The organism is Pseudonocardia spirodelae, assembly GCF_037727765.1.
Classification (GTDB): Bacteria; Actinomycetota; Actinomycetes; order Mycobacteriales; family Pseudonocardiaceae; genus Pseudonocardia; species Pseudonocardia spirodelae.
The window spans coordinates 115344-344887 of the sequence record NZ_JBBJUP010000002.1; the positions used below are offsets into that span (position 1 = coordinate 115344).

The 229544-nt window shown below is 75.4% G+C and carries 220 protein-coding genes, 1 tRNA gene, 1 other RNA gene and 1 riboswitch (2 of these 223 cut by a window edge); of the genes, 119 read left to right on the forward strand and 103 right to left on the reverse strand.

The window, feature by feature from the left end; translation table 11 throughout:
* Positions 1–1093, forward strand: the 3' portion of a protein-coding gene (gene hemG, locus WJX68_RS02845) for a protoporphyrinogen oxidase (protein ID WP_340285979.1). Its footprint begins 371 nt before the window's first position; 1093 of the gene's 1464 nt are visible here — the last part of the coding sequence; its start codon lies off the left edge, out of view; it ends in the stop codon at positions 1091–1093.
* A 10-nt stretch (positions 1094–1103) separates the two neighbouring features.
* Positions 1104–1799 carry a hydrogen peroxide-dependent heme synthase gene (hemQ, locus tag WJX68_RS02850; RefSeq protein WP_340285980.1) on the forward strand — a complete coding sequence of 232 codons (696 nt, stop codon included), beginning with the start codon at positions 1104–1106 and terminating at the stop codon, positions 1797–1799.
* A 46-nt stretch (positions 1800–1845) separates the two neighbouring features.
* On the opposite strand, the gene msrB is transcribed toward hemQ, so the two are convergent.
* Both msrB and WJX68_RS02860 read right to left on the reverse strand, forming a co-directional pair.
* Positions 1846–2298 (reverse strand): peptide-methionine (R)-S-oxide reductase MsrB, encoded by a 453-nt coding sequence (gene msrB, locus WJX68_RS02855; protein WP_340285981.1) that lies wholly within the window; start codon positions 2296–2298, stop codon positions 1846–1848.
* Between the two features lie 40 nt (positions 2299–2338).
* Complete coding sequence (locus tag WJX68_RS02860) at positions 2339–2629, reverse strand: hypothetical protein (protein ID WP_340285982.1); 291 nt, start codon at positions 2627–2629, stop codon at positions 2339–2341.
* Between the two features lie 84 nt (positions 2630–2713).
* Here WJX68_RS02860 and ligD point away from each other — a divergent pair, with 84 nt between their 5' ends.
* Positions 2714–3727, forward strand: a complete 1014-nt coding sequence (gene ligD, locus WJX68_RS02865) for a non-homologous end-joining DNA ligase (protein ID WP_340286208.1) — start codon at positions 2714–2716, stop codon at positions 3725–3727.
* Positions 3728–3767: 40 nt separating this feature from the next.
* On the forward strand, positions 3768–3962 hold the full coding sequence (locus tag WJX68_RS02870) for a hypothetical protein (protein WP_340285983.1): 195 nt from the start codon (positions 3768–3770) through the stop codon (positions 3960–3962).
* On the opposite strand, the gene WJX68_RS02875 is transcribed toward WJX68_RS02870, so the two are convergent.
* From WJX68_RS02875 to WJX68_RS02950, 16 genes are all read right to left on the reverse strand, one after another.
* Positions 3963–4925 carry a DNA polymerase domain-containing protein gene (locus tag WJX68_RS02875; protein WP_340285984.1) on the reverse strand — a complete coding sequence of 321 codons (963 nt, stop codon included), beginning with the start codon at positions 4923–4925 and terminating at the stop codon, positions 3963–3965.
* 1 nt (position 4926) lies between these two features.
* The gene (locus tag WJX68_RS02880; protein ID WP_340285985.1) at positions 4927–5892 is read right to left on the reverse strand and encodes a glycine betaine ABC transporter substrate-binding protein; all 966 of its coding nucleotides are present in this window, start codon (positions 5890–5892) and stop codon (positions 4927–4929) included.
* Positions 5893–6031: 139 nt separating this feature from the next.
* Complete coding sequence (locus WJX68_RS02885) at positions 6032–7003, reverse strand: glycine betaine ABC transporter substrate-binding protein (protein WP_340285986.1); 972 nt, start codon at positions 7001–7003, stop codon at positions 6032–6034.
* A 57-nt stretch (positions 7004–7060) separates the two neighbouring features.
* Positions 7061–7855, reverse strand: a complete 795-nt coding sequence (locus WJX68_RS02890; RefSeq protein ID WP_340285987.1) for an ABC transporter permease — start codon at positions 7853–7855, stop codon at positions 7061–7063.
* Entirely contained in the window at positions 7852–8904 is a 1053-nt protein-coding gene (locus WJX68_RS02895; RefSeq protein ID WP_340285988.1) for an ABC transporter ATP-binding protein, read from the reverse strand. The genes WJX68_RS02890 and WJX68_RS02895 overlap by 4 nt, the downstream gene beginning before the upstream one ends.
* Positions 8905–8917: 13 nt before the next feature.
* Positions 8918–9601, reverse strand: a complete 684-nt coding sequence (locus WJX68_RS02900; protein ID WP_340285989.1) for an ABC transporter permease — start codon at positions 9599–9601, stop codon at positions 8918–8920.
* A gap of 398 nt (positions 9602–9999) precedes the next feature.
* Positions 10000–11583, reverse strand: coding sequence for an alpha/beta hydrolase (locus WJX68_RS02905; protein ID WP_340285990.1), 1584 nt, complete (start codon positions 11581–11583; stop codon positions 10000–10002).
* A 49-nt stretch (positions 11584–11632) separates the two neighbouring features.
* Positions 11633–12385, reverse strand: coding sequence for a 3-hydroxybutyrate dehydrogenase (locus WJX68_RS02910; RefSeq protein WP_340285991.1), 753 nt, complete (start codon positions 12383–12385; stop codon positions 11633–11635).
* 67 nt (positions 12386–12452) lie between these two features.
* Complete coding sequence (locus WJX68_RS02915) at positions 12453–13172, reverse strand: alkaline shock response membrane anchor protein AmaP (protein WP_340285992.1); 720 nt, start codon at positions 13170–13172, stop codon at positions 12453–12455.
* A gap of 2 nt (positions 13173–13174) precedes the next feature.
* A complete protein-coding gene (locus tag WJX68_RS02920; protein ID WP_340285993.1) occupies positions 13175–13723 on the reverse strand; it encodes a DUF6286 domain-containing protein in 549 nt (182 codons plus the stop codon).
* Positions 13724–13753: 30 nt separating this feature from the next.
* Positions 13754–14182 (reverse strand): hypothetical protein, encoded by a 429-nt coding sequence (locus WJX68_RS02925; protein WP_340285994.1) that lies wholly within the window; start codon positions 14180–14182, stop codon positions 13754–13756.
* Entirely contained in the window at positions 14179–14355 is a 177-nt protein-coding gene (locus WJX68_RS02930; protein WP_340285995.1) for a hypothetical protein, read from the reverse strand. Before WJX68_RS02930 ends, WJX68_RS02925 begins: the two co-directional genes overlap by 4 nt.
* Positions 14352–14711 carry a hypothetical protein gene (locus WJX68_RS02935; RefSeq protein WP_340285996.1) on the reverse strand — a complete coding sequence of 120 codons (360 nt, stop codon included), beginning with the start codon at positions 14709–14711 and terminating at the stop codon, positions 14352–14354. The genes WJX68_RS02930 and WJX68_RS02935 overlap by 4 nt, the downstream gene beginning before the upstream one ends.
* Before the next feature lie 16 nt (positions 14712–14727).
* Positions 14728–15096 carry a hypothetical protein gene (locus WJX68_RS02940; RefSeq protein WP_340285997.1) on the reverse strand — a complete coding sequence of 123 codons (369 nt, stop codon included), beginning with the start codon at positions 15094–15096 and terminating at the stop codon, positions 14728–14730.
* Positions 15097–15098: 2 nt separating this feature from the next.
* A complete protein-coding gene (locus WJX68_RS02945) occupies positions 15099–15575 on the reverse strand; it encodes an Asp23/Gls24 family envelope stress response protein (RefSeq protein ID WP_340285998.1) in 477 nt (158 codons plus the stop codon).
* A gap of 100 nt (positions 15576–15675) precedes the next feature.
* Entirely contained in the window at positions 15676–16389 is a 714-nt protein-coding gene (locus WJX68_RS02950; protein WP_340285999.1) for a dihydrofolate reductase family protein, read from the reverse strand.
* A 144-nt stretch (positions 16390–16533) separates the two neighbouring features.
* Here WJX68_RS02950 and WJX68_RS02955 point away from each other — a divergent pair, with 144 nt between their 5' ends.
* From WJX68_RS02955 to WJX68_RS02970, 4 genes are read left to right on the forward strand one after another with little or no spacing between them, the layout of a single operon-like run.
* The gene (locus WJX68_RS02955) at positions 16534–17589 is read left to right on the forward strand and encodes a FecCD family ABC transporter permease (RefSeq protein WP_340286000.1); all 1056 of its coding nucleotides are present in this window, start codon (positions 16534–16536) and stop codon (positions 17587–17589) included.
* Positions 17586–18707 (forward strand): FecCD family ABC transporter permease, encoded by a 1122-nt coding sequence (locus tag WJX68_RS02960; protein WP_340286001.1) that lies wholly within the window; start codon positions 17586–17588, stop codon positions 18705–18707. The genes WJX68_RS02955 and WJX68_RS02960 overlap by 4 nt, the downstream gene beginning before the upstream one ends.
* Positions 18704–19579 carry an ABC transporter ATP-binding protein gene (locus WJX68_RS02965; protein ID WP_340286002.1) on the forward strand — a complete coding sequence of 292 codons (876 nt, stop codon included), beginning with the start codon at positions 18704–18706 and terminating at the stop codon, positions 19577–19579. The genes WJX68_RS02960 and WJX68_RS02965 overlap by 4 nt, the downstream gene beginning before the upstream one ends.
* A 24-nt stretch (positions 19580–19603) precedes the next feature.
* A complete protein-coding gene (locus WJX68_RS02970) occupies positions 19604–20797 on the forward strand; it encodes a trans-sulfuration enzyme family protein (protein ID WP_340286003.1) in 1194 nt (397 codons plus the stop codon).
* A 51-nt stretch (positions 20798–20848) separates the two neighbouring features.
* Here the strand turns inward: WJX68_RS02970 and WJX68_RS02975 are convergent, their stop codons facing one another.
* Positions 20849–21994 (reverse strand): acyl-CoA dehydrogenase family protein, encoded by a 1146-nt coding sequence (locus WJX68_RS02975; protein ID WP_340286004.1) that lies wholly within the window; start codon positions 21992–21994, stop codon positions 20849–20851.
* A gap of 84 nt (positions 21995–22078) precedes the next feature.
* Between WJX68_RS02975 and WJX68_RS02980 the strand changes: the two genes are divergently transcribed.
* From WJX68_RS02980 to WJX68_RS03005, 6 genes are all read left to right on the forward strand, one after another.
* Positions 22079–23230 carry an alpha/beta fold hydrolase gene (locus WJX68_RS02980; RefSeq protein WP_340286005.1) on the forward strand — a complete coding sequence of 384 codons (1152 nt, stop codon included), beginning with the start codon at positions 22079–22081 and terminating at the stop codon, positions 23228–23230.
* Positions 23231–23582: 352 nt separating this feature from the next.
* Positions 23583–24245, forward strand: a complete 663-nt coding sequence (locus WJX68_RS02985) for a FadR/GntR family transcriptional regulator (protein WP_340286006.1) — start codon at positions 23583–23585, stop codon at positions 24243–24245.
* On the forward strand, positions 24242–25006 hold the full coding sequence (locus WJX68_RS02990; protein ID WP_340286007.1) for a creatininase family protein: 765 nt from the start codon (positions 24242–24244) through the stop codon (positions 25004–25006). Before WJX68_RS02985 ends, WJX68_RS02990 begins: the two co-directional genes overlap by 4 nt.
* Positions 25007–25145: 139 nt before the next feature.
* Complete coding sequence (locus tag WJX68_RS02995; RefSeq protein WP_340286008.1) at positions 25146–26201, forward strand: CE1 family esterase; 1056 nt, start codon at positions 25146–25148, stop codon at positions 26199–26201.
* A 62-nt stretch (positions 26202–26263) separates the two neighbouring features.
* Positions 26264–27745: an AbgT family transporter gene (locus WJX68_RS03000; protein ID WP_340286209.1), complete on the forward strand. Its 1482-nt coding sequence runs from the start codon at positions 26264–26266 to the stop codon at positions 27743–27745.
* Between the two features lie 72 nt (positions 27746–27817).
* Complete coding sequence (locus tag WJX68_RS03005; RefSeq protein ID WP_340286009.1) at positions 27818–28801, forward strand: aldo/keto reductase; 984 nt, start codon at positions 27818–27820, stop codon at positions 28799–28801.
* Between the two features lie 33 nt (positions 28802–28834).
* Here the strand turns inward: WJX68_RS03005 and WJX68_RS03010 are convergent, their stop codons facing one another.
* Positions 28835–29539, reverse strand: coding sequence for a dienelactone hydrolase family protein (locus WJX68_RS03010; RefSeq protein ID WP_340286010.1), 705 nt, complete (start codon positions 29537–29539; stop codon positions 28835–28837).
* A 120-nt stretch (positions 29540–29659) separates the two neighbouring features.
* Here WJX68_RS03010 and WJX68_RS03015 point away from each other — a divergent pair, with 120 nt between their 5' ends.
* Together WJX68_RS03015 and WJX68_RS03020 are read left to right on the forward strand one after the other, a co-directional pair.
* A complete protein-coding gene (locus WJX68_RS03015) occupies positions 29660–31030 on the forward strand; it encodes an FAD-binding oxidoreductase (RefSeq protein WP_422785648.1) in 1371 nt (456 codons plus the stop codon).
* Between the two features lie 40 nt (positions 31031–31070).
* The gene (locus WJX68_RS03020; RefSeq protein ID WP_340286011.1) at positions 31071–32345 is read left to right on the forward strand and encodes a class I SAM-dependent methyltransferase; all 1275 of its coding nucleotides are present in this window, start codon (positions 31071–31073) and stop codon (positions 32343–32345) included.
* A 10-nt stretch (positions 32346–32355) separates the two neighbouring features.
* Here the strand turns inward: WJX68_RS03020 and WJX68_RS03025 are convergent, their stop codons facing one another.
* Positions 32356–33162 carry a fructosamine kinase family protein gene (locus WJX68_RS03025; RefSeq protein ID WP_422785641.1) on the reverse strand — a complete coding sequence of 269 codons (807 nt, stop codon included), beginning with the start codon at positions 33160–33162 and terminating at the stop codon, positions 32356–32358.
* Positions 33159–33617 carry a low molecular weight protein-tyrosine-phosphatase gene (locus tag WJX68_RS03030; protein WP_340286012.1) on the reverse strand — a complete coding sequence of 153 codons (459 nt, stop codon included), beginning with the start codon at positions 33615–33617 and terminating at the stop codon, positions 33159–33161. The genes WJX68_RS03025 and WJX68_RS03030 overlap by 4 nt, the downstream gene beginning before the upstream one ends.
* A gap of 117 nt (positions 33618–33734) precedes the next feature.
* Here WJX68_RS03030 and cobC point away from each other — a divergent pair, with 117 nt between their 5' ends.
* The 5 genes from cobC to WJX68_RS03055 all read left to right on the forward strand — a co-directional run bounded on the left by cobC (position 33735) and on the right by WJX68_RS03055 (position 38261).
* Complete coding sequence (cobC, locus tag WJX68_RS03035; protein ID WP_340286013.1) at positions 33735–34826, forward strand: Rv2231c family histidinol phosphate aminotransferase CobC; 1092 nt, start codon at positions 33735–33737, stop codon at positions 34824–34826.
* Positions 34827–34885: 59 nt separating this feature from the next.
* Positions 34886–36040, forward strand: a complete 1155-nt coding sequence (locus WJX68_RS03040; protein WP_422785649.1) for a Nif3-like dinuclear metal center hexameric protein — start codon at positions 34886–34888, stop codon at positions 36038–36040.
* Positions 36037–36762, forward strand: coding sequence for a zinc ribbon domain-containing protein (locus WJX68_RS03045; RefSeq protein WP_340286015.1), 726 nt, complete (start codon positions 36037–36039; stop codon positions 36760–36762). Before WJX68_RS03040 ends, WJX68_RS03045 begins: the two co-directional genes overlap by 4 nt.
* On the forward strand, positions 36759–37916 hold the full coding sequence (locus WJX68_RS03050; protein WP_340286016.1) for a bifunctional RNase H/acid phosphatase: 1158 nt from the start codon (positions 36759–36761) through the stop codon (positions 37914–37916). Before WJX68_RS03045 ends, WJX68_RS03050 begins: the two co-directional genes overlap by 4 nt.
* Before the next feature lie 177 nt (positions 37917–38093).
* Positions 38094–38261 carry a hypothetical protein gene (locus WJX68_RS03055; protein WP_340286017.1) on the forward strand — a complete coding sequence of 56 codons (168 nt, stop codon included), beginning with the start codon at positions 38094–38096 and terminating at the stop codon, positions 38259–38261.
* A gap of 93 nt (positions 38262–38354) precedes the next feature.
* Here WJX68_RS03055 and WJX68_RS03060 read toward each other — a convergent pair whose 3' ends face one another.
* Both WJX68_RS03060 and WJX68_RS03065 read right to left on the reverse strand, forming a co-directional pair.
* On the reverse strand, positions 38355–39623 hold the full coding sequence (locus tag WJX68_RS03060; protein ID WP_340286018.1) for an SLC13 family permease: 1269 nt from the start codon (positions 39621–39623) through the stop codon (positions 38355–38357).
* Positions 39620–40384, reverse strand: coding sequence for a sulfite exporter TauE/SafE family protein (locus tag WJX68_RS03065; protein ID WP_340286019.1), 765 nt, complete (start codon positions 40382–40384; stop codon positions 39620–39622). Before WJX68_RS03065 ends, WJX68_RS03060 begins: the two co-directional genes overlap by 4 nt.
* 88 nt (positions 40385–40472) lie before the next feature.
* On the opposite strand from WJX68_RS03065, the gene WJX68_RS03070 reads away from it, so the two are divergent.
* Positions 40473–41903: a protein adenylyltransferase SelO gene (locus WJX68_RS03070; protein WP_340286020.1), complete on the forward strand. Its 1431-nt coding sequence runs from the start codon at positions 40473–40475 to the stop codon at positions 41901–41903.
* Here WJX68_RS03070 and WJX68_RS03075 read toward each other — a convergent pair.
* Positions 41881–42516: a TetR/AcrR family transcriptional regulator gene (locus WJX68_RS03075; protein WP_340286021.1), complete on the reverse strand. Its 636-nt coding sequence runs from the start codon at positions 42514–42516 to the stop codon at positions 41881–41883. The genes WJX68_RS03070 and WJX68_RS03075 overlap by 23 nt on opposite strands.
* Positions 42517–42576: 60 nt before the next feature.
* Between WJX68_RS03075 and WJX68_RS03080 the strand changes: the two genes are divergently transcribed.
* Together WJX68_RS03080 and rnpB are read left to right on the forward strand one after the other, a co-directional pair.
* Positions 42577–43878, forward strand: coding sequence for an NAD(P)/FAD-dependent oxidoreductase (locus WJX68_RS03080; RefSeq protein WP_340286022.1), 1302 nt, complete (start codon positions 42577–42579; stop codon positions 43876–43878).
* A gap of 7 nt (positions 43879–43885) precedes the next feature.
* An RNA gene (gene rnpB, locus WJX68_RS03085) (RNase P RNA component class A) lies at positions 43886–44284 on the forward strand.
* A 74-nt stretch (positions 44285–44358) separates the two neighbouring features.
* Here the strand turns inward: rnpB and WJX68_RS03090 are convergent.
* Together WJX68_RS03090 and WJX68_RS03095 are read right to left on the reverse strand one after the other, a co-directional pair.
* The gene (locus WJX68_RS03090) at positions 44359–44865 is read right to left on the reverse strand and encodes a hypothetical protein (protein WP_340286023.1); all 507 of its coding nucleotides are present in this window, start codon (positions 44863–44865) and stop codon (positions 44359–44361) included.
* 405 nt (positions 44866–45270) lie between these two features.
* Positions 45271–45825 (reverse strand): dihydrofolate reductase family protein, encoded by a 555-nt coding sequence (locus WJX68_RS03095; RefSeq protein WP_340286024.1) that lies wholly within the window; start codon positions 45823–45825, stop codon positions 45271–45273.
* Positions 45826–46006: 181 nt separating this feature from the next.
* On the opposite strand from WJX68_RS03095, the gene WJX68_RS03100 reads away from it, so the two are divergent.
* The 3 genes from WJX68_RS03100 (at position 46007) to WJX68_RS03110 (ending at position 48029) form a co-directional block, all read left to right on the forward strand.
* The gene (locus WJX68_RS03100; RefSeq protein WP_340286025.1) at positions 46007–46528 is read left to right on the forward strand and encodes a hypothetical protein; all 522 of its coding nucleotides are present in this window, start codon (positions 46007–46009) and stop codon (positions 46526–46528) included.
* A 141-nt stretch (positions 46529–46669) separates the two neighbouring features.
* Positions 46670–47263, forward strand: coding sequence for a mycothiol transferase (locus WJX68_RS03105; protein WP_340286026.1), 594 nt, complete (start codon positions 46670–46672; stop codon positions 47261–47263).
* A gap of 52 nt (positions 47264–47315) precedes the next feature.
* Positions 47316–48029 carry a hypothetical protein gene (locus WJX68_RS03110; protein ID WP_340286027.1) on the forward strand — a complete coding sequence of 238 codons (714 nt, stop codon included), beginning with the start codon at positions 47316–47318 and terminating at the stop codon, positions 48027–48029.
* 6 nt (positions 48030–48035) lie between these two features.
* Here the strand turns inward: WJX68_RS03110 and WJX68_RS03115 are convergent, their stop codons facing one another.
* Positions 48036–48449, reverse strand: a complete 414-nt coding sequence (locus WJX68_RS03115; protein WP_340286028.1) for a VOC family protein — start codon at positions 48447–48449, stop codon at positions 48036–48038.
* 147 nt (positions 48450–48596) lie between these two features.
* On the opposite strand from WJX68_RS03115, the gene WJX68_RS03120 reads away from it, so the two are divergent.
* Positions 48597–48911 carry a hypothetical protein gene (locus WJX68_RS03120; protein WP_340286029.1) on the forward strand — a complete coding sequence of 105 codons (315 nt, stop codon included), beginning with the start codon at positions 48597–48599 and terminating at the stop codon, positions 48909–48911.
* An 8-nt stretch (positions 48912–48919) separates the two neighbouring features.
* Here WJX68_RS03120 and secD read toward each other — a convergent pair whose 3' ends face one another.
* Together secD and WJX68_RS03130 are read right to left on the reverse strand one after the other, a co-directional pair.
* Positions 48920–51220 (reverse strand): protein translocase subunit SecD, encoded by a 2301-nt coding sequence (gene secD, locus WJX68_RS03125; RefSeq protein WP_340286030.1) that lies wholly within the window; start codon positions 51218–51220, stop codon positions 48920–48922.
* Positions 51221–51320: 100 nt separating this feature from the next.
* Positions 51321–51704 carry a hypothetical protein gene (locus WJX68_RS03130; protein ID WP_340286031.1) on the reverse strand — a complete coding sequence of 128 codons (384 nt, stop codon included), beginning with the start codon at positions 51702–51704 and terminating at the stop codon, positions 51321–51323.
* A gap of 154 nt (positions 51705–51858) precedes the next feature.
* Here WJX68_RS03130 and htpG point away from each other — a divergent pair, with 154 nt between their 5' ends.
* Positions 51859–53718 carry a molecular chaperone HtpG gene (htpG, locus tag WJX68_RS03135; protein WP_340286032.1) on the forward strand — a complete coding sequence of 620 codons (1860 nt, stop codon included), beginning with the start codon at positions 51859–51861 and terminating at the stop codon, positions 53716–53718.
* 63 nt (positions 53719–53781) lie between these two features.
* Entirely contained in the window at positions 53782–54804 is a 1023-nt protein-coding gene (locus WJX68_RS03140) for an ABC transporter substrate-binding protein (RefSeq protein ID WP_340286033.1), read from the forward strand.
* 93 nt (positions 54805–54897) lie between these two features.
* Here the strand turns inward: WJX68_RS03140 and WJX68_RS03145 are convergent, their stop codons facing one another.
* The 3 genes from WJX68_RS03145 to WJX68_RS03155 all read right to left on the reverse strand — a co-directional run bounded on the left by WJX68_RS03145 (position 54898) and on the right by WJX68_RS03155 (position 57492).
* Positions 54898–55515, reverse strand: a complete 618-nt coding sequence (locus WJX68_RS03145) for a TetR/AcrR family transcriptional regulator (RefSeq protein WP_340286034.1) — start codon at positions 55513–55515, stop codon at positions 54898–54900.
* Between the two features lie 25 nt (positions 55516–55540).
* Positions 55541–56716, reverse strand: coding sequence for a cytochrome P450 (locus tag WJX68_RS03150; protein WP_340286212.1), 1176 nt, complete (start codon positions 56714–56716; stop codon positions 55541–55543).
* 119 nt (positions 56717–56835) lie between these two features.
* On the reverse strand, positions 56836–57492 hold the full coding sequence (locus WJX68_RS03155) for a GntR family transcriptional regulator (protein WP_340286035.1): 657 nt from the start codon (positions 57490–57492) through the stop codon (positions 56836–56838).
* Positions 57493–57677: 185 nt separating this feature from the next.
* Here WJX68_RS03155 and WJX68_RS03160 point away from each other — a divergent pair, with 185 nt between their 5' ends.
* The 6 genes from WJX68_RS03160 (at position 57678) to WJX68_RS03185 (ending at position 63450) form a co-directional block, all read left to right on the forward strand.
* On the forward strand, positions 57678–59375 hold the full coding sequence (locus tag WJX68_RS03160) for an L-lactate permease (protein WP_340286036.1): 1698 nt from the start codon (positions 57678–57680) through the stop codon (positions 59373–59375).
* Positions 59376–59413: 38 nt separating this feature from the next.
* Entirely contained in the window at positions 59414–59965 is a 552-nt protein-coding gene (locus WJX68_RS03165) for a GNAT family N-acetyltransferase (RefSeq protein WP_340286037.1), read from the forward strand.
* Positions 59966–60059: 94 nt separating this feature from the next.
* The gene (locus tag WJX68_RS03170; RefSeq protein WP_340286038.1) at positions 60060–60734 is read left to right on the forward strand and encodes an HAD family hydrolase; all 675 of its coding nucleotides are present in this window, start codon (positions 60060–60062) and stop codon (positions 60732–60734) included.
* Positions 60735–60785: 51 nt separating this feature from the next.
* A complete protein-coding gene (locus WJX68_RS03175; RefSeq protein WP_340286039.1) occupies positions 60786–62144 on the forward strand; it encodes an MFS transporter in 1359 nt (452 codons plus the stop codon).
* A gap of 32 nt (positions 62145–62176) precedes the next feature.
* The gene (locus tag WJX68_RS03180) at positions 62177–62536 is read left to right on the forward strand and encodes a hypothetical protein (protein WP_340286040.1); all 360 of its coding nucleotides are present in this window, start codon (positions 62177–62179) and stop codon (positions 62534–62536) included.
* Positions 62533–63450: a pseudouridine-5'-phosphate glycosidase gene (locus WJX68_RS03185; protein ID WP_340286041.1), complete on the forward strand. Its 918-nt coding sequence runs from the start codon at positions 62533–62535 to the stop codon at positions 63448–63450. The genes WJX68_RS03180 and WJX68_RS03185 overlap by 4 nt, the downstream gene beginning before the upstream one ends.
* On the opposite strand, the gene WJX68_RS03190 is transcribed toward WJX68_RS03185, so the two are convergent.
* From WJX68_RS03190 to WJX68_RS03205, 4 genes are all read right to left on the reverse strand, one after another.
* Positions 63434–63967 (reverse strand): NAD(P)H-dependent oxidoreductase, encoded by a 534-nt coding sequence (locus WJX68_RS03190; protein WP_340286042.1) that lies wholly within the window; start codon positions 63965–63967, stop codon positions 63434–63436. The genes WJX68_RS03185 and WJX68_RS03190 overlap by 17 nt on opposite strands.
* Positions 63964–64470, reverse strand: coding sequence for a flavin reductase family protein (locus WJX68_RS03195; RefSeq protein ID WP_340286043.1), 507 nt, complete (start codon positions 64468–64470; stop codon positions 63964–63966). The genes WJX68_RS03190 and WJX68_RS03195 overlap by 4 nt, the downstream gene beginning before the upstream one ends.
* Positions 64471–64770: 300 nt before the next feature.
* A complete protein-coding gene (locus WJX68_RS03200) occupies positions 64771–65919 on the reverse strand; it encodes a sigma-70 family RNA polymerase sigma factor (RefSeq protein ID WP_340286044.1) in 1149 nt (382 codons plus the stop codon).
* A gap of 188 nt (positions 65920–66107) precedes the next feature.
* Entirely contained in the window at positions 66108–67466 is a 1359-nt protein-coding gene (locus WJX68_RS03205; RefSeq protein WP_340286045.1) for an alpha/beta fold hydrolase, read from the reverse strand.
* Between the two features lie 263 nt (positions 67467–67729).
* Here WJX68_RS03205 and WJX68_RS03210 point away from each other — a divergent pair, with 263 nt between their 5' ends.
* The 4 genes from WJX68_RS03210 (at position 67730) to WJX68_RS03225 (ending at position 72136) form a co-directional block, all read left to right on the forward strand.
* Positions 67730–69520 carry a PHA/PHB synthase family protein gene (locus tag WJX68_RS03210; protein ID WP_340286046.1) on the forward strand — a complete coding sequence of 597 codons (1791 nt, stop codon included), beginning with the start codon at positions 67730–67732 and terminating at the stop codon, positions 69518–69520.
* A gap of 208 nt (positions 69521–69728) precedes the next feature.
* A complete protein-coding gene (locus WJX68_RS03215) occupies positions 69729–70247 on the forward strand; it encodes a helix-turn-helix domain-containing protein (RefSeq protein ID WP_340286047.1) in 519 nt (172 codons plus the stop codon).
* A gap of 107 nt (positions 70248–70354) precedes the next feature.
* On the forward strand, positions 70355–70714 hold the full coding sequence (locus WJX68_RS03220; protein ID WP_340286048.1) for a hypothetical protein: 360 nt from the start codon (positions 70355–70357) through the stop codon (positions 70712–70714).
* A 108-nt stretch (positions 70715–70822) separates the two neighbouring features.
* A complete protein-coding gene (locus tag WJX68_RS03225) occupies positions 70823–72136 on the forward strand; it encodes a patatin-like phospholipase family protein (RefSeq protein ID WP_340286049.1) in 1314 nt (437 codons plus the stop codon).
* Between the two features lie 13 nt (positions 72137–72149).
* Here WJX68_RS03225 and WJX68_RS03230 read toward each other — a convergent pair whose 3' ends face one another.
* Genes WJX68_RS03230 through WJX68_RS03240 form a run of 3 tightly spaced genes read right to left on the reverse strand, consistent with a single transcriptional unit; the run spans position 72150 to position 74509 of the window.
* On the reverse strand, positions 72150–72434 hold the full coding sequence (locus WJX68_RS03230) for a YggT family protein (RefSeq protein WP_340286050.1): 285 nt from the start codon (positions 72432–72434) through the stop codon (positions 72150–72152).
* A gap of 51 nt (positions 72435–72485) precedes the next feature.
* Positions 72486–72944 (reverse strand): D-aminoacyl-tRNA deacylase, encoded by a 459-nt coding sequence (gene dtd, locus WJX68_RS03235; RefSeq protein WP_340286051.1) that lies wholly within the window; start codon positions 72942–72944, stop codon positions 72486–72488.
* The gene (locus tag WJX68_RS03240; protein WP_340286052.1) at positions 72941–74509 is read right to left on the reverse strand and encodes a DUF7782 domain-containing protein; all 1569 of its coding nucleotides are present in this window, start codon (positions 74507–74509) and stop codon (positions 72941–72943) included. The genes dtd and WJX68_RS03240 overlap by 4 nt, the downstream gene beginning before the upstream one ends.
* A gap of 31 nt (positions 74510–74540) precedes the next feature.
* Between WJX68_RS03240 and WJX68_RS03245 the strand changes: the two genes are divergently transcribed.
* The 3 genes from WJX68_RS03245 to WJX68_RS03255 are packed head-to-tail and all read left to right on the forward strand — an operon-like array spanning position 74541 to position 76755.
* Positions 74541–75131 carry an HhH-GPD-type base excision DNA repair protein gene (locus WJX68_RS03245; protein ID WP_340286053.1) on the forward strand — a complete coding sequence of 197 codons (591 nt, stop codon included), beginning with the start codon at positions 74541–74543 and terminating at the stop codon, positions 75129–75131.
* A gap of 26 nt (positions 75132–75157) precedes the next feature.
* On the forward strand, positions 75158–75568 hold the full coding sequence (locus tag WJX68_RS03250; protein ID WP_340286054.1) for an ArsR/SmtB family transcription factor: 411 nt from the start codon (positions 75158–75160) through the stop codon (positions 75566–75568).
* Entirely contained in the window at positions 75565–76755 is a 1191-nt protein-coding gene (locus WJX68_RS03255; RefSeq protein WP_340286055.1) for an AMP nucleosidase, read from the forward strand. Before WJX68_RS03250 ends, WJX68_RS03255 begins: the two co-directional genes overlap by 4 nt.
* Before the next feature lie 42 nt (positions 76756–76797).
* Here WJX68_RS03255 and WJX68_RS03260 read toward each other — a convergent pair whose 3' ends face one another.
* A complete protein-coding gene (locus WJX68_RS03260) occupies positions 76798–78558 on the reverse strand; it encodes a GNAT family N-acetyltransferase (protein WP_340286056.1) in 1761 nt (586 codons plus the stop codon).
* Between the two features lie 39 nt (positions 78559–78597).
* Between WJX68_RS03260 and WJX68_RS03265 the strand changes: the two genes are divergently transcribed.
* From WJX68_RS03265 to WJX68_RS03275, 3 genes are read left to right on the forward strand one after another with little or no spacing between them, the layout of a single operon-like run.
* Positions 78598–79464 (forward strand): alpha/beta fold hydrolase, encoded by an 867-nt coding sequence (locus WJX68_RS03265; protein ID WP_340286057.1) that lies wholly within the window; start codon positions 78598–78600, stop codon positions 79462–79464.
* On the forward strand, positions 79461–79844 hold the full coding sequence (locus tag WJX68_RS03270) for a DUF3099 domain-containing protein (protein WP_340286058.1): 384 nt from the start codon (positions 79461–79463) through the stop codon (positions 79842–79844). The genes WJX68_RS03265 and WJX68_RS03270 overlap by 4 nt, the downstream gene beginning before the upstream one ends.
* Before the next feature lie 25 nt (positions 79845–79869).
* Complete coding sequence (locus WJX68_RS03275; protein WP_340286059.1) at positions 79870–80121, forward strand: DUF3039 domain-containing protein; 252 nt, start codon at positions 79870–79872, stop codon at positions 80119–80121.
* 9 nt (positions 80122–80130) lie between these two features.
* On the opposite strand, the gene WJX68_RS03280 is transcribed toward WJX68_RS03275, so the two are convergent.
* From WJX68_RS03280 to WJX68_RS03290, 3 genes are all read right to left on the reverse strand, one after another.
* Positions 80131–80709: a GNAT family N-acetyltransferase gene (locus WJX68_RS03280; protein WP_340286060.1), complete on the reverse strand. Its 579-nt coding sequence runs from the start codon at positions 80707–80709 to the stop codon at positions 80131–80133.
* Positions 80710–80760: 51 nt separating this feature from the next.
* Positions 80761–81597, reverse strand: coding sequence for an alpha/beta fold hydrolase (locus WJX68_RS03285; RefSeq protein ID WP_340286061.1), 837 nt, complete (start codon positions 81595–81597; stop codon positions 80761–80763).
* Positions 81598–81674: 77 nt separating this feature from the next.
* Positions 81675–83381: a hypothetical protein gene (locus WJX68_RS03290; protein ID WP_340286062.1), complete on the reverse strand. Its 1707-nt coding sequence runs from the start codon at positions 83379–83381 to the stop codon at positions 81675–81677.
* A 129-nt stretch (positions 83382–83510) separates the two neighbouring features.
* Here WJX68_RS03290 and WJX68_RS03295 point away from each other — a divergent pair, with 129 nt between their 5' ends.
* Both WJX68_RS03295 and WJX68_RS03300 read left to right on the forward strand, forming a co-directional pair.
* Positions 83511–84149, forward strand: a complete 639-nt coding sequence (locus WJX68_RS03295; protein ID WP_340286063.1) for a class I SAM-dependent methyltransferase — start codon at positions 83511–83513, stop codon at positions 84147–84149.
* A 177-nt stretch (positions 84150–84326) separates the two neighbouring features.
* Positions 84327–86054: a DEAD/DEAH box helicase gene (locus WJX68_RS03300; RefSeq protein WP_340286064.1), complete on the forward strand. Its 1728-nt coding sequence runs from the start codon at positions 84327–84329 to the stop codon at positions 86052–86054.
* 57 nt (positions 86055–86111) lie between these two features.
* On the opposite strand, the gene WJX68_RS03305 is transcribed toward WJX68_RS03300, so the two are convergent.
* Positions 86112–86987 (reverse strand): EamA family transporter, encoded by an 876-nt coding sequence (locus WJX68_RS03305; RefSeq protein WP_340286213.1) that lies wholly within the window; start codon positions 86985–86987, stop codon positions 86112–86114.
* Positions 86988–87349: 362 nt separating this feature from the next.
* Between WJX68_RS03305 and WJX68_RS03310 the strand changes: the two genes are divergently transcribed.
* Positions 87350–87535: a DUF7455 domain-containing protein gene (locus WJX68_RS03310; protein ID WP_224386619.1), complete on the forward strand. Its 186-nt coding sequence runs from the start codon at positions 87350–87352 to the stop codon at positions 87533–87535.
* Positions 87536–87628: 93 nt separating this feature from the next.
* Here WJX68_RS03310 and WJX68_RS03315 read toward each other — a convergent pair whose 3' ends face one another.
* Entirely contained in the window at positions 87629–89329 is a 1701-nt protein-coding gene (locus WJX68_RS03315) for a choline dehydrogenase (RefSeq protein ID WP_340286065.1), read from the reverse strand.
* A 114-nt stretch (positions 89330–89443) separates the two neighbouring features.
* Between WJX68_RS03315 and WJX68_RS03320 the strand changes: the two genes are divergently transcribed.
* On the forward strand, positions 89444–89923 hold the full coding sequence (locus tag WJX68_RS03320) for a hypothetical protein (RefSeq protein ID WP_340286066.1): 480 nt from the start codon (positions 89444–89446) through the stop codon (positions 89921–89923).
* An 85-nt stretch (positions 89924–90008) separates the two neighbouring features.
* On the opposite strand, the gene WJX68_RS03325 is transcribed toward WJX68_RS03320, so the two are convergent.
* Complete coding sequence (locus WJX68_RS03325) at positions 90009–90734, reverse strand: hypothetical protein (protein WP_340286067.1); 726 nt, start codon at positions 90732–90734, stop codon at positions 90009–90011.
* A 306-nt stretch (positions 90735–91040) separates the two neighbouring features.
* Here WJX68_RS03325 and WJX68_RS03330 point away from each other — a divergent pair, with 306 nt between their 5' ends.
* The 7 genes from WJX68_RS03330 to WJX68_RS03360 all read left to right on the forward strand — a co-directional run bounded on the left by WJX68_RS03330 (position 91041) and on the right by WJX68_RS03360 (position 98436).
* Positions 91041–92063: an ABC transporter substrate-binding protein gene (locus WJX68_RS03330; RefSeq protein ID WP_340286068.1), complete on the forward strand. Its 1023-nt coding sequence runs from the start codon at positions 91041–91043 to the stop codon at positions 92061–92063.
* Positions 92060–92836 carry an ABC transporter permease gene (locus WJX68_RS03335; protein ID WP_340286069.1) on the forward strand — a complete coding sequence of 259 codons (777 nt, stop codon included), beginning with the start codon at positions 92060–92062 and terminating at the stop codon, positions 92834–92836. Before WJX68_RS03330 ends, WJX68_RS03335 begins: the two co-directional genes overlap by 4 nt.
* The gene (locus WJX68_RS03340) at positions 92833–93561 is read left to right on the forward strand and encodes an ABC transporter ATP-binding protein (RefSeq protein ID WP_340286070.1); all 729 of its coding nucleotides are present in this window, start codon (positions 92833–92835) and stop codon (positions 93559–93561) included. Before WJX68_RS03335 ends, WJX68_RS03340 begins: the two co-directional genes overlap by 4 nt.
* A gap of 232 nt (positions 93562–93793) precedes the next feature.
* On the forward strand, positions 93794–94936 hold the full coding sequence (locus WJX68_RS03345; protein ID WP_340286071.1) for a sugar ABC transporter substrate-binding protein: 1143 nt from the start codon (positions 93794–93796) through the stop codon (positions 94934–94936).
* A gap of 65 nt (positions 94937–95001) precedes the next feature.
* Positions 95002–95778: an ATP-binding cassette domain-containing protein gene (locus tag WJX68_RS03350; protein WP_340286072.1), complete on the forward strand. Its 777-nt coding sequence runs from the start codon at positions 95002–95004 to the stop codon at positions 95776–95778.
* Positions 95775–97262: a sugar ABC transporter permease gene (locus tag WJX68_RS03355; RefSeq protein WP_340286073.1), complete on the forward strand. Its 1488-nt coding sequence runs from the start codon at positions 95775–95777 to the stop codon at positions 97260–97262. Before WJX68_RS03350 ends, WJX68_RS03355 begins: the two co-directional genes overlap by 4 nt.
* Before the next feature lies 1 nt (position 97263).
* Complete coding sequence (locus tag WJX68_RS03360) at positions 97264–98436, forward strand: ROK family protein (RefSeq protein ID WP_340286074.1); 1173 nt, start codon at positions 97264–97266, stop codon at positions 98434–98436.
* Between the two features lies 1 nt (position 98437).
* Here the strand turns inward: WJX68_RS03360 and WJX68_RS03365 are convergent, their stop codons facing one another.
* Positions 98438–99100 carry a haloacid dehalogenase type II gene (locus tag WJX68_RS03365; RefSeq protein ID WP_340286075.1) on the reverse strand — a complete coding sequence of 221 codons (663 nt, stop codon included), beginning with the start codon at positions 99098–99100 and terminating at the stop codon, positions 98438–98440.
* A gap of 18 nt (positions 99101–99118) precedes the next feature.
* On the opposite strand from WJX68_RS03365, the gene WJX68_RS03370 reads away from it, so the two are divergent.
* Entirely contained in the window at positions 99119–99874 is a 756-nt protein-coding gene (locus WJX68_RS03370) for a cobalt-precorrin-6A reductase (RefSeq protein WP_340286076.1), read from the forward strand.
* 16 nt (positions 99875–99890) lie between these two features.
* On the opposite strand, the gene WJX68_RS03375 is transcribed toward WJX68_RS03370, so the two are convergent.
* Positions 99891–100904, reverse strand: coding sequence for an alcohol dehydrogenase catalytic domain-containing protein (locus WJX68_RS03375; protein WP_340286077.1), 1014 nt, complete (start codon positions 100902–100904; stop codon positions 99891–99893).
* A 66-nt stretch (positions 100905–100970) separates the two neighbouring features.
* Between WJX68_RS03375 and WJX68_RS03380 the strand changes: the two genes are divergently transcribed.
* Positions 100971–101693, forward strand: a complete 723-nt coding sequence (locus tag WJX68_RS03380) for an HAD-IA family hydrolase (RefSeq protein WP_340286078.1) — start codon at positions 100971–100973, stop codon at positions 101691–101693.
* Here WJX68_RS03380 and WJX68_RS03385 read toward each other — a convergent pair.
* The 5 genes from WJX68_RS03385 to WJX68_RS03405 all read right to left on the reverse strand — a co-directional run bounded on the left by WJX68_RS03385 (position 101578) and on the right by WJX68_RS03405 (position 106455).
* On the reverse strand, positions 101578–102039 hold the full coding sequence (locus tag WJX68_RS03385; protein WP_340286079.1) for a GNAT family N-acetyltransferase: 462 nt from the start codon (positions 102037–102039) through the stop codon (positions 101578–101580). The two genes, WJX68_RS03380 and WJX68_RS03385, sit on opposite strands and share 116 nt — an antisense overlap.
* 9 nt (positions 102040–102048) lie before the next feature.
* On the reverse strand, positions 102049–103629 hold the full coding sequence (locus WJX68_RS03390; RefSeq protein ID WP_340286080.1) for a precorrin-2 C(20)-methyltransferase: 1581 nt from the start codon (positions 103627–103629) through the stop codon (positions 102049–102051).
* On the reverse strand, positions 103626–104264 hold the full coding sequence (locus WJX68_RS03395) for a precorrin-8X methylmutase (RefSeq protein WP_340286214.1): 639 nt from the start codon (positions 104262–104264) through the stop codon (positions 103626–103628). Before WJX68_RS03395 ends, WJX68_RS03390 begins: the two co-directional genes overlap by 4 nt.
* Positions 104261–105421, reverse strand: a complete 1161-nt coding sequence (locus WJX68_RS03400) for a precorrin-3B synthase (RefSeq protein ID WP_340286081.1) — start codon at positions 105419–105421, stop codon at positions 104261–104263. Before WJX68_RS03400 ends, WJX68_RS03395 begins: the two co-directional genes overlap by 4 nt.
* Before the next feature lie 62 nt (positions 105422–105483).
* Positions 105484–106455 carry a C40 family peptidase gene (locus WJX68_RS03405; protein ID WP_340286082.1) on the reverse strand — a complete coding sequence of 324 codons (972 nt, stop codon included), beginning with the start codon at positions 106453–106455 and terminating at the stop codon, positions 105484–105486.
* 388 nt (positions 106456–106843) lie between these two features.
* Here WJX68_RS03405 and WJX68_RS03410 point away from each other — a divergent pair, with 388 nt between their 5' ends.
* From WJX68_RS03410 to WJX68_RS03445, 10 genes are all read left to right on the forward strand, one after another.
* Positions 106844–107749, forward strand: coding sequence for a hypothetical protein (locus tag WJX68_RS03410; RefSeq protein ID WP_340286083.1), 906 nt, complete (start codon positions 106844–106846; stop codon positions 107747–107749).
* Between the two features lie 202 nt (positions 107750–107951).
* Positions 107952–108239 carry a hypothetical protein gene (locus tag WJX68_RS03415; RefSeq protein WP_340286084.1) on the forward strand — a complete coding sequence of 96 codons (288 nt, stop codon included), beginning with the start codon at positions 107952–107954 and terminating at the stop codon, positions 108237–108239.
* A gap of 885 nt (positions 108240–109124) precedes the next feature.
* Positions 109125–109361 (forward strand): Clp protease N-terminal domain-containing protein, encoded by a 237-nt coding sequence (locus tag WJX68_RS25200; RefSeq protein ID WP_422785642.1) that lies wholly within the window; start codon positions 109125–109127, stop codon positions 109359–109361.
* A gap of 33 nt (positions 109362–109394) precedes the next feature.
* Positions 109395–109610 carry a helix-turn-helix domain-containing protein gene (locus WJX68_RS25205; RefSeq protein WP_422785650.1) on the forward strand — a complete coding sequence of 72 codons (216 nt, stop codon included), beginning with the start codon at positions 109395–109397 and terminating at the stop codon, positions 109608–109610.
* Positions 109611–109617: 7 nt separating this feature from the next.
* Complete coding sequence (locus WJX68_RS03420) at positions 109618–110943, forward strand: ABC transporter substrate-binding protein (protein ID WP_340286085.1); 1326 nt, start codon at positions 109618–109620, stop codon at positions 110941–110943.
* A gap of 60 nt (positions 110944–111003) precedes the next feature.
* On the forward strand, positions 111004–112323 hold the full coding sequence (hisD, locus tag WJX68_RS03425; RefSeq protein ID WP_340286086.1) for a histidinol dehydrogenase: 1320 nt from the start codon (positions 111004–111006) through the stop codon (positions 112321–112323).
* A gap of 6 nt (positions 112324–112329) precedes the next feature.
* A complete protein-coding gene (locus WJX68_RS03430; protein WP_340286087.1) occupies positions 112330–113670 on the forward strand; it encodes an ABC transporter substrate-binding protein in 1341 nt (446 codons plus the stop codon).
* Between the two features lie 39 nt (positions 113671–113709).
* Positions 113710–114576 (forward strand): carbohydrate ABC transporter permease, encoded by an 867-nt coding sequence (locus WJX68_RS03435; protein ID WP_340286088.1) that lies wholly within the window; start codon positions 113710–113712, stop codon positions 114574–114576.
* Positions 114573–115469: a carbohydrate ABC transporter permease gene (locus WJX68_RS03440; protein WP_422785643.1), complete on the forward strand. Its 897-nt coding sequence runs from the start codon at positions 114573–114575 to the stop codon at positions 115467–115469. Before WJX68_RS03435 ends, WJX68_RS03440 begins: the two co-directional genes overlap by 4 nt.
* Positions 115470–115471: 2 nt before the next feature.
* Positions 115472–116230, forward strand: a complete 759-nt coding sequence (locus tag WJX68_RS03445; protein WP_422785644.1) for an alpha/beta fold hydrolase — start codon at positions 115472–115474, stop codon at positions 116228–116230.
* A 496-nt stretch (positions 116231–116726) separates the two neighbouring features.
* Here the strand turns inward: WJX68_RS03445 and WJX68_RS03450 are convergent, their stop codons facing one another.
* From WJX68_RS03450 to hisD (WJX68_RS03460), 3 genes are read right to left on the reverse strand one after another with little or no spacing between them, the layout of a single operon-like run.
* Positions 116727–117455 (reverse strand): HpcH/HpaI aldolase family protein, encoded by a 729-nt coding sequence (locus WJX68_RS03450; protein ID WP_340286089.1) that lies wholly within the window; start codon positions 117453–117455, stop codon positions 116727–116729.
* The gene (locus WJX68_RS03455) at positions 117452–118213 is read right to left on the reverse strand and encodes an SDR family NAD(P)-dependent oxidoreductase (RefSeq protein ID WP_340286090.1); all 762 of its coding nucleotides are present in this window, start codon (positions 118211–118213) and stop codon (positions 117452–117454) included. The genes WJX68_RS03450 and WJX68_RS03455 overlap by 4 nt, the downstream gene beginning before the upstream one ends.
* Positions 118210–119535 (reverse strand): histidinol dehydrogenase, encoded by a 1326-nt coding sequence (hisD, locus tag WJX68_RS03460; protein ID WP_340286091.1) that lies wholly within the window; start codon positions 119533–119535, stop codon positions 118210–118212. Before hisD (WJX68_RS03460) ends, WJX68_RS03455 begins: the two co-directional genes overlap by 4 nt.
* A 123-nt stretch (positions 119536–119658) precedes the next feature.
* Between hisD (WJX68_RS03460) and WJX68_RS03465 the strand changes: the two genes are divergently transcribed.
* The 7 genes from WJX68_RS03465 (at position 119659) to cobN (ending at position 129445) form a co-directional block, all read left to right on the forward strand.
* A complete protein-coding gene (locus WJX68_RS03465; RefSeq protein ID WP_340286092.1) occupies positions 119659–120654 on the forward strand; it encodes a LacI family DNA-binding transcriptional regulator in 996 nt (331 codons plus the stop codon).
* A 94-nt stretch (positions 120655–120748) separates the two neighbouring features.
* Entirely contained in the window at positions 120749–121744 is a 996-nt protein-coding gene (locus WJX68_RS03470; protein ID WP_340286093.1) for a nuclear transport factor 2 family protein, read from the forward strand.
* Positions 121745–121747: 3 nt separating this feature from the next.
* Positions 121748–122932 carry a cupin domain-containing protein gene (locus tag WJX68_RS03475; protein ID WP_340286094.1) on the forward strand — a complete coding sequence of 395 codons (1185 nt, stop codon included), beginning with the start codon at positions 121748–121750 and terminating at the stop codon, positions 122930–122932.
* A gap of 9 nt (positions 122933–122941) precedes the next feature.
* Entirely contained in the window at positions 122942–123817 is an 876-nt protein-coding gene (locus tag WJX68_RS03480; protein WP_340286095.1) for a nitrilase-related carbon-nitrogen hydrolase, read from the forward strand.
* Complete coding sequence (locus tag WJX68_RS03485) at positions 123805–124872, forward strand: ABC transporter ATP-binding protein (protein ID WP_340286096.1); 1068 nt, start codon at positions 123805–123807, stop codon at positions 124870–124872. Before WJX68_RS03480 ends, WJX68_RS03485 begins: the two co-directional genes overlap by 13 nt.
* Positions 124873–124917: 45 nt before the next feature.
* Positions 124918–125523, forward strand: coding sequence for a hypothetical protein (locus WJX68_RS03490; RefSeq protein WP_340286097.1), 606 nt, complete (start codon positions 124918–124920; stop codon positions 125521–125523).
* A gap of 55 nt (positions 125524–125578) precedes the next feature.
* Positions 125579–125651, forward strand: a riboswitch (cobalamin riboswitch).
* 56 nt (positions 125652–125707) lie between these two features.
* Positions 125708–129445 (forward strand): cobaltochelatase subunit CobN, encoded by a 3738-nt coding sequence (cobN, locus tag WJX68_RS03495; RefSeq protein ID WP_340286098.1) that lies wholly within the window; start codon positions 125708–125710, stop codon positions 129443–129445.
* Between the two features lie 40 nt (positions 129446–129485).
* Here the strand turns inward: cobN and WJX68_RS03500 are convergent, their stop codons facing one another.
* Positions 129486–129914, reverse strand: coding sequence for a MarR family winged helix-turn-helix transcriptional regulator (locus WJX68_RS03500; RefSeq protein WP_340286099.1), 429 nt, complete (start codon positions 129912–129914; stop codon positions 129486–129488).
* A gap of 85 nt (positions 129915–129999) precedes the next feature.
* Here WJX68_RS03500 and WJX68_RS03505 point away from each other — a divergent pair, with 85 nt between their 5' ends.
* From WJX68_RS03505 to WJX68_RS03520, 4 genes are all read left to right on the forward strand, one after another.
* A complete protein-coding gene (locus WJX68_RS03505; RefSeq protein ID WP_340286100.1) occupies positions 130000–131064 on the forward strand; it encodes a substrate-binding domain-containing protein in 1065 nt (354 codons plus the stop codon).
* Positions 131065–131125: 61 nt separating this feature from the next.
* The gene (locus WJX68_RS03510) at positions 131126–131410 is read left to right on the forward strand and encodes an FmdB family zinc ribbon protein (RefSeq protein WP_340286101.1); all 285 of its coding nucleotides are present in this window, start codon (positions 131126–131128) and stop codon (positions 131408–131410) included.
* A gap of 32 nt (positions 131411–131442) precedes the next feature.
* Positions 131443–132690, forward strand: coding sequence for a formamidase (gene fmdA / locus WJX68_RS03515; RefSeq protein WP_340286102.1), 1248 nt, complete (start codon positions 131443–131445; stop codon positions 132688–132690).
* Positions 132687–133730: an alpha/beta fold hydrolase gene (locus WJX68_RS03520; RefSeq protein ID WP_340286103.1), complete on the forward strand. Its 1044-nt coding sequence runs from the start codon at positions 132687–132689 to the stop codon at positions 133728–133730. The genes fmdA and WJX68_RS03520 overlap by 4 nt, the downstream gene beginning before the upstream one ends.
* 28 nt (positions 133731–133758) lie before the next feature.
* On the opposite strand, the gene WJX68_RS03525 is transcribed toward WJX68_RS03520, so the two are convergent.
* Positions 133759–135120, reverse strand: a complete 1362-nt coding sequence (locus WJX68_RS03525) for an MFS transporter (RefSeq protein WP_340286104.1) — start codon at positions 135118–135120, stop codon at positions 133759–133761.
* Positions 135121–135235: 115 nt separating this feature from the next.
* On the opposite strand from WJX68_RS03525, the gene WJX68_RS03530 reads away from it, so the two are divergent.
* On the forward strand, positions 135236–135832 hold the full coding sequence (locus WJX68_RS03530; RefSeq protein WP_340286105.1) for a hypothetical protein: 597 nt from the start codon (positions 135236–135238) through the stop codon (positions 135830–135832).
* On the forward strand, positions 135829–137049 hold the full coding sequence (locus tag WJX68_RS03535) for a hypothetical protein (protein WP_340286106.1): 1221 nt from the start codon (positions 135829–135831) through the stop codon (positions 137047–137049). The genes WJX68_RS03530 and WJX68_RS03535 overlap by 4 nt, the downstream gene beginning before the upstream one ends.
* A gap of 66 nt (positions 137050–137115) precedes the next feature.
* Here the strand turns inward: WJX68_RS03535 and WJX68_RS03540 are convergent, their stop codons facing one another.
* Positions 137116–138672 (reverse strand): acetolactate synthase large subunit, encoded by a 1557-nt coding sequence (locus WJX68_RS03540; protein WP_340286107.1) that lies wholly within the window; start codon positions 138670–138672, stop codon positions 137116–137118.
* A 139-nt stretch (positions 138673–138811) separates the two neighbouring features.
* On the opposite strand from WJX68_RS03540, the gene WJX68_RS03545 reads away from it, so the two are divergent.
* On the forward strand, positions 138812–140338 hold the full coding sequence (locus tag WJX68_RS03545; protein ID WP_340286108.1) for an MFS transporter: 1527 nt from the start codon (positions 138812–138814) through the stop codon (positions 140336–140338).
* A gap of 22 nt (positions 140339–140360) precedes the next feature.
* On the opposite strand, the gene WJX68_RS03550 is transcribed toward WJX68_RS03545, so the two are convergent.
* From WJX68_RS03550 to WJX68_RS03565, 4 genes are all read right to left on the reverse strand, one after another.
* A complete protein-coding gene (locus tag WJX68_RS03550; protein ID WP_340286109.1) occupies positions 140361–141692 on the reverse strand; it encodes an MFS transporter in 1332 nt (443 codons plus the stop codon).
* Between the two features lie 70 nt (positions 141693–141762).
* Positions 141763–143022 carry an MFS transporter gene (locus WJX68_RS03555; RefSeq protein ID WP_340286110.1) on the reverse strand — a complete coding sequence of 420 codons (1260 nt, stop codon included), beginning with the start codon at positions 143020–143022 and terminating at the stop codon, positions 141763–141765.
* A gap of 43 nt (positions 143023–143065) precedes the next feature.
* On the reverse strand, positions 143066–144085 hold the full coding sequence (locus WJX68_RS03560) for a DNA topoisomerase IB (RefSeq protein ID WP_340286111.1): 1020 nt from the start codon (positions 144083–144085) through the stop codon (positions 143066–143068).
* Positions 144086–144113: 28 nt separating this feature from the next.
* Positions 144114–145124 carry a glycosyltransferase family 2 protein gene (locus tag WJX68_RS03565; RefSeq protein ID WP_340286112.1) on the reverse strand — a complete coding sequence of 337 codons (1011 nt, stop codon included), beginning with the start codon at positions 145122–145124 and terminating at the stop codon, positions 144114–144116.
* A gap of 249 nt (positions 145125–145373) precedes the next feature.
* On the opposite strand from WJX68_RS03565, the gene WJX68_RS03570 reads away from it, so the two are divergent.
* Positions 145374–146264: an ATP-grasp fold amidoligase family protein gene (locus WJX68_RS03570; RefSeq protein WP_340286113.1), complete on the forward strand. Its 891-nt coding sequence runs from the start codon at positions 145374–145376 to the stop codon at positions 146262–146264.
* A gap of 36 nt (positions 146265–146300) precedes the next feature.
* Here the strand turns inward: WJX68_RS03570 and WJX68_RS03575 are convergent, their stop codons facing one another.
* Positions 146301–147719 (reverse strand): lipopolysaccharide biosynthesis protein, encoded by a 1419-nt coding sequence (locus WJX68_RS03575; protein WP_340286114.1) that lies wholly within the window; start codon positions 147717–147719, stop codon positions 146301–146303.
* A gap of 222 nt (positions 147720–147941) precedes the next feature.
* Between WJX68_RS03575 and WJX68_RS03580 the strand changes: the two genes are divergently transcribed.
* Together WJX68_RS03580 and WJX68_RS03585 are read left to right on the forward strand one after the other, a co-directional pair.
* On the forward strand, positions 147942–149177 hold the full coding sequence (locus tag WJX68_RS03580; RefSeq protein WP_340286115.1) for an FAD-dependent monooxygenase: 1236 nt from the start codon (positions 147942–147944) through the stop codon (positions 149175–149177).
* 136 nt (positions 149178–149313) lie between these two features.
* Entirely contained in the window at positions 149314–150660 is a 1347-nt protein-coding gene (locus WJX68_RS03585) for an FAD-dependent monooxygenase (RefSeq protein WP_340286116.1), read from the forward strand.
* Here the strand turns inward: WJX68_RS03585 and WJX68_RS03590 are convergent.
* The gene (locus tag WJX68_RS03590; RefSeq protein WP_340286117.1) at positions 150606–152096 is read right to left on the reverse strand and encodes an APC family permease; all 1491 of its coding nucleotides are present in this window, start codon (positions 152094–152096) and stop codon (positions 150606–150608) included. The genes WJX68_RS03585 and WJX68_RS03590 overlap by 55 nt on opposite strands.
* 188 nt (positions 152097–152284) lie before the next feature.
* On the opposite strand from WJX68_RS03590, the gene WJX68_RS03595 reads away from it, so the two are divergent.
* Genes WJX68_RS03595 through WJX68_RS03610 form a run of 4 tightly spaced genes read left to right on the forward strand, consistent with a single transcriptional unit; the run spans position 152285 to position 156161 of the window.
* Entirely contained in the window at positions 152285–153223 is a 939-nt protein-coding gene (locus tag WJX68_RS03595; protein WP_340286118.1) for a hypothetical protein, read from the forward strand.
* A gap of 43 nt (positions 153224–153266) precedes the next feature.
* A complete protein-coding gene (locus tag WJX68_RS03600) occupies positions 153267–154193 on the forward strand; it encodes a cation diffusion facilitator family transporter (RefSeq protein WP_340286119.1) in 927 nt (308 codons plus the stop codon).
* A 37-nt stretch (positions 154194–154230) separates the two neighbouring features.
* Positions 154231–155373 carry an oxidoreductase gene (locus tag WJX68_RS03605; protein ID WP_340286120.1) on the forward strand — a complete coding sequence of 381 codons (1143 nt, stop codon included), beginning with the start codon at positions 154231–154233 and terminating at the stop codon, positions 155371–155373.
* Positions 155370–156161, forward strand: a complete 792-nt coding sequence (locus WJX68_RS03610) for an alpha/beta fold hydrolase (RefSeq protein ID WP_340286121.1) — start codon at positions 155370–155372, stop codon at positions 156159–156161. Before WJX68_RS03605 ends, WJX68_RS03610 begins: the two co-directional genes overlap by 4 nt.
* A 25-nt stretch (positions 156162–156186) precedes the next feature.
* On the opposite strand, the gene WJX68_RS03615 is transcribed toward WJX68_RS03610, so the two are convergent.
* A complete protein-coding gene (locus WJX68_RS03615; RefSeq protein ID WP_340286122.1) occupies positions 156187–159603 on the reverse strand; it encodes an ATP-binding cassette domain-containing protein in 3417 nt (1138 codons plus the stop codon).
* Positions 159604–159874: 271 nt separating this feature from the next.
* Between WJX68_RS03615 and WJX68_RS03620 the strand changes: the two genes are divergently transcribed.
* Positions 159875–160705, forward strand: coding sequence for an alpha/beta fold hydrolase (locus WJX68_RS03620; protein ID WP_340286123.1), 831 nt, complete (start codon positions 159875–159877; stop codon positions 160703–160705).
* 70 nt (positions 160706–160775) lie between these two features.
* Here WJX68_RS03620 and WJX68_RS03625 read toward each other — a convergent pair whose 3' ends face one another.
* Positions 160776–162374, reverse strand: coding sequence for an RNA polymerase sigma factor (locus WJX68_RS03625; protein WP_340286124.1), 1599 nt, complete (start codon positions 162372–162374; stop codon positions 160776–160778).
* 81 nt (positions 162375–162455) lie between these two features.
* Between WJX68_RS03625 and WJX68_RS03630 the strand changes: the two genes are divergently transcribed.
* Complete coding sequence (locus WJX68_RS03630) at positions 162456–163304, forward strand: inositol monophosphatase family protein (protein ID WP_340286125.1); 849 nt, start codon at positions 162456–162458, stop codon at positions 163302–163304.
* Positions 163305–163331: 27 nt separating this feature from the next.
* Here WJX68_RS03630 and cei read toward each other — a convergent pair whose 3' ends face one another.
* Together cei and WJX68_RS03640 are read right to left on the reverse strand one after the other, a co-directional pair.
* Positions 163332–163970: an envelope integrity protein Cei gene (cei, locus tag WJX68_RS03635; RefSeq protein ID WP_340286126.1), complete on the reverse strand. Its 639-nt coding sequence runs from the start codon at positions 163968–163970 to the stop codon at positions 163332–163334.
* A complete protein-coding gene (locus WJX68_RS03640) occupies positions 163970–165055 on the reverse strand; it encodes a phosphotransferase family protein (RefSeq protein ID WP_340286127.1) in 1086 nt (361 codons plus the stop codon). Before WJX68_RS03640 ends, cei begins: the two co-directional genes overlap by 1 nt.
* A 315-nt stretch (positions 165056–165370) precedes the next feature.
* Between WJX68_RS03640 and WJX68_RS03645 the strand changes: the two genes are divergently transcribed.
* The gene (locus tag WJX68_RS03645; RefSeq protein ID WP_020626973.1) at positions 165371–165673 is read left to right on the forward strand and encodes a DUF4193 domain-containing protein; all 303 of its coding nucleotides are present in this window, start codon (positions 165371–165373) and stop codon (positions 165671–165673) included.
* 98 nt (positions 165674–165771) lie between these two features.
* Here WJX68_RS03645 and WJX68_RS03650 read toward each other — a convergent pair whose 3' ends face one another.
* Complete coding sequence (locus tag WJX68_RS03650; protein WP_340286128.1) at positions 165772–166275, reverse strand: DUF3093 domain-containing protein; 504 nt, start codon at positions 166273–166275, stop codon at positions 165772–165774.
* Between the two features lie 25 nt (positions 166276–166300).
* Here WJX68_RS03650 and dut point away from each other — a divergent pair, with 25 nt between their 5' ends.
* From dut to WJX68_RS03670, 4 genes are all read left to right on the forward strand, one after another.
* On the forward strand, positions 166301–166816 hold the full coding sequence (gene dut / locus WJX68_RS03655) for a dUTP diphosphatase (RefSeq protein ID WP_340286129.1): 516 nt from the start codon (positions 166301–166303) through the stop codon (positions 166814–166816).
* Positions 166817–169912 carry a DUF3710 domain-containing protein gene (locus WJX68_RS03660; RefSeq protein ID WP_340286130.1) on the forward strand — a complete coding sequence of 1032 codons (3096 nt, stop codon included), beginning with the start codon at positions 166817–166819 and terminating at the stop codon, positions 169910–169912.
* A gap of 249 nt (positions 169913–170161) precedes the next feature.
* On the forward strand, positions 170162–170539 hold the full coding sequence (locus tag WJX68_RS03665) for an OB-fold nucleic acid binding domain-containing protein (protein WP_340286131.1): 378 nt from the start codon (positions 170162–170164) through the stop codon (positions 170537–170539).
* A gap of 80 nt (positions 170540–170619) precedes the next feature.
* Complete coding sequence (locus WJX68_RS03670) at positions 170620–171390, forward strand: DUF3159 domain-containing protein (protein ID WP_340286132.1); 771 nt, start codon at positions 170620–170622, stop codon at positions 171388–171390.
* Positions 171391–171401: 11 nt separating this feature from the next.
* Here the strand turns inward: WJX68_RS03670 and WJX68_RS03675 are convergent, their stop codons facing one another.
* On the reverse strand, positions 171402–172055 hold the full coding sequence (locus WJX68_RS03675) for a potassium channel family protein (protein WP_340286133.1): 654 nt from the start codon (positions 172053–172055) through the stop codon (positions 171402–171404).
* Entirely contained in the window at positions 172055–172717 is a 663-nt protein-coding gene (locus tag WJX68_RS03680; RefSeq protein ID WP_340286134.1) for a potassium channel family protein, read from the reverse strand. Before WJX68_RS03680 ends, WJX68_RS03675 begins: the two co-directional genes overlap by 1 nt.
* 130 nt (positions 172718–172847) lie before the next feature.
* Between WJX68_RS03680 and WJX68_RS03685 the strand changes: the two genes are divergently transcribed.
* From WJX68_RS03685 to WJX68_RS03705, 5 genes are all read left to right on the forward strand, one after another.
* Positions 172848–174929 (forward strand): APC family permease, encoded by a 2082-nt coding sequence (locus tag WJX68_RS03685; protein WP_340286135.1) that lies wholly within the window; start codon positions 172848–172850, stop codon positions 174927–174929.
* 32 nt (positions 174930–174961) lie between these two features.
* The gene (locus tag WJX68_RS03690) at positions 174962–176131 is read left to right on the forward strand and encodes a class I SAM-dependent RNA methyltransferase (protein ID WP_422785651.1); all 1170 of its coding nucleotides are present in this window, start codon (positions 174962–174964) and stop codon (positions 176129–176131) included.
* Positions 176128–176838, forward strand: coding sequence for a metallophosphoesterase (locus WJX68_RS03695; protein WP_340286137.1), 711 nt, complete (start codon positions 176128–176130; stop codon positions 176836–176838). The genes WJX68_RS03690 and WJX68_RS03695 overlap by 4 nt, the downstream gene beginning before the upstream one ends.
* 73 nt (positions 176839–176911) lie before the next feature.
* Positions 176912–176988, forward strand: a tRNA-Leu gene (locus WJX68_RS03700).
* 241 nt (positions 176989–177229) lie between these two features.
* Positions 177230–177862 (forward strand): ANTAR domain-containing response regulator, encoded by a 633-nt coding sequence (locus WJX68_RS03705; protein ID WP_340286138.1) that lies wholly within the window; start codon positions 177230–177232, stop codon positions 177860–177862.
* A 67-nt stretch (positions 177863–177929) separates the two neighbouring features.
* On the opposite strand, the gene WJX68_RS03710 is transcribed toward WJX68_RS03705, so the two are convergent.
* From WJX68_RS03710 to WJX68_RS03735, 6 genes are all read right to left on the reverse strand, one after another.
* Complete coding sequence (locus WJX68_RS03710; protein ID WP_340286139.1) at positions 177930–178643, reverse strand: ABC transporter ATP-binding protein; 714 nt, start codon at positions 178641–178643, stop codon at positions 177930–177932.
* Positions 178630–179544 (reverse strand): ABC transporter ATP-binding protein, encoded by a 915-nt coding sequence (locus WJX68_RS03715; protein ID WP_340286140.1) that lies wholly within the window; start codon positions 179542–179544, stop codon positions 178630–178632. The genes WJX68_RS03710 and WJX68_RS03715 overlap by 14 nt, the downstream gene beginning before the upstream one ends.
* Positions 179541–180716 (reverse strand): branched-chain amino acid ABC transporter permease, encoded by a 1176-nt coding sequence (locus tag WJX68_RS03720; RefSeq protein WP_340286141.1) that lies wholly within the window; start codon positions 180714–180716, stop codon positions 179541–179543. The genes WJX68_RS03715 and WJX68_RS03720 overlap by 4 nt, the downstream gene beginning before the upstream one ends.
* Positions 180713–181723, reverse strand: coding sequence for a branched-chain amino acid ABC transporter permease (locus WJX68_RS03725; RefSeq protein ID WP_340286142.1), 1011 nt, complete (start codon positions 181721–181723; stop codon positions 180713–180715). Before WJX68_RS03725 ends, WJX68_RS03720 begins: the two co-directional genes overlap by 4 nt.
* A 133-nt stretch (positions 181724–181856) precedes the next feature.
* The gene (locus tag WJX68_RS03730) at positions 181857–183080 is read right to left on the reverse strand and encodes a branched-chain amino acid ABC transporter substrate-binding protein (RefSeq protein WP_422785652.1); all 1224 of its coding nucleotides are present in this window, start codon (positions 183078–183080) and stop codon (positions 181857–181859) included.
* Positions 183081–183318: 238 nt separating this feature from the next.
* Entirely contained in the window at positions 183319–183768 is a 450-nt protein-coding gene (locus tag WJX68_RS03735; protein ID WP_340286144.1) for a PaaI family thioesterase, read from the reverse strand.
* A gap of 147 nt (positions 183769–183915) precedes the next feature.
* On the opposite strand from WJX68_RS03735, the gene WJX68_RS03740 reads away from it, so the two are divergent.
* A complete protein-coding gene (locus tag WJX68_RS03740; protein ID WP_340286145.1) occupies positions 183916–184503 on the forward strand; it encodes a carbonic anhydrase in 588 nt (195 codons plus the stop codon).
* A gap of 18 nt (positions 184504–184521) precedes the next feature.
* On the opposite strand, the gene WJX68_RS03745 is transcribed toward WJX68_RS03740, so the two are convergent.
* On the reverse strand, positions 184522–185370 hold the full coding sequence (locus tag WJX68_RS03745) for a class I SAM-dependent methyltransferase (protein WP_340286146.1): 849 nt from the start codon (positions 185368–185370) through the stop codon (positions 184522–184524).
* 299 nt (positions 185371–185669) lie between these two features.
* Between WJX68_RS03745 and rpsA the strand changes: the two genes are divergently transcribed.
* The 5 genes from rpsA to WJX68_RS03770 all read left to right on the forward strand — a co-directional run bounded on the left by rpsA (position 185670) and on the right by WJX68_RS03770 (position 191101).
* Positions 185670–187154 (forward strand): 30S ribosomal protein S1, encoded by a 1485-nt coding sequence (gene rpsA, locus WJX68_RS03750; RefSeq protein WP_340286147.1) that lies wholly within the window; start codon positions 185670–185672, stop codon positions 187152–187154.
* 243 nt (positions 187155–187397) lie between these two features.
* Complete coding sequence (locus WJX68_RS03755; RefSeq protein ID WP_340286148.1) at positions 187398–188180, forward strand: hypothetical protein; 783 nt, start codon at positions 187398–187400, stop codon at positions 188178–188180.
* Positions 188181–188212: 32 nt separating this feature from the next.
* Complete coding sequence (gene coaE / locus WJX68_RS03760; RefSeq protein ID WP_340286149.1) at positions 188213–189334, forward strand: dephospho-CoA kinase; 1122 nt, start codon at positions 188213–188215, stop codon at positions 189332–189334.
* Between the two features lie 223 nt (positions 189335–189557).
* Positions 189558–190334, forward strand: coding sequence for an RNA polymerase sigma factor (locus WJX68_RS03765; RefSeq protein ID WP_340286216.1), 777 nt, complete (start codon positions 189558–189560; stop codon positions 190332–190334).
* Positions 190331–191101 carry a hypothetical protein gene (locus WJX68_RS03770; protein WP_340286150.1) on the forward strand — a complete coding sequence of 257 codons (771 nt, stop codon included), beginning with the start codon at positions 190331–190333 and terminating at the stop codon, positions 191099–191101. Before WJX68_RS03765 ends, WJX68_RS03770 begins: the two co-directional genes overlap by 4 nt.
* 52 nt (positions 191102–191153) lie before the next feature.
* Here WJX68_RS03770 and WJX68_RS03775 read toward each other — a convergent pair whose 3' ends face one another.
* Positions 191154–191684 carry a ribonuclease FAU-1 family protein gene (locus tag WJX68_RS03775; RefSeq protein WP_340286151.1) on the reverse strand — a complete coding sequence of 177 codons (531 nt, stop codon included), beginning with the start codon at positions 191682–191684 and terminating at the stop codon, positions 191154–191156.
* A 67-nt stretch (positions 191685–191751) separates the two neighbouring features.
* Here WJX68_RS03775 and uvrB point away from each other — a divergent pair, with 67 nt between their 5' ends.
* From uvrB to WJX68_RS03795, 4 genes are all read left to right on the forward strand, one after another.
* Positions 191752–194001, forward strand: coding sequence for an excinuclease ABC subunit UvrB (gene uvrB, locus WJX68_RS03780; RefSeq protein WP_340286152.1), 2250 nt, complete (start codon positions 191752–191754; stop codon positions 193999–194001).
* A gap of 131 nt (positions 194002–194132) precedes the next feature.
* The gene (locus tag WJX68_RS03785; RefSeq protein WP_340286153.1) at positions 194133–195368 is read left to right on the forward strand and encodes a glycosyltransferase 87 family protein; all 1236 of its coding nucleotides are present in this window, start codon (positions 194133–194135) and stop codon (positions 195366–195368) included.
* Positions 195369–195536: 168 nt separating this feature from the next.
* The gene (locus WJX68_RS03790) at positions 195537–196742 is read left to right on the forward strand and encodes a GAF domain-containing protein (protein ID WP_340286154.1); all 1206 of its coding nucleotides are present in this window, start codon (positions 195537–195539) and stop codon (positions 196740–196742) included.
* Positions 196743–196864: 122 nt separating this feature from the next.
* Complete coding sequence (locus WJX68_RS03795; RefSeq protein WP_340286155.1) at positions 196865–197632, forward strand: acetoin reductase; 768 nt, start codon at positions 196865–196867, stop codon at positions 197630–197632.
* A 40-nt stretch (positions 197633–197672) separates the two neighbouring features.
* Here the strand turns inward: WJX68_RS03795 and WJX68_RS03800 are convergent, their stop codons facing one another.
* The gene (locus WJX68_RS03800; RefSeq protein WP_340286156.1) at positions 197673–198569 is read right to left on the reverse strand and encodes an ABC transporter permease; all 897 of its coding nucleotides are present in this window, start codon (positions 198567–198569) and stop codon (positions 197673–197675) included.
* Positions 198566–201682, reverse strand: a complete 3117-nt coding sequence (locus WJX68_RS03805) for an alpha/beta fold hydrolase (protein WP_340286157.1) — start codon at positions 201680–201682, stop codon at positions 198566–198568. Before WJX68_RS03805 ends, WJX68_RS03800 begins: the two co-directional genes overlap by 4 nt.
* A 233-nt stretch (positions 201683–201915) precedes the next feature.
* Here WJX68_RS03805 and WJX68_RS03810 point away from each other — a divergent pair, with 233 nt between their 5' ends.
* A complete protein-coding gene (locus tag WJX68_RS03810) occupies positions 201916–203610 on the forward strand; it encodes a metallophosphoesterase (RefSeq protein ID WP_340286158.1) in 1695 nt (564 codons plus the stop codon).
* Positions 203611–203887: 277 nt separating this feature from the next.
* Positions 203888–204982, forward strand: a complete 1095-nt coding sequence (locus tag WJX68_RS03815; RefSeq protein ID WP_340286159.1) for a TerC family protein — start codon at positions 203888–203890, stop codon at positions 204980–204982.
* Positions 204983–204994: 12 nt separating this feature from the next.
* Here WJX68_RS03815 and WJX68_RS03820 read toward each other — a convergent pair whose 3' ends face one another.
* From WJX68_RS03820 to WJX68_RS03845, 6 genes are all read right to left on the reverse strand, one after another.
* Positions 204995–206260 (reverse strand): MFS transporter, encoded by a 1266-nt coding sequence (locus WJX68_RS03820; protein WP_340286160.1) that lies wholly within the window; start codon positions 206258–206260, stop codon positions 204995–204997.
* 143 nt (positions 206261–206403) lie between these two features.
* Positions 206404–207846: an MmgE/PrpD family protein gene (locus tag WJX68_RS03825; protein ID WP_340286161.1), complete on the reverse strand. Its 1443-nt coding sequence runs from the start codon at positions 207844–207846 to the stop codon at positions 206404–206406.
* Positions 207843–208673 carry a cyclase family protein gene (locus WJX68_RS03830; RefSeq protein WP_340286162.1) on the reverse strand — a complete coding sequence of 277 codons (831 nt, stop codon included), beginning with the start codon at positions 208671–208673 and terminating at the stop codon, positions 207843–207845. The genes WJX68_RS03825 and WJX68_RS03830 overlap by 4 nt, the downstream gene beginning before the upstream one ends.
* Positions 208670–209557 (reverse strand): HpcH/HpaI aldolase/citrate lyase family protein, encoded by an 888-nt coding sequence (locus WJX68_RS03835; RefSeq protein ID WP_340286163.1) that lies wholly within the window; start codon positions 209555–209557, stop codon positions 208670–208672. Before WJX68_RS03835 ends, WJX68_RS03830 begins: the two co-directional genes overlap by 4 nt.
* Complete coding sequence (locus WJX68_RS03840) at positions 209554–210750, reverse strand: CaiB/BaiF CoA transferase family protein (RefSeq protein WP_340286164.1); 1197 nt, start codon at positions 210748–210750, stop codon at positions 209554–209556. Before WJX68_RS03840 ends, WJX68_RS03835 begins: the two co-directional genes overlap by 4 nt.
* Positions 210747–211571 carry an IclR family transcriptional regulator gene (locus tag WJX68_RS03845; RefSeq protein ID WP_340286165.1) on the reverse strand — a complete coding sequence of 275 codons (825 nt, stop codon included), beginning with the start codon at positions 211569–211571 and terminating at the stop codon, positions 210747–210749. The genes WJX68_RS03840 and WJX68_RS03845 overlap by 4 nt, the downstream gene beginning before the upstream one ends.
* 174 nt (positions 211572–211745) lie before the next feature.
* Here WJX68_RS03845 and WJX68_RS03850 point away from each other — a divergent pair, with 174 nt between their 5' ends.
* Together WJX68_RS03850 and WJX68_RS03855 are read left to right on the forward strand one after the other, a co-directional pair.
* Positions 211746–213146: an FAD-dependent oxidoreductase gene (locus tag WJX68_RS03850; protein ID WP_340286166.1), complete on the forward strand. Its 1401-nt coding sequence runs from the start codon at positions 211746–211748 to the stop codon at positions 213144–213146.
* Entirely contained in the window at positions 213143–214609 is a 1467-nt protein-coding gene (locus WJX68_RS03855; RefSeq protein WP_340286167.1) for a dihydroorotase, read from the forward strand. The genes WJX68_RS03850 and WJX68_RS03855 overlap by 4 nt, the downstream gene beginning before the upstream one ends.
* A 63-nt stretch (positions 214610–214672) precedes the next feature.
* Here the strand turns inward: WJX68_RS03855 and WJX68_RS03860 are convergent, their stop codons facing one another.
* Both WJX68_RS03860 and WJX68_RS03865 read right to left on the reverse strand, forming a co-directional pair.
* Complete coding sequence (locus WJX68_RS03860; RefSeq protein ID WP_340286168.1) at positions 214673–215203, reverse strand: metallophosphoesterase family protein; 531 nt, start codon at positions 215201–215203, stop codon at positions 214673–214675.
* Positions 215179–215556 (reverse strand): FKBP-type peptidyl-prolyl cis-trans isomerase, encoded by a 378-nt coding sequence (locus WJX68_RS03865; RefSeq protein WP_340286169.1) that lies wholly within the window; start codon positions 215554–215556, stop codon positions 215179–215181. The genes WJX68_RS03860 and WJX68_RS03865 overlap by 25 nt, the downstream gene beginning before the upstream one ends.
* Before the next feature lie 125 nt (positions 215557–215681).
* Here WJX68_RS03865 and WJX68_RS03870 point away from each other — a divergent pair, with 125 nt between their 5' ends.
* Positions 215682–216320, forward strand: a complete 639-nt coding sequence (locus tag WJX68_RS03870; protein ID WP_340286170.1) for an SMI1/KNR4 family protein — start codon at positions 215682–215684, stop codon at positions 216318–216320.
* Between the two features lie 247 nt (positions 216321–216567).
* Positions 216568–217590, forward strand: coding sequence for a sodium:calcium antiporter (locus WJX68_RS03875; RefSeq protein ID WP_340286171.1), 1023 nt, complete (start codon positions 216568–216570; stop codon positions 217588–217590).
* Positions 217591–217698: 108 nt separating this feature from the next.
* On the opposite strand, the gene pqqE is transcribed toward WJX68_RS03875, so the two are convergent.
* The 12 genes from pqqE to WJX68_RS03935 form a co-directional block, all read right to left on the reverse strand.
* Positions 217699–218784, reverse strand: a complete 1086-nt coding sequence (pqqE, locus tag WJX68_RS03880) for a pyrroloquinoline quinone biosynthesis protein PqqE (protein WP_340286172.1) — start codon at positions 218782–218784, stop codon at positions 217699–217701.
* Entirely contained in the window at positions 218781–219137 is a 357-nt protein-coding gene (pqqD, locus tag WJX68_RS03885; protein WP_340286173.1) for a pyrroloquinoline quinone biosynthesis peptide chaperone PqqD, read from the reverse strand. Before pqqD ends, pqqE begins: the two co-directional genes overlap by 4 nt.
* Positions 219124–219810 carry a pyrroloquinoline-quinone synthase PqqC gene (pqqC, locus tag WJX68_RS03890; RefSeq protein ID WP_340286174.1) on the reverse strand — a complete coding sequence of 229 codons (687 nt, stop codon included), beginning with the start codon at positions 219808–219810 and terminating at the stop codon, positions 219124–219126. Before pqqC ends, pqqD begins: the two co-directional genes overlap by 14 nt.
* Positions 219811–220725 carry a pyrroloquinoline quinone biosynthesis protein PqqB gene (gene pqqB, locus WJX68_RS03895; protein ID WP_340286175.1) on the reverse strand — a complete coding sequence of 305 codons (915 nt, stop codon included), beginning with the start codon at positions 220723–220725 and terminating at the stop codon, positions 219811–219813.
* A 64-nt stretch (positions 220726–220789) separates the two neighbouring features.
* Positions 220790–220882 (reverse strand): pyrroloquinoline quinone precursor peptide PqqA, encoded by a 93-nt coding sequence (gene pqqA / locus WJX68_RS03900; RefSeq protein ID WP_060712366.1) that lies wholly within the window; start codon positions 220880–220882, stop codon positions 220790–220792.
* Between the two features lie 49 nt (positions 220883–220931).
* Positions 220932–222620, reverse strand: coding sequence for a pyrroloquinoline quinone-dependent dehydrogenase (locus tag WJX68_RS03905; protein ID WP_340286176.1), 1689 nt, complete (start codon positions 222618–222620; stop codon positions 220932–220934).
* A 14-nt stretch (positions 222621–222634) separates the two neighbouring features.
* Complete coding sequence (locus WJX68_RS03910; protein WP_340286177.1) at positions 222635–223099, reverse strand: MSMEG_3727 family PQQ-associated protein; 465 nt, start codon at positions 223097–223099, stop codon at positions 222635–222637.
* A 463-nt stretch (positions 223100–223562) separates the two neighbouring features.
* Positions 223563–224330 carry a ribonucleotide-diphosphate reductase subunit beta gene (locus WJX68_RS03915; protein WP_340286178.1) on the reverse strand — a complete coding sequence of 256 codons (768 nt, stop codon included), beginning with the start codon at positions 224328–224330 and terminating at the stop codon, positions 223563–223565.
* 13 nt (positions 224331–224343) lie between these two features.
* A complete protein-coding gene (gene rd / locus WJX68_RS03920) occupies positions 224344–224553 on the reverse strand; it encodes a rubredoxin (RefSeq protein WP_340286179.1) in 210 nt (69 codons plus the stop codon).
* A gap of 308 nt (positions 224554–224861) precedes the next feature.
* Positions 224862–226967 (reverse strand): prolyl oligopeptidase family serine peptidase, encoded by a 2106-nt coding sequence (locus WJX68_RS03925; RefSeq protein ID WP_340286180.1) that lies wholly within the window; start codon positions 226965–226967, stop codon positions 224862–224864.
* A gap of 24 nt (positions 226968–226991) precedes the next feature.
* Positions 226992–227468: a ribonuclease HI gene (gene rnhA, locus WJX68_RS03930; protein ID WP_340286181.1), complete on the reverse strand. Its 477-nt coding sequence runs from the start codon at positions 227466–227468 to the stop codon at positions 226992–226994.
* An 11-nt stretch (positions 227469–227479) separates the two neighbouring features.
* Positions 227480–228979: a hypothetical protein gene (locus tag WJX68_RS03935; protein ID WP_340286182.1), complete on the reverse strand. Its 1500-nt coding sequence runs from the start codon at positions 228977–228979 to the stop codon at positions 227480–227482.
* 205 nt (positions 228980–229184) lie between these two features.
* Between WJX68_RS03935 and WJX68_RS03940 the strand changes: the two genes are divergently transcribed.
* A protein-coding gene (locus WJX68_RS03940; protein ID WP_340286183.1) for an MFS transporter crosses the window boundary here: on the forward strand, positions 229185–229544 show its start. 1014 nt of this gene lie beyond the right edge of the window; the window shows 360 of its 1374 coding nt (coding positions 1–360); it begins with the start codon at positions 229185–229187; the stop codon falls past the right edge of the window.

The following is a 229544-nucleotide window of genomic DNA, read 5'->3' on the forward strand; positions in this document are numbered from 1 at the left end:
CGCCGTCGCCGCCGAGCCGGCGACCCCGCTGGACTGGGAACCCGGCGGCGACGTGGCGCTCGGGGCGCTGCTGCGCGACCGGTTCGGGCCCGAGGTCGTCGACCGGATCGCCGACCCGCTGCTGGGCGGGGTTTACGCCGGGCGCGTCGACACCCTCGGCCTGCGGGCCACGGTGCCCGCGCTGGCGGCCGCGCTCGACGCCGGTGCGCCGTCGCTGACCGCGGCCGCGAGCACCGGGATGGCCGCCTCCGGGCAGCGGGCCGGGACCCTGGCCGCCGGGACGCCCGCCGGTGGGGCCGTGCCGCAGCCGGTCGCCGCGGGCCCGGTGTTCGGCGCCGTGCGCGGCGGCTACGGCGCGCTCGTCGCCGCACTGGTCACGGCGTCCGCGGCGACGGTGCGGACCGGGACGACGGTGCGCGGGCTGCGGCGCGGCGACGGCGGCTGGCGGCTCGTGCTCGGTCCGGCACCGGCCCCGGAGCTCCTCGACGCCGACGCGGTCGTGCTCGCCGTCCCCGCCCCGGCCGCCCGTCGCCTGCTCGAGCCGGTGGTCCCGGCCGCGGGCGCCGCGGCCGGGCGGATCGCGTCGGCGTCCTCGGCGGTGGTCGCGCTCGCGTACCGCGCCGCCGACGTCGCCGCGATGCCGGGCACCTCGGGCTGCCTGGTCGCCGCGGACGAGCCGCTGTCGGTCAAGGGCGTCACGCACGCCTCGACCAAGTGGGCCCACCTCGGCGACGACGGCCTGGTCCGGCTGCGCGCCTCGGTCGGCCGCTTCGGGGAGGAGGCGAGCCTGCAGGTCGACGACGCCGAGCTCGTCGCCCGCGTGCGCGCCGACCTGCGCGTCCTCGACGGCATCGAGGCCCACCCGGTCGCGTCGCTGGTGCAGCGCTGGGGCGGCGGCCTGCCGCAGTACGGCGTCGGGCACGACGGGATCGTCGGCGCGCTGGAGTCCGCGGTGGCCGGTGTCGCGGGGCTGGAGGTCGCCGGGGCGATGCTGCACGGCGTCGGCGTGCCGGCCTGCGTCGGCACCGCCCGCGCCGCGGCCGAGCGGGTCGCCGCCGCCCTGGTGAGGGAACCCTCACCGGGCCGCGCGTAACATCGCCGGCATGGCCCGCGTCGACGTCAAAGCCATCAACGACACCATCCGGTACACCATGTGGTCGGTGTTCCGGGTCGAGCCGGGGCGCCTCGGCGACGACCGGACGGCGGCCTCGCGCGAGGCGGCGGAGTACCTCGACTCGCTGGCGAACAAGGACGTGACCGTCCGCGGGGTGTACGACCTCGCCGGCGTCCGGCACGACGCCGACTACATGATCTGGTGGCACGCCGCGGAGATCGAGTCGCTGCAGGCCGCCTACGCCGACCTGCGCCGCACCACCGCGCTCGGCCGGGCGAGCGTCCCGGTCTGGAGCCAGACCGCGCTGCACCGCCCGGCGGAGTTCAACAAGAGCCACGTGCCGGCGTTCATGGCGGGCGAGGACCCGAAGCGCTACGTCTGCGTGTACCCCTTCGTCCGCTCCTACGAGTGGTACCTGCTGCCCGACGCCGAGCGCCGGACCATGCTCGCCGACCACGGCAAGGAGGCCCGCGACTACGCCGACGTGCGCGCCAACACCGTGCCGGCCTTCGCCCTGGGCGACTACGAGTGGATTCTCGCGTTCGAGGCCGACGAGCTGTACCGCATCGTCGACCTCATGCGGCACCTGCGCGGCACCGAGGCCCGCCGTCACGTCCGCGAGGAGATCCCGTTCTACACCGGCCCGCGGGTCGAGGTCGGCGACCTCGTCGCGTCCCTGCCGTGACCGGCACCGGGGCCGCCCGTGCGGGCGGCCCCGGCCCGGGCCGGTCTCACGCGGTGTCGGGCTCCAGGCTCAGCGACACCGAGTTGATGCAGTACCGCAGGTCGGTCGGCGTGCCGTAGCCCTCGCCCGCGAAGACGTGGCCGAGGTGCCCGTGGCAGGTCGCGCACAGCACCTCGGTGCGCGTCATCCCCATGCTGGAGTCGGTCCGCTCGATGACCGCGTCCCCCGCGAGCGGGGTGAAGAACGACGGCCACCCGCAGTGCGACTCGAACTTCGTGTCGCTGCGGAACAGCTCGGCACCGCAGGCCCGGCAGCGGTACACGCCGGTGGTCGTGGTGTCGGTGTACTCACCGGTGAACGGGCGCTCGGTGCCGGCCTGGCGGAGGACCTGGTACTCCGCCGGGCTCAGCTGGGCCCGCCACTCCTCGTCGGACTTCTGCACCTTCGCAGCCGGGAGCTCGGACTCCGAGGTGGTGGTGTTGCGGCTGAACAGACCCATGCATCAACGGTAACCCGTCGCCGGGGCGCGTGCCGCCGGGTCAGCCGGCCCAGGTCGCGAGCACGACACCGGCGGCGTTCGCGATCACCCAGGCGGCCACGGCGAGCAGCAGCAGCGTCACGGCGACGGCCGCGGTCCGCTGCGGCCCGCGCAGCCGGTTCGCCGACTCGGCGAAGTCGCCGACACCCCGGATGTAGCCCTCCACCGAGCACGACGGCACCCGCTGCATGCGGTCCAGGTGGGCGGCGAACGCCCGGGCCTCGGGGTCGTCGGGGTCCAGGCCGAGCAGGTCGTCGTCGAACCGGGGGGACCGGTCGGGGTCGGTGGTCACGCCGCACGCTCCGTTCGGGTCGTTCGTGGGCACACGATAGTCCGCGGGAGTAGGTTCGCCCGGGTGGCGAGCCGAGACGTCGTGATGCTGCGGGTCGACGGGCCGGACGGGCCCCGCGACGTCCGCCTGACCAGCCCGGACAAGGTCGTGTTCGGCGAGCTCGGGGCGACCAAGCGCGAGGTGGTCGAGTACTACGTGGCCGTCGGTGCGCCGATGGCCCGCGCCCTGCGCGACCGCCCGACCAACCTCAAGCGGTTCAACTCCGGGGTCGACGGCGAGCCGTTCTTCGTCAAGCGGGTCCCCAAGGGCGCCCCGGACTGGGTGCGCACCTGCACGGTGACCTTCCCGAGCGGGCGCACCGCCGAGTCCGTCGCGATCACCGAGCCCGCGACGATCGCCTGGGCCGCGAACCTCAACACGCTCGACTTCCACCCGTGGCCGGTGCGCTGCGCCGACACCGACCACCCCGACGAGCTGCGGATCGACCTCGACCCGCAGCCGGGCACCGACTTCGGCGACGCGGTCGCCGTCGCGCAGACGCTGCGCGAGGTCCTCGGCGAGGCCGGGCTGACCGGGTTCGCGAAGACCTCCGGCGGGCGCGGTGTGCACGTGGCGTGCCCGATCCGGCCGGAGTGGGACTTCGTGGAGGTCCGGCACGCGGTCATCGCGATCGCCCGCCGCGTCTGCCGCCGGATCCCCGAGCGGGCCACCGTCGACTGGTGGAAGGAGGAACGCGGCGAGCGGGTGTTCCTCGACTTCAACCAGGCCGCCCGGGACCGGACGATCGCCTCGGCCTGGTCGGTGCGCGGCCTGCCCGGCGCGACCGTCTCCATGCCCGTGACCTGGGACGACCTCGGGTCGGTCGACCCGGCCGAGTTCACCCTGCGCACCGTCCCCGGCCTGCTGGAGCGCCACGGCGACCCGCACGCGGACATGGACGACGAGCGGCACCGGGGCAGCTGTGCGACCGCGCTGCAGTGGTACGCCGAGGACGCGGACGAGCGGGGGCTGGGGGACCTCCCGTACCCGCCGGAGTACCCGAAGATGCCGGGGGAGCCGCTGCGGGTACAGCCCAGCCGGGCCCGGAGGCAGGACTGACGCTGGGAGGCCGTGCCCGGCGCTGGCAGAATCCCCGGGCATGTACGCGGTCCTCGACGACGGCCCCTACGCCGGGGAGCAGGTGCGCATCGACCCCGACACCGCCGGCCGCCCGCCGCGGACGATCGAGCTGACCGACCCGGGTGGCGCACCGACCGGCTACGTGCTCATCGGCCCGCACGCCGACGACGACCGCTGGATCTACCGCCGCGCCCGCGGCGACGTCGACGACTGATCACCCGTCCCGTTCGCGGGCGCGCTTGCGGCGCCTCCCCTCGTGCATGGCCGCGACCCGCGGCACCGGGATCGCCCGGCCCTCGTCGAGCAGGACCTCCGGCAGCCCGGCCGGCGCCGGCCGCAGCTCCGGCCAGGTCGGTCGCCCGTCGAGCAGACCGGCGACCGTGGTCACGGTGAACTCGTCCGGTGACACCCGGTCCAGCTCGTCCCAGCGCAGCGGGAACGACACCGGCAGCCCCGGGCGCGCCCGCGGGCCGTAGGGCGCGGCGAGCGTCGCACCGCCGGCCCGGGTGGGGTCCAGGAACACCCGCCCGCCGCGGTCGGCGACGATGAACGCGGTCGTCGCGACGTCCGGGTCGAGGGCGGCGGCGCGGGCGCACAGCGCGCGGGTGGCGGCGAAGGCGTCCTCGACCGGCACCGGCCCGGCGAGCGGGACGACCAGGTGCAGCCCGGTCGCGCCGCTGGTCTTGACCGCGGCGTCCATGCCCAGCGCCGTCAGGGCCGCGCGCACCGGGTGTGCGGCCGCCACGACGCGGTCGAAGCCGGCGCCGTCCGGCGGGTCGAGGTCGACGACCAGCTCGGCGGTCGTCACGGCGCCGTGCGGGACGAGCGTGGGGTGGAACTCGACGGCGCGCTGGTTGGCGAACCACAGCAGCGTCCGGCGGTCGTGGCACAGCGGGTAGTGCACGGTCCGCTGCGAGGAGCCCGCCCAGACGTCGACGGTCGGGATCCAGTCGGGCGCGCCGCGGGGCAGGTTCTTCTGCATGAACGGGGCCTGCCCGGGCCGGGCCCGCACGACCGACAGCGGCCGGTCGGCCAGCGCGGGCAGCAGCAGTTCGGCGACGGCGTCGAGGTGGTCGACCAGCGCCCGCTTGGTGACGCCCGCGCCGTCGAAGGCCTCGGCGTCCAGGCTGGTCAGCTCGACGCCGTCGCGGACCTCGTCGACCTGCCTGCGCGCCATCTCAGCCCCCGATGAACCCGCGCTCGGCCAGCCAGGCCCGGGCGACGTCGCGGGGGCTCTGCCCGTTCGCCGACACCCGGCCGTTGAGCTGCTGCATGGTCGGCTGGTCCAGGGCGGCGGCGATCGGGCCGAAGATCGCGGCGATCTGCGAGTCCCGGTCGAACACGTCGGCCCGGAACACCGGCACCGCGCTGTAGGTGATGTGGTAGCCGCGGTCGTCGTCGAGGACCTTCAGCCCGAGGGCGGGGATGCGGCCGTCGGTGGCGGCGACCTCCCCGAACAGGCAGACCCCGTCGGCGGTGGACTGGAAGATCACGCCCTGGTCCAGCGTCTTGCGCCGGGTGTCGGGCAGCGTGAAGTCGTAGGCGCGCTGCAGCCCGGCGAGGCCGTCGGCGCGCGAGGCGTACTCGGTCTCCACACAGACGTCGCCGGGCTGCCCGGACCGGACGTAGGCGGCCATGTCGCTGATCGTGTTCAGCCGCAGCCGGGCGGCCGTCGCGCCGTCGACGACGAAGGAGTACGTGTTGTCGAACCGCGCCCGGTCGAGCCAGACGACGCCGTTCTGCGCGCGGTCGCGGGTGCGCAGCTCGGCCAGCACCCGGTCGTCGTCGAGCTTGCGGGTCTCGCGCAGGTAGGACGCCCAGGCGGTGCCGGTGTACTCCCAGTAGGTGGAGATGTCGCCGGAGAGCAGCGCCTGCCGGGTCGCGTCGGAGCCGCCGATGTTGCAGCGGTCGGTGACCGACGCCCCGGCCGACTCCAGCGCGGCGATCGAGATCTGGCAGAGGATCTGCTGCTCGTCGAAGTTCTTCGACCCCACGACGAAGGTGCGCCCGGACAGGTCGGCCCCCTCGGCCAGCGACCCGGCGCCGGCGCGCGGCCCGGAGCCGGCGAGCCCGGTGCAGCCGCTCGCGAGCAGGACGACGGCGATCAGGGCCGGGAGCAGGGTCCGCAGCGGGGAGGGGGTCACGGAGTCGTCCGGGATCGTCGCAGGGATGGTGCGGCCACCCGACCATGAACGGCTCCACGGCGCAACGTGCACACGCCGGAGACGCCGGCGGCCCCGCCCCCCTCGACGAGGTGGGACGGGGCCGCCGGCCGGACGGCGGTCAGCCGATGAAGCCCTTCGAGGTCAGCCAGTCGCGGGCGACCTGGCGCGGGTCCTGGCCGAACGAGGAGACCTTGCCGTTCAGGTCCAGGATGGTGTTGTAGTCCAGGGCCTGGGCGATCGGCGCGAGCACCTGCCGGACGGCCGGGTTGGCGTTGTAGACGTCGGCCTTGATGGTCGGCGCCGCGTTGTAGGTGACGTGGTACTTCTTGTCGTCGTCGAGGACCTTCAGCTTCAGGCCGGGGATGCGGCCGTCGGTGGTGAAGACCTCGCCGAACAGGCACTTGTTGTCGGCGGTGGCCTGGTAGATCACGCCGGTCGCGAGCACCTGCGGGTTCTGCGCGGTGAAGCCGTAGGTCTTCTCCAGGCCGCGCAGGCCGTCGTCACGCGAGTTGTACTCGGTCTCCACGCACACCGAGCCGGCCGGGGCCTTGCCCGAGTTGATGTAGTCGGCCATCTGCGACAGCGACGTGATGCCGAGCTCCTGCGCCTTCGCCTCGGTCATGGCGAACGCGTAGGTGTTGTTGAAGTTGGCCTTGTCCAGCCACTGGATCTTGTTCTGCTCCAGGTCCCGCTGCGCGACGAGGTTGTAGAGCTCGTTGTCGTCGGTGATGCGGCGGGTCTCCTTGAAGAACGACGCCCACGCGGTGCCGGTGTACTCCCAGTAGATGTTGATGTCACCGGCGATCAGCGCCTGGCGGGTGACGTCGGTACCACCGGTGTTGCAGCGGTCGGTGACCTGGCCCCCGGCCGACTCGAGCGCGGCGACGGTGATCTGGCAGAGCACCAGCTGCTCGTCGAAGTTCTTGCCGCCGACGACGTACTGCTGGCCGTTCAGGTTGCCGGCCTGGGCGAGCGAGCCGCCGGAGGCCGAGGGGCCGCTGCCGCTCAGGCCGCCACAGCCCGCGAGGGCGACGGCCGTGACCGCGGCCATCGCGGTCAGGGCGAGACGCCGGGATCGTCCGAACTTCACGTGTCCTCCAGAGGAAGCGGTACTGCGGGGATTCGGGGGCGTTCGCGGGGGAGCGGGTCAGCCGGCGTTGCGGCGGACCGCGTACTCGGCGAGACCGGCGAGCCAGTCCACGATCAGGGCCAGCGCGGCGACGATGGTCGCGGCGACGAGCGTCCCGGTGGGGCGGCCGAGCTCGAGCATGCCCTTGATCGGCTCGCCGAGTCCGCCGGCACCGACGTAGGTGGCCAGGGCGGCGGTGCCGACGTTCAGCACGAGCGCGACGCGGACGCCGGCGACCATGACCGGGGTGGCCAGCGGCAGCTCGACGCGGAACAGCGTCTGGCGGGCGGACATGCCGATGCCGCGGGCGGCCTCGATCAGCGCCCGGTCGACCTGCTGCAGCCCGACGACGGTGTTGGTCAGCACCGGCAGCAGCGCGGCCAGCGCGAGCGCCACGACCGCGGTCGGCAGGCCGAGCCCGAGCGGGGAGAACGCCAGCAGCACGATCACGCCGAACGCGGGCAGGGCCTGCATGAAGCCGGTGAACGCCAGCACCGGGCGCTGGATCCGGCGCGCGGACGGGCGGCTGATGGCGATGCCCGCGGGGATCGCCACCACGATCACGACGAGCGTGGACAGCCCGGTCAGGATGAGGTGCTCGACGAGCCGCTGGCCCAGCGACCCGGGGTTGATCACCGAGCGCTCGACGTCGTCGAGACCCTGCGACGCGGCGTAGGCGATGACCAGCAGCAGGCCGATGACCGCGATGAGCGGGTTGACGATCAGGGACCGGTCGAACCTCTGCCGCGACCGGCGCACGACCTCCTCGGTCGTGGGTGCCCCGGCCGACGGGGCGGCGGCGGGGGCGCTCACGCGCCGGCCTTGGTCTTGAGGCCCTCGACGAGGTCCTTCCACCACAGCGCACCCTGCAGCTGCTGCTGCTCGTCGACGACGGCGACCAGCTCGGTCTGCGCGTCGAGCATGATGTCGACGGCGTCGTAGACGGTGCCGGTGCGCGGCACGGTCACGAGCTTCGGCAGGTCCGCGGTGCCGGGCAGGTACGCCCAGCGCACCGGGCGGCCCTGCGCGTCGGCCTCGTAGGTGGGCGAGCCGTTGCGCTCGGCCTGCCCGTCGAGGCCCACGGTCTGCAGCTCCAGACGCGACAGCTCCAGCAGCGACAGCCGCCGTACCGCGGCGCCCGCGCCGACGAACTCGGCGACGAACTCGTTCGCCGGGTGGGTCAGCACGGTGTCGGGGGTGTCGTACTGCTGCAGCGTGCCGCCGGGACCGAACACGGCGATCCGGTCGCCGAGCTTGACGGCCTCGGTGAGGTCGTGGGTGACGAAGCAGATGGTCTTGGCGATCTGCTGCTGCAGCTCCAGGAACTCGTCCTGGATGCGCTCGCGGGTGATCGGGTCGATCGCGCCGAACGGCTCGTCCATCAGCATCACCGACGGGTCCGCGGCCAGCCCGCGGGCGACGCCGACGCGCTGCTGCTGGCCGCCGGAGAGCTGGCGGGGGTAGCGGTCGCGGTAGTCCTTGGGCTCGAGCCCCACCAGGTGCAGCAGCTCGTCGACCCGGGCGGTGATCCGGTTGCGGTCCCAGCCGAGGATCCGCGGGACGACGGCGATGTTGTCGCCGATGGTGAAGTGCGGGAACAGGCCGACCTGCTGGATGACGTAGCCGATGCGGCGGCGCAGCTCGTCGGCGTTGACCGCGGTGACGTCCTCGCCGTCGAGCAGGATCCGCCCGGTGGTCGGCTCGATGAGCCGGTTCATCATCTTCAGCGTGGTCGTCTTCCCGCAGCCCGACGGCCCGATGAACATCGAGATGGTCCCCTCGGGGACCTCCAGGTTGAGCTCCTGGACCGCCGGCGCGCCGGCCTTCGGGTAGGTCTTGCTGATGCCTTCGAGGGCGATCATCGGCTTACCGGAATCAGACACGGATCCCCCTCGGGGTGGTGAAGCGCTGCACGATCCAGAACACGATCTCGTAGACGGCAGCCACGACGAGGCAGCCGAGAGTGGCCGCCAGAACCTGGTTGAACGAGTTGACCGACCCGAGACGCTGCAGGCCGAGGAACAGGGACGAGCCGAAGCCCGGCCCGTTGATGGCACCGGCGACGACGGCGATACCGATGATGATCAGGACGGCGACCCGGATGCCGGACAGGATGACCGGCCAGGCCAGCGGGAGCTGGATGGTGAACATCCGCCGCACCGGGCCCATGCCCATGCCGCGGGCGGACTCGAGCACGGCGTCGTCGACCGAGGAGAGCCCGGCGACGACGTTGCGCAGCACCGGGTAGATCGAGTAGATCGTCAGCGCGACCAGCGACGGCGTGACCCCCAGCCCCAGCAGCGGCTGCAGCAGGCCGAACAGCGCCAGCGACGGGATCGTGAGGGCGGCGGAGAACGCGATCAGCAGACCTTCCCGCGACCCGGCCCGCAGCGGCTTGCGCCAGGACTCCGGGGTCAGCCGGTTGGTGTGCAGCACCGTGCCCGCCACCAGCGAGATGACCACCGCGATTCCGACCGCGATGGCGACCAGCAGGAAATGCTGCTGGCCGTAGAACACCAACGTGCTGAGTTGGGTTCCGACATAGGTGAAGAAATCCACCGTGCTCCTTCCGCCCGGGTCCCGTGCCCGCCGAGTGGGGCAGGAGTGCGGACCTTCTGCACCACTCGTCGCCGGGTCCACTCGGCGTTACACCGTCCCGAACGACGTGACCGGCCCACACGACGCGCCCACCGGTGTGGCGGGTGCGACCTGCGGTGCTGTGGTCGACGGACGGAGCCTAACGGCAGAACGGGGAGGGGGTAAGGCGATCGCCGGGCCGCCGGGCGGGCCCCGCACCCATTCCGGGAAACGATTCGTTCCCGTTCCCGCAGGTCGCGGCCTTTTCGGGGTGGGCTGTCGCAACCGCACCGGAAATCGGTGGATACGAAACCGTGACCTGGTGCAGGGGTGTCGCCCCGGTCCGGGCTCACCCTCGGTGACCCGCACGGAGCATGCGGTTACGGCGGGCAGACCACCGGCTGCGACGGGGCGCGTCCCTCGACCAGCGCCCGCTCCACCACCCCGGTGACGCAGGGGGTCCGCGGGTAGGCGCCCGTGCCGGCGCCCTGCCAGCGCACCGTCCGCCCGGTCGCGAGCCGGGACGCGGTCCGCTCGGCCCCGCTCTGCGGTGCCCGCGGGTCCTGCGCGGTCCCGATGACCACGACCGGGGGCGGCGGGGCGCCCTGCGGCCCCGGCGGCGCGACCGGGCCGCCCGAGGGCCACGGACCGCACGCCACGAGCGACTGGGCCGCGCCCACCCCGAACAGCGGAAAGCGCTGCACCCACTGTCCGGCGAGCCCGGCGGCCTCGCCCGGGGTGACCCGGACCCGGGTGTCGTTGCAGCGGGTGGCCAGGACGGCGTCGAAGCGGCCCTGCGGGCCCCCGTACGGCGCCAGGACGCGGACCAGGCCGGCCGGGTCGCCGTCGCCGGCGGCGACCAGCGCGGACTGCAGCTCCGGCCAGCGGGCCGGCTGGGCCAGCAGGGAGCGCACGGCCTGCAGGGCGGCCCCCGCGGTGACCGCGTCGCCGTCGCCGGCGGGCAGGGCGGTGCGGGAGAGCCGGTACACGAGCTCGTCGACGTAGCCGCGGGGGTCGGGACCCAGCGGGCAGGCCGGCGACGCGGTGCACGCGGCGGCGAAGGAGTCGAAGGCGGCCTCGGCGGCGGCCGTGGTGGCCTCGGTGCGGGCGGGCTCGTCGAGGGTGGGGTCGCCGGGACCGTCCAGGACGACCCGCCCGGCCGAGCCCGGGTGGGCCGCGACCCAGCCGGCGGCGGCGTCGGCGCCGTCGCCGACGGCGTACACGTCGAGCCGGGCGGTCCCGAGCGTGGCCCGCAGCGACTCGAGGTCGTCGGCGCTGCTCGCGGCCCGGTAGCTGGTCAGGGTGCCCGACAGCAGCAGGTTGCAGTCCTGCACGACCTCGCGCGCCCGCTCCAGCAGCCGGCTCATGGCGGCCTCGTCGCGCCGGTCCGGGCCCGCGTCCAGCAGGGCCACCCGGGCGTCGACGGGCGCGCAGTCGAGCAGGTCCTCGCCGGCGCCGCGGCGGTCCATGCCGATCACCTGGTAGCGGTCGAGCACCGTCGCGGGCAGGCGGCCGGCGAGGGTCACGGCGGCGCGGGCGGAGCCGTCGGTCCCGGTGTCGCCCAGCACGACCAGCGCGGGACGGTCGGCGGGCGCGCCGGGCGCGGTGACCCGGGTCAGGCCGAGCCGGGCCGGGCCGAGGTCGGGCCGCGACCGGTCGGCGGGCACGGTGAGCCGGGCGCAGCCGACCTGCAGCGCGCGTCCGGACGGGAGCGGGGTCCCGGCGGCGGCCAGCGCCGCGGTCGCGTCCGCGGTGCAGTCGGTGAAGCCCGGCCCGGTGCGCACCGGCTCGGAGCCGGGCAGCAGGTCCGGGTCCGCGGCGGGCCCGGCGGCCGAGGACGGGGGAGCGGCGGGCAGCAGCTCGCCGCGCACCGCCACCGGCGGCCGCTGCGACGGGCCCACCGCGCACCCGGCGACCAGCAGCACGGCGGTGAGCAGGATCCCGAGCACACTCCACCGCCGCACGGACGCAGACGATGCCAGTGCCCCGGTGTGGCCCGGGTGTGGCCCCGGGTCAGCGGGCGGTCCAGCCACCGTCCTGCGACAGCGAGGTGCCGGTGATCGACGCCGACGCCGGGCCCCACAGCAGCGCGGCCAGCTCGGCGGTCTCGGCGGGCTCGATCAGCCGCTTCACCGCGACCGGGGTCAGCATGATCTTCTCGACGACCTCGTCCTCGGAGATGCCGTGCGTGCGGGCCTGGTCGGCGATCTGGGCCTCGACCAGCGGGGTGCGGACGTAGGCCGGGTTGATGCAGTTGCTGGTGACGCCGTGGGCGGCGCCCTCCAGCGCGGTGACCTTGGACAGGCCCTCCAGGCCGTGCTTGGCCGAGACGTAGGCCGACTTGAACGGCGAGGCGCGCAGACCGTGCGCGCTGGAGATGTTGACGACGCGGCCCCAGCCGCGCTCGTACATGTGCGGCAGCGAGCGCCGGATCAGCCGGAACGGCGACTCGAGCATCAGGCGCAGGATCGAGGAGAACGTGTCCGGGTCGAAGTCCTCCAGCCGGGACACGTGCTGGCGGCCGGCGTTGTTGACCAGGACGTCGACGTCGGAGGGGAGCTGCTCGACGGCGTCGAGGTCGGACAGGTCGCAGCCGATCGGGGTGATCGCGTCGCTGTCGGCCGCGAGGGCCTTCACCCGGTCCTCGGCGAGGTCGACCGCGTAGACCTCGGCACCGTCGGCGGCCAGGCGCTGCGCCACGGCCGCCCCGATCCCGCTGCCCGCCCCGGTCACGAGGGCCTTCCTGCCGTCCAGCACTCCACTCATGACGACGACCGTACGGTCCGTGACGGCCCGGCCCGCTGTGAAGCGGGTCACCCGGGACCGGTGGCGGTCAGGAGACCCGGGGGCGCTCGGCCCGGCGCGCGGCGTCGAGCTCCAGCCGGACGGCGACGGGCAGGTCGGCCAGGCCGAGCGCGTCGCGGATGCCGGGCAGCACCTCGGCGTCGAGCCGGCGGCAGATCTCGGCCACCTCGCCGTCGGCGGCGTCCTCGTCGACCCAGACGGTGGCGCGGACCGCGGGCGCCGACACGCTGCCGACCATGCGGGCCCGGGCCCGGCTCACGCCGGGCAGGGCCGCGGCACCGTCGGCGACGGCGTCGGCCGCGGCGGAGGCGCCGATCCGGATCTCCGTGCCGGGGCCGCCGTCGAGCACCAGGTCCGGGCGGGACTCCGGGCGCAGCGAGCGCGCGGCCCACCACAGTCCGAGCACGACCAGCAGCACACCGGCGACGACCGCGACGAACCGCGCGGCGGTGCCGTTGGCCAGCAGGAACTGCTCGACCATCGGATCGAGGACCGGCCGCTGCGGCCGGTACACCCCGAACACCCCGGTGACCAGCAGGACGGTCAGGACACCGGCGGCGAGTAGGACCAGACCCAGCAGGACCAGCCCGCCGCGGGCGCCGCCCGCGGAGCGGTGGCGGGCGCGCCGGGCGGTGCGGGCCGCGCGCCGCGTGCCGCTCGGTGCGGCGGCGGGCACGGTCGCGGGGGTGCCGGTCGGGGTGCCGGTCGGGGTGCCGGTCGGGGTGCCGGTCGGGGTGTCGGCGGTCATGCTCACTGCACTCCCTTCGCGCCCGGCTGGTCCGGGGTCGCGCGCACGGTCAGGCGCGGGCGGCGCGCCAGGGGCAGGGCGTCGAGGACGCCGGAGGCGGCGGCGCGGGCGGAGTCGCGGATCTCGGCGGTGTCGCCGCGGCCGCGGGCCCGGACGACGACCGAGCCGGCCGACGCCGTCACCGACGCCGCGCTCACCGCGTCGGCGGCGCGCACCCGCGTCCCGACCAGGCGGGCCAGCACGCGCGGCGCGGTCGACACGGACAGGCCCGGCGACGGGGAGTCCAGCGCGACGTCGTGGCGGCGCGCGAGCAGGCCGATCGCCAGCAGCAGCGCACCGGCGACGATGCCCGCGACGGCGATCCAGAGGACCGGCTGTGCGGTCCAGAGGGTGTTCTGCAGGGTCGTGCGCCAGTCGCGCCACGGCACGAGCAGGCCGGCGCCGGACACCCGTCCGGCCCAGGCGACGACGACCTCGACGACGAGGAGCACCCCCAGCGCGGCCACGCCGAGGCTGACCAGCGGTGCGAGGACGCGGAGCAGGACACGCACGACGTCCGACCTCCTTCGATCAGGGCGTGCTCACCGCACGCGGGGGGTGTCCGATCCGGCGCGGGACGCGGCGCCGTCGTCGTCGGGCTGCAGGGCCTCGACCTCGACGGTGAACCCGCGCAGCCGGTGGCCGGTGGTGCGGCGCAGGTCGGCGTCGACGCGTTCGCGGATGTCGGCGACGGCGGCGCGCACCGACCCCGGGTGGACCAGGGTCACGCGCAGCCGCACGTCGACCTCGCCCGCCCCGCCGACGGCCTCGCCCACGGTGCCCCGGGCCGGCCCGGGACGGCGGGTGACGCGGGCGCTGGGGCCCGACTCGCCGACGTCGAGACCGGCGACCCGGCGCGCGCGGTGGCGGGTCGCGGGTGCGGTGTCCGCGGCGTACTCGACGATCTTGCGGAAGACCGCGGGGTCGACGTCGAGGACCCCGCGGTCGGCGGGGTCGGGCAGGGTGCTCACCGGTCGCGGCCCCGGCCGAGGCCGGAGACGTCCAGCTCGCCGTCGAGGACCCGGCCGACCAGCAGGCCGACCGCGCCGAGCACGAGCGTGATGACGAAGGCGAGGAAGCCGCCGGTGGCGCCGGCGATGCCGAGCAGGAGGCCCGCGAGCAGGCCGGTCTGGGTGGCGTTCATGGGGTGTCCTCTCCGGGACGGGGCGAGCGGGGGTCGAACCAGCCGGGCCGGTCGACCCGGGGATGCGTGCGACGGCGGATGGTGCGGATCAGGGCGACCAGCACCCGGGTGGGCAGCGGCAGGTCGGGCACGATCTCGATCGGGGCGTCGTAGCGGCGATCGTCGGCCGTGGGTGCCCGGCCGGGCGCAGGTCCGGCGGGGCGCCCCTCGGACAGCGCGCGGAAGCGCGCCAGCCCGGCGCGGAAGACCTCGGGGTCCCCGCCGCGGTCGGGGTGGTGGGTGCGGACGAACGCCCGGTACGCCGAGCGCTGCTCGGGGGTCAGCCCGGCGTGCCCGCCGGAGCCCGGTCCGTCCATCCGCTCCCACCTCCGATCAGGGGACCTCCACGTCGGCGACCGTCACGTCGACCGGTGCCCCGTCGACCAGCGGCGCGAGGGTGGCCCGCAGCGCCGCGACCGTAGCCGGGATCGGCCGGTCCAGCGTCAGCACCACCCCGATCTCGACGGGGTCGCCCGGATCGCCGACGTGCACGCCGACCAGCCGGCGGCCCGGCAGCCAGGTCGCGACGGTGCCGAAGGTGCCGCCGTCGAGCCGGACGACCGAGGGGTGCGCGCGCACGACCTCGGCGACGAGCTCGGCGCGCGAGGGCTCGGACTCGCGACGCCGCTGCGCCGCGACCTCCGCCGCGCCGGGGGACCCGGTCACGACGGCGGCCGGCGACCGCGGGGTCTCGGGCGGCACGCTCACTCCACGACGCGGCCGGTCGGGACCGGCGCGGGGACCTCGTCGCGGTCGTCGTCCTCGGTGGCGAGGTGGATGTCGTTGACCGAGATGTTGACCTCGATGACCTCGAGGCCGGTCATCCGCTCGACCGCGCCGATGACGTTGCGGCGCACGGCCGAGGCCAGGTCGGCGATGGCGACGCCGTACTCGACGACGAGGTCCAGGTCGACCGCGGCCTGCTTCTCGCCGACCTCGACGGCCACGCCGGCGATGTTCGACGCGCCGGTGGCGCCGCCGCCGGGGATGCGCTCGCGCAGCGCGCCGAACGCCCGCGAGGCGCCCGAGCCCATCGAGTACACGCCGGAGACCTCGCGGGCCGCGATGCCGGCGATCTTCTGCACGACCGAGGCGGCGATGGTGGTGCGGCCCTGGCCGTTGGTCTCGAGTCGGTTCGCCGGGGCGGCGGTGGTGGTCGTGGCCGGGGTGCTGGAGGTCATCCGGTGCTCCTCTCGCGGACCGCGCCCGGCGTGCGGGGCGGTCGTCGTGCGTGTGCTGTCCCCTGTGAGATGCCCACCGGCGCCGCCGCCTCACGGTAGTTCACCCGTTCGGAGCACGCCGGGGGTCGTGGCGGGCGCGGACGTAGTGCAGCAGCAGCGTCCCGTCGGGGGCGGCCTCGTGTCCGGCCAGGCGCAGCGCGCGCGGGTCCGGGGCGGGCGCGGGACCGGTCGCGATCCGCCCGGCCGGGCCGCCGACGAGCACCGGGACCACGGTGAGCCGCAGCTCGTCGACCGCGTCGGCGGCGACGAGCGCGCCCAGCAGGGTCGGCCCGCCCTCGCACAGCACCGAGGTGTGGCCGCGCCCGCCCAGGGCGGCGAGCACCGCGGCCGGGCCCAGGCCGGGCAGCAGCACGACGTCGGCGCCGGCCGCGGCGAGGGCGTCGCGGCGGTGGCGGGGGGCGGCGGCCGTGGTCAGCACCACCGGCGGGGTGAGGGTGTCGGTGAACAGCCGCGCACCCGGGTCCAGGTCGGCCGAGCCGGTCACGACGGCCACCGGCGGCGGCGGGCCCGGCGGGCGTCCGTCCGGGCCGGGCGGTCGCGGGCGCACGCCGCGGTAGTCCTCGTCGCGGGCGGTGCCCGCCCCGACCAGCACGACGTCCGCGGCGCGGCGCAGCCGCCGGAACAGCTCCCGGTCGGCGGGGGTGGACAGCCCGGCCGAGCCCGCGCCGCCCGCGGTGACGGCGCCGTCGGCGGAGCCGACCATGATCGCGGTGACCCGCGGGCGCGGGGGAGCGGCGGGGGCGTCGGGGACCACGGGCAGAGGATGCCCGCCGCCCGGGACGTGACGCACGGGGGAGTTCTCCCCATAGGGCAGCCTCACTTATGGTGAGCGGAGCCCCACCAGTCGGGTGGGGTCGTGCCGTGGGGGCACCGTCGGGACAGGGGGCCGTGAGCCGAGGTGAACGCGACCAGCGTCCGACCACGAGCGTCCGGGGCGTCCGCGCCGCCGCGGGGCTCCTCGCGCCGCCGACGGCTGCTGGGGCTCGCCGCCCTCGCCGCGGCGCTGCTGATCGCGGTGCTGGCCAGCATCGCGATCGGCACCAAGGTCATCCCACCGAACGAGGTGCTCTCCGCGCTCGTCGCCCCGACCGGCAGCGAGAACGACGTGGTGATCCGCTCGCTGCGGATCCCGCGGACGCTGCTCGGCGTCCTGGTCGGGATCGCACTGGGCCTCGCCGGCGCGCTCGTGCAGGGCTTCACCCGCAACCCGCTCGGCGACCCCGGGCTGCTCGGCGTGAACGCCGGCGCCGCGTTCTTCGTGGTCATCGGCATCTACGTCTTCGGCGTCAGCTCGCTGTTCGGCTACGTCTGGTTCGCCTTCGCCGGGGCGCTGGTCGCCAGCGTCGCGGTGTTCCTGATCGGGACCCGGGCGCCCGGCGGCGCCACCCCGGTCTCGCTGGCGCTCGCCGGGGCCGCGGTGACGTTCCTGCTGCAGGCGGGCACGTCGTCGGTCGTGCTGCTCGACGAGACCAGCCTCGACGCCTACCGGTTCTGGGTCGTGGGTTCGCTCGCCGGGCGCGACGCGGCCGTCGCCGGTCAGGTCGTCTGGTTCGTCGTCGCGGGGGCGGTGCTGGCGCTGGCCGTCGCGCCGGCGCTCAACGCGCTGTCCCTCGGCGACGACGTCGCGACCTCGCTCGGGCACTCGGTGCGCCGCACCCGGGTGGTCGGGGTCGTCGCCATCACCCTGCTCGCGGGCGCGGCCACCGCCGCCTGCGGGCCGATCGTGTTCCTCGGCCTGATCGTGCCGCACGTCGTGCGGGTGTTCACCGGGCCCGACCACCGGTGGCTGCTGCCCGCGTCCGGCCTGGCCGGTGCGGTGCTGCTGCTGCTCGCCGACGTCGTCGGACGGGTGGTGGCCCGCCCCGGCGAGCTGCAGGTCGGCATCGTGGTCGCGCTGATCGGCGGACCGTTCTTCATCGCGCTGGTGCGCCGGCGCAAGCTGGGGGCCGTGTGAGCAGCGGGACCGACACCCGGCCGGGCCCGCCCGCCGGCGCCCGGCCCGGCCCGGCGGGCGTGCCCGGGCGGCGCGCCCTGCGGGCCGGGCGCTTCTCCGCCGTCCTGCGGGTGCGCACCGCGGTCGTGCTGGGCGCGTGCGCGGCCGCCCTGGTCCTGGCCGCGGCGGTGAACATGGGCCGCGGCGACTACCCGATCGCGATCACCGACGTGCTGGCGACGCTGTTCGGCGGCGGCGACGCCGGCCAGCAGCTCGTCGTGCTGGAGCTGCGGCTGCCCCGGACCCTGGTCGGCGCGCTGGTCGGCGGCGCGCTCGCCGTCTCCGGTGCGATCCTGCAGTCCGTCGCCCGCAACCCGCTGGCCAGCCCGGACATCATCGGCGTGCAGTGGGGCGCGAGCGCGGCCGCGGTGTTCGTCATCGTGCTCGGTGGCGGCGCGGCCGGGGTGGGCGGCGCGTTCGCCTCGCTCGGCATCCCGCTGGCCGCGCTGACCGGCGGCCTGCTCGCCTCGGTCGCGGTCTACGTGCTGGCCTGGCGGCGCGGCATCCAGGGCTTCCGGCTGGTGCTGATCGGCATCGGGATCCAGGCGGTGCTGGTCGCGGCCGTGCAGTGGCTGCTCACCGTGGCCCAGATCTACCAGGCCGCGCAGGCCCAGGTGTGGCTCAACGGCAGCCTCAACGCCCGCAGCTGGAACGAGGTCGTGCCGCTGTCGGTCGCGATGGCGGTGCTCGTCCCGGCCGCCCTGGTACTGGTGCACCTGCTGGGCGCGCTGCGCTTCGACGACGACACCGCCCGCGGCCTGGGCGTGCGCGTCGACGGGGCGCGCACGGCCCTGCTGCTCGTCGCCGTCGGGCTCGCCTCGGCCGCCACGGCCGCCGCCGGGCCGATCGCGTTCATCGCGCTGGTGTCCCCGCAGATCGCCCGGCGGCTGTGCCGGGTCGGGACCCCGCCGATCGGCGTCTCGCTCGTGCTCGGGGCGGCGCTGACCGTCCTGTCGGACCTGATCGCCCGCACCGCGCTGGGCGCCGTCGAGCTCCCGGTCGGCATCGTGACCGCGGTGCTCGGCGCCCCGTTCCTGCTCTACCTGCTCGCCCGCACCCGCCAGGAGGCCCGCCGATGAGCGCCCACACCGAGGACCGGACCGCCGCCCCGACCGCGGGGGAGCCCGTACCGGGGGCCGTCCGGCTCGCGGCCCGCGACGTCTCGCTGGGCTACGGCGACCGCACCATCGTCGAGGGGCTCGACCTGGAGGTGCGCCCCGGCGAGGTCACCACGGTCATCGGGCCGAACGGCTGCGGCAAGTCCACCGTGCTGCGGGCGCTGGGCCGGCTGCTCCCGGCCCGCACCGGGCAGGTGCTGCTCGACGGCAAGCGGATCGACCGCACCCCCACCAAGGACGTCGCCCGGGTGCTGGGGATCCTGCCCCAGTCCCCGCTGGCGCCCGAGGGACTGACCGTCGGCGACCTCGTCGCCCGCGGGCGGCACCCGCACCAGGCCTGGTACCGGCAGTGGTCCGGCGACGACGAGCGCGCCGTCGCCGAGGCGCTGGCCTGGACCGGGCTGTCGGAGCTGGCCGACCGTCCGGTGGACGAGCTGTCCGGCGGCCAGCGCCAGCGCGCCTGGATCTCGATGGCGCTGGCCCAGGAGACCGACCTGCTGCTGCTCGACGAGCCGACCACCTTCCTCGACCTCGCCCACCAGGTCGACGTGCTGGAGCTGGTGCGGCGGCTGCAGACCGAGGCCGGGCGGACCGTGGTCATGGTGCTGCACGACCTCAACCTCGCCGCCCGCTACGCCGACCGGCTCGTCGCGATGAAGGACGGCCGCATCGTCGCCGCCGGCGCGCCGGCCGAGGTCGTCACCGAGGAACTGCTGGCCGAGGTGTTCGGGCTGCGCGCCCGGGTGCTGCCGGACCCGGTGACCGGCACACCGCTGGTGGTCCCGGACGCGGGTCCGTCGCTGCGCGCGCCCGAGGCCGTCGCCGGCGGCTGAGCCCGCGGCGGGAGGATCGGGGGCATGGAACCCGTCCACCTCGCGACCCGGGCGGTGCACGCCGGCAACGGCGTCGACCCCGCGACCGGCGCGATCCGCCGCCCGATCGTCGCCGCGAACTCCTACGCCCTGCCCGGGGACCCGTCCGAGCTGGACTGGTCGGGCACCGCGACCCGGCTCTACACCCGCAACGGTGGGGCCAACCAGGGCTGGCTGGAGGACAAGCTCGTCGCGCTGGAGGACCCGTCGGGCGTGACGCCGGGCGGCTGCGCCGCGGTCGCGCTCGCGTCCGGGGTGGCGGCGCTGCACGCGGTGTTCTTCACCTTCCTGCGCACCGGCGACCACGTCGTCAGCTCCGACGTCACCTACGTCGCGACGCACCGGCTGCTGACCGAGCTCCTGCCGCAGCGGTGGGGGGTCACCGCGACCCTGGTCGACTCCTCCGACCCGGACGCGGTGCGCGCCGCGATCCGCCCGCGGACCCGGCTGGTGCACGTCGAGACCCCCGCGAACCCGACGACCCGGATCACCGACGTCGACGCCGTCGCCGCCGTCGCGCACGAGGCCGGGGCGCTGCTCAGCGTCGACGCCACGTTCGCGACGCCGGTGCTGCAGCGCCCGCTCGAACGCGGCGCCGACCTCGTCGTGCACTCGCTGACCAAGTACGTCAACGGCCACGGCGACGCGATGGGCGGCGCGGTGCTGGGGCGCCGCGAGCTCGTCGAGCGGATCCGGGCCGACGCGATGGTCGACGCCGGCGGGGTGATCAGCCCGTTCAACGCCTGGCTGATCGCCCGCGGCGCGGTGACCCTGCCGATGCGGATGCGCGCGCACTGCGCGGGCGCGCAGCAGGTCGCAGAGTACCTGGAGACCCGCCCGGAGGTCGCGTACGTCGCCTACCCGGGGCTGGCGTCGCACCCCCAGCACGAGCTCGCGTCCCGCACCCTCGACGGCGGCTACGGCGGCATGCTCGCCTTCGCGCTCGACGGCCCGCCGGAGCGCCAGAACCGGTTCGTCGCGGCCCTGCGGATCATCACCTCGGCGGTGTCGCTGGGCCACGACGAGTCGCTGGTCGTGCACGTCGGTGCGGGCTCGTCCGGGCGGGCTGCGCACTTCCCGCCGGAGTTCCGCCGCCTGGGCCACCTGCGCCTGTCGGTGGGCCTGGAGGACCCGCGCGACCTCGTCGCCGACCTGGAGCAGGCACTGGCGCGCTCGTGAGCGGTTCCCGGCGCCGCGCCACCGGGAACCGCCCACGGGCGGCGGGGACGGTCAGCCGATGAGCGACCGGCCGACGATCTCCTTCATGATCTCGTTGGTGCCGCCGTAGATCGCCTGCACGCGGGAGTCCACGAACGCGCGGGCGATCGGGTACTCCAGCATGTAGCCGTAGCCGCCGTGCAGCTGCACGCAGCGGTCGACGACGCGGTTCTGCAGGTCCGAGCACCACCACTTGGCCTTGGCCGCGTCGGGCACGGACAGCTCGCCCTCGCCGTTGTGCTCGGTGATGCAGCGGTCCACGAAGACCCGCGCGATGGACACCTCGGTGTCCATCTCGGCGAGCTCGAAGCGGGTGTTCTGGAAGTTCGCCACCGGGCGGCCGAAGGCCTTGCGCTCCTTGGTGTACTCCAGCGTCATCCGCACGGCGGCCTCGGCGCCCGCCACCGAGGCGACGGCGATCGAGAGCCGTTCCTGCGCGAGGTTCTGCATGAGGTAGATGAACCCCTGGCCGACCTCGCCGAGCCGGTTGGCGTCGGGCACGCGGACGTCGGTGAAGCTCAGCTCCGCGGTGTCCTGGGCCTTCATGCCGACCTTCTTCAGGCGGCGGCCGCGCTCGAAGCCCTCCATCCCGCGCTCCACCACGAACAGGGTGAAGCCGAGGTGCTTGGCGTCCGGGTCGGTCTTGGCGACGACGATCACCAGGTCGGCGAGGATGCCGTTGGTGATGAACGTCTTGGAGCCGTTGAGGATCCAGTCGTCGCCGTCGCGGCGGGCGTTGGTGGCGATGCCCTGCAGGTCCGAGCCGGTGCCCGGCTCGGTCATGGCGATCGCGGTGATCAGCTCACCGGAGCAGAAGCCGGGCAGCCAGCGCTGCTTCTGCTCCTCGGTGCACAGTCGCAGCAGGTAGGGCTGCACGACGTCGTTGTGCAGCGGGAAGCCGATCCCGCTGGCCCCGGCGGCGACGATCTCCTCGGCGAGGATCGCGTTGTAGCGGAAGTCGTCGACGCCGCCGCCGCCGTACTCCTCGGGCACCGCGGTCCCGAGCAGGCCGGCCGCACCGGCCGCCGTCCAGACCGCCCGGTCGACCTGGCCGTCGTCCTCCCACTGCTCGTGGTGCGGGGTGACCTCCTTCGCGATGAAGGTCCGGCACAGGTCGCGGAACGCGTCGTGTTCGTCGTCGAAGATCTCGCGCTGCATGGTCGTGAGTGTCACATACCCGCCGGTAACCGCGGCCGTCCTCGCGGGCCGTCGATGACCCCCGCGTGCCGGTAGGGTGCGCCCGTGGATCTCCTGGGCGCCGCCGCCAACGTGTGGGACCGGACCGTCGTCGGCCGGCTGGCCGACCTGCGCCGGATGCCGCGCGACGCGGTCGTCGGCTCCCCGGACGGCATCCTGTTCCGCTACCGCCCGCTGTCGGGGGTGGACCCGGCGCCGGGTGGCCCGGTGCTGTTCGTGCCGCCGCTCGGCGCGCCCGACTTCGCCTACGACCTGCGACGCGGCTGCTCGCTGGTCGAGCACCTGCTGCAGCAGGGACGGACGGTCTACCTGATCGACTACGGGCCCAAGTCGTTCTCCGACCGCACCCTGGGCATGGAGAGCTGGGTCGACGACCTGCTCCCGCGCACGATCCGCCAGGTCGCGCAGGAGGAGGGCGAGGACGTGCACCTCGTCGCCTGGTCGCTCGGCGGGATCTTCGCCATGCTCACCGTGGCGGCGGCGGTGCAGGCCCGCGCCCCGCTCCCGGTGCGCTCGGTCGCCGCCATCGGCAGCCCCGTCGACATCTCCCGGGTCCCCCTGGTCGCGCCGATCCGCCCGCTCGCGCAGATCACCGGCGGGCGGCTGATCTCCTCGATCTACCGCGGCGTCGGGAGCTTCCCGGCACCGATGGTGGGCTGGGCGTTCCAGCTGACCGCGGTCGACAAGCTCGTCACCAAGCCGCTGGCGATCGCGTCGCGGATCGACGACCGCGACTGCCTGGCCCAGATCGAGGCCGTGGACCACCTCATGCGCAACATGCACGGCTACCCGGGCCGGGTGTTCGGGCAGATCTTCCACCTGCTGCTGCGCAGCAACGACCTCGCCGCGGGCGGCCTGCGCCTGGGCGGGCGCGACGTGGAGCTGGCCGACGTCGACGTGCCGGTGCTCGTCGTCGCCGGCCGGGACGACGTGATCGCCCCGCTCAAGGCCGTCCGGGGGGCGGTGCCGCTGCTGACCGGCAGCCCGGAGGTGCGGTTCACGACGTCGCCGGGCGGGCACCTCGGCGTGCTCACCGGGCGCCGGGCCCGGGACACGACGTGGCCCGAGCTGGACCGCTTCCTGTCCGACGCCGACCTGCGGGCCGCCGGCGGTGACGGTGCGACCGGGAGTGCGGGCGGGGAGACCGGAGGGACCGGGGAGACGGACGGCGGGACCGCCGCCGCGGCGGGGGCCTGACCGCCGCCTCCGCGCCGCCCTCTCCTCAGTCACCGCCTCTCCTCCGTCACCGCCTCGCCGCTGGTCCTCGCCGCCGGTCCTCGCCGCCACCGCCGCCCGCCGTGCCGCCCGGGCGGAGCCGGGGCGCGCCGCCGGTTCGCGCGCAGCGTTCGAGATCGCCTGTGCTGCAGCACGAGCGGGGCCGGAACGTCCGCGCGGACCCGGAACGGGCGCGCGGACGCGGCCACGCAGCGCCGGTCGGCGCGGGCGCGGGGCGGAGAGCCACCGGCGGGCGGAGGACCGGCCGGCGGAGCGGTGGTGGACGGACCGGCCACCCTTGACCGTCCAGGTCTATAAGTGATTTAGTCACTTTATGACCGCAGGGGAGACGCTGTCGGAGCGCCTGGCCGACGACATCATGGACATCATCCGGGCCGAGAACCTCGGGCCGGGGGACCAGCTCGCGTCCTCCCGCGACCTGGCGAGGCGGTTCGAGGTCACCACCCCGACCGTCCGTGAGGCGCTGCGGCGGCTGGAGGCCACCGGCGCGGTCGAGTTCCGGCACGGCTCGGGCACCTACGTCGGGGCCGGCGTCGGACGGCGGCTGCTCGCCAACCCGCACCGCGCGTCGCGCACCCCGGACGGGGTGGGGGAGCTCGTCCGCGCCCGGCTCGTCCTGGAGCCGCCGATCGCCGCGGCCGCGGCCCGCACCCGGGACGCGGCGGGACTGGCGATGCTCACCGCGAGCGTCACCAACGCCCTGCACCCGCCGGTCGGCGACCTGCGCCCGGCGGTCCACTTCCACGTCGCGCTCGCCGCGACCAGCGGCAACGCGCTGCTGCGCGAGACCGTCGAGGCGCTGCTGCACGTCCGCGCGCACGACCAGGTCGAGATCCGCCACCGCTACGACGACCGCGAGCGCGACCACGCCGAGCACGTCGCCCTGCTGGAGGCGGTGCGCGACGGCGACCCGGACCGCGCCGAGCGGCTCTGCCGCGAGCACCTCGCCTCGATCGCCGCGGCGGTGGGCGCGTGAGCACCCGGCGCCTGGCCGAGATGACGACGGTCGAGGCGGCCGCCGCCGTCGTCGACAGCCCGGTCGTGCTCGTGCCGGCCGGGGCGTTCGAGCAGCACGGGCCCGGCCTGCCGCTGGCCACCGACCTGATCCGCGCCGAGGCCGTCTGCGACCGGGTCGCCGACGCGCTCGGGGGCACCGCGGTCGTCGGGCCGTCGCTGCCGGTCGGGGTGTCGCCGCACCACCTGGCCTTCGCCGGCACGGTCAGCCTGAGCACCACCACGTTCGCCGCCGTCGTCCGCGAGTACGTCGACGGCCTGCACCGGCACGGCTGGCGCAAGATCTGCGTCGTCACCGGGCACGGCGGCAACGACGCGACCCTGGCCACCGTCGCGCAGGACCTGCTCGCGACCCGGCCCGACCTGCAGTTCGCCTGGAGCCCGCTCACCCCGCTGGCCGCCGACGTCGTCGCCGCGGCCGGGCCGCCCGAGGTCAGCGGGCACAGCGGGCAGGCCGAGACGGCGCAGATGCTCGCCGTCGCCCCGCACCTGGTCCGCACCGACCGGCTGGAACCCGGGACGACCCGGTTCGCCCAGCTCGACGCGCTGGGCGCCCTCGCCCGCCGACGCGGCGGCCCGTCGCTGAGCGCGACCTACGACCGCCTGTCCGGCAACGGGGTCCTCGGCGACCCCCGCCGGGCCGATCCGGAGCACGGCGAGGCGATCGTCGCCGCGATCGTCGACCGGATCACCGACTTCGTCACGGCCTGGTCCAAGGCCTGACGCCGAACCCGCCCACCGACCCGCACGTCCCGCACGTCCCGCGGAGGCGCCGCCCGGCGCCCTCGCCGCCCGACCCTGCCCGCGTCCGGGCGGGGACGCACAGCACGGCCGTCGACGACGCCGACCGAAGGGGACCGCCATGACCGCGCCGACTCCCGCGCCGCCTCCCGCTCCACCGCATCCCACCCCGCCGACCGGCGCGGCCAGGCGGGGCACCCGCCTGCTCGCCGCCGCGGCCGCCGTCGCCGTCTGCGCGGCCGGCCTGCTCGCGGGCCCGGCGACCGGCACGGCCCGGGCCGCGACCACCACCCCGGCCGGGGCGACTCCGGCGGGACCCGCGAACCCGGCCGGTCCGGCACGGGGCAGCGCCGGGTGCGCCAGGACCACCGACCAGGCCCCGGGCACCGGCACCGACCGCGTCCTGACCAGCGGCGGCGTCGAGCGCACCGTCCGCGTCCACCTGCCCGCGTCCTACCGGCCCGGCCACCCCACGCCGGTGGTCCTGGTGTTCCACGGCCGCGGCAACAGCGGGGCGACCACCGAGGAGTTCACCGGGCTGTCCGGGCTCCCGGCGATCGTCGCCTACCCCGACGGCGTCCCCGGCGACGAGGGCAAGCAGGCCTGGCAGGGCGCGCCCTACTCCGCACCGGGCGTCGACGACGTCGCGTTCACCGCAGACCTGCTCGACGAGCTCGAGACGGGCCTCTGCGTCGACCCCGGCCGGGTCTTCGCCACCGGCAAGTCCAACGGCGGCGGCTTCACCGAGATCCTCGCCTGCCGGATGGCCGACCGGATCGCCGCGATCGCACCGGTCGCGGGCGCGTACTACCGGGCCGGCGAGCCGCCCTGCGCGCCCGGCCGCGCCGTCCCGGCGCTGTTCGTCCACGGCACCGGCGACGCCACCATCCCCTACGCCGGCGACGCCGCCCGCGGCCTCCCCGCGATCGGGGCGAAGGTCGCCGAGTGGGTCGCCCGCGACGGCTGCCGGGCCCGCCCGCAGACCCGCCGCACCGAGCCCGACGTCACCACCACCACCTGGCGCGGCTGCCGCTCCGGCGCCCGGGTCGCCCACGTCGCCGTCGACGGCGGCGGCCACACCTGGCCCGGCGCCCTCGCCTACAGCGGCGGCGGGTACACGACGCGGACCGTGCGGGCGACCGAGCTCGTCGGCGAGTTCTTCGGGCTGACCCGGTGAGCGCCCCGGTGGACCGCGACCCCGGGACCGACACCCGGGAGCTGCCCCGCATCGTGCGGGCGATGGCCGTCGTCGAACGCGTCGGCAACGCGCTGCCGCACCCGTTCTGGCTGTTCTGGGTGCTCGCCGGGATCCTCGCGGTCGTCAGCGCCGGACTCGCCGCGGCCGGCGTCTCGGTGATCGCCCCGGACGGCGAACCGGTCGCCGTGCGCAACCTGGTCTCCGGCGACGGGCTCGCCATGGCCGTCTCCACGATGATCGACAACTTCGCGGAGTTCCCGCCGATGGCGACCATCGTCACGGTGATCATGGGCGTCGCGGTCGCCGAGCGCAGCGGCCTGCTCGCCGCGGCGATGCGCGCCGGGGTGGCCCGGGTGCCGGCGTCGCTGGTGGTGTTCGCGGTCGCCTTCGCCGGGACCGTCTCCCACGTCGCCTCGGCCGCGGCCTACGTCATCCTGGTGCCGCTGGGCGGGCTCGCGTTCCGCGCCGTCGGGCGCTCGCCGGTGCTGGGCATCGTCGTCGCCTACACCGCCATCGCCTCGGGCTACGACGCCAGCCCGGTCCCGACCCCGAACGACGCCATCTTCGCCGGGATCACCACGACCGCGGCCCGGATCGTCGACCCGTCGGTGACGGTCTCGCCGGTCAGCAACTGGTTCTTCAACATCGCCTCCTCGGTGGTGCTGGCGCTGGTCATCACCCTGGTCACCAAGCTGGTGCTGGCCCGGCGACCGGACCTCGACATCGACCCCGACGCCCCCGACGACGACGTCGACGGCCTCACCCTGCAGCCCGCCCAGCGGGCCGGGCTGCGCCGCGCCGGGCTGGCCCTGCTCGTGTTCGCGGTGCTGCTGACGGCGGCCGTGCTGCCGGTGGCCTCGCCGCTGCGCGGGGACGGCGGCGCGATCGCCGAGTCCCCGCTGATGGACGGCATCGGCGCGGTCATCGCCGTCCTGTTCGGCCTGCTCGGCATCGTCTACGGCCGCGCCGCGGGCACCGTCACCTCCGCGGCCGACGTGCCGAAGCTGATGGCCGAGGGCATCCGGCAGATGGCCCCGGTGCTGGCGCTGTTCTTCGCGATCGCCCAGTTCCTGGCCTGGTTCGACTGGTCGCACGTCGGCGACGTGCTCGCCGTCGTCGCCTCCGACGCGCTGCGCACCACCGGCGTGCCGATCCCGGTCGTGTTCCTCATGGTCCTCGCGGTGCTCACCGTGGTGAACGTGATGATCACCAGCGGGTCGGCGATGTGGGCGATCGCCGCACCGGTGATCGTGCCGATGCTGATGCTGGTCGAGGTGCCGCCGGAGACCACCCAGGCGCTGTTCCGGATCGCGGACTCCGGCTCCACCGCGATCACTCCGATGAGCCCGTACTTCGTGATGGCGCTCGGGTTCCTGCAGCGCTACCGCAAGGACGCCGGCATCGGGACGCTCGCGTCGTACACGCTGCCGCTGGCCGTCGCGATGACGGTCGTCTGGACGGCGCTCTTCCTGGCCTGGTGGGCACTGGGGATCCCGCTCGGGCCGGGCGCGCCCGTGCGCTGAGCACGGGGCGCACCGCGCGACCGAGGGGGCCGCGCGGCGCGGGGACCGGGGACGTCGGGAACACTGGCGCGGGTGCGCCACCTCGACGTCCCCGGCTCCGGTCCCGTCCCCTGGTCGGTGATCGGCCTGGGCACCTGGCAGTTCGGCACCCGCGAGTGGGGCTACGGCGACGCCCTGGAGGCCGGTCGGATCGTCGCGCGCGCCCGCGAGCTCGGCGTCACCGTCTTCGACACCGCGGAGCTGTACGGCCCGCTGCGCAGCGAGGTGATCCTCGGCGACGCCCTGCGCGCCGCGGGCGGTCCCGGCTGGCGCGACGAGGTCGTGCTCGCCACGAAGTTCTTCCCGGTCCTGCCGCTCGGGCCGGTCCTGCAGCAGCGCGCCCTCGCCTCCGCCGCCCGGCTCGGGGTGTCCACCCTGGACCTCTACCAGGTCCACAAGCCGCACCCGCTGCTCGGCGACGCCTCGATGATGCGGGGGATGGCCGCGCTGCAGCGGGTCGGGCTGGTCCGCGCGGCGGGCGTGTCGTCGTACTCGACGGCCCGGTGGCGCGCCGCGGAGGCGGCGCTGGGCGGGCCGGTGCTGTCCAACCAGGTCGAGTTCAGCCTGCTGCACCGCGCGCCCGCCGGGGACCTGGTCGCCCACGCCGCCGCGCACGACCGGATCGTCATGGCCTACAGCCCGCTGGCCCAGGGGCTGCTGACCGGCCGCTACGACGCCACCCACCGCCCGACGAACGCGGTGCGGCGCACCAGGGCCGCCTGGCTCCCGGAGAACCTGCGGGCGCTGGCGCCGCTGCTCGACACCCTGCGCGACGTGGCGTCGGGGCACGACGCGACGCCGTCGCAGATCGCGCTGGCCTGGGTGGTGCACCACCGCAACACCGTCGCGATCCCCGGGGCGTCGAGCGTGGCCCAGCTCGAGTCCAACGTGGCGGCCGCGGACATCGCGCTGACCGGCGACGAGCACGCCGGCCTCGCCGCCGCCGCGGCCCGGGTGCGTCCCACCGGGGGAGTGCGGGCGCTGGGTGGGATGGCCCGCGAGCTGCTGGGAGGATGAGCGGGGCCCCGGCGCGGGGCCCCGCCGCCGGACCTACTTGACGTGCTCGCGCAGGAACTGCGTGGCGCGCGACCAGGCGATGTCGGCCTGCTCCTTGTCGTAGGTGCCCATGTGGTTCTCGTCGTTGAAGAACGCGTGCCCGGCCGGGTACTGGCGGAAGTCCGGGCGGGTGCCGGACTCGGACTCGATCCGGTCGGCGAGCGCGGCGACGGCGTCCGGGTCGGCCATGGTGTCCTCCTGGCCGAAGTGGCCCTGCACGGCCGCGGTCAGGTCCGCGAACGACGGGTAGTCCTCCTTGAGGACGCCGTAGAACGGCACCGCCGCGCTGACCTTGTCGCCCTGCTGCGCGGCCAGGACCAGCACGAAGCCGCCGCCCATGCAGAAGCCGATCGCGCCGACGGTGGAGGAGGTCACCGCGTCGAGGCCCAGCAGGTGGTCGACGGCACCGGCCAGGTCGGTGGCCGCGGATGCGACCGGGAGGTCGGCCATGAGCTGCCCGGCCTCGTCGGAGTCGTGGGTGGTGCGCCCGCCGTAGAGGTCGGGGGCCAGCGCGACGAAGCCCTCGGCCGCGAGCCGGTCGGTGACGTCGACGATGTGGTCGGTCAGGCCCCACCACTCCTGGATGACGACCAGGCCCGGTCCGGAGCCGGACTCCGGGAGCTTCAGGTAGCCGTGCGCGGTCCCGCCGTTGCTCGGGAACGTGACGTTCTGCGCGGGGTTCTCGTTGGTGTGTGCCACGCGCGTGATGACATCACGACGGGATCGGTCGTGCGCGTCGGAAGATCGTTGCGGCGTGTGACGGAGGAGGCTCCGGAAATCATGAGCGTCGCAAACGAGATGGGTCTATCGTCGGCGTCCATGCAGGCCGGGACGCTGGGCACGAACCGCGCCGCGCACGACGCGGCCGTCGAGGACATGCGCCGGGCACGGGCCGGGGACGGTCCCGTGCAGCTCGGGAAGCCGTCGTCGAACCTGTTCCGGTTCGGGGCGCGCGACACCGGCGCGGCGGTCCGGCGGCTGGACACGTCCGCACTGGACGGGGTGCTCGGCGTCGACCCGGCCACGCGCACGGCCGAGGTCCAGGGGATGGCGACCTACGAGACCATCGTGGACGCCACGCTGGTCCACGGGCTGATGCCGCTCGTCGTCCCCCAGCTGAAGACGATCACGCTCGGCGGCGCGGTGACCGGGCTCGGGGTGGAGTCCACCTCCTTCCGCGACGGCCTGCCGCACGAGTCGGTGCTGGAGATGGACGTGCTGACCCCGGCCGGGGAGCTGCTCCGTGTCACCCCGGACGGCGAGCACGCCGACCTGTTCGCCGCCTTCCCCAACTCCTACGGCACCCTCGGCTACGCGGTCCGCCTGGTCGTCGAGCTCGCGCCGGTCCGCCCGTTCGTGAAGCTCACCCACCACCGGTACCCCGGCGGGGCGGCGGCCGCGGCCGCGATCGAGGAGTTCGTCGCGGCGGGCGAGGTGGACTTCCTCGACGGCGTCGTGTTCTCCGCGGACGAGCAGTACCTGACGACCGGCGAGTTCGTCGACGCCCCGATGCCCGGCGCGCGGATCTCCGACTACACCGGCCAGGAGGTCTTCTACCGCTCCCTGCGCCGCCGCCCGGTCGACCACCTCACCGTGCACGACTACCTGTGGCGCTGGGACACCGACTGGTTCTGGTGCTCGCGCGCGTTCGGCGTGCAGCACCCGGCGGTGCGCCGGTTCTGGCCGCGCCGGCTGCGCCGCTCCGACGTCTACCGCCGCCTCGTCGCCCTCGACCAGCGGTACGGCGCGTCCAACCGGGTCCGCGAGGCCCTCGGCGGGACGGCCGAGGAGATGGTCGTGCAGGACGTCGAGATCCCGGTGGAGCGCCTTGCGGAGTTCCTGGAGTTCTTCCACCGCGAGATCCCGATCGAGCCGGTGTGGCTGTGCCCGCTGCAGCTGCGCGGACGGCGCAGCTGGCCGCTCTACCCGATGGAGCCGGGCCGGCTCTACGTCAACGTCGGGTTCTGGTCCTCGGTCGCGGAGAGGCCGGGGGACCCGTGGGCACACAACCGGCTGATCGAGCAGTGCGTCGCCGACCTCGGCGGGCACAAGTCGCTGTACTCGACCGTGCACTACGGCGAGGACGAGTTCTGGGCGCACTACAACGGCGGGGCGTACCGGGCGGTGAAGCAGCGCTACGACCCGGACGGCCGGGCACCGGACCTGTACCGCAAGGTCACCGGCCGCTGAGGCGTCCTGCACAGGTGTGACGACAGGGGAGGGGAAGACGATGACAGGAGTGCTGGAGCGCACGACGTCGACGGAACCGGTGGCGGGGATCCTGGCCTCGGTCCTGGGCTCGTCGCGGGAGCTGCGGGTGGAGGCGTTCGACGGGTCCCGCTCGGGCCCGGACGACGCGCCGGTGACGCTGCGGGTGAACTCCCCGCGGGCGCTCGGCCGGCTGGTGAGCGCACCCGGCTCGCTCGGGCTGGCGCGCGCCTACGTCACCGAGGAGCTGGACGTCGACGGCGACCTCTACACCGCGCTGCGCGCGATGTCGGAGGTCACGCTGCACTCGATCCCGCGGCGCGAGCAGCTGCGGCTCGCACGGCGGCTGCTGCCGTACTGGCGTGAGCACCGGATGCCGCCGCCGGACCTGGAGGCGCGGCCCAAGGGCCTGCTGCACTCCCGGCGGCGCGACTCGCAGGCCATCTCCCACCACTACGACGTGTCGAACCGCTTCTACGAGTTCGTGCTCGGCCCGTCGATGACCTACACCTGCGCCGCCTACCCCGACGCCGAGGCGTCGCTGGAGACCGCGCAGGCCGCCAAGTACGAGCTGGTCGCGGCGAAGCTGGACCTCCGGCCGGGGATGCGGCTGCTCGACGTCGGCTGCGGCTGGGGCGGCATGGTCCGGCACGCCGCCCGCGAGCACGGCGTCCGCGCGCTGGGCGTGACCCTGTCGCGCGAGCAGGCCGCCTGGGCGCAGGAGGCCATCGCCCGCGAGGGGCTGTCCGAGCTGGCCGAGGTGCGCCACCTCGACTACCGCGACGTGCCCGACGGCGTCTACGACGCGGTGTCCTCGATCGGGCTCACCGAGCACATCGGCAAGCACAACCTGGACTCCTACTTCGCGGCGATGTACGCGAAGCTCCGCCCGGGCGGGCGGATGCTCAACCACTGCATCACCCAGCCCCACCGGCCCGACCACCGCCACACCGACCCGTTCATCCACCGCTACGTGTTCCCCGACGGGGAGCTGGAGCCGGTCGCGACCCTGGTGGACGCGATGAACGAGACCGGTTTCGAGATCCGGCACGAGGAGAACCTGCGCGAGCACTACGCCATGACCCTGCGGGACTGGGGCGCGAACCTCGAGCGCAACTGGACCGACGCCGTCGCCGAGGTCGGGATCGGGCGCGCCCGCGTCTGGCGGCTCTACATGGCCGCCTGCCGCCTCGGGTTCGACCTGAACAACATCCAGCTCCACCAGGTGCTGGGCGTGAAGCTGCAGGAGGACCGGTCCGCCGGGTTCCCGCTGCGCGGCGAGCACGGCGCCTACTGAGGACGGACCCTCAGAGCCGGCGGGCGGCCGCGGCGGCGGCGTCGCCGTAGCCGCCGCCGAAGAGCACGGCGTGCACCAGCAGCGGGAACAGCTGGTGCAGCCCGACCCGCTCGTCGTAGGCGGCGAGGACCCGGTCGAGGTGCGGGAGGCCGAACAGGGCGAGCATCGCCAGGTCGGACTCGCGGTGCCCGCCGTGCGCGGCCGGGTCGATCAGCCACCCGTCGCCGTCGGCGGCCCACAGCACGTTGCCCGACCACAGGTCCCCGTGCAGCCGGGCCGGTGGCTCCTCCGGCCCGGCCAGGTCGCCGATCCGCCCGCACACCCGCTCGATCGCGGCGGCCCCGGCCGGGTCCAGCGCGCCGCGGTCCCGCGCGGCCCGCAGGTAGGGCAGCACGCGCTCGGCGGCGAACCAGGCGCCCCACGGCCCGTCGTGCGGGTGGTCGCCCATCCGGGCGTGCCCGATCCAGGCGTCCGCGGGGCCGCCGGGCGGCGGGGCGCCGAGGGCCGGTGCCCCCGCCGCGTGCAGCACCGCGAGCCCGCGGCCCAGCCGCTCCGCGCCCGCGGGTGTCGCGGGCCCGGGCTCGACGAGGCCGGTGACCAGCAGCGTGTCGTCGGCGCCGTGCACGCGGGCGACCGGTGGCCCACCGGGGACGGCGAGCCAGCGCAGCCCGGCGGCCTCGGCCGGGACCGAGCCCGGCTCGGCGGCACCGTCCTTGACCACGACGACCGTGCCGTCGTCGAGTGTGCAGCGCGGCGGGTGCCCGGCGGGCCCCGCGACGACCGCGCGGCCGGTCAGCCGCGCGACCCGGTCCCTCACGCGCTCCGCTCGACGTGCTCGACCAGGCCGGGCATCGCGGCGGCGATCATCGCGTGGACCTCGGCGAACCCGTCCGGGCCGCCGTAGTAGGGGTCCGGGACCTCGGCGCCGTCGGGGGCGTCCGGGTCGAAGGAGCGCAGCAGCCGCACCCGCTTCGGGTCCGGGACCGAGCGCTGCAGCGAGCGCAGGTGGCCCGCGTCCAGCGCGACGAGCAGGTCGGCGGAGAGGATCTCGGAGTCGACCTGGCGGGCGCTGTGGGTGGTGTCGTAGCCGTGCGCGGCCAGGACCTCCTCGGCCCGCTCGTCCATCGGCTGCCCGATGTGCCAGTGGCCGGTGCCGGCGCTGGTGACCCGCACGCGGTCGGACAGGCCGGCCGACTCGACCTCGGCGGCCAGCATCTTCTCGGCGATCGGGGACCGGCAGATGTTGCCGGTGCAGACGAACACGACGTTCACGAGGGCGATCCTCCGGGAGCGGGGGTACCGACGTCGACGGTGACGCCTCGGGCGGGGAGCGGACGGGGCAGGTGACCATTGTCGGGCATGGACCGGGCGGCGCCGTAGGGTGGCCCGATGCCGTTCGATGACCATGGCGCCGCGGCGGACCACGGGAGCGGGCACGACCTGCGCCACCACGGCGACGTCGACGCGGCCGACGGGCTGGTGGACTTCGCCGTCAACGTGATCGGCGACGGCCCGCCGCCGTGGCTGCGCGAGCGGCTCGTCGCCACGCTGGACGGGCTCGGCCGCTACCCGCGCGCCGACCACGACGCCCGGGCCCGCGCCGCCGTCGCCGCCCGGCACGGTCGCGACCCCGCCGAGGTGCTCCCGCTCGCCGGCAGCGCCGAGGGATTCGCGCTGCTCCCGGCCCTGCGCCCGCGGCTGGCCGCCGTCGTGCACCCCGGGTTCACCGAGCCGGAGGCCGCGCTGCGCTCCGGCGGGGTGCCGGTGGTCCGCGTGCTGACCGACGCCGCGGCCGGGCACGCCCTGGACCCGGCCGCGGTGCCGGAGGAGGCCGACCTCGTCGTCGTCGGGAACCCGACCAACCCGACCGGGGTGCTGCACCCCGCCGCCGACCTGCGCGCGCTGGCGCGCCCCGGCCGGGTGCTGCTGGTCGACGAGGCGTTCGCCGACGCCGTCCCCGGCGAGCCGGAGAGCCTGGCCGGTGACCCCGGCCCGCCCGGCCTGCTGGTCTTCCGCTCGCTGACCAAGACGTGGGCGCTGGCCGGGCTGCGCGCCGGGTACGCGCTCGGCGACCCCGCCCTGCTGGCCCGCCTGGGCGCCCCGCGCCCGCCGTGGCCGGTGTCCACCCCGGCCCTGGAGGCGATCATCGCCTGCAGCGAGCCCGCCGCGGTGTCCGCCGCGGACCAGAAGGCCCGCGAGCTGGCCGCGCACCGGGTGTCCATGACGACCGCGCTCGCCGCGGTCGAGGGCGTCGCCGTCGTCTCCGGGCCGGCGCCCTACCTGCTGCTGCACCTGCCCGACGGCACCGGCGAGCCGGTGCGGCGGCTGCTGCGCGAGGCCGGGATCGCGGTGCGCCGCGGCGACACCTTCCCCGGGCTGGGGCCCGACCACGTCCGCGTCGCGGTCCGCCCGCCCGAGACCGCCCGGCGCCTGGTCGAGGCGCTCGACGACGCCCTGCGCCGGCTGGGGGCCGCGGCGTGAGCGCCACCGTGGGCGACGTCGTCGCCGCGCTGGAGGCCGCCTACCCGCCCGCGCTCGCGATGGACTGGGACGCCGTCGGGCTGGTCTGCGGCGACCCCACCGAACCCGCGGACCGGGTGCTGTTCGCGGTCGACCCGACCCCGGAGACCGTCGACGAGGCGATCACCTCGGGGGCGCAGCTGCTGGTCACCCACCATCCGCTGCTGCTGCGCGGGGTGCACGGCGTCGGCGCCGACACCCCGAAGGGCGCGCTGCTGCACCGGCTGATCCGGGCCGGCGTGGCGCTGTTCACCGCGCACACCAACGCCGACGTCGCCGACCCCGGCGTGTCCGACGCGCTCGCCGCGGCGCTGGGCCTCACCGTGTCCGGGCCGCTGGCGCCCGAGCCCGGCCCGGCGCTGGACAAGATCGTCACGTTCGTGCCGGTCGGGCCGTCGATCGGCGCGGTGCACGCGGCGCTCGCCGAGGCCGGCGCCGGGGCGATCGGGAACTACTCGCACTGCTCGTTCGCCACCGCCGGGACCGGCCAGTTCCTGCCCCTCGACGGCGCCGAGCCCGCGATCGGCACGGTCGGCCGGCTCGAGCGGGTGGCCGAGACCCGGCTGGAGATGGTGCTGCCGCGCGCGCGGCGCCGCGACGTCGTCGCCGCGCTGCGCGCCGCGCACCCCTACGAGGAGCCCGCGTTCGACCTGCTGGAGATGGCGCCGCTGCCGTCGTCGCGGGGGCTGGGGCGGGTCGGGGAGCTGGCGGGCACCGAGTCGTTCGCGGCGTTCACCCGCCGGGTCGCCGACGCCCTGCCGCCGACGGCCTGGGGGGTGCGCGGAGCGGGGGACCCGGACCGTCCCGTGCGCCGGGTCGCGGTGTGCGGCGGAGCCGGTGACTCCGCCCTGGACGCGGCCGCCCGCGCCGGCGTCGACGCCTTCGTCACCGCCGACCTGCGCCACCACCCGGCCTCCGAGCACGCGCTCGCCGGGACCGGCCCGGGCGGCCCGACGCCGGCGCTGGTCGACGTCGCGCACTGGGCCTCGGAGTGGCCGTGGTGCGGGCAGGCGGCCGGGGTCGTGACCGCGGCGCTCGGCGGTAGCGTCACCGTCGCGGTCTCACGGGCCCGCACCGATCCCTGGACGACGGCCGCGACCGCCGTCCCGTCCGGCCCGGACACCCCGGCCCACCGGACCGACCCGACCGAAGACCTCCCGGAGGCGAGTGCATGAAGGCCGATCCCACCGCCCAGGCGAAGCTGGTGACGCTGGCCGAGGTGGACGCCGAGATCGGCCGGCTCACCCACCGGCGCTCGACCCTGCCCGAGCTGGCGCAGCTGACCGAGGCCGAGCAGCGGGTCCGTACGGCGCGGGACGCGCAGGTCCGCGCGGAGACCCGCGCCGGGGACCTCGACCGCGACATCGCCCGGCTCGAGCGCGACATCGACGGCGTCCGCGCCCGCACCGCGCGCGACCAGCAGCTCCTGGCCGGGTCGGGGGTCGGGGCGAAGCAGGCCACCGAGCTCCAGCACGAGCTGGAGACCCTGGCCCGCCGCCAGGGCGTCCTGGAGGATGAGCAGCTCGGGGTCATGGAGGAGCGCGAGGCCGTCGGCGTCGAGCTCGACCACACCGGGGGCGAGGTCACCGAGGCCGAGGCCGCCGTGACCGAGCTGACCGGGCGGCGCGAGAGCGCCGAGGCCGACATCGACGCCTCCCGCGCCGGCCGAGACCGGGCCCGCGCGGAACTCGTCGCCGCGCTGCCGGAGGACCTGCTCGCCGACTACGAGCGCATCCGGGCCCGCGGGCGGGTCGCCGCCGGGCAGCTGCGCGAGTCGCGCTGCGGGGCCTGCCGGCTCGAGCTCGACCGCACCTTCCTCGGGCAGGTCCGCTCCGCGGCCGCCGACGACGTGGTGCACTGCGAGGAGTGCGGCGCGATCCTGGTGCGTGGCCGGTGAGGCTCGTCGTCGAGGCGGACGGCGGCTCGCGCGGCAACCCCGGGCCCGCCGGCTACGGCGCGGTGGTCCTCGACGCCGGCGGCCGTCAGGTCCTCGGTGAGGTCTACGACGGCCTGGGCACCGCGACCAACAACGTCGCGGAGTACCGCGGCCTGATCGCCGGACTCGCCGCGGCCCGCGAGCTCGGGGCCACCGAGGTCGAGGCCCGGATGGACTCCAAGCTCGTCGTCGAGCAGATGAGCGGGCGCTGGAGGATCAAGCACCCCGCGCTGGCCGAGCTCGCCGACGAGGCCCGCGCGCTGGCCGGGGAGTTCGACGCGGTCTCCTTCACCTGGATCCCGCGCGCGGAGAACGCGCGCGCCGACGCACTGGCCAACCGCGCGATGGACGGGGAGTCCAGCCCCGCGCTGGACCCCGCGGCCGCGGCGGGGCCCGCGCCGAAGCCGCCCGCCGGGGCCGCCGACGGCGCCGGGTCCGGCGGCGACTCCGCGGCCGTCGCGGCGGCGTGGACCGGGCAGGCGGGCACGCCGGTGCGGATGATCCTGCTGCGCCACGGGCAGACCGAGCTGTCGGTCGAGCGCCGCTACTCCGGCCACGGCGACCCCGAGCTCACCGGGCTGGGGCAGGAGCAGGCGGCGGCCGCGGCCCGGGCGCTGGCCGCGCGGCTGGCCCGCCAGGACGTCCGGCCGGCCGTGATCCTGTCCTCGCCGCTGCGCCGTGCCCGCCAGACCGCGGCCGCGGTCGCGGAGACGACCGGCGCCGAGCTGACCGTGCGCGACGCCCTGATCGAGACCGACTTCGGGGGCTGGGAGGGGCTCACCTTCACCGAGGCCCGCGAGCGCGACCCGGAGCTGCACGGGGCGTGGCTGGGCTCGCCCGACGTCGCACCGCCGGGCGGGGAGAGCTTCCGCGCGGTCGCCGAGCGCGTCGAGGCCGAGCGGCGGCGCATCGTCGAGGAGTTCGCGGGGGAGACCGTCGTGCTGGTCAGCCACGTGACGCCGATCAAGATGCTGCTGCGGACGGCGCTGGGCTCCGGCGACGAGGTGCTCTATCGGATGCACCTGGACCTGGCCTGCCTCAACGTCGCGGACTTCTACCCCGACGGCGGGGCGTCGGTGCGCCTGGTCAACGACACGTCCTACCTGGACCACTGACCCCTGTATCGATACCGCCCTGACCCGTTCGGGCGGTGTCGACTGCGCACCGTTGTCGGGGGCTCCCCGGCCGGGCGATGATCTGCGGGCACCGTACGGGGTGGTCAACCTACGGAGCGTGATGTCAGCGGTGATGTCTCGGTTGTCGCGGGGAACACAGGGACGGGGAGGACAGCGATGTCGCAGATCCACGAGCACGACTACGGCTACGACCTGGCACACGAGATGAAGGTGGTCGCGCGGTTGCCGCAGCAGCGGCGCGGCAGCTCCCGCCCGCTGGGCGTCCCGGCCCGCGAGATGGACCCCGACACCGACCTCGGCCACGACTCGGCCCACGAGTTCTAGCCCTCCCGACGACCGCCACGGCCCCGCCCGGACCGCTCCGGGCGGGGCCGTCGCACGTCCGGGGCGGCTCCCGCGGTGTCCAGGGCGGGCGGGTCAGGGCGGGAGGACCGCCAGCGCCCCCCACAGCGCCGTCGTCGCGGCGAGCAGCCCGAGCGGCACGGTCAGCGCGCCCAGCCGCAGGAACGTGCCCAGCTGCGGCGGGTCGCCGTAGCCGGTCGCGATGCGGCGCCACAGCAGCGTCGCCAGCGAGCCCGCGTAGGTCAGGTTCGGCCCGATGTTGACGCCGAGCAGCATCGCCAGGACCAGTCCCGGCGGGGCGGCCGGGCCGTGGGCGGTGAGCAGCACCAGCGTCGCGGGCAGGTTGTTCACCAGGTTCGCCAGCACCGCCGCGACGGCCGCGGTGAGCAGCAGCCCGGCCAGGTCCGGGGTCGCGGGCAGCAGCGCGCCGATCCACCGCGCGAGCCCCTGCGCGCTCACCCCCGCGACGACCACCCCCAGCGCCAGCACGAACAGGCAGAACCCCGGTGACGCCGCCGCCACCAGCCGCAGCGGACCGGTCTCGCGCCGGACCAGCGCCCGCACGGCCAGGACCAGCGCCCCGGCGGCCGCCACCCAGCCCGGCTCGACGCCCAGCGGGGAGGCCACCGCGAACCCGGCCAGGGTCAGCGCCAGCACCGCCAGCGCGACGACCGGTGCCGGCTCGGCCGCCGGTGCCGGGCCGGCCCGCTCCGGCCCGGGGCCGGGGTCCGGGGCGTCGCGCAGGTCGCGCCGGAACCACCACCGCAGCACCAGGTACTCCACCGCGATGACCGCGACCCACGGCCCGGCCATCAGCCCGGCGAAGGTGAGGAACCCCAGCCCGGACGCCGAGAACGCCAGCAGGTTGGTCAGGTTCGACACCGGCAGCAGCCCCGACGCGGAGTTCGACAGGTGCGCGCAGGCGAACGAGTGCGGCCGCGACGCCACCCCGAGCCGGGCCGCCGTCGCCAGCACCACCGGGGTCAGCAGCACCACGGTCGCGTCGAGGCTGAGCACCGCCGTGGTCCCGGCCGCGGCCGCGAACACCGCGACCAGCAGCCGCCGGGCCGAGCCGGCCGACGCCGTCGCCAGCCGGGCGCCCAGCCAGCGGAACACGCCCTCGGCGTCGGCGAGGTGACCGAGCAGCAGGATCGCGGCGAGGAACCCGACGGTCGGTGCCAGCTCCGCGGTCTCGGCCCACGCCGCGGCCGGGGTCACCAGCCCGGCCAGTACCGCGACGAGCGCCGCCGGCACGGCGACCACGGCCTCGGGCAGCCCGAAGGGCCGCAGCGTCGCCGCCGCCAGGACGGCGGCCAGCAGCGCGACCGCGAGCAGCAGGCTCACGTGAACAGCAGCGCGACGCCGACGGCCAGCCCCAGCAGGACCACCGCCCAGCGCAGCAGCGTCTCCGGCATCCGGCGCGCGACGAGGGCGCCGAGGTAGCCGCCGACCAGCGTCGTCGGGGCGAGCAGCGCGACGGCGAGCCAGTCGACGGGGGCGCCGAGCGCGAACACGACGACCGTCACCGTCGCCACCACCAGCGACAGCACACCCTTGAGCGCGTTGAGCCGGCGCAGCTCGTCGTGGGCGAACAACGACAGCGTCGAGATCAGCACGACCCCGAGCGCGCCGCCGAAGTAGCCGCCGTAGACCGAGGCGAGGAACACCGCGACGAGCAGCCCGCCGGTGCGGTCGCGCCCCCCGGTCGCGGGGTCGCCGATCCGGCGCTTGAGCCACGGGCCGACCGCCATCGTCAGGCTCGCCAGGATGACCAGGACGGGCACGACGGCGTCGAACACGGCCGTGGGCAGCACCAGCAGCAGCGTGCAGCCCACCGCGCTGCCCAGCGCGGCGGCCACCGCGGTGCCCACGATCCTGCGTCCCTGCCCGGGCAGCTCGTGGCGCGCACCGAGCACCAGGCCCGCGTAGCCGGGCCACTGGGCGACGGAGTTGGTGACGTTCGCCGCCAGCGGGGGGAACCCGACCCCGAGCAGCGCCGGGAACACCAGCAGCGACCCGCCGCCGGCCACGGCGTTCACCGCGCCCGCGAGCAGCCCGGCCACCAGCAGGAACACCAGCGCCCACGGCTGGGAGAGGTCGATCACGACCGGACGGTATCCCGCTGCAACGCGCCGCGGCCCCCCGGCGCGGCGCGGACCGGCCGATCCGCGCGACGGCTCGTAGCCTGGAGCCATGACCGCAGCCACCGAGATCGCGTTCGAGAACACCTTCGTCCGCGACCTGGAAGGCCTCTACCTGCCGTGGCAGGCCGCGCCCGCACCCGAGCCGCGGCTGGTGCTGCTCAACGACGCCCTGGCCCGCGAGCTCGGGCTGGACCCGGCCCGGCTGCGCACGCCCGCCGGGCTGGGCCTGCTCACCGGGACGGCCGTGCCCGGGTCGGCGACGACCGTCGCCCAGGCCTACGCCGGGCACCAGTTCGGCAACTTCTCGCCGCGCCTCGGCGACGGCCGCGCGCTGCTGGTCGGCGAGCTCGTCGCCCCCGACGGCGCCCGGCGCGACCTGCACCTGAAGGGCTCCGGGCGCACACCGTTCGCCCGCGGTGGCGACGGCCGGGCCCCGCTGGGCCCGATGCTGCGCGAGTACGTGATCTCCGAGGCGATGCACGCGCTCGGGGTGCCGACGACGCGGTCGCTGGCCGTCGTCGCGACCGGCGAGCACGTGATGCGCGACCGGGGCCCCGAGCCGGGCGCCGTGCTCGCCCGCACCGCGTCGAGCCACCTGCGGGTCGGCACCTTCCAGTTCGCCGCCGCCACCGGCGACGTCGACGTGCTCCGCCGTCTCGCCGACCACGCGATCGCCCGGCACCACCCGGCCGCGTCCTCGCCGCTGGAGCTCTACCGTGCGGTGATCGCCGCGCAGGCCGCGCTCGTCGCGCGCTGGACGGGGATCGGGTTCGTCCACGGCGTCATGAACACCGACAACATGACGATCTCCGGTGAGACCATCGACTACGGCCCGTGCGCCTTCCTCGACGCCCACGACCCCACCACCTGGTACTCCTCGATCGACCACGCCGGTCGCTACGCCTTCGGCAACCAGCCCGGCATCGCGCAGTGGAACCTGGCCCGCTTCGGCGAGGCGCTGCTGCCGCTGCTCGCCGACGACCAGGAGGAGGCGGTCCGGCTGGCCACCGGGGAGCTGCAGGGCTTCGCCGACGCCTACCTCGCCGCCCGCGACCGCGACCACCTCGCCAAGATCGGCGTCGGGACCCCGGAGCTGCTGGGCGAGCTGTTCGCGCTGCTGGAGGAGCACACACCGGACCACACGCTGTTCTTCCGGCGGCTGTCGGACGCGGCCCGCGGCGACGACGGCCCGGTGCGCGCGCTGTTCGGCGACCCGGCCGCGCCGGGGGAGTGGCTGCGCTCGTGGCGGGCCGCGGGCCCCGACGCCGACGCGATGGACCGGGTCAACCCGGTCCACGTCCCGCGCAACCACCTGGTGGAGGAGGCGCTCGGCGCGGCCGTCGTCGACGGCGACCTCGAACCGGTGCAGTGGCTGCTGCAGGTGGTCGCCGACCCCTTCACCGAGCGGGAGGGCTTCGAGCGCTACGCCCTCCCGGCCGGGCCGGACGCCCCGCCGTTCAGGACGTTCTGCGGGACGTGAGCAGCGAGCACCGCGCGGCCCGGACCAGCCAGTCCCGGTAGCTCCCGACCGGCCAGCCGCGCAGCACGACCAGCCGCCGGTAGGACGTGCCGTCGTTCAGCGTCCAGGCCAGGTCGGCCGCCGTCGCCGGGTCGACGCCGGCGTCGAGCGCGGCGAGGTGCGCGGCGAACGCCCGGGCCCCGGCGAGGCGCTCGGTCTCGGCCCGGTCGCGCAGCGCGGCGACGTCGGGGTCGACGTCGGCCGCGGCCTCGATCACCGCCGCCAGCGGCGCGGCGCGGACCTGCACCTCGACGACCATGTCCACCCAGGCGGCGACCGCGGCGGGCGCATCGGTGCAGGCCAGGATCCGTGCGACGGCCGGCCGGTCGGCCATCGGGACGGGCTCGTCGTCGCCGACCAGGGTGTGGTCCCAGGCCAGCGAGAGCAGCGCGGGCTTGCCCCCGGCGGCGTTGACGACGGTCCGGCGGCTCACCCCGGCGGCCGCCGCCACGGAGTCGAGGGTGGTCGCGGCGTAGCCGTCGCGGACGAACTGAGCCGCCGCCGCCGCGACGACGGCGCGCCGGGTCGTGCGCGTCCGCTCGTCGCGCAGGGCGGAGCGGTACTCCCTCGGCACTGGACGTCCCCCGTATTTCGGTGCACTCTGAGTGCATCGGAATGTACCAGGGAGGTCGCCGTGCGCGTGGGCATCATCGGGTCCGGTCCGGCCGGGCTGCTCCTCGGGGCGGCGCTGGCCCGGCGCGGGCACACCGTCGTCGCCGTCGACCCCGACCCCGGTCCGGACGCCGCGGGGGACTGGCCGCGTCGCGGGGTCATGCAGTTCCGCCACCCCCACGCCGTCCGCCCGCAGGTGGGGGAGGTGCTGCGCGCGGAGCTGCCCGAGGCGTGGGACGCCTGCCTGGCCGCCGGCGCCGAGCCGATCGTGTTCGTCCGCGACGACGGCACCCGCCCGCCCCCGGGCCTGCGGGTGCGGCGCGAGACCTTCGAGCGTGCGCTGCGCCCGGTCGCGGCCCGGGTGCCCGGCCTGACGCTGCGCTGCGGGCACGTGGACCGCGTCGCCGTGACCGGCGGGCGGGCGCACGGGCTCGTCGTCGACGGCGAGACGCTGCCGGCCGACCTCGTCGTCGACGCCTCCGGCCGGGCCGGGCGGGCGACCCGCGACCTCGGCCCCGGCCCGACGGCGGGCGGTGACACCGGCATCGCCTACGTCAGCCGCCAGTACCGCCTGCACGACGCCGCGGACCCCGGTCCGATGGTCAACCCGCTGGCCTGGGAGGCGCAGCTCGACGGCTACCAGGTGATCGTGTTCCGGCACGAGCACGGGATCTTCTCGGTGCTGCTCGTCCGCCCGGCCGGCGAGCTGCGCGACCTGCGCCACGAGGCCGCGTTCACCGCGGCCTGCCGGGCGGTGCCGGGGCTGAGCGACTGGACCGACCCCGGCCGCGCGGCGCCGCTGACCCCGGTGCTGCCCGGCGGCCGGCTCCACAACCACTACCGGCCGCAGCCCGGCGTCGCGGGGCTCGTGCTCGTCGGCGACGCGGTGTGCACCACCACCCCCATGTTCGGCCGCGGCCTGGCCACCACCGCGATGCAGGTCCGCGCCCTGCTCGCGGGCATCGACGCCGGCGACCTCGCGTCCTTCGGGCCATGGTGCGACGCCCACATGCGTCCCTGGGTGCTCGACCACGTCCGCTCCGACGAGCACTGGCGCCGCGTCTGGTCCGGCGGGGACCTCGATCTCGACCGGCGCGTCCCCAGCGACCTGATCGCGGCCGCCGCGCAGGTCGACGGCCGCATCGCGCCCGCGCTCGGGCCGTACTTCGGGATGCAGGCGGGCCCGGACTCCCTCGACCCGGTCGAGCCGCTCGCGCGGGCCGTCTACCGGGGCGGATGGCGCCCACCCGTCGCCGACGGGCCCACCCGCGCCGAGCTGGCGGAGGTCCTGCGGGACGCCGTGGGGGCCCGGGTATCCTCCTGATCGCGGACGAGTCGGTCGGGCGGCCGCGTCGGGACCTCCGGGTCCCGCCGAGGAAAGTCCGGACTCCACAGGGCAGGGTGGTTGTCAACGGCAACCCGGGGAGACCCGCGGGACAGTGCCACAGAGAACAGACCGCCTCCGGCCTCACGGCCGGGGGTAAGGGTGAAACGGTGGTGTAAGAGACCACCAGCACCCCGGGTGACCGGGGTGGCTCGGTAAACCCCACCCGGAGCAAGGTCGAGAGGCCGTACGTGTACGGCTGCGCAGGCGTTCGAGGGTTGCCCGCCCGAGCCTGCGGGTGGACCGCTGGAGCCTGCCGGCGACGGCAGGCCGAGATGGATGGTCGCCGAACGGTGCACCGTGAGGTGCCCGGGAACAGGATCCGGCTTACAGGCCGGCTCGTCCGCACCCCAACCCCTGACCTGCCGGGCGGTACCGGATCGACCGGTCGGGGGGGCACACACGGGGCACACGGCTGGCCTACGCCGGATGAGCTTTGCCCCACGCCCAGAGCGCTCGGTCGAGGGTGCGGAGGTCTGTCCCACAGCGTCGGGCGATACCGCGACACGTCTTCAGATAGTCGGCGTAGGCCGGCCAGGTCGAGTCCTGTTCGCCGTGCCGCCGGAGAGTCCGCATCGCGAGGACGTCGATGACCGTGAACGTGTCAGGCTTGGCGATGGTCAGGAAAGCGCTGGCGACCGGCACACCAACGCCTCGGAGTAGGCCGAGCACTCGGTGCGCGAGGTGCTCCGGCGCTCGGAGGGCCATCTCGGTGATGGTCTCGACGTCCGCCGGATCGTTCCGTCGGAGGATGGTGATCGTGCGGTTCGACTTCCACTTGATCACCTCCTCGGCTTCCGAGAACGTGAAGTACCCGCGCTCGCCGACTGCCCGGTGAATCGGTCCGAGCACGTGATCGTCGGCAGTCGACGGATAGGCGGCGGCCCACTCCGTCACGAACTCCGCATCGATCTTCTTCGTCGTCATTGGTGTCCCCATGCTCGGAGGATCGGGGACTGCTGTCCCGTCGTGAAGTGAGTCCACCCGCACGTGCGACACCGAGTCACTAAGATCGTGTGCATAGTCGACTTCTGCAGATCCTGCCGATTCCGGCGCAGCGCCGAGGACGGTGTCGACGGCTTCGCGTGTCCTGTCGTCGGAGTCGGGCCAGATGTGCGCGGTCGTCGGCGAGAGGGCCATGGCTCAGCCGCCGACCTCTGAGCTGCGCCGATGCGTCGACGAGTACCTCCTGCTCCGGCGCCGGGTACTGGCGAGGCTCGCGATCACCGTCCCCGGCGAGGAGCGCGGTGGGGTCGGCGGGTCCGGGGAGATGCGGGACCTCGCGGCCGTAGCGCAGGACCGGTCGGCGGAGGCGTCCGGGCGGGTGCGGGTTCAGCGCGCCCGCAGGTAGCGCAGCACGACGCTCCCGTTGTCGAAGGCGCGCTGCTCCACCAACCGCAGCCGCAGGTCGGCCCCGGCCGGCAGGTACGGCGTCCCTCCGCCGAGCACCGCGGGCACGACGGTCGGGTGGAACTCGTCGATCAGGTCCAGCACGGACGCGGCCAGACCCGCGCCACCGACGTCGAGAGGGCCGTCGACCTCCTCCTTCAGTCGCGCCACCTCGGCGAGGGTGTCGGCACGCCGGACGAGCCGGCAGCCGGGCGGCACCGAGGTGAGCGAGTCGGAGAACACGACGCGCGGCGTCGCCACGTAGTGCCGGGCGAACTCGGCCTCCACCTCGCCGCCGTCGGCGCGTGCCGGGTCGGTCCAGAACTCCTCCATGACGTCGTAGAGGCCCCGGCCGAACAGGAAGGCGCCGGTACGACGAGCGCGGTCGTTGTAGTAGCGGTGCAGGACCTCGTCCGGCTCGGAGAAGTCGATCCCGCCGTCGGGATCGGTGACGTAGCCGTCGAGGGACATGCTCATCGCGAAGCAGAGGGTGCCCATGCGGTACGGACCGTCCCGGGCGACGGAACTCATCGCGTGCCCGACTGCCGGATTCCCGGCCTGGTGCCGACCGTCATCACTGCTGATGAGGGGGGTTAACGAGCCGGTGCCTCGCGTCGACAGTCCGCCCGTGGATCACGATGCGCGAACCGGACCCGTCACCGTCGTCACCCCGGGCCCCGTGCCCGAGCGGCCCCGTCGTCGAGGCGCGATGCTCGGCGCAATCGCGGCACTGCTGCTGGTCGGCGTCGGTGTACTCGCCGGGGTGCAGCTGTCTTCGGCCGCCGCTCCGGCGGTCGCTGCCGCCCCCGTGACACCCGTCCCGGTCGCGGCCGCGTCGACGGCGGTGGCCGACCAGCAGGTGTGCGTCGATCTCGACGCGCGGGGCGGGTCGCTCTACTCCGTGTTCGTGCTGCCGATGACAGCCGGCGAGAGCGGACGCAAGAGCATCGACGTCGACATGCAGCAGATGTCCCGCGCCACCGCCGCCGTCGCCAGGCTGGACCCCGTGGCCATCGCCGGTGCGCGCCCGGAGATCGCTGACGAGGCCCGCAGGGTGGTCGCCGCTGCTGAGTCGTTCGAGCTGTACTCCCACGTCGACGGCACCGCGCTGCTGACCTCCTTCGTCGGCCTGTCGGTCCAGTGCCAGGTGGTCGGTCACCAGCCGTCCTGGTTCGACGCCCAGGAACTGCTCGACAACTGACCCGGGCTTCACGGGGTGGTGACCCGGTCCGGTTGCCGAGTCGGGAGAACCGGTCGGACGCGGCCACCAACGAGGACAGGATCCGACCGCATCGGGCGGGACAGTCGTCGTCGACGGCCCGACCCACCCCGGAGGTCCCCCATGTACGCACCCGCCCGCGACGACGAGGCCACCGGCTTCCTGCGCTACGTCGACGAGCAGCTCACGGCCATCCGCTCCGCCGCGTTCGGGCTCACCGAGGACCAGGCCCGCGCCACCCCGTGCCGCAGCGCCCTGTCGGTCGGCGGACTGATCAAGCACGCGACGTACTGCATGCGCGGCGCGGTGACCCGCCTGACCGGCGACGTCACCGAGCAGCCCATGGACGCGGCCGCGGTCGCCGCGTTCACCGGGAGCTTCGCCGTCGGCGAGGGCGAGACGGTCGCCGCGACCATCGAGGAGTTCGACCGGGTCCGCGCGGAGCTGCTGGCCACGATCGGCCGGACCGACCCGGCGGGGGAGTCGACCGCGCCGCCGGCGCCGTGGCACGGGATCACCGACGCGCGCCCGATCCTCGCCCGCCACTACCTCGGGCACCTGGTGGAGGAGTTCGCCCGCCACGCCGGGCACGCCGACATCCTGCGCGAGCAGATCGACGGCGTGGCCGTCCCGGCGCTGGTGCTCACCCTGGCCGGCGCACCCGCCAACGCCTTCTTCGAGCCCTACGAGCCCGCGCCGGGCACGCTGCTGGCGTGACGTCCGGCCGGTCCGGTCGTTGATCCACCCGACCGGGTCGAGGAGGACACACATGGGTCGGGGACGACGGAACGGGCTCATCGCCGCCGCACTGGCGGGCGCCGCCCTGGTGGGGCTCGCGTCGCTGCAGCCCGCCTTCGCGATCGACCCGTTCGGGCCGTCCGGCCGCGTGACGGTGACGCCGGCCGCGTCCAACCAGTTCGCCGGCACCCTCGACGAGGGCACCGGGACCCGCGAGTTCACCACCCGCTACGGCGCCCCGCCCGACGGCGGCACGGGCGCGATGGCGATCAGCACGCCCGACGGGGGCGACAAGGTCCAGTTCGTCACCGCCGAGGTCGGCGGGCCGCTGTCGCGGTTCGCGGACAGCAGCTACTGGGCGCTGCGCGACCCCGCGTCGCACTCCGACGCGATGCCGTCCTTCGCGATCGCCGCCGACGTCGACGGCGGCGACCTGCAGGCGGGCGACCTGCACGTGCTCACCTACCTGCCCGACCACGCCGCGGCGGGCACCTGGACCCGCTACGACGTCGGCTCCGGCACGTTCTGCGTGACCCGCCAGATCGGCCGGGCCGACGCCTACCGGCAGTGCCGCGACGGGGGCGAGCAGCGCACGCTGGCCCAGATCATGGACGAGTTCCCGCAGATGACCGCGTACGCGGCCGGGTTCAACCAGGGCGGCGGCGACGCCGGGCTGGTCTCGGCCGTGGACCTCATGCAGGTCGGCGCCCGCACCTACGACCTGGAGCCCGACACGGCCCGCTGACCGCCCTCAGCTGACGCAGAACTCGTTGCCCTCCGGGTCGGCGAGCGTCGTCGTGACCGGCCCGCGGTCCGTGGTCGTCCACAGCACCCGCGCGCCCAGCGCGACCAGGCGCTCCACCTCGCCGGGTGCGTCGGCGGCGCCGACCTGCAGGTCGAGGTGCACGCGGTTCTTCGCGGACTTCGGCTCACCGACGCGCTGCACGAACAGCCGCGGCCCGTCACCGCGTGCGGTGGCGACGTCGCGGAACGCGCGCCGGTCGCCGTCGACGACGGTCTCGCTCTCGTCGAGCCGTCCGGCGGCGACGAGGCTCCCGACGATCTCGGTGTGGTCCTCCACCTCGTAGCCCAGCGCCGCGGCCCAGAACCGGACGAGGGCGTGCGGGTCGGCGGCGTCGAAGGCGATCTGCAGAGTCGGGGTCACGGTCGGACATCCTGGCCCCCGACCAGGGCGCGCACCGTCCGCATTCGCGGGCCACGTCGCCGCCACGGGGGCGGCCGGACTCGCCGGAGCTGTCGGGGGTCCGGTGCAGCATGTGTCCCGACCCGCTCCCGCGCTCCGGAGGCCCCCGTGGACCAGCCCGCCGCCGACCCCGTCATGGACGAGCTCGCCGGCGCCGTCGAGGCGGGCGGCACCGGCGACCGGGCCGGGGCCCGCGCCCGGTTCGCCGCGCTGTGGGAACGGGTGGGCGACGGGTTCCTCCCGTCGCTGCACCTGAACCTGGCCGACGTGCACCGCCGCCTCGGCGAGGACGCGCGGGCGCGCCACCACCTCTCCCGGGCCCGGGAGAAGGCGGGGGCGCTGCCCGGCGACGGCTACGGCGCGATGATCCGCGCCGGGATCGAGCGCTGCGGGGCCCGGCTCGACGCCGGGGAGCGCACGTGAGCCCACCGTCAGACGACGGCGCCGTCTCCGGCCCGCCGCCGCGCGGTGCGCCGCGACGGCGTGCGGCGGTCCGCCTTGCCGACCGGCCGGCCCGCCCCCGACGAGCGCGGCGGCGGCCCGGACCAGCGCCGCTGCAGCAGGATCGACACCGGCCCGGCGACCGCGACCGTCGAGACCGTCCCGACCACGATGCCCACGATCAGCGCCAGCGCGAAGTCCGCGAGCGTCGCCCCGCCCAGGACCAGCAGCATCACCAGGATCGTCAGCGTCGAGATGCCGGTGTTGACCGTCCGCGGCAGCGTCGAGAGCACCGCCGCTCCGACCACGCGGTGGAACGGCAGGCCCGTGTTGCGCGCCCAGTGCTCGCGCACCCGGTCGAACACGACGACGGTGTCGTTGACCGAGTAGCCGATCACGGTCAACAGCGCGGCGAGGAACACGCCGTCGGCGGTGCGCCCGGTCCAGGCGAAGACCCCGACCACGACGAGCACGTTCGTGGCCAGCGCGGCGACCGCGCCGGCACCGAGCGTCCACCGGAACCGGTAGGCCAGGTACAGGAACTGGGCGCCCAGCGCGACGAGCAGCGCGACGAGACCGCCGCGGGCGAGCTCGGCGCCGAGGCTGGGGCCGATGAGCTCGTCGCGCAGCAGATCGGCGCCGCCGCCTGCCGCGCCGACGGCCTCGCGCAGCTGGGCGACCTGGGCGTCGGTGAGCTCCCCGGAGCGCAGCGCGATCGCGCCGTCGCCGGTCTCGGTGACGGTGATCCCGCCGATCCCGGTGCCGGCGACCGCGTCGCGGGCCTGCTCGACGCCGAGGGGTGCGGCCGTCGTGAACTCCACGAGCCGTCCGCCGGTGAACTCCACGCCCAGCTCCAGGCCGCGCACGAGGAGCCCGGTCACCATCACCACCACCACGAGCCCGGCGACGGCCAGCCAGCGACCCGGCCGGCGCAGGAACCCGGGGTCGCTCGCCTCCAGCCGCCGGCGCACCGGCCCGACCTCGGCGAGACCGGTGATCCGCGGCCGCCGCCGCACCGCGGGGATGCGCAGCATTGCGAGGGTCAGCAGCCGCGACAGCACGAGCGCGGAGAACAGCGACACCACCACGCCGATGACGAGCGTGACGCCGAACCCGCGGACCGGGCCGGACGCCAGCCCGAACAGCAGCACCGCGGCGAGCAGCGAGGTCACCGCGACGTCGCCGACCGCGGAGAGCGAGTTGCCGTAGCCCAGCTCCGAGGCGCGTTCCAGCCTCGGCCTGAGCGCGTACTCCTCGCGGGACCGTTCGGCGATGAGCACGTTCGCGTCGACGGCCATGCCGACGGCCAGGACGAACGCGGCGAGGCCGGGCAGGGTCAGCGTCGCCCCCAGCCCGGTCTGCACCGCGTAGGCGACGAGCGCGTACCCGCCGAGCGCGACGACGGCGACCAGCCCGACCAGCCGGTACACGACGACGAGGAACGCCCCCGCCAGCGCCGAGCCGATGACCGCGGCCCAGGCGGAGGCGGAGATCGCGTCGGCGCCCAGCGTCGGGCCGACCGTCCGCTGCTCGATGATCTCCACCGGCAGCGGCAGCGCGCCGCCCTCGATCAGGACCGCCAGCTCGGAGGCCTGCTCGGGGGAGAAGGTGCCGCTGATCTGGGTCGACCCGCCGACCTGGCCGACGGCGCAGGCGGTCTGCTCGGTGACCTGCGGCGAGGAGATGACCTGGTCGTCGAGGACGATGGCGATCCGCCGCTGCGGATCGCCGAAGGGGGCGCAGGCCGCCTGCCCGGTGAGGGACTGCCAGCGGGCGGGGCCCTCGCCGTCGAAGGCGATGGTGACGACGTGCCCCACGCCCTGCGGGTTGGGCGAGGACTGCGCGGAACCGACCATGTCCCCGGACAGCGCGGGCGGGCCCAGCTGCAGGGGCTGCCCCTGCTCGTCGGCGCCCGGGGTGCCCGCGGCCGGGTCCACGGCCCCGAGCACGGGATGGATGGTGAGCTGCGCGGTGCGGCCGAGGGTCGCGGCGGCCTCCGCCGGGTCGGTCAGCCCGGGGAGCTCGACGATGATCCGGTTCTCGCCGGAGCGGGCCAGGCTCGGCTCGGCGACACCGAGGCCGTCGACCCGGCCGCGCAGCACCTCGAGCACGCGGTCGGTGGCCTCGCCGTCGGCGGCGACCTCGGGGGTGTCGCGGGTCTCCAGCACGATCTGGGTGCCGCCGCGCAGGTCCAGGCCCAGGGTGGGTGCGGTGGTCAGCGCGACGACGGTGGACAGGACGAGCACGGCGAGCGCGATCAGCGCCCGCCAGAGCACGGGGCGGTGCGGCACAGGGGGTTCCTCGGCGGCAGGCGTCCCGGGCGGGACGCGGGGGTGCGGACGCGGCGGCCCGCGCCTGCTCCGCCGCGCGGGGGCGGGGGACGGGCGCGGGTCAGGCCCGCGGGGGAGCTCGCGACCCCGGCGGGACCGTGGCCCCGGGACCGGGGCGTTCCGGCTGCTCCCGGGTGGCGGCACGGGCGCCGCGCACCGGAGCGGGCACCGAGGCGGCGTCCAGGACCAGCGCGGCGAGGGCCGGTCCGGGTGGTCCGGGCGCCGCCGCGGCCGGGGCGTCGTCGTGCCCGGCGCGCCCGAGCTGAGCGGCGCGCGGTGCCTCGGCGGGTGTGAGGTCCTGACCGGCCGCCGCGGGCGGCGCGCCCGCCGTCGCCGTGGCGGTGGGTGCGGCACCGGCGACCCCGGCGGCCGGGGCGAGCACGGCGAGCAGCGACAGCAGCAGCACCGCGGCGAGGCGGCGGGCCGGGGCGCGGGTCGTGCTCACGAGGGTGATCCGTCCGGTTCGGGGGTTTCGTGCCCGACGGTACCGGTCGTGCTCGCCGCCGCGGCGGTGCAGGCCCCGGGCCCCGGCCGGGCGCGCCCACGCGTTCGGCAGAATCGCGGGCGCACCACGGAACACCTGCGAGAGGACGACGGACGTGAGCACGGAGACGATCGAGTTCCAGGCCGAGGCCCGGCAGCTGCTGCGGTTGATGATCCACTCGATCTACTCGAACAAGGACGTGTTCCTGCGCGAGCTGATCTCCAACGCCTCCGACGCGCTGGACAAGCTCCGCCTGGCCGCCTACCAGGACAAGGACCTGGGCGCCGACACCGGCGACCTGCACGTCGAGCTGGTCGCCGACGCCGGGGCCCGCACGCTGACCGTGCGCGACAACGGCATCGGCATGACCCGCGACGAGGTCGTCGACCTCATCGGGACCATCGCGCGCTCCGGCACCGCCGAGCTGCTCACCCGGCTGCGCGAGGCCGGGGACTCCGAGCACGCGCAGGAGCTGATCGGCCAGTTCGGTGTCGGCTTCTACTCCTCGTTCATGGTCGCCGACCGCGTCGAGCTGGTCACCCGCCGGGCCGGCACCACCGAGGGCGTGCACTGGAGCTCCGACGGCGAGGGCTCCTACACGATCGAGCCGGCCGCCGACGCCCCGCAGGGGACGAGCGTCACGCTGCACCTGAAGGCCTCCGACGCCGAGGACCAGATGCACGACTACGCCGACCCGGGCGTGCTGCGGCGCATCGTGAAGACCTACTCCGACTTCATCACCTGGCCGGTGCGCCTGGCCGGCGGCGAGGGCGACCCGGAGACGCTCAACTCGATGAAGGCGCTCTGGGCGCGCCCGCAGAAGGACGTGTCCGACGAGGAGTACGCCGAGTTCTACCGCCACGTCGCGCACGACTGGCAGGAGCCGCTGGAGACGATCCGGCTCGCCGCCGAGGGGACCTTCGAGTACCAGGCGCTGCTGTTCCTGCCGAAGGTCGCGCCGATGGACCTCCACATGCGCGACGCCCGTCGCGGCGTGCAGCTCTACGTGCGGCGCGTGTTCATCATGGACGACTGCGAGGCACTCGTCCCGGAGTACCTGCGCTTCGTCAAGGGCGTCGTCGACGCCGCGGACCTGTCGCTGAACGTGTCGCGCGAGATCCTGCAGCAGGACCGCCAGATCTCCGCGATCCGCCGTCGTCTCGTCCGGAAGGTCCTGTCGGTCGTCGGCGGCCTGCGGGAGAACGAGCCGGAGAAGTACGCGACGTTCTGGGAGCAGTGCGGCCGCGCGCTCAAGGAGGGGCTGCTCTCCGACCCGGACAACCGCGAGACGATCCTGGGCGTCGCGAGCTTCGCGACCACCCACGGCGACGAGCCCACCGGCCTCGCCGACTACGTCGCGCGGATGCCCGAGGGCCAGGACGCGGTCTACTACATGACCGGCGACTCCCGCTCGGCGGTCGAGTCCTCGCCGCACATGGAGGCCTTCCGCGCCAAGGGCTACGAGGTCCTGGTCCTCACCGACCCGGTCGACGAGGTGTGGGTCGACGCCGTCGAGGGCTTCGAGGGCACCCCGCTGCGCTCGATCGCCAAGGGCCAGGTCGACCTGCAGAGCGACGAGGAGAAGGAGCAGGCCGCCGCCCGGCAGGAGGAGTTCGCCGAGCTGTGCACCTGGATGGCCGAGGTGCTCACCGAGGACGTCAAGGAGGTCCGGCTGTCCTCGCGGCTCACCACCTCACCGGCGGTGCTGGTCGGCGACGAGCACGACATGACCCCCACCCTGGAGAAGATGTACCGGGCGATGGGGCAGGAGCCGCCGAAGGTCAAGCGGATCCTGGAGCTGAACCCGTCGCACCCGCTGGTCGCCGGCCTGCGCGACGCCCGCGCGGCCGGCCGGGACGAGAGCGGGACCGTGGAGCTGCTGCACGGCATGGCGCTGCTCGCCGAGGGCGGCGAGCTGACCGACCCGTCTCGGTTCGTCGGGCTCCTGGCGTCGCGTCTGGAGCGGGCGCTCTGACCCCCGCGAGACGTGGGTCGCACACCTGAACAGTTGAGCAAGTATAACGGCTAGGCTGCCCCGGTGATCGGGAACCCGCGCCGCTGGGCGCCGCTGCTCGCCGGGCTCGTCCTCCTCGCCGGGTGCGGCGCCCCCGCGGCCGCCCCGGCCGCGGAGCCCGGTGACGGCGCCGTCGTCAACTGCGGGCTGGCGGTGCCCCTGCAGCGCCCCGAGCGGGTGGTCGCGATGTTCCAGAACGGCATCGAGGCCGTCCTCGCGCTGGGGGCGGGGGACCGGCTGGTCGGCGCCGCGTACCTGGACAACCCGCTGCCGCCGCAGCTGGACGCGCAGTTCCGGCCCGCGAGCTACTGGCCCGAGGAGTACCCGTCGCGCGAGGAGGTGCTGCGGGTCGCGCCGGACCTCGTCGTCTCCGGGTTCACCGGCGCGTTCACCCGCGAGGGGCTGGGCACCCGCGCCGAGCTGGGGGCCGCCGGCGCGCGCACGTTCCTGTTCAGCGCCTACTGCCCGACCTCCGACGGCGGCGGGCAGGGCGCGCTGGCCGACAACGACGTGACCTTCGCCGGGGTCGAGCGCGACCTCACCGACCTGGGACGGGTGCTCGGCGCGCCGGACCGGGCGGCCGCCGTCGTCGCCGGGATGCGCTCCACCCTCGACGACGTCGCGGCCCGGCTGCGGGGCGTGACCGAGCGGCCGCGGGTGGCGATGCTCAACTCTCCCGGCAGCACCGGCGAGCTACGGGTCTTCGGCACCGGCGACGTCGCGACGACGATCATCGAGGCCGCCGGCGGGCGGCAGGCGTTCGACACGGTCGCGGGGCGGCAGCGCACCGTGTCGCTGGAGGGGATCGTCGCGGCCCGGCCGGACGTGATCGTCGTCCCGGCCTGCTGCGGCCGCGACGTCGGCCCGGAGGCGGCGGCGCCGCTGGTCGCCCGGCTGCGCGCGGAGCCGGCGCTCGCCGCGGTCCCGGCGGTGCGCGACGGCCGGGTGTTCACCACCACGTTCGCCGAGGTCAGCCCGGGCATCCGCAACGCCGACGCGGTCGCGGCGCTGGCCCGGCGCCTGCACCCGGAGCGGTTCGGCGGCTGAGCCGGCCGTGGTGCGGATCCGCCCGGCGCCGTTGCCGAGCGGACGACGACGACCGTAGCCGGTCGGTGGCCGGGAGGACAGCCGCCCCGGCGATCAGTCCTCCGAGGACGGCGGCAGCGGCGGGTGACCGGGGCGCAGGCCGTCGAGCAGCAGCGCCAGGAACCGCGCCCGGTCCTCACCGGACGCCGACCCCGGCGCGTCGGACCCCTCGGCGACGGCCAGCGCCATGACCAGCACCGCCGACAGGTCCCGCGGGGTCAGCTCGGGGCGGACCGCGCCCGCCTCGCGCGCCCGCTCCAGCAGCCGGGCCAGGGTGGCGCCGTAGCGCTGGACCGACTCGACGTCGAAGGCGCCGGCCTCGCGGGCCAGCTGCAGGATCGTGCGGCGCCCGGCGATGGCGTCCACCGCGCGGCCCAGCGACCCCGCCAGGTCGGCCCAGGGGTCGCCGTCGCCCGCGGCGGCGGTCGGCTCGATCTCGGCGCTGAACACGTCCTCCAGCACCGCGCGGACCAGCACGTCGCGGGTGCGGAAGCGCCGGTAGAGCGTCGCGACGCCGACGCCGGCCCGGCGCGCGATCTCCTCCAGCGGCACGTCGGCGCCGTCGGACTCGAACGCCGCGGCGGCCGTCTCGACGATCCGGCGGTGGTTGCGCGCGGCGTCGGCGCGCAACGGCCGGCCGGGCGGGGCGCCGTCGGTCAGCGGTGCGGTCATCACAGCACGGTAGCGCCCGCCCGGATCACCAGGTCACCGGCAGCGTGTGCATGCCGTAGACGAAGTGGTACGCCCGGAACGCCGTCGGCGGCACCGGCCCGGCCGGGGCGAGCGTCGGGAAGCGGCGCAGCAGCGCGGGGAACGCCGTCACCATCTCCATCCGCGCCAGCGGTGCGCCCAGGCAGTGGTGCACGCCGTGCCCGAACGCGACGTGCCCGGCCGCGCCGCGGGTCAGGTCGAGCCGCTGCGGGTCGTCCAGCCCGGTGGCGGTGTCGCGGTTCGCGCTCGGCAGCGAGCACACCACCAGCGAGCCCTCCGGCAGCGGGGTGCCGCGCAGCTCGGTGTCGGTGGTCGTCACCCGCACCACCCCGGTGTGCACGATCGTCAGCCACCGCAGCAGCTCCTCGACCGCGGGCCGCGCGAGCTCGGGGTCGCGGCGCAGCAGCTCGGCCTGGTCCGGGGCCTCCATCAGCGCGAGGGTGCCCAGCGCCAGCATGTTCGACGTGGTCTCGTGCCCGGCGATGAGCAGCAGCGACGCGATGCCCACCAGCTCGTCGTGGCTGATCTCGGTGCCGTGCTCGCGCAGCAGCATGCCGATGATGTCCTCGCCGGGCTCGGCGGCCGCGGCGTCGACCAGCCGGGTCATGTACGCCCGGTTCTCCCGCACGACGGCCGCGCGCTCGGCGGCGGGCAGCGACACGTCGAGCAGCCGGGTCGAGCGGGCGGTGAACTCGTCGCGGTCGGCCCAGGGCACCCCGAGCAGCTCGCAGATGACCATCGACGGCACCGGCAGGGCGAACTCGGCGACGAGGTCGGCGCCCGGGCCGGCCTTCTCCAGCGCGTCGAGGTGGCTCTCGACGATCTCGGTGATCCGCGGCTCCAGGCGCGCCATCCGGCGCTGGGTGAACTCGCGGGTCAGGTAGCGGCGCAGCCGGGTGTGCTCGGGCGGGTCCTGGGCGAGCAGCTGCCCGGCGCGCAGCCGGGCCAGCTCCTCCTCGGAGAGCTCGTCGCCCTCCGGGCGGCGCAGCGCGGTGCCCGCGGCGTTGGAGAAGACCGCGGCGTCGCCGAGGACGTGGCGGACGTCGTCGTAGCGGGTGACGAGGTGGGCGTCGGCGCCGAAGGCCGTCCGGACCCGCGGGATCTCGCCGGACTCGCGGATGCGGTCCAGCTCGGGGTCGGGCAGGAACCGGTCGCGGCGCATGTGCAGCGGCAGCGTGAACTCGGCGGGCTCGGTGGTGGGCGCGGCGGTGTCGGTCACGGCGTCCACGGTAGCGCCGTAAACGGAGGTGCGCTCTCGTTTCGAGCGGGATGCCCGGAGGGTCAGGAATCCTCGGCGTAGACGGCGAGGATGCGGTCGCGCGCGCCGGTGATGTGCGCGGTGAGCTCGCCCGAGGCGCGCCCGGCGTCGCCCTCCTCGACGGCGGCCAGCACCGCCGCGTGCTCGGCCGCCAGCCGGGTCCGGTCGAGCCGCCCCAGCACCTGCACGCGGGCCACGCAGAGGTGGAACTCGGCCATCAGCGAGGCGTACATCCGCGACAGCCGCGGGCTGCCCGCGGCGTCGACCAGGGCCTGGTGGAACGCGACGTCGGCCTCCACGACGGCCGAGACGTCGCCCCGGCCGAACGCGAGGTCGAACCGCCCCAGCGCGATCCGGGCGTCGTCGGGGACCCGGCCGTGCCCGGCGACGACCTCGATCGCGGCCCGCTCGAGCAGGATGCGGGAGAAGTAGACGTCGGAGACCTCGGCGAGGGTCAGTACGGGGACCCGCGCGGTCCGGTTCGCCTGGCGGCGCAGCAGGCCGTCGAACACCAGGCGCTCGACGGCGGCCTTGGCGGTCGGCCGCGCGACGGCGAACTCCTCGGCGACCAGCTTCTCGGTCACCGCGGCGCCGGCGGCGAGGTCCCCGCGCAGGATGCGCTCGCGCAGCGCCCGGGTGACGGCGTCGACGAGCGAGCGCACCTCGAGGTCGGTGGTCATCGTCGTCCTCCTGGACCGGCAGCGTCGTCAGTACACAGTATTCACGCCAGACAAGGCAACTTGTCTGACAAACACACTTGACTGTCGGCAGTCCGTCCCGTTCACTCTCCTGGGTCCGGTTCGTGGCGCAACCACACGGTGCGACCGGCCCTCCCGATCACCGTCGATCCCTCCGCGGAGTGCTCATGTTCCAGCAGTCGCTCGAGCCGCTCGGGAGCCTCTGGCTCTCCGCGCTGGTGGCCCTGCTCCCGCTCGTCACCATCTTCGTGACCCTCGGTGCCCTGCGCTGGAAGGCGCACTGGGCCGGTCTGTCCGCGCTCGCCGTCTCGATCGTCGTCGCGGTCGCCGCGTTCGGGATGCCGGTGCACCTGGCGCTGCTCTCGGCCACCGAGGGCGCCGTGTTCGGCCTGTTCCCGATCATGTGGATCGTCTTCACCGCGATCTGGCTCTACCAGCTCACGGTGGCCGCGGGCCGCTTCGAGGACCTGCGGGCCGCCTTCCAGCTGATCTCCGACGACCCCCGCGTGCAGGCGATCATCATCGCGTTCTGCTTCGGCGGTCTGCTGGAGGCGCTGGCCGGCTTCGGCGCCCCGGTCGCGATCACCGGCGTCATGCTGATGGCGCTGGGCTTCTCCCCGGTGCGCGCCGCCGTCGTCGTTCTGCTGGCCAACACCGCGCCGGTCGCGTTCGGCGCCGTCGGCACCCCGATCATCACCGCGGGCACCCTGACCGGCATCCCCTACGCCGAGATCGGCGCCGTGGTCGGTCACCAGACCCCGGTGCTGGCGTTCATCGTGCCGACCCTGCTCGTGCTGCTCGTGGACGGCGTCCGGGGCGTCAAGCAGGTCTGGCCGGTCGCGGTCGTCATCGGCCTGGCCTTCGCCGTCGCCCAGTGGCTCGCCGCCACCTACCTGTCGGTCGAGCTCACCGACATCGTCGCCTCGCTGGTCGGCCTGGCCGCCGGTGTGGTCATGCTCCGCTTCTGGCAGCCCCGCGGCGGGGCCGAGGCGATGGACAAGCTGCGCATCGAGCGCACCGAGGACGCGCCCACCACCGGCCCCGGCGGCGACGGCGGCGGGTCGCTCGCGACCGAGCAGCGCACGCTGACCGAGCGCGCGCAGGCGCTGACCACCGGCCGGCTGCTGATGGCGTTCGCGCCCTACCTGCTGATCATCGTGGTGTTCTCGGTGGCGAAGCTGGTCACCCCGGTGTCGTCGTTCCTGTCCGGCACCGACGTCAAGATCGGCTGGCCCGGCCTGAGCGGCGAGGTGCTCGACTCGGCCGGCAAGGCGGTGTCGACCACGACGTACAACTTCCAGTGGCTGTCCTCGCCCGGCTCGCTGCTGCTGATCTCCGGCATCGCCGTCGCCGTGCTGTACCGGGTCACCCCCGCGACCGCGGTCCGGGAGTTCACCGGGACCGCCTACCGGATGCGCTTCGCCTTCCTCACCGTCGCCACCGTCCTCGCGCTGGCCTACGTGATGAACCTGTCCGGGCAGACGATCTCCATCGGCACCTGGATCGCCGGGACCGGCGCGGCGTTCGCGTTCCTCTCGCCGATCCTGGGCTGGCTGGGCACCGCCGTCACCGGGTCGGACACCTCGGCCAACGCGCTGTTCGCGACCCTGCAGCAGACCGCGGCCGAGCAGGCCGGGCTCGATCCGCACCTGATGGTCGCCGCGAACACCTCCGGCGGCGTCGTCGGCAAGATGATCAGCCCGCAGAACCTGACGATCGCCGCCACCGCGGTCGGGATCGCCGGGCGCGAGTCGGAGCTGTTCCGCCGGACCGTGCTGTGGAGCATCGGGCTGCTGCTCGTGCTGTGCCTGCTGGTCCTGCTGCAGTCCACGCCGGTCCTCGGGTGGATGCTCCCGACGTTCTGACGGGGCGGAGCGGGGTGCACTCGGGAAGGATCTCCCGGGTGCACCTCACCGTCCTGCCCACCGCCGACCTCGGACCGGACGGGCTGCGCGCGCTGCGCGCCCTGCTCGACAGTGCCTTCGCCGGGGACGACCCGGACGGGGCGGGCGCCTTCGACGACGCGTCGTTCGACCACGCCCTCGGCGGCGTGCACGTGCTCGCCGGACCGCCCGGCGCCCCGGTCGGGCACGCCGCCGTCGTCGGGCGCCGGGTGCTGCACGGCGGGGTCGCGCTGCGCACCGGCTACGTCGAGGCCGTCGCCGTGGACCCCGCGCGGCGGGGCGACGGGCTCGGCGGGGCGCTCGTGGCCGCCGTCGGACGGATCGTGCGCGGCGGATACCGGCTCGGTGCGCTCGGTGCGGGCCCGCGCGCGGCCCGGCTCTACCGCAGGCACGGCTGGGAGCCCTGGACCGGCCCGCTGGCGGCGCTCACCCCGGACGGCGTGCGCGACACCCCCGACGAGCGCGGCGCGGTGCACGTCCTGCGGGTCGACGCCCCGCTCGACCCCGGCCGCGCACTGGTCTGCGACTGGCGCGACGGCGAGCTCTGGTGACCGGCACGGCCCGCCCCCGGAGTGACGCGGCCGGTTCACCCGGACGTCAGACGGACGTCGGGTGATCGCAACCCGCGGCCAGTGGAGTTCCCTCGTGCAACTGGCGGTCCTGGATCTCGCGGGTACGACCATGGCCGACGACGGCCTCGTGCTGGCCGGGCTGCGTGCCGGCCTGCGCGCCGCCGGGGTCCGCGTCGGCGGCCCGTCCTACCCCGCGCTGGACCGCCAGGCCCGCGCCACCATGGACCGGCCGGTGATGACGGTGCTGGGCGAGCTGCTCGACGGCGACATGTACCGCGCCCGCCGCGCGCACGGCGCGTTCGCCGAGCACCTGCACGCCGCGCTCGACGCCGGCCGGGTCCGGCCCGTCCCGGGCGCCTGCGAGACGCTCGACGCGCTCCGCGACGCCGGCCTGTCCGTGGCGCTGACCTGCGGGTTCGATCCCGAGCTGCGTGACCGCCTCGTCACCGCGCTCGGCTTCGACGGCCGCGCCGACCTCGTGCTGTCCCCGGCCGACGTCGACGGCCGGGGCCTGCCCGAGCCGGACCTGCTGCACGCCGCCGCGCGCCGGGCCGGCACCGAGGCGTCGCAGGTGGCCGTGACCGGGGACGCCACCGCCGACATCGACGCCGCCGTCCGCGCGGGCGCCGGGCTGGCCGTCGGGGTGCGCGGCGGGGCGCACGGCGAGCCGCGGCTGCGGGCCGCCGGGGCCGACGCCGTCATCGACTCGGTCGCCGACCTGCCCGCCCTGCTCGGTCTCCCCAGCTGACCCCGCGGGGCGTAGCGTCCGGCCGACGATCATGACGAGGGGAGCGGCCCGGTGGCCCGACGCACGGTGGCGGTGGCGTCCCTGGGGACGACGCTGGCCCTGATCTCCTACACCGCGCCGCTGGCGACGCTGGCCCCGATCGCGGCGGACCTGGGGTCCTCACCGTCGGGGCGCTCGTGGATCCTCAGCTCGATGAGCCTCGGGCTCACGGCGGTGCTGCTCACCGCGGGGACCCTGGCCGACCGGCTGGGGCGGCGCGCGGTGTTCGTCGCCGGGGCGGTGGTGCTGGCGCTGGCCTCGGCGGGCGGGGCGCTGGCGACCGGCACCGCGGGCTTCGTGGCCGGGCGGGTCGGGCAGGGGGTCGGGGCGGCCGCCGTCGTCGCGTGCAGCCTGGCGCTGATCGGGCACGCGCTGCCGCCGGGACCGCGCCGCTCGGCCGCCACCGGCCTGTGGGGCGCCGCGCTGGCGGCCGGCATCGCCGTCGGGCCGCTGCTCGCCGGGGTGCTGCCGTGGCGGGCGCTCTACCTGCTCGTCGCGGTGGCCGGGCTGGCGCTGGCCGTGGCCGGGCGGACGCTGCTCACCGAGTCCACCGCCGGGGCCCCGCGTCCGGTCGACGCCGGCGGGATGGTCCTGCTCGCGGCCGGGCTCTCGGTGCTGCTCGCCGGCCTCACCGAGGCGCGACGCCTGCCCGTCACCACCGCGACGGTGGTGCTGCTGGTGGTGGGCGCGCTGCTGCTCGCCGGGTTCGTCGTCGTCCAGTTCCGGTCGCGGCACCCGATGGCGGGCCCGCAGCTGTTCCGCCACCCCGGTCTCGTCGCGGCGACCGTCGCCAGCCTCGCGACCGGGCTCGGGATCATCTCGCTCAGCTCCTACCTGCCCGCGCTGCTCGCCCCGGTGCACGGCACCGACCCGGCCGCGGCCGCGCTGCTGCTGCTCGGCTGGTCGGGCACCAGCATCGTCACGGCCCTGCTCACCCGCCGGATCAGCGAGCGCGTCACCGGCGGCGTGCGCCTCGGGGCGGGCCTGCTGGTCATGGCGGCCGGGCAGCTCGGGCTGCTGGGCGCCGGGTCGGGCACCGGCGTCGTGCTCGCCTCGCTGGTCGTCGTCGGGGCCGGGACGGGCGTCGTCAACGCCACCCTGGGCCGCGAGGCGGTCGCCTCGGTGCCCCCGGACCGGGCGGGCACCGGCAGCGGCATCAACAACACCGCCCGCTACCTGGGCGCGGCGATCGGGGTGACCGTCACCTCCGTGCTGACCTCGCCGTCCGGGGACGAGCCGGTGCCGGCGCTGCTGGCCGGGTGGCACGTCGCCGTCGTCGTCGCGACCGGGTTCACGGCGGCGGGTGCGGCGGTGGCGCTGGCCTGCGCCCGGGCGGCGGCCCGCACCCCCGCCCCGGCCCCGCGGGGTTGACGCCCCGCACGGGGCGGAGCAGCGTGCCCACCGTGACGACGGTGCTGGTGATCGGCTTCGACCCGCGCGCGTTCACCGGCCACGACCCGGGCCCGGTGCTGGACGGACTCGCGCACAGCCGGGCCCGCTTCCGCGAGCTCGGCATCGACGCCCGCGAGGTGCTCGTCGACCCGGCGGACGCGCCGCGGGAGGCGATCGCCGCCGCGCTGCGCGCCGACCGCTACGACTGCGTGCTGGTCGGCGGCGGGCTGCGCCACTCCGACGAGTACCTGGTCCTGTTCGAGGACGTCGTGAACCTGGTGCACCGGCACGCGCCGGACGCGGAGATCGCCTTCAACGCCACGCCCGCCACCTGCGCCGAGGCCGTGCTCCGGCGCGTGGGGCCGCGGTGAGGCTCGGCGCCGGTGTCGCGGCGGCGCTGGCCGCCGGGCACCCGGTCCTGGCCTGCGAGTCGACCATCCTCACCCACGGACTGCCCGCGCCGCGCAACCTCGCCGTCGCCGCGGAGGCCGAGGACCTCGTGCGCTCGCTCGGGGTGGTCCCCGCGACGGTCGGGGTGCTCGACGGCGAGGTCGTCGTCGGCCTGTCCGGCCCGGAGCTGGAGCGCCTGGCGGGCGCGCCGGGGAGGGTGAAGCTGTCCGCCCGCGACCTGCCGGTGGCCGTCGCGACCGGCGCCACCGGCGGGACGACGGTGGCCGCGACCGCGCACCTGGCGCACCGCGCCGGCATCGCGGTCTTCGCCACCGGCGGGCTCGGCGGGGTGCACCGCGGCGCCGCCACCACCTTCGACGAGTCCGCCGACCTGCCCGCGCTGGCGTCGCTGCCGGTCGTGGTGGTCAGCGCCGGGGTGAAGTCGGTGCTCGACGTGGCGGCCACCCTGGAGCGGCTGGAGACGCTCGGCGTGTCCGTCGCCGGGTACCGCACGCACGCCTTCCCCGGGTTCTACGTGGCCGACTCCGGGCACCGCGTCGGGCAGCGGGTCGAGTCCCCGCAGCAGGTCGCCGCGGCCTGGCGGGCGGCCCGCGCGCTCGGGCTGCCCGGCGCCCTGGTCGTCGCGAACCCGGTGCCCCGCGACGAGCAGCTCCCGCCCGCCGAGCACGACGCCGCACTGGCCGACGCCCTCGCCGCACTGGACGCGGCCGGCATCGGCGGCCAGGACGCGACCCCGTTCCTGCTGCAGCGGGTCCGCGACGCGACCGGCGACCGCAGCCTGGAGGTCAACGTCGCGGTCTACCGCAACAACCTGACCCTGGGCGCCCGGATCGCGGCCGAGCTGGCCGCGGACCCGGTCACACCACCGGGGTGATCGCCCGCAGCGCCTCGGACGACCGCACGGCCGCGGTGAGGTCGGCCAGCGCCCGTCCGTGCGCCGCGGCCAGCGCGGCGGAGTCCTCGGTGAGGGTGCCGCGGTCGACGTAGCCGGAGTGGTCCAGGTAGAGCCCGGGGGACAGGACCTGCACGGCGAAGAACCCGGCCAGCACCGAGCGCAGCCCGTCGACGGCCAGGAAGTGGTGCCCGCTGGCGCCGGTCAGCACGACGGCCGCCGCCGTGCCCTGCAGCGGCGCGGTCTTCTCGCCCCACCGGCCGCGCTCGGTGGCCTCCAGCAGCGCGCGCAGCGACGCCGTGTGCCCGGCCCGGTAGACGGGGCTGCCGAACACGACCGCGTCGGCGTCGGCGAAGGCCGCGGTGACCTCGGGGAACGGGGTCTGCGACAGCTCGATCAGGTCGGTGTCCGCGCCGGTCCCGGCCAGGACGCCCGCGACGGCGGCGGCGGTGCGGCCCCCGGGCTCCGGCCCGGCGACGACACCGATGATGCGGCTCACCGCGCGGCCCGCGGGGTGAGGGCGTAGCCGCCGCGGTGGAACAGCAGCGGCAGGCCGTGCGGGTCGGCGCCCAGCGCCGCCACCCGGGCCGCGACGATCGTGTGGTCGCCGCCGTCGTACTCGTTCCACAGGGTGCAGTCGACCCAGGCGCCGACGCCGTCGAGGACGGGGGAGCCCGACGGCGACGGGCTCCACGACACCCCGGCGAACTTGTCGACGCCGGAGCGGGCGAACCCGGCGCTGTGGTGCTCGTGGTCGGCGGCGAGCACGTTCACGCAGAACGTGCCGACCTCACGGATCCGTGGCCAGGTGGAGGACCCCCGGGACGGGGCGAAGCTCACCAGCGGCGGGTCCAGCGACAACGAGGCGAAGGACTGGCAGGTGAACCCGATCGGCCCGTCCGGCCCGACGGCGGTGACGACGACGACCCCGGAGGCGAAGGCTCCGAGCGCGTCGCGCATGGCGTCCGGTGTCACCGGTACGGCGGAGTGCGAGCGGGACATGCCCCGACCCTAGGCGGGCGGGGCCGCCCCGGCCAACGATCACCGGCCCCCGATCCCGTGCCGCGCGACACCGGCGCCGGGTGCCCGGACGTCCGTGGCGGGCGCCACGCACGGATCCGCCGTCCGGTGGCCGTGTCGCCGTGACCCGCGCGGAATCGATCCGGTAGAACTCCCCGTGCCGTGCACCCCGAACTCGTGGGGAGCCCCGGGGTGCGCAGAGACGGCGACGGCCGTGCGGAGCTGGTGCCCCGCACGGCCGTCGTCGTGGTGGACGTCGTCGCGCCGGTCGTCCCCGCAGGGTCAGCTGGCGTAGGCGCGCAGCTTCTCGGCGCGCTCGCCGGCCCGCAGCTTCGACATGACCTCGCGCTCGATCTGGCGCACCCGCTCACGGGAGAGCTTGAACGCCTTCCCGATCTGGTCGAGCGTGTGCGGCTGACCGTCGTCGAGACCGAAGCGCATCCGGATCACCCGCTGCTCGCGGTCCTCCAGGGTGGCCAGCACCCGGCGGAGGTCGTCGTGCAGCAGGCTCGAGATCACGGTGTTCTCGGCGTCGGTCGCCTCGGCGTCCTCGATGAAGTCGCCGAGCGGCGCCTCCTCCTCGGACCCGACCGGCATGTCCAGGCTCACCGGGTCGCGGGCGTGGTCGAGCAGGTCGGAGATCTTGTGCTCCGGGATGCCCGACTCGGCCGACAGCTCGGCGTCGCTGGGCTCACGGCCCTGGCGCTGGTGCATGTCCCGCTTGATCCGGGCCAGCTTGTTCACCTGCTCGACCAGGTGGACGGGCAGCCGGATCGTGCGGGCCTGGTCGGCCATGCCGCGGGTGATCGCCTGGCGGATCCACCAGGTCGCGTAGGTCGAGAACTTGAAGCCCTTGGTGTAGTCGAACTTCTCGACCGCGCGGATCAGGCCCAGGTTGCCCTCCTGGATCAGGTCCAGCAGCGGCATCCCGCGCCCGGTGTAGCGCTTGGCCAGGCTCACCACGAGGCGCAGGTTCGCCTCGAGCAGGTGGTTCTTGGCCAGCGCGCCGTCCCGGACGACCGCGCGCAGGTCACGGCGGTACTGCGGGTCGAGCCCGTCCAGCGTGCCGTCGGCGGCCGCGGTGTCCAGGCGGTGCTGGGCGAACACGCCGGCCTCGATCCGGCGGGCCAGCTCGACCTCCTGCGCCGCGGTGAGCAGCGCGGTCTTGCCGATGCCGTTGAGGTAGACGCGCACGAGGTCGGCGGCGGGGCTCTGGGCGTCGAGATCCTCGGCCACGGCGGCTGCGGCACCCGGTACGGTGGTCTCCAGGGCGGTGCCGGCCTGGTCGGCGGTGCGGCGGCGGGAGCTGCGCGCGACCTTCGGGGCGGTCCGCTTCGCACCGGACGAGGGCACGGTGGCGTGAGCGGGGGCCTCGGTCGTGCGGCGCGGGCCGGGTACGGCCGGAGCGGTCGTGGTCACCGTCATGTGCAATTCCTCCCCTGCTCGGGCCGCGGCGGGCGACTGGATGGGACTCGCCGCGTGCCCTGTACGGAGTCAACGCATCCGTTCCGGGGATCGTTCCCGCGCCACGGCCCCGCAGGTAGGGAAAAGTGCCTGCGGGGCCGTGTCGTCGGTCACATGCAGTTGCGGTTCTCTCAGGCTGCTCTTAGAGAGCCCGGTCAGGGCGCGGGCACCCGCGGGGTGTCGCGCGGGTCGGACACGGCGCGCACGCTGCTGCGGCGGCGCGACGCCTTGCCCGCCCCGGTGTCCGTGCGCTTCGGCACGGAGTGGCCGTAGACGGTCTCCATCAGGACCGGCCAGTCGTGGCGCAGCGCGTCACGGCCCATGAACAGGCCGAGGTGGCCCGCGGTCGCCGTCCGGTAGGTGACGTCCGCGGCCGGGGTGCTCACCTTCTCCGCCGCCGCGAACAGCTGCGGGGCGGGCGTGATGTGGTCCGCCGAGCCCGCGAGCAGCAGCAGCGGGCAGTCGATCGCGGCCATGTCCACGGTCCGGCCGTCCACGGTGAGCGTGCCCTTGATCAGGCGGTTCTTCCAGAACAGGTTCTCCACCAGCCACAGGTAGAACGCGCCGGGGATGTCCTGGGTGTACTTGAACCAGTCCTCGAAGACCCGGTAGCGCTCCACGTGGGTCGGGTCGTCGATGTTCTCCAGCAGCTGCAGCTGGCGCGAGATCTCCGACTGCGGCTGGATCGAGATGAAGTTCGACAGCACCGCCGAGCCGGGCATGTTGCCCCCGCCCGCGGCCACGAGGGCCTTGTACGGCGCCATCCCCATCGTCCCGGCCATCAGGCGGGTGGAGGCGGCGATCACCGACTCGCCGGCGTGGAAGTCGATCGGCGCACCGGCCAGGGTCAGGGTGTTGACCCGGTCCGGGTGCAGCGCCGCGTAGATGGTGGCCAGCCAGCCGCCCTGGCAGTCGCCGACGAGGTTGGCCCGCCCGCCCATGCGCCGGATGGACCGGTCGATCACCTCGAGGTAGTCGGTGATCGTGACACCGCGGGTCGCCGTCGTGGCCGGACGCCAGTCCAGCGCGTACACCCTGGTCAGCCCCGCGGCCCGGATCATCGCGATCTGGCTCTGCTGGGGGGAGTAGTCCACGACGGTCGAGGAGTGCCCGGCCTGCGGGGGCAGCACGAGCGTGGGGACGACGTCGTCGTCGCGGTGCTCGGCGGCGGTGAAGTCGCGCAGCACCGCGAACGGCGTCGAGAGCACGGCCTCGTTCGGCAGGTGCCAGGTGGGCTCGCGCCGGTCGGCCATCGCCGAGATCCAGAGCAGCCCGCGCCGGGCGGCGTCGCCGGGGCGCGCGATGCGCTGCACGGCGTCGATCCAGTAGGCCCCGGTGGCGCGGCCGACCTCGGCCACCACCTTGGTGAGGTTGCGGGTGTTGTACGAGACCAGGTACCGGAGCGGGTCCGGACGGTCGTCGGTGCCGGCGGCGGGGGTCGCCGGCGCGTCGGGCAGGGCACGCGGTCCGTGCTCCCGCGACGGTGCGGACCGTCGGGTGATCGCCGTGCTCATGGGCCTCTCCCATCAACTCTGATGACCGGGGGCTATCCGGGTTACCGAACGGTAAAACGTGTTCGGTATGTCAAGCAAGCGCTGGCCTACTCCGGAGTAGTGCTTGCTTCACTTAGCGCAGGTGAGGGGCCTTACAGCCGTCAGAGGCTGCCTACCCGTGAGTACCCAGTCACCATGTGTCCACCCGTCGCGTCACCCGTCATCCCGGGTGCGCGCCGAACACCAGGCACGGAGACCGAACCGGCCGTCAGGAGTGACGAACAGTGACCACGCAGCCCGTACCCCAGCCCGAGTCCGAGAACGGCAGCGCCGCCGCGTCGAACCAGGCCACGGAGGTGCTGCGACGACAGGCCGCGGGGCTCGTCCGCGACCTCCGCGAGCTCGCCGACCCCGAGGGCCTCGCCGCCAAGGTCGACCCGGTCGGCTTCGGCGGAGCGCTCGGCGAGGCCGCCCGCTCGCTCGCCACGCGGCCCGGGGCGGTGCTGCGCGCCGGCTTCGGCTTCGGCGTCGACTCGGCCAAGGCCGTCTCCGCCGCCGCGTCGCGCGCCGTCGGCGGGACCACGACCGGCCCGGCGTCGCTGCCGGAGAAGGACAAGCGCTACGCCGACCCCGCGTGGGAGGGCAACGCCTGGTACTACCTGGCCCGCCAGGAGCACGCGCTGCTCGCCGACCGGCTCACCGAGCTGTCGCAGGCCGCCCGCGTCTCGCCGGTCGCGCGCCGCAAGCTCGACTGGCTCGTCGGCCAGGTCGTCGAGGCGCTCGCCCCGCCGAACGCCGTCGTGACCAACCCGGCGTGGCCGAAGAAGATCGTCGAGACCGGCGGGCTGAACGTCGTCCGCGGTGCGCGCAACATGCTGCGCGACGTGGTGCAGAACCAGGGGATGCCGCGCCAGGTCACCCCCGGCCGCTTCCAGGTCGGCAAGGACCTCGCGGTGACCCCGGGGCACGTGGTGTTCCGCAACCGGCTCATCGAGCTCATCCAGTACGAGCCGCAGACCGCGAAGGTCCACGAGGTCCCGCTGCTGATGAGCCCGCCGTGGATCAACAAGTACTACATCATGGATCTCGCCCCGGAGAAGTCGCTGGTGGAGTGGGCGGTGCAGCACGGCCACACCGTCTTCATGATCAGCTACCGCAACCCGGACTCGTCGCTGGCCGACGTGACGATGAGCGACTACCTGCAGGAGGGCCCGGTCGCGGCGCTCGACGTCGTCCGCGAGATCACCGGCAAGGAGAAGGTCAACGTCGCCGGGCTGTGCCTGGGCGGCGCGCTGTCCGCGGCGATGACGGCGTGGCTGGAGGCCAAGGGCGACCAGCGGGTCAACTCGCTGACCCTGATGAACACGCTGCTGGACTACTCCGGTCCGGGCCAGCTGGGGGTGTTCACCGACGAGAAGACGGTGAACCGCCTCGAGCGGAGCATGCGCAAGGACGGCTACCTGCCCGCGACCAGCATGAAGACGACCTTCGACCTGCTGCGCGCCACCGACCTGGTCTGGAACTACGTCGTCAACGACTGGATGCTCGGCGAGGACCCGAAGCCGTTCGACATGCTGACGTGGAACTCCGACTCGACGCGCATGCCCGCCGCGATGCAGACCGAGTACCTGCGCACGCTGTACCTGGAGAACCGCTTCGCCGAGGGCAAGCTGGAGCTCGCGGGGGAGCGCCTGGACGTGGCCGACATCCGGCCCGACAGCTACGTCATCACCGCCGAGTCCGACCACATCGCGCCGTGGAAGTCGGTGTACAAGGGCGCGGCGAAGATCGGCGGCACGGTGCGGTTCGTGCTCTCGAACTCGGGCCACATCGCCGGCGTGGTGAACCCGCCGTCGCCCAAGTCGCGGACCTGGTACGGCGAGGCCGACGAGCTGCCGGCCTCGGCCGAGGACTGGCGCGACGACGCCACCGAGCGCAAGGCCTCCTGGTGGGAGGACTGGACGCCGTGGATCGCGGAGCGGGCCGGCAAGGAGGTCGCGGCGCCGAAGAAGATCGGCTCCGACGCCCACCCGCCGCTGGAGCCCTCGCCCGGCCGTTACGTGCTGCACGGCTGAGCACCCCGGCGCCGCCCCGGTGATCATCGCTGGTCGCCGGGGCGGCGCCGTGTCCACACCGGACGGCGCGGGAGCCGTCCGATGTGGAGCAGGTACCGGATGCGTGCGCGAGCGGCCCGCGACGGGGACAATGCGTGCCCATGGACCGCGTACGTTCCGTGTCCGCGCGCCGGCGACCGCCGCGCGGACCGCACCGGGCAGGGATGCGATGAGTCGCGCGGGGGAGGCCCGCACGAACGGCGCGCGCCGGGCCGCGCGCGGGACCGGGTCCGACGGCAGCAGCGCCGCGGCCGCGGCCGAGGGGCTGCGCGAGACCGGCCGCCGGGCCGCCGAGGACGCGTGGAGCGCCCAGGTGAACGCGCTGGGCGGGTTCATCCGCGCCCAGCGGCAGATGGCCAAGCTCTCGCTGCGCGAGATGGCGGCGATGACCAAGGTGTCCAACGCCTACCTCAGCCAGGTCGAGCGGGGGCTGCACCAGCCGTCGCTGAAGGTGCTGCGGTCGATCGCCGACGCGCTGCACCTCAACACCGACCAGATGCTCAGCCGTGCGGGCTGGTCGGTCGGCGACGCCGACGCCGCGGACGGGGTCGCGCCGTCGTCGCCGGAAGAGGAGGCACCGCCCGCGGTGCCCGGGGTCGAGGCCGCCGTGGCGGCCGACCCGCGGCTGTCCGACGAGCAGAAGGCGGCCCTGCTGGGGGTGTACCGGAGCTTCCTGCAGCGCGACTGAGCAGCGGTGCTTGACATACTTAACGACGGTGCGTAGTTTTCTTGGCATGGCGGTGCGCTCGTCCGCGCCCGCCCACGCCGAGCAACCGTCCCGGGAGGGATGCACCGATGACCGCCTCCACCGAGCAGTTCGTCGACATCGCCAAGCGCGGCCAGGACCTGGTCACCGAGTCCGTCCGCAGCTGGACCGAGGCCGCCGGCGGCCTCGCCCGCCAGTTCGGCGCCGGGGACCGCCCCCAGCTGCCCGACGCCGGCGTCGCCGTCGACCGCGTCTTCGACTTCTACGAGCAGGTGCTGGGCCACCAGCGCGAGTTCGCCCGCACCCTGGTCGGCGCGAGCACCTCGGTGCTCGACCAGGTCACCGAGCAGGCGACCAAGGCCGCCGAGGCCGTGACCGAGCACGCCGGCCGCGGCGCCGAGGCCGTCGCGGAGAAGACCACCCGCGCCACCCGCGGGACCGCGAAGTAACCCTCCCGCGCCGTCCGCAGGCCCCCTCCCGGTCACCGGGAGGGGGCCTGCGGCGTGTGTGACGAGGCCGTCCTGGCTCTACCCGCGGGTCCGCGCGAGCCTGGCGGCATGAGCCCGCGCACCCGCCCCCGCCGCGTCGCGATCGCCTGCCAGGGCGGTGGCAGCCACACCGCCTTCACCGCCGGGGTGCTGGCCCGGCTGCTGCGCGAGCCCGCCCTGCACGACGCCGAGATCGTCGGGATCTCCGGCACCTCCGGCGGCGCGGTCTGCGCGCTCGTCGCGTGGGACCGCCTGCGCGCGGGGCAGACACCGGAGCTGCGGGCGGCCGCCGCGACCGCGCTGGAGGAGTTCTGGGCCGACAACGCCGCCCGCGGTCCGCTGGAACGCCTCGCGAACCTGGGCCTGGTCGGGGCGGGCGTGCTGCAGGGGCTCGGGCTCGTCCCGGCCGGCACCCCGTACCTGGTGCCGCGCCCGATCGACGGCACCCGCCAGTTCCTCGACCTCGTGGCTCGCCACGTGGACCTCGGCCCGGACGGCGCGATCGCCCCCGACCCGGACGGCAGCGCGCCGCTGCTGCTGCTCGGCGCCGTGGACGTCCTGACCGGGGACTTCCGCGCGTTCTCCAGCCGCACCGACACCATCACCGCCGAGACGGCGCTCGCCTCGGCGGCCATCCCGACGCTGTTCCGCGCGGTGCACACCGCAGGCGGGGTCTACTGGGACGGGCTGTTCTCGCAGAACCCGCCGACCCGCGACCTGCTCGGCACCGAGCCCGACGAGCTGTGGGTCGTGCAGATCAACCCGTCCCGCATCGACGACGAGCCCCGGACCCCGATCGCGATCGCCGACCGGCGCAACGCGCTCGCCGGGAACCTGTCGCTCAACCAGGAGCTGGGCTTCGTCGAGACGATCGACCGGCTGCTCGCCGAGGGGGCGCTCGGCCCGGACTCGGGCTACCGGCAGGTGACCGTGCGGGTGCTGGAGATGCCCGCGAGCACCGTCCGGTCGCGGCTGCTGGGCGCCGCCTCCAAGATCGACCGCGACGTCGCGTTCCTCGACCACCTGCAGCGCAGCGGCGCCGCGGCCGCCGGGCGGTTCCTGGCCGCGCTCGCCTGGGAGCGGGCGCTGGCCGCCGCCGACACCGGGGCGCTGGCCGCGGCCGTCGCCCCGGACGCCCTGCTGTTCTCCACCGCCCCGTTCCGCGAGCGCGACCCCGCCGGGGTCCCGCTGCGCGCGCACCTCACGGAGCTGGTGGACGGGGAGGTCACCGTCGACCCGACCCGCAAGCAGGTCGCGCGCGACGCGGTGGAGTGGGCCGTGCGGGTGCACCGCGACGGTGTCGTGGTCCCGGGCCGTGCCGAGGCCGAGCTCGGCGACGACGGCCGCATCACCGCGCTGCGCCTCGGCCCGCCGGACCGGTGAGGCCCGGTCCGGATCAGAACGGGATCAGCGGCACGACGATCACCCGCAGCAGCAGGACCACCACGAACACGATCAGCACGGACAGGTCGAGCCCGACCGCGCCCATCCGCACCGGCTGCACCCGGCGGCGGATCGGGGCGACGACCGGCTCGGTGAGCCCGTGGGTGACGCGGCGCGCGGTGTCGAGCACGGCCCCGCCCCGCCCCGAACCGAGGACGTCGATCCAGTCGACGACCACGCGGGCGACCAGGACGAGCTGGAACAGACCCAGCAACCAGGACAACAGGTACGCGACCATGTCCCCATCGTCCCGTTCCACGCTGAGAGGCGGATGAGAGTGGCCTGAGGGTCACACCTCGACGAGCACGGTGAACGGGCCGTCGTTGACCGACTCGACGGCCATCGACTCCCCGAACTCGCCGGTCTCGACCGTCGCGCCACGACCGCGCAGCGCCGCGACGACGGCGTCGACGACCGGGGCGGCGTCGGCGGGCCGGGCCGCGGCCGACCAGGACGGCCGCCGCCCCCGGCGGGTCTCGCCGTGCAGGGTGAACTGGCTGACCACCAGCAGCGGGGCGCCGGTGTCCGCGCACGACATCTCGTCGCGCAGGATCCGCAGCTCGTGCAGCTTGCGGGCCATCGTGGCGACCCGGTGGGCGGTCGTCGCGGGGTCGGCGGTGTCCCCGGTGTGCACGCCGAGCAGCACCAGCAACCCCACGCCGATCGCGCCGGAGACGCGCAGCGGCTCGCCGAGGTCGGACTCGACCGTCACCGACGCCCGCCGCACCCGGGCGACGACGGCCCTCACCGGCCGACCGGGCCGGACGGGGCGGCGGCCGCGGAGCGGTCGGGCACCGGGTGCGGCCAGCCGTCGACCGGCTGGAGCAGGCCGTGGCGCACCAGCTCGCGCACGGCGGGCAGCGTGGCGTCCACCAGCGCGTCGTAGGGGCGGTCGTGGGCGAAGGACAGCAGCGCCAGCAGCTCCGAGAGCGGCAGCTCGCCGCGGCAGCCGGCCAGCAGCGCCGCGGCCGGGCCGTCGACCGGGTGCTCCCAGCCCGGCCCGCCCCAGCGGCGCACGGTCGTCGACAGCTCGGCCCAGCCCCCGTCGGGGTCCACCGAGCTCGCCGACTCCAGCACCGTGTCCGGCGCGACGAGCAGCCGCGCGCCGAGCAGGTCCTCGTCGCGGGTGTGGGCGTGCAGCCAGTCCACCCGGTCCGGCCAGGCCGTCATCTCCCGGCCGAGGCCCTCGCCCAGGTCGCCGGGCAGGTCCTCCACGACGACGGTCGGCGCCCGCCCGTCGCCGGTGCGGCGCAGCAGCAGGAACCCGAAGCCGACGCCCTCGACCCGCTCGGCGGCCATCCAGTCCAGCCAGGCCCCCGCCTGCTCACGGGCCGCGCGCGACGCGGGGGACAGCCCGGCGTCGCGCTGCCAGGTGCCGACGTGCATCGCCGGGTCGACGACCTCGCGCTGCAGCACCCAGGCGTCGACGCCGTCGGGCAGCCAGGACCGGACCCGGTCCGGCCAGTCCTGCCCGCGCACGTGCAGCCACGAGCCGAGCAGCTGGGCCACCCCGCCCGGGTTGAGCAGGCCGGGCAGCTCGCCCAGCAGCGCCGCGAGCGCGGAGTCCCCGGCCGCGCCCGAGTCGCGGTACACGTAGTCCACCCGCGGCGGGCCCGGCACGAACGGCGGGTTGGACACGACCTGGTCGAAGCGCTCCCCGGCCACCGGCTCGAACCACGGGCCCTCCCGCAGGTCGACCTCGACCCCGGACAGGCCCAGCGACAGCCGGGCCAGCGCGAGCGCGCGGGGCAGGACGTCGGTGGCGGTGACCCGCAGGGCGTGCCGCGAGCCGTGCAGGGCCTGCACCCCGCAGCCGGTGCCCAGGTCCAGCAGGCTCCCGACGGGGCGGCGCACGGTGGCCGCGGCCAGCGACAGCGACGCGCCCCCGACGCCGGTCACGTGGTCGCGGTCCTGGCGGGCGGCCGGGGTGTCGATGTCGGAGACCACCCACCAGTCCGCGCCGGGCTCGCCGTCGGGGCCGGGGCCCTCGCCGTAGGGGCGGACGTCGAGCGCGGCGCGGATGCCGTCGGGGGTGCGCCGCAGGATGCGACCGGCCAGCAGCGGGTCGAGGTCGCCGAGCGCGGCGGTCACCGCGGGCTCGGGCTCCACGCCCTCCAGCAGGAACAGCCGGACCAGGGTGCCGAGCTCGCCGCCGTCGCGGCTGGCCCGGGCCGCGGGCTCGGGCTCGCCGCGGGTCAGCGCGTCGTGCGCGGAGCGGCCGAGCAGCGCGCGGACGCCGTCCGGGGTGTAGCCGGCGTCGAGCAGGCAGCCGCGGACGCGCTCGGTCTGCGCGGGATCCAGTTCGGGGAGCACCCGACCATTCTGACGTGCGATCCTGTGCGGCATGAGCGGGATCTGCATCGCCCAGGAACCGGAGGCCGACGCGCTGCTGGAGCGCGAGCCCCTCGCCCTGCTGATCGGGATGCTGCTGGACCAGCAGATCCAGATGGAGGTCGCGTTCCGTGGCCCGCTGAAGCTCCACGAGCGCCTCGGCGGGCTCGACGTGCGGGTGATCGCCGACCACGACCCGGAGGCGTTCGCGACCCTGGCCACCACCCCGCCCGCCATCCACCGCTACGGCGGCTCGATGGCCCGGCGGGTGCAGGAGATGTGCCGGGCGGTCGTCGAGGACTGGGACGGCGACCCGACCGCGATCTGGACCCGCGACGAGCCGGACGGGCGCGAGGTGCTGCGGCGGCTCAAGGCGCTGCCCGGCTACGGCGAGCAGAAGGCGAAGATCTTCCTGGCGATCCTCGGCAAGCAGTACGGCGTCACCCCGCAGGGCTGGCGGGAGGCCGCGGGCGACTACGGGAAGCCCGACACCCGGCTGTCCGCGGCCGACGTCGTCGACGGGCGGACCCTGCTCGAGGTGCGCGACACCAAGAAGGCGATCAAGGCCGCGGCGCGCGAGAAGAAGGCCGCTGCGGGGAAGTGATCCGCCGCGGCGGCTAGCATCGGGGTGTGCACAAGGTTCCGGAGGCGCTCACCGGCGCACGCGTGATCGACCCGGACCAGGTCTGCGACGCCGTCGCGGTGCTCGCCGACACCGACAAGGTCGCCGAGGCCGCCACCGTGCTGGACGTCCTGGGCGAGGTCAACCGGCTGTCGCTGCTGCTCGCGCTGCAGCACGCCGGGGACCTCTGCGTGTCCGACCTCGCCGTCGCGGTCGGCATGAGCGACTCCGCGGTGTCGCACGCCCTGCGCCTGCTGCGCGCGCACGGCATGGTCACCGCGCACCGGCAGGGCCGGCTGGTCCGCTACCGCCTCGCCGACGGGCTCGCCCGCCGCGTGCTGGAGATCGTGTCCGCGGTCGCCGTGCCGGCCGGGACGCTGCACGCGCACGGCGCGGCCGACGGCGGTGAGCCCGCGTGACCCCGGCGATGATCGAGCAGGTCCGCCCGCCGGTGCCCGCGGAGAAGCTCGACCACGAGATCGGCCGCCTGCTGGACGCGCTGCAGTCGGTCTACGACGACGGCTGGTACCCCGAGCTCGAGGTCGTGCGGCCCTGGTCGACCCACAACCCCCGCATCTCCGGGGAGTTCGCGCGGCCCTGTGCGATCCGCCGCTACCTGCACCGCGAGCTGCGCGGCCTGCTCGCCGCCGGGGCGACGGTCACGGCGCGGGCCGCGCGGCCCGCGCGGGCGTTCACCGACCCGGAGTTCTTCGCCGCCCTCGACGAGGACCGCTTCGACCTGCGGGTCAAGAAGCTCTTCCTGTTCGGCCCGGAGCGCATGGCGCTGTCGCTGGACCGGCTCTCGCACTACACCGGCACCCCGGCCGAGTCCTTCCAGCGGCACGTGCTGTTCACCAACTACGCGATGCACGTGGAGTCGTTCCTGGAGCGGTTCCCGGGTGCGGAGCGCCCGGACCGCGAGGGCGTGCAGATGCCCGCCTACCACGCCGCCCGCCCGGACGGCGACGGCGTGAGCCTGGTCAACATCGGCGTCGGCCCGGCCAACGCCAAGACGATCACCGACCACCTCGCCGTGCTCCGCCCCGACACCATGATCATGATCGGGCACTGCGGCGGGCTGCGGAACCGCCAGGAGCTGGGCGACTTCGTGCTGGCGACGGCGTACCAGCGCGCCGACCACGTGCTCGACGAGGTGCTGCCCGCCGACGTGCCGGTGATCCCCAGCATCCGGCTCAACGGCTACCTCATGGACGCGCTGGCCACCGCCGAGGCGACCTGGCGGCCGGGCGTCGTGCACACCACCGACAACCGCAACTGGGAGTTCAACCAGGCCGCGACGCTGCACCGGATGCGGCTCGCGCGGGCGGTCGCGGTCGACATGGAGTCCGCGACGATCGCGGCCAACGGGTTCCGGTACCGGATCCCGAACGCGACGCTGCTGTGCGTGTCGGACAAGCCGCTGCACGCCGAGCCGAAGCTGGCCGGGGGAGCGCGCGCGTTCTACGAGGCGAGCAAGCGCAAGCACCTGGGTATCGCACTGGACGCGCTGGAGCGGGTCCGCGCCGAGCACCCCGACGGGCTGCCCGGCTCCGAGGTCCGCTCGGCCGACGAGCCGCTGCTGGGCAACGGCCCCGACGGCGCCTGACCGCCGCGGCCCGGGCGGCCCGGCGGCGCCGGGCGGCCGGGGTCAGAGGGCCCGGGTGAAGCCGACGTGGGCGCGCCGGTAGCCGCGGCGGGTGGGGAAGGTGCCGCCGTCGCCGTCGCCGTCGCCGTCGCCGTCGGTGGGGGTGTCGGTGGTCATCTCGGCCAGCGTCGCGCCGCGCGCGCGGCCGTGCTCGTGCGCCCAGTCGAGCAGCGCGGTGCCCAGCCCGCGCCCGCGCCAGCCCGGCGCCACCCGCAGCCCCTCGATGCGCAGCCGCGTCGCGCCCCGGCGGGCCAGCCCGGACAGCAGGGTGAGCGACACGGTCGCGACCACCCGCCCGTCGGCGGCGCGGGCGACGGCGAGGAACCGGCCCGGGTCGCGGTCCAGGGTGTCGAAGGCGTCGTCGTAGGCGGCCGGGTCGGGATCCTCCCCGGCGCCGGGGTCGGCGGCCAGCAGCGCGACGACGGCGGCGACGTCGTCGCGCACGGCCCGCTCGACGACCAGCCGGTCCGGGCCCAGGCTCAGGTCGGTGCGGGCGAGGCGGCCGTGCGCCCGCACGCCCTCGACGACCCGGTCGAGCCAGGCGCCGACGCCCTCGCGGGCCTCGGGGGTGTCGGGGTAGCGGCAGCGCAGGTGCAGGCCGGCCTCGTCGAGCACGAACCAGACCATCACGCCGTCGGCGGTGCCCGCGGCGCTGACGTACTGGGCCTCGATCCCGGCGCTGTCGATGCGCACCGGCAGCCGTCGCAGGTCCAGCCAGGAGATCGCGAACATCCCCGGTGCCTCGGGCATCCCGCCCCAGGGCGCCAGGACGTCGGCCAGCGGCCACGACCCCAGCCGGACGGCCTCGCGCACCGCGCCCGCGCAGGCCTGCGGGTCCGGGTCCGCGGACTCGATCACCGCGTTGGTGATGAACCAGCCCGAGGAGTCGTGCCAGCGCTCGTCGTAGCGGCTGTGCACCGGGAACACCGCGCGCAGCGGCGCCCGGCCCAGGTCGCGGGTGGTGGCGGTCATCACCGCCACGACCAGCGCCAGCGTCGACACCCCGGTCCCGCGGGCCTGGCGCTCGAACGCCGCGGTGGCGTCGACGCCGAGCACGTCGCGGACCTCGACGCGCTCCGGGGGAGCGGGGACGATCTCGCCCAGCGGCAGCGGGAAGCGCGGCATCACGTCGCCGCCGGCGGCCAGGACGTCGGCCCAGCGCCGCCGTACCGGGTCGGGGGCGGGCTCGCGCGCGGCGAGGGCGGCGGTGTGCTCGGCGAACGGGCGGACCGCCCCCGGCGGCAGCGTCTCGCCGAGCCCGGCCAGCAGGTCGCGCAGCACGACCAGCAGCGACCACATGTCGACGTGGGCGTGGTCGGCGGCGACGACGAGCGTCGGGCGGTCCGCGGTCAGCACCACGCACAGCCGGTGCGACGGCGCGGCGTAGGGCGTGCAGTGCTCGTCGAGGACTCCGCGCACCGCGTCGTTGACGGCCTGCCCGGGCGCGACGGCGTGCTCCACCCACTGCCCGGCGCGCACGTCGGCCTCGTGCAGGCGGGGGCCGTCGGGGCCGGGGGTGAACACCGTCCGCAGCGTCCCGTGCCGGCGCACCACCGCCAGCCAGGCGTCGGCGAGCGCGTCCAGGTCGACCGCGGGCAGCCGGCAGGTGATCGCCATCCAGGACCCCGGCCGGTCGCCGCGGCCCACGTGGCGTTCCTGGTCGAACGAGACGGGCACGGCCGCGCCGCGCCGCCCGACGGTGACGTCGTAGCCCAGCAGCCTGCCGTAGGGCAGGCGCAGGTGGGTCACGCTCGTCAGCCGCATGGCCATAACCTAGGCGTCGAAGATCGGGAGGCACACGCCATGGGCTCGTTCGAGGTCGCCGGGGCCGTGCTGGACCACGACCTGACCGGGGACGCCGGTCCCGCGGTGGTGGCCCTGCACGGACTGACCTCCAGCCGCCGCCGCGAGAGCGTGATGGGCCTGGACGTGGCCGGGCGGATCACCGGCATCCGGCTGCTGCGCTACGACGCGCGCGGCCACGGGCGGTCCACCGGCACCACCGACCCGGCGGACTACCGCTGGCCATCGCTGGCCCGCGACCTGCTCGCGCTGCTCGACCACGCGCTGCCCGGGCGCAGGGTGCACGGGATCGGGCCGTCGATGGGGGCGGGGACGCTGCTGCACGCCGCCCTCGCCGACCCGGACCGCTTCGCCAGCCTCACCCTGATGCTGCCCCCGACGGCGTGGGACACCCGGCGGGCCCGCGCCGCGGACTACGAGCGGGCCGCCGTCGCGGTGGAGGCCGGTGGGGTCACCGCCTTCGACCCCGGCACCGACGAGGAGCTGCTGCCCCCGGCCGCGCGCGGGCGCCCGCGGACCGCGCCGGACGTGCGCGCCGACGTGCTCCCCGCCGTGCTGCGCGGGGCGGCCGCCACCGATCTGCCCGATCCGGACGAGCTGGAACGGATCACCGTCCCGGTGCAGATCCTGGCCTGGACCGGGGACCCGGGGCACCCGGAGTCCACCGCGCGGACGCTGCGGTCGCGGCTGCCGGCCGCCGGGCTGGCGATCGCCGAGACCCCCGACGACGTCCGCTGGTGGGTACGGCTCGTGGCGGCGCGGCTGCGCCGCTGGGAGACCCTCGACCCGACGCCGCCCGCGCCGTCCGGGCGCCCGCGCGGCGATCGCGCAGGGGTGTCACCATGTGAAGGGAGGTGGTCGGAGTGAGCGACCAGCGACGCGAGGACCCGGTCCTCATCACGGACGCGCAGATGTCCTACGAGGACGAGCTCGCGATCCGCAAGCGGCGCTACAAGTGGACCATGGGCATGCGCATCCCGTGCATGATCGCGGCCGGGTTCTGCTACCAGATCCCGTGGCTCGCGGTGACCCTGCTGGCGATCTCGGTGCCGCTGCCGTGGATCGCCGTGCTGATCGCCAACGACCGCCTCCCGCGCAAGTCCGAGACGCCCAGCAGGCACCGCCAGGAGCACCGGGCCATCGAGGCCCGCCCGCACCCGGTGATCGACGCCGGCGGGCCGGACACCGAGGGCACCACCGGCGGCACGGGCGAGGGCACGGGCGAGGGCACCGGTCCGTCGCGCTGACAGCGCGTTCGGGCATCATGGGCCCATGTCCACGACGACTCTGCCCCAGGTCGACACCCGGCCGGAGACCGACGACTCCACCGCCGACGACCGCCCGGACATGTTCCACTACGTCAAGAAGGACCGGATCGCCGAGAGCGCGGTCCTGGGGAACCTCGTCGTCGCGCTGTGCGGCGAGACCTTCCCGGTGACGAAGTCGCCCAAGCCCGGCTCGCCGGTCTGTCCGCAGTGCAAGGAGATCTTCGAGGGCCTGCCCCCGGGCGGCGACGACTCCTGAGCCCCCGCCTCAGCCCCGTGCGAGCAGCAGCCGCAGCGGGGCCGAGCGCGGGTCGCCGGGCACGGCGCGCAGCACCGACTCGGTGACCAGCCCGGCGGAGCGGTAGAGCGCCCGCGCGGCGGTGTTGCCCGCGGCCACCTCCAGCCACAGCCGGCCGGTGCCGGCCCACGGCGGCGCGAGGTCCGCCGGCACGCCGTCGTCGGCGCCGTACCCGGCGCCGTCCGCCGCGTCGTCCGGGGCGGCGTCCCCCGTGCCGGGCACCCCGGCCACCGCGAGCGCGGCGTGCAGCAGCGCGCGACCGGCCCCGGTGCGGCGCCGTTCGGCCGCGACGACGAGCCGGTGCAGCTCGACGCCGGGTTCGGGGCCGCGGGGCGCGGCCAGCACCGCGTAGCCCGCCGGGCCGGCGGGCCCGCCGTCGTCGAGCAGCAGGTGGGCACGGGCGGGGTCGGCCGCCGCCGCGTCGTGCCAGCCGGCGCCGGTGCCGTCCAGGACGCCCGCGGCGCCCTCGTCGAGGACGGCCAGCGCGACGGAGTCGGCGTGGCCCCGCCAGCCGCGCAGCGGGACGGTCGGTCGCGCGGACGTCACCATCCGGACATCCTGGCGCCACCGGCACGTCCCCGCACGCGGCGGGGTGCGGTGTCAGGACCGCAGGAAGCGGTCGATCTCCGCGGCGAACGGCTCCGGGTCGAGCAGCAGTTCCAGGTGCCCACCCGGGTAGCGGTGCACCTGCGAGCGCCGGATGCCGCGGTGCAGCATCGTGGCGTTGCCGCGGGGGACGATCGGGTCGTCGTCGCCGGCGATGATCAGGGTGTCCGCGGTGATGGCGGGCAGCAGCGGCAGGCTCGTCCAGCCCGAGAGCGCCATGAGCTGGTAGTAGTAGCCGCGCATCGGGCCGCGCCGCGACCCCGCGCCCAGCGCCGCGGCGGCGCGCTCGGGGTGGTGGCGCAGCGAGCCGCCGTAGATCCTGGCCGCGACGGCGTCGACGTAGGACGGGTCCTGGTGGCGCTTCGGCGAGGTCATGACGGCCATCACCCTCGGCGACGCGGGGATCATCAGCGCGCCCGGGCCGGTCGCGGCCAGCACCAGCTTGCGGACGCGGCGGCGACGGCTGATCGCGAGCTGCTGGGCGAGCATCCCGCCCCAGGAGAAGCCCAGGACGTCGGCCTCGCGCACACCGAGACGGGTGAGGACCTGGCCGAGCCGGTGGGCCATCCAGGTGAGGTGGTACGGCATCCGCGGCACCGCGGAGCCACCGATGCCCGGCGGGTCGAAGCGGATGATGTCGAGGTCGGCGGGCAGTGCCGCGACCAGCGGGTCCAGCACGTCGGTGGCGGCGCCGATGCCGTTGCACAGCAGCAGCGGCGTGCGCCGCGCCCCCGGCCCGGAGGCGGGGCGGCGCACGACGCGCAGAGCCCGGCCGCCGACGAGCACGTCGTGCTCCTCGAGGCCGGCGGGCGGGGAGCTGTGAGTGGTCATCACCGGCGAGAGTAGGGCGCCCGCACCCCCGGCGCGGTGTGGGATTGTCCCGATGTGACGTGCACCGGCGTGTCCGGTCAGACGGGGGCCGGCTCGCCCAGGTAGGTCCCGGGGGCGGGGAACAGCGGCCGCAGGCGCCGTCCGCCCAGCTCGGGGGGCGCGTCGCGCAGCACCCCGGAGCGTTCGGCGAGCCACCCGGCCAGGTCGTCCCACCAGGAGCCGGTGACGACCTCGGCACCGGCCCGCCAGCGGGCGGCCACGCCGTCGCCGGTGCCGCAGGGGGCGACCCGGAACCCGTCGGCGACGCCCGGCGGGGCGATCAGCGCCCCGGCCTGGTCGCCCGTCGCCAGCACGAGCCGGCACGAGCCGCCGAGCAGCTGTGCCGTGCGGTGGCCGCCGGTCCAGGGCTGCACCGGGTCGTCGTCGGCGGCCACGAGGTAGCTGTCGCGGCGCAGGGCCGCGAAGCGCACCGGGGTGCCGAGGACGTGCACGTCCGGGCCGCCGTCCGGGCCGCCGGTGGTGCGGGCGAGCGCGACCAGGTCGGTGTGCAGACCCGCGGGCAGCGGCAGCAGGTCGGCGGTCCAGGCCCGCATGGCGCGGGCGGCCCGCCCGTGCAGCTCGGCGGTGCCCCCGCCGTCCGGGACGGCCCAGGGCAGCACCCGGTCCGGCCCGCGGCGCCACGCCCAGGCCGCCACGGCGCTCGCCCCGTCGAGGACGCCGTCGCGGGCGGCCCGCGCGGTCGCCGCGGCCACCGTGTCCGGGTCCGGGGCGAACCCGGGCAGGGCGTCGGACTGGTCGAGCACGGTGGCCAGGTAGGCGGCGGCCGCGACCTTGTCGTCGAGCCCGATCGCGGCCTGGTGGGCCTGCACCGCGGCGGTGAGCAGCCCGCCGGTGCGCACCCCGAGCAGCGACACCCGCGGGGCCCGGCTGATCCGCGCGCAGGCGTCGATCGCGTCCAGGACGGCGGCGGCGTGCGCGTCGAGGTCCCGGGCGGCGTCGGCGGGGCCCGCCGGGCGCCAGGACAGCGCGAAGACCTGCAGGCCCCGGGCGAGCAGGTGCTCGGTCAGCGAGTAGCCGGGCGCCAGGTCGGCCAGCCAGTAGCGGTGCACCAGCGGCGGGACGACGAGCACCGGGGTGTCGTGGACCCGCTCGCTGCGGGGCAGGTACTGCAGCAGCTCGAACATCGGCGTGCGCAGGACGACGGCGCCCGGGGTGGCCGCGACGTCGCGGCCCGGGACGGGGCCGCCGCGGGCGTCGCGGGCGCCGGTGTCGAACGGGACCGGCGGGGTGTCCTCGCGCGGGGCGGTGAAGACCCGCTCGGCGGCGCCGGGGGTCGCGGCGCCGGGCGCGTGGTCGCGGGTGCCGGCGGGGTCCGGTGCGTCGGTGCCGTCGGTGTCGTCCGTGCCCTCCGGGGCGGGCGGCGGGACGGGCAGCATCAGCGCGGTCAGCCCGGCCAGCGTCGCCCGCAGCCGCTCGGCGTCCGCGGCGGGCAGCGGCACGTCCGGGCCGGCGGCGGCGTCCTCCAGCAGCCCCGCGACGGCCCCGGTGGTGGCGACGAGCACCTGCGCGGCGCGCCGCGCCAGCAGCGTGCGGCCCGCGCCCTCCGGCGCCGGGGCCCCGAGGCCCAGGCCGACCAGGCCCAGCTCCCGGGCCCAGCCGCCGCCCCGGCGCAGGAGCAGCAGCGGGCGCGCGGACAGGGCCGCCGCCAGCCGCAGCCCGGCCGCGGTCAGCGCGAGGGGACCACCCGGCGGTGGGGTGGGGGATGCGCCGTCGCTCTCGCTCATCGCCGCCCATCATCCCCACCCCCGACGTCCGCGGCGCGTTCACCCCGGCGTCGTACGCGTGTCAGGACCGTCGGGCACCGTCGCGGGCGTCCCGGCGCCGACCCGGCGCGCCCCGACCCCGGGAGCCCGATGAGCACCGTCCCCGCCCCGCCCGCCCTCCGCCGCCCCCCGGGCCCGGCCGGGACCGGCACGTTCCTGCGGGAGTTCCTGCGCGACCCGGTGCGCACCGCGTCGGCACTGCCCAGCTCGCGGGCACTCGCGCGGGCGGTGACCGCGCCGGTGCCCGAGACCGGGGACCCGGTCGTCGTCGAGCTCGGGCCGGGCACGGGCGCGTTCACCGACGTCATCGCCGAGCGGCTCGGCGGGCGCGGGCACCGGCTCGCCGTCGAGCTGAACCCGCGCCTGGCCGCGTCGCTGCGCGAGCGCCACCCCGGGCTCGACGTCGCCGTCGCCGACGCGATGGACCTGCCCGCGCTGCTGGCCGAGCGCGGGCTCGGCGGCGCCGACGTGATCGTCTCCGGGCTGCCGTGGGCCGCCTACCCGCTGCGCGAGCCGTGGCTGACCGACGTCGTCGCGGGTGCACTGCACCCCGACGGCGCCTTCACCCAGTTCGGCTACACCCTGACCCGGTCGCTGCCGCCCGCCCGCCGGCTGCGCGCACGCCTCGCCGGCGCCTTCGAGGAGGTCGTGCACGGCCGCGCCGTCACCGCCAACATGCCGCCCGCGTTCGTGCTCACCGCCCGCCGCCCGCGCGCGGTCCGGGGCTGACCTGGACCGTCACCGCGGACGCCGCCCCGGGCCGGGGCCGGTGACGCCCACCGGCGGGCCGGGGTCCGGCCGCCGGTTACCCTGATCGGCGCCCCACGGCCGGGTCGGCGCCGACGCGCGGACCGCGGGGCCTCGCCGGTTCCCACCCGGGAACGACCCACGGACCAGGGGAGACGTGTGTCGCAGACCCAGCTCGTGTCGCCCGAGACCCGCCCGCTGCGCGCCTGGCAGCGCAGCGCGCTCGCCCGCTACCTCGCGACCTCGCCGCGGGACTTCCTCGCGGTCGCGACCCCGGGCGCGGGCAAGACGACCTTCGCCCTGCGCGTCGCCGCCGAGCTGCTGCGCGACCGCGTCGTGGACGCGATCACCGTCGTCACCCCGACCGAGCACCTGAAGTACCAGTGGGCCGAGGCCGCCGCGGCGGCCGGCGTCGCGCTGGACCCCGAGTTCCGCAACTCCGCGGGCGGCACCTCGCGCGACTACCACGGCATCGCGATCACCTACGCCGGCGTCGCCGCGCACCCGCGGCTGCACCGCAACCGCACCGAGAACCGGCGGATGCTGGTCATCCTCGACGAGATCCACCACGCCGGTGACGCCAAGAGCTGGGGCGAGGGCGTGTTCGAGGCCTTCGAGCCCGCCACCCGGCGCCTCGCGCTGACCGGGACGCCGTTCCGGTCCGACGACAACCCGATCCCGTTCGTCGAGTACGTGCCCGACGCCGAGGGCGCCCCGCGCAGCCGGGCCGACCACCAGTACGGCTACGCCGAGGCGCTCGCCGACACGGTCGTGCGGCCGGTGGTGTTCCTGGCCTACTCCGGCACCTCCAACTGGCGCACCAGCGCGGGCGAGGAGATCTCCGCCCGCCTCGGCGAGCCGCTGACCCGCGAGCAGACCGCGATGGCCTGGCGCACCGCGCTCGACCCGGCCGGGGACTGGATGCCGGCCGTCCTCGCCGCGGCGGACCGGCGTCTGCAGAGCCACCGCGACGGCGGCATGCCCGACGCCGGCGGCCTGGTCATCGCCACCGACCAGACCTCGGCACGGGCCTACGCGACGCTGCTGCAGCGCATCACCGGCGTCCGCCCGGCGGTCGTGCTGTCCGACGAGGCGGGCGCCTCGGACCGCATCGCCGAGTTCTCCCGCTCCACCGAGCGGTGGATGGTCGCGGTCCGGATGGTGTCCGAGGGCGTCGACGTCCCGCGGCTGGCCGTCGGCGTCTACGCCACCAGCGCCTCCACCCCGCTGTTCTTCGCCCAGGCCATCGGCCGCTTCGTGCGGTCGCGGCGGCCGGGGGAGACGGCGTCGGTCTTCGTGCCCAGCGTGCCGGTGCTGCTCGGGCTCGCCAGCGAGCTGGAGGCCCAGCGCGACCACGTCCTCGGCAAGCCGCAGCGCCCCGAGGAGGTGTGGAACGACGCCGAGCTGAACGAGGCCAACAAGGTCAAGGACGAGCCCGGCGAGCAGGAGAAGGCGTTCACCTCCCTCGGCGCCGACGCCGAGCTCGACCAGCTCATCTACGAGGGCGCGACCTACTCCGCCGACGAGGAGGACTACCTCGGCCTGCCCGGGCTCCTCGAACCCGACCAGGTCCGGACGCTGCTGTCCCAGCGCCAGGCCGACTGGATCAGGAAGGGCTCGCCGCGCACCGGGGCGCAGGCCCGCGCCACCCCGGCGACCGCGCCGCCGCCCCCGCCGCCCGCCGAGCGCGGCCAGAGCGTGCGGGAACGGCTGCAGACCCTGCGCAAGGAGCTCAACACCCTCGTCGCGCTGCACAACCACAAGACCCGCAAGCCGCACGGGAAGATCCACAACGAGCTGCGCGCGCACTGCGGCGGCCCCCCGGTGGCGATGGCGACCATCGAGCAGCTCGAGGAGCGGATCGCGACCCTGCGCTCCTGGCGCTGACCCGCCCGGCGCCGGGCGACGGCGGTGCGCCGGTGCTGCCGCGACGGTGCGGCGGGGTCAGCGTCGCTCGGCTGCGGCGGGGCCGGCGGGGCCGGCGGGCACGGCGGGGCCGGGGACGGGCTCGTCGCCGTCGCGGGACCGCAGCGCGACGGCCGCGACCACCAGCGCGATCCCCACGCCCTCCAGCGCCCCCGGCAGCTGGCCCAGCACGACCAGGCCGACGAGCGTCGCCGTCGCCGGCAGCAGCGCCAGCAGCACCGCGAACCGGGCCTGCCCCACCCGGCGCAGCACCACCTGGTCGAGCACGTAGGGCACCACCGAGCTCAGCACACCCAGCCCGACGGACAGGCCCAGCACGACCGGATCGGCGAGCGGCGCGAGGTTGGCGAGCCCGAACGCCGTCGTGGCCTCGGCACCGCCGGTGAGCAGCAGCGGGAGCAGCACGACGGCGGCGACGGTGAACCCGGTCGCGAGGTCGTCGATCCCGCTGCCGGCGCGCGCCACCCGCTTGCCCAGCAGGATGTAGGCCGCCCACATCGCGGCCGCACCCAGCGCCCACAGCACCCCCGCGGGGCTGCCGGACCAGCGGACGTCGGCGATGAGCAGCACGCCGGCCGCGGCCAGCCCGACCGCCCCGACGTCGCGGAACCGGCGTGAGGCCACCGCGGCCACCAGCACCGGCCCGGTGAACTCGATCGCGACCGCGGTGCCCAGCGGCAGGCGGGCGATCGCCTCGTAGTACGCGACGTTCATCAGGGCGGTGGCCAGCCCGAACGCGCCCGCACGCAGCAGCCGCACCCCGCGCCAGGCGTCCCGCCCGGGCCGCCGCCAGGCCAGCAGGACCAGGGCGGCGCCGACGAGCCGCAGCTCGGCCACCGCCGAGGGGGCCAGCCGGTCGAACAGCCCCACCGCCAGCGCGGCCCCGACGTACATCGAGACACCGCCGGTCAGGAACAGCAGGGGCGCGGGCACACGGTCGGGGGACGGTCGGGCGCTCACCCGTGCACGGTAACCCGCGACACACCGTGTTTACCGTGGCGCGCTTGCACGGAACGCGCGTTCCCCGCATGATTCACACGCAGTCAACTTCATACGCAATCGGTCACCGCGGGTACATCGCGGCGTCACCGGCACGAACGGTGCACGTCGAACGTGACGGTCGTCGCGACGCATCCCGGGAACATGTGCAGGGGCCTCGTGCGTCTGTACAGGTGTGGGCGATCCGCTGGTGCGGTCGTCACAGTGATACGGCGGTGGGCGCCCGAAGCCCGCCACCGCGACGGAGGGAGACCGCTATGCAGCCCGAAACGCTGACCCGGCCCGAACTGACCCTTGCCGACCGTTGCGACCGCTGCGGTGCGGCTGCGAAGGTGCGCGCGATCCTGCCCTCCGGCGGGGAGCTCCTGTTCTGCAACCACCACGGCCGTGCCCACGCCGACAAGCTGCGTGAGTCGGGCGTGCAGGTCCAGACCGGCGAGTGACGCCCGGGCGCGAGCGCGCCCCCACCGACCCGCGGACGGGGCGGGGATCCGATCGGATCCCCGCCCCGTCCGTCGTGTGCGGGCCGTCCGCGCTCAGGACGCCCGCGTCGCCGGCGCGGGCCACCGCCGGGCGGACGGCGACGGCACCGGACGCCCCGGCGCCGGGTCCGCCGGCAGCGGGGTCCGGCCCGCGAGAAGGTCCGCGGCCCGCTCGGCGACCATGACCACGGGGCCGTAGGTGTTGGCGTTGGGCACGTCCGGGAAGACCGACGCGTCGACCACCCGCAGGCCCCGGGTGCCGTGCACCCGCAGTGTCGCCGGGTCGACGACGGCGCCCTCGTCGGTGCCCATCCGCGCGGTGCTCGTCGGGTGCAGACCGTTCTGCGCGCGCCGGGCCACCCACCCCACGACCTCGTCGTCGGTGCGCACGTCCGCGCCCGGGAAGGTCTCCCCGCCGTCGAGGGCGGCGAGCGCGGGGCGGCCCAGGATGTCGCGGGCCAGCGCGATCGCCTCGACCCAGCGGCGCCGGTCGCCGTCGGAGGACAGGTAGTTCTGCCGCAGCCGGGGCGCGACCGCGGTGTCGCGCGACACCGCCCGCACCGTGCCGCGGGCGTCGCCCGCCATCACCGACACGTGCATCTCGTAGCCGTGGCCGGGCACCGTCACGTCGGGGGCGAAGCGCATCGCGACCGGCGCGAACAGCATCATCACGTCCGGCACGCCGCCGGCCAGCGAGGTCGAGGCGAACCCGCCGATCTCGAAGTGGTTGCTCGCGCCGATCCCGGTGCCCGACACCAGCCAGCGGGCCGCGGCACCGGGCAGCCGGTGCGGACGCCGGTGCGGGGCCAGCGACACCGGCTCCGTGCACGCGTGCTGCAGGTGCACGGCCAGGTGGTCGTGCAGGTTCGCGCCGACGCCGGGCAGCGCCACCCGCACCCCGACGCCGAGCCCGGCGAGGTGGGCGGGGTCGCCGAAGCCGGAGACCTGCAGCAGCTGCGGTGTCGCGACGGCGCCGGCGGCGAGGACGGTCTCCTCGGCGTCGACGTCGTGGTGGGTGCCGTCGGCGGCGCGGTAGCGGACCCCGATGACCCGGGTGCCCCGCGCGTCGGTGCGCAGCTCGCGCACCAGCGCACCGGTGCGCACGGTCAGGTTCGGCCGCGACGCCGCGACCGGGTGCAGCCACGCGTCGGTCGCGGAGAACCGGCGCCCCCGCGAGATCGTGCGCTCGGTGCGGGAGAACGCCTCCTGCACCGGCCCGTTCACCGACTCGACGACGGCGTGCCCGGCCTGCCCGGCCGCCGCCAGGAACGCCGCGTTCAGCGTGCCGGTGGCCGGGGCGCGTTCGAGGACCTGCGGGCCGTCCCCGCCGCCGGGCAGCGGCGTGCCGTGCTCGGAGACGCGCCGCTCCAGGCGCCGGAAGTACGGCAGGCAGTGCGCGGCGCTCCACTGCTCGCAGCCCGGCGTGCGGGCCCAGCGGTCGTAGTCGCCGGGGTTCCCGCGCTGGTAGACCATCCCGTTGATGCTGCTGCTGCCGCCGAGGACCTTCCCGCGGGGCACGGCGACGCGCCGCCCGGCCAGCCCGGGCTCGGGTTCGGTGACGTAGCACCAGTCGTAGCGGGGGTTGCCCCACGCCTTCGACAGCGCCGCGGGCATCCGGATGACGGGGTCCCAGCGGTGGTCGGGCCGGCCGGCCTCGAGCAGCAGCACCCGGCGTGCCGGGTCCTCGCTGAGCCGCCCCGCCAGGACGGCGCCCGCGGACCCGCCGCCGACGACGACCACGTCATAGGGCTTCACGATGCCTCCACGCGTTCGCGGACCTGCACTCGACAGGAGGAGCAACCCCCCTTGCGGGGGCCACGCTACGCCGGAGCACCGGGGCCGCGGCGCCGACCCCGTAGGCTCGGTGGGGTGACGACGGTGCAACGCAGTGCGGAGGACGGTGCGGGCGCCCGGGGGACGAGCGGGGCCCGCCCCGGCGTGACCGGGACGCCCGACGACGCCGACGCCGCGCTGGCCGCGCTCGCCGCACAGCTGGAGGACTCGATCGCCGACCTGCGCTCGGCCCGCGAGCGGGTCGCCGAGCTGCAGGGGCTGCGGGCCGACGGCCTGAGCTGGCGGGAGATCGTCCCCCGCGAGACCCGGCCGCTGATCGTCGAGACCCTCACCCGCGCGCTGGACGGGCTCGGCGCGGTCGGGGGCAGGTTCCGGCGCGAGGAGGCCGTCGCGCTGCACGGCGAGGGCGAGACGATCGCCGGGATCGGACGGCTGTTCGGCGTCAGCCGCCAGCGCGTCTCGGCCTACCTGCAGGAGCACCAGCCGGCCGCGGTCCGGGCCGCCGCCGCGGACCACGCGGCCGGCGGACCCGCGTCCGGCCCGCCGGCGCCGTAGCTCGGCGTCCGGCGGCGGGACCGTCCGCGGCGGGACGGTCGCGGCGGTGCGGTCGCGGCGGTGCGGTCGCGGCGGTGCGGTGCGGTCAGCTCCCGGCGGGATCGTCGCGACGGCGGTGCCGGGCGGGGGCGCGGGGCGCCGGGACCCGGGGTGCGGCGACCGCGCTGCGGCGCGCCGCCGGGATCAGTGCGGTGCGGTCGTCCAGCGGCGCCTCGGGGGCGGCCGGACGGGCCGCGCGGGCCTGCAGCCGGGCCAGCTCGCGGACGTCGGTGAGCCGCGCCGCGAGCGCGGCGACGACCGGGGCCAGCGCGGCGGCGAGCCGCTCGCCGAGCGGGTCGTCCGGGCCGCCCCGGGCGAACAGCTGCAGCGCCCCGGCGGTGCGGCCCGCGACCGGCACCGGCACGGCCAGTGAGCGGACCAGGCCGCAGTCGGCCGCGGCGGCGGCGAGCTCGGGCGGCCCGGAGCGGGTCAGGTCGGGGGTGACGAGCACCCGGTCACCGCGCTCGGCGGCCGGGCCCGGGCCGGCGTCGGCCCGCCGCTGCAGCTCGCCCAGGCGCACCGCGGCGGTGTCGGAGCCGAACACGCGACGCCGATCGGTGTCACGCGGGTCGGCGGGCTCGCGGAGCAGCAGGGCGGCGCCCGCCACCCGGGCGGCGGGCACGAGGGCCACGCAGATCCCGGACAGCAGCGCGGCGACGTCGGCGTGCACCACCGAGGTGCCGCCGGCCTGCAGGGCGACGCGCACGAGCGCGGGGCCGGGGTCGGGCGCGGGCCGCCCGGGTGCGCCGGGGGTCCAGAGCGAGGCCGCCATGTCGTCCCTTCCGCGTCGCGTCCCCGGTGCGGGGTCGTGACACAGCGTCGCGGGTGTCGTGGGCCACGATAACGATCGTGATCGGCGGCGGACCCACCGGCTCGCCGGGTGCGCCGGAGCGATCACCGCAGGTGAGCGGATCGCGACATCCGGTCACCCTCCGTGGAGGACGGAGGGCGCGGGGGCGTCGGCGTAGGGTGGGGGACGTACCGCGGGAGCCCGCGCACCGAGGCTGAGAGGGCGGCAGGACCGGCCGCCGACCGTTCGAACCTGATCCGGGTGACACCGGCGTAGGGAGGCCCTCTCGTGCTGCCCCGTGCTCTCCGACCGCTCGCCGTCGTGGCGGTGCTGGCGCTCGCGCTGACCGGCTGCGCCGCGACCGGGGACGACGGCTCCGGCTCCGGCGCACCGATCCGCGTCGCGCTGGACTGGACGCCCAACACCAACCACATCGGGCTGTTCGCCGCCCAGCAGGCAGGCTACTTCCGCGACGCCGGCCTCGACGTCGAGTTCCTGCCCTACAACCAGTCCTCGCCCGACACCCTGGTCGGCTCCGGGGCGGCGGACTTCGGCATCAGCTTCCAGGACTCGTTCACCTTCTCCCGGGCGGCCGGGGCCGACATCACCTCGGTGATGGCGATCCTGCAGCACTGGGCCACCGAGATCGCGGTGCGTGCCGACCGCGCGGACCTGCAGCGCCCCCGCGACCTCGACGGCCGGGTCTACGCCGGGTTCGGGGGCCCGGGGGAGAACCAGAAGATGCAGGCGGTCATCCGTGCCGACGGCGGCCGGGGCGAGTTCCGCACCGAGGTGCTGTCCACCGCCGCCTACGAGGCGCTCTACTCCGGGCAGGCCGACTTCACCGAGCCGTTCGTCAACGTCGAGGGGATCGAGGCGCAGCTGCGCGGCGAACCGCTCCGCACGTTCCGCTACACCGACTACGGCTTCCCGGACGCCTACAACGTCCTGCTGATCGGCAACTCGACCTGGCTGGGGCAGAACCCGGAGCGGGCCCGCGCGTTCGTGGGTGCCGTGCAGCGGGGCTACGCGCTGGCCGCGCAGGACCCGGCGGCCGCCGCCCGGATGCTGGCCGAGGCCAACCCCGGCGCCTTCACCTCCGACGAGCTCGTCGACCGGGGCGCGCAGATGCTCGCCCGCGACTTCCTGCGCGACCCGCAGGGCCGCGTGGGGTTCCAGACCCCGCAGCAGTGGGCCGGCTTCTCCGGTTTCCTCTACGACACCGGGACCGTCACCGGGCCTGACGGCGCGCCGGTCCGGCAGAAGCCGGACTTCACGACGTGGTTCACCAACGACTACCTCACGCCGTGACGCGCGCGGCGCTCCCGGGCCCGGTGCGGCGGCTGTGGCCGGCCGCGGCACTGGTGGCCGCGCTGCTGGCCGGATGGCAGGTCGCGGTGACCGCGACCGGGGTCCGGCCGCAGGTGCTGCCGTCGCCGCTGCGGGTGGTCGAGCAGGGCTGGGCCTTCCGCGGGCAGCTGTGGGAGAACACGCTGCCGACCCTGCAGACGACCCTCGTCGGCTTCGCGGTGTCGCTGGCCGTGGCCTGGACGGTCGCGGTCGCGGTGGACTTCTCGCCGTGGCTGCGCCGGGCGCTCACGCCGCTGCTCGTGGCGTCCCAGACGCTGCCGGTGGTCGCGATCGCCCCGCTTCTGATCATCTGGTTCGGCTTCGGGCTGCTGCCCAAGGTGCTGGTGATCGCCCTGGTCACGTTCTTCCCGGTGGCCGTCGGGCTGATCGAGGGGTTCGCCGCCACCGACCGCGCGGCGACCGCGCTGCTGCGCTCGATGGGCGCCTCGCCCTGGCAGCGGTTCCGCCTCGTCCGCCTGCCCGGCGCGCTGCCACGCTTCTTCACCGCGCTGCGCATCGCGATCACCTACGCGGTGACCGGGGCGATCTTCGCCGAGTACGTCGGCGCCCGCGCCGGGCTCGGCATCTTCATGCAGCTGCAGCGCAACCAGTTCCGCACCGACCTCGTGCTGGCCGCGGTCGGGGTCACCGCGGTGCTGTCGGTGACGCTGTTCGCGCTGACCTACCTGGTCCAGCGCGCGGTCACCCCGTGGTACTCCGGTGACCGCCGGTGAAGGTCACGGTGCGGGAGCTCTCGGTCGCCTACGGCGCGCTGCCGGTGCTCGACGACGTGGGCCTCGACGTCGCGCCGGGGGAGTTCGTCGCGATCGTGGGGCCCTCGGGCTGCGGCAAGTCGACCCTGTTCGGCGCACTGACCGGCATCCTGGACGGGGCCACCGTCACCGGGGAGATCGCCGTCGACGGCGGCCCGGTGCGCGGCGCCCCGTTCGGCCTCATGCCCCAGCAGGACCTGCTGTTCCCCTGGCGGACGGTCCTCGACAACACCACGATCGGGCTCGAGGTCGCCGGCGTCGGGCGCCGGGCGGCCCGCGAGCGCGCCCGCGCGCTGTTCGCGCCGTTCGGGCTGGCCGGGTTCGAGGACGCCCGCCCCGGCGAGCTGTCCGGCGGGATGCGCCAGCGGGCCGCGCTGCTGCGCACGGTCGTCGCCGGGCGCGAGGTGCTGCTGCTCGACGAGCCCTTCGGCGCGCTGGACGCGCTGACCCGCACCGCGATGCAGGACTGGCTGGCCGCGATGCGCCACGACCACGGCTGGACCACCGTCCTGATCACCCACGACGTGCGCGAGGCGGCCCTGCTCGCCGACCGCGTGCTGATCTTCTCCCCACGCCCGGCGACGGTGGTGCGCGAGGTGGCCGTCGACGTCGACCGGCCCCGCGACCGCACCGACCCGCGGCTCGCGGCCGTCGAGCGGGAACTGCTGGCCGCGCTGCGGGCCTGACCGCCGGTCGTCCCCGGCGCCCGTCGCGCCCCCCACCGACCCGATCCGGGCACGGGGCGTGGTCCTGCGACAACAAATTCGACCTTCGTGACCGGATCGCAATGATCGACTCGGAACTGTGTCGATTCAGAAGTCTGTTGCGAGCCCCATGTCCGCCAATACGTTGGCGCTCGCAACATTCACCCGTTCGTGATCATGCGAACGGTCCACAACGTCGTGGAGGGAGACCCCGATGGGGGCACGGAACGCGGGGCGCGGGCCCCGGCTGCGCCGGGCGGTCGCGGCGGCGGGCCTCGGCCTGCTGCTGGCCGTCGCGGGCTGCGGACAGAACAGCGCGGGCGGCGGCGGTACCCAGCCCTCCGGCGGGGACTCCGGCGGCGGGGTCAAGGTCGGGGTGATCCTGCCCGAGACCGACTCGTCGGCCCGCTGGGAGGGCTTCGACAAGCCGATGCTGGACAAGGCCCTGCGCGCGCAGGGCATGGACCCCGACATCCAGAACGCCCAGGGTGACGAGCAGAAGTTCTCCACCCTGGCCGACGGCATGATCTCCTCGGGCGTCAAGGTCATGATCATCGCCTCGATCAGCAGCGACGGCGGCACCGCCGTCGCGCAGAAGGCCAAGGCCCAGGGCATCCCGGTCATCGACTACGACCGGCTCAACCTCGGTGGCGTCAGCGACTACTACGTCTCCTTCGACAACGAGAAGGTCGGCGCGCTGCAGGGCCAGGGCCTGGTCCAGGGCATCGGGAACAAGCAGGGTGCGCAGGTCATCGAGATCGAGGGCGCCCCGACCGACAACAACGCGACCCTGTTCTACAACGGCCAGCAGACCGTGCTGAAGCCGAAGTACGAGTCGGGCGCGCTCAAGCTGGTGGCCAGCCAGAAGATCGACAAGTGGGACAACCAGGTGGGTGGCACCACCTTCGAGCAGCTGCTCACCGGCAACGGCGGCAAGGTCGACGGCGTCGTCGCCGCCAACGACGGCCTGGCCGGCGCGATCATCACCGTCCTGGCCAAGTACGGACTCAACGGCAAGGTCCCGGTCACCGGCCAGGACGCCACCGCCGACGGCCTCGCCGCGATCCTGCGCGGCGACCAGTACATGACGGTGTTCAAGCCGATCGAGCAGGAGGCCGAGGCCGCCGCGAAGCTCGCCGGCGCACTGGCCGAGGGCGACACCGCGGGCGCCGACGGCGTCGCCACCCAGACCGTGAACGACCCGAAGGGCAACCGGGAGGTCAAGTCCGTGCTGCTGGAGCCCCAGCTGATCACCAAGGACTCGGTCAAGAAGGTCACCGACGCCGGCTACGTCAAGGCCTCGGAGATCTGCACGGGCGAGACGCAGGCCGCCTGCACCCAGCTCGGCATCCAGTAGGACCCCACCCCCGTGCCGCGGCGGAGACCCCGCCGCGGCCCGGCCCGACGTGGAAGGTGCCCGACGTGGCCGACCCCATCCTCGCCCTGCGTGGCGTCTCGAAGAGCTTCGGCGCGGTGCAGGTCCTGCACGACGTCGACCTGACCGTGCGTGCCGGCGAGGTGACCGCCCTCGTCGGTGACAACGGCGCGGGCAAGTCCACCCTGGTCAAGTGCGTCGCGGGGATCCACCCGATCGACGCGGGCGAGGTCGTCTTCGACGGCGCGCCGGTGACCGTGAACGCCCCGACCGACGCCTCCCGGCTCGGCATCGAGGTCGTGTACCAGGACCTCGCGCTGGCCGACAACCTCGACATCGTCCAGAACATGTTCCTCGGCCGCGAGCGCGGCCGGTCCTGGATGCTCGACGAGGGCTCGATGGAGCAGGCCGCCCGCGACACCCTCGCGTCGCTGTCGGTCCGCACCGTCACCTCGGTGCGCACCCCGGTCGCGTCGCTGTCGGGCGGGCAGCGCCAGACCGTGGCGATCGCCAAGGCGGTGCTGTGGGACTCGCGGGTGGTGCTGCTCGACGAGCCCACCGCGGCACTCGGCGTCGCGCAGACCCGCCAGGTGCTCGACCTGGTGCGCCGGCTCGCCGAGCAGGGCCTCGGCGTCGTGCTCATCAGCCACAACATGGCCGACGTCTTCGAGGTCTCCGACCGGATCGCCTGCCTCTACCTGGGCCGGATGGTCGCCCAGGTGCCGACCCGCGAGGTCACCCACTCCGAGGTCGTCCAGCTCATCACCGCCGGCCGGTCCGGCGAGCTCGGCCTGCCCCGCCCGGAGTCGGCGGTGAACGGATGACCACCCACCACGACGACCGCGGAGCAGACACCGTGACCGACCCGACGCCCGCAGCGGGCACGGAGCAGAGCGCCGCCCGCCGGGCGAACCCGGGCAACCGGGCCGCCGACTTCGGCATCGACACCACCGCCCGCACCACCCGCGAGGCGATCGGCTCCTACCTGCGCGGGCTGCGCGGCGGCGACCTCGGCTCGCTGCCCGCGCTGCTGGGCCTGGCCGCGCTGTTCGTGCTGTTCACGCTGCTGGACTCGGGCGGCACCTTCCCGAGCCTGCTCAACCTCGCCAACCTGCTCCAGCAGGGTGCCGGCCCGACGATCATCGCCATGGGCCTGGTGTTCGTGCTGCTCACCGGGGAGATCGACCTCGCCGCGGGCACCGCGTCCGGGCTCGCCGCGGCGCTGATGGCGGTGCACCTGATGAGCGACGGCAACGTGCTGGGCGCGACCGGCACGGTCGTGTTCGTGCTGCTCGTCGCGGCCATGCTCGCCGCCGCCGTCCTGGCCGCCCTGGTGCGGGTCTGGGCCGGCTCGGTGATCAGCCTGCTCACCGCGGTGCTGCTGGTCGTCGGCGTACCGGCCACCGCGTTCACCGTGATGGGGCTCGCGGTCGGGGTCGGCGTGGTCATCGGCTGTCTCACCGGGTTCCTCGTGGCCCGGATCGGGATGCCGTCGTTCGTGGTCACGCTGGCGTTGTTCATCACCTGGCAGGGCGTGATCCTGCAGCTCATCGGCGACGGCGGCACGATCGCGCTGCGCGACCCCTTGATCAACGCCGTCGCGAACGGCAATCTCTCGGTCGCGGCGTCCTGGGCGCTGTTCGGCGTCGTCGCGGTCGGCTACGCGGCGGTGCAGCTGGTCCGGCTGCGCGCCCGGCTGCGCAGCGGGCTCGTCGCGCCGCCGACCGGGCTCGTCCTGATCAAGATCGGAGCGGTCGTGGTGCTGGGAGGCCTGGTCACGCTCGCGCTCGTGCAGGACCGCTCGCCCGGCGTGATCGCGATCGCGGGCGTCCCCTACGTCGTCCCGGTGGTGCTGGTGCTGCTCGTGCTCGGCACCTGGGTGCTGGACCGGACCCGGTTCGGCCGCCACGTCTACGCCGTCGGCGGCAACCGCGAGGCCGCGCGGCGGGCGGGCATCGACGTCGCCCGGATCCGGGCCTCGGTGTTCGTGATCTCCACCGCGTTCGCCGCGGTCGGGGCGATCGTCTACTCCTCCAAGATCGGGTCGGTGAACCCGGCGGCCGGTGGCGGCAACACGCTGCTGTTCGCCGTCGGCGCGGCCGTCATCGGCGGGACCTCGCTGTTCGGCGGGCGCGGCCGGGTCAGCAACGCCGTCATCGGCGGCACCGTGCTCGCCACCGTGCAGAACGGCCTCGGCCTGCTCAAGCAGCCCGCCGCCGTCGTGTTCGTGGTGACCGGGCTGGTGCTGCTGCTGGCGGCCGGGGTCGACGTGGCGTCACGGCGGCGGGCGGCGGCCACCGGGAGATGAGGTGACCCAGCCCGGGGCCGGCACCCGGCCCGACGACGCGCGCCGGCACAACCGGGCGGTCCTGCTCCGCCGCCTGCACGTCGACGGCCCCTGCACCCGCGCGACGCTGGCCGGCGAGCTCGGCCTCAACCGCAGCACGATCAAGGCGGTGGTGGACGGGCTCGCCGAGGCCGGCGTCGTCACCGAGGCCGTCCCCGCCCAGCGCTCCGGGGCGGGACGGCCGTCGCTGCTGGTCCTGCCCGACCCGCAGGCCGCGGTGGTGCTCGCCGTCGACATCCGGGTCGAGCAGGTCGCGCTGGCGATGGTCGGCATCGGCGGGCAGATCCTCGGCCGGCACAGCTGGAACCTGCACCGCACCACCCGGCTGCCCGGCGAGGTGATCACCCACCTCGCCGAGTCCGCCGCGCTGCTGCGCGACGAGCTCGGCGTCAGCGAGGCGGCGGTCGGGGTGTCGGTGCCCGGCGTCGTGCGCCGCGACGACGGCTTCGTGCACGAGGCGCCCAACCTCGGCTGGCGCGACGTCGAGCTGGGCGCGCGCCTGTCGGCGGTGCTGCAGCGGCCGGTGCAGGTCGCCAACGACGCCGAGGCCGGCGCGCTGGCCGAGCACCTGCGCGGCATCGGGCGCGACGTCGCCGACATGGTGTACCTGTCCGCCGACGTGGGCGTCGGCGGCGGTGTGGTGTCCGGCGGGCGCCCGCTGCGCGGCACCGGCGGCTACGTCGGCGAGCTCGGACACCTGCTCGTCCGCCCGGACGGGCGGGAGTGCTTCTGCGGGTCGCACGGCTGCTGGGAGACCGAGGTCGGCGAGCCCGCCCTGAACCGCGCGCTCGGTCTGCCCGAGGACACCCCGCGCGGCGTCCTGGTCGCCGAGCTGCGCGCGCTCGCCGCCGTCCCGGGGCGGGCGGACCACCTGCTCGCCGACTACGCGGGCTGGATGAGCGCCGGGCTGATCACCGTGGTGAACATGCTGGCCCCCGAGCTGGTCGTGCTCGGGGACCTGTTCGGTGCGCTCCCGCCGACGGTCGTCGAGCGCGTCGGCGCCGAGCTGCGCCGGCGCAGCCTGGTCAGCCGGGCCGCCGGCGGCGTGCGGCTCGCGGTGTCCCCGCTCGGGCGCGACGGCGCGCTCGTCGGGGCGGCCGAGCTGGCGTTCGAGCCGGTCCTGGCGACGGTCTGAGTCAGGCCAGCAGCCCGGCCAGGCCGGGCAGCGACCGGACGGTGAACGTCGGCGGAGTCAGGTGGCCGGGCCAGTCGTCGCCGCCGCGGTCGAGCCACGCCGTCGCCATCCCGGCGCGCGCGGCGCCGTGCAGGTCCCACGGGTGCACCGCCACCATCACGGCCTCGCCCGCCCCGACCCCCAGGGTGCGCAGCGCGTAGCCGTAGGACGCCGGGGCGGGCTTCCAGATGCCCGCGTCCTCGACCGACAGCACGGCCGCGAACCGCTCGCGCAGGCCGTGGTCGCCGAGCAGCTTCTCCGCCACCGACGCGGCGCCGTTGGACAGCGTCGTCAGGCGCAGCCCGGCCGCGGCGAGCGCGGCGACCCCCTCGTGCACGTCGGGGTGCACGGGCAGCTCCAGGAACCCCTGCACGACGTGCCGGGCGCCGCCCTGCGGGTCGGCGACGCCGTGGCGCGCCAGCAGCCCGGCCGCCGTCGCCGTCGCCAGCTCGGCGAAGGTGCGCATCTCACCGCCCGCCGCCAGCGCCATGCCCTCGCGCAGGGTGCTCGCGAACCAGAGCGGGCCCAGCTCCGCGGGCGCCCCGAGGGCGGTGAAGCGCTCGGCCATCGGGGTGAGGTCGGACAGCGTCTCGTTGACGTCGAACACCACGGTCGTGATCGCCATCCGCCTACCCTGACGGGTGTGAACGCCATCCGCACGGTGCTCGTCCTCGGCGGTACCACCGAGGGCCGCGCCGCGGCCGCCGCACTGGCCGGTGCCGCCGGGGTGCGGGTGGTGTCGTCGCTGGCCGGGGCGGTGCGCAGCCCCCGGCTGCCCGACGGCGAGGTACGCGTCGGCGGGTTCGGCGGGGCGGCGGGGCTGGCCGCGTACCTGCGTGCGGAGCGGGTCGGCGGGGTGCTCGACGCGACCCACCCGTTCGCCGCGACGATGACGGCCCACGCCGCCACCGCCTGCGCCGAGGCGGGCGTGCCGCTGGTGGTGCTGCGCCGTCCCGGGTGGACGGCCGGGCCGGGGGACCGCTGGCACCGCGCGGGGTCGGTCGCCGCGGCCGCGGCACTGCTGGCGGAGCTGCTCCCGCCGGTGCACGGGCGGGTGCTGCTCACCACCGGCCGCGGCGGGCTCGCGCACTTCGCGGTCGTCGACGCCGCGTTCTGGATCCGGGCCGTCGACCCGCCGGCGCCGCCGCTGCCCGCGCGGCACACGCTGCTGCTCGACCGCGGCCCGTTCGGTCTCGACGCCGAGCGGGCCCTGTTCGGCGGGATCGACCCGCACGTGCTGGTCACCAAGGACTCCGGCGGGGCGGCGACCGCGCCGAAGCTCACCGCCGCCCGGGAACGCGGGGTGCCCGTCGTCGTGGTCGACCGGCCGGCGCTGCCCGCGGGCGTCGCGGTCGAGTCCGGGGTGGACGCGGCGCTGGCCCGCCTGCTCGGGACCTGACCGGCGGGCGACGGGGTCAGGGGAGCGCGACCAGCACCTCGCCCGGCTCCGGCGGCGTCGCGAGCGCGCCGGCCAGCGCGTCGAGCCCGGTCCGCCGGGTGACCAGCCGCGCCGGGTCGAGCCGGCCGTCGGCGACCAGCGCCATCAGCGGCGGGTAGTCCGCCGCGGCCATGCCGTGGCTGCCGGTCACGGTCAGCTCGCGGGCGATCATCAGCGGTACCGCGACGACCGGGGCGCGCGACAGCAGCCCCACCTGCACGAGCGTGCCCAGCCGGTGCAGCGCGCGCAGGCCCAGCTCGAGCGCGTCGGCCCGGCCCGCGGCCTCCAGGGCCAGCCGGGTGCCGCCGCCGAGCGCGTCGCGCACCGCGTCCGGCCCGCCTGCGGTGTCGACGGCGGCCACCGCGCCGAGCGCGAGCGCCCGCTCCCGCGCGGCCGGCTGCGGGTCGGCCACCACCGCGTCGGCGCCGAGCGCGGTGGCGATCAGCACCGCGGCCAGCCCGACGCCGCCCGCGCCGAGCACCAGCACCCGCTCCCCGGGGACCAGCCCGCCCCGCGCGATCAGCGCGCGGTACGCCGTCGCGACCCGGCAGCCCAGCAGGGCCGCCCCCGCGGCGTCGACGCCGTCGGGCACGGGCACGAGGTTGTGGTCGGCGTGGTGCAGTGCGACGAGACCGGCGAAGGAGCCGTCGTCGGTGAACCCGGGCTGGCGCTGGTGCGGGCACACCTGGGCGTGGCCGCCGCGGCACTCGGGGCAGGTCCCGCACCCGCAGACGAACGGGGTGGTGACCCGGTCCCCGGGCCGGAACCGGTTCACCCCGGCGCCGGTCGCCTCGACCCGCCCGACGAGCTCGTGGCCCGGCACGTGGGGGAGCGTGACGTCGCCGTCGTGCCCGGCCCAGGCGAACCGGTCGCTGGCGCACAGCCCGGTCGCCTCCACCCGCACGACCACGCCGCCCGCGGGTGGGGCGGGATCCGGGAGGTCCACGACCTCGGGCGCCGCACCGAACGCGGTGATCCGCACAGCTCGCACGACACGATCCTGCCAGGCGGCGATATGCTCGCCGTCCGAGAGAAACCCGGGGAAAGAGGTGGTGCGGTGTACGCCGCGGTCCTGTTCGACATGGACGGCACGCTCGTCGACTCCGACGCCGCGGTGGCGCGGTCGTGGCGGGCCTGGGCCGCCGAGTACGGCGTCCCGGCCGCGGAGCTGGACCGGGTCGCCCACGGCGTGCCCAGCGACGGCACCATCCGGGTCCTGCGCCCCGACCTGGACGGCGCCGCACTCGACGCCGCCGCGGCCCGCCAGCTGGAGCTGCAGTACGACGACCTCGCCGACGTCGCGGCGCTGCCCGGGGCGCACGCGCTGCTCGCCGCCCTGGACGCCGCGGGCGTCCGGTGGGCGGTGGTGACCAGCGCCGACCGCCGGCTGGCCGCCGCCCGGCTCGGCGCGGCCGGGATCGTCGCACCGGTGCTCGTCGCCCGCGACGACGTCGCGCGCGGCAAGCCCGACCCGCAGGGCTACCGCGCGGCCGCGGCCGCGCTCGGCGCCGACCCGCGCGACTGCCTGGTCGTCGAGGACGCCGAGGCCGGGCTCGCCGCCGGCCGGGCCGCCGGGGCCGCGACGGCGGCGCTGCGCGGGCTGCCCGGCGACCTGCGCCCCGCCGGGCTCACCGGCCCGGCCGGGCTGCTCGGGATGCTCGGGCTCACGGTGCCGGCCGCCGGGTCATGTCGACCAGGCCGGGCCCGGCCGGCTGCACGGCCCGGAAGCCGGCCCGGCGGTAGAACGCCAGCGCCCGGGCGTTGCCGGGCTCGACCTTGAGCGTCAGCGTGACCGAGCCCTGCTCGGCCGCCGTCGCGGCGACGGCGTCGACCAGCGCGTCGGCGACCCCGGTGCCGCGCGCGTCGGGGTGCACCCACATGCCGTAGAGCAGACCGTCCCCGTCGTCACCGGCCCGCCAGCAGGCCGTGCCGAGCGGGCGGTCGCCGTCGAAGGCGCCGAAGCGCACGTGCTCGGTCAGCACGACCCGCCAGGCGGCGGCCTCCATCGCGGCCTGCTCGCGGTAGAAGTCGCTGTCCTCACCGAACCCGTCGCGGATCGAGGCGAGCCGCGCCGCACGGGCCTGCTCCCAGTCGTCGGGGGAGAAGCGCCGCACCTCCGGTTGCACGGCGCGACGCTAGCGCGGATCGGGTCCGCAGCGGGATTCCGCGTCCGGGCCGGTGGTCGTCCCGCCCGGGCCGTAGTGGCGCGGGGTGAACACGACGGTCTCGCCGCCCCGCTCGACCGCGCGGGTCGTGGAGGACCCGACGACGACCAGCGTGCGCATGTCGACCTGCTCGGGGTCGAGCTCGCCGAGTGTCGTGACCACGACCCGCTGCCCGGCACCGCCGACGTCGCGGCCGAGCACCACCGGGGTGTCCGGCGAGCGGTGCTCGAGCAGCACGTCGCGGGCGGCGCCGACCTGCCACGGCCGGGCCCGCGACCGCGGGTTGTAGATCGCGATGGCCAGGTCGGCGGCGGCCGCGGCGCGCAGCCGGTCCGCGACGACGTCCCAGGGCTTGAGCCGGTCCGACAGCGAGATCAGCGCGTGGTCGTGGCCCAGCGGCGCCCCGACGGCGGCCGACACCGCCTGCGCGGCGGACATGCCGGGCAGCACCCGCACCGGGACACCGGTGTACTTCGGCTCCGCCGCGACCTCCAGCACGGCGGTCGCCATCGCGAACACGCCCGGGTCGCCCGCGGAGACCACCGCGACCCGCCGCCCGGACGCGGCCAGGTCCAGCGCGTGCGCGGCCCGCTCGGACTCCAACCGGTTGTCCGAGGCGTGCCGGGTCTGGCGCGGGTTCGGCGGGACCCGGTCGAGGTAGGGCCCGTAGCCGACCAGGTCGTCCACCTCGGACAGCGCGCGGGCGACCTGCGGGGTCAGCCAGTCCCGCCCGGCCGGCCCGGTCCCGACCACGACGACCTCGCCGGGCCCGCGCACCGGCGGCGCGTCCGCCGGCTCCCCGGCGGGTGCCGCGGCGCCGGCCGGCACCGACGCGGCGACCTGCCCCGGGACCAGGGCGATCGCGAAGTAGGGGACGTCGCCGGGCTCCACGTCGGACAGCGCCCCGGTCCGCTGGCCCTCCATGGTGGCGCGCTCGACGTAGCGGGCGCGCTCCAGCGTCCCCGCGTCGGCCAGGGCTTCGCGGACCACGGTGAACGTGCGGCCCAGCTTCATCACCGCGGCCGAGTCGGTGTCGGCGAGGCGGCGGGCCAGCTCCGCGCGCGGCAGCGTGCCCGGCAGCACCGTGAGCACCTCGTCGCGCTCGACGAGCGGCTGCCCCAGCGCCGCGGCGGCGCCGCTGATCGAGGTGACCCCGGGGACGACCTCGGTGCGGTAGCGGCCGGCCAGGCGCTTGTGCATGTGCATGTAGGAGCCGTAGAACAGCGGGTCGCCCTCGGCGAGCAGCACGACGTCGCGGCCCGCGTCGAGGTGCGCGGCGAGCCGGGCGGCGGCCTCGGTGTAGAAGTCGTCGATCGCGCCCTGGTAGCCGCCGGGGTGGTCGGTGGTCTCGGTGGTGACCGGGTAGACCAGCGCCTCCTCGATCGCGGTGCCCGACAGGTGCGGCTCGGCGATGCGCCGGGCGATGGAGCGCCCGTGCCGGGCGGAGTGGTAGGCGATCACGTCGGCGTCGCGGACGAGGCGGGCCGCCTTGATCGTGGTCAGCTCGGGGTCGCCGGGGCCCAGCCCGACGCCGTAGAGGGTCCCGGTCACGCGAGAATCTCCTGCTCGTGGGCCAGCGCGTTGAGCGCGGCCGCGGTGATCGCCGAGCCGCCGCGGCGACCGTGCACGACGAGGTGCTCCAGGTCGGTCCGCTGCGCCAGCGCGGCCTTGGACTCCGCGGCGCCGATGAACCCGACCGGGATGCCGATGACCGCCGCCGGGCGCGGGGCACCGCGGTCGATGAGGTCGAGCACGTGGAACAGCGCGGTCGGCGCGTTGCCGACGGCGAGCACCGCGCCCTCGAACCGGTCGGCGAGCAGCTCCAGCGCCGCCGCCGAGCGGGTGTTGCCGATCCGGGCGGCGTGGGCCGGGACGCGGTCGTCGCGCAGCAGGCACAGGACCTCGTTGCCGGCGGGCAGCCGCGCCGCGGTGACGCCGGAGGCGACCATCATCGCGTCGCACAGGATCGGGGCGCCGGCGCGCAGCGCGGACCGCGCGGCGCCGACGACGCCGTCGGAGGCGGCGATGTCGGAGACGAGGTCGACCTGCCCGCAGGCGTGGATCATGCGGACGGCGACGTCGGCCATCCCGGGGGGAAGCCCGGACAGGTCCGCCTCGGCGCGGATCGTCGCGAACGAGCGCCGGTAGATCTCGGCGCCGTCGGTGATGTAGTCGTACCCGCTCAGCGGAGCACCCCTGTTCTTCCGTCGATGAGATACGTGGCCGCCCCGGTGGCGACGGCGTCGGTGTGCGCGGAGTGCGGGGCGCCGCACCGGCGCGCGCAGCCGGACACGTGCACCGGGCCCAGCGGGCCGCGGCCGATCAGCGCGCGGGCGTGCGCGCGCACGTCGGCCAGCGACTTCGCACAGCCCGGCGCGCCCGCGCAGGCGCTGACCAGCGTCGCGGGGTGCCCGGGCCCGACGACCAGGCCCGCCGCCGCCAGCCGCCCGGTCGCGCCGGGCCGGGGACGGGGCAGCACCAGGGTGCGCCACGGCGTGACGAGCAGGGCGCCGCCGCACTCGTCGGCGAGCAGGTCGAGACGGTCGGCGGCGAGCTCGCCGAGCACCGGTGCGACCCCCCACGCCCCGCCGCCGAGCCCGCCGACCCCGGTGGGGCGCCCCCCGCGCGCCGCGTCCGGGCCCGCGGCGGCCGGCGCGCGCCCGCCGCCGACGGCCTCGGCGATGCGGGCGGGGGCGCCGGGCAGCTCGGCGGCGCGCCAGGCGCGCGCGGCCGGGTCGCCGGCGTGCCCGTCGCGCAGCCGCAGGAACGCGGCCGCGGCGTCGAGCAGGAGCTCCGGGGCGTCGGCGGGCGCGCGACGGACCCCGGTGGCGACGCCGGCGACGAGCAGCTCGCCGTCGCCGGGTCCCCGCGCGCGCCAGCACAGGTCGGGACGCTCGGCGGCGACGTCGTCGCGGCCGTCGTCGAGGGCGAACAGGAACCGCCCGGGCAGTGCCGCGAGGGCGGGACGCGCGCACAGACCGCGGTCGAGCGCGGCGGCCAGCCCGCGGACGTCGGCGAGCCCGCCGGTGATCCCCGACAGCGGCGAGGCCAGCACGTTGCGGACCCGCTCGTGGGTGGTCGAGGGCAGCAGCCCCGCCGCGGCCAGCAGGCGTACCGGGCGCGGGTCGGCCGGGTCGAGCCCGCGCAGCTGCAGGTTGCCCCGCGAGGTCAGGTGGACGGCGCCGTCCCCGGCCGCGCGGGCCAGCCCGGCGACCGCCCGCAGTGCGTCCGCGGTGATCGTCCCGCCGGGCAGCCGGACACGGGCCAGTGCCCCGTCCGCGGCCGGGTGCGGCGAGACGACGCCGGGGCAGGCGTCGGCGCGGAGACGGGTCGGCGGCGGCACGCCGGTCACTGTAGGCATCCACGACGGGCCGGGGGAACGACCGGGGTGGCCGTCACACCTCGTCAAGTGGTCAGGTGACGACGCGCCCCGGAGAAGGTCCCGTCGAAGCGGACCGGGGTGAGCCGCACGGGGGTGGTGGCGTCGAACGCCTCGATCATCATGCCGTCGCCGGCGTAGAGGGCCACGTGGGTGGCGGGGGACCCCCAGAACAGCAGGTCACCGGGGCGCAGCGCGTCCCGGGCGACCGGGCGCCCGCCGCGGGCCTGGTCGGAGGCGTCGCGGCCGATCGTGACGCCGTGCAGGGCGTGGACGAGCCCGGTCAGTCCGGAGCAGTCGGGCCCGAACCCGGAACGCCCGCCCCAGAGGTAGGGGCGGTCGAGGAACAGCCGCGCGGTCCGCACCAGCGCCTGCCCGGTCGGCGCCGCCGGGGCGCCCTCGCGCACGTGCGCGGCCGCGGCCCAGGCCTGCTCCCCGCCGGGCAGCGCGACCCGCACGACGTCCCCGGCCCGGGCGAGGACGGGCAGCCGGGTGCCCGCGCTGACCTCGCGGAGCCGCTGCGTGCGGGCGGTGTCGCGGTACAGCCAGGTGGTGGCGGTGCCGTCGACGGTGCCGGAGGCCGGCAGCGCGGCGAACGCGGGGTCGGTGACGAGCTGGGCGGCCGGGACCCACCCGGGGTAGCCCCGCGGGTCCTTCACCGAGGGCTGGCCGGGCACCACGACCTGCGCCCAGCCGTCGCGCCGCGCGGTGACCAGCACCTCGGTGCCGAGCAGCGCCTGGGTCTGGGTGCGCGAGGCGGTGGTCAGCTCGCGGCGCTCGTCGACGCTCATCGCGGCGAGCCAGGCCGCCGGGTCGGCCGGGGCGGAGACCGCGGCGCGGTCGGACGGGCGCGGGCTCGCGGGAGAGGTCCACACCGTCGCCACCGAGACGGCGACGACCGCCCGCTCCGGTCCGGCGGCGTGCGCCGTCCCGGCCGGGACGGCGAGTCCCGCCACGGTGCACAGCAGGGCGAACAGGACGGACGGGACGCGACGCACGAGATCGACTCTCGACGGGCGGGTGCGACCGGGCAAGCCGACACACCGCCCGGGTCACCCCGCCGGGACCGAGCGGCCGGAGCGGCGGTCCCACTCGGCGCGGACGCGGTCGTCGGCCGGGCGGGTCGACAGCGACGTGCGCGACCGGGAAGTCGGTGGGGTCGCGGGTGTGCCGCCGCCCTGCCCGTTCAAGGAGTACACCTCCTCCGCCGTGTGCCGGGCACGCGCGAACGGTGCGATCGCCGCGCGACGGGCATCTTCCGAATCTTACGGCCACCTGACGATCCACCGGACGTGGTGCACCGCAACACCTCCGGCGACGTCTCATCACAAACCGCCCCAATCCGCACGGTCCGCTTTGCCGTGCCCACACCCCAGGAGGAACCCCGTGTCCGAGATTCTCGCGAAGATGTGCGACGTCACCGCCCGCCAGCTGGAGAAGCGCGCGGAGGGCGTCAAGAACCCGGAGAAGCGCCAGAAGATCCTCGACAAGGCTGCGAAGGAGCGGCAGCAGGCGGAGGTGTACCGCCGCGTCAAGGACGCCGGCCATGCTCCGCCGCAGGCCCCGCAGACCGGTCCGATGCAGGGCGCCGGGCCGCCGCACCCCGGTCAGCGCCCCGGGCCGGGGATGCCTCCGGCCGGGATGCACCCGATGGACGCGCCGACGCACCAGCTGCGGCACGTCCCGCCGGGCGCCGGCCAGCCCCCGGGGCGGCCGCCGCGGCAGGGGTTCGCTCCCGCCGGCCAGCCCGCACCGGCCCCGGCTCCGGCCGGGTCGGGTAGTCAGGAGCCCGGCGGCGGTGGGATGTCCCGCGCGAAGAAGGTCGGGATCGGCGTCGTCGCGGTGTTCGCGCTGATCGGTGCTGTGTCGGTTTTCGGGAACGGGGACGCCGTGGAGGACGGGTTCGACCGGGCGACGGCCCCGACCACGGCTGCGCCTCCGGCGGCGGCTCCGGCGGCGTCCGGGCCGGACCCGCAGGACCTCCAGGCGTGCCAGCGCGCCGGTGAGGTGATGCGGGACTGGGGCGCCCTCGCTCAGGGCGTGGGGGACGGCTCGGTGGGTCTGCCCCAGCTGGCCCGGGAGACGACGGATGCGATGGACGGCATGTCGGAGGTCCCGATCATCGCGAACGATGCGGACGTGATCGCGGCGTCGCGGGCGTTGACGGGCCAGTTCGAGATGATCGCGGCTGCGGCGCGGCGTGGTGACATCTCGGCGCTGTCCCGGCTGGCGAGTGAGGGCGGGAGCATGGCGACGGACGTGGCTACAGCCTGCCGCGGCGCGGTCACCTGAGTCTCACTGTACCGGACGGCCTGACGGCCCCGGCCCCCCTTCACCTGGGGTCGGGGCCGTTCTGCGTGCTGGGGCGATGTGGGGGGCGGGCGCGACGGTGCGCCGCTCCCGGTCGTACGGTTCGGCGCGGGGCTCGACCGTGCGCCGCACCGGTTGGACGCCCGGTGGCGGTGCCGCTACTTGCTGCGCCACGATCGAGGGCGTGGACCTCACACCTCTCCAGCGGGTGACGCTGCACCGCCTCGTCGAGGGCGGGCAGGCGCCGGGGTCGCAGCCGCGGCAGGCGCTCCGCTGGCTCCGCCGGTACGGACTGGTGGACGCGGACGGCTGGCCGACCGACGAGGGGCGGGCCTACCTGGCTGAGCTGCACGAGCAGCAGCGGCGGCGGACGGAGCAGCTCCAGGCGGAGCACCGGCTGCGGCAGGCTGACCCGCTGTCGGGGATGCGGGACGCGATCCGGCGGTGGAAGGCCGGCGAGCGTGACCGGTAGCGGACCGGCGGTCCGGAACTCTGTGCTGCGGAAGCGTGATTGACGACGGAATGCGGGGGTGATCTCGCATTCGTGGATGAGGTCCCGCGGACTTCGCGTCCGGGACGCCGCGGCGGGTCATTGCCGCGACGAACTCGGGCTCTCCGGCGTGGAGATCTCGCGTGTGCTCCAGTGTCCCGGTAGCGCGTATCCCATCTGCGGAATGCGTCCCGGTGACTGCGGACGGGCCCGCCGTGGTGTGAAGCGAAGAAAGAGGGCCGGAGTGGCAACTGGAACCCCATCGGGCCGGACCTGGAGGCCGAGGACCGATTTGCGGGGCCCGGCCCGGATCGGTGCCGGCGGCGCCCGGCTCGGCTGCTGCTGATCGCGGGATCACGTGCGGACCGTGTCGTCGACGTCGGGCTGCGCCACCCGGAGGGGTACCGGCCGTTGCGACGGCGAGTGTTGGAGCTCGTTCAAGCCGGCCCGAAGCGGTCAGATGACGTCGCCCGATCCTCGCGTCGCGGTATAGCGAGATCGCTCGCTGCACGAGGGCGGGCCAACCGACAAGGGCTGAGCAAGTCGCTTGTCCGGTACATCTGGTCTAGCGTCGTATGCTCCCAACGCGCGGAGCGAACATGCGTAACCGTGACTGGGCCGCCGCCACCGCCTTCGCCGGCGGCCTGACCCTAACCACCGTGGGCGTCACCACCGCAGCACCTCAACGGGCAGCGAGCCGCCCGGTCGCTGCGCCGAGCATGGCGATGACGCCGTGGATTTCCGGCGCCGGGTTCCGTGCCGCCGCCCGTGACGGCGAGATCTGCGTCGCCTCTCGGGGCACCGCGTGGCGCTGCGAGGTCATCGTCGGGGACCCCCGGCCTTCGAGCGGAAGTCGCTGCCCGTCCGATGAGCACCGACCCGCCGCCCGTGACCCCGCGGCTCAGGGAGATCCTCTGTCGTGCAGAGGAGCTGGCCCGTGAGCACGCCGGTGACGTGCTCGGAATCGAGCACGTCGTCCTCGCTGCATTGGAGGACGAGCGGTCAGTCCCGGCGCAGGTACTCGGTCAGCGCGCCGACCTGGCAGTCCTGCGGGGTGACCTGGAGCATGTGATGCGGTCACCCGGGTACCGTGCGAACCTGTAGGCAATCCGTCCCGGTGAGCTCCCGCAACGGCCCATCCTTGGTGCATCCCGGACGGCGTCCGCGCTGGGGGTGCACCGCCACACCGTGCGCCACCGGGTCGAGGCCGCGGAGCGGGTCAGCGGTCGGCGGCTGTCCTCGGCGCAGGACCGACACGAGCTGTGGCTGGCGCTGCAGGCCCGCGACCTCGGCCGGGCCGGCGGCTCGGCCCCGGCGGCGACGAGTGGCCGAGCGGGGTCCGATCGGTTCTGATGGTCCGGTGCGCACCGGACGTGGCCCCCACCGGACCGTCGCGGCGGTGCTCGCCGCGCTGGCCCTGCTCCTCGCGGGCTGCGGCGCGGGCTCGCGCACCCCGGCCGCGACGGCGACGCTCGTGCCCTGCGACTTCCCGCCGCCCGCGCAGAGCCTGGACGTGCGGGTGCTGGCCTACAACTCCTCCGCGGTCGACCCGTTCACCAACACGATGGTGCGCAGCTGCTCCCGCGACGGCGTGACCCTGCGCCACGAGCCGATCGACTTCGCCGGGCAGACGCAGAAGACGATCGCCACCCTGGCCGGGCGCTACGGCACCTACGACATCGTGGAGACCTACGGGCTGGTCGTCCCGCAGTTCGCCTCGACCGGAAAGCTGCGCCCGCTCGACGACCTCGTCGCCCGCTACCGCGACGAGTACGGCCTGGACCGGCTGAGCCCGGAGATGCTCGCCGCGCTGTCCTTCGACGGGAAGCTCTACGGCCTGCCGACCATGGCCCAGCCGTTCACCCTGGTGTACCGGCGCGACGTGTTCGACCGGCTCGGGCTCACCCCGCCGCGCACGTTCGCCGAGCTGCGCGAGGTCGCGGCCCGCGTGCAGCGCGACGGCGGGATCCGCTACCCGCTGGCGCTGCCGCTGCTCGCGAGCGCCGACATCGCCACCGCCTACGACGCCGCGCTCGGCTCGCTGGGCACCGACCTGGTGGACCGCGACACCGGCCGCCCGAACTTCACCACGCCGGCCGCGGCGCGGGCGTTCACCGAGCTGCGCTCGCTGCTGCCGTTCATGGACCCGCAGGTCACGACGTTCGCCCAGCCCGCGGTGCAGCAGCAGATGTACAACGGCTCCGCGGCGATCGCGATCATGTACAGCGGCCGGATGTTCGACCTGGTCCAGGAGCGCAACAGCCGCTTCGCCCGCGAGTTCGCCTTCGCCCCGCCGCCGTCGGTGGCCGGCGGCGACGTGCTCTACAACTCGCTGTCGGTCGACGGCTGGGCCATCCCGGCCAACACCGAGGTCGACCCGGACCTGCTGTTCCGCTTCCTGGCCGCCTCGGTGAGCCCGGAGTCCGCGCGGGCCGCGGTGCCCGCGGCGTTCCCGTCGCGGCTGGGGAGCGTGACGCCGGCGAGCAGCCCGTTCGCCCCCGCCCAGCTCGAGGCGCTGGGCAAGGCGCCGCCGCCGGAGCCCTACCCGTGGACCTCGCGGATCTCGGTCGCGACCCGGCCGGTGGTGGCCGACGTGCTCGCCGGGCGCGTCCCCGTGGAGCAGGGACAGCAGCGGATGCAGGAGATCGCGACGGCGATCGTCGCGGAGTACCGGCCGGTGCGCTGAGCCCGCCGGACCGCACCCGGCCTCTTGTCACGCCCGGCCCGCGACTCGTAGTGTATGCGTATGCATCTCACTGAAGCGGACCTCCGGCGCATCGGGTCGCCCGTCACCGTGGCGAAGGCGCCGGTCGTCGTCGACAGCGCGGACCTGCGCGACCCCGCCGTGGTCGCCACCGTCTCGGAGATGCTGGGCGCGATCGCGCGCGGCGGGATGGACGCGGTGCTGCGCTACGCCCGCGAGCTCGACGGCTTCACCGGCACCGACCTGCTCGTCGGGCCGGCCGACCTCGCCCGGGCCGGCGACGAGCTGCCCGCGGACCTGCGTGCGGCGCTCGACGCGGGCGCGGAGCGGACCCGGCGCTTCGCGGGGATGCAGCGCGCGCGCCTGCAGGACTTCGAGGACGAGGTCGTCCCCGGCGTGGTCTGCGGGCAGCGCTTCGTCCCGGTCGAGAACGTCGGCGCCTACCTGCCCGCGGGACGGTTCCCGCTGCTGGCGGGCGCGTTCATGACGGTCGGCGTGGCCGGCGTGGCCGGCGTCCCGAACATCGTCGCGGCCACACCGCCGTCGCGGGACGGGCGGGCGCACCCGGCGGTGCTCTACGCGGCGCACGTCAGCGGCGCCGACGCGGTGTACGCCGTCGGGGGCGTGCAGGCGCTCGCCGCGATGGCCTTCGGGCTGCTCGACGGCACCCCTGCCGACATGCTGGTCGGCGCGGGCAACGCCTACGTGGCCGAGGCCAAGCGCCAGCTCTACGGGCAGGTCGGCATCGACGTCCTGGCCGGGCCGTCGGAGGTCGCGGTGATCGCCGACGACACCGCCGACGCCGCCGTGGTCGCCGCGGACCTGCTGGCCCAGGCCGAGCACGGCCCGACCTCGCCCGCCTCGCTGGGCACCACGTCCGAGCGGCTGGCCGAGGAGGTCCCGCGCGAGATCGAGAAGCAGCTCGCGGGGCTCGCGACGGCCGGGATCGCCGGGGCCGCCTGGCGCGACCACGGCACGGTCTACCTGGCCGAGGACCGCGAGACCCTCGCCCGGGTCATGGACACCCTCGCCCCGGAGCACCTCGAGGTGATCGCCGAGGACCTCGACTGGTGGCTCGGGCGGCTGCGCAGCTACGGGTCGCTGTTCCTGGGGCCGCACTCGACGGTCGCCTACGCGGACAAGGGCATGTCGGGCACCAACCACGTCCTGCCGACGATGCGCGGCGCCCGCTACACCGGCGGGCTGTCGGTGGCGGGGTTCCTCAAGCAGCTGACCTACCAGCGTGCGACCCGCGGGGCGACCCGCGCCCAGGCCGAGCCGACCGTCACCGTGTCGGACTTCGAGCAGCTCGTCGGGCACCGCGACAGCGCCCGCATCCGGCTCGACGCGGTCCGGGGCTGACCGGACATGCGTATGTACGCCGGTCGCGCCGCGACGGCCCGCGGCGCCCGCCCGCTCGTGGTCGCGCTCGGGCTCGCCGTCGCGCTGCTGCTGGCCGGCTGCGGCGCCGGGTCGCGGACACCCGCCGCCACCGCCACGCTCGTCCCGTGCGACTTCCCGCCGCCACCGTCGTCGGTGGACGTGAACGTGCTGGCCTACAACTCCTCGGCGATCGACCCGTTCACCAACTCGATGGTGCGCAGCTGCTCGCGCGACGGCGTCACCCTGCACCACGAGCCGGTCGACTACGCGGGCCAGTCGCAGAAGGCCACGGCGACGCTCGCCGGGCGCTACGGCACCTACGACATCCTCGAGACCTACGGCTTCGTCGTCCCGCAGCAGGCCTCCACCGGCACGCTGCACCCGCTCGACGACCTGATGGCCCGCTACGGCGCGCAGACCGGGCTCGACCGGCTCAACCCGCAGATGCGCGAGGCGCTGTCCTACGACGGGAAGCTCTACGGCATCCCGATGCAGGCCCAGACCTTCGTCATGGCCTACCGGCGCGACGTGTTCGACCGCCTCGGGCTCACCCCGCCGCGCACCTTCGCCGAGCTGCGCGAGGTCGCCGGGCGGATCCAGCGCGACGGCGGCATCCGCTACCCGCTGGCGCTGCCGCTGCTGGCGAGCTCGGACGTCGCGACGGCCTACGACGCGGCACTGGGCTCGCTCGGCACCGACTACGTCGACCGCGACACCGGCCGCCCGAACTTCGACACCCCGGCCGCGGCCCGGGCGTTCACCGAGCTGCGCTCGCTGCTGCCGCTGATGGATCCGCAGGTCACGACGTTCGCCCAGCCCGCGGTGCAGCAGCAGATGTACAACGGCTCGGCCGCCATCGCGATCATGTTCAGCGGCCGGATGCTGGACCTCACCCGGCCGGCGAACAGCCGGTTCGCCGCGGACTTCGCGTTCGCGCCGCCGCCGTCGGTGGCCGGTGGGAACGTCCTCTACAACACCCTGTCCGTCGACGGCTGGGCCATCCCGGAGAACACCGAGGTGGACAAGGACCTGCTGTTCCGGCTGATCGCCGCGTCGGTGGGGGAGGAGTCGTCGCGGGCCGCGGTGCCGGCGGCGTTCCCGGCCCGCGAGGGCATGGTGACGCCGGCGAGCAGCCCGTTCGCCGCCGCGCAGCTCGAGGCGATCGGCCGGGCGTCGCCGCCGGAGCCGTTCCCGTGGACCTCGCGCATCAGCAACGACACCCGCCCGGTCGTCGCCGACGTGCTGGCCGGGCGCACCACGATCCCGGACGGCCAGCGGCGGATGCAGGAGATCGCCACCGCGATCGTCGCCGGGTACCGGCGCTGACCCCCTTCCCACCACCCACGAGAGCGAGGTGAGGCGATCATGCGCAGGCGCGAGTTCCTGGGACTGGTCTCCCCGAGCCTGCTGGTGATGCTCGGCCTGCTGCTGTTCCCGCTCTACAAGACCGTGGAGTGGAGCCTGCAGCGGGTCGACTACGGCGAACCCGGCACCTTCCTCGGCCTGGACAACTACACCCAGGCCCTGTCCGACCCGCGGCTCGGACGGGCGGTGCTGTTCACCGTCGGCCTGACCGTCGCCGTCGTCGCGGTCCTGCTGGTCGGCGGCTACCTGCTCGCCGTGCTCGTCAACGGGCTCGGGCGGTCCCGGCCCTGGGTGCTGGGCGTGCTGCTGGTGTCCTACGTGGTCCCCAACGTCGTCGGCGCCACGATGTTCTCCTGGCTGTTCGACTCGAACTTCGGCGGCGTCGTGAACTACCTGATCACCGAGCTGACCGGGGCGGAGATCCTCTGGTTCACCGAGCCGTGGGCGAACCGGGTCATGATCGGGCTGAACACGGTCTGGTTCATGCTGCCGTTCGCGATGCTCGTGATCCTGGCCGGGCTGCAGGGCGTGCCGGAGGAGATCGTGGAGGCCGCACGCATCGACGGCGCGACCGGCTGGCGGGTGCACTGGCACGTGATCGTGCCGAGCATCCGCGGCGTCCTGACCTTCGTCTCGATCATCTCGATCATGGACGTGCTCCGGACGTTCGACCAGCTCGTCCCGCTCTCGCCGCAGGCACCGCAGATCGGCAACGAGTCGATCATGCTCTACATCTACAACATCGCCTTCCAGGACGGCGGCCAGCAGCTCGGCCTGGGCAGTGCGATCAACGTGCTGCTCATCGTCCTGATCGTGCTGCTCCTCTCCCCGTTCATCCGGGACATGGCCAAGGAGGCCCGCCAGTGAGCACCGTGCAGACCGCCCCACCGGCGACCACCTCCGGCCCGTCCGGCGACGACGTCCCCGCCCCGGCCCGCCGTCGCCCGCGCGGCCGCACCGTCCTGGTCGGCGGGCTGCTGCTCCTCGTGTGCTGGGTGATGCTGAGCCCGGTGCTGTGGACGGCGATGTCGGTGACCAAGCCGACCGACGTCGCGTTCCTCGACCCGCCGGTGTTCACCTGGACGCCGACGTTCACCGCGTTCGTCGACCTGTGGCAGACCACCGAGTTCTACCGCTACCTGCTCAACACGCTGGTCGTCGCGCTGATCAGCACGGTGGTCGCGCTGCTGATCGGCATCCCGGCGGCCTACGCGCTGTCGCGCTACCCGGGCTGGGTGTCGGTCTCGCTGCTCATCGCGGCGCTGATCTTCCGCGCGCTGCCCCGGTTCGCGGTGGTGCTGCCGATGTACGAGCTGTCGCGCTCGCTGGGGATCTACGACACCACCTTCGCCGTCGCCGCCGCCCTGGTGGCGATCAACCAGCCGTTCTCGATCTGGCTGCTGCGCAACTTCTTCGCCGAGATCCCCAAGGAGCTCGACGAGGCCGCGATGCTCGACGGCTGCAGCCGCTTCCAGATCCTGTGGCGGGTCATGGTGCCGCTGATGGGACCGGGCATCCTGACCGCGGGGATCTTCATGTTCCTGTTCGCGTTCCAGGAGTACCTGACGGCCAACGTGCTCACCGACGTCGTCGCCCGCACCGTGCCGGTCTTCATCGCCACCCAGCTGGGCCAGACGCTGCCGATGCTGCAGCAGGCCGGCGCCGCGGCGATCCTGCTGACGCTGCCGGTCGTCGGGTTCGCCTTCGTCGCCCAGCGCTACCTGGTCGCCGGGCTGGGCGCCGGGTCGGTCAAGGGCTGACCGTGCCCGCGCCGCCGCCGCTGGTCCTGCTGCCGGGCATGAACTGCTCGGCCCGGCTGTGGGGCCCGGCGGGCGACGGCGCGCTGCACCCGGTGCTGGACCGGCCCGGCCTCGACGAGCAGGTCGACGCGCTGCTCGCCGTCCTGCCCGCGCGGTTCGCCCTGGCCGGGCTGAGCCTGGGCGGGATCGTGGCGATGGCGCTGGCCCGGCGGGCCCCGGAGCGGGTCGCCGGACTGTGCCTGGCGGCGACCAGCGCCCGTGCGCCCACCCCCGGGCAGCGCGCCGGCTGGGCGGCGGCCCTCACCCGTCTCGACGACGGCGCTCCGGCGCGCGACCTGCAGCCCCTCGACGTGCTCCTGCACGACCACGCCCACGACGACCTCGCGCTGGCGATGGCCGACGAGACGGGGGAGCGGCGGCTCGCGGCACAGCTGCGGCTGCAGGCCACCCGGGTCGACGAGCGCCCGGCCCTGGCCGCCGTCGCGGTGCCGACCCTGGTGCTCGCCGGGGAGCACGACCGGCTCTGCCCGCCCGGGCGGCACACCGAGATCGCCGACCTCGTCCCCGGTGCCCGGCTGCACGTGCTCCCCGGCGCCGGGCACCTGCTCCCGGTCGAGGCCCCGGACACGGTGGCCACGCTGATGGGGCAGTGGATGGCCGACGTGCACGCGCGGTCCCCCGGCCCGGCACCGGACCCGTCCGCCGCGCCGGCCCCACCCGGTGGTCACGGGTCCGCTCACCGCTCCGAGCCTGTCCGGTGATCACGGGTTCGCCCGCCACGTCGGAGCCCGCGCAGTGATCCGGTGCTTGCGCGGTGATCGAGTGTTCGCGCGGTGATCGGGTGTCCGCGCGGTGATCGGGAGCGTGCGCGCGCATCAGCGCGTGCGAGCGCCGGATCTGCGCGCGGTCTGCGGATCTGCGCGTGGTCGCGGGTGGGTGGAGGCGGTGAGGCCGGCGTCGGTGCCGGTGATCACGGGTCCGCTCGCCACGTCGGAGCTCGCGCGGTGATCGGGTGTCCGCGCGTGCTGCTGCGCGTGCGTGCGCCGGATCAGCGTGCGTGCGCCGGATCAGCGAGCGCCGGATCAGTGCGCCGTCGCCGGTGAGTGGCGGCGGTGAGGCGTGGCGCCGGGGCGCGGTCCGCGGATCAGCGCGCGGCCCTCGGCGGGCGGACGCGACGCAGCCCCGGCGCCGGGGCGTCGCGCCGCCGGGCCGGGGCCGGGTGTCGTGTGTCGGTGTGGGGCGCCCGGGACGCCGGGGTCAGGCCGTCGCGGCGGCGAGCCCGCGGAACGCCGTCATCATCACCGCGGTCAGGTTGTGGACCACCAGCTGCGCCCCGCCGGCGAACGACGCCGCGGCCGCCTCCGCCGACACCGCCAGGTCGGCCCGCACGGCGCCCCGCACGGCCGGGTCGGCGCGCACCGCGGCCAGCAGCTCCGCGACAGGCGGGTCGGTGGCGGTGCGCGAGGCACCCAGGTCCGCGACCCCGACGAGGTATCCGTCGATCCCGTCGACGGCGACGATCTCCCCGGCCCGCGCGACCGCGCCGGGCGACTCGAGCATGGCCAGCACCAGCACGTCCCCGGCGGCGGCGCGGTGCTCGTCGGCGGTGACGCTGCCGAAGCGGCCCGCCCGCGGGTACGTCGCGAACCCCCGGGTGCCGTGCGGCGGGTACCGCAGCGCCCGCACCAGGGCCGCGGCCTCCTCGGCGTCCTCCACGTGCGGTGCGACGATCCCGCGGGCGCCCTGGTCGAGGGCGCGCTGGGCGAGGCGGTGCTCGCCCTCCCCGGGCCGCACCAGCACCGGCAGGCCGTGCGCGTCGGCGTGTGCGACGTGGGTGCGCAGCATCCCGACGTCGTCCGGGCCGTGCTCGCAGTCGACGAGCACGAAGTCCAGCCCGGCGACGGCGAGCATCTCCACGATCTCCTCGCACGGCATCCGCACCAGCGCCCCGGACAGCCGTACCCCGGCGGCGACCCGCGCCCTCACGCGATCATCCCGGCGGACAGGTCGACGTCGGCGCCGGAGAGCCCCGGCATCGCGAGCATCGCGACGACGGCCGCGCCCACCTCGTCGGCGGTGATCATGCGGCCGAGCGCGGCGCGGCCCACGAACGCCGCCCGGGCCGACGCGACGTCGGTCCCGGTGCGCTGCGCCTCCAGGGCGAAGTTGCGGTCCATCCGCTCGCCCTCGACGGGGCCGGGGGACAGCGCGTTCACCCGCACCCCGGCCGGGCCGGCCTCGAACGCGAGCGTCGAGGTCAGCCCGAGCACCGCCGTCTTCGACGCGCAGTACGGCGTGCGCCGGGTCAGCGGCCGCTTCCCCGACACCGAGGCCACGTTGATCACGTCGCCGTCGCCGCGGGCCAGCATCGGCGGCAGGAACGCCCGGCACACCAGGAAGGTGCCGCGCACGTTGACCGCGAACACCTCGTCCCACTCCCGCGGGGTCACCTCGACCAGCGGGGCGACCGGTCCGGCGATCCCGGCGTTGTTGACGACGACCGAGACCTCCTCGCCAGCCAGCCGGTCCGCCAGGTCGTCGACCGAGGCCGGGTCGGCGACGTCGCACATCTCGGCGCGGGCGGCGGGCCCGATCCGCTCCGCGGTCGCGGCGAGCACGTCGGCGCGCCGCCCGGCCAGCACGACCCGGGCTCCGGCGCGGGCCAGGTGCGACGCGATCGCCGCACCCAGCCCGCTGCCGCCGCCGGTCACCAGCGCGGTGCGCCCCGTGACCGGGGCGCTCACGACCCCGCCGCCGGGCTCCCGGCCGGCAAGACCGCGTCCAGCCAGCCGAACCGGTCCCCGCCGTGGCGCCAGGCCCGCAGGTCCCCGGAGCGGGCGTGGCCCTCGAACAGCTCGACGCGCGACGCCCGCCCGCACACCCGGCCGAGCTCGGCGCTCGCCGCCGGGTCGCGGACCTCCTGGTAGGTGCACGTCTTGAGGTACTTCCCGACCCACAGCCCACCGGTGTAGCGCGCCGCACCCAGGGTGGGCAGCACATGGTTGGTGCCGATCACCTTGTCGCCGTAGGAGACGCAGGTGTCCTCCCCGAGGAACAGCGCCCCGTAGTTGCGCATCCGGTCCAGGGCCTCGCGCGGCTGCGCGGTGAACACCTGGACGTGCTCGGCGGCGAGGTCGTCGGCGACCCGCCACATCTGCTCGGCGTCGTCGCAGACCACGACGCGGCCGTGGTCGCGCCAGGCCGGCCCGGCCAGGTCGTTCGTCGGCAGTCCCGGCAGCAGCCGCTCGACCAGCTCCAGCACCGCCCGGCCCAGCGCCGCCGAGGTGGTCACGAGCACGGCGGGGGAGTCCGGGCCGTGCTCGGCCTGCGAGAGCAGGTCGACCGCCACGGTCAGCGGGTCGGCGGTGTCGTCGGCGACCACCAGGATCTCGGTGGGCCCGGCGAACAGGTCGATGCCGACCTCGCCGAACAGCTGCCGCTTGGCCTCGGCGACGTAGGCGTTGCCCGGCCCGGCCAGCATGTCGACCGCGGTGACCGACGCGGTGCCCAGCGCCATCGCCGCGACGGCCTGCACCCCGCCGAGCACGTGGATCTCGTCGGCGCCCGCCAGGTGCATCGCGGCGACCGTCGCGGCCGGGACCTCGCCGCGGATCGGCGGGGTGCACGCCACCACGTGCGGCACCCCGGCCGCCTTCGCGGTCACGATCGTCATGTGCGCCGAGGCGGTCAGCGGGTAGCGACCGCCCGGGACGTAGGCGCCCGCCGAGCCGACCGGGACGTGCCGGTGCCCGAGGACGACGCCGGGCAGCGTCTCGACCTCGACGTCGTGCAGCGAGTCCCGCTGCACGCGCGCGAAGGTGCGGACCTGCTCCTGCACGAACCGGATGTCGTCGACCACCTGGGCGGGCAGCGAGCCGACCAGCTCCTCGACCCGCTCGGGGGTCAGGGTCTCCGGTGCCCGTCCGTCGAACCGGTCCGCGTGGTCCCGCACCGCGTCGTCGCCGCGCGTCCGCACGTCGTCCACGATCGCCCGGACCCGCTCGGCCACGCCCGCGTCGCTGCGGCGCGGGGCCGACCCCGTCGCACTCTTGAGTTCCTGCGTCATACCGCCCTCTCTTGGTAGCATACGTATGCGCTCGGTTGAGGAGTGAACGGCGGCGGCGCGCCGCTGTCAAGGGGGTGGCCGGGTGCCGACTAGGCTCGACGGCCGGTCGGGGAAAGGGCGGAGATGGTCACCAGTCGCGACGTGGCGAGGCTCGCCGGGGTCTCGCAGCCGACGGTGTCGCGTGCGCTGACCGACCACCCCCGGGTGTCCGACTCGACCAAGCGCAAGGTCCGCGAGGCGGCCCTGGCGCTCGGGTACTCGACCAACGCGATCGGGCGCGCGCTGTCGGTGGGCCGGTCGAACCGGATCGGGCTGGTCGTCGCGGACCTGGAGAACCAGTTCTACGCGAACATGATCGGCCCGCTGCACCACGAGCTGGAACGCCTCGGGCACGAGCTCGTGCTGATCACCGAGTCGGCCGGGACCGCCCCGCTGCCCGAACGGGTCGCCGCGCACGGCCTGGCCGGGGTGGTGCTGTCCACGACCACCGTCGACTCGATCCAGCCCGCGCGGCTGCGCGACCGGGGCGTGCCGTTCGTCTACCTCAACCGGACCGCGCCGAGCGTGGCCGCCGACGCCGTGACCGTCGACCCCGAGCAGGGCGTGCGCGAGGTGGTCGACGCGGCCGTCGCGCTGGGGCACACGCGCATCGGGGCGATCTTCGGACCGCGCAACACCAGCACCGGTGAGCTGCGCGAGCAGGTCGTGCGCTCGGTGCTCGACGAGCACGGCCTGGCGCTGGCCCAGCGCGACGTCCTGCACGGCCCGTTCGACTTCGCCACCGGCCGGGAGGGGTTCCGGACGCTGCACGAGCGGGCCGGCGGGCCGACCCTGCTGATGTGCGGCAACGACGTCGTCGCGCTCGGGGCGCTCGACGCGGCGGCCGAGGCGGGCGTCCCGGTGCCCGAGCACACCTCGGTCGTCGGCTTCGACGACCTGCCGACCTCCCGCTGGGCGCTGGTCCGGCTCAGCACGGTCGCCTACGACCTCGACGAGGTCGCCCGCGAGTCCGCGCGGCTGGTCGTGGCCCGCCTGACCGACCCCGGCGCCGCGGCGCGCCACGTCGTGTACCCGACGCACTACGTCGCCCGCTCGACCGTCGGCGCACCCCGGGCCTGAGCGTCCCGTTCCCGGAAATCCCGGGCGGGCCCTTGTCGACGTCTGTGCATACGCATACAGTCGTCGTCACGGACCCCGACGCGGAAGGACGACCATGGCACTCGACCCGGTCGCATACGAGCCCTACGACGACCCGGACGACTTCATCCGCGAGGTGACCGACCGGATCTGGGTCCAGCGCGACGTGTCCTACATCGTCGACAACTACGAGCCGGACTCGATCGTGCACGGCGGGCTCGGCACCGTGATCGGCCGCGACGGGGTGATCGAGGGCAGCCTGATGCGCATCGCGGGCACCCCGCAGCACGTCGGCCAGGCCGAGGACGTGGTGTGGGAGGCCCGCGGCGACGACGCGTTCCTCAGCTCGCACCTGGTCTTCTCCGCCGACGAGATCCTCGTCGACGGCGTCGTGAAGCGGATCCGCAAGCGCACCATCGCCAACTGCCTCTACCGGCGGGGCCGCATGGTGGAGGAGTGGGTCGTGCGCGACGAGCTCGCGAGCTGCCTGCAGCAGGGCATCGACCCGGCCGAGGCGGCCCGGGCGCAGCGCTTCCGCGGCTATGAGGGCTCGATGACCGAGCAGCCCCCCAAGGACGTGCTCGCCGCCGGCGACAGCGGCCCGCGGCCGGACGACTTCCGGCCCGAGTGCGAGACGGTGCTGGAGTTCATCGAGGAGGTCTGGAACTCCCGGCGCTACCAGAAGGTCACCGACTACATGCACCGTGACCTGTTCCTGCACACCGTCGGCGACCAGACCGTCGTGCGCCCGGACGGCTACCAGCGCGACCTGCTCGCGCTCGTCGCGCCGTTCCCGGACGCCCGGTTCGAGGTCCGTGACGTCCAGACCAACTTCGCCGAGCGCTACGCCGGGCTGCGCGTCGCCGTGACCTGGGTGCTGCGCGGGACCTACCGCGGCACCCCGGCCTTCGGCCCGCTGACCGGCGGCGAGGTCGAGCTGCTCGGCGTCTCGCAGTTCCTCGTGCAGGGCGGCCGGATCGTCAAGGAGGTCCGGGTGTTCGACGAGATCGCGCTGCGCGCCCAGATCGACGCCGGCCGGACCGAGACCTTCACCGACACCAACATCTACTGACCGATGATCGGGAGCACCGACATGCACGACACGGTGGTCAGCGCGGACGAGATCGTCCGGCGCACCGTCCGGCACGCGGACTGGGTCCCGTGCAAGGCCGCGTTCATCGACTGCCGCACCCCCGGCTCGGACCGCAAGGACAACTACTCCTTCATCGGTCCCGGGGTCACGCAGAACGCGTCCCAACACGTCAACCTGCGCGAGCCGCACGGCTTCAACCTCGGTGCGGCGGGCATGCCGCACGGCACCACGAACAGCCTGCACCTGCACTTCACGGCCGAGGTGTTCGTCAACCTCGACGGGGACTACGAGCTGCGCTGGGGACCGGACGGCACCCAGGGCACCCGGCGCAGCGTCGACGGCGACGTCGTCTCGGTCCCGCCGTGGATCTTCCGCGGCTTCACCAACACCGGCGGCGACGACGGCATCCTGCTCACCGTGCTGGGCCGCGACGACACCGGCGGCATCATCTGGGGACCGACCGTGCTGCGCGACGCCGCCGGGCACGGCCTGTACCTGACCGCGGACAACCGGCTGGTCGACACCGTCGCCGGCGACGAGCTGCCCGAGGGCGTCGCCCTGATCGAGCCGATGGCGCAGGCCGAGATCGACCGGCTCGCCGTCTACACCCCCGAGCAGTTCCGGGGACGGGTCGTGACCGCCGCCGACCGGCCCTGGGTCGAGGAGCCCTACCTGTGCTCGCGGCTGCCCGGCGGCGGGGCGGAGCTGGCGCCGGTGATCGGCTGGGGCACGGTGGAGAACCGGGCCGCCGTGCCGCGGCTGACCGACCCGCACGGCTTCGCACTGGCGTGGCTGCGGGCGCTGCCCGGCGACGGGGTGCTCACCCACCGCCACCACGCCACGCAGGTGCTGACGGTCAAGGCCGGGCGCTGGGCGGTCCGGCTCAACACCGGCGACGACGCGCGCACCGTCGAGCTCGGCCCGCGGGACACGCTCTCGGTGCCGCCGGGGGCCTGGCGCGCGATCACCCTGCTCGACGCCGGCGGCGGCCGGTCGGCGACCCCGGGAACCGGCGAGCTGCTGGTGGTCACCGGCGGGGACGGCCGCGTCCGCACCGAGTGGTCCGGCGAGGTCGTGGCCGGCGCCCGCGGGCGTGGCCGGGTGCTCGACGCCGACGGCTGCCTCGCGCCCGCCGCGGTCCTCGCCCTCGCCGCCCAGGACGACTGAGGGGGCCCGGTGTCCAGCGACGGACCGGTGACGGTGGCGGCCTGCCGGATCCCCGCCCGGATCGACGCCCCGGACCCGGCGCTCGCGCAGCGCGCGGTGCGGGAGGCGGCCGGGCGCGGCGCGCGGCTGGCCGTGCTGCCCGAGCTGACGGTGTGCGGGTACGCCTTCCACGACGCCGCCGAGGCCCGCGCCGCCGCCGAGCCGCTCGACGGCCCGACCGTCGGGCGGTTCGCGGCGCTGTCGGGGGACCTGGGATGCGTCGTCGTGGCCGGTCTGGCCGAGCTCGGCGACGACGGCCGGGTGTACAACTCCGCCGTCGTCGTCGAGGACGGGGTGCTACGCGCCTCCTACCGCAAGGCCCACCTCTGGGACCGCGAGCGGGAGCTGTTCACCCCCGGTGCCGCGCCGCCCCCGGTGGTGGCCACCGCGGCCGGCCGGATCGCCCCGCTGGTCTGCTACGACCTGGAGTTCCCGGAGTGGGTGCGCCGCGCCGCCGAGGACGGCGCCGAGATCGTCGCGGCCCCGGTGAACTGGCCGCGGCGCCCGACGCCCGACGGGCAGGACCCGCTGGAGGTCGCGAAGGTCCGTGCCGTCGCCGGGGCCTACCGGGTGCACGTCGTCGCCGCCGACCGCTGCGGCACCGAGCGGGAGGTCGCCTGGTTCGGCACCCCCGTCGTCGCCGACGCCGACGGTGACGTGCTCGCCGGCCCCGGGGGCCCGCCGGCGGACGCACCCCTGGTGCTCACCGCCGTCCTGGACCCGGCGCGGGCCCGGGACAAGTTCCTCACCCCGCGCAACCACGTCCTGCGCGACCGCAGGCCCGAGCTGTACCGCGAGACCCCGCCCGACCCCGATCCCGGAGGAGCACCCCCATGGCCGGCGTGACCTACGACGCGGTGACCCGCCGTTACCCGGGGTCGCCCCGGGCGGCCGTCGACGCGCTCGACCTCGACATCACCGACGGCGAGTTCCTCGTCCTCGTCGGCCCGTCCGGCTGCGGGAAGACGACCTCGCTGCGGATGCTCGCCGGGCTGGAGGACGTCGACGGCGGCCACATCCGGATCGGGGACCGCGACGTCACCGGCGTCGCGCCCCGCGAGCGCGACATCGCGATGGTGTTCCAGAACTACGCGCTCTACCCGCACATGACCGTCGCGGACAACATGGGCTTCGCGCTGAGGATGTCCGGGGTCGGGAAGGCGGAGATCGCCCGCCGGGTCGCCGAGGCCGGCCGGATCCTGGACCTGGAGCCGTACCTGGGGCGCCGGCCGAAGGCGCTGTCGGGCGGGCAGCGCCAGCGGGTCGCGATGGGCCGCGCGATCGTGCGCGAGCCCGCCGTGTTCTGCATGGACGAGCCGCTGTCGAACCTGGACGCGAAGCTGCGGGTGTCCACCCGCACCCAGATCGCCTCGCTGCAGCGCCGGCTCGGCGTCACCACCGTCTACGTCACCCACGACCAGGTCGAGGCCATGACGATGGGCGACCGCGTCGCCGTGCTCAAGGACGGTCTGCTCCAGCAGTGCGCCGCGCCCGGCGAGCTGTACGCCCGCCCCGCGAACGCCTTCGTCGCCGGGTTCATCGGGTCCCCGGCGATGAACCTGCTGTCCCTGCCGGTGACCCCGGACGGCGTGCGGCTCGGCGGCGTGACCGTGCCGGTGCCGCGGGCGGCCCGGGACGCGGCCGGGGACAGGGTCACGGTCGGGATCCGGCCCGAGGACCTGCGCCCGGCCGACGACGGCATCCCGGTGGAGGTCGACCTCGTCGAGGAGCTCGGCGCGGACGCCTACGTCCACGGCCGCGCCCGCATCGACGGTGCCGAGCACCCCGTCGTCGCCCGGGTCGACGGGCGCCGGCCCCCGGCGCGCGGGACGGGGATGCACCTCGTGCCCGACCCGGGGCGCACCCACCTGTTCGCGCAGGACGGCCGCCGGCTGGACTGAGGCCCCGCCGGTGTGGGACCGGTGCGGCCGGGGGTACCCGGCCCGGTGACCGATCGTTTCGACGGATGGATCTCGGGGCTGGGCACCACCACGGGCCGGCGCATCGTGGTCGGCCACTGGCCGCGCAGCCCGCTGGGACCCTTCACCGACGTCATGACCGAGTCCGCGGGCGGGCACCGCACCCTGCTCGCCCCCTCGGAGCGGGTCGCGGAGTTCGTCGCGGCCACCTACACCTTCGACGAGGTCCGGGTCGTGCCGGTGACCCGCACCGCCGACGGCGACCGGTACCGGGTCGCGGCCGGCCCGCTGCAGGTGACGTGGCGGGTCGGGCCCCGCCCGGCGCTCGGGTGGCTGCTGCGTGCCGTGCCCGGCCCGCTCGCCGCCCACCCGTGGTGGCTGCGGGCGATCGACCCGCTCGCGGCCCGGGTCCAGCCCGGGGTGCGCACCGTGGGCAGCGCGGGCGGCGGCCGTCGTGAGTACTACGGGGCCCGGGACCTGCACCGGATCACCGCCGCCACCGCCCGCTGGGACGGCGGGGACTGCGGCGCGCTGGCACCCCTCGCCCCGCCCGTCCGGTTCGGCTTCGGCTCGGCGCCCGCGACGCCGTCGCACGTGCGGATCACCACCCTGGTCGAGCGCGCCTTGACGTGACCCCGGGACGCCACCGACAGTGACTGGCGACAACCGAAGACGGCGAGCGGAACTCCAGGAAGCCGGTGCGAGTCCGGCGCGGTCCCGCCACTGTGATCCCCCGCCACGGCGGGGGCAGCCAGACACTGTGCCCGCCCGCCGCGCCACCTCCACCCGGGACGAGGATCCCGAGGAAGGTCCGCCGATGACGCGCGCCCTACTCCTGTCCACATCGGACACGGACCTGCTCTCCGCCCGCGCCTCGGGCGCGGACTACGCCCTCGCCAACCCCAACCGGGTCACCCACGACGAGCTCGTGGAGATGGCCGACGCGGCGGACGTCGTCGTGGTGCGGGTGCTGGGCGGCTACCGCTACTTCGAGCAGGGCCTGGACCTGCTGCGCACCCGGGCGACACCCCTGGTCTGCCTGGGCGGGGAGATGGCGCCCGACGCGGAGATGATGGAGCTGTCCTCGGTGCCCGCGGGCGTCGCGGCGCAGGCGCACACCTACCTGGCCCAGGGCGGGACGGAGAACCTGGCGCAGCTGCACGCGTTCCTGTCCGACACCGTGCTGCTCACCGGCGAGGGCTTCGCGCCCCCGGTGGAGCTGCCCGAGTGGGGCGAGCTGGCCCTCGACGACGCCGGTACGGGCGACGGCCCCACGGTGGCGGTGCTGTTCTACCGCGCCCAGTTCCTCGCCGGGAACACCGCCTACGTCGCGGAGCTGTGCGCGCAGCTCGTGGCGAAGGGCGCCCGGCCGCTGCCGATCTGGTGCGCCTCGCTGCGCCAGGCCCCGCCCGAGCTGCTCGCGACCCTGCGCCGGGCCGACGCGCTGGTCGTCACGGTGCTGGCCGCGGGCGGCACGAAGCCCGCACACGCCCAGGCCGGCGGCGAGGACGAGGAGTGGGACGTCACCGAGCTCGCCGCGCTCGACGTCCCGATCCTGCAGGGCCTGTGCCTGACCAGCTCGCGCGCCACCTGGGCCGGCAACGACGACGGGCTGTCCCCGCTCGACGTCGCCACCCAGGTCGCGGTGCCCGAGTTCGACGGCCGCCTGATCACCGTGCCGTTCTCGTTCAAGGAGACCGACGCCGACGGCCTCTCGGTCTACGTCCCCGACCCAGAGCGGGCCGCGCGGGTCGCCGGGATCGCCGTCGCGCACGCCGCGCTGCGCCGGATCCCGAACGCGGACAAGAAGATCGTGCTGATGCTGTCGGCGTACCCGACCAAGCACGCCCGCATCGGCAACGCCGTCGGGCTCGACACCCCGGCCTCGACGGTCGCGCTGCTGCGCACGATGGCCGCGGCCGGGTACGCGGTCGCGACCTCCGGCGACGACGCGTTCCCCGGTGTGGAGGCCGGCGACGGCGACGCGCTCATGCACGCACTCATCGAGGCCGGCGGGCAGGACCCGGACTGGCTCACCGAGGAGAAGCTGGCCGGGAACCCGGTGCGCATCTCCGGCGAGACCTACCGCCGCTGGTTCGCCACGCTGCCCGCGGACCTGCGCGACGGCGTCGAGGAGCACTGGGGCGAGGCGCCCGGGTCGCTCTACACCGACGGCGGCGACATCGTCGTCGCCGCGCTGCGCCGCGGGAACGTCGTGCTGATCGTGCAGCCGCCGCGCGGGTTCGGCGAGAACCCGGTCGCGATCTACCACGACCCGGACCTGCCGCCGTCGCACCACTACCTCGGCGCCTACCGCTGGCTGGCGGCCCCGGAGTCCGACGGCGGCTTCGGCGCGCACGCGATCGTGCACATCGGCAAGCACGGCAACCTGGAGTGGCTGCCGGGCAAGACGCTGGGGATGTCGGCGTCCTGCGGGACCGACGCGGTGCTCGGCGACCTGCCGCTGATCTACCCGTTCCTGGTCAACGACCCCGGCGAGGGCACCCAGGCCAAGCGCCGGGCGCACGCCACCCTGGTCGACCACCTCATCCCGCCGATGGCGCGCGCCGAGTCCTACGGCGACATCGCCCGCCTGGAGCAGCTGCTCGACGAGCACGCCAACATCTCCGCGCTCGACCCGGCGAAGCTGCCCGCGATCCGCCAGCAGATCTGGACGCTGATGACCGCGGCCCAGATGCACCAGGACCTCGGCCTGGAGCAGCGCCCCGACGAGGACGTCTTCGACGACATGCTCATGCACGTCGACGGCTGGCTGTGCGAGATCAAGGACGTCCAGATCCGCGACGGCCTCCACGTGCTCGCCCAGGCCCCGGCCGGCGAGCAGCGGGTCGACCTGGTCCTCGCCGTGCTGCGGGCCCGGCAGATGTGGGGCGGGGAGCAGTCCGTCCCCGGCCTGCGCCAGGCGCTCGGGCTGGTCGAGGACGGCTCGGAGTCGAACGCCCGCACCGACGCCGTCGAGGGCGTCGCGCGCGCCCTGTGCGCCGCGATGGAGTCCCGCGCCTGGGACCCCGGCGCCGTCGACGCCGTCCTCGCCGAGCACCTGCCCGCCGCCGTCACCCCCGCCACCCCCGCCAACCCCGCCCCGGGCTGCTCCCAGGGGCACTCTCGTGGCGCTCTAAGCCCCAAGAGTGCCCCTGGGAGCACTCGGGAGGGTGGGGCGGCGGGCGACCTGCCGGGCGCCGACGTCGACGCGGTCGGGGCCGTGCTCCGGTTCGCCGCGACGGAGGTCGTGCCCCGCCTCGACGCCACCGCCCACGAGCTCGACCGGGTGCTGCACGCCCTCGACGGCGGTTTCATCCCGGCCGGCCCGTCCGGCTCGCCGCTGCGCGGGCTGGTCAACGTGCTCCCGACCGGGCGCAACTTCTACTCCGTCGACCCGAAGGCCGTCCCGTCGAAGCTGGCCTGGGAGACCGGGCAGGCGATGGCGGAGTCGCTGGTGGAGCGCTACCGCGTCGACCACGGCGAGTACCCGCGCTCGGTCGGCCTGAGCGTGTGGGGGACCAGCGCCATGCGGACCTCCGGCGACGACGTCGCCGAGGTGTTCGCGCTGCTCGGCGTCCGGCCGGTCTGGGACGACGCGAGCCGCCGGGTCCGCGACCTCGAGGTGATCGGGCTCGCGGAGCTGGGCCGGCCCCGGGTCGACGTCACCGTGCGCATCTCCGGGTTCTTCCGCGACGCGTTCCCGCACGTCCTGGCCCTGCTCGACGACGCGGTGCAGCTCGTCGCCGAGCTGGACGAGCCCCCGGAGCAGAACTTCGTGCGCGCCCACGTGCTCGCCGACCGGGAGCGCACCGGCGACGAACGCCGCGCCCGCACCCGGATCTTCGGCTCCAAGCCGGGCACCTACGGCGCGGGCCTGCTGCAGCTCGTCGACTCGCGGGACTGGCGCGGCGACGCCGACCTCGCCGAGGTCTACTCGACCTGGGGCGGCTACGCCTACGGCCGCGGCCTCGACGGCGTCCCGGCGCGCGACGACATGGAGCAGGCCTACCGGCGGATCGCGGTGGCGGCCAAGAACATCGACACCCGCGAGCACGACATCGCCGACTCCGACGACTACTACCAGTACCACGGCGGCATGGTCGCCACGGTGCGCGCGCTGACCGGCACCGCCCCGGCCGCCTACGTCGGCGACTCCACCCGCCCCGAGGCCGTCCGCACGCGCAGCCTGCACGAGGAGACCGCCCGGGTGTTCCGCGCCCGCGTGGTCAACCCGCGCTGGATCGCCGCGATGCGCCGGCACGGCTACAAGGGCGCCTTCGAGATGGCGGCCACGGTGGACTACCTGTTCGGCTGGGACGCCACGACCGGCGTCGTCGCGGACTGGCAGTACGAGACGCTGACCGCGGAGTACGTGCTGGACCCGGAGAACCGCAAGTTCCTCGCCGAGTCCAACCCGTGGGCGCTGCACGGCATGGCCGAGCGGCTCCTGGAGGCCGTCGACCGCGGCCTCTGGGAGCACCCGGAGCAGGCCACGCTCGACGCGCTGCGCCGGGCGTACCTGGAGTCGGAGGGGGACCTGGAGGACTCGTGAGCCCGGTCGCGCGGCGGGGGCGCGGGGCCCGCGGGCCGGGCTACAGGCGTTCCAGCGCGGCCAGGACGGCGGCGGCGTCGTCGCCCAGCGCGGCGGCCAGGCCGGCGCCGACCTCGGCGACCCGCGGGGCGAGGCGGGCGTGCTCGGCGCGGCCGTGGTCGGCGAGCAGGACGAGCACCCGGCGGCGGTCGGCGTCGTCGGGACGGCGGTAGACCAGCCCGCGGTCGGCCAGCCGGTCCACGATCTTGGTCAGGGTCGGGGCGGGCACCATCGCGTGCGCCGCGATCTCCGACATCGGGTGGCCCGCGCCGTCGGAGAGCAGGTCGAGGACCCGCCAGCCGTCGAGACCGGGGCCCTCGGGGCCGCGCACCACGGCCTCGATCCGCCGTTCCACCCGGTGTGCGGCGCGGCCGAGGACGGCGACGGCGTCGGTGACGGTGGACGCCGTGGTGCCCGGGTCGGCGGTCACGGGTGCTCCTTCGGCGAACAGGGGAGTGACGTGGACGCTGTCATCGTAAACACTGTCACCTTCCAGTACCCCGGGGGAGACCGGCATGGGCGCGACGGCGGCACCGCTCGAGGTCGCGTTCGTCGTGCCCCGCAGCGGCCCCGCCGGGATACTCGGGCCGGCCTGCGAGGCCTGTGGTGACCTGGCCGCGGCCGAGCTGAACGCGGCCGGCGGGGTGCTGGGCCGCGAGCTGTCGCTGCGTCCGGTCGACGGCGGCCGCGAGCCCGCCGCCGTCGCCGCGGAGGTCGGCGCGCTGCTGGACGCCGGGCGGGTCGGTGCCGTCTCCGGCTGGCACATCTCCGCCGTGCGCCAGGCCCTCGCCCCGGTCGTCGCGGGCCGGGTGCCCTACGTCTACGCGCCGCTCTACGAGGGCGGCGAGACCACGCCCGGGGTGTTCCTCACCGGCGAGACGCCCGAGACCCAGGTCCTGCCGGCACTGCGCTGGATGGCCGCCGAGCTGGGCGTGCGGACCTGGTGCGTGGTCGGCAACGACTACGTGTGGCCGCGGGCCTCCGCGCGCGCGGTGCGCCGCTTCGCCCGCACGAGCCCGGAGGTGCGGGTCCTCGACGAGGTCTTCGTCCCGCTGGGCGCCGAGGACCCGGGCCCCGCCGTGGCCCGGGCACAGCGCTCGGGCGCGCAGGGCGTGCTCATGTTCCTCGTCGGGTCCGACGCGGTGCGGTTCAACCGTGCCTTCGCCGCGTCCGGGGCCGACCGCAGCCGGGTGCGGCTGTCCCCGCTGATGGACGAGAACATGCTGCTCGCCTCGGGCGCGGACGCCACGCACGAGCTGTACGCGGCCGCCGGCTGGTTCGAGACGCTGGCGACGGCGTCGTCGCTGGAGTTCAGCGGGCGCTACGCCGCGCGCTTCGGCCCGTCCGCGCCGGTGCCGGGCGCGCTCGCCGAGTCCTGTTTCGAGGCCATCACCCTGCTCGGCGGGCTCGCGGCCCGCGCGCGCTCGCTGGACCCGCCCGCCCTGCTGGCCGTGGCCGACGAGACCGGGTTCGACGGGCCGCGCGGCGCGGTGTCGCTGCGGTCCGGGCACCTGCGCCAGGACGTCTACCTCGCCCGGGCCGACGGCTTCTCCTTCGACGTGCTCGCGCTGCTGGGTTGACACGCATACTGCCGATGGACATATTTCCATCTGACAGTATTTCCGGACGCCCGGAGGGGCCGTGCCCACCTACACCCACCGCTGTCCCGTCTGCGGGGAGTTCGACCGGATCCGCCCGCTGAGCGCCTCGGGTGCCCCCGTGACCTGCGGCGACTGCGGGGCGGCCGCACCGCGGGTGTTCCGGGCGCCGGCGCTGCGCGGGGTCGACCCGGGCCTGCGCCGGGCGCTGGACGCCTCCGGCGCCAGTGCCGACACCCCGTCCGTCGTGTCCTCGGTGCCGGGGCGCTCCCGGCGCGCCACCCCCGTCACCCGCGACCCCCGGCACGCCCGGCTGCCGCGGCCCTGAGACCACCGCGTCCCCGCGAGAAGGAGCCCACCGTGCCCGACGTCGTGTTCACCGTCGACCAGGCGAGGTCCATGCGCGACCAGGCCGTCCCCGGCCACAACCGCTGGCACCCCGACATCCCGCCCGCCGTCACCGTGCGGCCCGACTCCACGATCCGCGTCGAGTGCCGCGAGTGGACCGACGGCCAGATCGGGAACAACGACTCCGCGAACGACGTCCGCGACGTCGACCTCACCCACGCCCACATGCTGTCCGGCCCGATCGCGATCGAGGGCGCCGAGCCCGGCGACCTGCTCGTCGTCGACATCCTCGACCTCGGCCCGGTCCCGCAGGAGACCGGCGACAAGCCCGGCCAGGGCTGGGGCTACACCGGCATCTTCGCCAAGCAGAACGGCGGCGGCTTCCTCACCGACACCTTCCCCGACGCGTACAAGGCCATCTGGGACTTCGCCGGGCAGAAGGCGACGTCGCGGCACGTCCCGGGGGTGTCCTACACCGGCATCACCCACCCCGGGTTGTTCGGCACGGCGCCGTCGCACGAGCTGCTCTCGCGGTGGAACGCCCGCGAGCGCGCCCTGATCGCGACCGACCCGGACCGGGTGCCCGCGCTCGCGCTGCCGCCGCTGGAGGAGTCCACGCTGGCCGGGACCGCGACCGGCGACGTCGCCGCGGCGATCGCCCGCGACGGCGCGCGCACCGTGCCCGCCCGGGAGAACGGCGGCAACCACGACATCAAGAACTTCACCCGCGGCAGCCGCGTGTTCTACCCCGTCCACGTGCCCGGCGCGTTGTTCTCCGGTGGCGACCTGCACTTCTCCCAGGGCGACGGCGAGATCACCTTCTGCGGCGCCATCGAGATGGGCGGGTTCATCGACTTCCACGTCGACCTCATCAAGGGCGGCATGGCGACCTACGGCGTCACCACCAACCCGATCCTCATCCCGGGCAACGTCGAGCCGCAGTACTCGGAGTACCTGACCTTCATCGGGATCGGCGTCGACCACACCACCGACACCCAGCTCTACAACGACGCGACCGTCGCCTACCGCAACGCCTGCCTCAACGCCGTCGCCTACCTGGAGAAGTTCGGCTACTCCGGCCCGCAGGCCTACCTGCTGCTCGGGTCGGCGCCGATCGAGGGCCGGGTGTCGGGCGTGGTCGACATCCCGAACGCCTGCTGCTCGCTCTACCTGCCCACGGCGATCTTCGACGACGACATCCGCCCGTCGGCGTCCGGGCCCGTGCGCCGGGACCGGGGGAGCTGCGCGGTGAGCTCGTGACCCGCTACGGGCGCGACGAGCCGTACGAGGTCTTCGAGATCGAGGACTTCCCGCTGGCCTGCGGGCGCACGCTGCGCCCGGCCCGGATCGCCTACCGCACCTACGGCGAGCTCAACGCGGCGCGCGACAACGCGATCGTCTACCCGACCTGGTACTCGGGCCGGCACTGGGACAACGAGTGGCTGATCGGGGAGGGGATGGCGCTCGACCCCGACCGGTGGTTCGTCATCGTCCCGAACATGCTCGGCAACGGGCTGTCGAGCTCGCCGTCGAACGCGCCGTCGCCCGACGGCGGGCCGTCGTTCCCGCCGATCCGGGTGGCCGACAACGTCGAGGCCCAGTACCGGCTGGTCACCGAACGGTTCGGGATCTCCACCCTCCCGCTGGTGCTCGGCTGGTCGATGGGGGCGGGGCAGACCTACCAGTGGGCGGTCAGCCACCCGGAGACGGTGCAGCGGATGCTGCCGTTCTGCGGCTCGCCGCGGACCGCGCCGCACAACCGGGTCTTCCTCGACTCGCTGCGCGCGGCCCTGACGGCGTCGGTGGGCTTCGACGGCGGCCGCTACCGGACCCCGCCCGAGGCCGGGCTGCGCGCCTTCGCCCGGATCTACGCCGGCTGGGGGTTCTCCCAGGCCTTCTACTGGGACGAGGTGTGGCGCGAGATGGGGCACACCTCGCTCGAGGACTTCGCCGTCGGCTTCTGGGAGGCGTTCTTCCTCGACGACCGCGACCCGAACAACCTGCTCACGATGCTCGACACCTGGTGGCACGGCGACGTCGGCGCGACCCCCGGGTTCACCTCGACCGAGCAGGCGCTGGCCTCGATCCGGGCGACGGCGATCGTCATGCCGGCGGAGAAGGACCTGTACTTCCCGCCCGAGGACGAGGCGTGGGCGGTCTCGCACATGCGCTCCGGCACCGAGCTGCGGGTGATCCCGGGGGTGTGGGGCCACTTCGCCGGCGGTGGTGCGAACCCGGTCGACACGGCCTTCGTCGACGCGGCGGTCGCCGAGCTGCTCGCGCGCCCGTCGGGCATCTGAGCGGCGGGCCGCCGGGCGTCCGGGTGGGTCACCGGGCGCGGACCCGCGTCCGCGCCGCCGTGACCGCCCCGGTCAGCGCCAGTGCCGCCACGACCGCGACCAGCACCGGCATCGCCACGGCGGGGGAGCCCAGCAGGACCAGCAGCGCCCCGCCCAGCCCGACGAACCCGGCCGTCGCGAGCTGGTCGAGCAGCTGCGCGGCCGAGGAGTGCGCGCCGACGTCGGCGGCGTCGGAGTGCGCGAGGGTCAGGTAGGAGATCGCCGAGAACGCCACACCCATCCCGAGCCCGGCCAGCCCCCAGAACCCGATCGCGAGCCGGCCGGGCAGCAGGCCCGCGGCGACCGGGAGCAGTCCGGCCTGGCCGGCGGCGATCGTCAGGAACCCGGCGCGCAGCATCACCGAGCGGTCGGCGTCGGGGCGGCGGGCCTGCCACGCCGCGGCCGCCGACCACCCGAGCGACGCGACGATCAGCGGGACGCCCGCCGCGGTCAGCGACCAGCCGTGCGTCGCGGTGAGCACCAGCGGCAGGAACGACACCAGCGGGAAGAACGCGCCCGCGAGCAGCCCGCGCGCCGCGACGACGGCGGCGATCCCGCGCCGCGCGGCGAACGTCCCGTGCGGCACGAGCCGGCGCAGCGAGGGGACCAGCACCGCCAGTGCCAGCGACCCGGCGACCGCGCCCCGCCCGTCGGGGTTCTCCAGGGCCCAGCTCAGTCCCGCGACCCCGGCGGCGGCCCCCAGCGCGGCCAGGACCAGGCCGGTGCCCCCGCCGGCGGCGGGCCGCGGGCCGGGCGGGCCGAGGCGGCGCACCGCGGGCATCACGAGCACCAGCGCCAGCCCGACGACCGGCAGCAGGCCCAGGAACACCCAGTGCCAGGACAGGCGGTCGGTGACGGCGCCGGCCAGCGGCGGGCCGACCAGCGACGGCAGCACCCACGCCGAGGACATCAGCCCGAACACCGCGGGCCGCTGCCGCGGCGCGTACACCTCGGCGACCAGCACGTACACCGCGACACCCTGGGCGCCCGCGCCGAGCCCCTGCAGCACCCGCCCGGCCAGCAGCTCGGCCATCGACCCGGCGAACCCGGCGACGAGCAGCCCGGCCCCGAACAGCACCGGCGCCGCGACGAGCGGGACGCGCGGGCCCCGGGCGTCGCACCAGCGGCCGCCCGCCACCGTCCCGAACACGGCCGCGGCGAGGAACAGCACGAACGGCCAGGCGTAGAGCGCGATCCCGCCCAGGTCGGCGACGACCGCGGGCATCGCGGTCCCCACGCCCATCGCCTCGAACGCGGTGAGGCTGATCAGCAGCAGGATCCCGACCGTCGTCGAGGCGCGGTCGCCCGACCAGACCCCCGTCCTGTCGCGACCGCCCACCGTGCCCACCACGTGGACAACCCTGCTCCCTCGACCCCGGTGCAGGTCAAGTCGATTCAGTGATCACCCCGTGTGATCATCAACCACGCTACGTGTTTCCGGACGACACGAACGGGTACTGGTGTCCATGACCGACATCACACTGATCATCGTCGTCGCGGTGGTGGTGATCGTCGTCGCGGTGGTCGCCGTGGCCGTCGCGACGATGCTGCGCCGGCGCCACTCGGCCCGTCTGCGGGACCAGTTCGGACCGGAGTACGAGCGCACGATGCGTGACGCGGACGACCCGCGCGACGCCGAGAAGGAGCTCGAACAGCGCCGCAAGCGGCACGACTCGCTGCAGCTGCGCACGCTGGAGCCGCAGGAGCGCGACGGCTACCGGCAGCGCTGGCAGCAGGTGCAGCAGAGCTTCGTCGACGACCCGTCCCGTGCGGTGCACGACGCCGACGCCCTGGTCGCCGACGTCATGGCGGCCCGCGGCTATCCCGCCGAGGACGTCGACCGGCGCGCCGAGGACCTCTCCGTGGCCTACCCGGTGGTCACCCAGCGCTACCGGGAGGCGCGGGCCGTCTCCCGCGAGCACGCGGCCGGGCGGGCGGGCACCGAGGACCTGCGGCACGCCGTGACCAGCTACCGGGCCCTGATCGACGCCCTGCTCGACGACAGCGACGGCGGCCACCGGCCGGCCGGACCGGACCACGACCGACGGGAGACCCGGGCATGAGCGAGCACCAGGGCAGCGGCAGCCGCGCATCGCGGCTGGCCGACTCCATCAAGGACAAGTTGGTGGGGCGCAGCGAGGACGAGCGCGACGCCGGCTGGGACCGCCGGGAGGCGGCCGGCAGCGCCGAGCACGACGCGGGCGTCCCGCCGCAGCGCGAGCAGGACCCGCTCGAGGGCGACCCCGACGCCCCGCCGCTGTCCGGTCCGGGGGCTGGCCCCGGGGCCACCCCTGGTGCCGGGCGCCTCGCGGAGGACCGCGCCCCGGCCGGTGACGCGTACGCCGCCGGGCCCGGTACCGGCGCCGCCGCACCCGCGGGCGGACCCGGACCGGACGCGCACGCCGTGCCGGACCGCGGCGGTCACCCCGCCGGCCACTCCGGCGGTCACCCCGACGACCACCTCCGCGGGCCGGCCGGGGGGCCCGGACCGGAGGGCGGCGCGCACCGGGCCGCCCCCGGCGCGCCGCCGGCCGGCGGTCCCGCCGACGGCGGGCACCTCGGTGAGCCGGGCACGGGCGGCGCCGGGCTCGCGGACCGCGCGGGGGGCACCGACCCGGCGCGGACCGGCCCGGACGGCCGCGACCCCGCGGGCCGGCCCGGCACCGCGGTGCCGCAGGGCGGTCCGGCCGGTGTGGCCCCGGCGGGCCCCGGACACGGGACCGGGCACGCGGCCGGCACCACGGACCCGCACGGCCGGGTCGCGGACCCCGGAGCCCCGGTCACGGACCCCGGGGCGCCGGCCGACCCCGGGGCACGGGCCGCGGACCCCGGAGCCACGGTCTCCCTGCCACGGGAGCAGGGCGACGGCCGCGGCGCCGTCGCCGACCCGCGCGGCCCCGCCGGTGCCGCCGACGGGCGCGGCGCCGGTCCCGGGACCGGGCCGGGGGGCGCTCCCGGTGACACTCCCGGTGACGCCGCTCGCGGCGGCCACGGCCCCGGCCCGGACGGCGGCGGCTCGTCGCTGATCCCGGCCGAGCGGGCCCGGGAGTACCAGGACCGCTGGACGACGCTGAAGGGCGAGTTCGTCGACGAGCCCCGCCGCGCCGTGCACGGTGCGAACGCGCTGGTCGGGGAGATCCTCGACGAGATGGAGGCGCTGTTCCGCCGCCAGCGCGACGACCTGGAGCAGCAGTTCTCCCGCGACGACGCCTCGACCGAGGACCTGCGCCAGGCGCTGGCCCGCTACCGGGAGTTCTTCGACCGGCTCCTGTCGCTGTAGGCGACGCGGCACGGCGCGCGCCGCCCGGGACGGATCCCGTGCGGCGCGCGACCGTGCGGGGCGGGGTCAGCCGAGTGCGGGGACGACGGCCTCGATCAGGTGCGGGCCGGGCTCGGCGTGGGCGCGGCGCAGCGCGTCCAGCAGGCCCTCGGTGGTGGTGACCCGCTCGGCGGGCACGCCCATGCCCGTCGCCAGCGCGGTGAAGTCCGGGGTCGGGTCGGACAGGTCCAGCATCCGCCCGGCCCGGCCCGACCGGGCCGCCTCGCCGGCGCCCGTGCGGGTCAGCTCGACCCGCAGGATCGAGTAGGCCGCGTTGTTGATCAGTACGGTCGTCACGTCCAGGCGCTCGCGGGCCATCGTCCACAGCGCCTGCAGCGTGTAGAGCGCGCTGCCGTCGGCCTGGACGGCCACCACCGGCCGGTCCGGGGCGGCGACCGCGGCACCGACCGCCGCGGGCAGCCCCATCCCGATCGCCCCGCCGGTGAGCGCCAGCTGGGTGTGGCGCGGCGCGGTCTGCAGCGAGACCGCCAGCGACGCGGCCGCGGTCAGCGCCTCGTCGACCACGATCGCGTCCCGGGGCAGCGTCGCCGCGACGGCCGCGCACAGCCCGCGCACGTCCAGCGGCCCGGGGGCGGGCTCGGGCGCCTCGTGCGGCGCGACGACGGCCGCGGCGTCCCCGGCGACGGCGTCGGCGAGTTCGACCAGCGCGGCCGTCGCGTCGGTCGCGGCGTCGGCCAGCCCGAGGACCGCGGCGCCGTCGGGGACCAGGTCCCCGGGCACCCCCGGGTACCCGAAGAACGACACCGGCGAGCGGGCACCGGCCAGGACCAGCGACGACGTCCCGTCGAGCTGGGCGATCGCCTGCTCGGCGAAGTAGGCCAGCTTGTCGATGCGGGTGCGCCCGGCGCCGGTCTCCCAGCGCCGCGGGAAGGTCTCCACCAGCAGCCGGGTCCCGGTCGCCGCGGCGATCCGCCCGGCCGCGTCGACCCCCTGCTCGGTGAGCGCGGGACCGCCCAGCAGCAGCGTCGCACCGGGCGCGCGGACCGCCGCTGCGGCCGCCGCGACCCGGCCCGCGTCCGGCGGGAACGGGACCGCCGCGGGCAGCGGCGGGGCCGGCTCGGCACCCGGGGACCAGGACACGTCGGCGGGCAGCACCAGGGTCGCGACCTGCCCGCCCCGCTCGCGGGTCGCGGCCAGCGCCCGCATCGCGTCGGCGGCGACGTCGCGCACGTCGCCGCTGGTGTGCACCCACCCCGACACCGTCCGCGCGACGGCGGCGATGTCGGACTCCAGCGGCGCGTCGAAGCGCACGTGGTCGGTCGCGTGCCCGCCGACGACACACAGCACGGGTGTCCCGGCGCGGCGCGCGTTGTGCAGGTTCGCCAGCCCGTTGCCCAGCCCCGGCCCGAGGTGCAGCAGCACCGCCGCCGGGCGCCCGGCGACTCGGGCGTAGGCGTCCGCGGCGCCGGTCGCGACGCCCTCGAACAGCGCGAGCACCCCGCGCATCCGGGGCACCGCGTCCAGCGCCTGGACGAAGTGCATCTCCGAGGTGCCCGGGTTCATGAAGCAGACGTCCACCCCGGCGTCGGTCAGCGAGCCGACCAGGGCCTCGGCGCCCCTCACGCGCGGGTCCCGGTCGTCGGGGGGAGCGGCTCTGTGATCACGGCGGGAGTCATGGCGCGAGTCCACACGATGTGACGTCCGCGCGCACGGCCCGGGTTCGAGTTGCGCCCGGCCGTCGCAGGGCGGGGAATGGGACGTTGTGAGCGACGACCCCACCGCCGGCCGCACCGCCCCCGGCGACGAGCGCACCGCCGACGGCGAGCACACGCCCGACCCGCGTCGCTGGCGGGCGCTGTCGGTGTGCCTGGTCGCGGGGTTCATGTCCCTGCTCGACGTCAGCATCGTCAACGTCGCGCTGCCCGCCATGCAGGCCGGGCTGCGCGCCTCGGCCGCCCAGCTGTCCTGGATCGTGTCGGGCTACGCCCTGACGTTCGGGCTGGTCCTGGTGGCCTCCGGGCGCCTGGGCGACGACCGGGGGCGGCGCCGCATGTTCGTCACCGGCCTGGCGCTGTTCACCCTCACCAGCGCCGTCGCGGGGTTCGCCCCGGGCCCGGAGGTCCTCGTCGCGGTGCGGCTGGTGCAGGGCGTCGCCGCCGGGCTGCTCTCGCCGCAGGTCGTCGGGTTCATCCAGGACCTGTTCCGCGGGCCCGAGCGGGGCACCGCGTTCGGGATGTTCGGCGCCGTCGTCGGGATCTCGACGGCGGTCGGGCCGCTGCTGGGCGGGCTGCTGCTGGCCTGGGCCGGCGACGCCGACGGCTGGCGCTGGGTCTTCTTCGTCAACATCCCGATCGGGGTCGCCGCGCTGGTCGCGGCGGCCCGGCTGCTGCCCGCCGACACCGTCTCCACCGGTGGCCGCCGCCCGCTGGACCTCGCCGGGGCGCTGCTGCTCGGGGTCGCCGTCGTCGCGCTGATGCTGCCGCTGGTGCTGTCCGAGCGGGATCCCGCGTCCGCGCCGTGGTGGCTGCTCGCGGTGTTCGTCGGCGCGCTCCTCGCGTTCGTGGTCTGGGAGCGGCGCGCCAAGCGCGTCCACGGCCACCCGCTGATCGACTTCGCGCTGCTGCGGACCCGCAGCTACGCCGTCGGCGCGACCCTCGGCATGACCTACTTCGCCGGGTTCACCTCGATCTTCTTCGTGCTCACCCTCTACCTGCAGAACGGGCTCGGCTACAGCCCGCTGCAGACCGGCCTGACGATGACCTCGTTCGCGCTCGGCTCCGCGGTCACCTCCGCGCTGGGCGGGCGGATGGTGTCGCGCCTCGGCCAGCCGATGGTCGTCACGGGGCTGGCGACGGTGCTCGTCGGGCTGGTCGTCACCGACGTCGTCCTGGCGGCCACCGCGGGCAGCCCGTGGACCGGGCTCGCGATCGCCGGCCCGCTGCTCGTGGCCGGGGCGGGCGGCGGCCTGGTCATCGCCCCCAACCAGACGCTGGCGCTCTCGGAGATCCCGCACACCTCCGGCGGCACCGCGGGCGGGGTGCTGCAGACCGGGCAGCGCATCGGCACGGCCGTCGGCCTGTCCGCGGTCGGCGCGGTGTTCTTCGGCCGGCTCGCCGCGTCGCGCGGTGACTGGGCCGACGCCATCTCGCACGGCCTGATGATCACCGTCGGGCTGGTGGCGCTGGCGCTGCTGCTCGGGGTGGGCGACCTCGTCGCCGCCCGTCGCCGGGCGCGGGCCTCCGCCGTCGCGGGGCCGGCCCGCGCGACCGGTCCGGCCGGGGGCCGCTGAGGCGCCCCGGCCGGAGCCCGGCTCAGCCGCGGGCGGCGGCGGGGCGCACGCCGTCGCGCAGGCCCGAGCGCAGCGTCTCGGTCATCAGGTACGAGCACACCAGCGAGACCAGCGCGATGCCGACGACGTAGCCGGCGACCGCGTAGAGCGAGCCGGTCGCCGCGACGAGCGCGGTGCACAGCAGCGGCGCGAGCCCGCCCAGGATCGAGGCGATCTGGTAGGCCAGCGACGCCCCGGAGTAGCGCATCTCGGTGGAGAACTGCTCGGCGAAGAACGCCGACTGCGGGCCGTACACCGCCGAGCGCGCCACCTGCACGATCAGCCCGCCGAGCAGGAACAGCCACACGCTGCCCGTCGACACGAGCCAGAAGTAGGGCACCGCGAACACCGCGAGCAGCGCCATGCCGCCCACGAACATGGGCCGGCGCCCGATCCGGTCCGAGAGCAGGCCGAACGCCAGGATCAGCGGGATGTCCGACAGCGACAGCACCGAGTTGGCGGCGAGGATCGTCGTGCGGTCGTAGGACAGCTGCTGGGTGGCGTAGGTGACCAGCCAGACCGAGCTGACGTAGAACGTGGAGTTCGTCGCGAGGAACGACCCGGCGGCGAGCAGGATCTCCTTCGGGTAGGTGCGCAGCGCCTCGAGCACCGGCATCCGGTTCGCGGCCTTCTCGTCCATCGTCTTCTGGAAGACCGGCGACTCGTGCACGCCGAGCCGGATCCACATGCCGACCGCGATCAGCGCGATGCTCGCCAGGAACGGCACCCGCCAGCCCCAGGCCAGGAACTGCTCGTCGGTCAGGGTCGCGGACAGCACGGCGAACGTCGCCGTCCCCAGCACCAGGCCGAGCGGGACGCCGACCTGCGGCCAGCTGCCGTAGAACCCGCGACGGTGCGCCGGCGCGTGCTCGACGGCCATCAGCGCCGCCCCGCCCCACTCGCCGCCGACGCCGAAGCCCTGCAGGAACCGCAGGACGACCAGCAGCACCGGGGCCCAGATGCCCAGGGTGTCGTAGCCGGGCAGCAGGCCCATGCCGACGGTCGCGGCGCCCATCAGCAGCAGCGAGTACACGAGCATCGGCTTGCGCCCGACCCGGTCGCCGAAGTGTGCGAACACCGCGCCGCCCAGCGGGCGGGCGATGAACCCGACGGCGAACGCGCCGAAGGCGGACAGGGTGCCGGTGACGGGGTCGACCGACGGGAAGAACACCTGGTTGAAGACCAGTGCGGCGGCCGTGCCGAAGATGAAGAAGTCGTACCACTCGATGGTGGTGCCGACCAGGCTGGCGGTGGCGACCTTGCGGGAGGACCGGAGTGCGGGTCCCGGCGACGCCGGCGGGACGGTGGAGGACATGCGCCGGACCGTATGGGGCGGTCCGATTCGTGTCGAGACGCACGGGAGATCCTGTCGGATCCCGTTGCGACTATGTCGCCGGGGACCCCGGTCCCGCCGCCCGCCCGGTACGGGCGAGCGCCCGCGGCAGCACCCCCGCCGCCAGCAGCACCGTGAGCCCCGCCACGGGCACGACGAGCAGCCCGGTCCGCAGCGACGTCGCGTCGGCGATCACCCCGACCACCGGCGGGGACACCAGGAACCCGACCCGCATGAGCCAGGTGACGATCGTGAGCCCGGTGCCCGGTGCGAGCCCGGGCAGGTGGTCGGCGGCCGTCATCGCGGCGGGGACCAGGGTCGCGACGCCGAACCCGGCGACGCCGAACCCCGCGACCGTGCCGGGCACCGACGGGAACGCCAGCGCGAGCCCCATCCCGGCGAGCACGAGCCCGCCGCCGCTGCGGGCGACCGCCCGCTGCCCGAACCGGTCGACCATCCGGTCCCCGATCAGCCGGCCGACGAACTGGCAGCCCTGCAGCGCGACGAACCCCAGGCCGGCGACGGCGGCGCCCGCCCCGAGCCCCTGCAGGTACACCGCGGCCCAGGTGGCGCCGGAGTCCTCGACGAGCGTCCCGGACGTCGCGATCAGCCCGAACACCACGAGCAGCAGCACGGTGCGCGGGGCGAGCCCGGACCACGGCCGGGACGGCGCGGCGGCGGTCTCCCCGCCGGCTGCGGCGTCGGCGTCCGGCCCGGCGTCGGCGCGGTCGTCGGAGTCCGGGCCGCGCAGCAGCAGCGGGTACACCGCCAGCGCGATGAGCACCGACAGCAGCGAGGACAGGCCCAGGTGCACCGGCAGCGGCAGGGCGGCCCCCGCGGCGGCGGCACCCATCAGCCCGCCCACGACCGCCCCGACCGACCAGACGGCGTGGAAGGAGTTGAGGATCGAGCGGCCGTAGCGGCGCTGCACGCGCAGGCCGTGCGCGTTCTGGGCCACGTCGACCACGGCGTCGGAGGCCCCGGTGAGCAGCATCGCCGTCGCGAACAGGGCCCAGGACGGCGCGAACCCGACCAGGACCACGCCGAGCGCGATGACCACCATGCCGAAGGAGGCCACCCGCGCCGAGGTGAACCGCGCGATCAGCGGCCCCGCGGTCAGCCCGGCGAGCAGCGCCGCGAACGGCATCGCGGCCACCGCCAGGCCCAGCTCGGTGTTGGACAGCGCGAGGTCGGCCTTGATCTGGGGGAAGCGCGGCAGCAGGTTGGCGTAGACGAGCCCGTTGGTCCCGAACACCAGTGCCACCGCCAGCCGGGCACGTCGTTCGGTCCGGCCCGCCGTCAGCTCCAGCACACAGCCGAGGATGCCCCACCGGGGCGGCGGCGCACGCGGGCGGTCACGTCTCGCGCTCGAGCAGCCGCAGCACCGCGCGCTCGACACCGGCCCGCGTCCGGTGCTCGTCGGCACCGCGGGGGATCCGGCGCAGACCGGCGGCCACGGTCCGGCCGCCCTCGAAGGCCGTCACCACCCGCGGGTCGACGTAGCTGGAGCGGGCGACGGCGGGGGTGTTGCCCAGGGCCGCCGCGACGCTGCGCATCGCGGCGGCCTCGGCCCGCGTCAGGGCGGTCGCGGACATGTCGCGACCGCCACCGGTGCCGTGCTCGGCGAAGGCGACGGCGGCGACGACGGTGGCGTTCCAGGTGCGCAGGTCCTTCGCGGTGTGCACGGCGGCGGTCAGCGAGCGGAAGTGGTCGTTGACGTCGTCGGAGTGCACCTCGCGCCAGCCGCGGCCGTCGCGGTGCACGAGGAAGCGCTCACCCTGCGGGCGGGCCCGGCGCAGCGACCGCACCAGCCGGACCAGGCCGTCGTCGCGGATCCGGACGCGGCGGTGGATGCCGCCCTTGGCGGTGTAGGAGAACTCGCAGCCGTCGCCGCGCAGCCGGACGTGCTCGCGGCGCAGCGTGGACAGCCCGAACGTGCCGTTCTCGCTGGCGTACTGCTCGCCGCCGGTGCGGAACACACCGAGGTCGAGGATGCGCATCGCGCCGGCGAGCACCCGGTCGCGCCCGGTGCCGCGGCCCTCCAGGGCGTCCGCCACCCGCTCCCGGAAGCGCGGCAGGCGCCGGGCCAGCTCCAGGACGCGGTCGTGCTTCTCGGTGTCGCGGTCGGTGTGCCAGCGCGGGTGGTAGACGTACTGGCGGCGGCCGGCGTCGTCGTAGCCGACGGCCTGGATGTGGTCGCGGTCCCGATCGGAGATCCACACGTCCCGCCAGGCGGGCGGGATCACCAGCTCCTCGATCCGGGTCCGGACGTCCGCGCCGACCGCGGTGCCGGTCGCGTCGTGGTAGCTGAAGCCCTTCCCGCGACGGCGGCGCGTGATGCCGCCGCGGTACGGGGTCGCCCTGCTCAGTCGCACGCCGCGGGGTACCCGCGACGCGCCGGGATCACCCGCGCAGCGACTGGATCCGTCCCGCCGTGCGCAGCGCGCCGGACACGCCCTTGTAGGCGCCGCTGCGCGCGGTGTCGCGCAGGGTCCGCAGCTGGGCGCGGCGCTCGCGGCCCGCCCCGCTCCACGCCAGCAGCGAGCGGCCCCACGAGTCCTTCGCGAGCTCCTTGGCCCCGGCCTCGCGGGCCAGCAGCGCCCAGCGGTCGCCGAAGTCGTCGAGGCCGTCGCGGTAGGCGAACACCGCGGGCCGGACGTAGGCCATGCCGGGGTGCAGGCGGCTCATCCGCGGGGCGTAGTCGGCGATGACCTTGTCCAGGCACTCGAAGCGGCGCACGCGGTTGGAGCTGATCGACCCGGTGCGCATCAGGCGCATGTCGAGCAGCCAGCGGCGGGTGCCCCACATCAGCGGGTAGTGCGACCCGGCCGCGATCCGCAGCCACATCTCGAAGTCCACCGCCGAGGGCAGCGAGCAGTCGAAGCCGCCGACCTGGTCGAAGCAGGCCCGGCGGATCATCAGCGAGCTGCCGTTGTGCGGCGGGTTGTTCTCCACCAGCTGCTTGTCGATGTCGACCCGGCCCGACGGCTGCCAGCGCAGCGCCACGACCTGACCGGACTCCAGCATCACCCGGGTGTGGCAGTACGCCATCCCGACCCCGGGCGGGGCGGTGTGCAGGGTCTCGAGCATGTGGGAGAGGAACTCGGGGTGCCAGCGGTCGTCGCCGTCGAGGAAGGCCACGAACGGCGCGGCGCTCTCGGCCAGCGCCCGGTTGCGCGCGGCACCCGAGCCGCCGTTCTCCACCTGGATCAGGCGCACCCGCGGGTCGCGCTCGGCGCGCGAGCGGACGATCTCGGCGGTGTCGTCGGTCGAGCCGTCGTCGACGACGAGGTACTCGAACCGCGACTCGGTCTGCGCGAGGACCGAGTCGATGGCCTCGCCGATCCACGGGCCGACGTTGTACGCCGGGGTGATCACGGTGACCAGGACGTGGGAGTTCCGCGCGATCGACACTGTCGAGGCTCCTTCCGGGGGTGCGCCCGTTGCCGGCGTCGTCGGCCCCGCTTCCACCGTAAGGGGGTGACGCAGAGTCGGCCGGTCGGCCTCGGTTGGGCCGACGGTGTGGCGCTTCGTCCGAATCTGCAACGAGTTCGGCCACGTGAGGTGACGCCTGTGCGGCATCCGGGGTTGCCTGTCGGGTCACGCCCACCCGGTCCGGGGGCCTGGTCCGGGACGTGTCACCCGGCCGCTATCGTCCGGAGAATGTCGTTCGACGCCCGGGTGATGCTGTCCCGCCGGCTCCGCTTCCTGCCGCACCGCGCGTTCGCGATCGCCCACCACGCGTTGTTCCAGGGCGAGCTCACGACGTTCCGCAGGCCGCGGACGTGGTCCCAGCTGCTCGCCGCGAAGAACCTCGCCGAGCAGTCCGAGCTGGTGCACGTCACCGCGGACAAGTACCGGGTGCGCGAGCACGTGGCCGAGCGGATCGGCGCCGAGCACCTGATCCCGCTGATCCAGGCGGTGGAGCGGCCCGAGGACCTCGACCTCGAGGCGCCCGCCGGGCCCTACGTCGTCAAGGGCACCCACGGCTGCGACATGACGATCCTGGTCCGCCACCCCGCCGCCGCCGACCACGCGAAGATCCGTTCGACGGTGGCGCGCTGGCTGCGGACCGACTTCTTCACCCACGGCTGGCGCGAGCGTCCCTACGAGGGTCTCACCCCGCGCGCGGTGGTCGAGGAGATGATCGGCGACGGCACCAAGCCGCCCGCGGACTACAAGTTCTTCGTCTTCCACGGCGAGCCCGCGATGGTCGTCATCGACCAGGACCGGTTCACCGCCCACACCTCGACGATGCTGCACCCCGACTGGGTGCCCTTCCGCATCTCCGGGCGGTTCTCCCAGGCCGACGCGCTGCCGGAGAAGCCCGCCTCCTACGAGCGGATGCTGGAGATCGCCCGCACGCTGGGCAAGGACTTCACCTTCTGCCGCGTCGACCTCTACGACGTCGACGGCCACGTCTACTTCGGCGAGATCACCCACAACCCCGGCGGCGGGCTGGTGCGGCTGCGCCCGCGCGCCTTCGACCGGGCGCTGGGGAACCTGTGGCGCACCGGGACGCCGATCCCGGAGAAGTTCATCCGGCGTTCCTGACCCGGCCACCGCGCCGCCGGGCGCGGGGCGGGGCGGTCAGTCCCGCACGCGCGGGATCTCGTGGGTCCGCGCGTCCGGACCGCCGATGGGCCGGGTGTCGTCGTCGTGCGGACCGTCACCGGGACCGGCCGGACCGTCGCCCGGCTCCTCCGGGGGTGCCGGCCGGCGCAGCCAGCGGTACACCGACGGGGCGAAGGCGATCGCCAGCACCAGCTCGCCGGCCAGCCACATCCAGCCGACGGCGTCGACGCCGAGCGTCGGCGCGAGCAGCGGGATCCCGCCGAGCACGATGACGCAGTGCACCAGCTGCTGGGCCGCGAGCCCGAAGGTCCGGTTGGCCAGGCGCTCCTTGGTCATCCACAGCGTGACGACCACGCGCGGGAACATCGAGGCCATCAGCAGCTGCAGCAGCGTGGTCGAGTTCTCCACGTACTGCGGGCCGTAGAACCACAGCAGCAGCGGCGCGGCCAGCGCGATCACCAGCGATGCGGGCAGGACCAGCAGACAGATGCGCCGGAGCACCGCGCGGGCGAACACGTGCGCGTGCGACGGCCGGCGCGCCCCCTCCACGACCAGCGCGGAGGTGATCGCCATCGACAGCATGCTCATCGCGAGGAACACCGTCTGCGCCGGGAGCAGGTAGGCGCTCGCCGCCTGGCTGATCGTCATCACGACCAGCACCGGCAGGAACGACGACATCGCCTGGTTGAACACCTGGCCGAGGTAGTCGCCGCCCATGTAGCGGGCCAGCGTGGCGCGGTCGGGGGCGCCGGCGTCGGGCTCGGCCGCGGTCTCCGCGGCGTGCCGGGGCAGCAGCCGCTTCGAGATGAGCAGGGTGAACGGCACCAGCAGCGCGATGACAGGCGCGCTCCACGAGGTGAACACGCCGTCGGCGACCGCGGTGTAGGCGACGACCACGAGCAGGCCGAGCTTCACGACGCCGTAGACGCCGTTCTCCAGCACCACCCACATCGCCGAGCGCAGCCCGGTCAGCACCTGGTCCTGCAGGTTGAAGACGGACCACGCGGCGGTGGACACGACGAACCAGGCCGCGAAACCGGGGGAGACGTGCAGGGGGTCGCCGGGGTCGTAGGCGTAGTGGCACCAGGTCATCACCGCGCCCGCGCCGACGACGGCGACCACGGTGCTCACCCCGTAGGCCAGGCGCACCAGCGAGGCCGAGTCGCGCCCCGCCGTCGGCAGGAACCGGATGATCGCCTGACCGAAGTTCAGGCTGGTCAGGACCGAGATCAGCATCATCAGGTTGACCAGGGCGTTGCCGCGGCCGACCTCCTCGGTGCTGAACACCCGCGCCGCGAACACCCAGTAGAGCAACCCGAACCCGGAGTTGACGACGGTGTTGAGCATCAACGCGTACGCGTTGCGGTAGAGCGGGTTGCCCATCTCGCGGCGGACCGAGCGGACGCGCCCGGCCACCAGCTCCCCGACGCTCATCGTGCGCACCGCCCGGCGGCGGCGCGGGAGGTCCCGCAGAGTGCGTGCACACGACCACGCTAACCAGGTGTCGACCACCCGGGTGCCCGGGGGCGGGGGCCGGTGGACGCGCTGTGACCGGCGGGTACGCCGGGACGGCGGTCAGCACACCCGATCGCCGCTCGCAACCGCTGCGCTACGGTGCATCCGTTCCGGTGACGCAATGAACCGAAAGGGGTCCGCGTGCGTATCGCCTGCGCGGGAGGGGGGCCGGCCGGCCTCTACCTGGCCGTCCTCGCCAAGCTCCGGTCCGGCGGCCGCGACGAGGTCGTCGTGTACGAGCGGAACGAGGCGGGCACCACGCACGGCTTCGCCGTGACCTTCGGCGAGGACATGCTCGACGACGCCTTCCGCAACGACCCCGACGGCGGCGCCGCGCTGCGCCGCGCGTCGCGGCTGTGGAACGCCCAGGAGATCCGGGTCGCCGACCACAAGCCCGTCCACGTCGGCGGCAAGTACGGCTACGCCATCGCCCGCGTCGACCTGCTCGACGTGCTGGCTCGCCGCGCCGAGCAGCTGGGCGTGCGGATCGAGTACGGCGCCACCGTCGACCGCGGCGACCTCGACGCCGACCTGGTCGTCGCCTGCGACGGCGTCGGCAGTCGCATCCGCACCGCGCGCGCCGAGCACTTCGGCACCACGGTCGAGGAGGGCGCCAACCCCTACGTCTGGCTCGGCGCCGACAGCGACTCCGACACCTTCGTCTGGGACTTCCAGCCGACCGACGCGGGCTGGATGTGGATCCACCTGTACCCGTCGTCGAACGGGATCAGCACCTGCATCGTCGAGTGCGAGCCCGACACCTGGGAGGCGCTCGGCCTGGACCGGATGTCCGGCGCGGAGGCGGTCCGGCTCGTCGAGTCGGTGTTCCACCGCACGCTCGCCGGCACCCGGCTGATCGAGCCGCTCGGCGGGCTGGGGGACAAGCCCTGGCTGCGCTTCCGCGAGGTCCGCAACCGCACCTGGCGCGACAGCGACCTGGTCCTGGCCGGCGACGCGGCGCACACCACCCACTTCGGCATCGGCTCGGGCACCGTCCTGGCGATGCAGGACTCGATGGGCCTGGCCGACGCCCTCTACGGCGTCGCGGGCGAGTCGGCCGCGGCGGATCTGACCTGCCCGAACGGGCGCGGCGCCGCCCTGTCGGCCTACGACGCCCGGCGCCGCGCGCAGATCGGCCCGATCCAGGACGCGGCGCGGCGCAACATGCACTGGTTCGAGCAGGCCGGGCGCCAGCTGGAGCAGGTGACCGACCCGGTGGACTTCGCGTGGTCGCTCACCGACCGCCGCGGGGACATGGGCAAGCTGCACCGCACGCTGCACAAGGCGACCCAGGTCCCGGCGCTGCGCCAGGTCCGGCGCGGGCTGACGACCGCCCGGCGAGTGCGGCGCTCGGCGCTGCGCGGCCGCCCGAGCTGAGCGACGGCGGCCCGGGCCGTTCGCCGACGCCTGCCGCGTCGTCACCGACCGTGCCCGGACCCGCCGTCCACGCACGACGGTCGCGTTCGTACCCTCGACCGGAACGAAACCTGATGATGTCCGATTGGTGGCTTTTGTGAAGATCGTCGTCGTCGGTGGCGGACCTGCCGGTTTGTACTTCTCCATCCTCGCCAGGCTGCGCTCGGGCGGGCAGGACGAGATCGTCCTCGCCGAGCGCAACGCCCCCGGCACGGCGTCCGGCTTCGCGGTCACGCTCGGTGAGGACATCCTGGACGAGCTGTACCGCACCGACCCGCTGGGCGCGGAGCGGGTGCGGTCCGCCGCGCACGTCTGGGACTCCCAGGTGGTCGAGGTCTCCGGGCGCGCGGTCCACCTCGGCGGGCGCTACGGCTACTCCATCGGCCGCGCACGGCTGCTGGAGGTGCTGGCCGAGCGGGCCCGGCAGGTCGGGGTGAAGCTCGAGTTCGACACGGCCGTCGCGGCCGACGGCGACGTCGCCGCCGACCCGCTGACCGCCGACGCGGACGTCGTCGTCGCCGCGGACGGGGTCAGCTCCGCCCTGCGCGCCGCCCGGTCCGACGCCTTCGGCACCCGCATCGCGCACGGCAGGAACCGCTACGTCTGGTTCGGCACCAGCAAGCCGTTCCGCCCGTTCACCTTCGCCTTCGAGAAGACCCACGCGGGCTGGATCTGGTTCCACGCCTACCCGGCGGCCGACTGCGTCAGCACCTGCATCGTGGAGTGCACGCCCGAGACCTGGACCGGGCTCGGGCTGGACACGGCGGCCCCCGACGAGGCCATGCGGATGCTCGAGCAGATCTTCGCCCGGTCGCTGGACGGCCACGCGCTGATCGCCCCGCCCGGCATGGGGTCCTCGCCGTGGCTGCAGTTCCGCGAGGTGCGCAACATGTCCTGGCGCGACGGCAACGTCGTGCTGGCCGGCGACGCCGCGCACACCACGCACTTCGCCATCGGCTCGGGCACCGTGCTCGCCGTCGCCGACTCGATCGCGCTGGCCGAGGAGCTCTACCCGCGGGGCACCCGCGGCACCACCGACGTCGAGGCGGCCCTGGCCGGCTATGACGCCCGCCGCCGCGCCGCGATGGCGCCCGTGCAGCGGATGGCCCGGGCGAGCATGGAGTGGTTCGAGACCGTCCCGGAGCGCCTCGAGAACGCCGACGACGCGCTCGCCTTCTCCTGGTCGCTGCTCGACCGCCGGAACGACCAGGGCCGCATCAACGAGCGGCTGCACCGCGCCACGCAGGTCGAGGCGGTCCGCCAGCTCCGCCGGCGCCTGACCGACGCCCGCCGGGTCCGCCGGGCGCTGGCGCGCGGCGAGATCACCCCCCGCGAGGCCCTGCAGCGCTGCGCGGCGGCGCGCCCGCGGGTGCGGGCGCGCCGCACGGCTCAGACCCGGTCTCCGGCCTCGCCGCGGGCGAGGAACGAGTGCGTGCGGCCGTAGAAGGCGTAGACCAGCAGGCCGATCACCAGCCACCCGACGAACCGGATCCAGGTGTCCAGGTTCAGGTTGAGCATCAGGTAGAGGCAGGCCAGCGCCGTCAGGGCCGGCACGACCGGCGAGAACGGGACGGTGAAGGGCCGCTCGAGGTCCGGGCGGGTCCGGCGCAGCACCGGCACCGCGATCGCCACGATGATCATCGCCGAGAGCGCGCCGATCGAGACCATGTCGGCGAGCGCGGTGATCGGGGTGAACGCCGCGATCACCGCGCAGACCACACCGCCGATGATCGTCATGCGGTGCGGGGTGCCCCAGCGCGGGTGTGCGGTGCCGATCTTCTCCGGGAGCAGGCCGTCGCGGCCCATCGCGAAGCCGATCCGCCCGATCGTCACGAGCTCGACCATCATCACCGACGTCAGGCCGGTGACCGCGCCCAGCGCGATGAGCGCGCCCACCCAGCCCAGCCCGACGCTGGAGAACGCCGACGCCAGCGGCGCGCCGGTGTCGATCTCGGTGTAGGGGACCATCCCGGTCAGGACCAGCGAGACCCCGATGTAGAGCACCGCGCAGATCCCGAGCGCGCCGAGCAGACCGATCTTCAGGTCGCGGTTGGGCCGCTTGGCCTCCTCGCCGAGGTTGGCCAGCGCCTCGAACCCGGTGTAGGCGAAGAACACGACCGCGGCGGCGGTGAGCATCCCGCCGACGCCGTAGACCGTCGGCTCCAGCCCGAACACCCCGGAGACGACGGGCTGGGTGAACACCGAGCCGCCGCCCTCGGGCGCCTGGGCCGGCGGAACGAACGGCTGCAGGTTCGCCGGGTCGACGTAGAACGCGCCGACGACGAGGATCAGCACGCACACCGCGAGCTTGACCAGCACCAGCAGGTTCGTCAGCCGCGACGACTGCTGGATCCCCGCGACGGCGACCACGGTCAGCACCGCGATGACGAGTACGGCGCCGACGTTGACCGTCGCGTCCTCGCCGAACCACTCACCGGGCAGGCCGAACAGCGAGGCCAGGTAGCCCGACCAGCTGCGTGACACGACGGCGAGCCCGAGCCCGAACTCCAGCAGCAGGTCCCACCCGATGATCCAGGCGAAGACCTCGCCGAGGGTGGCGAAGGCGTAGGTGTAGGCCGAGCCCGCCGTCGGGACCGAGGAGGCCAGCTCGGCGTAGCAGACCGCGGCGAGACCGGCGACGACCGCGCCGATGACGAACGAGAGCGTGACCGCGGGTCCGGCGTGCTGCTGGGCCTCGACACCGGCGAGGGTGAAGATCCCGGTCCCGATGATGATGCCGACGCCGAAGCCGACCAGGTCACGTGCCTTGAGCGTGCGCTTCAGCGGAGTGCCGTCCCCGCCGTGACCGTCGCCGTCCCCGTCGCCGGACCGGCTGCGTGCCAGGATCCGTTCCACCGGCATCGTGCGCGTCCAGCCCACCCCGCCACCCCCACTCGCTCGATTGCGTTGCGGCACGGTATGCCGCGGACGGTGCGGTGTGCGCGGCGGGGCGCGCGGGCGATCCTGAAAATCCTGTGTGAACGTGTTGCCCGCTCTGTCCGGATCGGCGATCGGTGGTGCACCATCGGATACGGGGCGGCGCGCGGCCGCTGCCGTCCGGAGGGGCCGTGTTCCAGCGAGCGCACCGCCGTCGCCCGTCGCGGGCCGGCCGGGCCGCAGCCGCCGCGCTGCTCGCCGCGCTCGTCGCGGTGCCCGCGGTGTGGGGTGTGCTGCCCGACGGCGGCACCGGCGGCCGCGGCGGCACCGCCGTCGCGGCCGGCCCCGCGCCGCCGGTCCCGGACACGGCGCAGGCCCCGCCCGGCACGCTGCGCGAGCTCGTCGCGGCGCTGACCGGCTCGGCCGTCGCCGACCCGCTCGACCTGGCCCCCGGCGCGCTGGCCGTCGACCGTGCGGGGGAGGAGGGCCTGGAGCTGTCGTGGGCGCTGCTGCACACCGGCGACGGCCGCTGGACCGGCTCCGGGGACGCCGCGTCGGCCCGCACCGAGGCCGAGTCGACGATCAAGGCGTGGCTGGCCGCGGACACCCTGCGCGCCGCCGCCCGGACCGGTCGCCCGCTGCCCCGGGCGGTGCGGGCGGACATCTCCGCGGCCGTGCGCGCCTCCGACGACGCGGCCGCCGAGCGCCTCTACCGCGCCCTCGGCCGGGACGCGAGCATCGCCCGGCTCGGCCCCGAGTGCGGCGTGGCGGTGCGGACCTCGCGTCCGGGCTGGTGGTCCTACACCCAGCTCACCCCGCTGGACTCCGCCCGCATCCTCGCCTGCGTCCGCGAGCGGGCCCCGGGGTGGCCGGGCGGCCGGGAGCTGCTCGCCGACCTCGCCGCCGTCGCGCCGGACGGCCGCTCGGGCATCCACGCCGTGCTGCCCGCCCCGGTGGCGGAGAAGAACGGCTGGACCCTGCACGGCGGCGACGGCTGGAACGTCAACTGCGTCCTGGCCTGGGCGGACCGGTCGCTGGCGGTGCACACCACCTACCCCGCCGACCGTGGCGTCGACTACGGCTGGCAGGTCTGCCGCGACGTCGCCGCGGACGTGCTCGCCGCGTCCTGATCGTCAGTTCTCATATGCGAATACATGCATGTATGGTGGCCGCATGGGGCACGGACACGGGCACGGCGCGACGGGGCACGGGCACGCCGGAGCGGGCACCGACCGGCGACGGCTGGCGACGGCGCTCGGCGTCACGCTGCTCACCGCCCTGCTCGGCGCGGGCGGGGCGCTGCTCACCGGCTCGCTGGCGCTGCTCGCCGACCTCGGCCACCTGCTCACCGACGCCGGCGCGCTGGTCGCGGCCCTGATCGCGAGCGTGCTCGCCGCCCGCCCGGTCACCTCGGCCCGCACCTATGGGATGGGCCGCGCGGAGGTCCTGGTCGCCGCGCTGAACGCGCTGACGCTGGTCGCCGTCGTCGTGTGGGTGGGGATCGAGGCCGTGCAGCGGCTGTTCGAGCCCGCCGAGATCCCGGGGTTGCCGCTGCTGGTCGTCGGTGCGCTCGGGCTGGTCGGGAACCTGGTGTCGCTCGCCGTCCTCGCGGGCGGGGACCGCGCCAACATGAACATGCGCGGCGCGATGCTGCACGTGCTCGGCGATGCGCTGGGCTCGGTCGGGGTGCTCGCCGCCGCCGTCGTGCTGCTGACGACCGGCTGGCCGTACGCCGACACCGTGGCCTCGCTGTTCATCGTCGCGCTGATCCTGCCGCGGGCGATCGCGCTGCTGCGCGAGGCGGCCCACGTGCTGCTGGAGGGCGCCCCCGCGGGCGTCGACGCCGACGAGGTCAAGGCCGCGCTGCTGGGCGTCGAGGGCGTCGCCGGGGTGCACGACCTGCACGTGTGGTCGATCAACGACCGGACCCCCGCGATGTCGGCCCACGTCGTCGTCGACGAGCAGGTCTCCGCGCACTGCGGCGACGGCTCGGTCCTCGACCGCGCCGCCCACGTGCTGCGCGAACGCTTCGGGCTCGACCACTCGACGCTGCAGGTCGAGCACCGGGCGCACGCCGGGCACGAGGACCACTGCGGCTGAGCGTGATCATCGCGGCCCGGCCGGGTATCCCGGTGCCATGGCGCACCTGTTCAGCCCGTACACGCTCAAGGGTGTGACCCTGCGCAACCGGATCGCGATGTCGCCGATGACGATGTACCGCTCCGAGGGCGGGCGGATGGGCGACTTCCACCTCATGCACCTGGGTGCGCGGGCCGCGGGCGGGTTCGGGCTCGTGTTCGGCGAGCAGATCGCGGTCACCGAGCAGGGGCGCACCTCCGTGCACTGCGCCGGGCTGTGGGACGACGAGCAGATCCCGGGACACGCCCGCACCGTCGCGATGATCGAGGCCATGGGCGGGGTCGGCGCGATCCAGCTCGCGCACACCGGCCGCAAGGGCAGCGAGCAGCTGCCGTGGGAGGGCAAGGCCCAGCTCGCCCCCGACCACCCCGACGGCTGGCTGACCTCGGGGCCCTCGCCCGTGCCGTTCGGCGGGCCGAAGCACGACCACGCCGTGCACGAGCTGACCGTGCCCGAGATCCGCGGGCTGCACCGCGCCTGGGCCGACGCGGCCCGGCGCGCCGCCGAGGCGGGCTACCGCTGGGTCGAGCTGCACTTCGCCCACGGCTACCTCGGGTCGAGCTTCTTCTCCCCGATCTCCAACCGGCGCACCGACGCCTACGGCGGCAGCCTGGCGAACCGGGCCCGCTTCCTGCTGGAGGCGCTCGACGCCGTCCGGGGGGTGTGGCCCGAGCGGTACCCGCTCACGATGCGCCTGGGCGCCGACGACCTGCACCCCGACGGCACGCAGTTCGACGACGCCGTCACCGCCATCGGCTGGATGCGCGAGCACGGGCTCGACCTGGCCGACCTGTCCTTCGGCGGCAACACCCCCGACTCCGACGACCGGATGCGCGGCGAGCAGGGCGCCTGGGTGCAGCGCGCCCGCCGGATCCGCGAGGCCGTCGGCATCCCGGTGGCGGCCAGCTGGAACCTCGGCGTCCCCCGGGCGGCCGACGACGCCGTCCGCTCCGGTGCGCTCGACGTCGTCATGCTCGGGCGGCCCGCGCTGGCCAACCCGCACTGGCCGGTGTGGGCGGCCCGCGAGCTCGGGCACGACGACCCGTTCTCCCTGGTCCCCGACGACTACGCCTGGTGGCTGCGGTCCATGCGCGGGCACCCGCTGAGCATCGGCTGGCCCGAGCCCGGGGCCGCCCGGTGAGCCCGCGGGCGGTCGCCGGGGACGGCACCGGGATCGGGTTCGACGTGCGGGGCGACGGGGAGCCACTGGTCCTGCTGGCCGGGCAGGCGAACTCGCGGCACTGGTGGAGCACCGTGCGCGGGGACTACGCCGCGTACCGCACCGTCGTCCTCGACACGGCGGGCACCGGGACCAGCGACGACGCCGCCGACCACGACTGGAGCACGCGGCGCTTCGCCCGCGACGTCGTCGCGGTGCTCGACGAGGCCGGGATCGCCCGCGCGCACCTGTACGGGACGTCGATGGGCGGGCGCGTCGCGCAGTGGGTGGCCGCCGACCACCCCGGCCGGGTCGGCGCGCTGGTGCTGGGCTGCACCACCGCGGGCGGACCGGGCGCCGTCGCCCCCGACCCGCAGGTGCTGCGCCGCCTCGCCGACCCCGGGGAGAACGGCGTCGAGCTGCGCCGGCTCATGGCGGGCCCGCAGGTGGCCGGCCCGCTGCCGGTCCTCGGCGACGACACGATGAGCCCCGCGGCACGGGCCGGGCACCGCCGGGCGAGCGCCCGGCACGACGCCTGGGCCGCGGTCCCGGCGATCACCGCGCCGACCCTGGTGCTGCACGGCGCCGACGACGAGCTCACCCCGCCGGCCAACGGGCGCCGCCTCGCCGACCGGATCCCGGGCGCGGAGCTGGTGGTGCTGCCCGGGGCGCGGCACGCGTACTTCCTGGAGCCGCGGGCGACTCGCGAGGTCCTGCGGTTCCTCGCCGCGCACCCGCTGCCCGCCCCTCCGGCGCCCGGCGCCCGGTGACGGGCCCGGGCGCGCGAGGGAGCGGTCAGCCGGCGAGGTGCGACCAGCGCGGTGCGAGCTCCTCCCACCGGCCCTCGTCCGCGACCCGCCCGCGGTCCAGGACGACCACCCGGTCCGCGCGGGCCAGCGCCGCACGCTTCGTGCTGGCCCCGACGACCGTGCTGCCGCGGCGGCGCAGCGCCGCCCACAGCTCGATCTCGGTGCGCACGTCCAGCGCGGAGGACACGTCGTCGGCGACGATCAGCTCGGCGCCCGTGGCCAGCGCCCGGGCCATGGCCAGGCGCTGGACCTGGCCGCCGGACAGCCGGATGCCCCGGTGCCCGACCACGGCGTCCGGCCCGCCCGCCGCGGCGACGTCGCGGTCGAGCCGGGCGTCGTCGACGGCTGCCGCGATCGGCCGGTCGTGGCCGAGCGCGATGTTGTCCCCGAAGGTGCCCGACAGCACGCGCGGGACCTGCCCGACGTAGGCGACCTGGCCCGGCCGCAGGAACGTCTGCGGGTCGGCGACCTCGTGACCGTTCCACCGGATGACGCCCTCGTGTCCGACCAGCCCGGCCAGGCCCGCGAGCAGGCTGGACTTGCCCGACCCGACCTGCCCGGTGAGCAGCACCAGCGACCCGGCGTCGACGTCGAGGTCCACGCCCTCGACACCGACGGTGCCGTCGTCGTGCACGGCGGCGACCTTCTCCAGGCTCAGCCGGCGCAGCGGCTCGCGCCGCACCGGCTCCGGCGCCGGGGCGGTCCCGGCGCTCAGGTCGACCCCCGCGGGCAGCCGGGTGAGGTCGGCGGGGCCCGCGAGCGGTGCGACGGCCCGCAGCCAGCGCCGCGCGATCGGCGCCTCGGTGACCGCGGCCGCGCAGACCTGCCCGAGGAACCCGGCGCCGTTGAGCGTGGTCGAGACCAGCAGCGCGGTCGCCAGCGGCCAGGTCCCCGCCAGGTAGAACGTCCAGGTCAGGACCACGGCGCTTTGCATCAGGACGCCGGGCACGCCGTCGAGCAGCGTCCGGACCCGGTACTCGCGCACGGTGGCCCGCACCCGGTCGGCGTCGACGACACCGAGATGCGCCCGCACCGCACCGGTCGCGGCGGCCAGCTTCACCGTGCGCACCGACTCCAGGACCGACCCCAGCGCGGTGCCGAACCGGGCACGGGCGTCGGCGGCGATCCGCCCCGACCGGCCCGCGACCGGCGCCCCGACCGCGGCCACCGCGGCGCACAGCAGCAGGAACCCGCCGACGACGGCCGCGGCGCGGACGTCGGCGGCGACCAGCCCGGCCACCGCGACCACGACCACCGAGTTGGTGACGTCGACCCACCGGTCCACGTAGAGGATCATCCGGTCGGAGTCCAGCGCCCGGGCGACGACCTCGCCCGCGGGGGAGCGCGGCCCGCGGCGCTGCATCGTCTGCCCGCGCAGCACCCCCAGGCGCAGCCGCAGCGTCGCCGAGGACCACCAGCGCGGGTAGGTGCGGAACGCGACCGCGATCCACAGCGGGAACAGCATCAGCACCGCGGTCAGCGCGACGGCGGGCCCCCACGGCGTGCCGCCGCCCTCCAGGCCGGCGACGACGAGCCCCCACAGCCAGCCGGTGACCACACCGGTCGCCGAGCCCAGGGTGGCCAGCGTGAACATCGCCCCGCCGGTCAGCCCCCAGCGCGGGTGGGCGAACGCCAGGCGCACCACGACCCGCCACAGCGCGGGCGGGCGCACCGGCTCCGGCGGCGCGACCGGCCGCCGGGACGCACGGTGCAGCAGCGGCGCGTCGCGGTCCGGGGCCGTGGTGCAGGTGGCGCCGGCGGGTGCGGGAACGCCGGGGCCGGACCGGTCCGCGGCGAGCAGGTCGGCGTAGCGGCCGGGTTCGGTGGCGAGCCGTTCCCGGTCGCCGTGCTGCACGAGGCGCCCGTCGGCCAGGACGGCGACGGTGTCGGCGCGCCGGATCGTGGAGAGCCGGTGCGCCACGACGATCCCGGTCCGCCCGGCCAGCAGCGCCCGCGACGCCCGCGTGACCCGCTCCTCGGTCCGCGGGTCCATCCGCGCGGTCGCCTCGTCGAGCACGACGACGGCGACGTCGCGCACCAGCAGCCGCGCGAAGGCGACCAGCTGCTCCTCCCCGGCCGACAGGGCGATCCCGCCGGTGCCGAGGCGGGTGGCGAGCCCGTCGGGCAGCGCGGCGACCCACTCGTCGAGCCCGAGGGCGGCCACCGCGGCCGCGACGGCCGGGCGCGGCACCGCCGGGTCGAACAGGGTGATGTTCTGCTCGAGGGTCGCCGCGAGGATCTCGGTGCGCTGGGTGACGACGCCGACGGCGCGCCGCAGCGCGTCCAGGTCGAGGTCGCGCACGTCGGTGCCGGCGAGGAACACCTGCCCCCGGGGCGGCTCCACGGCCCGCGACAGCACCTTGGTCACCGTCGACTTGCCCGAGCCGGTCCGGCCGAGCAGCGCGCACGTCGTCCCGGCCGGGACGGTCAGGTCGATCCCGGCCAGGCGGAACCCGCCGTCGTAGCCCGCGGTGAGGCCGCGCAGCTCCAGCGGCGCGGGCCCCGGCGGCAGCGGCCGCCCGCCGGTGGGCTCGCGCTCGGCGTCGAGCAGCGAGGACACGCGGGTCAGCGCGCCCACCCCGGCCTGGATGTCGGGCATCCGGTCGACGACCGCGTCGACCTGCCCGACGAAGGCGGTCACCAGCAGCCACAGCGTGACCAGCGCCGCGATCCCGCCCGGGTCGCCCGCGACCAGCCACACCCCGCCCACGGCGACCACCCCGAGCAGGGCGTGCGCGACGAACCCGGTGCGCAGCCCGACCCGGGTCGCGACCCGGCACACGTCGTGGGTGCGCGCCACGACGACCGCGGCGCGCCGCGCGAACTCCGCGACGACGTGCGGCTGCCCGAGCGAGGTCCGCACGTCGTCCTGCCCGGCGACGGACTCCTCCAGCTGCGCGGAGTGGTCGGACCAGGCCGTCTCCTCGGCGACCTTGGCCCGCGCGATCCGCGGCGTCAGCGGCCGCGCCACCAGCACGACCAGCCCGGCGACCAGCGGGAACACCAGGAACGCCGGCCAGAACACCAGCCCGGCGACGAGCCACGCGACGACCGAGCGCAGCAGCGCCCGGCCGGTCTCCCACCCGATGCGGCGGATCAGCTGGGCGAGCTGGCGGCAGTCGTCGTCGACCCGGTCCAGCAGCTCGCCCACGGCCTGGTCCTCCAGCGCCGGCAACGGCTGGGCCAGCGCCGACCCCAGCAGGTCGGCCCGCAGCCGCCCCTCGGCGCGCGAGACCACCCCGGAGAACAGGACCCGGCCCAGCGTGTCGAGCAGCGCGGCGCCCAGCAGCAACCCCGCCAGCACCGTGACGAGCGTGACCGTCGGTCCGCCCACCACCGCCCCGACCACGGTCGCCGCGACCGCCTCGGCGACGGCGGCGACCACCGCCGCGGCCACCGCCACGCCCGACACCGTTCCACCCAGCCGACGCCACGACAGCGCGCGCACCTCAGACACCCCCGACACGGACCGCGCTGCGGGATCTCCGGCGTCGGTCGGTGATCGACGTTAACCGGCCCCACCGACGGAATCGCGCGGTTTTCCCCCCGCGGCGGCCCCCGATGAGTTCCGCCGCCCGGTGCGGTCGGTACCGGCGGACCCGACCGCGACCGTGGGAGACGACACCATGACCCGACCGACCCCGACCACACCGACGACCCCGACCGTGCCGACCGTGCCGATCACGACCGGGCACCTGGAGGTCGACGGCGTCGCGATCTACCACGAGATCCACGGCGAGCTCGGCGGGTCGCCCCCGCTGCTCGTGCTCGCCGGTGCGTTCATGTCCACCGACGCGATGGGCGCGTGGGTGGCCGGGCTCGCCGCGGGCCGCACCGTGATCGTCGCGGACATGCAGGGGCAGGGCCGGACCCCGGACACGCCCCGTCCGCTGTCCTACGAGCGGTTCGCCGACGACGCCGCGGCCCTGCTGCGCGCGCTGGGCGTCGACCGCGCGGACGTGCTCGGCTACTCGCAGGGCGGCGGTGTCGCGCTGCAGCTGGCGCTGCGGCACCCGGACCTGGTCGGGCGGCTGGTGTCGCTGTCGGCGACCTTCCGCCGCGACGGCTGGTACCCCGCGGTGCACGCGGCCATCGCGGGGATGGACGCGACGATGCTCGCCGGCTCACCCGTGGAGAAGGCGTTCCTGGAGCACACGCCCGACCCCGCGGCGTTCGCGGCCTGGGTGGAGAAGGTGAAGGTCCTCAACCTCGAGGACCAGGAGGTCCCCGACGAGCGGATGCGGTCGCTCACCGTCCGGGCCATGGTGATCGTCGGGGACGCCGACGGCGTGCGCCCGGAGCACGCGGTGCAGATGTTCACCCTGCTCGGGGGCGGGGACGAGCAGGCCGCCGCGACCGGGATGCTGCAGGACGTGCCCCGGTCGCGCCTGGTCGTGCTGCCCGCGACCTCGCACATCGGCATCTCGGGGGAGACGGCGACGCTCGTGCCGATGATCAGCGCGTTCCTCGACGACGTGCCCCCCGCGACGCCGGAGCTGTTCTGACCGCACACGACGGCCCCGGTCCGACGGGTCGGACCGGGGCCGCGGTGCGTGGCGTCGTTCCGCGCCGGGATCAGTCGAGGTAGTCGCGCAGGACCTGCGACCGCGACGGGTGGCGCAGCTTCGACATCGTCTTGGACTCGATCTGGCGGATCCGCTCGCGGGTCACGCCGTAGACCTGACCGATCTCGTCGAGGGTGCGCGGCTGGCCGTCGGTGAGCCCGAACCGGAGCCGGACGACACCGGCCTCGCGCTCGGACAGCGTGGCCAGCACCGACTGCAGCTGGTCCTGCAGCAGCGTGAAGCTCACCGCGTCGACCGCGACGACGGCCTCGGAGTCCTCGATGAAGTCACCGAGCTGCGAGTCGCCCTCGTCACCGATGGTCTGGTCCAGCGAGATGGGCTCCCGGGCGTACTGCTGGATCTCCAGCACCTTCTCCGGGGTGATGTCCATCTCCTTGGCCAGCTCCTCCGGGGTGGGCTCGCGGCCCAGGTCCTGGAGCAGCTCGCGCTGGATGCGGCCGAGCTTGTTGATGACCTCGACCATGTGCACCGGGATGCGGATGGTGCGGGCCTGGTCGGCCATCGCGCGGGTGATGGCCTGGCGGATCCACCACGTGGCGTAGGTCGAGAACTTGTAGCCCTTGGTGTAGTCGAACTTCTCGACCGCACGGATCAGGCCCAGGTTGCCCTCCTGGATCAGGTCCAGGAACGCCATGCCGCGGCCGGTGTAGCGCTTGGCCAGCGACACCACCAGCCGCAGGTTCGCCTCGAGCAGGTGGTTCTTCGCGCGCTCGCCGTCGCGGACGATCCAGCGCAGGTCGCGCCGCAGCTGCGGCGAGAGCTTCTCGTTGGACTCGAACACCTTGCGGATGCGCTCGGCGCCGTAGAGGCCGGCCTCGATCCGCTTGGCGAGCTCGACCTCCTCCTCGGCGTTGAGCAGCGCGACCTTGCCGATCTGCTTCAGGTACGCGCGGACCGAGTCGGCCGAGGCGGTGAGCTCGGCGTCCTTGCGCGCCTGGCGAAGGGCCTCGGACTCCTCCTCGTCCCAGACGAAGTCCGCGGACTTCTGCTGCGACGCGCGGGTGGTCGGCGCGACCCGGTTCTTGCCGGTGTTGGTCTCGTCGTCGTCGTCATCGTCGTCGGACGAGTCCTCGGTGGGCTCGTCCTTGGCCGCCTCGGCGAGGTCGGCCTCGATGTCGTCGCCCTCGAGCTCGCCGTCCTCCAGGACGACGTCCTCGCCCTCGCCGTCCTCGCCGTCGCCGTCGGCCTTCTTCGTGGAGGCCTTCTTCGTGGCGGGCTTGCGCGGACCGGTCTTCGGCGCGGCCTTGGTCGCCGCGCCACCGGCGGCGGCGGTCTTGCGGGTGCGCGCGGCCGGCTTCTTCGCGGTGCCGGTCGCCGACGCGGTGCTCGTGGTGCCGGAAGTACGGCGGCTGCGGGATGCGGTACCCGACGTCGGTTCGACGGTCGAGTCGCTGCGTGCTGCGGAGTCTGCGGCTGCCACCTGGGCCCTCTCGCTACGTGCGCTGGAGTCGTTACGCGGCCGGCGTCGCGGCGCGTTCGTCGGGGGAGACGAGGTCGCGACCGGCCGGATGTCCTGTCCTGGCACCGTCTCGGTCGCCGGCGTCGTTGAGGGTCGCCGCGCGTCCCGGAGACGGGGTGCGCGTTCCATTGTAACTGCGCACCGCCCGGGGGGACGCACCTCACGCCGCCCCGCGCGTCCGGGTGGTCCCGCACGTGGTCGGATGGGTCCGTGAGTTCGCACGAGCCCCCGCACGAGAGCAGCGGTCCCGCCGCCCTGCGCGCCGTCGCCGAGCAGGTCGCGGCCGAGGCCGCGGAGCACCTGCGCGGCCTGCCCGCACCCCGCGACGCCGGGGCGGGCGGTGTGTCGACGAAGTCCTCGCCGACCGACGTCGTGACCGCCTCCGACGCGTCGGTGGAGCGCTTCGTCCGCGACCGGCTCGCCGCGCTGCGCCCGGGCGAGCCCGTCTACGGCGAGGAGGGCGCCGGCGACGCGGCGGCCGCACGCTGGGTCGTCGACCCGATCGACGGCACCGTGAACTACCTCTACGGCCTGCCCTGGTACGCGATCTCGGTGGCCGCCGTCGCCGACGGCGTCACGCTGGCCGGGGCGGTCGCCGAACCGGCGGCGGGGCGCCTGTGGTCGGCGGCGCGCGGGCTGGGCGCGACGCTGGACGGGCGCCCGCTGCGGGCCGCCGCGACCACCGAGCTCGCCCAGTCGCTGCTGGGGACCGGGTTCGCCTACCGCGCCGAGCGTCGCGCCCGGCAGGCCCGGATGGTCGCGGAGCTGCTGCCGCAGGTGCGCGACGTGCGCCGCGCCGGTGCCGCCGCGCTGGACCTGTGCGCGGTCGGCGCCGGCTGGCTCGACGGCTACCTCGAGCACGGCTGCAACTGGTGGGACTGGGCGGCCGGGGCGCTCGTCGCGACCGAGGCCGGTGCCGTCGTGCACATCGCGGGCAGCCCCGGGGTCGACGGCCTCGGCGACGCCGGCCTCGGCGCCGACGTCACCCTCGCCGCGGCGCCGGGGGTCGCGGCCGACCTGGCCGCGGCGGCCCGCCGCTGCGGGGCCGACACCGTCTGAGCGCCGGGCCCGCCGGCCCGGCGCGGCTCAGCAGACGCCCTGGCGGGCCTGCTCCAGCACGTTGGGGTCCGCCCGCGGCCCGCCCTCGGTGCCCGGTGCGGAGAGCTGGTCGAGCGCGTCGCGCGCGGCCCGGCCCGGGGCGACGTCGGTGAACGACGACCCGACGACCACGTCGACCACCGCCTCCCGCCGGTCGTCGCGCACGAGCTCGACGCACGGCAGCGCCAGCGCCAGCGCCGACGCGGCGGCCTCGCCGGACGGGCCGAAGCGCATCTGCCCGATGCAGTCCAGGTCCCCGTCGGGGAAGGCCGGGTCGTTGCCGGGGGTGCCGGCCTCGCCGAACTGCAGGTCCTTGAGCTCGGCGGACACCAGGTTGGCCTGACCGCGCTGCCCGCCCGCGTTGAGGACGTGGAAGCGGACGTCCTCCGGGGCGTCGGGCGCGGTCGCGGCGAGGGCGGCCCGGTCGATCTCGGTGCCCGCGAGGGTGCCGGTCGCCGGCGCCGGGCAGTCCGTCGCGCCCGGGCCGTCGGAGGCGGTGCCCAGCACGACCGTCCAGGTCAGCACGGCCAGCACGGCCAGCGCCGCGGTGGTGAGCACGATCGGGCGGGTGCGACGGCGCTCGTAGGGCCGCTCGGCGCGGGCCGGGCGGGTGCCGGCGGGCAGCATCAGAACGAGCCCCCGTCCAGCACGTGGTGCCCGAGCGCGACGAGCGGGCCGACCGAGCCGTCGAGACCCTCGGCCATCTCCGCGGGGACCGACCCGGCGCGGACCCGGGCCAGGATCCCGGCGAGGACGACGGCGAGCTTGAACGCGCCGAACCCGACGTACCAGGGCAGCGGGGTCACGTCGAGGCCGGTGCGCGCGGCGTAGCCCTCGACCAGGTCACGGCGGGTCGGGAAGCCGGGCAGCCCGGTCGGGCTCGGCAGCGGCTGGGCGGCGGACCAGACCTCGTCGTCGCCGTCCTGCTTCCAGTAGACGAGCAGCAGGCCCAGGTCGGCCAGCGGGTCGCCCAGGGTGGACATCTCCCAGTCCAGCACGGCCAGGATCCGGCCGGGGTCGGCCGCGTCGAACACGCAGTTGTCCAGGCGGTAGTCGCCGTGCACGACGGTGTGGCGCTGCGCGGCCGGGACGTCGGCGGCGAGCCGTTCGGACAGCCGGGTGAGCTCGGCCTCCTCCGCGGGCTCGACGGGCACCGGGTCGTCGCCGTCGCGGGCGGCCGCCCACTGCTTGCCCCAGCGGCGGATCTGGCGCTCCATGAAGCCGTCGGGGCGGCCGAAGTCGCCCAGGCCGGCCTCGGCCGGGTCGACGGCGTGCAGCGCGGCCAGCACGTCCACCAGCGCCTCGCCGGCGGCGCGGCGGCCGTCGGCGGTCGCGGCCCAGCCGTCGGGCAGCTCGTCGAGCGGCACGACGCCGTCGACCAGCTCCATCACGAAGCACGGCGCGCCGAGCACGTCGCCGTCGTCGGCGGCCAGCACCGCGGGCACCGGGACCGGGGTCGGGCCCAGGGCCGAGATGACCCGCTGCTCGCGGCCCATGTCGTGGGCGGTCGCGGCGACCGTCCCGACCGGCGGGCGGCGCAGCACGACCGCGCCGGCGGGGGAGGAGACGCGGTAGGTCAGGTTCGACCGGCCCGCGCCGATGGAGGTCAGCTCCGCCGTGCCCCACCGCTCGTCGTCGAGCGCGGTGGCGAGCCACGCGCCGACCGTGGCGGGATCGGCACCGGGCGTGGATGTGCTGGCGCTCGTCGTCACACCGGCCGACACTAGTGCGCCCGGACGCCCCCGTCCGCGCGTGACACCCGCCATCGAGCGGGGGACTCGCTGCGACGGCCGCGGGACGCTGGGCTACCCTCCCCGCCGCCGGTGGCGGACCGGCCGCGACAGGGCACGCGCCGCGTCGATCCCCCCGGCCCCCGGGACGGGTGAGACGGGCGTCACTCCCGGACCCGGGCACAAACCCGGTCTCCGCGACGTTCCTCAGCGGCACGCGACGACCAACCGATGCGAAGTACCGCTGCTCGCAGGCCGGAATCGAGCAGCTCGGACGTAAGGCAAGGGTGAGACCTGATGGCGACCGACTACGACGCCCCGCGTCGCAACGAGGCCGACGAGATGGCCGAGGACTCGCTCGACGAGCTCAAGCAGCGCCGCAACGAGGCGCAGTCCGCGGTCGTCGACGTCGAGGAGACCGACACCGCGGAGAGCTACGAGCTCCCGGGCGCCGACCTGTCGGGCGAGGAACTGACGGTGAACGTCCTGCCCAAGCAGGCGGACGAGTTCACCTGCGCGAGCTGCTTCCTGGTGCACCACCGGAGCCGGCTCGCCAGCTCCTCGGGCGGGCAGTTCCTCTGCCGCGACTGCGCGGCCTGAGGGCGGCCCCACGGCAGCTCGGCACGACTCGGCACGGCACGGACCGGGCCCCGGCGGTACTCCGCCGGGGCCCGGTCGTCGTGCAGGGGTGCGGGGGCTCAGCTCTGCTGCGGGTGCGGCGCCTGCGCGGCGATGGCGGCGCGCAGCGCGTCCGGGCGGCGGGTGCTCAGCACCCAGTACGGCTCCCCGGCCGCCGGGTCGGTGACCTGCACCCGCACGAGCGGGCCCACCCAGGCCCGGTGCAGCACGTAGGCCTGCGGGTCCAGGTCCGGGCCCATCGCCTGCTGCTTGTCCGCCCGCACGACGGTGTCGGTCACGCCGGCCGCGGCCAGCGGCAGCTCCCGCCCGCCCGCGGTGAGACGTCCGTCGCGGACGGTGACCCGGCTGCGCCCGGCCCACCACAGCGCGCCCACGCACAGCGGGACCATCACCGCGTAGCCGATCCAGGACCGCAGCCCGGGGTAGCCCATGTGGATCTGGGCCCCCATCAGGACGCCGATCCCGACCGCCAGCACGTACCACCACACCGGGACGGACAACCGCTCGTCGAACGCAGCGGGGCCAGCCGTCGCAGAGTCGGTCTCCGGAAGCCGTTCGCTCACGGGTCCCAGGGTAGCGTCGCCCGCCGTGCCCGGTTCCGTGCCCGCTCCCCCGGACAAGCCGCAGGCAGCAGCGTCCGTCGAGGTCCTGCTGACGCGGCTCGACGCCGGCGTCCCCGCCCCCGCCTACGCGCGGCCCGGTGACGCCGGAGCCGACCTCGTGACCACCACCGACGTGGTCCTCGAGCCGGGGCGCCGCGCCCTGGTCGGCACCGGCGTCGCGATCGCGCTGCCGGAGGGGTACGCCGGGTTCGTGCACCCGCGTTCGGGGCTCGCGGCCCGCTGCGGGCTGTCGATCGTCAACGCGCCCGGCACGGTCGACGCGGGGTACCGCGGCGAGATCAAGGTCTGCCTGGTCAACACCGACCCGGAGACGCCGGTGTCGCTGCGCCGCGGCGACCGCGTCGCGCAGCTGGTGGTGCAGCGGGTCGAGACGGCCCGGTTCGTGGAGGTCGGCACGCTGCCCGCGTCGGTACGCGGCACCGCAGGCCACGGCTCGACCGGCGGGAACGCCGCGCTCGTGCCGGGGGGAGGGGACCACTAGATGCCCGGACGCGCGCGCGGCCGGATGTTCGACATCCGGCCCGAGGACGGGGTCGAGGACACCGGGACGGGTGCCTATCCGGGCTATCCCGGCTACGGCGACTCCGACATCGACGACTTCGACGACTACGCCGACCACTACGCCGCCCAGGACGCCCGCCGCCGCCCCGCCGGCCCGGTGGACGGCCGGACGAACGGCTCGGTGAACGGTTCCGGCGGCGGCGCACCGACCGGTTCCCGGCCCGCTGCGGTGAACGGCGGGCCGCCCGCGCCGGCCCGCGGCCCCGTCCCGTCCGGGCCCCGCACCGGTGCCGGGCGCGTCCCCGGCCCGGACGCGCTGGCCGCCCCGACCACCGCGGTGCGCGCGGTCGGCCGCGACACCGCCCGCGCCGCGCTGCCCGCGCCCGCACCGGCCGAGCACGACGAGCGGGTCGCCCCCGACGGCCGCTGGGACGACGACGAGCCCCCGCTGCTCTCGCACCGCGTCGAGGACGACGAGCTCGCCTACGCCCGCGACCGCACCCCGCAGGGCTTCGACGGCGGCGACCCCGACGACCCCGCGTGGGGCCGCCGCGGCCCGGCCCGCCGCGACACCGGCGCCCACGACACCCGCCGCGCGGACGACGACGCGGACGACGACGACGCCTACGACGACCACGACGACGAGGCCGACGAGTACGACGAGGACGAGTACGGCGTCGGCGACGCCCCCCTGTCGGTCCCGCCGCCCGGCAGCGGCGGCCGCCCGCTGGGCCCGGCCGACGTCGAGGAGCTCGACCCGTCGATGACCGACGCGCTGGCCCGCGTCGACCTCGGCGCCCTGCAGGTCCCGGTGCCCTACGGCGCCGAGCTGAAGCTGGAGCCCTCCGGCGCCGAGCGCCCCCAGGCGGTGCACCTGCTGCTCGCCGAGGGCCGGATCGCGGTGAGCGCGCTCGCGGCGCCGCGGTCCTCGGGGCTGTGGCCGGACCTGTCCGCCGAGATCGAGCAGTCGCTGCGCAAGGGCGGCGCCCGGGTCCGCAACGCCCGCGGCGACTGGGGTCGCGAGCTGCACGCCCGCACCGAGAACGCCGCGTCGGTGTTCGTCGGCTGCGACGGCCCGCGCTGGATGGTCTACGGCGTCGCGACCGCGTCGCTGGACACCGTGGAGGCGCTCGACGTCGAGCTGCGCCGGGTGCTGCGGGGGATCATCGTCGTCCGCGGGAAGTCGCCGTACCCGCCGCGGACCGTGCTGCCCCTCGAACTGCCCGAGCACCTGCGCGAGACGCAGCCCGAGACCGGACCGCAGAAGCCCAGCATCACCGTCTCGGTGCCCGTGCCGACCGGTGTGCCGACCGGTGCGACGACCGGGTCGACCCCGGCCCCCGCCCCGCCCGAGCCGGCCCGCCCGCAGGCCCCCCGGCGCGCCCCGGCGGCGCCCGCCCCGGCCGCGGCCGGTCCCGCCCGCCGCCCCGCGGACCCGACCGCCGACCCCGCGACCCGCGCCCTGCCGCAGGTCCGCCGCCCCGCGCCGCCCGAGCGCCCCGGGCTCGCCCCGGCCGCCCTCGCGGGCGCCGAGTCGCCCGCCGAGCGCACCGCGCTGACCGAGGGGCCGCTGGTCACCCCGGCGCTCGGCGAGCCGCGCACGAGCCGCCGCGGCCGCCCGGACCGCCCCGACCGCACCGGCGCCGACCGCACCGGCGCCGACCGCACCGGCGCCGACCGGGCCGGTACCGACCGGGCGGTGGCGCCGGGCACGCCGCCGGCGCGCGCGACCCCCGCGATCGCCGGGCTCCCGGCCGCCGGGACCGACCGCCCCGGCCCCCGGGACGGGTGGGACGTCCCGGCCCGCGACGACCGGCGCACCGCCGTGCCGGACCCGCTCGTCGACCCGCTGCCCGAGCCGGCCCTGCACGCCCCGGTCCCGCAGCACGCGCCCGAGCCCGCCCCGGTGACGGACCCGTGGGAGCAGGACGAGCCCCCGGCCCGCCGGGACCCGGCGGTCACCGCGCTGTCGGTCGCCGACCTGCTCGCCGGGGCCGACGACGACCGCTCCGCCGCGCCGCGCCGCGCCGCGCCGGCCGCGGCCCCCGGTGCCGCGACGGCCGAGGACGCCCTCGGCACCGGCGCGCGCCGGTCGCGGCGGGACCGCACCGGCGACGCCGGCCGCGTCGACGCCGCGGACCTGCTCGCCGGGCGCCCCACCGACCCCGCCGCGACGGCGGGGGACACCCCGGCCGACGTCACGGCGGGCGCCACCGTGGGGGCGGCCCCGCGCCGCACCGGGGCCATCGAGGACATCCCGCTGGCCGACGTCCCGCTGATGGAGGCCACTCTCGACCGCACCCCGCCGCCGGCCGCGCCCGCGCGGCGCCGCCGGTCCGCGCCGCGCGACCGTGCCGACGGTGCCGACGGTGCCGACCTCGGAGCCACCGCCGCGCCCGCCCCGGCCGTGCCCGCGGACGACCCGGCCGACGACGGCTGGCTCTCCGCCGAGATCGCGGCGTCGCGCCGGTCCGGCCGGCACGGAGCCGGCGGCACCTCGGTCGCGGACCTGCTCGCCGCCGTCGCGCTCGACGGCCCGGCGGGCGGCGCCCGCCGCCGCGACCGCGACGCCGACGGGCCCGCCGACGCCCCGGCGGCGCAGCGCGACGGCCACGCCGCCCCCGGCCCCGGCGGGGACGACCTGTTCGCGGCGGGCACCGACCCGGAGCGCCCCTGGCACGGCGGTGGACCCACCTCCGCCGACGAGGCCCGCAGCGCCCTGCAGGACCTGCTGCGCAGCGCCTCGGCCGACCGTGGCGCCGCGGGACCGGCGGACCCCGCCGAACCCGGGGAGCCCGCGGCCCCGCGGACCAACGGGCACGGCCGCCCCGGCGGTGTCACCGGGCTGGCCGACTACCGCGCCAGCCGCGCCGCCGCAGGCCGGTCCGCCCGCCGCGCCGCCGGTGACGAGGACGTCCCCGGGGCCGACGGCACCGACGACCCGCACGACGCCGGACCCGCCGGGATCGACACCGGCCGGGCGGCCGGCGGCTCCGGCCTGACCGGCCAGTGGTCCTCCGGCCGGCGCGCGAACGGGACCGGTCCCCGCGACCTCGGTCGCCACCGGCGGGACTGACACCGGACGTTCCGGGCGCGGCGTCACCGGACGCTGGCCCGGCGACCACCCGGCGCGGACCGCGGACCGGTCGACGGCGACCGGCCCGCCCCCGCGGGCCCCGGACCGTGCGCCACGGGCACAAACCCGGACGCCCGCGCGTTACGCTTCTCGGCGCCACCACGACACCCGTCGGGTCGCCACGCGAGTGCGGGTCACCGGAGGGTCCGGTGACCCCGGGCCGGTACCGGAAGCGGGCCGAGGAGAGACATGGGCAGCACGGATGGCGGGGCGTTCCGCCGGATGCTCCGCAAGCTCACCAGCGACGTCGACGAGCTCGACGCGCGTGACCTGGCCGAGGACGTCGAGGAGACCGGGGCCCGCCCCGCCCGCGACTGCTCCTGCGGCGAGGAGGTCACGATGCTCGGCCGGATCCGCAGCGTCGAGCTCTGCCCGCAGAGCGCCGACGCCACGCTGAAGGCGGAGCTGTTCGACGGCACCGACGGCGTCACCCTGGTCTGGATGGGGCGCCGTCGCATCCCCGGCATCGAGGCCGGGCGCACCATGCGGGTCCGCGGGCGGATCTCCGTCCGCGACGGCCGCAAGGTGCTCTACAACCCGTACTACGAGATCTGCCAGGCGCAGTGACGATCTGGCAGGCGCGGTGACGCGCGCCTGACCCACGACCGACCCGCGCCCGGCGGGCGCCCCCGACGGATCGGACCGGCTTGAACGACCACCACGACGCCCCGACCACCCGGTTCCCCCGCGTCACCGACGCGGACCCCCGTGACCGCACCGCGCCGATCGGCCGGCCGGTCCCGGACCGGGACCCGGCCCCCTCCGCGCCGGACGGCACCGCCGGAGCGGAGGCCGCGGCGCCGGAGCGGGCCGCCGAGCGGACCCCGACGCTGCTGGAGCAGATGGGCGGCCCGACCGGGATCGTCGCCTCGACCATCCCGGTCGTCGTGTTCGTCGTCGCGAACGTGCTCGCCGACCTGCGGACCGCGATCTACGCCGCCGTCGGCGCCGGGGTGCTGGTGCTGCTGTGGCGCCTCGTGCGCCGGGACCCGGTCATGCCGGCGATCTCCGGGCTGCTCGGGGTCGGGGTGTGCGCGCTCGTCGCCAACCAGACGGGGGAGGCCCGCGGGTTCTACCTGCCGGGCCTGCTCTACAGCGGCGCGCTGGGCGTCGTCGCGCTGGTGTCGATCGTCGCGCGCTGGCCGCTGGCCGGGGTGATCTGGCACGGCATCAACGGCCACGGCACCGAGTGGCGGGCCGACCCGCGCCTGGTCCGCGCCTACGGCTGGGCGACGGCGGTGTGGTCGGCCACCTTCCTCGCCAAGGTGGGCGTGCAGGGCGCGCTCTACCTCGCCGACGCCGAGACCGCGCTGGGCGTCGCCCGCCTCGCGATGGGCTACCCGCTGACCGCGCTGGCGATCCTGGCCACGGTGCTCATCGTGCGCCGCGCCGAGCGCGACCGGCCCGCCCCCGCCTGACCCGCCCGCCCTCACATGAGGGCGGCGCGGATGTCCTCCTCGACGGCGGTCGTCGCCACGAACAGCAGCTCGTCGCCGCCCTCCAGCGCGTCGTCGGGCTGCGGGACGATCACCCGCCCGCCGCGCAGGATCGTCACCAGGGCCGAGTCCGCGGGCAGCTCCAGCACCCGCACCGGGCGCCCGGCCAGCGGGGTGTCCTCGGGCAGCGTCACCTCGACCAGGTTCGCCTGGCCCTGGCGCAGGGTCAGCAGGCGCACCAGGTCACCGACGGCGACGGCCTCCTCGACCAGCGCCGCGAGCAGCCGCGGCGTCGACACCGCGACGTCCACGCCCCAGTTCTCGCCGAACAGCCACTCGTTGCGCGGGTCGTTGACCCGGGCCACGACGCGGCGCACCCCGAACTCGGTCTTCGCCAGCAGCGACACCACGAGGTTGACCTTGTCGTCGCCGGTCGCGGCGATCACCACGTCGCAGCCCTCGATGCCGGCGTCCTCCAGCATCGACAGCTCGCAGGCGTCGGCGTGCACCCACTCGGCCTCGGGGACGGCGTTCGGGTCGATGTGGGTGAGCTCGCGCTCGATCAGCATCACCCGGTGCCCGGACTCGACCAGCTCGAGCGCGATGGACCGCCCGACGGCGCCCGCGCCCGCGATCGCGACCCGCATCAGTCCTCCTCCGGCGGCGCCGCGGCGGCCGCCGTCACGTCGCTGACCGTGCCCGAGACCGCCGCCACGTAGACGGTGTCCTCGTGCTGCACGGTGGTGTCCTTGGTCGGCAGCACACCGGTGCCGAAGCGCACGATGAACGCGACCCGCGAGCTCGTCGCCCGCTCCAGGTCGCGGATCGGGCGGCCCACCCAGTCCTCGTGCAGCGGCAGCGGCAGGACGGCCACGGTGCCGGTGGGCTCGCGCCAGGCCGTGGCGACGCCGTCGGGCAGCAGCATCCGCAGCAGCCGGTCGGTCGTCCACGGGACGGTCGCGACGGTCGGGATGCCGAGGCGCTCGTAGACGGCGGCGCGCTTGGCGTCGTAGATCCGGGCGACGACCTTGTCCACGCCGTAGCTCTCCCGGGCGACCCGGGCGGCGATGATGTTGGAGTTGTCGCCGGAGGAGACGGCGGCGAACGCGTCGGCGGACTCGAGCCCGGCCTCGTCGAGGACGCTGCGGTGGAAGCCGAAGCCGACGACCTGCCGGCCCCGGAAGTCCGGGCCGAGGCGCCGGAACGCCTGCGGATCGCGGTCGATCACCGCGACCTCGTGGCCGAGCCGTTCCAGGCCCGAGGCCAGGGACGCGCCGACCCGGCCACATCCCATGATCACGACGTGCATGGCGTGAAGGGTCCTTCCGCCGGGACGGGGAGCCCGGGATGTACGATTCGTTCCTTCTGCGTGGGCCGACGCCGACGCTGGACGCACGCTATCGCGAAGCGTCGTGGCACGGGGGCATAGGCTGCGCCCCGTGTCCAAGCTCGCCGTCGCACTCAAGCGGCTCGTGGTCGGGCGACCGCAGCGCAGCGACCGCCTGACCAGCACCCTCCTCCCCAAGCGCATCGCCCTCCCGGTGTTCGCCTCCGACGCCATGTCGTCGGTCGCCTACGCCCCGGAGGAGATCTTCCTGACCCTGTCGGTCGCGGGGGTCGCGTCGTACGTGATGTCGCCCTGGATCGGTCTCGCGGTCGTGGTCGTGCTGCTCACGGTCGTCGCCAGCTACCGGCAGAACGTCCACGCCTACCCCTCCGGCGGCGGTGACTACGAGGTCGCGACGGTCAACCTGGGCAAGAACGCCGGACTCACCGTGGCCTCCGCCCTGCTCGTCGACTACACGCTGACCGTGGCGGTGTCGATCTCGGCCGCCGCGGCGAACATCGGCGCGCTGGTGCCGTTCGTCGCCGAGCACAAGGTCCTGTTCGCGGTGTCGGCGATCGCGATCCTCACCGCGATCAACCTGCGCGGCATCCGGGAGTCCGGCGCCGCGTTCGCGGTGCCGGTCTACGCGTTCATCCTCGGCGTCGGCACCATGATCGTCTGGGGGCTGACCCGGGTGCTGATCCTGGGCGACGACGTCCGCGCCGAGAGCGCGGACCTGCACCTGATCGCCGAGGGCGACGCCTACACCGGGCTCGCGCTGGTGCTTCTGGTGCTGCGCAGCTTCACCCAGGGCGCCGCCGCGCTGACCGGCGTCGAGGCCATCTCCAACGGCGTGCCGGCGTTCCGCAAGCCGAAGTCGCGCAACGCCGCGACGACGCTGCTGCTGCTCGGCGCGATGTCGGTCTCGCTGTTCATGGGCCTGATCGCGCTCGCCCAGCTCACCGGGGTGCAGATCGCGGAGGACCCGGCACGGCAGTTCCCCGACGCCCCGCCCGGCTACGAGCAGCACACGATGATCGCCCAGCTCGCCGACGCGGTGTTCGACAACTTCCCGCCGGGCTACCTCTTCGTCATCGTCATGACGGCGCTGATCCTGGTCCTGGCCGCGAACACCGCGTTCAACGGCTTCCCGGTGCTCGGCTCGATCCTGTCCCAGGACCGCTACCTGCCGCGCCAGCTGCACACGCGCGGCGACCGGCTGGCGTTCTCCAACGGCATCATCGCCCTCGCGCTGTTCGCGATCCTGCTGGTCGTCGGGTTCCAGGCCGAGGTCACCCGGCTGATCCCGCTCTACACCGTCGGTGTGTTCGTGTCCTTCACGCTGTCCCAGGCCGGGATGGTGCGGCACTGGAACCGCGAGCTCGCGCTGGACCCGGTGGCCGCCGAGCGCCGCCGGATGCGCCGCGCGCAGGCGATCAACGGGTTCGGCGCGATCATGACCGGCGTCGTGCTGATCACCGTGCTGATCACGAAGTTCACCCTCGGCGCGTGGATCGCGATCGTCGCCATGGCCGGGTTCTTCGTGCTCATGCGCCTGATCCAGCTGCACTACGACCGGGTCGCCGCCGCACTCGTCGCCGACGAGCACGACGACGTGCTGCCCTCGCGCAACCACGCCGTCGTGCTGGTCTCCACGCTGCACAAGCCGACCCTGCGGGCGCTGGCCTACGCCCGCGCCACCCGCCCGGACATCCTCGAGGCGGTGACGGTCAACGTCGACGACTCCGAGACCAAGAGGCTCGTCGACCAGTGGCACAAGCGCGCCGTCCCGGTGCCGCTCAAGGTCGTCGAGTCGCCGTACCGGGAGATCACCCGGCCCGTGCTCGACTACGTGAAGCGGATCCGGTCGGACTCGCCGCGCAACGTCGTGACCGTCTACATCCCCGAGTACGTCGTCGGGCACTGGTGGGAGCAGGTCCTGCACAACCAGAGCGCGCTGCGCCTCAAGACGCGGCTGCTGTTCCAGCCCGGCGTGATGGTCACCAGCGTGCCGTGGCAGCTGCCGTCGTCCTCGCGCACGCGGGCGCTGTCGCCGCTGCAGGCGCCCGGCGCCTCGCGGCGCGGCTACCCCGGCATGGAGCAGCTGCCCGGCGAGCGCAGCGACGGCGCCGGGGCCGGGTCCGCCGGCCCGGCGGGCGTGGGCGGACCACGCGGGACGAAGGGGGACCGGTGAGCACCGCGACGACCACCGACTGGACCGACCGGATGCTCGAGCTGCGGATCGGGCCGGTCGCGCACGGCGGGCACTGCGTGGCCCGCGCCGGGGCCGGCGACGACGGGACCGGCGGCCGGGTGGTGTTCGTCCGGCACGCACTGCCCGGCGAGCTCGTGCACGCCGTGGTCACCGACGACCCGGGCGGGGCGTTCTGCCGCGCCGACGCGGTCGCCGTGCTGGAGGCCTCCCCGGACCGGGTCGCGCCGTCGTGCCCGTGGGCGGGCCCGGGCGGCTGCGGGGGCTGCGACTTCCAGCACGCCGGACACGACGCCCAGCGGGCGCTGAAGACGACGGTGCTGCGCGAGCAGCTCGCCCGCCTCGGCGCCGACGCCGTCACGGCGGCGGGCACCGACCTGCTCGCCGTCGAGGTCGAGGAGCTGCCCGGCGGGCCGCTCGGCTGGCGCACCCGGGTACGCCTGGCCGTCGACGACGCCGGCGTCCCCGGCCTGCGCGCGCACCGCAGCCACGACGTCTGCGAGATCGGGGACTGCCCGCTGGTCCCCGCGGGCGCGCTGCCCCCTGTCCTGCGGCAGCGGTTCCGGCCGGACTCCGAGGTCGACGTCACCGTCGGCGACGACGGCGCCGCCCGCGTCGGGTCCGGCGCCACGGTGCAGGCCGCGGGCCGCACCTGGGAGCTGTCGGCCGGCACGTTCTGGCAGGTCCACCCGGCCCTGCCCGACACACTGGCGGGGGTCGTCCGGGACTGGGCCGACGCCCCCGCGGGCGGGGTGGCCTGGGACCTCTACGGCGGCGTCGGGCTGCTGGGCTCGGTGCTGGCCGGGCAGGTGGGGGAGTCGGGCACCGTGCTCGTCGTCGAGTCGGCGCCGTCCGCGGTCGCCGACGGCGCCTCCGCGCTCGCCGACCTGCCGCAGGTGCAGTTCGTGCGCGGGCGCGCCGAGCGCGAGATCGCGCGGCTCGGGCCGGACCCGGACGTCGTCGTCACCGACCCGCCGCGGGCCGGGCTGGGCAAGGCCGCGGTGCGCGACCTCGCCGCCCGCGCCCCGCGCCGGATCGTGCACGTCGCGTGCGACCCGGCGGCCCTGGCCCGCGACCTCACGCTGTTCGCCGCCGCCGGGTACCGCGCGTCGGCGCTGCGCGCGTTCGACGCGTTCCCCATGACCCACCACCTGGAGGCCGCGGTGCTGCTGGAGCGGCGATGACGGTCGTCGCGCAGCTGTCGGACCTGCACCTGGGGGGCGGCGCCGTCGGCGGGCGGGCCGCCCGCGCCGTCGCGGCGGTGCGCGCCCTGGACCCGGCGCCGGACGTCGTCCTGGTCACCGGGGACCTCGCCGACGACGGTGACCCCGCCGCCTACGCCGCGGCCGCCGCCCTGCTCGACGGGCTCGACGCCCTGCACGTGCCCGGCAACCACGACGACCGCGACGCGATGACGGCCGCCCTCGGCCCGGTGGGGGACCGGCTGCACCGCACCGGCGGACTCACCCTGGCCCTGCTCGACACCCTGGTGCCGGGCGCCGGCCACGGCGAGCTGTCCGCGACCGCGGTGGACCTGCTCGCCGAGGCCGTCCGCGACCCCGCACCGCTGCTGGTGGCGCTGCACCACCCGCCGGTCGCCGTCGGGCACCCGCTGCTCGACGGGATCCGGCTGCGCGACCCCGGCCCGCTCGCGACGCTGCTCGCCGCCCGCGCCGACCCGACACTGGTGGTGTGCGGGCACGTCCACACCCCGCTGGCGACGACGTTCGCCGGGCACCCGCTCGTCGTCGCGCCGTCGGTGGCGCCCGCGCTGCGCTGGCCCGACGTGCCGGGCGAGGGCGGCGCCGACCCCGGACCGGCGCCGGGCGGGGTGCTGCACACCCTCGGCGACGGGCCGGTGCGCAGCCGGTTCCTGCACTGGCCGGGGTGAGGCGGGTCCACGGCCGGCGGACCTGCGTGGCCCGCTAGGATCGGCCGTCAGCCGACTACGCCGAACGCACCGGGCCCCCGTATTCCAACTGGCAGAGAAGGCGGTCTCAAACACCGCACAGTGTGGGTTCGAATCCCACCGGGGGCACCAGAGGGCGGGAGCGTCCGGGCACGTGGCCCGGGCGCGTCGACACCGACCCCGACCCCGACCCCGCACCGAGCGCCCCGCCCGTCCGTGAGCGGTGGCCGCCCCTCCATTCGGACAGGGTATTGCGTCGGCCGGGCGTGTTTCCGCACACGAAAGGCCGAAGTGGGTCGGTCCCCCCCCGGTACCGCCGGTAGCCTGGGCCTCCGCCGCAGCACACCGCACCGATCGATGAAGGAGTTCTCCGGTGACCGACAACGTTCCCGCAGAGACGCCGGCCGAGGACGGCCCGCAGCCCGGGTGGCGGGTGCTGGTCGTCGAGGACGAGGCCCTGATCCGAATGGACCTGGCCGAGATGCTCTCCGAGGAGGGCTACCAGGTCGCGGGCGAGGCCGGCGACGGCGAGGCCGCCATCACCCAGGCCCGCGAGCTGAAGCCGGACCTGGTGATCATGGACGTCAAGATGCCCAAGAAGGACGGCATCGAGGCGGCCTCGACCATCGTCGAGGAGAAGATCGCGCCGGTCGTCATGCTGACCGCGTTCAGCCAGCGCGACCTCATCGAGCGCGCCCGCGACGCCGGCGCCATGGCCTACCTGGTCAAGCCGTTCGCGCGCCACGAGCTCGTCCCCGCGATCGAGCTCGCCGTCTCCCGGTTCGCCGAGAAGAAGGCGCTCGAGGACGAGGTCGCCTCGCTGAACGAGCGCTTCGAGACCCGCAAAGTCGTCGACCGGGCCAAGGGCCTGCTGATGACCCACCAGAAGATGTCCGAGCCCGAGGCCTTCCGCTGGATCCAGCGCACCGCCATGGACCGCCGGACCACGATGAAGGCGGTCGCCGAGGCCGTCGTGGACGGGCTGGCCACGGCCAAGTCGTCCTGACCCGCGAGCACCGCCGCGACCACGGGCCCCGCCGTACGGCGGGGCCCGTGGTCGTCGGCGTGCCGGGTCAGGCGACGCCCAGGTAGGCGTCCTTGATCGCGGGGTCGGCCAGCAGCTCCGAGCCGGTGCCCGAGCGGACGATCCGGCCCGACTCCAGCACGTAGGCCCGGTGCGCGCGCGAGAGCGCCTGCTGGGCGTTCTGCTCGACGAGCAGCACGGTCACCCCCTGCTGGTTGATCTCGGAGATGATCCGGAAGATCTGGGCGATGAACTGCGGGGCGAGCCCCATCGAGGGCTCGTCGAGCAGCAGCAGCCGCGGCCGCGCCATCAGCGCCCGCCCGATCGCGAGCATCTGCTGCTCGCCGCCGGACAGCGTGCCGCCGACCTGGGTGCGCCGCTCCGCGAGCCGCGGGAACAGTTCGAAGACCCGCTCCAGGTCCCCGGGCAGCTCCTTGCGGTCCTTGCGGGTGTAGGCGCCCATGTCGAGGTTCTCCAGGACCGTCATGCCGGGGAAGATCCCGCGGCCCTCGGGCGCCTGGCCGATCCCGCGCACGACCCGCAGGTCGGCGCGCAGGGTGCTGATGTCGTCGCCGTCGAAGGTGAGGGTGCCCGCCGACAGCGGACGCAGCCCCGACACCGCCCGCATGGTGGTGGTCTTCCCGGCGCCGTTCGCGCCGATCAGGGTCACCACCTCGCCCTCCTCCACGGTCAGCGAGATCTCGTGCAGGGCCTGGATGCGTCCGTAGTGCGCGCTGACACCGGTCAGCTCAAGCAGTGCCATCGTCGGGAACCCCCAGGTAGGCGGCGATCACGGCCGGGTTCTCCCGGATCTCGGCGGGCAGCCCCTCGGCGATCTTGCGGCCGAACTCCAGCACGACGATCCGGTCGGTGACCCCCATGACGAGCCGCATGTCGTGCTCGATCAGCAGGACGGTGTAGCCGTCGTCGCGGATGGAGCGGATCAGCCCCATGAGGTCGTCCTTCTCCGCCGGGTTGAAGCCGGCGGCCGGCTCGTCGAGGCAGAGCAGCTTCGGCTCGGTGGCCAGCGCACGGGCGATCTCGAGCCGGCGCTGGTAGCCGTAGGGCAGGTTGCGGGCCTTCTCCGCGGCCCGGTCGGCGATCCCGACGAACTCCAGCAGCGCCATCGCCTTCTCGACGGCCTCGCGCTCCTCGCGCAGGTGCCGCGGGGAGCGGACCAGCGCGCCGAGCACGCTGGTCCGGTGCCGGGCGTCGGTCCCGACGACCACGTTCTCCAGCGCGGTCATCTCGCCGAAGAGCCGGATGTTCTGGAACGTGCGGGCGATGCCGAGCCGGGTGATCTGGAACCGCTGGCGGCGCCCCAGCGGGGCGCCCTCCAGCAGGACCTGCCCCGACGTGGGCCGGTAGACGCCGGTCAGCGCGTTGAAGCAGGTCGTCTTGCCGGCGCCGTTGGGCCCGATCAGCCCGAGGATCTCCCCGCGGCGGATGTCGAAGGACACGCCGTCGAGGGCGACGAGGCCGCCGAAGCGCATCGTCACGTCCTCCATCGACAGCAGGGTGTCCCCGACCGCGACGGCGATCTCCCGCTCGGGCGCGACGACCTCGGCGACGGCGGCCTCGTGGGCCGCCCGCTCCTCGGGTGTCATCCGGGCGACCTCGGCGACGATGCCGCCCTCGACGGGTTCCTGGTCGGGTGCGCTCATCGGACCGGGCCCCCGTTCGTCCCGCCGGGGTTCCCGGCGGCCTGCGCGGTCATCGGGTCGTCGGAGGCCACCTGGTCGGGCCGCCCGACGAGCCGCCGGTAGGCCTCGCGGCCGTAGGTCAGCAGCCGCTGCCGGGCCCCGAGCAGGCCCTGCGGCCGGAACGCCATGAGCACGATCAGCGCCACCCCGAAGATCAGGTACTTGTAGCCCGCCAGCTCCACGAAGCGGTTCGGGATGTAGGACACGATGAAGGCGCCGACCACGGCGCCGACCTTGTTGCCGGACCCGCCGAGCACGACCGCGGCGAGGAACAGCACCGAGGTCGGGACGTCGAACTTCTGGTTGTTGACGAAGCCGACCTGGCCGGCGAACAGCGCCCCGGACAGCCCGCCGATCGCGGCGCCGATGACGAAGGCCCACAGCTTGAACTGCACCGTGGGCACGCCCATGATCTGCGCGGCGTCCTCGTCCTCGCGGATGGCGATCCAGGCGCGGCCGACCCGGCTGCGCTCCAGGTTCCCGACCAGGACCAGGACCACGATGGTGATCGTGACGACCAGCCAGTACCAGGTGGTGCCGTCGGAGTTGGCGAACAGCGGCTGGCCCGTCGAGTCGGTCCCCGGCGGGCGTCCGACGGCCTGGAACCCGACCTGGCCCTTGAGCGGGCCGACGATCGTCGCGAGCAGCCGGATGATCTCGCCGAAGCCGAGCGTGACGATGGCCAGGTAGTCCCCGCGCAGCCGTAGCGTCGGGCCGCCGAGCAGCAGGCCCGCCAGCATCGTGACGATCATGGCCAGCGGCAGCGTCCAGAGGTAGGGGATCTTCCAGACCATCGAGTCGGGGCTGGTGAACAGGGCCGCGACGTAGGCGCCGACGGCGAAGAAGCCGACGTAGCCCAGGTCGAGCAGGCCCGCCTGCCCGACGACCACGTTGAGCCCGATCGCGAGCAGCGCGAAGCGGGCCGCGTCGAACAGCGCGATGGGGAAGTTCGTGCCCGGCTCGGTGGTGATCAGCGGGGGGTTGAGCACCGGCAGGGCGTAGAGCAGCGCGACGACCGGGACCAGCCACAGCCACTGCTGCCAGCGGGGCAGGTCGTTCCAGCGCTCGCGCAGGCCGCGCAGGCCCGCGGCGCGCGGGGGAGCGGTCGGTGCCGGGGTCGGGGTGGTGGTCATACCCGGGCCCTCCCCAGGGACTCGCCGAGGATGCCGGTCGGGCGGACCATCAGGATCCCGACCAGCACCACGAACGCGACGACGTCGGTCCACTGCGCGTTGCCGAACAGCGTCTGGCCGTAGTTGCCGATGACGCCGAGCAGCAGCCCGCCGAGCAGCGCGCCGCGGATGTTGCCGATCCCGCCGAGCACCGCGGCCGCGAAGGCCTTGATGCCGAGGATGAAGCCGCCGTTGTACTGGACGCCCGCGGGCACCTTCATCACGTAGAACAGCGCCGCCGCACCGGCGAGGATCCCGCCGATCAGGAACGTCAGGACGATGACGCGCTCACGGTTGACGCCCATCAGCGTCGCCGTGTTCGGGTCCTGCGCGACCGCGCGCAGCCCGCGCCCGAGGCGGGTGCGGTTGACGAACTGGTCGACGACGACCATCAGCAGGATCGCCGCGACGAAGATGACGATCTGCTGGCTGTCGACCGGGGCGCCGAAGACGGTGAACACCGGCTCCGGGCGGAACATGATCAGCGCGGGCTCCGGGTTCGGGCCGCGCCAGGCGAAGATCAGGTACTGCAGGGCGAACGAGGCGCCGATCGCGGTGATGAGGAACGCCAGCCGGGGCGCGTTGCGCCGTCGCAGCGGCCGGTAGGCCACCCGTTCCAGCAGGACCGCGACGGCGCCCGCCGCGAGCATCGCGACCAGCATCGCGAGGATCAGGTCCGCGATCAGCGCGATCAGCGGCAGATCGGGCGAGGACGGGCCGAAGCCCAGCGCGGCGAGGGTGAAGAACAGGGCGTAGGCCCCGACGATGAACACCTCGGAGTGCGCGAAGTTGATGAGCTGCAGGACGCCGTAGACCATCGTGTAGCCCATGGCGATCAGCGCGTAGATGGCACCGTAGGCCAGGCCGTCGACGGTGTTGGCCCAGAACTGGTCGGCGAGCGCGCCGACGTCGAAGCTGATCCAGTCCGGGCCCTGGGCGAGCACCGGTCCGATGGAGGTCAGGAGCACGGAAGTTCCTCACGGGCGTGGGCGTGCCCGCCCGCCCCGGACGTCGCGGTGGCGACGGCGGCGGAGCGGGCGGGCACGGTCGGGACGTGCGGGGACGGCGGGCCGGCCGCGGTCCGCGGCCGGCCGGGCCGCATCAGTTGCCGATCTCTCCCACGTAGACGATCTTGCCGTTCTCCACCTTGTAGCCGTAGACGGCGGTGGTGGCGAGCTCGCCGGTGGAGTCCCACTTGAACTGCTTGGACAGGCCGGCGCCGTCGTAGCCCTTGACGTAGTTCAGGATCGCGGCGCGGTCGGTGGCACCGGAGTCGATCGCCTTGAGCAGGATCGTCGCCGAGTCGTAGCCCTCCAGCGAGTAGGTGCCGGGCGCGGCGCCGTTGCTGACGGTCTTGTAGGCGTCGGCGAACTGCGGGATGAGCTCACCCGGGGTGCACGGGCAGGTGAAGAACGCGTTGTTCGACGCGTCGCCCGCCAGCTGGATGAACTGGTCGTCCTTCACACCGTCCGGGCCGAGGAAGGTGCCGGTGAAGCCGCGGTTGGACAGCTGCTGGTCCAGCGGGGCGCCCTCGGCGTAGTAGCCGGAGTAGAACACCGCCTGCGGCTGCGCCGAGACGATCTTCGAGACGACGGCGGAGAAGTCCTTCTGGCCGGTGGTGACCTTGTCCTGGCAGGTGGCGTCGATACCGGTGGACTGCAGGGCCTGGTTGGTCGCCGCGGCCAGGCCGACGCCGTAGTCGGAGTCGTCCTGGATGACGCAGACCTTCTTGGCGCCGAGCTTGCCGGCCATGAACTTCGCGGCGGCCGGTCCCTGGACGTTGTCGTTGGCCAGCGCCCGGAAGAAGGTGGTCCAGCCGTTCTTGGTCAGCGCCGGGTTGGTCGCCGACGGCGTCAGGTGGGCCAGCCCGGCCTGCTGGAAGATCGCGCCGGTCGCCTTGGACTCGCCGGAGAACGGGAGCCCGATGACGCCGAGGACGCTCTGCTCGCTCGCGACCTGGGTGACGATGCCCGGCGCGCGGTCCGGGGTGCCCTCGGTGTCGAAGCGCTTGAGCTGCACCTGGCAGCCCGGGTTGGCCTGGTTGTGCTGGTCGATCGCCAGCTGCACGCCGTTGACGATGTTGACGCCCAGCTGGGCGTTGCTGCCGGTCAGCGCGCCGGCGTAGGCCAGCGTGGTGGTCGGTGCGCACTGGGCCTTGCCGTCGCCCGCCGGGTTCGCGGCGTTCGCCGGCACCGGCAGCGTCGCGACGGCCGGGATGTCCGGGCGGTTGCCCTGCTGCTCGCCGCCACCCCCGCCCCCGCCGCCCTGACCGGCGGCGCAGCCCGAGAGGGTCAGCGCGAGTGCGACGCCGCCCGCGACGGCGATGGTGCGCCCCCGCCGGCCGGCTCCCTTGAGTCGTGATCCGAACACGTCGACCCTCCTGCTCGACCGCTCCCCCCGAAAGAGCCGGTCCCCGTACGCCAGCGCCCGTCGGGCGTGGTCGCGTCGGAAGCTAGCCCCCGCGTTGCGCAACGGAAAAGCGGTTCCGACCGGCTCTTAACCGAAGCGTGACAATGGGAGGGGAAGCGCAGGAAGAACTGATTCGGTGCGGCGACCGGAATCGTTACGACGACCGGGGTGTCGCGTCGCGCACCGGCGGGCGCGTGTCGCGGTGCAGGCAGGTGAGCCGGGCGGTGCACACGCGGCGGCCCTCGTCGTCGACGAGCACGATCTCGCTCGTCGAGGTGGACCGGCCGACGTGGATCGGTCGCGCGGTGCCGGTCACCCAGCCCGTGGTGGCCGAACGGTGGTGGGTGCAGGCCAGCTCCAGCCCGACCGGGAAGCGCTCGGGCAGCGCGTGCAGCGCCGACAGCGTCGAGCCGAGGGTCTCGGCCAGCACGCCGCTGGCGCCGCCGTGCAGCAGGCCGTACGGCTGCCGGTTCCCGGCGACCGGCATCCGGCCGACGACCTCGTCCGGGCCGGCCTTGAGGATCTCGATGCCCATCCGGTCCGTGAGCTGCTCGGTGGCGTACTCCTGGGACAGGTCGGGGAGCTGGGAGGCGTCGATCGGCACCCCGGGACCCTACGTCCCCCGGCTCGGCCGCGACCGCGCCGGCGGCGCGTCGGTGGTCACACCCGGGGGATGCGACGGCGTGCATGGTTGCCCGGGACGCCGGTTTCGCCGATCTTGGGACCGACGGCCCCGACCGATGGAGGAACGATGTCCGAACGACCGACCGCGGCCGAGGCGTGGCGGATGATGCTCGAGGGCAACGGGCGCTGGCAGCGCGACGAGCGCGAGGACCCGCGGCGCTCGGCCGAGGAGCGCGCGGCGGCCGTCGCCGGGCAGACCCCCGCGGCGATGATCCTGTCCTGCTCGGACTCCCGCGTCCCCGCCGAGCTGATCTTCGACCTCGGGCTGGGCGACCTGTTCGTCGTCCGCACCGCCGGGCAGGTCGTCGACGACGCCGTGCGCGGCACGTTGGCCTTCGGTGCCGGGGCGCTCGGCATCCCGCTGCTGGTCGTGCTGGGCCACTCCCAGTGCGGCGCGGTCAAGGCCGCGGTCGCGGTGGCCGGGGGAGCGGCGGCGCCCGCGCCCGCGACGCTGGGCGCGCTGGTGGGCGACATCGTCCCTGTCTGCGAGGGCGAGGGCGAGGCCGCCGTGGCCGGGGCGGTCGACGCGAACGTCCGCCGCGTGGTCGCGCAGCTGACCGCGGACCCGTCGCTGTCCGGCGCGGTGTGCAACAACCACCTGACGATCGTCGGGGCCCGCTACGACCTGGAGACCGGCGCGGTCGTCGAGGTCTGAGCCGCGCCGGCGGCCCGCTCAGCCGGGCCGGTGGGTCACCAGGATCGCGGTGCCGGGGAACAGCGCGCCGCGCAGCGGCGACCACTGGCCCCACACCCGCTCGTGGCCCTCCGGCCACTCCGGCTCGACCAGGTCGTCGAGCACCAGCCCGGCCGCGACGACGTCGCGGACCCGGTCGCCGACCGTGCGGTGGTGCTCGACGTAGGTGGCCCGGCCGGTGCCGTCGACCTCCAGGTAGGGGGTCCGGTCGAAGTAGGACTGGACGACGGTCAGGCCGTGCTCGCCCGGATCGTCGGGGAACATCCAGCGCATCGGGTGGTTGACCGCGAACACCCACCGGCCGCCGGGGCGCAGCACGCGGTGCACCTCGCGCATCACGCGGCGCGGGTCGGCGACGAACGGGATCGCCCCGAACGCCGAGCACGCCAGGTCGAACGAGCCGTCGGCGAACGGCAGGTGCTCGGCGCCCGCCTGCACCAGCGGGACCGCGACGCCGGTGCGCCGGTTGAGCGCCGCGGCGTGGCGCAGCATCCCGCCGGAGACGTCGAGGGCCACCGGCCGCGCACCGCGGCGGGCCAGCCAGCGGCTGCAGGGGGCGGACCCGGCGCCGACCTCCAGCACCCGCTTCCCGGCCAGTCCCGCGGCCGGCCCGAGCAGCTCCGCGGTGTCCTCGTGCAGGTTCTCCGGGCACCAGACGAAGGCGTCGTCGCCGATGTCGGCGCCGTGCTCGGCCAGGTAGTCGTCGGCGTCGGCGTCCCACCAGCGGCGGCCCGCGGCCTCGGACTCGGCGCTGCCCACCGGCCGGCGCGCGACCCCCGCGGTGCCCACGGCGTCCTCGGCGATGGAGTACTCGTCGCGGCTGCTCATGACCACCCGATCGTCGCAGTCGAACCGGCCCGTACGGATACCGGACCCGCATTGCCCGCGGGTTTCGGGGCCGCGTAGCATGTTTTCCGCACCGTGGTCAACGTGTCCGACGACCGTGCGGCGCCACTCCAGCGCCGGTCCGCGAGCGTCGCGTGCACACCGCTTCCGACCACGGGAATCGACGCCAGAGGGTGACTGTTACAACGTCACAGCTACACGTTCCAGAACCGGTGACCGCTGCTGCAGCAGCGGGACCGGCACCGACCACGCCAGAGAAATCCAACGGAGCACCCCACTACATGTCCACCGACACCACCGCCGCCCCGACCACGCCGCAGGTCGCTATCAACGACATCGGGTCGGAGGAGGACTTCCTCGCCGCCATCGACCAGACGATCAAGTACTTCAACGATGGCGACATCGTCGAGGGCACCATCGTCAAGGTCGACCGTGACGAGGTCCTGCTCGACATCGGCTACAAGACCGAGGGCGTCATCCCCTCGCGCGAGCTGTCGATCAAGCACGACGTCGACCCCGCCGAGGTCGTCGAGGTCGGCGAGTTCGTCGAGGCCCTGGTCCTCCAGAAGGAGGACAAGGAGGGTCGGCTGATCCTGTCCAAGAAGCGCGCCCAGTACGAGCGCGCCTGGGGCACGATCGAGGCCCTCAAGGAGGCCGACGAGCCGGTCGAGGGCACCGTCATCGAGGTCGTCAAGGGCGGCCTCATCCTGGACATCGGGCTCCGGGGCTTCCTCCCGGCCTCGCTGGTCGAGATGCGCCGCGTGCGCGACCTGCAGCCGTACGTCGGCCGCAAGATCGAGGCCAAGATCATCGAGCTGGACAAGAACCGCAACAACGTGGTCCTGTCCCGCCGCGCCTGGCTGGAGCAGACCCAGTCCGAGGTCCGCAGCGAGTTCCTCAACCAGCTGCAGCGCGGCCAGGTCCGCAAGGGCGTCGTCTCCTCGGTGGTCAACTTCGGTGCGTTCGTCGACCTGGGCGGGGTCGACGGCCTGGTGCACGTCTCCGAGCTGTCCTGGAAGCACATCGACCACCCGAGCGAGGTCGTCGAGGTCGGCCAGGAGGTCACCGTCGAGGTCCTCGACGTCGACCTGGACCGCGAGCGCGTCTCCCTGTCGCTGAAGGCGACGCAGGAGGACCCGTGGCGCCTCTACGCCCGGACCCACGCGATCGGCCAGATCGTGCCGGGCAAGGTCACCAAGCTCGTCCCGTTCGGCGCGTTCGTCCGCGTCGAGGAGGGCATCGAGGGCCTGGTCCACATCTCCGAGCTGGCCGAGCGCCACGTCGAGATCCCGGAGCAGGTCGTCCAGGTCGGCGACGACGCGATGGTCAAGGTCATCGACATCGACCTCGACCGGCGCCGCATCTCCCTCTCGCTGAAGCAGGCCAACGAGGGCATGACGGTCGACACCGAGTTCGACCCGACGCGCTACGGCATGGCCGCCGAGTACGACGACCAGGGGAACTACATCTACCCCGAGGGCTTCGACGTCGACTCCGGCGAGTGGAAGGAGGGCTTCGACGAGGCCCGCGCGGCCTGGGAGAAGCAGTACGCCGAGGCGCAGGCCCGCTACGACCAGCACATGGCTCAGATCCGCAAGGCCGCCGAGGCCGAGGCGGAGGGCGGCAACGAGATCGCCCCGGCCAACTACTCCTCCGGTGGCGACGACGACCGCTCCACCGGCGGCGGCCAGGCCGAGTCGGGTGGCTCGCTCGCCAGTGACGAGCAGCTCGCCGCGCTGCGGGAGAAGCTCTCCGGCGGGGCCTGATCAGCCCCCGCCGGTCCACCGGACCGGCACCTGCACCACACCGGGCCCCGGTGACCGTCACGGTCACCGGGGCCCGGCCCGTTCCGGGGCCGTCGGGGCCCGTTGCGGTTCCGGGTGACCCCGTCGGCCGTCGCCCGGCGTGTCGGTACGGACACGCCAGGTACAGGTCACGGTTCGGCCGCGTTTGGTCACGGCGCGCTCGCCGCCCGGAAGTGGATCTCGGGGGCGGCCTAGATTGGTCCCATGGCCGGCCGCACCGTCCGCCGGACACGTTCCGGCACCGCCCACACCTCCCGTCCCGCACGGTCCCGCGGTCGTGCCGCGCTCGCCGGTCTGCTGCTCGCCGGGCTGCTCAGCGGCTGCGCCACCGCCGCCGGGGACACCGGCATCGCGGTCCCGACCTTCCCGGCGGACGCCACCGGCTCGGCGCAGGCCGCGGGCCCGGTGCCGATCGCGCTGCCGACCGACTGCGCCGTGCTCATGGACCCCGAGCAGGCCGGGGCGCTGTTCGGCCAGGTCCTCGGCTCCGTGTCGGTCCAGTCGGTGCGCGGTGTGCCCGAGCCGGCCGTGAACCGCACCGAGCGCACCGCCTGCACCTACCGGGCGGGCGGCCAGGCGCAGGCGTTCGGCGGGGCCCGCAACAGCGGCCCCGTGCTCTACCAGCTCAACATCGGCCGCTACGGCGACACGGCCTCGGCGACGCGCCAGTGGCAGCTCAACACCAACGCCGAGCGGGCCGACGCCGCGGCCTCGCGCGACATCACCGTCGGCACCGTGCCGGGCGTGATCGTCGAGCGTCCCGACGAGACGACGCTCGCCCTGGTCTACGGCGTGGACACGCTGACCTTCGTGCTGCCGGTCGCGGCGCCCGGGCAGACCCGCTCGGCCGTCGAGACGCTGCCCGACCTCGCGCAGCGGATCATCCCCGCGCTCACCCCGACCCAGCCGCCGTCGGCGCGCCCGACCGCGACGCCGTCGGCCCCGCAGGCAGGCAGCGGCGCGAACGGTGGCCGCGGCACCACCTGAGTCGGTCCGCCGCGGCCCGCTACGGTGATCACGTGCTGCGGACAGGGCTGACCGGCGGGATCGGGGCGGGCAAGTCGACGGTCGCGCAGCGGCTCGTCGAGCGCGGGGCGGTGCTGGTCGACTCCGACCGGATCGCCCGGGAGGTCGTCGAGCCGGGCGGCGAGGGGCTCGCCGCGATCGTCGAGGCGTTCGGCCGCGACGTCCTCGGCCCCGACGGCCGGCTCGACCGGCCCGCGCTCGCGTCGGTCGTCTTCGGCGACGCGGCCGCCCGCCGCACCCTCGACGGCATCGTGCACCCGCTGGTGCGGGCCCGGTCCGACGAGCTCGTCGCGGCCGCCCCCGCCGACGCGATCGTCGTGCAGGACGTCCCGCTGCTCGTCGAGGGCGGGATGGCTCCGGCGTTCCCGCTGGTCGTGGTGGTCGGGCTGGACGCCGAGGAGCGGGTGCGCCGGCTGGTCTCCGCGCGGGGCATGACCGAGCAGGACGCCCGGGCGCGGATCGCCGCCCAGGCCGGTGACGCCGAGCGCCGCGCGGCCGCCGACGTCTGGCTCGACAACTCCGGCACCCCCGAGGACACCCGCCGCCGCGTCGACGCGCTGTGGGACGGGCGCCTGACCGGCTTCGAGGAGAACCTGCGCCTCGGTACGCCCGTGCCCGACGGGCCGCCGCGCCTGGTCGAGCACGACCCCGGCTGGGACGCCCAGGGCCGCAGGCTCGCCGCACGCGTCGCCGCCGCCGCGGGACGCCTGGGCCGCGGTGTGGAGCACGTGGGGTCCACCGCGGTGCCGGGCCTGCCCGCCCGCGACGTCCTCGACCTGCAGCTCGCCGTCGAGTCCCACGCCGACGCCGACGCACTCGCCGGTGCGCTGGCCGCGGCCGGCCTGCCCGCCGACCCGGCCGGTCCGGGGGCGGGCACGCTCGGGGTGCACCGCTCGGCCGACCCGGGGCGGGCCGCGGTCGTCGTGGTGCGGCTGCACGGGTCGCCGGCCTGGCAGCACGCGCTGGGCCTGCGCGAACGGCTGCGCGCCGACGACGGCGCGCGGGCGGGCTACGCCGAGCGCAAGCGGGCCGCGGCCGCCCTCTACGCCGAGGACCCCGACGCCCGCCGCTACCGCGCGCACACGGCGGCCTGGCGGAGCGACCCGGACGGGTGACTACCCCGGACGGGTGTGACGCGGAACGTGACGATCGTGCCGCGGTGAACCCGTTTCTGTAACGCCGTCCGCTCGTTGGTCGATCAGGCGGGTCAGAGGGTGTCGACACCCGGGTCCGCCGGTGTACCAGCGGGTACCCGGGGGGCGCACCGGTCGCTCCGGCGATCGGAGCAGCCGGGGGCCGCTCCGGCGGCGGCGAGGAGAGGACGCGGGGTTGAGCACTGTGGCGCAGCGATTCGGCGCGGACGGCGAGTACGCCGAGCCCGACCGCGCGTCCGGGTTCCCCCACACGGGCCAGTCGCCCTTCGGCGGGGAGCCGGCCGCCGAGGGCGTCGACCACGGCTCGTGGACCGGCGCGGAGCCCGAGGCCCCGCCGATGAGCGGCGCGGTGGTGCAGCAGCACCGCACGCTGCCGCACGGCGAGCTGCGGGCGGACTTCGGTGCGCACCTCGAGACCCACTACCCGCGTCTGGTCGCCCAGCTCTACGCGATCACGCTCAACCCGCACGAGGCGCACGAAGCCGTCCAGGACGCCTACTCGCGCGCCTGGCGCCGCTGGTCCGCGCTGCGCGCGGAGACCGCGGGCCACGAGGACGTCGCGGTCGGCTGGGTGCGGCGGGTCGCGATCCGCACGTCGATGCGGGCCCGGGTGCTGCGCCGCCGTCGCCGCCCGTCGCCGGAGGAGACCGACCCGCGCACGGGTGCGCTGCTCGAGGCGCTCGGCCGGCTCGCGCCGGTGGACCGGCGCGCGGTCGTCCTGCACCACATGGCCGGGCTGTCGACGACGGCGGTCGCGGACCTGGAGCGCGTCACCGAGCACGAGGTGCGCCGCCGGCTGGTGCGCGGCCGCGAGATCGTCACCGAGGGCATGGCCGAGGTGCTCGAGGAGATCATCGGACCGGCGGGCGGCGCGGTCGGGGGACCGCCGCCGGAGTACGGAGCGCCGCAGTACGACCTGCGTGGCGGGTACCCGCCCGCCGTCGAGGGGGGACGGGCATGAACGGATTCGCCGACATCGACCGGGAGTTCCAGCGGCTCGACGACGTGCTGGCGGCCGCGGTGCCGCTGCCCGCCGTCGACGACGTCATCGCCCGCACCGCCGGTGCCCGGCGCGCGACCTCGGCCGCGGCCGCCGCCGTGCTGACCGTGGGCTCGCTGGGCGGGATCACCGCCGTCGCGACGGCGGCCGCACCCGACGGGAGCTTCGTCGGGCCGCCGTTCGCCATCGCCGCGCCGCAGGCCTCCGGACCCACCCCCGCACCCGTCGCGACCGGCGACGCGAACGGCCTCACCACCGGCGACGCCGGCCTCCCGCCGGTGTTCGACCCGACCGCGGTCGCGACCGAGGGCGCGGCGCTCGACGGCGCCGCCCCCGCACCCGTGGCCCCCGGCACCCCCGGGGCACCCGTGGTGCCGCCGCAGCCGGGCCCGCCGCCGGTCCCGCCGCCCACCGGGGGCGGGACCACGCCGCGTCCGACCGACGAGGGCTCGCCGGAGCCGACGAAGCCCACGACGCCGAAGCCGACGCCGACCTCGCCGAAGCCGACGCCGACCGAGGACCCGACGCCGACGGACGACCCGACCCCGACGCCCACCGACGAGGGCACCCCGGAGCCGACGACGACCACCCCGCCGCCGACGACCAGCTCGGCCGCGCCCACGACGACCACGGAGCCGACCACGTCGACCACCGCTCCGACCACGTCCTCGACCGAGGAGACGACCAGCGCGGTCGGCCTCGGCCCGGGCCAGTCGCCCGCCCTCTGAGGCTCCGGGGACGCCGAGCCCGGCGCCCGGCCGGTCCGGCCGGGCGTCGCTTTCAGGACCCGTCCGGTGCGGCCTCCGGCCGGTCCCGCGGTCCCAGGTCGATCCCCAGCGAGGCCAGCCAGGCCACGTGGTCGTGGTCGTGGCGCACCAGCCCGTCGAGCACCGCGTGCGAGCGGTGCAGCGCGTACTCGCCCAGATCGGTGCCGATGAGCCCCTGGGCGACGGCGGCGACGAACTCGTCGACGTCGATCACCTCGGTGCCGCGGCCGCGCCGCACCACCAGATCCAGGTACAGGTCGGTCATGTGCAGCCGGCGCCCGTCGCGGTCGAACGCGGCCACGTCGACGTAGACGTCCTGGTCGCGCTCGTGCCCGGGCCGCCACCGCCAGTCCGACAGGCACACCCCCAGCTCCGGCAGCACCCAGGACTCGATCCACCAGGCGTTCGGCCGGGCCACGACCGGCCGGGACAGGTACAGCCCCCACGGCTCCTCGCGCAGCGTCGCGATCTCGCGCACGGTGCCCTTGGTGTCGACCTGGACGCCCCGTTCGGGGTCGAAGACCTGTCTCTTCGGCGGATGCACGGTGGATCATCCTGCCCGCCGCGGGCGGCGACGGGAAAGTGTCGGGGGTCGCTCGTACCCTGGTGTCATGGCATTCGCGACCGAGGTCCCGGGGAGCGCGGCGAACCCGGAGCAGGTGATCTCCGCCGAGCCGGGGGCCCACCCGGAGGCGGGGAGCACGCCGTCCGACCCGCCCCGCGCGCACTCCGAGCACCGCCCCGTGGGCGAGGTCGAACGCACGAACAGCCGGTTCCGCGTCGTGAGCGAGCACGTGCCCGCCGGTGACCAGCCCTCGGCGATCGCCGACCTGGACCGGCGGCTGCGCGCCGGCGAGCAGGACGTCGTGCTGATGGGCGCCACCGGTACCGGCAAGTCGGCCACCACCGCGTGGCTCATCGAGCAGCAGCAGCGCCCCACGCTGGTGATGGCGCCCAACAAGACGCTCGCCGCGCAGCTCGCGAACGAGCTGCGGGAGATGCTGCCGCACAACGCGGTCGAGTACTTCGTCTCGTACTACGACTACTACCAGCCCGAGGCCTACATCGCGCAGACCGACACCTACATCGAGAAGGACAGCTCGATCAACGACGACGTGGAGCGGCTGCGCCACTCCGCGACGATGAACCTGCTGTCGCGCCGCGACGTCGTCGTGGTCGCGTCGGTGTCGTGCATCTACGGCCTGGGCACGCCGCAGTCCTACCTCGACCGCTCGGTGGCGCTGAAGGTCGGCGAGGAGGTCGAGCGGGACCGGCTGCTGCGGCTGCTCGTCGACGTGCAGTACACCCGCAACGACATGTCCTTCACCCGCGGCACGTTCCGGGTCCGCGGCGACACCGTGGAGATCATCCCGGCCTACCAGGAGCTGGCGCTGCGGATCGAGTTCTTCGGCGACGAGATCGAGGCGCTCTACCACCTGAACCCGCTGACGGGGGAGGAGGTCGAGCAGGTCGACGAGATCCGGATCTTCCCCGCGACCCACTACGTCGCCGGTCCGGAGCGGATGGAGCGCGCCGTGCGCGACATCGAGGCCGAGCTCGAACAGCGCCTGGAACAGCTAGAGAACCAGGGCAAGCTGCTGGAGGCCCAGCGGCTGCGGATGCGCACCCAGTACGACATCGAGATGATCCGCCAGGTCGGGTTCTGCTCGGGCATCGAGAACTACTCGCGCCACATCGACGGCCGCGCCGGCGGCACCGCCCCGGCCACCCTGATCGACTACTTCCCGGACGACTTCCTGCTCGTCATCGACGAGTCGCACGTGACCGTGCCGCAGATCGGCGGCATGTACGAGGGCGACATGTCCCGCAAGCGCAACCTCGTCGAGTACGGCTTCCGGCTCCCGTCCGCGGTCGACAACCGACCGCTGACCTGGGAGGAGTTCGCCGACCGGATCGGGCAGACGGTCTACCTGTCCGCGACGCCGGGGCCGTACGAGCTCAACCGCACCGGGGGCGAGTTCGTCGAGCAGGTCATCCGGCCGACCGGCCTGGTCGACCCCGAGGTCGTCGTGAAGCCCACCAAGGGCCAGATCGACGACCTGGTCGCCGAGATCCGCGACCGCACCGAGCGCGACGAGCGGGTCCTGGTCACCACGCTGACCAAGAAGATGGCCGAGGACCTCACCGACTACCTGCTCGAGCTCGGCATCAAGGTCCGCTACCTGCACTCCGAGGTCGACACGCTGCGCCGGGTCGAACTGCTGCGCCAGCTGCGCTCCGGCGAGTACGACGTGCTGGTCGGCATCAACCTGCTCCGCGAGGGCCTCGACCTGCCCGAGGTCTCGCTGGTCGCGATCCTCGACGCGGACAAGGAGGGCTTCCTGCGCTCGGGCACGTCGCTGATCCAGACGATCGGCCGCGCGGCCCGCAACGTCTCCGGCCAGGTCCACATGTACGCCGACAGGATCACCGACTCGATGCGCTACGCGATCGACGAGACCGACCGGCGCCGCGCGAAGCAGGTCGCCTACAACACCGAGCACGGCATCGACCCGCAGCCGCTGCGCAAGAAGATCGCCGACATCCTCGACCAGGTCTACCGGGAGGCCGAGGACACCGAGTCGGTCCCGGTCGGCGGATCGGGCCGCAACGCCTCGCGCGGCAAGCGGGCGGCGGGGGAGAGGGGCCGTGCCCCGGCGCCCGCGGGCAGCTCCGGCGTCCCGGCCAAGGACACCGCCGGGATGCCGCGCGCCGAGCTGGCCGACCTCATCCAGCAGATGAACGACCAGATGCTCACCGCCGCACGGGACCTGCAGTTCGAGCTCGCCGCCCGGCTGCGCGACGAGATCGCGGACCTGAAGAAGGAGCTGCGGGGCATGGACGCGGCCGGGGTGCGGTAGGGGCGGGTCCGCGGCGGGGCGGCGTGAGGGTCCCGCTACCGTGTCCCACCGTCGTCCCTGTCGGCCGCCGGGCGCCCCGCCCGTCGCGCGGCCCGCACCCCGCCCGGCCGTCGCCCCCGGAGGAGCCCCGCGTGACCGTCATCCGCACCACGCCCGACCCGGACGTGCCCGCCGCACCCGGCGGTGGCGCCGCGCTCGTCGGCAGGCTGCGGACGGCGGCCCTGTCGTGGTGGACGCTGGTGGCCACGGTGCCGCTGCTGGCCGGGGCGCTGTACTGGTCCTGGATCCGGCTGCTGGACTACGCGCTGGACCTCGACATCTACCGGATCGGCGTCCAGGTGTGGCTGGCCGGCGGCGACATGTACGGCACGCTGCCGCCGCCCCTGCACGGCCCGGTCCTGCCGTTCATCTACCCGACGTTCGCCGCGATCACGATGGTGCCGCTGGCCGTCGTGCCCTACCCGGTGGCGTTCACCGCGCAGTTCGTGGCCTCGGTGCTGTCGCTGGCCGTCTGCATCGCGCTGTCGATCCGGGTGGCCTGGCCGGCGGGACGGTGGCGCGCGCCGGTGGTGCTCGGGGTGCCGGTCCTGGCCGCGGCGCTGCTGATGGAGCCGGTCGCGCAGACGTTCGCGTTCGGCCAGATCAACCTCGTGCTGATGCTGCTGGTCCTGGCGGACCTGCTCGCGCCGCGCACCGTCTGGCCGCGCGGGCTGCTGCTCGGCCTGGCCGCGGCCATCAAGCTCACCCCCGGCGGGTTCGTGCTGTTCTTCCTGGTCCGCCGGGACTGGAAGGCCGCCGCCGTCTCGGTCGTGACGGGGATCGTCGCGACCGGCATCGGGTTCCTGGTGGACGCCGACTCGTCCTACCGCTACTGGTTCGTCGGCGGCCCCGCCGCCGGGGTGAGCGGGTCGACGTTCTTCTCCAACGAGACCGTGCAGGCGGTGCTGGCCCGCCAGGAGGTCCCCGACCCCTGGTTCCACGTCCTGTGGCTGGGCATCGTGGCCGTCCTGCTGGCGCTGGCGGTGCCGATCATCCGGCGCACCGAGCCGGTGATCGCGATGGCGGCCACCGCGGCGGTCGTGCTGATGGCGACGCCGACGGCGTGGTCGCACCACTGGGTGTGGGTCGTCCCGGCGCTGGTCGGTGCGGTGCTCGCCGCGATCTTCTACATCGCGCCGTTCCGCTGGATGCCCAACGTGTGGGGCGTCGAGGTGAAGTGGAGCCTCTGGGAGCAGTTCCTCGGGGCCAGCTACGTCATCCCCGCCGCGATCTGCCTGGGTCTGGGCTGCTGGTACGTGACCCGCGGCCCGGGCCGCCCCGGCGGCCCGCAGGCCCCGCGTCCCGAACGGCTGTGCGTCGGTTCCTGACCGTCCCGCGAGGTCCGGCGCCGGGATCGGCCGCGGCCTATGGCGCGGCCCACACGGGCCCGCCTACTGTGGGGGCCGGAGGTGCCGGTGGACCCAGTCGACGACGACCGGAACCGGGCGGGGGTCTGCGCCGTCCGCCCGGGGACCGACCTCGGTCGCCATGCGCGGATGCTCTCGCGCCTGCACGACGCCGTCCTGTCCGGCGACGCGCGTCCCGGCGACGCCGCCCGCGCACGCCGGCTCGTCACCCGCTCCTGGGACCGGGTCCGCGCCCAGGGTGTCGACCCCGACGCGGGTGAGCCGCCCGGCCCGCTGGACGCCGCCGTCGTCGAGCAGCGGCGGTCCACCTCCCCGCTCGCGCCGGTGCTGCCCGCGCTGCGCTCCGCGCTGACCTCCGTCGCCGAGGACGCCCGCCACGTCATGGTCGTCTGCGACGCCGACGGCGTGCTGCTCTGGCGGGAGGGCTCCACCGCGGTGCGCCGTCGCGCCGACGCTCTCGGCTTCACCGAGGGCGCCGAGTGGTCCGAGCAGTCGGTCGGCACCAACGCCATCGGTACCGCGCTCGCCGAGGGCGGTCCGGTGCAGATCTTCTCCGCCGAGCACTTCGTCCGCAGCCACCACGGCTGGACCTGCACCGCCGCCCCCGTGCACGACCCGCGCAGCGGTGAGCTGCTCGGCGTCGTCGACCTGTCCGGACCCGCGGAGACCATCCACCCCACGACCGTCGCGCTCGTCAGCACGGCCGTGCGGCTGGCCGAGGCGGGCCTGTGGCAGCGCCACGAGGCGCGCCTGGACGCCCTGCGCACCATCGGTGCCCCGATGCTGGCCGGGAGCAACGGGCCCGGCCTCGTCGTCGACGACCACGGCTGGGTCGCGGCCGCAAGCGGCCTGCCGGGCGTCGAGCGGGTCGCCGCGCCCGTCGCCGAGCGGCTCATCGCCGTCCACGGGCTGGGGCCCTGCCTGCCCGAGCCGGTCCCCGGCGGATGGCTGCTGCGCCCGGCCTCCGGCGGGTCGGCCCGGATGCGGCTGCGCCTGGACCTCGACGCCCGCCCGCCGCAGGCCGTCGTCGAGGGCACCACCCGCTGGGTGCACCCGCTCTCCACCCGGCACGCCGAGGTCCTCGTCCTGCTCGCCCGCGCCGGGGCCGCCGGCCTCGACGCGGCCGCACTGTCCGACGGGCTCTACGGCGACCGTGCGCACCTGGTCACCGTGCGCGCGGAGATGTCGCGGCTGCGGCGCAACCTGGGCGGCATCCTGCTGGCGCGGCCGTACCGGATCGCGCCGGAGGTCGAGCTGGACCTGCGCGGCCTGGCGCACAGCCGCGTCGTGCGCGACTCCACCGCACCCGGCGTGGCGGCGCTGCGCCGCGACTGAGCCCCGGCTGCAACCGGTCTGCAACGGTGGCCGTGAGCCGGGTCACTCCGGTGGACTCGGTCGCGGCGGGAACGACCCGCCGCGCGGACCGGCCGTCCGCGCCTGCGATGTGGGAGGCCGACATGGGTGTCGCCGTGGTCACCGGAGCCGGACGCGGGATCGGGCGGGGGATCGCCCTGCGCCTCGCGCGCGACGGGCACGCGATCGCCGTCAACGACCGGGACGCGCACGGCGCCACCGCCGTCGCCGAGGAGATCGGTGCCGCCGGCGGCACGGCCGTCGCCTACCCGGCCGACGTCACCGACCCGGACGCGGTCACCGCGATGTGCGCCCAGGTCGCCGACGAGCTCGGCGGGCTCGACGTGATGGTCGCCAACGCCGGGATCGCCCAGGTCAAGCCGCTGCTCGAGGTCACCCCCGACGACCTGCGGACGATCTTCGACGTCAACGTGTTCGGCGTCGTCTACTGCCTGCAGGCCGCGGCCCGCGTCATGATCGACCGGGGGACCGGCGGGAAGATCGTCAGCGCCGCGTCGATCGCCGGGCACCAGGGCTTCGACATGCTCGGCCACTACTCCGCGACCAAGTTCGCCGTCCGCGCGCTCACCCAGGCCGCGGCGAAGGAGCTCGCCCCGCACCGGATCACCGTCAACGCCTACTGCCCGGGCATCGTGGGCACCGACATGTGGGACCTCATCGACGCCGAGATGGGCGCCCGCAGCGGCGCCGGCAAGGGCGAGACCCTCAAGCAGTACGCCGCCGGGATCCCGCTGGGCCGGGTGCAGACCGCCGACGACGTCGCGGCCTTCGTCTCCTACCTCGCCGGTCCCGACTCGGACTACATGACCGGACAGGCCGTCATGATCGACGGCGGCGTCGTGATGGTGTGAGCCGGCGGGGCCGGGCCGCTGCGCCGCGGCGGCCCGGCCCTCAGCTGGTGATGTCCTTGCGCTGGAACCGCCAGGCCGCCAGCGCGAGGAACAGCGTCGCGTAGCAGACCGCGGAGAACGCGCCGTAGGTCATCTCCGACCAGTCGACGTCGGTCGCCAGCAGCGCCGACCAGGCGTCGCCGTAGTGGGTCGGTAGGACGTCGCGGACGGCGCCGAGGTCGGTGATCTGGTCGATGATCTGGGAGACGATCGAGGCCATCACCGCGCCGCCGACCGCGCCCAGCGGGGCGTCGGTGCCGACCGAGAGCAGCAGTGCCAGCCCGGCCACCCAGCTCAGCTGCACGGTCACGTACACGGCGCCGAGCAGGACCCGGCCGACCGCCGTCCAGAACGGCAGCGACTCGCCGATCGGGGACACCAGGTCCCCGGTGCCGTACGCGAGCGCCCCGACCACCAGCGCCGCGACCGGGAGCAGCAGCAGCGCCGCCACCGACAGCAGGGCCGCGACGACGGCCTTCTGCCGCAGCAGCCGCGCCCGCGGCACGGGGACGGCCAGCAGGTAGCGCAGCGACGCCCACGAGGCCTCCGAGGCCACGGTGTCGCCGAAGAACAGCGCCACCAGCACCACCAGCAGGAAGCTCGCCGAGGCGAACAGCGTGAACACGGCGAAGTTCGCGGCGCTGCCCGACGCCAGGTCCACCAGGCTCGGCCCGCGCGCACCCGGCTCGCCGCCGCCGATGGAGAACGCCGCCCACAGGATCACCGGCATGGCCACGACCAGCGCGAACGCGACCTGGGTGCGGCGGCGCTGCAGCTGGCGGACCAGCTCGGTGCGCAGCGGCATCGTCCGGCCCGGGACGGCGGGCGGCGCGGCCGTCCCGTCGACGAGGTCGCCGACGTGCCCGCGCCGGGTGGAGAGCTGACGCTCGTCGCTCATCGGGTACCCCCCACGTCACGGCCCTCCGGGCCGACCAGTTCCAGGAACGCGTCCTCCAGCCGCCCGCGCGGGCCGGCCGCGCTCACCGCCACCCCGTCGCCGACCAGCGCGGCGACGGCGGCCGCGCGCGCGGTGCCGTCGAGGTGCGCGTGCACGACCCCCGGCTCGTCGCCGGTGACGACGTCGCTCACCCCGTCGAGGGCGGCCAGCACCGTCGCGGCGCGGGCGGTGTCGTCCACGGTGAACGACGAACCGCCGCCCGCCGCCATGAGCTCGGCGACCGTGCCGGCCGCGACGACCGTGCCCCGGTGCATGACGACGACGTCGGTGCAGGTCTGCTCCACCTCCGACAGCAGGTGGCTCGACACGAGCACGGTGCGCCCGCCGGCGGCGTAGCGGCGCAGGAGCTCGCGCATCGCGTGGATCTGGGGCGGGTCGAGCCCGTTGGTGGGCTCGTCGAGGATCAGCAGCTCGGGCAGGCCCAGCATCGCCTGCGCGATCGCGAGGCGCTGCCGCATCCCCTGGGAGTAGGTCCCGACCCGGCGGTGCACCGACTCGCCGAGACCGGCGATCTCCAGGGTCTCGCCCATCCGGGCCTGCTCGGGCGGGCGGCCGGTCGCCTCCCAGTACAGCCGCAGGTTCTCCGCACCCGACAGGTGCGGCAGGAACCCGGGGCCCTCGACGAACGCGCCGATCCGCGACAGCACCGCCCCACCCGGGCGGATCGGGCGCCCGAACGCCCGCATCGTCCCGGCGGTGGGGCCGATCAGGCCCATCAGCATCCGCAGCACGGTCGTCTTGCCCGCACCGTTCGGGCCGAGCAGGCCCAGCACCGCGCCGCGGGACACGGTGAACGTCACGTCCGACACCGCGGCGAAGCCGTTGCGGTAGGTCTTCGCGAGGCCCGCGACGGCCAGCGGCGGCGCGTCCGCGGCGCCCTCCTCGTCGTCGGGCTCGCCGCGACGCGACCGGGCACGGGCGACGAGCCACGCGGCCAGCGCGGCGGCCAGCACCGCGACGATGCCGAGCACCGGCCACAGCGGCACCGTCCCGGCGGACTCGGTGCGGCCGGGGACCTGCGGCACCGCCAGCGTCGCGTCGCCGGCGAGCCCGACCCGCCAGACCGCCGGGTCGACGCCGGAGTCGTAGCCCTGGTCGGTGGTGGCCAGCTGCACCAGCAGCCGGCTGCCCGCCTGCACCGGGGCGACGACACCGGGCAGCGTGACCGTCACCTCGGCGGCGCCCTGCGCGGGCACGGTCACCCGCAGGGGGGCGACGGCGTTGCCGAGCAGCGTGCTGCGCCCGTCCGGGGTCAGCGCGGTGACCGAGGCGAACAGCACCGCCGTCTCCGGTGCGGGCCGGCCGGGCACCCGCGACACGGCCACGGTGACCCGCGGCGCCCCCGACGGCTGCAGCGCGTCGGCCACGGGTGCGGTCTCGAAGCGTGCCGACTGGCCGGGCGTGGTGAGCCCGGACAGGCCGCCGAGCGACCCGAGCGAGCCGAGCGCGGACCCGAGCCCGGGCAGCGAGGTGATCGCGGCCGGGTTGCCGCCCGGCGGGTGCACGACCGTCTGGTCCCCGCCGCTGAGCGGCAGGGCGGTCGCCGGGGTGGGGCCGGGGCCGGTCAGGCCGGGGTAGCTCCCGGCGAGCACGGTGCGCCCGGTCGGGGTGTCCCCGCGGGTGCGGACGGTGCTGCGGACCTGGTACGCGAACGGCGCCTCGGCGAGCCCGCCGGTCGCGCCCTGCGCGGCGGGCAGGCCGCGCAGGTGCTGGTCGAACCAGTCCGCGATGCGGGCGCGGACCTCGGAGTCGGGGCCGCCGCCGTCGTGGCCGCCGGCGAACCACAGCACCGAGACCGGTGTGCCGTTCGCCGCGATCTGGCGGGCGTTGGCGTCGGCCTGGTCGAGACCGAACAGGGTGTCCTGCTCGCCCTGCACGAGCAGGGTGGGGGCGGTGATGCGGTCGGTGACCGTCGCGGGGGAGGAGCGGCGCAGCAGCGCGGCCAGCTCGGCGGAGACGCGCCCGGTGCGCGCGGCCTCGGCGTAGGCGGTGCAGACGTCGCGTGCGAATCGGCCGCACACCGGGTCCGGCGCGGGCGTCGCCGCTGCCGCCGCCGCGGAACCGCTCGTGCCCGCCCCGGACCCGGCACCGGAGACGGGGGCGCCCGCCGCGGTCCCGGCTCCCGAGGCGCCGGCACCCGACCCGGCTCCCGAGGCGCCGGCACCCGACCCGGCTCCAGAGGAACCGGCGCCCGACCCGGCCCCGGAGCCGCCGGAGTCGCCGGAGCCGGAGCCGAAGCCGGACCCCGACCCGTCGGACCCGGACCCCGACCCGCCGGTCCCGGACCCGGACCCGCCGGTGTCCCCGCCCGCGGGAACCCGCCCGCCGGACCCGAAGAACACCCCGGCCCAGCCGCTCTTGAACACCCCGTCCCCGGCACCCGCGCCCGCGGCCGGGGTGCCCGGCAGCGCCGACCCGGCCGGGACGGCGTTGTTCGGGAACAGCGCCTGACCCAGGTCGTTCCAGGTGATCACCGGGGCGATCGCGTCGACCCGCCGGTCGTGGCCGGCCAGCAGCAGCGCCAGGCCGCCGCCGTAGGAGCCACCGGTCACCCCGACCCGTGGGTCGCCCGCCGCGTCGCGCTGCACGTCCGGGCGCTGCGCGAGCCGGTCCACCAGCCGCGACGCGTCGGCGACCTCGCGGTCGGGGTCGTCGAGCCCGATCGTCCCGCCGGAGTCGCCGAAGCCCCGCGCGGTCCAGGTCTGCACGACGTAGCCGCGGGCGGCCAGCTCGCGGGCGTCGGAGTCGACGGAGGCCCTGCTGCCGCCGAAGCCGTGCGCCACCAGCACCGCGGGCGCCGGCGACGCCGCGGTGGCCGACGCGGGGACGTAGAGCGCGGTGTCGAGGTCGACCGTGCCGGGCTCGCCGGGCCCGGCCGGCACCGCGACGCGTTCCTCGGTGACGGCGACCGCGCCGCCGTCGGTGACCGCGGCGGGGGCGGCGGGGCCGGGTGTCGCGGCGGACGCCGCGGGCGCGCCGGCGAACACCAGCGCGGCGGTCAGGGCGGCCACGATCGGGGGGCGGACCCACCGGGCCCGGGAGGGGACGTGCACCTCCTCGAAACTACGCAGATCGCCGGGACCGCGCCGCCGGGCCCGCGCCGGTGTCCGCACCGTCACGCGCCGGTGCCCGCACCGTCACGCGGCGGTCCGTCCGCGCCCGAACCGGTCAGCGCGGGATGAACGTCGCGCGAACGGCGGGCGGCCCCCGGGTGTCGCCCCGCGTTCACCCCTCGTTCCACCGTGAAACGCTCGCCGGTCGTGCGGGCGGGGCAGCGTCGCCGTCCGTGAGCGTGAACCCCACCGGTGAGACCCCCGGCGTCGGCGTGCCGCGGGCGTTGGCCGCCGACATGACCGTCGCCGACCAGCAGGACTGGCTGGCCGCCTTCCTTCGCCGCCACCCGGTCAGCCGCCGCAGCGCCCTGCGCGGCGGGGCGGGCGTGCTGGCCGGCCTGGCCGCGTCGGGCTCGCCCTGGGCCCGCGGGGTCGCCGCGGCCGCCGCGCCGGCACCGGTCACCGTCGTCGGGCGCCACCTCGCCTACGGCCCGGACCCGGCCCGGTCCATGTCGTTCACCGGGGAGCTCACCGCGGCCCCGCCCGCCGCGCGGATGGTCGTCGACGTCGGCACCGACGCCGGTTTCGGGCTCACCCTGCCGGTGCAGGTGCGGCCGCTGCAGAGCCTCGTCCCGCAGGCCGGCGGCGGGCTGCGCGGCACGCAGCAGTGGTTCGCCCACGCCCGCGCCGACGCCCTGTCCCCGGGTACCCGCTACCTCTACCGGTTCCGGATCGCGGGCAGCGGCGGCGCCGAGACCGTCACCGCGACCAGCACGTTCCGCACCGCCGTCCCGACCGGTACGCGGCACCGCTTCACCTTCACCGCCTTCGCCGACCAGGGCGTGAGCACCGGCGGCGAGCCGAACGCCTACAAGCCCGACGACGCCCGGCGCAGCCCGGCGCCGTCGGAGGCGCTGACCGCGCTCGTCGCCGCGGACGCGCCCGCGTTCCACCTGCTCGCGGGCGACATCTGCTACGCCGACCCCTCCGGCGCGGGCATGCCCGCCCTGAACGGCGCCCCGCGCGACGACGAGGCGCACGACAGCTTCGACCCGACGGTCTGGAGCACCTACTTCGCCGCGATCGAGCGCTCCGCGGCGTCGACGCCGTGGATGTTCGCCACCGGCAACCACGACATGGAGGCGCTCTACGACCTGAACCGGGCCGACGGACCCGCCCACGGCTACGCCGGGCACACCGCCCGCCTGGCACTGCCCGGCACCGGCCCGCGGGGCTGCCCGTCGGTCTACGCGTTCACCCACGGCACCGTCGGCGTCGTCAGCGTCGACGCCAACGACCTGTCCACCGAGATCCCGACCAACGCCGGCTACTCCGGCGGCACCCAGCTGTCCTGGCTGGAGCGCACACTCGCGGGCTGGCGCTCCGACCCGCGCATCGAGTGGATCGTGCTGTTCTTCCACCACTGCGCCTTCGCCACGTCGGGTTCGCACGCCTCCGACGCCGGGGTGCGCCGCGCCCTCGCGCCGCTGTGCGACCGCTACCGGGTCGACCTGTGCGTGCAGGGGCACAACCACCAGTACGAGCGCACCGACCCGATCCGCGACGGCCGTCCCACCCGCCCCGCGCCGGACCGCTCGACCGTGCACCCCGAGACCGACGGCACCACCTACGTCTGTGTCGGCTCCGGCGGCCGGCCCCGCTACCGCTGGCAGCCGGGGGAGACCGACAGCTACCGCGGCCACGAGAGCGAGCAGGCCCCGGTCACGAGCTTCCTCGCCGGGCCGGACGAGCAGAAGCAGCCGGAGACGGTGACGTGGTCGCGGACCCGCTACCTCGGCTACGCCTACCTGCGCTGCTCGGTGCAGCCCGGATCCGGCGGTGCCGACTCCCGGCTCCTGCTGCGCGCGGTGACCGACCGCGGTGAGGAGATCGACGCGGTGCACCTGCACCGCCGTCCGCGACGCTGACCGCGAGCGGACGAAACGGACTCCAAGGACGAAAGGCGCCACCGACCGGGTGCGGTCGGGTGCGCTGGGTCACCCACGCTCGCGGTGCAACGGTGCACGGGGGAGACTGTCCCGAAACCGCAGGGGAGTATCCCTACCGCGGTGGTGTCGTCAGCACGGTGTCGTCGCGAGCGTGGTTCGCGGGCGGACCCGGCACCACCGGCCACGTCCGGCCCGCAGGGCACGTGGCGGGAGAGACCTCGGGCCGTCTGTCGCTGCCCTGGTCTGGAGGATCCCCGTGAACGTGCCCCTGTGGGTATGGCTGGTCACCATCGTCGGGTTCGTGCTCGTCATCGGCGCGGACCTGTGGCTCAACGACCACAAGCCGCACGCCGTCACCCTCGGCGAGGTGACCCGCTGGGTCGTCTTCTACGTGGCGCTCGCGGTCGCGTTCGGTGTCGGCGTCTGGCTGCTCGCCGGCGGGACCTACGCCGGCGAGTTCTTCGCGGGCTACCTGACCGAGTACTCGTTGTCGGTCGACAACCTGTTCGTCTTCCTCATCATCATGTCCGCGTTCAAGGTGCCGGTGGTCCACCAGCACCGGGTGCTGCTGGTCGGCATCGTCATCGCGCTGATCATGCGGAGCATCTTCATCGCCGCCGGTGCCGCGGTCATCGACCGCTTCAGCTGGGTGTTCTTCCTGTTCGCCGCCTTCCTGGTCTACACCGCGATCTCGCTGGTCAAGCAGGCCGCCGGCGGCGAGGACGAGGAGTGGAAGGAGGGCCGGGTCCTGCGCTGGGTCCGCAAGGCCTTCCCGGTGACCGACGACTACCACGGTGCGAAGACCACCGTGCGGATCGACGGCAAGCGCTGGCTGACCCCGATGCTGATCGTGATGATCGCGATCGGCGTCACCGACATCATGTTCGCGCTCGACTCGATCCCGGCGATCTTCGGCCTGACCCAGGAGCCGTACCTGGTGTTCACCGCGAACGCCTTCGCACTCATGGGCCTGCGCCAGCTCTACTTCCTGCTCGGCGGGCTGCTGAACAAGCTCGTCTTCCTGTCCTACGGTCTGGCCGTCCTGCTCGCGTTCATCGGCGTGAAGCTCGCCCTGCACGCGCTGCACGAGAACGAGCTGCCCTTCATCAACGGCGGGCAGCCGGTCCCGGTGCCCGAGGTCGGGATCGGGCTGTCGCTGGCCGTCATCGTCGGCGTCCTGGCGGTCACCACGGTCACCAGCCTGGTCGCGGTCCGGATGAGGCCCGAGCTGGCCGAGCAGAGCAGCGCGATCACCGCGCCGCCGCTGGCCCGGACCAAGGAGGAGGCGGCCCGGCTCGCCGAGGAGGACGAGAAGGCCGACCACCACGTCTCCGCCCCGAAGGGCGACTGAGCGCCCGGCCGGTCAGGCCGCGCGGCCGGCCGGTGCGCCGGTCCGCGCGGCGCTGCCGGTCGGCTCGCGGGGCACCAGCAGCATGAGCAGCGCTCCGGCCACGGCCAGCGCGGCCATCACGACGAAGCCGCTGGAGAAGCTGCCCGTCCCGGACACGATGAAGCCCATCACGCTGGGCGCGACGATCCCGGACGCCGCGAACGCCGCGTCGGCGAAGCCGGCCGCACTGCCGGGCTGGTCCGGGGCCGCGTCGATCGACGCGACCCACCAGATGCCGCCGGTCACGAAGCCGAAGCCGACGCCGAGCGAGATCGAGATCAGCGCGACGGTCAGCGTCGGCGCCACCGCGAGCGGGATCAGCGAGGCCCCCGCCAGCAGCAGCGCGACCCCCATCACCGCGAACCGGGTGCGGATGCGCGGGCTGCGACGGTAGATGCGGTCGATCACGACGCCGCCGGCGAGCGCACCGACGATGCCCGCCGCCCAGGGGGCGATCGCGAACGCACCGGCCTGGCGGACGCTCATGCCGTAGGCGTCGGACAGGAACGAGGGCAGCCAGTACATGAAGCCCCAGAACATGAACCCCCAGGCGAAGTAGCCACCCGCCACGACCCAGAGGTTGCGGTTGGTGAGCAGCGGACGCCAGCGCACCGGTGCCCGTCCGGCGCCGGCCCCGCTCTCCTGGCCCGCGGCGATGAGGGCCCGCTCGGCGGCGTCCACCCGCGGCGACTCCTCGGGCAGGTCGCGCAGCAGCACCGCCGCGAGCGCCGCCCAGGCCACGCCGAGCAGGGCGAGGGTCCAGAACATCCCGCGCCAGCCGACCAGGTCGGTCAGCCAGGTCAGCAGCGGCCCCGCGACGAGCAGGCTGCCGGACACCGCGACGCCGCCGCAGAGCGCGAGCGCGACGCCCCGCTCGCGGATCGGGAGCCACCGGCTCACCGTGCGCGTCGCGGCCGGGAACGCCGGGGCCTCGGCGACGCCCAGCAGCAGCCGCACGACGAGCAGCCCGGCGAACGAGCCGGCGACCGGGATGAGCGCGGTGGTCACCGAGAACAGGGCCACCGCGACCAGCAGGACGCGGCGGCAGCCGAAGCGGTCGACCAGCGGGCCGGACAGGAAGGCGGCCACCATGTAGCCGACCGAGAAGACCGAGCTGATGATGCCGTACTGCGCGGTCGTGATGCCGAACGCGGACTCCAGCGGGCCGACCGCGTAGGAGACCGCGCTGCGGTCGAGGTAGTTGATGACGATGAGACCGACGATCAGTCCCAGCGTCACGAAACGGAACCGTGTGCCCATGGGGGTGCCTCGAATCCGGCGGAGCCACCCGCTCCGTCGGACGGAGCCGGGCGGGACGCCATTGTCGCCGTGGAAGGTGGTGCCGGGTCCCGCCCGCGGGGGCGGCCCGTCGTGCGGGTGTGTCAGCCGGGTGCGCCGGCCGACGTCGCGGCCCGGATGCCGGCCATCACCTCGGTGACCGGCCGGTCGTCGCGCAGGTCCCACAGGCTCGCGACGACGGCCTCGGCCGTGTCGGCGCCGACCGCCCGCCGGGCGTTCGTGGTGAACTTGGCCGCGAGCTCGTCGGCGGACAGCGGCCGCTGCGGGCCCCCGCGGTTCTCGCGGACCCGTTCGGTGACCGAGGTCCCGTCGTGCAGCTCCGCGGTCAGCACCGCGGGGAACTGGTGCGGGAACCCGCGGGTCGCCTCGTCGTCGGCGACGACGCGGACCCGCGCGGCCAGGTCGAGCCGCCGCGGGTCCGCCGCCGCGGCGTCGGTGAAGTCCTCGTGGGACACGCCGAGCCCGCCGCCGCCCAGCAGCGCCGCGGCCACGGTGTACGGGCCGGAGAACGCGGCGTGGTACCCCGAGCGCGGGTGCCGCTTCTCCTCCAGCGGCTCGGCGATGGTGCGCAGGACGGGCGCCGGGACCCCCAGCACCAGCCCGCGGACGTCGTCGGCGGTGACGCCCTGCGCCCGCAGGCGCAGCGCGGCGTCCACCCCGGCGTGGGTGAAGTGGTTGCACGGGTAGGGCTTGAAGAAGACGCCGGGGGTCTCCCAGGTCTCGCCGAGCCCGTCGACGACCCGCTGCGGGTGCGTCCGCTCCCCGCAGAAGGCCCGGAGGAACCCGAACCGGCCCTCGATGACGGTGGGGGGCCCGGTCAGGCCGTGCCGGGCCAGGTCGGCGGCCACCACGCCGCCGTGCGCCGCCCAGCCGCAGTGCACCCGCTTCACCGTGCCGCCCGTGCGGTTGGCCTCGATGACGCCGGCGCCCATGCTGGCGGCGATGCCGACGACCGAGGTGAGCCGGTCGGCGTCGAGCCCCTGCAGCATCCCGGACGCGACGGCGGCGCCGACCGTCCCGCAGATGGCGGTCGCGTGCTGGCCGTGCTCGAAGAACACCGAGTTGCCCAGGTCCTCGTCGTAGCCGGCCATGCCCAGGCGGCAGGTCACCTCGATGCCCACCGCGGCGGCCGCGAGCAGCGCCCGCCCGCCCGCGCCGGTGCGCTCGGCGGTCGCCAGCGCCGCCGGGACGACCGCGGCCGACGGGTGCAGGACCGAGGGCAGGTGCGTGTCGTCGAAGTCGAGGCTGTGCGCGAGCGTGCCGTTGACCAGGGCGGCCGACGGCGCGGGCACCCGCTGCGGGAGCCCGATCGCGGTCGCCGCCTGCGCCCCGCCCCACTCGGCCGCGACGGCCGTGGCGATCGCGGCCGGTTCCTCGCCGGTGGCGGCGAGGGAGTTGCCGACGACGTCGACGATCCGCCGGACCAGGTCGTCGGCCAGGTCGTCGGGCACCCCCCGGGCCGCGAGGCCGGCGCCGACCTCGCCGATCCGCTGGGCCGGTGTGCGGGTCCCGGTGGTGGTGCTCATGCCGGCACCACCGCGACCGGCCGGACCGGGGCCCCGGTCCCGCCCACGATCCGCAGCGGCGTGACGACGGCGAGGAACTCGCCGAGCCCGGCCTCGGCGCCGTCCTCCAGGGCCAGGTGCTCGATGATGTGGATCCCGTGCTCGACCAGCAGGACGCGGTGCACGGGCAGCACCCGGTGCCCCGCCCCGGGCGGGATCTGCTCGTAGGCGGTGGTGTCCGCGCCGGTCGCGACGACCCGGCGCTCGGCCAGCCAGCGGGCGGCCTCCTCGGTCGGGCCGGGGACGCCGGACTCGCGGCCGACGTAGGCGACCGGGTCCGCGAACAGCCTGCCCCAGCCGGTCCGGACCACCGCCACGTCGCCGGGGCCGGGCTCGGCGCCGGCCCGCTCGGCCGCGCGGGACAGGTCGTCGGCGGTCACGCCGTACCCGGGTTCGAGCACGTCCACGCCGTGCACCGCGGCGACGTCGAGGAACACCCCCCGGGTGACCATCGGCGGGATCGTCTCGGCCCCGTGCACGGTGTGCCGGCCGCCGCGCTGGGCCTGCGCGGCGTCGACCCCGCCGTGCAGCAGGCCGTCGTGGCTGACGTGGGCGAGTGCGTCGACGTGCGTGCCGGTGTGCCCGCCGGTGACGATCACCTCGTTCGACGCCGAGCCGCCGTCGGGCCGGACGGCGTCGCCGTGGCGTCGTTCCAGGGTCATCCGGAACCCGGGGTGGTTCGGCGAGCCGGCCATGCCGGTGTAGAGCGGGTGCCCCAGCTCGATGACGCGGGTCCCGGCCCGGACCGCGTCGAGCAGCCCGGAGCCGGCCGAGGTGGAGGTGGTCACGAGGTCTCCTTCCCGGCCGGGAGGCCGGCCGGTTCGTCGTCGTGCAGGGGTGGGCCGGTCCGGTGACCGGCCAGCGAGTCGGCGAGGTCGGCCACCCAGCGGGCCCCGGCGACGACCGCCGGGTCGACGAAGCGGCCGTGCTCGTCGACCCAGGCCGCGTCGCCGCCCGCGCCGACCGAGGCCAGCAGCGCGCGGGCCCGCTCGACCTCGTCGCGGCCGGGGGTGAACACCCGGTGCACGGGCCCGATCTGGGACGGGTGGATGACCGAGCGGCCGAAGAAGCCGCCGTCGCGGAGGGCGAGACAGTCCGCGGTCAGACCGGCGGTGTCGGCGAGGTCGGTCCAGACGCTGGCGACCGGGCTCGCCAGACCGGCGGCCCGGTTCGCGGTCACGATCCGCGCGCGGGCCCAGCCGAGCTCGCCGCGGTCGCGCACGCGCAGGTCGGCGGCGAGATCGGTCTCGCCCGGAGCGACACCGGCCACCAGGGGGTGGCAGGCGGCGAGGTCGAAGGCGGCCCGCAGCCCGCGGGCGCTCTCGACGAGCAGGTGCAGCGGCGCGCCGGTCCGCTCCGCGAGCGCGGCGACCGCGGCGGGGTCCTCCGCCTTCGGCACGCGCAGCCCGGCGACCGCCCGGCCGGCGAGCGCGGCGGCGTCGTCCTCGGCCCAGGGGGTGCCCGCCCCGTTGAGCCGCACCCAGACGCGGCCGGGGTCGGTCCCGCAGACCGCCACCGCGGTCGCGCGGGCCCGCTCCTTCGCCGCCGCCGGCACGGCGTCCTCGAGGTCGACGACGACCGCGTCGGCCGGTCCGTCGAGGGCCTTGCGGACGAGGTCGGGGCGGTGGCCGGGGACGTAGAGCCAGCTTCGGGCGCGTCCCGGGCCGCTCACACGACCCCCTGCTCGCGCAGCCGGGCCAGCTCGTCGGCGCCGACGCCGAGCCCGCCCAGCACGTCCGCGGTGTGCGCGCCGAGCCGCGGTCCGGTCGTGCGCACCGACCCGGGGGTCTCCGAGAGCCGGAAGGGGGTGTTCTGGAAGCGGACCGGGCCCAGCTCGTCGTCGTCGATGGTGACGATGCTGCCCAGGGCCCGGAAGTGCGGGTCGTCGAGCACGTCGGCGGCGGTGTAGACCGGCGCCACGGCGGCCTCGGCCTTCTCGAAGGCCGCGACGACCTCGTCGCGGTCGCGCTCCGCGATCCAGGAGCCGACCGCCGCGTCGAGCTCCTCGACGTGCTCGGCCCGTCCCGACCCCCCGGCGAACCAGGGCTGGTCGATCATCTCCGGCGCCCCGACCAGGTGCATGACGCGCTCGGCGATGGACTGGGCACTGGTGGACACCGCGACCCAGCGGCCGTCGGCGCAGCGGTAGGTGTTGCGCGGTGCGTTGTTCGTGGAGCGGTTCCCGGTGCGGGGCTGCAGCACGCCGAGCTGGTCGTAGGCGATCAGGCCCGGTCCGAGCAGGTGCAGCAGCGGTTCGATGATGGCGGTGTCGAGCACCTGCCCGCGGCCGGTGGTCTCCCGGGCGCGCAGCGCGGTGAGGATGCCGAACGCCGTGGTCAGCGCGGCGACGCCGTCGGCGAGGCCGAACGGGGGCAGCGTCGGCGGGCCGTCCGGCTCGCCGGTCACCGCGGCGAACCCGCTCATGGCCTCGGCCAGCGTGCCGAAGCCCGGGCGGCTCGCGTACGGGCCGGTCTGCCCGAACCCGGTGACCCGGGCCAGCACCAGCCGGGGGTTGCGGGCGGAGAGCTCCTCCCAGCCCAGGCCCCAGCGCTCGAGCGTGCCCGGCCGGAAGTTCTCGACGACGACGTCGGCATCGGCCGCGAGGTCGAGGAACAGCTCGCGCCCGCGCGGTGTCGAGAGCACCAGCGTGATCGCCCGCTTGTTGCGGGCGAGCATCTTCCACCAGAGGCCGACGCCGTCCTTCTGGGCGCCGTGGGTGCGGGCCGGGTCCCCGCGGGGGTGCTCGATCTTGATGACGTCGGCGCCGTGGTCGGCGAGCAGGGTCGCGGACAGCGGGCCCGCGAAGAGGGTCGAGACGTCGAGGACCTTCAGGCCCTCCAGCGCCGCCGGACGGTCGTGGCTCACGGGGTCCTCCCGGTGGTGAGGGCGGTGGTGCGGGTGGTGGCGAGAGCGCGGGCGGGCACGGTCCCGCCCAGGCGCTCGGTGATGCGGTCGGCGGTGTCCAGCAGTTCGGGCGCGGTGCGCTCGACGAAGTCCTCGGTGACCCGGAAGCGGGGCCCGCACACCGAGACCGCGCCGACGAGCCCGCCGGGCCCGAACACGGCGGCGGCGACCGACCCGGCGTCGCCCTGGCGCTCGCCGGCCGAGGTGGCGTACCCGCGCGCGCGGATCCGCTCCAGCTCGGCGCGCAGCGCGTGCGGGTCGGTGGGCGTGGCCGGGGTGAGCGCGGTGAGCTCGCCCTCCAGCAGCCGCTCGACCTCGGCGGGGTCGGAGTGGGCGAGCATGCACTTGCCCGAGGAGCCGGCGTGCAGCGGGAACCGGCGTCCGAGCTCGACGGACATGGTGATCTCGTGCGTGCCGACCACCTGGTCGAGGTAGACGCGGCCGCCGTGCACCTTCGCGCTGACGGTGACCGTCTCGTGCAGCCGGTCGCGCAGCTCGGACAGGAACGGCAGCGCCGTGGCGCGCAGGTCCGAGTCGCGCAGCGCCCGGCTCCCCAGCGCCGCCGCGGCGGGGCCCAGCCGGTACTCGCGCAGACCGGGGTCGTAGGCGATGAGGCCCCGCCCCGTCAGCGACTGCAGGATCCGGTGCACGACCGCCTTGGACAGGCCGAGCTCGCGCGACACCCGGCTGACGCCGAGGGTCCGCGGGCCGTCGGTGAACAGCAGCAGCACGTCGGCCACGCGCTCCGTGGCGCCCGTGCCGCCGGCGGTCTCAGTGGTCACAGTTCCTCCTCGCTGTACCGCCTGACGGAACGAGATTGGGTGTCGACGCTCTCGATTGTCAAGCGATTCACGCGAGCACTTGCATATGTGCACGTCGAATGCTGTCATCGCAGTCCGAAACGACAGATCAATTGTTCCGCTCAGCGGAACGATATGGAGAACGGACGGGCAGGCATGACCGACGTGGACCTCCTCGTCGCCGGTGCGGGCGGCGGCCTGGCCGGCGCGCTCCGCGCCGCGCAGCAGGGTCTCGACGTCCTGGTGGTGGACACCGACCCGAACTTCCGGCGCGGCAACAACACCTCGATGTCGACGGCGATGGTCCCGGGGCCGGGCTCCCGCTTCCAGCGGGCGGCCGGGATCACCGACTCCCCGCAGCGCTTCCTCGACGACGTGGCGCGCAAGACCGGGGGCACCGCCGACGTGCGGATCGCCTCCGCGCTCGCGCACGTCGGCGCCGAGCTCGTCGAGTGGCTGGCCGACCACGTCGGTGTCCCGGTCGAGCTGCCGACCGACTTCGCCTACCCCGGCCACTCGGTCCCGCGGGTGCACAGCCTGCCCGGGCGGCACGGCGCCGCACTGCTGCGCCACCTCGCCGACGCCGCCGAGGACGCCGACCGGGTCGACCTGCTCGTCCCGGCCCGGCTCGTGGAGGTCCGCCCGCGGCCGGGCGGCACGGTGTGCGCGGTCGTCGCGAACCCGGACGGGCAGCACGAGGAGATCACCGCCCGCGCGGTCCTGCTGGCCACCAACGGCTACGGCGCGGACCCCGGGCTGGTCGGCACCCACCTGCCGGAGATCGCCGGGGCGACCTACCACGGCGGCGAGCACTCCCGCGGCGACGCGCTGCGCATCGGCGCCGGGCTCGGGGCCGCCACCGGCTACCTCGACGCCTACCAGGGCCACGCCGCCCTCTCGGCCGCCGCACGGACGCTGGTGACCTGGGCCGCGGTCATGCACGGCGCGGTCGTCGTCGACACCGGGGGCCGCCGCTTCGGCGACGAGACCCGCGGCTACTCCGAGTTCGCCGCCGAGCTGGCGGCCCGCCCCGGCGGGCGCGGCTGGATGGTGCTCGACGAGCGCATCGACGGGCTCTGCCGGTCCTTCCGCGACTACCAGGACGTCCTCGACGCCGGCGCCGTGCGCACCGCGGACTCCGCGGCCGGTCTCGCGCGGGTGCTCGGCGTCCCCGCCGCGGCCCTGGAGGCGGAGCTCGACGCGCTGGCCCGGGTCGCGGGCGGCGCGGGCGGCGCGGGCGTCGACGTCCACGGCCGCTCCGGCGTGGTGGCGCTACGGGCGCCGCTGCGCGCCGTCGAGATCGTCCCGGCGCTGTTCCACACCCAGGGCGGGCTGCTCGTCGACGAGCACGCCCGCGTGCTCGACACCGCCGGGGCGCCCGTCCCCGGCCTGTACGCCGCCGGCGGTGCCGCCGCCGGCATCTCCGGCCACGGGGCCGCCGGCTACCTGGCGGGCAACGGCCTGCTGGCCGCCCTCGGCCTCTCCTACCTCGCCGCCGGGCACCTCGCCCGGCCGGTCCCCGCCGCCCGTCCCCACGCCCCGGAAGGTGCACGATGACCCGACCCGACCTGATCATCCGCGACGTCCGCGTCGTCCGTCCCGGCGGCGGCGAGCCGGTCGCCGCCGACATCGCCGTCACCGGTGGCCTGGTGTCCGAGGTCGGGCCCGGGCTCGCGGCCGGCGAGGGCACCGAGGTGCACGAGGGGCGCGGCCTGCTCGCCTTCCCCGGCGTCGTCGACGCCCACCAGCACTGGGGCATCTACAACCCGCTGTCCGACGACACCACGACCGAGAGCCGGGCGTGCGCGCAGGGCGGCGTCACGACGTCGCTGACCTACATGCGGACCGGGCAGTACTACCTCAACCGCGGCGGCCCCTACTCCGAGGTGTTCCCCGAGATGCTCGCCGCCGCCGAGGGCCGGTCCCACGTGGACTACGCGTTCCACCTGGCCCCGATGCAGTCCTCCCACATCGACGAGATCCCGGCGCTGGTCCGCGACCACGGCGTCACCTCGTTCAAGATCTTCATGTTCTACGGGAGCCACGGCCTGCACGGGCGCTCCACCGACCAGAGCGACTTCCTGATGATCCCCGAGGGGGAGCGCTACGACATCGCGCACTTCGAGTTCGTGATGCGCGGCATCCAGGCCGCGCGCGAGGCGAACCCGGAGATCGCCGACCAGATCTCGCTGTCGCTGCACTGCGAGACCGCCGAGATCATGACGGCCTACACCCGGCTGGTCGAGGAGGCGGGCGAGCTGTCCGGGCTGGAGGCCTACAGCGCGTCGCGCCCGCCGCACTCCGAGGGCCTGGCGGTGACCATCGCGTCCTACCTCGCGCACGAGACCGGGCTGCCCACGATCAACCTGCTGCACCTGTCCTCGGCCAAGGCGATGGAGGCGGCGATGCTGATGGCCCGCGCCTTCCCGCACGTCGACTTCCGGCGCGAGGTCACCATCGGGCACCTGCTCGCCGACGTCACCACCGCCGACGGGATCGGCGGCAAGGTCAACCCGCCGCTGCGGCCCCGCGCCGACGTCGAGAAGCTCTGGGAGCACCTGCTCGCCGGCGACGTCAGCTGGGTCGTGTCCGACCACGCCTGCTGCAAGGAGGAGAAGAAGTTCGGCGAGGACCGCGACGACGTGTTCGCCGCGAAGTCCGGCTTCGGCGGCACGGAGTACCTGCTGCCCGGCCTCGTCGGGGAGGGCCGCAGGCGCGGCCTGTCGATGTCGCGGGTCGCGGAGCTGGTGTCCACCAACCCGGCCCGGCGCCTCGGGCTGCCCACCAAGGGCGACATCGCCCCCGGGTTCGACGCCGACATCGCGCTGGTCGACCCCGGCCGGTCCTTCGTGGTCGACCCGTCGGCATCGGAGTCCACCCAGGAGTACACGCCGTTCCGCGGGATGGAGATCGGCGCGACCGTCGAGACCACGTTCCTGCGGGGACACCGCATCTTCGACGGCGGCAAGGTCGTCGGCGAGCCGGTCGGGCGCTACCTGCACCGGCCGACCGGCCGCTGACCCGAGGCGCCACCCGCCCGTGGCGGGGCGACGGGGCACGACGGGGCCGGGACGCCCCGCCGGTCAGGGCTCCAGATGGTGCAGCACGACGTCGTCGACGACGCCGTCGTGCAGGGTGAGGGTCATCCACGTGAACGTCGGCATCCGCCGCCGGTCGGTGGGCGAGCCCGGGTTGAGCAGCCGCAGCCCGTCCGCGTGGGAGTCCCACGGGACGTGGGAGTGCCCGAAGACCAGCAGGTCCGCCTCCGGGTGGTCGCGCCGCGCCCGCCGCTCCCGGCCCTGGGTCGCCCCGGTCTCGTGGGTGACGGCGACGCGGACGCCGCCGATCGTGGCGCGGGCGGTCTCCGGCAGGCGGGCACGCAGGTCGGCGCCGTCGTTGTTGCCCCAGCAGGCCAGCAGCCGGGCCGCGCGCCGCTCCAGGCGGTCCAGCAGGTCGGTGCTGCACCAGTCCCCGGCGTGCACGACGACGTCGGCCGCGTCGACCGCGTCCCACACCGGCCCGGGCAGGCCGCCCGGGTGGGCGCCTCCCCGGGCCGGGTGGTGGGTGTCGGAGACCAGGAGCAGGGTGCTCAGCCGACACCCATCAGGTCGCACACGAAGATCAGCGTCTCGTTCGGGGCGATGACGCCGCCCGCGCCGCGGGCGCCGTAGCCCAGGTGCGGCGGGATGACCAGCCGGCGGCGGCCGCCGACCCGCATCCCGGCGACGCCGGTGTCCCAGCCCGAGATGACCTGGCCGGCGCCGAGGCCGAACTGCAGGGGCTGGCCGCGGTCGTAGGAGTTGTCGAACTCGCGCCCGGTGGACTGGGAGACCCCGACGTAGTGCACGGCGACGGTGTCGCCCGGCTTGGCCTCGGGGCCGTCGCCGACGGTGAGGTCCTCGGCCACCAGGTCGGTGGGCAGCGGGCCGTCGACGATCTCGACGGCGGGCTTCTGCGGTGCGGTCACGGGAGACCCTCCTGGGGGACGTGCTCCTCCGGCCGGACGGGGAGGAGGCTCGGATGCGCCACGACCCTGCCAGAGGGTTCCGCGGTCCGCGCCCGGGGCCCGTCTCGCCGTGCGAGGCTGGCGCCGTGAGCGACCCACTCCCGCCCGCGGCCGGTCTCCCCGAGGTCTGGACCGCCTGGCTGCGCATGCTCGACGGGGCCGGGTTCCCGGCCACCGCCAACGTCCGCCCGCCGGCCCCGCCGGAGGCCGTCGCGGCCGCGGAGGCCGTGTTCGGGGCCCCGTTCCCGCCCGCCCTGGCCGCGCTCTACGGGCTCGCCGACGGCCAGTGGAACGACCATCCGCGTGCCCCCGGGCCCCACCCCGAGGTGGCGACGAGCATCTTCCCCGCGACCTACCGCTTCCTGCCGCTCGACGAGGCCGTCGTGCAGTACCGCGGCTGGCTCGACGTCGTCGAGGACTGGGACCACGGCCACGTCACCGTGCGGGAGGGGGACCCGGTGCGGGCCCGCTACTGGGACCCGGGCTGGTGGCCGCTGGCGGTCGACGGCGGCGGCAACGCCCTGGCCGTCGACACGGTGCCGGAGCCGGGCGGCGAGCCCGGGCAGGTCGTGGTCGCCGGGCCGGACGAGGACGAGCGCCGCCGCGTCGCGACGGGGGTGGCCGACTACCTGCGCCGGCTGCTCGCCGGTCCGCCACCCGCCCCCGAGGACACCGGCGACGGCGCGACGGACCACCGGTTCTGGGACGCACCGCACCTGCGCTGACGCGGCCCGTCCGGATCGGACGTCCACATGTCACGGTGCCGGAAGTGATCCGTATCACGAGGGGGCCATGGTGCTCCGGAATGCCGCGGAAATCAACTCTGGTTTTCTGCGTGCCGTGTTTGCGACGATCGGTCGCGACGCGGATCACGAACGGGGGGTCCCGTTCTCGCGTGCCCGCACACCACGATGTCGCCGGCCGGTACGCGCAGTGGAGGTCCCGGTCCGGTGGGGAAGGCCGCGACCGACGATGACGTCGATCCTGATTTTCGCCGCAGGCGCCGCGCTCCTGATCTACAGCGCCGAGAAACTGATCACCTATCTGGTCGGCGCCGCGCGCGGCCTCGCCATATCGGTGTTCCTGCTCGCCGTCATCTTCACCGGAATCGAGTTCGACGACCTCGTGTTCGGCGTCGCGCTCAACCTGGAGGGGCTCGAGGACGTCGCGCTCGGCGTCGTGTTCGGCACGGTGATCTCGATGGTCGGTGTCGTGCTCGCGCTCGCGGCGCTGATCGTGCCGTGCCGGGTCGTGGTGCCCAAGGACTACCTGGTGATCTTCGCGGTGTCCCCGCTGATCCTGGTCGGGCTGGCCTTCGTCGGCGAGATCGGCACCGTGGTGGCGGTGCTGCTGGTGGCGCTGTTCGTCGCGTTCGTGGCCTACGTCGCCGTGCGCGAGCGGACCCGGTCGGTGGCGACGTTCCGCGACTCGGAGGTGCTCGAGCACGCCGGGCGCGGCGGCACGGCCTCGGACGACCTGTCCCGCACCGGGGACATGACGATCACCTCCAAGCGGCACCTGCCCGGCTGGGCGCTGCTCGGGCTGGCCCTGCTCGCGCTGGTGGGGCTCGTGGTGGGCGCCTGGGTGATGACCGAGGGCACCGAGGGGATCCTGGAGGACTACGGCCTCGCGGGCACCGTGTTCGGCGCGACGATCGCGACGCTCGTGCTGACCCTGGAGGACATCTTCCTCACCGTCGAGCCGGCCCGGCGCGGCGCGCCGCTGATCGGCATCGGCAACGTGATCGGGTCGGTCGTGTTCTCGGTGACGGCCAAGCTCGGCATCATCGTGCTCGCCGGCGGGGAGATCGAGGTGACCCCGGACGTGTTCGTCTGGCACCTGCCCGCGCTCGTCGTCCTGGTCGCGTTCTCGACCTGGGCGCTGTGGAGCGGGCGGCTGCGCCGCTGGCACGGCGTCGTGCTGCTCGGCGCCTACGTCGTGTACTGGATCGTCAGCTTCGCGGTGTTCGGGGTGGTGCCCGCCGACGCGGACTGACCGGGGGCGGGACGCCGCCGCGCCGTCCGGGAGCGTGCCGGTGCCCGCGGCACGGTCCACGACGGAGGCGTCCGTGCCCGGTCCGCCGTCGTGTCCGGGTGCGGCGCGTCAGCGGTGCGGGCGGGGGACGAGCTCGACGTCCACCGGCTCCGGCCCGTTCGCCCGGGCGACCGCGTCGGTCACCAGGTCGTGGTGCGGGGAGAGGTGGCAGACCGGGTCGGTGGCCGCGGCGTCGCCGGTGAGCTGGAACGCCTGGCAGCGGCAGCCGCCGAGGTCCACCTCGCGCCGGTCGCAGGTGCGGCACGGCTCCTGCATCCAGCCCTCGCCGCGGTAGGCGGTGAACAGCGGGGCCGAGGTCCAGATCTCGGCCAGGCCGGTGTCGCGCACCGAGGCCCGCGGCAGCGGCAGGGTCTGCGCGGCCGGGCAGGGGAGTGCGTCGCCGTCCGGTGCGACGGTCAGCTGCCGCTGCGCCCACCCGCCCATGCACGGCTTCGGGTACGCCGAGTAGTAGTCCGGCAGCACGTGCACGACCTCCATCCGGCCCGCGAGCCGGGCCCGGGCCGCGGTGACGACCTCCTCGGCCCGGTCGAGCTGCTCGCGTGTCGGCAGCAGCGCCGTGCGGTTGCGCCACGCCCAGCCGTAGTACTGGGTGTTGGCGAGCTCCACCCGGTCCGCGCCGAGCCGCTCGACCAGGTCGACGATCGCGCCGATCCGGTCGATGTTCTGCCGGTGCAGCACCACGTTCACCGTCAGCGGCCAGCCCAGCTCGCGCACCAGCCGGCACGCCTCGAGCTTCCGGTCGAACGAGCGGATCCCGGCGATGCGGTCGGAGGTGGCGGGCTCGTCGGCCTGCACGCTGACCTGCACGTGGTCCAGGCCCGCCGCGCGCAGCGCCTCCGCGCGCGGGCGGGACAGGCCCATCGCGCTGGTGACCAGGTTGGTGTACATGCCCAGGCCGGACGCGGTGCGGACCAGCTCGGGCAGGTCGCGGCGCAGCAGCGGCTCACCGCCGGACAGGTGGCACTGCAGCACGCCCATCGCGGCGGCCTCGGTGAACACGCGCTGCCACTCGGCGGTGCTCAGCTCGTCGTCGTAGCGGGCGAGCTCGATCGGGTTCGAGCAGTACGCGCACGCCAGCGGGCACCGGTAGGTGAGCTCGGCGAGCAGCCCGAACGGGCGCGGGGCGGCGGTCATCCGAGGGCCACCAGGTTGCGGGCCGCGAGCCGGCCCAGGTAGTCGCGGACCTGGTCGCCCACGGTGAGCGCGTCGGCCTCGTCGAAGTCGGCGACCAGCGCGGCGACGACCTCGTCGACGGTGCGCTGCCCGTCGCACAGCCGCAGCACCGCGTGCCCGGTCCGGTTCAGCACGACGACGGTCTCCGGCCCGAGCAGCACCCATCCGCCGGTCGGGCGGTCCGGCCGCATCCGCACGTGCCGGCCCAGCCGGGGCCGGGACTCCCCGGTGACGACGGGCAGCCGGCCCGCGCCGTCGCCGCGGCGCTGCGGGGGGACCTTCGCGGCTCCGGCCGCGGTGTCACGCGTAGGCATGGTCGATCGCATCCATGACCGCCCAGAGGACGTCGCACTTGAACGACAGCGCGGCCTCCGCGGCGTCCTGCTCCTGCGGGGTGCGGCAGTGCGCCAGGACGACCTCGAGCGCGTGCTCGGAGTCGCGGGGCGCCTGGAACAGCCGGTTGCGGAAGTACTGCAGCCCGGCCGGGTCGATCCAGGTGTAGTACTTCTCGAACGCGGCCAGCCGCTCGGCCATCAGGTCGGGCGCGAACAGCTCGGTCAGCGACGAGGCGACCGCCTCGACCCACGGCTTCGTCCGGGCGAAGGTGACGTAGGCGTCGACGGCGAAGCGCACGCCGGGCTGCACGTGACGGTGGTCGGTGATCTCCCCGCGGGTGAGCCCGCAGGCCTCGCCGAGCCGCAGCCAGGCCTCGATGCCGCCGCTGTCCGGGCCGTCCTCGGCCGTCCCGTCGTGGTCGGTGATCCGCCGGATCCAGCGCCGCCGGACCGCGACGTCGGGGCAGCGGGACAGGATCGCGGCGTCCTTGACCGGGATCGCCTCCTGGTAGGCGAAGCGGTTCGCGACCCAGCCGCGGATCTGGTCGGGGGTCAGGGTGCCGTCGTTCATGCGGACGTGGAACGGGTGCGCGCTGTGGTACTGCGCGGCGTGCGCGCGCAGCCGTTCGGCGAGTGCGTCGGACGTGGTCACTCAGACCTCCAGTTCCAGACCGTCGTACCCGACGAGGGCGCCGGCCTTCTCCACCTCGGCGCGTTCGTCGGAGTCGTCCAGCAGCATCGGGTTGGTGTTGTTGACGTGCACGTACACCGTGCGGCCCACGCGCAGCCCGCTCAGCCGCTCCAGACTCCCACCGGGGCCGCCGACGTGCAGGTGTCCCATGTCGTGCGCGGTCCTGGCCGCCAGCCCGAGCCGGACCATCTCGTCGTCGTGCCAGGTCGTGCCGTCGACGAGCAGCAGGTCGGCCCCGTCGATCTCGGCGAGCACCGCGGGGGTCAGCTCCTGCACGCCCGGGAGATGGACGGCGAACCGTCCGGTCGCGGGGTCGGTGAACCGGTACCCCACGACGCGGCCGGTGCCGTCGGTGCCGGTGCCCGGTCCGGCCGGCGGGGGCGCGAACCGGTCGTGCTTGGCGGTGGGGGCGTCGAACGCCCGGTAGACGAGCCCGCCGAGGTCGCGCTCCGCTCCCGGGACCACCTCGGTCCAGGTCACCGGGCAGAAGCGCTCCAGGGTGGTGAGCAGCCCCGTCCCGGTGCGCAGGGTCCGCTCCGTCGCGGCGGTGGCGTGCACGTGCACACCGCGGCCCTCGCGCAGCAGGACCAGGCCCAGGGTGTGGTCGATCTCGGCGTCGGTCAGCAGGACGCCCCGCAACGGTGTGGTCCGGTCGCCGGTCGGGTGCAGGGCGGGGGTGTCGGCGAGCTGGGTGCGGACGTCGGGGGAGGCGTTGACCAGCCACCAGCGCTCCCCGTCGGGACTGACCGCGATCGAGGACTGGGTGCGCGGGGTCGTCGGCCGCGTCCCGTCGCGGACCGCCCGGCAGCCCGGACAGCCGCAGTTCCACTGCGGGAACCCGCCGCCCGCGGCGGCCCCCAGCACCCGGATCCTCATCGCACCCCTCCCGTGTCGACGGCCGGGGGCGCGCGGTTCGCGCACCCCCGGCCGTCGGGTCGTCTCACGCCTCGGTACGGGCGATGTACATCGTCACCTCGGGCGCGCAGCCGATCTCCTCGAACTCCGGCGCCTCCCACTCGGTGGTCGACTCCATGTCGCGGTCACCTCCTTCCGGATGTCGTCCGTCGCGGTGTGCGGCCGTCCTACTGCTCGGGCAGCGCGAAGCAGAACAGCGCGTCGCCCGCGGCCGCCCCCAGCAGGCCGGGCAGGAACCCCTCGACCCAGCCGCCCCACCCGGTCGGCACGGCGATGTACTGGCGGCCGTCCACCTCGAACGTGGACGGGCTGGAGTGGTGCCCGCTGCCGCACTGGAAGGACCAGAGCTTCTCGCCGGTCGCGGCGTCGAGCGCGACGAACTCGCCGGTCGGCGTGCCCTGGAACACCAGCCCGCCCGCGGTCGTCAGCGTCGAGGCGCACATCGGGTACTCGTTGTCCCAGCGCCACTTCTCCTCGCCGGTCAGCGGGTCGATCGCGGCGACGAAGCCGTAGAAGTCCTCGATGTCGACGGCGACGCCGGCGCCCCAGTAGGGGATCGACTCCTTGAACTCGCGACGGCGGCGCGTCGCGGTCGCCCCGACCTCCTGGACGGGCACGTACATCAACCCGGTCTGCGGGTTGTAGGACATGTGCGTCCATTCCTTGCCGCCGGCCGGGCCCGGCCAGAAGTGCACCGGGACGCCCTCCTCGTCCGGGTAGATCTTCGGCGTCACCTTGCCCTCGGGCGTGATCTCGCCCCAGGTGATCCGGTCGACGAACGGGAAGACCCGCACGAGCTCGCCGTCGGTGCGGTCGAGCACGAAGAAGTAGCCGTTCTTGTCCGCGTGGGCGAGCAGCTTGCGCCCGTCCGGGGCGTCGAACAGCACGTTCTCCATCGTGGAGTCGTAGTCCCACAGGTCGTGCGGGGTGAACTGGTAGTGCCAGCGGATCTGGCCGGTGTTGACGTCGACGGCGACCGTCGAGTCGGTGTAGAGGTTGTCGCCGGGCCGGACGCCGCCGTCGAAGTCCGGGGCCGGGTTGCCGGTGCCCTGGTAGAGCAGCTCCAGCTCCGGGTCGTAGGTGGGCGTCACCCAGCAGTTCGCGCCCCCGCGCTGCCAGGCCTCGCCGTCGTCGGGCCAGGTCTCCGAGCCGGGCTCGCCCGGCTTCGGCACGGTGTAGCAGCGCCAGCGCCGCTCGCCGGTGTGCGCGTCGAAGGCGTCGAGGTGGCCGCGGACGCCGAACTCGCCGCCCGCGCTGCCGACGATCACCATGTCCTTGACGATCAGCGGGGCGACCGAGCCGCTCTCACCGGCGCGGACGTCACCGTTGACGGTGTCCCAGACCTTCTCCCCGGTGCGGGCGTCGAGCGCGATGATGTGCGCGTTGAGCGTGTACATGTAGACCTTGCCGTGCCCGACGGCGACGCCGCGGTTGACGTTGCCGCAGCACAGCGACACGTCGTAGGGCGAGGCGTGCTTGTAGCGCCAGAGCTCCTCGCCGGTCCGCGCGTCGATCGCCCAGGCGCGCCCGTCGGGCCCGGAGACGTACATGACGCCCTCGACGACGATCGGGGACGCCTCGAACGAGTAGGTCGAGGCGCCGGACTGCATGCCCACCGCGCCGGCCTGGAACACCCACGCCGGAGCCAGCCGGCGCACCGTCTCCTTGTCGATCTGGTCGAGCTCGCTGTAGCGCTGGCCGTCGTAGGTGCCGTAGTAGGTGAGCCAGTTCTGCGGTTCGGAGCGGGCGCCCTTGATCCGGTCGTGGTCCACGTTGCCGGTGGCGGGGGCCTCGCCCCTGACGTTGCTGAGCTGTACGTGCGGGATCGCTTCGCCCGCGTCGACGTAGTCGGTCATCTCGGGCTCCTCTCCTAGGGCCGCGGCTGCGGGGGACGGTCGAGCTTGGCGTGGTCCGGCACCTCGCCGCCGATGACGATCGAGCCGGTGAGACCGCGGCCCTCGTCGTTGCCGCTGGCGGAGCCGTAGTAGTAGGTGCCCGGGCCGTCGAGGTTGATCTTCGCGGTGCCCTTGGAGTGGTTCACCAGCCAGATGAACTTGGGGTCGCCGTTGCTCGGCAGGACCGCGCAGTGGGTGTTCTTGTCGTCGTTGATGAGCGTGAGCTCGATGTCCCCGCCGTGCGGGAGGATGAGGATCCCGGGCTCGTAGCAGATCTCGTCCTCGGGGATCCGGATCGTCGCGCGCAGCACGCCGTCGGACCCCTCCTCGGCGTACCCGATGGTCCCGCTGCCGAGCAGTCGGCCCAGGGCGGCCCGGTTCTGCCCGTCGAGACCTGCGGCGGCCAGTTCCGCCGCGCGATCGTCTTCGGTGGTCGTCATTGACTCTTTCCTCCCGAGCGCAATTCGTCGGTGGGTGCGTGATCACTTTCACACCGGACCCCGCTAACCGTCAACCCCGGGGGCTCCCCGAATTCGTCGCAGGAAGATCGTTCCGGCCTGCGGACGATCTTCTCGCAGGTCAGGTGGATCAATCGTACGCCATGAATGGCTTCCGAATTAGTTCCATAATTGTGTCGAGGTGGCGCCGAGAGCAATTCTGCGGAGGTGTCCAAAATTGTGGTGGGGCGCCCCGAACAACTGTGTGACGATCATGGTCGGGTGGCCGTGCGCCCGGCCGCCCGCACCCGTCCTGACGTGCGGCGGGGACGGCGCGGGCGGTCCCCGGGGCACGTGCCGCCCGGCCCCGCCGGACCGCCTCCGCGCGATTCCCGCAGCTCACGACGGAGGCGGCCGGAGAATGCAACAGGTGTTTCCCCGAAAGGTCACCCGTTGCGGGAGGGTGTCACCAGAACTTGATGCCCGCCGCCTTCAGGCGGCGCCGGTGCTGCTTGACGGCCAAGGCGATCGCGTCGTCGGTGATCAGCCGGCCCCAGACCTTCGACGCGGTCTCGCCCTGCTCCAGCAGCGCGTCGGCCTCCTCGCCGCCCAGCTCCGCGCTCTGCACCACCCGCGAGCCGAACCCGATGTGCCAGCGCTCGTCGCGCAGCACCAGCTCGGTGCCGCGGCGCAGGCCCGGCAGCGGCGACGAGAGCCCCTCCAGGGCGTGCAGCATCGCGTGCTGCCCGGCCAGCAGGACCACGCCCTCGATCACCATGTGGTAGAGCCCGACCGCGCCGGTGAGCCCGCTGTGGTCCTCGGCCAGGCGCCGCGCGGTCGCCGGCAGACGGTGCTCGAACAGGTCGACGAGCTCGGCGCTGACGTCGCGGCGCAGCACGTCCTGGCGGGCGGCGGGGGAGTCCCCGGGCACCTGCAGGACCACCTCGGCGACCAGGTCGAAGAAGCGGGCGTGCCGGGCCTCGTCGCGGGCCTGTGCCCGGAACGCGGCCTGCATCGTGTCGTCGGCGGCCGCGGACTGGTAGGAGCCCAGCTGCCCGGCGACCGAGGCCTCGGCGATGCAGAACCCGGCGACCAGCCCGCGGACCGTCGCCGCCTCGTCGTCGCCGAGGCGGGGCCAGGCCTCCCGGTCGGGGCCGAGGTCCAGCTCGGTCTCGTCCCACTGCAGCGACTCGGCCAGCTGCACGAAGTGGTCGTACCCGGCGATCATGACCATGGTCTGCGCGTCCTCACCCCGGGAACTCCTCTCCCGGCTCCAGCTGGCGGAAGTCCGACTTCATGGCGCCGCAGATCGGACACATCCAGTCGTCGGGGATGTCCTCGAACGGGGTGCCCGGCTCGATGCCGCTGTCCGGGTCGCCCTCGTCCGGGTCGTAGACGAAGCCGCAGGGCTCGCAGATCCAGCGGGCGAGCTCCGCCCCGGCGGTCGCGGTGCTCACCCGGCCGCCGTCCGGCCGGGCGGCGGTCCGGCGTGTCCGAGCGTCGTCATCCGGCTCCCCACGGCGTCGTCGCCACGTGCCCCGCCGGCGCGCCGTGGCCCGGCGGACTCGTCCCAGGAGGCCACAGTGTGAGCGGGGTCGCAAGGGCGGACGGCGTCGCCACGACGGCCGTCGGGGCCCGCGCCCGGTGCTCCCCGGGCCGGGCCCCGTGCCGCGTCCGGCGCTCTCACCTGCGACGACGCCGGCGGTCGTGATCAGCCGCCGGCGCCGCCGGAGATCACCGGAATCCGGTGAAACACGTGTTCGGCTCAGGCGCCGAGCGCGTCGCGCAGGAACCCGACCTGCAGCAGCAGGAGGTTCTCGGCGACGACCTCCTGCGGGGTCATGTGGGTGACCCCCGACAGCGGCAGCACCTGGTGCGCCCGGCCCGCGGCGAGCAGCGCCGAGGACAGCCGCAGCGTGTGCGCGGCGACGACGTTGTCATCGGCCAGGCCGTGGATCACCATCAGCGGCCGGTGCGGACGCTGCGGGGTCGGCGGGGTCGCGGCGTCGTCCAGGATCGACGAGCGGGTGTACGGCTCCCCGCCGGGCAGACCGAGGTAGCGCTCGGTGTAGTGGGTGTCGTAGAGGGCCCAGTCGGTGACCGGCGCCCCGGCGACGCCGGCGTGGAACACGTCCGGGCGGCGCAGCACCGCCAGCGCGGCGAGGTACCCGCCGAACGACCAGCCGCGGATCCCGACCCGGCCCAGGTCCAGGTCGGGGTGAGCCCGGGCGGCCGCGTGCAGCGCCGCGACCTGGTCCTCCAGCACCGGCCCGGCGAGGTCCCCGTGGATCGCGTGTTCGAACTCCGGGCCGCGCCCGGGGGAGCCCCGGCCGTCGGTGACGACCACCGCGAACCCCTGCTCGGCGAACCACCGGCTGGTCAGGTGGGCGTTGCGCGCCTGCAGCACGCGCTGCGAATGCGGCCCGCCGTAGGGGTCGAGCAGCACCGGCAGCGGTGTCCCCGGCACGTGCGACGACGGCAGGAACACCGCCGTGCGCAGCTCCCGCTCACCGAAGGAGTGCAGCAGCGGCGCCGGGTCGAGGCCGGGGTCGGCGGCGTGCCCGGCGACCGGGTGCTCGGCCCCGCCCGCGGTGACGACGACGGCGTGCGGAGCCGTCGTCAGGTCCTGCGACATCCGCACCGTGGTGCCCCCGGCGGCCACCGCGGAGTGCACGCCGGCCGGCGGCGAGAGCGGGACCGGCTCCGCGCCGGGCGCGACCGAGAAGACCGCCACCGAGGTCGGCTCGGGGGAGGCGCGGAAGAGGACCGTCTCGCCGTCGACGCCCAGGACCTCGCGGACCTGCAGCTCCGGGCCGGTCACCGCGGCACCGCCGACGACGAGCCGGCGCGCCCCGCCGGCGTCCTCGGTGTGCACCAGGGAGCCCGACGCGGTGCGCGCAGGAGTCCCGGGCACGTTCTCCACCCACACCGGGTCGGTCAGGCGGTGCAGCTCCGTGGTCGTGCCGGTGGCCGGGTCGACGGCCAGCACCAGCACCTCGCGCTGGTCGCGGGGCTGCACCGACAGCAGCGGGCCGTGTGCGTCCCAGCCCGCGGTGGCCAGGTACTCGTGGGCGCCGGAGTCCCATCCGACGGGGGTGCGGGCGCCGTCGACGGTGACGATCTCCAGCGCGACGCGGGCGTTCGGGGTGCCCGCGGCGGGGTAGCGGACCTCGGCCGGGACGCGCCCGGGGTGGGCCGGGTCGGCGATGTGCCAGCGCGCGACCGGGGACTCGTCGACCCGCGCGACGAGCAGGGACCCGCCGTCGGGCGACCACCAGAACCCGCGGGTGCGGCCCATCTCCTCGGCGGCGGCGAAGTCGGGCAGCCCCCCGGAGACGTCCCCGCCGTCGGGGGCCAGCAGCACCGTCGTCGTGCCGGAGGCGAGGTCGTGCAGGTGCAGCGCCCGGTCGGCGACGAACGCGACCCGGCTGCCGGTCGGGTCGATCCGCGGGTCGACCACGGCGCCGTCGCCGGTCCCGGCGCCGACGTCGAGCGGCCGCACGTCGGGCTCCCCGGTCAGCGCCACGGTGAACGGACGCCCGGACAGCGCGAACACCGCGCGGGTGAGCGCGGCGTCGGTGGTGTAGCCGACGACGCCGCCCGCCTGCTCGCGCACCCGCTCGCGGCGCGCCCGCTCCGCGGCCGGCAGGTCCTCCTCACCGGGCAGCCCCGGCACCGCCGCCGGGTCGACGACCAGGCGTTCCGCGCCGGTCGCGGTGTCGACCGACCACAGGCAGGTCACCGGGTCGCTCCCGGACCGGCTGCGCAGGAACACGGCCCGGGTGCCGTCGGGGGAGACGGTGAACCCGCGCGGGACCCCGAGGGTGAACCGGCGGGTGCGGGCGTGCAGGCGGGGGAAGGAGTCGGTCACGCGCCCGACGCTATCTCCCCGTCCTCACCGCTTCCGGGACGGCCGGGAGCCGCTCGCCCGGCCGCCCGCCTCCTCGCAGCCGCGGGCGGCGAGCCGGTCGGCGCGCTCGTTCTCCGGGTGCCCGGCGTGCCCCTTGACCCAGAACCAGGTGACGTCGTGGCGGCGGACGGCGGCGTCGAGCTCGCGCCACAGGTCGTCGTTCTTCACCGGCTCCCCGGCCGCGGTGCGCCACCCGCGGGCCTGCCAGCGCGGCAGCCACTGGGTGATGCCGTTCCGGACGTAGGTCGAGTCGGTGTGCAGGTGCACCACGCTGCGCCGGTTGAGGGCGTCGAGCGCCCGGATCGGCGCGGTCAGCTCCATCCGGTTGTTCGTGGTGCGCCCGGGCTCGCCGCCGTGCAGCTCCCGCTCGTGGCCGCCCCAGCGCAACAGGGCGCCCCAGCCGCCTGGCCCCGGGTTCGGGACGCAGGCACCGTCGGTGAAGATCTCCACGACCGCCGTCACGGGGTGTGACGCTAGTAGACGCGGAACGCCGCCCGCGCCGCGGTGAACCCGTGCCCGCTGCGCGCGTCGCGGCACTCGATGCCGGTCCGCAGGCTGACGCAGGTCAGGTCGCCGTCGGTGAGGTGGGTGCCGTAGCCGAGCGCGGCCGCCCCGCCGCCTACGGGCGTGCCGTCGCAGGCGGTGCGGGCCGGGCCGGTGCCGCCGGTGACCAGGCCCGGTGCGTCGCAGCCGTCGGCGGACCAGGCGCGGTCGGTGACGTCGCAGCGGGCCTCGCCGCCCTCGATCCGGCAGGCGATGTTGCCGGTGGGGGAGGTGAACGTGACGGGCGACCCGAACGCCGCCGGGTCGGCCGCGGTGGTGCCGCGCACGAGGTCCGCGGGCGCGGCGACCGGGGCGATGGTGGCGGTGCCGGCCCCCTCGGTGGTGTCGCGGGCGGCCGGGCCGGTCCCGGCGTACGCGGCGACGACGACCGCCGCCGCCAGCACCAGGGTGAGCACCACCGCGACGGCCGCGGCCCGGTGCGGCACGGCCCCGCGCAGGCCGTCGGACAGCGCCGCGGCCGACGGGACGCGCCCGCGCAGTGCGGCCCACCGGTCCTGCCCCGCCGGCGACGACGGGTGGCCCGGGGGGAACACCGCGGGCACCGGTGCCCCGTGGTTCCCGCGGCCGCCCGGGCCGGCCGGAGAGGGGGGCGGCGGCCATCCGGGGCCGGTGCGCTGGGCCGGGACACCCGGGTGGGGTGCGCGCGGCGGGCCGGGTCGGTGTGGTGCGCCCGCGGGTGGCGGTGCGCCCGGTGTCCCGGTGCGCGCGACCGGTGCGCCGCTGCGCGGCAGCGGGGCCGCGGGCGGGACCGGGCTCCCCGCCCGCGCGGCCGGGGGGACGGCGTTCCAGGGCAGCGGCGGGGTGCGGGGGCCGGTCCGGTGCAGGGCGTCGACCGGGCCGGTGAGCTCGACGGCGCCGGGGGCGGGGACGGCGGGTGCCTCCCCGGTGCCGGGGGCCGGGGCGGGGCCGTGCCCGCCGGACGTCCCGGTGGGTGCGGCCCCCGTGGGTGCGGGTGCCGTCGACTCGGTCCCCGTCGGCGCAGGTGCCGTCGGCGCAGGTGTCGTCGGGGCGGACCCCGGGGGTGTGGTTGCCGAGGGCGCGGTCGCCGAGGGCGCAGGTCCGCAGTCCGCGGCCGTCGTCTCCGCGGGCCGCTGCCCGGACTCGCCGGGCCGCTGGTCGGACCCGCCCCGCGGTGCCGGGACCTCACCCGGCGCGGAGGCGGTCCGCCCCGACGCCGCCGTGCCGACGCTCCCGACGTCGCTGCTGCCGATGCCGCTGTCGCCGCCGTCGCCACGGGGTCCGCCGCTGCGGTCGACGGGGCCACCGGGGGTGGGCCGGGCGGCGTCGCGGGGCGCGTCGTCCGGGGCGGTCCGGCCGGGCGGCAGGCCGTCCAGCAGGCTCGCGTGATGGCCGTTGCGCCGGTCCTGCGGGCGCGCGGGGGTGCGGTCGTCGGCGTGGGGAGCGCTCATCGGTCCGGCACGCTAAGCGGGCCCGCGCCGTGCGCACAGCGGCCGTTCGGAGCAGTAACGGCGGCCGGTCGCCCCGTCACGGTGACCGTCCGTGCGGGCCGCACCGTTCGGCGTCGACGCCTCCGATGGTCGCGGATCCCCTACCGGTCGCCGCACGAGAGCGTTGCAATGTGCAATGGTGAGCGATCGCAACGAGGAGGTGCGCATGACCGGGACCAGGCCCCCGGCCGCCGGGACGGGACCCGCGGCGGTCCTCGAGGCGCTGCCGCTGTCGGGGTGGCACCGCCGGCTCGTCGTCCTGGTGGGGATCGGGTCGTTCTTCGACCTCTACGAGGTGTTCCTCGGCGGCGTGCTCGCACCGATCCTCGCCCGCGAGTGGACGCTCGGCCCGATCGGCAAGGCGGCCGTCGTGTCGTCGGGGTTCGCGGGCATGTTCGTCGGCGCGGTGCTGCTGTCGATCGCGGCCGACCGGTTCGGCCGGCGGACCGTGTTCCTGCTGAACCTGCTGACCTACTCGCTGTTCTCGCTGGCCGCGGCCTTCTCGCCGAACCTCGAGACGTTCCTC

Excerpts from the sequence above, each read along its gene's own strand:
- WJX68_RS03305 (WP_340286213.1), bottom strand. The coding sequence starts at position 86,987 with ATGTACGTCGGGGCCGCGCTGGCGGTGGGGCTGTTCGACCGGCTGGCC.
- WJX68_RS03905 (WP_340286176.1), bottom strand. The coding sequence starts at position 222,620 with ATGACCGACTACGTCGACGCGGGCGAAGCGATCCCGCACGTACAGCTC.
- WJX68_RS03435 (WP_340286088.1), top strand. The coding sequence starts at position 113,710 with ATGCGCAGGCGCGAGTTCCTGGGACTGGTCTCCCCGAGCCTGCTGGTG.
- WJX68_RS03570 (WP_340286113.1), top strand. The coding sequence starts at position 145,374 with ATGTCGTTCGACGCCCGGGTGATGCTGTCCCGCCGGCTCCGCTTCCTG.
- WJX68_RS03770 (WP_340286150.1), top strand. The coding sequence starts at position 190,331 with ATGAACGGATTCGCCGACATCGACCGGGAGTTCCAGCGGCTCGACGAC.
- WJX68_RS03230 (WP_340286050.1), bottom strand. The coding sequence starts at position 72,434 with ATGGTCGCGTACCTGTTGTCCTGGTTGCTGGGTCTGTTCCAGCTCGTC.
- WJX68_RS03665 (WP_340286131.1), top strand. The coding sequence starts at position 170,162 with ATGGGCAGCACGGATGGCGGGGCGTTCCGCCGGATGCTCCGCAAGCTC.
- WJX68_RS03275 (WP_340286059.1), top strand. The coding sequence starts at position 79,870 with ATGTCCACGACGACTCTGCCCCAGGTCGACACCCGGCCGGAGACCGAC.
- WJX68_RS03715 (WP_340286140.1), bottom strand. The coding sequence starts at position 179,544 with ATGAGCGCACCCGACCAGGAACCCGTCGAGGGCGGCATCGTCGCCGAG.
- cobN (WP_340286098.1), top strand. The coding sequence starts at position 125,708 with ATGACGCGCGCCCTACTCCTGTCCACATCGGACACGGACCTGCTCTCC.
- WJX68_RS03575 (WP_340286114.1), bottom strand. The coding sequence starts at position 147,719 with ATGAGCGTCGGGGAGCTGGTGGCCGGGCGCGTCCGCTCGGTCCGCCGC.
- WJX68_RS03070 (WP_340286020.1), top strand. The coding sequence starts at position 40,473 with ATGACCGCAGCCACCGAGATCGCGTTCGAGAACACCTTCGTCCGCGAC.
- WJX68_RS03095 (WP_340286024.1), bottom strand. The coding sequence starts at position 45,825 with ATGGGCACCCTCTGCTTCGCGATGAGCATGTCCCTCGACGGCTACGTC.
- msrB (WP_340285981.1), bottom strand. The coding sequence starts at position 2,298 with ATGGGTCTGTTCAGCCGCAACACCACCACCTCGGAGTCCGAGCTCCCG.
- ligD (WP_340286208.1), top strand. The coding sequence starts at position 2,714 with ATGCTGCGGGTCGACGGGCCGGACGGGCCCCGCGACGTCCGCCTGACC.
- WJX68_RS02895 (WP_340285988.1), bottom strand. The coding sequence starts at position 8,904 with ATGATCGCCCTCGAAGGCATCAGCAAGACCTACCCGAAGGCCGGCGCG.
- WJX68_RS03195 (WP_340286043.1), bottom strand. The coding sequence starts at position 64,470 with ATGTCCCGCTCGCACTCCGCCGTACCGGTGACACCGGACGCCATGCGC.
- WJX68_RS03530 (WP_340286105.1), top strand. The coding sequence starts at position 135,236 with ATGACCGACATCACACTGATCATCGTCGTCGCGGTGGTGGTGATCGTC.
- WJX68_RS03535 (WP_340286106.1), top strand. The coding sequence starts at position 135,829 with ATGAGCGAGCACCAGGGCAGCGGCAGCCGCGCATCGCGGCTGGCCGAC.
- WJX68_RS03485 (WP_340286096.1), top strand. The coding sequence starts at position 123,805 with ATGGCCGGCGTGACCTACGACGCGGTGACCCGCCGTTACCCGGGGTCG.
- WJX68_RS03505 (WP_340286100.1), top strand. The coding sequence starts at position 130,000 with ATGGGCGCGACGGCGGCACCGCTCGAGGTCGCGTTCGTCGTGCCCCGC.
- WJX68_RS03910 (WP_340286177.1), bottom strand. The coding sequence starts at position 223,099 with ATGACGACCACCGAAGACGATCGCGCGGCGGAACTGGCCGCCGCAGGT.
- WJX68_RS03605 (WP_340286120.1), top strand. The coding sequence starts at position 154,231 with ATGGCGCACCTGTTCAGCCCGTACACGCTCAAGGGTGTGACCCTGCGC.
- WJX68_RS03225 (WP_340286049.1), top strand. The coding sequence starts at position 70,823 with ATGAGCCCGCGCACCCGCCCCCGCCGCGTCGCGATCGCCTGCCAGGGC.
- WJX68_RS03150 (WP_340286212.1), bottom strand. The coding sequence starts at position 56,716 with ATGCGCCGCGACCGGTTCCTGCCCGACCCCGAGCTGGACCGCATCCGC.
- WJX68_RS03875 (WP_340286171.1), top strand. The coding sequence starts at position 216,568 with ATGACGTCGATCCTGATTTTCGCCGCAGGCGCCGCGCTCCTGATCTAC.
- WJX68_RS03090 (WP_340286023.1), bottom strand. The coding sequence starts at position 44,865 with ATGACGACGAAGAAGATCGATGCGGAGTTCGTGACGGAGTGGGCCGCC.
- WJX68_RS02985 (WP_340286006.1), top strand. The coding sequence starts at position 23,583 with ATGACCGCAGGGGAGACGCTGTCGGAGCGCCTGGCCGACGACATCATG.
- WJX68_RS02915 (WP_340285992.1), bottom strand. The coding sequence starts at position 13,172 with ATGACCGCCGACACCCCGACCGGCACCCCGACCGGCACCCCGACCGGC.
- WJX68_RS03690 (WP_422785651.1), top strand. The coding sequence starts at position 174,962 with ATGCTCGAGCTGCGGATCGGGCCGGTCGCGCACGGCGGGCACTGCGTG.
- hisD (WP_340286091.1), bottom strand. The coding sequence starts at position 119,535 with ATGACGCAGGAACTCAAGAGTGCGACGGGGTCGGCCCCGCGCCGCAGC.
- cobC (WP_340286013.1), top strand. The coding sequence starts at position 33,735 with ATGCCGTTCGATGACCATGGCGCCGCGGCGGACCACGGGAGCGGGCAC.
- WJX68_RS03000 (WP_340286209.1), top strand. The coding sequence starts at position 26,264 with ATGGCCGTCGTCGAACGCGTCGGCAACGCGCTGCCGCACCCGTTCTGG.
- WJX68_RS03345 (WP_340286071.1), top strand. The coding sequence starts at position 93,794 with ATGGGGGCACGGAACGCGGGGCGCGGGCCCCGGCTGCGCCGGGCGGTC.
- WJX68_RS03205 (WP_340286045.1), bottom strand. The coding sequence starts at position 67,466 with ATGAGCACGGCGATCACCCGACGGTCCGCACCGTCGCGGGAGCACGGA.
- hemQ (WP_340285980.1), top strand. The coding sequence starts at position 1,104 with ATGGCCCGCGTCGACGTCAAAGCCATCAACGACACCATCCGGTACACC.
- WJX68_RS03310 (WP_224386619.1), top strand. The coding sequence starts at position 87,350 with ATGCAGCCCGAAACGCTGACCCGGCCCGAACTGACCCTTGCCGACCGT.
- WJX68_RS03680 (WP_340286134.1), bottom strand. The coding sequence starts at position 172,717 with ATGCACGTCGTGATCATGGGATGTGGCCGGGTCGGCGCGTCCCTGGCC.
- WJX68_RS03465 (WP_340286092.1), top strand. The coding sequence starts at position 119,659 with ATGGTCACCAGTCGCGACGTGGCGAGGCTCGCCGGGGTCTCGCAGCCG.
- WJX68_RS02995 (WP_340286008.1), top strand. The coding sequence starts at position 25,146 with ATGACCGCGCCGACTCCCGCGCCGCCTCCCGCTCCACCGCATCCCACC.
- pqqB (WP_340286175.1), bottom strand. The coding sequence starts at position 220,725 with ATGAGGATCCGGGTGCTGGGGGCCGCCGCGGGCGGCGGGTTCCCGCAG.
- WJX68_RS03790 (WP_340286154.1), top strand. The coding sequence starts at position 195,537 with ATGCTCTCGCGCCTGCACGACGCCGTCCTGTCCGGCGACGCGCGTCCC.
- uvrB (WP_340286152.1), top strand. The coding sequence starts at position 191,752 with ATGGCATTCGCGACCGAGGTCCCGGGGAGCGCGGCGAACCCGGAGCAG.
- WJX68_RS02875 (WP_340285984.1), bottom strand. The coding sequence starts at position 4,925 with ATGGCGCGCAGGCAGGTCGACGAGGTCCGCGACGGCGTCGAGCTGACC.
- WJX68_RS02910 (WP_340285991.1), bottom strand. The coding sequence starts at position 12,385 with ATGAGTGGAGTGCTGGACGGCAGGAAGGCCCTCGTGACCGGGGCGGGC.
- WJX68_RS03245 (WP_340286053.1), top strand. The coding sequence starts at position 74,541 with ATGAGCGGGATCTGCATCGCCCAGGAACCGGAGGCCGACGCGCTGCTG.
- WJX68_RS03660 (WP_340286130.1), top strand. The coding sequence starts at position 166,817 with ATGCCCGGACGCGCGCGCGGCCGGATGTTCGACATCCGGCCCGAGGAC.
- cei (WP_340286126.1), bottom strand. The coding sequence starts at position 163,970 with ATGCTGCCCGCCGGCACCCGCCCGGCCCGCGCCGAGCGGCCCTACGAG.
- WJX68_RS03220 (WP_340286048.1), top strand. The coding sequence starts at position 70,355 with ATGACCGCCTCCACCGAGCAGTTCGTCGACATCGCCAAGCGCGGCCAG.
- WJX68_RS03855 (WP_340286167.1), top strand. The coding sequence starts at position 213,143 with ATGACCCGACCCGACCTGATCATCCGCGACGTCCGCGTCGTCCGTCCC.
- WJX68_RS03105 (WP_340286026.1), top strand. The coding sequence starts at position 46,670 with ATGTACGCACCCGCCCGCGACGACGAGGCCACCGGCTTCCTGCGCTAC.
- WJX68_RS03675 (WP_340286133.1), bottom strand. The coding sequence starts at position 172,055 with ATGCGGGTCGCGATCGCGGGCGCGGGCGCCGTCGGGCGGTCCATCGCG.
- pqqA (WP_060712366.1), bottom strand. The coding sequence starts at position 220,882 with ATGGAGTCGACCACCGAGTGGGAGGCGCCGGAGTTCGAGGAGATCGGC.
- WJX68_RS02870 (WP_340285983.1), top strand. The coding sequence starts at position 3,768 with ATGTACGCGGTCCTCGACGACGGCCCCTACGCCGGGGAGCAGGTGCGC.
- WJX68_RS03280 (WP_340286060.1), bottom strand. The coding sequence starts at position 80,709 with ATGGTGACGTCCGCGCGACCGACCGTCCCGCTGCGCGGCTGGCGGGGC.
- WJX68_RS03720 (WP_340286141.1), bottom strand. The coding sequence starts at position 180,716 with ATGACCACCACCCCGACCCCGGCACCGACCGCTCCCCCGCGCGCCGCG.
- pqqD (WP_340286173.1), bottom strand. The coding sequence starts at position 219,137 with ATGCCTACGCGTGACACCGCGGCCGGAGCCGCGAAGGTCCCCCCGCAG.
- WJX68_RS03355 (WP_340286073.1), top strand. The coding sequence starts at position 95,775 with ATGACCACCCACCACGACGACCGCGGAGCAGACACCGTGACCGACCCG.
- pqqE (WP_340286172.1), bottom strand. The coding sequence starts at position 218,784 with ATGACCGCCGCCCCGCGCCCGTTCGGGCTGCTCGCCGAGCTCACCTAC.
- WJX68_RS03110 (WP_340286027.1), top strand. The coding sequence starts at position 47,316 with ATGGGTCGGGGACGACGGAACGGGCTCATCGCCGCCGCACTGGCGGGC.
- WJX68_RS03475 (WP_340286094.1), top strand. The coding sequence starts at position 121,748 with ATGATCGGGAGCACCGACATGCACGACACGGTGGTCAGCGCGGACGAG.
- WJX68_RS03795 (WP_340286155.1), top strand. The coding sequence starts at position 196,865 with ATGGGTGTCGCCGTGGTCACCGGAGCCGGACGCGGGATCGGGCGGGGG.
- WJX68_RS03290 (WP_340286062.1), bottom strand. The coding sequence starts at position 83,381 with ATGAGCGAGAGCGACGGCGCATCCCCCACCCCACCGCCGGGTGGTCCC.
- WJX68_RS03550 (WP_340286109.1), bottom strand. The coding sequence starts at position 141,692 with ATGTCCTCCACCGTCCCGCCGGCGTCGCCGGGACCCGCACTCCGGTCC.
- WJX68_RS02965 (WP_340286002.1), top strand. The coding sequence starts at position 18,704 with ATGAGCGCCCACACCGAGGACCGGACCGCCGCCCCGACCGCGGGGGAG.
- WJX68_RS03295 (WP_340286063.1), top strand. The coding sequence starts at position 83,511 with ATGAGCACCGTCCCCGCCCCGCCCGCCCTCCGCCGCCCCCCGGGCCCG.
- WJX68_RS02970 (WP_340286003.1), top strand. The coding sequence starts at position 19,604 with ATGGAACCCGTCCACCTCGCGACCCGGGCGGTGCACGCCGGCAACGGC.
- WJX68_RS02945 (WP_340285998.1), bottom strand. The coding sequence starts at position 15,575 with ATGACCTCCAGCACCCCGGCCACGACCACCACCGCCGCCCCGGCGAAC.
- WJX68_RS03155 (WP_340286035.1), bottom strand. The coding sequence starts at position 57,492 with ATGACCACCGACCTCGAGGTGCGCTCGCTCGTCGACGCCGTCACCCGG.
- WJX68_RS03755 (WP_340286148.1), top strand. The coding sequence starts at position 187,398 with ATGGCCGGCCGCACCGTCCGCCGGACACGTTCCGGCACCGCCCACACC.
- WJX68_RS03470 (WP_340286093.1), top strand. The coding sequence starts at position 120,749 with ATGGCACTCGACCCGGTCGCATACGAGCCCTACGACGACCCGGACGAC.
- WJX68_RS03645 (WP_020626973.1), top strand. The coding sequence starts at position 165,371 with ATGGCGACCGACTACGACGCCCCGCGTCGCAACGAGGCCGACGAGATG.
- WJX68_RS03365 (WP_340286075.1), bottom strand. The coding sequence starts at position 99,100 with ATGGCGATCACGACCGTGGTGTTCGACGTCAACGAGACGCTGTCCGAC.
- WJX68_RS25200 (WP_422785642.1), top strand. The coding sequence starts at position 109,125 with ATGAGCACCGACCCGCCGCCCGTGACCCCGCGGCTCAGGGAGATCCTC.
- WJX68_RS03160 (WP_340286036.1), top strand. The coding sequence starts at position 57,678 with ATGTTCCAGCAGTCGCTCGAGCCGCTCGGGAGCCTCTGGCTCTCCGCG.
- WJX68_RS03710 (WP_340286139.1), bottom strand. The coding sequence starts at position 178,643 with ATGGCACTGCTTGAGCTGACCGGTGTCAGCGCGCACTACGGACGCATC.
- WJX68_RS03260 (WP_340286056.1), bottom strand. The coding sequence starts at position 78,558 with ATGCGGCTGACGAGCGTGACCCACCTGCGCCTGCCCTACGGCAGGCTG.
- WJX68_RS02930 (WP_340285995.1), bottom strand. The coding sequence starts at position 14,355 with ATGAACGCCACCCAGACCGGCCTGCTCGCGGGCCTCCTGCTCGGCATC.
- WJX68_RS03430 (WP_340286087.1), top strand. The coding sequence starts at position 112,330 with ATGCGTATGTACGCCGGTCGCGCCGCGACGGCCCGCGGCGCCCGCCCG.
- WJX68_RS02975 (WP_340286004.1), bottom strand. The coding sequence starts at position 21,994 with ATGCAGCGCGAGATCTTCGACGACGAACACGACGCGTTCCGCGACCTG.
- WJX68_RS03040 (WP_422785649.1), top strand. The coding sequence starts at position 34,886 with ATGGACTGGGACGCCGTCGGGCTGGTCTGCGGCGACCCCACCGAACCC.
- WJX68_RS02935 (WP_340285996.1), bottom strand. The coding sequence starts at position 14,711 with ATGGACGGACCGGGCTCCGGCGGGCACGCCGGGCTGACCCCCGAGCAG.
- WJX68_RS03285 (WP_340286061.1), bottom strand. The coding sequence starts at position 81,597 with ATGACCACTCACAGCTCCCCGCCCGCCGGCCTCGAGGAGCACGACGTG.
- WJX68_RS03145 (WP_340286034.1), bottom strand. The coding sequence starts at position 55,515 with ATGACCGCACCGCTGACCGACGGCGCCCCGCCCGGCCGGCCGTTGCGC.
- WJX68_RS03745 (WP_340286146.1), bottom strand. The coding sequence starts at position 185,370 with ATGAGCAGCCGCGACGAGTACTCCATCGCCGAGGACGCCGTGGGCACC.
- WJX68_RS03850 (WP_340286166.1), top strand. The coding sequence starts at position 211,746 with ATGACCGACGTGGACCTCCTCGTCGCCGGTGCGGGCGGCGGCCTGGCC.
- WJX68_RS03695 (WP_340286137.1), top strand. The coding sequence starts at position 176,128 with ATGACGGTCGTCGCGCAGCTGTCGGACCTGCACCTGGGGGGCGGCGCC.
- WJX68_RS03265 (WP_340286057.1), top strand. The coding sequence starts at position 78,598 with ATGGGCTCGTTCGAGGTCGCCGGGGCCGTGCTGGACCACGACCTGACC.
- WJX68_RS03015 (WP_422785648.1), top strand. The coding sequence starts at position 29,660 with ATGCAGGCCGGGACGCTGGGCACGAACCGCGCCGCGCACGACGCGGCC.
- WJX68_RS03625 (WP_340286124.1), bottom strand. The coding sequence starts at position 162,374 with ATGGAACGCGCACCCCGTCTCCGGGACGCGCGGCGACCCTCAACGACG.
- WJX68_RS03055 (WP_340286017.1), top strand. The coding sequence starts at position 38,094 with ATGTCGCAGATCCACGAGCACGACTACGGCTACGACCTGGCACACGAG.
- WJX68_RS03915 (WP_340286178.1), bottom strand. The coding sequence starts at position 224,330 with ATGGTCATGATCGCCGGGTACGACCACTTCGTGCAGCTGGCCGAGTCG.
- WJX68_RS03825 (WP_340286161.1), bottom strand. The coding sequence starts at position 207,846 with ATGAGCACCACCACCGGGACCCGCACACCGGCCCAGCGGATCGGCGAG.
- WJX68_RS03020 (WP_340286011.1), top strand. The coding sequence starts at position 31,071 with ATGACAGGAGTGCTGGAGCGCACGACGTCGACGGAACCGGTGGCGGGG.
- hisD (WP_340286086.1), top strand. The coding sequence starts at position 111,004 with ATGCATCTCACTGAAGCGGACCTCCGGCGCATCGGGTCGCCCGTCACC.
- WJX68_RS03740 (WP_340286145.1), top strand. The coding sequence starts at position 183,916 with ATGTCCGAACGACCGACCGCGGCCGAGGCGTGGCGGATGATGCTCGAG.
- rpsA (WP_340286147.1), top strand. The coding sequence starts at position 185,670 with ATGTCCACCGACACCACCGCCGCCCCGACCACGCCGCAGGTCGCTATC.
- WJX68_RS03215 (WP_340286047.1), top strand. The coding sequence starts at position 69,729 with ATGAGTCGCGCGGGGGAGGCCCGCACGAACGGCGCGCGCCGGGCCGCG.
- WJX68_RS03800 (WP_340286156.1), bottom strand. The coding sequence starts at position 198,569 with ATGAGCGACGAGCGTCAGCTCTCCACCCGGCGCGGGCACGTCGGCGAC.
- WJX68_RS03045 (WP_340286015.1), top strand. The coding sequence starts at position 36,037 with ATGAAGGCCGATCCCACCGCCCAGGCGAAGCTGGTGACGCTGGCCGAG.
- WJX68_RS03600 (WP_340286119.1), top strand. The coding sequence starts at position 153,267 with ATGGGGCACGGACACGGGCACGGCGCGACGGGGCACGGGCACGCCGGA.
- WJX68_RS03935 (WP_340286182.1), bottom strand. The coding sequence starts at position 228,979 with ATGAGCGCTCCCCACGCCGACGACCGCACCCCCGCGCGCCCGCAGGAC.
- WJX68_RS03325 (WP_340286067.1), bottom strand. The coding sequence starts at position 90,734 with ATGGCGGCCTCGCTCTGGACCCCCGGCGCACCCGGGCGGCCCGCGCCC.